Raw genomic sequence first — 221,919 nt, 5'->3', positions numbered from 1 at the left:
CAAAGACGGTTGGGATGCTATCGCCGCGCCGGGTCCGCAGTTTTAAGGAGATCACCATGAGTCTTGTCTTGCAGCGTATCGAACAAACCCGTGAAGGCCTGGTGGGTGCACTGGCCGAGCGAAACTGGGAAGCCATTGGTGCATTGGACCTGGCTTGCCGATCCTGCATGGAAGACGTTTTGAGTGAAGCTGCCGTGGACGAGGCCGCGTTGCGCGACAACCTTGAAGAGCTGCTCAGTGTGTACAAAAAGCTGCTCGAAGCAGCGACGGGCGAGCGTCAGGCGATAGTTGAGGAGATGTCGCAGATCCATCAAGCACAGAGTGCAGCAAAGGTTTACCATCTGTTCGGTTGAAAAACCGTCAGTTAATCGAAACTTTTCTGCGCCATAAATTTGACTGTGCGGCTTTTTTTGACTTAACTAGTGGCTGTTTACGATTACCAGACGTCTACAGGCATATGGTGTCTGCAAGCGTCCAGCTTGCCCCTTTTTGGGCATCCGAGTTTGACTAGGGAAGTTGCTATTGCATGTGGCGTGAAACCAAAATTCTGCTGATAGATGACGATAGCGTCCGCCGCCGCGACCTGGCGGTGATTCTAAATTTTCTTGGTGAAGAAAATTTACCCTGCGGAAGCCATGACTGGCAGCAGGCGGTCGGCTCATTGTCATCCAGTCGTGAAGTGATCTGTGTCCTGATCGGGACGGTCAATGCGCCAGGCGCACTTTTGGGCTTGTTAAAGACACTCTCAACCTGGGATGAGTTCCTTCCGGTTCTGTTAATGGGCGATAACTCTTCCGTTGACCTGCCTGAAGACCAGCGGCGCAGAGTGCTTTCCACCCTCGAAATGCCGCCCAGCTACAGCAAACTGCTGGATTCGCTGCACCGTGCCCAGGTCTATCGCGAGATGTACGACCAGGCCCGCGAGCGCGGTCGCCATCGTGAACCCAATCTTTTCCGCAGCCTCGTCGGCACCAGCCGGGCGATTCAGCACGTCCGCCAGATGATGCAGCAGGTCGCCGATACTGACGCCAGCGTGCTGATCCTCGGCGAGTCCGGCACTGGCAAGGAAGTGGTCGCGCGCAACCTGCACTATCACTCCAAGCGACGTGACGCGCCGTTCGTACCCGTCAACTGCGGCGCGATCCCGGCCGAGCTGCTGGAAAGCGAGCTGTTCGGCCATGAGAAGGGCGCTTTTACCGGCGCGATCACCAGCCGCGCCGGACGCTTCGAACTGGCCAACGGCGGCACTCTGTTTCTCGATGAAATCGGTGACATGCCGCTGCCCATGCAGGTCAAACTCCTGCGCGTGTTGCAGGAGCGCACCTTCGAACGCGTGGGCAGCAATAAAACCCAGAGCGTTGATGTGCGCATCATTGCCGCAACCCACAAGAATCTCGAGAGCATGATCGAGATCGGTAGCTTCCGCGAAGATTTGTACTATCGCCTGAACGTGTTCCCGATCGAGATGGCGCCGCTGCGTGAACGCGTCGAAGACATTCCCCTGCTGATGAACGAATTGATCTCGCGCATGGAGCACGAGAAGCGCGGTTCGATCCGCTTCAACTCCGCCGCGATCATGTCACTGTGCCGTCACGGCTGGCCGGGCAACGTTCGTGAACTCGCCAACCTGGTGGAACGCATGGCGATCATGCATCCGTACGGTGTGATCGGCGTGGTCGAACTGCCGAAGAAATTCCGCTATGTCGATGACGAAGACGAGCAACTGGTCGACAGCTTGCGCAGCGATCTCGAAGAGCGCGTGGCCATCAACGGTCACACGCCGGATTTCACCGCAAACGCCATGCTGCCGCCGGAAGGTCTCGATCTCAAAGACTACCTGGGTGGTCTCGAGCAAGGGCTGATTCAGCAAGCACTCGATGATGCCAACGGCATCGTTGCCCGTGCTGCCGAACGCCTGCGGATTCGTCGCACAACGCTGGTTGAAAAGATGCGCAAGTACGGCATGAGTCGTCGTGACGGTGATGAACAGGCGGATGATTGACGCCTGTTTTTCAAGTCGCTCATTTATAAGCGGTTTTTTTTAGGCACGGGTATTGCTACATCCCTCGCAACGTTCCGTTTCACTGACGGTCAGCCAAGCGAGAGAGCACAATGCCCCAAGCCGCCCAGATTCTTCCTGTCCCAGACGTATCGGGGCAACCCCCGTCCGTAGAACAGGTGAGCCGGCTTGGCCTTGAGCAGGCATTTTCGCTGTTCAATCAGATGTCCAGCCAGTTGACTGACTCCTACAGCTTGCTCGAAGCGCGGGTCACCGAGCTCAAGGGTGAGCTGGCAGTGGTCAGTGCTCAGCGCATGCAGGAGCTGGCGGAAAAAGAACGCCTGGCCAACCGCCTGCAAAACCTCCTCGATTTGTTGCCCGGCGGTGTCATCGTCATCGATGCCCAAGGCATCGTCCGTGAAGCCAACCCTGCCGCTTGTGAGCTGCTCGGTCTGCCCCTTGAGGGCGAGCTGTGGCGCCACGTGATTGCCCGGTGCTTCGCGCCTCGCGAGGACGATGGTCACGAAATCTCGCTGAAGGACGGTCGGCGATTGTCGATCGCCACTCGTTCGCTCGATGCCGAACCTGGTCAACTGGTGCTGCTCAACGACCTGACCGAAACCCGCCATCTGCAGGCTCAACTGGCTCGCCATGAAAGGCTGTCGTCGCTTGGCAAAATGGTCGCTTCGCTGGCGCATCAGATTCGTACGCCATTGTCGGCTGCGCTGCTCTATGCCAGTCACCTGACCGAGCAGGCATTGCCGGTGGAAACCCAGCAGCGTTTTGCTGGACGACTGAAGGAACGTCTGCACGAGCTGGAGCATCAAGTCCGCGACATGCTGGTGTTTGCGCGCGGCGAGTTGCCTCTGACGGATCGCATTACCCCGGCGCTGTTGATGCAGTCGCTGCAATCGGCTGCACTGACCCACGTTCAGGAGTTGCCGATCCGCTGGCAGTGCGACAGTCATGCGGGAGAGTTGTTGTGCAACCGCGATACGCTGGTCGGTGCCATTCTCAATTTGCTCGAAAATGCCATCCAGGCCAGTGCCGGTGAAGTGCGCCTCAAGGTTCATCTCTACACCCGTGGCGACACCTTGCGCGTGTGCGTCAGCGACAATGGCAGTGGCATCGACAGCGAAATACTGGCGCGATTGGGTGAGCCATTTTTCACTACCAAAACCACCGGCACCGGCCTCGGCCTGACGGTTGTCAAGGCAGTGGCGCGTGCCCATCAGGGCGAATTGCAGATGCGCTCGCGGCCGGGTCGCGGCACGTGTGCGCAAGTGATCCTGCCGCTTTTCTCCAGCGAGCGGCCCAATGCGCAGGTTGCGGAGTGAGCATGCGAATCAAGGTTCTACTGGTCGAGGATGACCGTTCGTTACGCGAAGCATTGGCCGACACGCTATTGCTCGCCGGCCACGATTACACGGCTGTCGGTTCCGCAGAAGAAGCGCTGGAAGCAGTCGCTTTCGAGTCCTTCAATCTTGTGCTCAGTGACGTCAACATGCCCGGCATGGACGGCCATCAGTTGCTTGGTCTCTTGCGCGCCCGTCAGCCGCAACTGCCGGTTCTGCTGATGACGGCACATGGCGCAGTCGAGCGCGCAGTCGATGCCATGCGCCAGGGCGCAGCGGATTATCTGGTCAAACCCTTCGAGCCCAAAGCACTGCTCGATCTGGTGGCGCGCCATGCGCTGGGTAATCTCGGCGCTGTGGAGGGCGAAGGCCCGGTCGCTTTCGAACCGGCCAGCGCACAGTTACTGGAACTGGCCGCGCGGGTGGCGCGCAGTGATTCCACAGTATTGATCTCCGGTGAGTCCGGCACCGGTAAAGAAGTGCTCGCCCGCTACATCCATCAGCATTCCCATCGTGCCAGCCAGCCGTTCATCGCGATCAACTGCGCGGCGATTCCGGACAACATGCTTGAAGCGACCTTGTTCGGTCACGAGAAAGGCTCGTTCACTGGCGCCATTGCGGCACAGGCTGGCAAGTTCGAACAGGCCGACGGCGGCACGATTCTGCTCGATGAAATTTCCGAAATGCCACTCGGCCTTCAGGCCAAACTGCTGCGCGTTCTGCAGGAGCGTGAAGTCGAGCGTGTCGGCGCACGCAAACCGATCACTCTGGATATTCGGGTGGTTGCAACCACCAACCGTGACCTGGCCGGCGAAGTGGCGGCGGGGCGATTCCGTGAAGATCTCTACTACCGGCTCTCGGTGTTCCCGCTCGCCTGGCGGCCATTACGCGAGCGCACCGCCGATATCCTGCCGCTGGCAGAGCGGCTTTTGAACAAGCACGTCAATAAAATGAAGCATGCGGCAGCCAAATTATCGCCCGCGGCACAGGCATGTCTGATTAGTTACCCATGGCCGGGCAATGTGCGCGAACTGGATAACGCCATTCAGCGCGCGCTCATCCTGCAGCAGGGTGGTTTGATCCAGCCACAGGACTTCTGCCTTACCGGGCCAGTCATCTTTGCACCTCTGTCGCCAGTCGCGCCGGCATCGATGGGTACGCTGCAAGCCGAGTCTGAACCTGCCGGGGCGCTGGGCGATGACCTGCGTCGTCGCGAATTCCAGATGATCATCGACACCCTGCGCGCCGAGCGTGGTCGGCGCAAGGAAGCGGCCGAGCGGCTGGGCATCAGTCCGCGCACTCTGCGTTACAAACTGGCGCAAATGCGCGACGCCGGGATGGATGTGGAAGCGTATCTGTTCGCCACCTGACGAGGGCTGCGACAATGTCCCGCAGGCCTTTTGTTCAGCGCTGCCATCGAGCTGGCACCGGTCTTGCTAACACCTCATTACCCGCCGAGTGAGTGTCAAAAAATTGCGGGTCGCCAAAGAGAGCAGATCATGAGCCAAGGTATTGAATTCAATCGATTGATGCTGGACATGCGGGCCATGCAAATGGATGCCATGTCTGCGCCTAAGTCGACTGCCGCCGTCCCTGAATTGAGTGGCAGCAGCTTTTCCGACATGCTCGGTCAGGCCGTGAATAAAGTCAGCGAAACCCAGCAAGCGTCCAGTCAGTTGGCCTCCGCCTTCGAGATCGGCAAAAGCGGCGTCGACCTGACGGACGTGATGATTTCCTCGCAGAAAGCCAGTGTGTCTTTTCAAGCGCTGACCCAGGTGCGTAACAAACTGGTTCAGGCTTACCAAGACATCATGCAGATGCCGGTATAAGGACGAGATTGAGTCATGGCAGATGCAGCCGCCGATAATGTTCCGGCCAAGTCCACTCCGATAGACGGCAAAGCGCCGCTGTTCGGTTTGTCCTTCCTGGAAAACCTCTCCGAGATGACCATGTTGCGTCAGGTAGGCCTGTTGGTCGGCCTGGCTGCGAGCGTGGCAATTGGCTTCGCCGTCGTGTTGTGGTCGCAGCAACCGGACTACCGCCCGTTGTACGGCAGCCTTGCCGGTATGGACGCCAAACAGGTCATGGACACCCTGGCCGCCGCTGATATTCCTTACACCGTCGAACCTAACTCCGGCGCCTTGCTGGTCAAGGCCGAAGACCTGTCCCGTGCGCGGCTCAAACTCGCGGGCGCTGGTGTCACTCCCAGCGATGGCAACATCGGTTTCGAGATTCTCGACAAGGAGCAGGGCCTGGGCACCAGCCAGTTCATGGAGGCGACGCGTTATCGTCGCGGCCTTGAAGGCGAACTGGCGCGGACCATTTCCAGCCTGAACAACGTCAAGGGTGCGCGGGTGCACCTGGCCATCCCGAAAAGCTCGGTGTTCGTGCGCGACGAGCGCAAGCCAAGCGCGTCGGTTCTGGTCGAACTGTATTCCGGCCGTTCGCTGGAGCCGGGTCAGGTGGTGGCGATCATCAACCTGGTCGCTACCAGCGTGCCAGAACTGAGCAAATCGCAAATCACCGTGGTCGACCAGAAGGGCAACCTGCTGTCGGATCAGGCGGAGAACTCCGAACTGACGATGGCCGGCAAGCAATTCGATTACAGCCGTCGCATGGAAAGCATGCTGACCCAGCGCGTGCACAACATTCTGCAGCCGGTGTTGGGCAACGATCGCTACAAAGCCGAAGTCTCGGCTGACGTCGATTTCAGCGCCGTCGAGTCGACCTCCGAGCAGTTCAACCCGGATCAGCCGGCGTTGCGCAGCGAGCAGTCGGTCAACGAACAACGCACCACCAGCAATGGCCCGCAAGGTATTCCCGGCGCACTGAGCAATCAGCCGCCAGCGCCAGCCTCGGCGCCGCAAACCACCGGTGGTGCTACGGCGGCGGCCGGTATGGTGCAGCCAGGCCAGCCGCTGCTGGACGCCAACGGTCAACAGGTCATGGACCCGGCCACCGGCCAGCCAATGCTCGCACCGTACCCGGCGGACAAGCGTCAGCAGTCCACCAAGAACTTCGAGCTCGACCGTTCCATCAGCCACACCAAACAACAGCAGGGCCGTTTGAATCGCCTGTCAGTGTCGGTAGTTGTCGACGATCAGGTCAAGGTCAATGCGGCCAACGGTGAAACCAGCCGTGCGCCGTGGACCGCTGACGAACTGGCACGCTTCACGCGTCTGGTTCAGGACGCCGTTGGTTTCGATGCCAGCCGTGGCGACAGCGTCAGCGTGATCAACATGCCATTCTCCGCCGAGCGCGGTGAAGTGATCGCCGACATTCCGTTCTACTCCCAGCCGTGGTTCTGGGACATCGTCAAGCAAGTGCTGGGTGTGTTGTTCATTCTGGTGCTGGTGTTCGGTGTACTGCGTCCGGTGCTCAACAACATCACCGGTGGCGGCAAAGGCAAGCAGCTGGCCGGCATCGGCAGCGACGTCGAACTGGGTGGCATGGGCGGTCTTGACGGCGAACTGGCCAACGACCGCGTCAGCCTCGGTGGTCCGCAGAGCATTCTGCTGCCGAGCCCAAGTGAGGGCTATGACGCACAGTTGAACGCAATCAAGAGTCTGGTGGCAGAAGATCCGGGTCGTGTGGCTCAGGTCGTGAAAGAGTGGATTAACGCTGATGAGTGATAACCGAGTCGCTGCCGAAAAACTGACCAAAGTCGACAAGGCCGCGATCCTGCTGCTGTCGCTGGGTTCGACCGATGCTGCCCAGGTGTTGCGCCACATGGGGCCCAAAGAGGTCCAGCGTGTCGGCGTGGCCATGGCCCAAATGGGTAACGTGCACCGCGAGCAGGTCGAACAGGTGATGAGCGAGTTCGTCGACATCGTCGGCGATCAGACCAGTCTGGGCGTTGGCTCCGACGACTACGTGCGCAAAATGCTCACGCAGGCGCTGGGCGAAGACAAGGCCAACGGCCTTATCGACCGTATCCTGCTGGGTGGCAACACCAGCGGCCTCGACAGCCTGAAGTGGATGGAACCGCGCGCCGTGGCCGACGTGATCCGTTACGAGCACCCGCAGATCCAGGCGATCGTGGTGGCGTATCTCGACCCGGACCAGGCCGGCGAAGTGCTTGGCAATTTCGACCACAAGGTGCGTCTGGACATAATCCTGCGCGTCTCGTCGCTGAACACCGTGCAGCCAGCAGCACTTAAAGAGCTTAACCAGATTCTCGAGAAACAGTTCTCCGGCAACTCGAATGCCTCACGCACCACCCTCGGTGGCATCAAGCGTGCGGCCGATATCATGAACTTCCTCGACAGCTCGATCGAAGGTCAGCTGATGGATTCGATCCGCGAAGTCGACGAAGACCTGTCCGGTCAGATCGAAGACCTCATGTTCGTGTTCAACAACCTCGCCGACGTCGACGACCGCGGCATCCAGGCGCTGTTGCGCGAAGTCTCCTCCGATGTGCTGGTGCTGGCCCTCAAAGGCTCCGACGAAGGCGTCAAGGAAAAGATCTTCAAGAACATGTCCAAACGAGCGGCCGAGCTGCTGCGCGACGACCTCGAGGCGAAAGGCCCGGTGCGCGTCAGCGACGTCGAAACCGCACAGAAAGAAATCCTCACCATTGCTCGCCGTATGGCCGAAGCCGGAGAAATCGTTCTCGGCGGGAAGGGCGGCGAAGAGATGATCTAAATTCACTATGTCGACCAAACACGATGAGTCCCAAACCGACCTGATCCGTGCCAAGGATGTCGGTGGTTTCGATATCTGGTCGCTGCCAAGCTTCGATCCGCATGTGCCTGAACCCGAGCCGGAACTGGAGCTCGAGCCCGAGCCGCCGGAGATGGAGGAAGTGCCGCTGGAGGAAGTCCAGCCACTGACCCTCGAAGAACTCGAAAGCATTCGTCAGGAGGCCTACAACGAAGGCTTCGCGGTGGGCGAGAAAGAAGGTTTTCATAGCACCACGTTGAAGGTTCGTCAGGAAGCGGAAGCCGCTTTGGCGACCAAGATTGCCGCGCTTGAGGAGCTGATGGCTCATCTGTTCGAACCGATCGCCGAGCAGGACACGCTGATTGAGCGGTCGCTGGTGGACCTCGTGCAGCACGTCACCAAACAGGTGATTCAGCGGGAACTGGCCATCGACTCGACGCAGATCGAAAGCGTCATGCGTGACGCGCTCAAGCTGTTGCCGTTGGGCGTGAATAACGTGCGTCTGTTCATCAATCCGCAGGATTTCGAACAGGTTAAAGCCCTGCGCGAGCGTCACGAGGAAACCTGGCGCATTGTCGAGGATGAAGCCTTGCTGCCTGGTGGCTGCCGCGTTGAAACCGAGCACAGCCGCATCGACGCCACGGTGGAAACCCGCGTCGCCCGCGTGATGGACAAGTTGTTCGATCAAATGCACGAACAGTCCCTGAACCCGTCCGCGCCCGACATAAGCCTTGAATTGCCGATCGAAACCAAGCCGGTCGCCGAGCCAGTAGCGAACGATCCCGATGCGCCTTGATCGCACCAGCTTCGCCAAGCGCCTGGGTACGTATGCCGAGGCGACTGAACTGGCCGGCGCGCCGATTCTCGAAGGTCGCTTGCTGCGTATGGTCGGCTTGACCCTTGAGGCCGAAGGCTTGCGTGCCGCCATGGGCAGTCGCTGCATGGTCATCAATGACGACAGTTATCACCCGGTTGAAGTGGAAGCCGAAGTCATGGGCTTTTCCGGCAGCAAGGTATTCCTGATGCCGGTTGGCAGCGTCGCCGGCATCGCCCCGGGCGCTCGCGTGGTACCGCTGGCCGACACAGGGCGACTGCCGATGGGCATGAGCATGCTCGGTCGGGTGCTGGATGGTGCCGGTCGCGCGCTGGACGGCAAAGGCGGAATGAAAGCCGAAGACTGGGTGCCGATGGACGGCCCGACCATCAACCCGCTCAAACGCCACCCGATCAGCGAACCGCTGGACGTGGGCATTCGCTCGATCAACGGCCTGTTAACGGTGGGGCGCGGTCAGCGTCTTGGCCTGTTCGCCGGTACCGGCGTCGGCAAGAGCGTACTGTTGGGCATGATGACGCGTTTCACCGAGGCCGACATTATTGTCGTCGGCCTGATCGGCGAGCGCGGTCGCGAAGTCAAGGAATTCATCGAGCACAGCCTCGGTGAAGAAGGCCTCAAGCGCGCCGTGGTCGTTGCGTCCCCAGCGGATGATGCGCCGTTGATGCGCCTGCGCGCTGCGATGTACTGCACACGCATTGCCGAGTATTTCCGCGACAAGGGCAAGAACGTGTTGTTGCTCATGGATTCGCTGACCCGATTTGCCCAGGCCCAGCGGGAAATCGCCTTGGCCATCGGTGAACCGCCAGCGACCAAAGGGTATCCGCCATCGGTGTTCGCCAAATTGCCAAAACTGGTGGAGCGCGCCGGTAACGCCGAGAAGGGCGGCGGTTCGATCACGGCCTTTTACACCGTTTTGTCTGAAGGTGATGATCAGCAGGACCCGATCGCCGATTCGGCGCGAGGCGTGCTCGACGGCCACATCGTGTTGTCTCGCCGCCTGGCCGAAGAAGGTCATTACCCGGCCATTGATATCGAAGCGTCGATCAGCCGGGTCATGCCGTCGGTGGTCACGCAGGAACACATGAACCGCGCTCAGTATTTCAAACAATTGTGGTCGCGCTACCAGCAAAGCCGCGACCTCATCAGCGTGGGCGCCTACGTCCCCGGCGGTGACCGCGAGACCGATCTGGCGATTGCCCTGCATCCGCAGCTGGTCAAATACCTGCGGCAGGGTTTGAACGACAGCATCAGCCTGGGTGAGAGCGAAGCCTATCTCGGCTCGATCTTCGCGCCCGCGGCCGGCGGTTAATCGATCATGGCGCAGAGTCGGGCAGCTCGCCTGGCGCCGGTGGTCGAAATGGCTGAAAAGGCCGAGAAGACCGCTGTTCAGCGCCTGGGGCATTTCCAAGGGCAGGTGCGTTTGGCTGAAAGCAAACTGGCTGACCTTGAGGCGTTCCGTCTCGATTATCAGGAACAGTGGATCGTGCGCGGCAGCAGCGGTGTTTCCGGTCAGTGGCTGTTGGGCTATCAAGGCTTTCTCGCGCAGCTGGGCATCGCCATCGATCAGCAACGCCAGAGCCTGGCCTGGCACCAGAACAATCTCAATAAGGCGCGTGACACCTGGCAGCAAGCGTTCGCCCGGGTCGAAGGGTTGCGCAAACTGGTCCAGCGTTACACCGATGAAGCGCGGGCGCTGGAGGACAGGCGCGAGCAGAAGCTGCTGGACGAATTGTCGCAGCGGTTGCCGCGCAGGGATGAGTTTTGAATCAGTAAGCCGTCAGCCTTGCCGCCATCCGCGTCAAATGCTAAACCTTGTACAAACATATTCATCAATGACAAGGAAGCCGTTCAATGTCAGTTCAAACCGAAACTTCCCAGGATGGGAAAAAGCTGACGATATCGATCAAGGGACGATTCGATTTCACCACGCATCAGGAATTTCGTGAGTCCTACGAGAATCTTGAACCAAAACCCGAATATTTCGAAGTTGACCTGAAGGGCGCCACCTATCTCGACAGTTCCGCCCTCGGCATGCTGTTGTTATTACGTGATCACGCCGGCGGCGAAAATGCCGAAATCACGCTTACTCACGCCAACGCCGATGTGCGTAAGATTCTCGCCATTTCTAATTTCGAACAGATCTTCGACGTAGCATGACCGCTGTGCAATCCTCGCTCGAGCCGCTGACGATCCTCATCGCCGAAGACAGCGCCGCCGATCGCCTGCTGCTGTCGAGCATTGTCCGTCGTCAGGGTCATGAAGTGCTGACGGCTGCCAATGGAGCCGAGGCGGTTGAAGCGTTTCGTCAGCAGCGTCCGCAACTGGTGTTGATGGACGCCATGATGCCGGTGATGGACGGCTTTGAAGCTGCGCGGCAGATCAAGGCGCTGGCCGGGGAAACCCTGGTGCCGATCATCTTCCTCACGTCGTTGAGCGAAAGCGAGGCTCTGGCCCGTTGTCTTGAAGCCGGTGGCGACGACTTTCTGGCGAAGCCGTACAACCTGGTGATCCTGGCTGCCAAGATCAAGGCGATGGATCGCTTGCGGCGCTTGCAGGAGACCGTGCTGCAGCAGCGTGACCAGATCGCCCGACATCATGATTACTTGCTCAATGAACAGCGCGTGGCCAAGGCGGTCTTCGATAAAGTAGCCCATTCTGGTTGCCTTAGCGCTCCCAATATTCGCTATCTGCAATCGCCTTATGCGCTGTTCAACGGCGACCTCCTGCTGGCAGCCTTCACGCCTGCCGGGCACATGCATGTGCTGCTCGGCGATTTCACCGGCCATGGTTTGCCGGCCGCAGTGGGTGCCATGCCTCTGGCGGAAGTGTTCTACGGCATGACTGCCAAGGGCTACGGTTTGGCGGAAACCCTGCGTGAGATGAACGCCAAGCTCAAGCGTATCCTGCCGGTGGACATGTTCTGCTGTGCAACGCTGTTGTGTTTGAATTTTCAGCGACGCTCACTGGAAGTGTGGAACGGTGGCATGCCGGACGGTTATTTGCACACGATCGCCAATGGCGAGCGAACGCCGTTGGTGTCTCGGCATTTGCCGTTGGGCGTACTGAGTGCGGAAGCTTTCGCCGATAGCACCGAAGTCTTTCCCATGGCGCCTGGCGATCGGGTCTTTTTGCTGTCCGACGGAGTGATCGACACCTGCGATGCCAACGAGCAGTTGTTCGGCGTGGAGCGCTTGCAGCAGGTTTTTGCGGCAAATCGTCAGCCCGACCATTTGTTCGAAGACATTGAGCAGGCATTGCGCGATTTCCGCGGTGAAGCGCGCGACGATGTCAGCATGGTCGAAGTCTGTCTGTTGGAACCTGCGCAGTTCACCCCGCCGCCGCTGGTCTACTCGGACAGCGGCCAGTCCTCACCTCTGGACTGGTCGGTAAGCTTCGAGTTTCGCGCGGCCACGCTCAAACGCTTCAATCCGTTGCCTTACATGCTGCAATTGTTGTTGGAAGTTCATGGCCTGCGCTCGCAGAGCGGTGCACTTTACAGTGTGCTCGCCGAGCTGTATTCCAACGCACTGGAGCATGGCGTGTTAGGTCTGGACTCCAGTCTCAAACGCGATGCCGCGGGTTTTGCCCTCTATTATCAACAGCGAAACTCACGTCTTGATGCGCTGCAGAATGGCTATGTCCGGGTGCATCTGGAAGTGTCGCCGAGAGGCGATGGCGGTTGTCTGGTCATTCGCGTCGACGACAGCGGCAAAGGCTTTGACGTCGAGCGAGTCCTGGCGCGTCCGCTCGATGATGTCCGTCTGTCAGGCAGGGGAGTGAGCGTGATCCGCCAACTCAGCCATGGCGCGAGTTGGTCCGACGATGGTCGAAGTGCCCGCGTGGAGTTTTTCTGGGACGCTGAGGCATAATCCACGCATTCTTGATCAAGGAGTGAGCAAGTGGCTGACAGACATCTGGACCACAACGTGTTAACCGCGTTGCAAGAGGTCATGGAGGATGACTATCCGATTTTGCTGGATATCTTTCTCTCTGATTCCGAAGAGCGCCTGAACGTCTTGCGCAATGCCGACACGGCTGAATCAGTGGGCGCTACCGCCCACAGTTTCAAGGGCAGCAGCAGCAATATGGGCGCCATTCACCTCGCTGAGCTGTGCAGTGCGCTTGAGCAAAGGGTTCATCACGTCCCCCTTGAAGTTATCAAGACGCTGATTGTTGAAATCAACAACGAGTTCGACATTATCCGTCCTCTCTATGAAGCTGAACTCAAACGTTCCCGCGCCGAACCGGGGGACCCCCAGCGTCCTCATTGAAAATGCTGGCGCAAACCTTGCATTGATCTTCGTATCTGTACATTCGATCCCAGTGCAGCGGAGAGCGTTTCATGCCCGTCACCCAAAATATTCTGCTTCAGGCCGCCGCACAGGCCAAAACTCAAGCGGCCTCCGCCAAGTTGTCGGCGCAGCCTGCTGAGCCCGGGGACAAGGCGTCCAGCTTCTCTCAGGTGTATGCCAGACAAGGCCAGAGCAAGCCTGTTGCCACAGCGGATGCGCCGGTGAAACCTGTACGGGACAAGACTCCCGACGCCCCGAATCGCAAGGATGTCGGCAATGACAAGTCTGCCGCGCCGGACGCCTCCGTTGCCGATAGCGGCAAATCCTTGCCCGCCGAGAAACCGGCGCCGTCCGATGACAGGGCAGTGAGCGAGGACGCATCGGATGCGGATCCGGATGCGGCGCCGGTCGCCGATGCCGCGCCGGTAGACCCCGCTGTCGATCCGTTATTATCAACCGAATTGCAAATAACGACTCCGGCCCCCGCTGTGCCGGAGGCTGTCGTCGCGACGCCTGCGCAACCCGCCGTCGATGCGGCCCTAACGGCAGCACCTGCGGCTGCGCTGACGCAGGCGTCTGCAGGCGAAGGCGAATTCGATCCTGAGGCCGATCCACTCGACGCTTTGCCGGCCCTTCGCATGGCGATGGAGCAGGGTGGTCATATTTCCGCGAGCAGTCAGGCTCAGCCAAAGGCTGCTGCGGTCTCCGCTCAGGCCCAGGCTGACGGTGAAACCACAGCGGCGCAGAATTTTGCCGCCGGCATGGCAGGTATGCTCGATGTGCAGGCGGACCAGGACGGCAGCAGTGAGCGCGGCGAGAAAGCTTTCAGTGGCTTGATTGATGATGGTCTCAAGGACTTGAAATCGGCGACCAGCGATACTCGCGTTGACGACTTTGCCAACCGTCTGGCGGCGCTGACGCAAGCCGCCACGCCGAAAACCGCCAACGCCGTGCCGGTCAATCAACCGATCACCATGAACCAGAGCGGCTGGACTGAGGAAGTGGTAAACCGGGTCATGTACCTGTCCAGCGTCAATCTCAAGGCGGCGGATATTCAGTTGCAGCCGGCTGAACTGGGTCGCCTCGATATCCGGGTCAACATGGTTCCGGATCAGCAGACCCAAGTGACGTTCATGAGTGCCCATCCGAGTGTTCGCGAAGCGCTGGACAGCCAGATGCACCGCTTGCGTGACATGTTTGCGCAGCAGGGCATGGGCCAGGTCGATGTCAATGTTTCCGATCAGTCGCGCGGTTCGCAGCAAGGGCAGGAACAGGCGCAGCAGAGTCAGTCTGGTCGAACCAGCGCCAATGGCGGTCGCCTGGATTCGGTGGATGACGAGCCTTTGCCGACGGTTGCCGAGGTGGCGGCTGCGACCTCCAGCGTGATCGGTTCCAGCGTCGTTGATTATTACGCCTGAGGCAAAGCACATCCTCCTGTGGGAGCGAGCCTCCTCGCGAAGACGGTTTTGCATTCAACACCTCTGTTGACTGTCAAGCCGCATTCGCGAGCGGGCTCGCTCCCACATTTGGTTCAGGGTTTGTCCCTCCAATCTCCTCCCGGACACTTCTGGCATAACACTTGCTCTTGCCTTGCCGTGCAACTGTGAAAACCCGAATAGTGACGGATTATTGGCATGGCGAAGAGCGAAACAGCAGCAGTAAAAGACCCCGCAACCAAAGGCAAACTCAAGCTGATCATTTTGATTGTGGTGGCCTTGCTGCTGGCGATCGGCTTGTCCGTGGGAGCGACGTGGTTCTTCATGCAGGGCGCTCAGAGCAAGCCTGACGCAGCGGCAGAAACCGCCCCGGTCGGCAAGCAGGCAGCCGTTTTCGAGCCCATGGCGCCGGCCTTCGTGGCCAATTACAACCAGAGCGGTCGTCAGCGCTACATGCAAGTCAGCATCACTATGCAAGGGCGCAATCAGGCTGACCTTGATGCGCTGAAAGTGCACATGCCGGTCATCCGCAACAACCTCGTGATGCTGTTCTCCGGACAGGACTTCGCCACACTCGCATCGCCCGTGGGCCAGGAAATGTTGCGCCAGAAAGCGACGGCCAGCGTCCAGGAAGTGGCGCAGAAAGAACTCGGCAAAGTGGCCATCGAACAGTTGCTTTTCACTAATTTCGTACTGCAGTAGGAACACGACATGGCCGTGCAAGACCTGCTGTCCCAGGATGAGATCGATGCGCTATTGCATGGTGTCGACGATGGTCTGGTACAGACCGATAACGCTGCTGAACCGGGCAGCGTCAAAAGCTACGACCTGACCAGCCAGGATCGCATCGTCCGGGGACGCATGCCGACCCTGGAAATGATCAATGAACGTTTCGCCCGCTACACCCGCATCAGCATGTTCAACATGCTGCGTCGTTCGGCGGACGTTGCCGTCGGCGGTGTGCAGGTGATGAAATTTGGCGAGTACGTGCATTCGCTGTACGTGCCGACCAGTCTCAACCTGGTGAAGATCAAGCCGTTGCGCGGCACCGCGCTGTTCATCCTCGACGCCAAACTGGTGTTCAAACTGGTGGACAACTTCTTCGGTGGCGACGGCCGTCACGCCAAGATCGAAGGGCGTGAATTCACCCCGACCGAGTTGCGCGTAGTACGCATGGTGCTTGAGCAGGCCTTCGTAGATTTGAAGGAGGCCTGGCAGGCGATCATGGAAGTCAACTTCGAGTACATCAACTCGGAAGTGAACCCGGCCATGGCCAACATCGTCGGCCCGAGCGAAGCCGTTGTGGTCTCGACTTTCCATATTGAACTCGACGGCGGTGGCGGTGACCTGCACGTGACCATGCCGTATTCGATGATCGAGCCAGTGCGCGAAATGCTCGACGCCGGCTTCCAGTCGGACCTCGACGATCAGGACGAGCGCTGGGTCAACGCGTTGCGTCAGGACGTACTCGACGTCGACGTGCCGATTGGTGCCACGGTTGCCCGTCGACAGTTGCGCCTGCGGGACATCCTGCACATGCAGCCGGGCGACATTATCCCGGTGGAAATGCCCGAAGAAATGATCATGCGCGCCAATGGCGTACCGGCCTTCAAGGTCAAGATGGGCTCGCACAAAGGCCACCTTGCGTTGCAGGTGATCGAGCCGATCGAGCGCCGCTGACCGGCGCTCCAACCCCCTATTTGCAAAATGACTGTTTCGAATTGAGCAGTTGCACGCCGAGGACAAATGATGGCTAACGACATGAATACCCAGGACGACCAGGCGCTGGCCGATGAATGGGCTGCGGCTTTGGAAGAGTCGGGCGACGGCGGGCAGGACGACATCGATGCTTTGTTGGCCGCTGATGCCGCGAGTTCGCCGTCCAATCGCCTGCCGATGGAAGAATTCGGCAGTGTGCCGAAAAACAACGATCCGGTCACGCTCGACGGTCCGAACCTGGATGTGATCCTCGATATCCCGGTGTCGATTTCCATGGAAGTGGGCAGCACCGACATCAACATCCGTAACTTGTTGCAGCTCAACCAGGGCTCGGTGATCGAACTCGATCGTCTGGCCGGCGAGCCGCTCGATGTGCTGGTCAACGGCACATTGATCGCCCACGGTGAAGTGGTGGTGGTCAACGAAAAGTTCGGCATTCGCCTGACTGACGTGATCAGCCCAAGCGAACGCATCAAGAAGCTGCGCTGAGTGAAAAAGGTTCTAGTGTGTGTGCTTGCTCTCGCGCTGCTGGTGCCGTTTGGCATTCTGGCAGCAGAGCCTGTGGCCACGGCCGCCGCGACAGCTGCTGCCGCGCCTGCTGTCGGCGGCGGGGTGGCGGGCCAACTGACACAGCTGGTGCTCGGTCTGTTGTTGGTGCTGGGGCTGATTTTCTTCCTCGCCTGGCTGCTGCGCCGGGTTCAGCAGGCCGGGCCGGCGGGCAAAGGGCAGGTGATCGAACTGATCGGCTCTCGCGCACTCGGTCCGCGTGATCGACTGATGCTGGTACAGGTCGGTAACGAGCAGATTCTGCTTGGTTTGAGTCCTGGCACCATTACCGCCTTGCACGTGCTCAAAGAGCCGGTCGAGGTGCCGAGCGGAAATGAAAAAGCGACCCCCGAGTTCGCCCAGCGCCTGATGGAGCTGATGGGCAAGGATCATAAGGATAAGAAGTAATGGCTGCGCTCCGCATCATCTTGACGCTGGCCTTGATGCTGGCCGCGCCGCTGGTTTACGCCGCCGATCCATTGTCGATTCCGGCAATCACCCTGGGCACCAATGCCGAGGGCGCTCAGGAATATTCGGTCAGTCTGCAGATTCTGCTGATCATGACTGCGCTGAGTTTTATTCCGGCGTTCGTCATGCTGATGACCAGCTTCACGCGGATCATCATTGTTTTCTCGATCCTGCGTCAGGCGCTGGGCTTGCAGCAGACGCCGTCAAACCAGATCCTCACCGGCATGGCGTTGTTCCTGACGTTGTTCATCATGGCGCCGGTATTCGACCGGGTTAATCAGGATGCCTTGCAGCCGTATCTGGCGGAAAAACTTTCGGCTCAGGACGCCGTTGCCAAAGCGCAGGTGCCCATCAAGGATTTCATGCTCGCGCAAACCCGCAGCAGCGATCTGGAGTTGTTCATGCGCCTGTCCAAGCGCACCGACATCGCTACTCCGGATCAGGCGCCGTTGACCATCCTTGTACCGGCGTTCGTCACCTCTGAACTGAAGACCGCGTTCCAGATCGGTTTCATGATCTTCATTCCGTTCCTGATCATCGACCTCGTTGTCGCCAGCGTGTTGATGGCCATGGGTATGATGATGCTCTCGCCGCTGATCATTTCCCTGCCGTTCAAGATCATGTTGTTCGTGCTGGTGGATGGCTGGGCGTTGATCATCGGCACCTTGGCGAGCAGCTTTGGAGGTGTTTCACCATGACGCCGGAAGTTGCGGTCGACATCTTTCGTGAAGCGCTGTGGCTGACCACTGTGATAGTGGCGGTCCTGGTGATTCCGAGTCTGTTGGTGGGCTTGATGGTCGCAATGTTCCAGGCCGCCACCCAGATCAACGAACAGACGCTGAGCTTTCTCCCGCGTCTGCTGGTGATGCTGGTCACGCTGATCGTCGCCGGTCCCTGGCTGGTGCAAACCTTCATGGAATACATCCTGCAGTTGTACGGCAATATTCCGCGGGTCATCGGCTAGACCATGGAATCGCTGCTGCAACTGACCGATACCCAGATCAGTACCTGGGTGGCAACGTTCATGTTGCCGCTGTTTCGCATTGGTTCGTTGCTGATGGTGATGCCGATCTTTGGTACCACGCTCGTCCCGACGCGCGTGCGCCTGTACTTCGCGCTGGCAATCACCGTGGTCATCGCTCCCGGCCTGCCGCCGATGCCACCGGTCAATGCGCTGGACTTGTCGGCGTTGATGTTGATCGCCGAACAGATCCTGGTTGGCGCAGTGCTGGGGTTTTCCCTGCAGCTGTTCTTCCACGCCTTTGTGGTGGCCGGGCAGATTGTCGCGATCCAGATGGGCATGGGCTTTGCGTCCATGGTCGACCCTACAAACGGCGTATCAGTAGCGGTGATCGGCCAGTTCTTTACCATGCTGGTGACCTTGCTGTTTCTAGCGATGAACGGCCATCTGGTGGTCTTCGAAGTGCTCAGTGAAAGCTTCACCACGTTGCCGGTCGGCAGCGGTCTGATGGTCAATCATTTCTGGGAGCTGGCCGGGAAACTGGGCTGGGTGCTGGGTTCTGCGCTGCTCCTTGTGCTGCCGGCTATCACTGCATTGCTGGTGGTCAACATCGCTTTCGGCATCATGACCCGTGCGGCGCCGCAGCTGAACATTTTCTCCATCGGCTTTCCGCTGACGCTGGTGCTCGGGCTGTTTATCGTCTGGGTCGGCCTGGCGGACATTCTCAATCAGTATCAACCGCTGGCCTCCGAGGCTTTGCAGTTTTTACGCGAACTGGCACAGGCGCGCTGAGTCATGGCTGAGAGCGAAAGCGGCGCGGACAAAACAGAAGACCCCACCGAGAAGCGCAAGAAAGACTCGCGGGAAAAAGGCGAGATTGCGCGCTCCAAAGAACTCAATACCCTGGCAATCATGCTGGTCGGCTCTTCTGCGCTGCTGATATTCGGCGGCGCGCTGGCGCAGGAACTGATGGAGTTGATGCGGCAGAATTTCACTCTTTCGCGAGAAGTCATCCTCGATCAACGCTCGATGGGTACGTACCTGCTGAGCTCGGGTTTGATGGCGTTGCTGGCGATTCAGCCGATCATGATCACTCTGGTGCTGGCTGCGATCATCGGCCCGATCTCCCTCGGCGGGTGGTTGTTCGCGGCAGGGTCAATGGCGCCGAAGTTCAGCCGCATGAACCCTGCGTCCGGCCTCAAGCGCATGTTTTCCTTCAAGGCCGTGGCTGAACTGCTGAAGGCACTCGCCAAATTCATCATTACCCTGGCCGTGGCCATGATGGTGTTGTCGGCCGATATCGACGACCTGATGCGCATCGCCCATGAACCGCTGGACATGGCGATCATCCACAGCTTGCAGGTGGTGGGCTGGAGTACGCTGTGGATGTCCTGCGGGTTGATCATCATTGCGGCGGTCGACGTGCCGGTGCAGCTGTGGGAAAGCCACAAGAAACTGCTGATGACCAAGCAGGAAGTGCGCGATGAGCACAAGGACCAGGAGGGCAAGCCAGAGGTCAAGCAGCGGATCCGTCAGCTGCAGCGTGAAGTGTCCCAGCGTCGGATGATGGCGGCAGTTCCCGAGGCGGACGTGATCATCACCAACCCGACGCATTACGCCGTGGCCCTCAAGTACGATCCGGACAAGAGCGGCGCGCCGATGCTGGTTGCCAAGGGCAGTGACTTCCTGGCGCTGAAAATCCGCGAAATCGCTGTTGCCAATAACGTGCTGCTGCTGGAGTCCCCGGCCTTGGCGCGTTCGATTTATTACTCCACGGAACTGGACCAGGAAATACCGGGCGGGCTGTATCTGGCGGTTGCTCAGGTATTGGCCTACGTCTACCAGATTCGTCAGCACCGTGCAGGTAAGGGCAAGCGCCCCGATCCGCTCAAGGACGATCTGCCGATTCCGCCAGATCTGCGCCGCGATTCCTGAGATGTGTCTGTAGCAGCTGCCGAGCCTGCGAGGCTGCGTTCGAGGACGCAGTCCTCGCCAGCCGTTAGCACAGGATTCATGCGCCGACGCAGCCTCGCAGGCTCGACAGCTGCTACGCCCGTTTGCGCCCCAATCTCCATTTCAAACCCTCTAATCCCTGCCTCTGCAAAAGTTGGAAGGCTTCTTGCAGTAGCGATTCTGCGCCTGCTTTGGGCGTCAAAAGTTTGCTTTAAAGGAACGGGGAAAATTGGTGGATCGCTCTCAGTTATTCAACACTGCTCGCACAAACGTTGCCGACTTGAGTCGAGGCAATCTGGGTGTGCCGTTGTTGCTGCTGGTCATGCTGGCAATGATGATGCTGCCCATCCCGCCGTTCCTGCTGGACGTGTTTTTCACGTTCAACATTGCGTTGTCGATTGTTGTCCTGCTGGTCTGCGTGTATGCCTTGCGGCCGCTGGACTTTGCAGTGTTTCCGACCATTCTGCTGGTCGCAACGTTGTTGCGGCTGGCGCTGAACGTCGCGTCGACGCGCGTGGTCATGCTCCACGGTCAGGACGGGCATGCGTCTGCGGGCAAGGTGATCCAGGCGTTCGGTGAAGTGGTCATCGGCGGCAACTACGTGGTCGGTATCGTGGTTTTCGCAATCCTGATGATCATCAACTTCGTCGTGGTGACCAAGGGTGCCGGACGAATTTCCGAGGTGAGCGCGCGCTTCACCCTGGATGCGATGCCCGGCAAACAAATGGCGATCGACGCCGATCTCAACGCTGGCCTGATTGATCAAAACCAGGCAAAACTGCGCCGGACGGAAGTCGCGCAGGAAGCCGAGTTTTACGGGTCCATGGACGGTGCCAGCAAATTTGTCCGCGGTGATGCCATCGCCGGCTTGCTGATTCTCTTCATCAACCTGATTGGCGGCATAGCCGTCGGGATCTTCCAGCACGGCATGACTTTCGGCGATGCCGGCAAGGTCTACGCGTTGCTGACCATCGGTGACGGTTTGGTGGCGCAATTGCCATCACTGCTGTTGTCCACGGCCGCCGCTATCATGGTGACCCGTGCTTCCGGTTCGGAGGACATGGGCAAACAGATCAATCGGCAGATGTTCTCCTCCCCCAAAGCGCTGGCGGTGGCAGCCGCCATCATGGCGGTGATGGGTATCGTGCCCGGCATGCCGCACTTTTCCTTCCTGAGCATGGCGGCTGTCGCAGCGGGCGGCGCCTACCTGTTCTGGAAAAAGCAAAACGTGGTCAGGGTGCAAGCGCTGCAAGACGTCAAGCGTCAGCAGGAACTGCTGCCGTCCCCGGCCCGCGCGCAAGAAACCAAAGAACTCGGCTGGGACGACGTGACACCGATCGACATGATCGGCCTGGAAGTCGGCTATCGCCTGATTCCGCTCGTGGATCGCAATCAGGGTGGGCAGTTGCTGGCGCGGATCAAGGGCGTGCGCAAGAAGCTGTCCCAGGACCTGGGCTTTTTGATGCCAACCGTGCACATCCGCGATAACCTTGACCTGGCACCGAGTGCGTACCGTCTCACATTGATGGGCGTGATCCTCGCCGAAGCAGAGATTTACCCGGACCGCGAGTTGGCGATCAATCCCGGTCAGGTCTACGGCTCGCTCAATGGCATCACCGCCAAAGATCCGGCTTTCGGTCTGGAAGCTGTCTGGATCGAAATCAGCCAGCGTGCGCAGGCACAATCGCTGGGTTACACGGTGGTCGATGCCAGTACCGTTGTGGCCACTCACCTGAACCAGATTTTGTACAAGCATTCCAGCGAGCTGATTGGTCACGAAGAAGTCCAGCAACTCATGCAGTTGCTGGCCAAAAGCTCGCCTAAACTGGCAGAAGAGCTGGTTCCTGGCGTGGTGTCGTTGTCGCAGCTGCTTAAAGTCCTGCAAGCGCTGCTGGCCGAGCAGGTGCCTGTGCGGGACATCCGCAGCATTGCCGAAGCCATCGCCAACAATGCCGCCAAGAGTCAAGATACTGCCGCGCTAGTGGCCGCTGTGCGGGTGGGTGTATCCCGCGCAATCGTCCAAAGCATTGTAGGCACTGAGTCCGAGCTGCCAGTTATCACGCTGGAACCAAGGTTGGAACAGATATTGCTCAATAGTCTTCAGAAGGCGGGACAAGGCTCGGAAGAGGGCGTTCTGCTGGAGCCAAGCATGGCTGAGAAGCTGCAGCGTTCGTTGATCGAAGCCGCGCAGCGTCAGGAAATGCAAGGTCAACCGGTGATTCTGCTGGTAGCCGGCCCGGTTCGCGCGATGTTGTCGCGATTTGGCCGACTGGCAGTCCCGGGTTTGCATGTGTTGGCTTATCAGGAAATTCCTGACAACAAGCAAGTGACCATCGTTGCGACAGTAGGGCCCAACGGCTGAGGGTAGTGGTTTATGCAAGTTAAGCGTTTTTTCGCCGCCGATATGCGTCAGGCCATGAAACTGGTTCGTGATGAGCTGGGCGCTGATGCGGCCATTATCGGCAATCGCCGGATTGCCGGTGGTGTCGAGCTGACGGCTGCCCTCGATTACACCCTGTCGGCGCTGGCCCCGCGTGTTCCGAACATGGAACTCGAGGATGAACTGCGCAAGACCCAGTCGCGGATCGTCAACGCCCAGGCGGAATTGAGTCTGCGAGGCGAGGGTGAGAGCGAGAAGACTTCCAATCGCCAATTGTTCGCCGGTTTGCCGTTGACTGCCGCCGAGCCACTGATCGAGCCGACCCTGGCCGAACCGCGTCGTCCTGCGCCGGCCCCTGCCGCCGCAACCGGTGTTGATCCACGGGCGTTCGACTCGATGCGTTTCGAACTCAACAGCCTTCGCGAACTGATGGAAGTACAACTTGGTTCGCTGGCCTGGAATCAGCTGCAGGGCAGCCGTCCGGCGCAGGCCAACCTCTGGCGTCGCTTGCAACGCATCGGCTTGTCCGGCCCGTTGTCGCGCGATCTGCTCGAGATGATTACCGGAATTGAAGAACCTCGTCAGGCCTGGCGCATGTTGCTGGCGCACCTGGCGCGAATGATCGCCACCCCGGACGTCGAGCCTCTGGAAGAGGGCGGTGTGATTGCCATGGTCGGCCCTGCCGGCATGGGCAAAACCACCACGCTGGCCAAACTCGCGGCCCGTTACGTGCTCAAGTACGGCGCGCAGAGCATCGCGCTGGTCAGCATGGACAGCTATCGCATTGGTGCCCAGGAACAGCTGAAGACGCTGGGTCGGATTCTCAATGTGTCGGTCACTCACGTTGATCCGGGCCAGTCGCTGGTGCAGGCGCTGGAGCCGTTGCTGCGCAAACGTGTAGTGCTGATCGATACCGCCGGCCTGCAGGCCAGCGATCCGGCACTGCGCATGCAACTCGAAAGCCTGGCCGGTCGTGGCATCAAATCAAAAAATTATCTGGTCCTGGCAACCACCAGCCAGAAACAGGTTCTAACCGCCGCTTATCACAGTTACAAGCGTTGCGGCCTGTCTGGCTGCATTCTGACTAAACTGGATGAGACGGCGAGCCTGGGCGAGGTGTTGAGCCTGGCCATCAGTCATGAATTGCCGGTGGCGTACCTGACCGACGGACCGCGGATTCCGGATGATTTGCATCTGCCGCGCCGTCATCAACTGGTCAGCCGCGCCGTCAGCGTGCAAATGCAGGAAGAACCCAGCGAAGAAGCCATGGCTGACATGTTCGCTGACCTCTACCACAGTCCGACCAAGCGGGTTGGCTGAGGTGATAATGAACAGTTTTCGTACCTACATCGATGGTCTGCCATGCATTGTTCCATTTGTGAACGCGCAGCCAGTAATGTGGCCTCCGTCTATGCAAGACAAGGTAAAGAAATAACATGGGCAGCATGCATCCCGTACAGGTGATCGCGGTGACCGGCGGCAAAGGTGGCGTCGGCAAGACTAACGTGTCAGTGAACTTGTCCCTGGCTCTAGCTGAGCTCGGCCGGCGCGTCATGCTGCTGGACGCCGATCTGGGGCTGGCGAACGTCGACGTTCTGTTGGGGCTGACACCCAAACGTACTCTGGCCGACGTGATCGAAGGCCGCTGTGAACTGCGCGACGTATTGTTGCAAGGGCCTGGCGGAATTCGCATCGTCCCTGCCGCGTCCGGCACCCAGAGCATGGTTCATCTGAGCCCGGCGCAACACGCCGGCCTGATCCAGGCGTTCAGCGATATCGGCGACAATCTCGATGTGCTGGTCATCGACACCGCTGCGGGTATTGGTGACTCGGTAGTCAGTTTTGTTCGCGCCGCGCAAGAAGTGTTGCTGGTGGTGTGCGACGAGCCGACCTCGATCACGGACGCCTACGCGCTGATCAAACTGCTGAACCGCGATTACGGCATGAACCGCTTCCGCGTCCTGGCCAACATGGCCCAGAGCCCGCAGGAAGGGCGCAACCTTTTCGCCAAGTTGACCAAAGTCACAGACCGCTTCCTCGACGTCGCTTTGCAGTACGTCGGTGCAGTGCCGTATGACGAAAGCGTGCGCAAGGCGGTGCAAAAACAGCGCGCCGTTTACGAAGCGTTCCCGCGTTCCAAATGCTCCCTGGCTTTCAAGGCGATCGCGCAAAAGGTCGATACCTGGCCGTTGCCTGCCAACCCTCGTGGGCATCTGGAGTTTTTCGTCGAGCGCCTCGTGCAACAGACCGCAGGACCCGTGCTATGACAGCTACCGGTTACAACGTTTACAAGAAGTCGGCACCTGACGCGCAGTACGAGTTGATCGAGCGTTACGCGCCACTGGTCAAGCGCATTGCCTATCACTTGCTGGCGCGTCTGCCAGCCAGTGTCCAGGTAGAAGATCTGATTCAGGCCGGGATGATCGGCCTGCTCGAAGTGTCGACCAAATACGACGCCAGCAAAGGCGCAAGTTTTGAAACGTACGCGGGCATTCGAATCCGCGGCGCGATGCTCGATGAAGTGCGCAAGGGCGACTGGGCACCTCGCTCGGTCCACCGCAATACGCGCATGGTCAGCGACGCAATTCGCTCGATTGAAGCTAAAACCGGTCGTGACGCTAAAGATCACGAAGTTGCGGCCGAACTCCAATTGAGTCTCGACGATTACTACGGGATTTTGAACGACACCCTGGGTAGCCGTTTATTCAGTTTCGACGACCTGTTGCAGGACGGCGAACACGAAGGGTTGCACGAGGACGGCGCGAGTGCACACATGGAGCCGTCACGCGACCTGGAAGATGAACGCTTCCAGGCGGCGCTGGCGGATGCCATTGCCAACTTGCCGGAGCGTGAGCGGCTGGTGTTGGCGCTGTACTACGACGAAGAGCTGAATCTCAAGGAAATCGGCGAAGTCCTGGGGGTCAGTGAATCCCGGGTCAGCCAGTTACACAGCCAGTGCGCGGCCCGTTTGCGGGGGCGTTTGGGGGAGTGGCGAGCGCGCTGAAGGCAGTGTGGGGACACTGCGAACGTGGCTGGTGTGGTGTTTAACCGCGCCGGTCGCGATCTGCTGTGCTCCAGACAGTCATCGAGTGTTTGCCGGATTGATTGAAGTGGCGCGCCCAGGTGCTGGGCGCGTTTAAGACTGCTTGGAGGTCGAATTGGACAAGAACATGAAAATCCTCATCGTTGATGACTTCTCAACGATGCGGCGGATCATAAAAAACCTGTTGCGTGACCTTGGGTTCACCAACACGGTCGAGGCTGACGATGGCACCACCGCCATTCCGGTTCTCAACAGCGGCAGCATCGACTTTCTGGTAACAGACTGGAACATGCCTGGCATGACCGGTATCGACCTGCTGCGCCACGTGCGCGCCGATGAAAAGCTCAAGCACCTGCCGGTGCTGATGGTGACCGCTGAAGCCAAGCGCGAGCAGATCATCGAAGCGGCCCAGGCCGGTGTTAACGGCTATGTGGTCAAGCCCTTCACGGCCCAGGCGTTGAAAGACAAGATCGAGAAGATTTTCGAACGCATTGGCTGAGAGACGGCGCCACGGGGGAGCTATGGACAACAACGAATCTTCACAGGGTAATTTTGAATCGACCCTGAAAAAACACGCGGTCGAGCTGGTCGAAAGCCTTGAAAAAGGCAGGTTCGGCGACGCGGTGCAATTGATCCATGAGCTCAATCAGACCCGTGACCGCGGCCTGTATCAGGAAGTGGGCAAACTCACACGCGAGCTGCACAGCGCGATCGTCAATTTCCAGATTGACCCGCACATGCCGCAAGCCGAGGAAGTGTCCCAGATAACAGACGCCACCGAGCGTCTGGGTTATGTGGTCAAGCTGACCGAGGCCGCCGCCAACCGCACCATGGACCTGGTTGAAAACGCCACGCCACTGGTCAACGGCCTGAGCGAAGAAGCGCAGGCGCTGAGCGCGGATTGGGGACGGTTCATGCGTCGAGAGGTCGGGGCTGAAGAGTTCCGCGAACTGGCCCGGCGAGTCGACGGTTTCCTGACACGCAGCAGCGCTGACAATCGCGTGGTAGCGAGCAACCTCAACGACATCCTGCTTGCTCAGGATTATCAGGACCTCACCGGCCAAGTGATCAAGCGTGTGACCCAGCTGGTCACCGAAGTTGAAAGCAATTTGCTCAAGCTCGTGCTCATGGCCAGTCAGGTGGACCGCTTCGCGGGCATCGAACATGACCGTGATGCGATGCTTCAAGAAAAAGATCCGCAAAAACATCTCTCTCAGGGTGAAGGTCCGCAGATTCATGCCGATAAAAGAGAAGACGTTGTGTCCGGTCAGGACGATGTGGACGATTTGCTATCCAGCCTAGGGTTTTAGAATTTTAGGTTTTTTAGGTTTTTAGACCTGTAGGAGCACCCCCTTAATGAGCTTCGGCGCCGATGAAGAGATCCTTCAGGATTTCCTGGTTGAGGCCGGCGAGATTCTAGAGCAGCTGTCCGAACAGTTGGTCGAGCTGGAAAGCCGACCGGATGATGCGGATCTGCTCAATGCAATTTTTCGCGGTTTTCACACTGTAAAAGGAGGCGCCGGCTTCCTCCAGCTCAATGAGCTGGTGGAGTGCTGTCACATCGCCGAGAACGTCTTCGACATCCTGCGCAAGGGTGAGCGTCGCGTCGACTCGGAACTGATGGACGTGGTTCTCGAAGCACTGGACGCAGTAAACGCGATGTTTACCGAAGTCCGCGAACGCAGCCCGGTCACGGCCGCGACCCCTGAATTGCTGGCGGCGCTGGCACGTCTGGCAGAACCGCAGAGCGCGGATGAAGTCGCTCCTGCTGCTGAGGTGGTTACAGAACCGGTCGCCGAAAGCGATTCGGGCGACATCACAGACAATGAATTCGAACAACTGCTGGACTCACTGAATGCCGTCAAGGCACAGGCTGAGGCGCCGGCATCTGCTCCTGCTCCTGCTGCTAGCGGTAGCGCGGCGAGCGACGAAATCACCGACGACGAATTCGAATCGTTGCTCGATCAGTTGCATGGCAAAGGTCAGTTCGCCATTGATGCGGTCACTGTCCCTGCGGCACCAGCCGCTCCAGCCGCGCCGAAAGCCGCGGGCGACAGCTCCGACATTACCGACGACGAATTCGAAGCACTGCTCGACCAGTTGCACGGCAAAGGCAACTTCGCCGTTGGCGCGCTGGAATCGGCGATTGCCTCAGTCCCGACACCGGCTGCTCCCAAGGCTGCAGCGGCCGGCGGCGATCTGATCTCCGATCACGAGTTCGAATCGCTGCTGGACGACCTGCACGGTAAAGGCAAGTTCACCGAAGTCGGCACCGGATCGGCAGCTGCCACCGTAGCCGCGCCTGTCGCCAAGGCCGCGGCGCCTGTCGCCAAGGCGCCCGCGCCGAAAGCCGAAGCACCGAAGGCTGCTGCTCCAGCGCCGGCCCGTGCTCCGGCCGCGCCAACACCGGACAAGCCGCCGAGTGAAGCGGAAACCACGGTACGGGTCGACACTGCACGCCTCGACGAAATCATGAACATGGTTGGCGAGCTGGTGCTGGTGCGTAACCGCCTGGTTCGTCTAGGTGCCAACAGCGCCGACGAGGCCATGTCCAAGGCGGTGTCGAACCTTGACGTAGTCACCGCTGATCTGCAAACCGCGGTCATGAAGACGCGGATGCAACCGATCAAGAAGGTCTTCGGGCGCTTCCCGCGTCTGGTTCGCGACCTGGCTCGCCAGCTCAAGAAAGAGATCAACCTGGAACTGGTCGGCGAAGAAACCGACCTCGACAAGAACCTCGTCGAGGCCCTCGCCGATCCGCTGGTCCACTTGGTGCGCAACTCGGTCGACCACGGTATCGAAGAGCCGGCCGAACGCGAAGCGATGGGCAAGCCCCGCAGCGGCAAGGTCATCCTGTCTGCTGAACAGGAAGGCGACCATATCCTGCTGTCCATTTCCGATGACGGCAAAGGCATGGACGCCGACGTACTGCGCGGCATTGCCGTGAAGAAAGGCCTGATGGACAAGGATGCGGCAGACCGCCTGAGCGAGTCAGACTGCTTCAACCTGATCTTCGCCCCGGGGTTCTCGACCAAAACCGAAATTTCCGACGTGTCCGGTCGTGGCGTGGGCATGGACGTGGTGAAAACCAAAATCGCCCAGCTCAACGGCACCATCAATATCTACTCGACCAAGGGCAAGGGCTCGAAGATCGTGATCAAGGTCCCGCTGACCCTGGCGATCATGCCGACGCTGATGGTCATGCTGGGCAATCAGGCCTTCGCGTTCCCGCTGGTGAACGTCAACGAGATTTTCCACCTCGACCTGTCGCGTACCAACGTGGTGGACGGTCAGGAAGTGGTGATCGTGCGCGACAAGGCGCTGCCACTGTTTTACCTCAAGCGCTGGCTGGTCAGCTCCGCCGCTCATGAAGAGCAGCGAGAAGGCCATGTGGTGATCCTTTCGGTGGGCACTCAGCGGATCGGCTTCGTCGTTGATCAGCTGGTGGGCCAGGAAGAAGTGGTCATCAAGCCATTGGGCAAAATGCTCCAGGGAACCCCGGGCATGTCCGGCGCCACCATCACCGGTGACGGCCGCATTGCGCTGATTCTCGATGTGCCGAGCATGCTCAAGCGTTACGCCGCACGGCGTATTTGATTCTGGGGGAGCGGGGCGATCAAAGCCTCGCCCCCGCCTAACGGAGTTTTTATGGCAGTCAAAGTCCTGGTGGTGGACGATTCGGGGTTTTTTCGCCGCCGCGTCTCGGAAATTCTTTCAGCGGATCCAAACATCCAAGTCGTCGGCACGGCGACCAACGGTAAAGAAGCAATCGATCAGGCGCTCGCCCTCAAGCCCGATGTGATCACCATGGACTACGAGATGCCGATGATGGATGGCATCACGGCCGTGCGTCACATCATGCAACGCTGCCCGACGCCGGTCCTGATGTTCTCCTCGCTGACTCACGAAGGCGCCCGCGTAACTCTGGATGCGCTGGACGCCGGCGCGGTTGATTTCCTGCCGAAAAATTTCGAAGATATTTCGCGTAACCCCGACAAGGTCAAACAGCTGCTTTGCGAAAAGATTCTGAGCATTTCGCGCAGCAATCGTCGCGTCAGCACGTACAACGCCCCGGCTCCGGTGGTTGCGCCAGTTACGGCGCCGGTACCCGCTAGTGCCAGCAGCAGTTACGCGAGCATGGCACCGGCACGTCCGGCTCCTGCGCCGACCCCGACCCGCGCGCCTGCGGCCAGTCCGTCGTCTCCGTCGCCCAAACGCAAAGCCTATAAACTGGTAGCCATCGGTACATCCACCGGCGGACCGGTTGCGCTGCAGCGTGTCTTGACGCAATTGCCGGCCAACTTCCCGGCACCGATCGTGTTGATTCAGCATATGCCCGCGGCGTTCACCAAGGCTTTCGCCGAACGTCTGGACAAACTCTGCCGCATCAATGTCAAGGAAGCCGAGGATGGCGACATCCTGCGTCCTGGCCTGGCGCTGCTGGCGCCGGGCGGCAAGCAAATGATGATTGACGGCCGTGGTGCGGTGAAGATTCTGCCGGGCGACGAGCGCCTCAATTACAAGCCGTGCGTGGACATCACGTTCGGTTCGGCCGCGAAGTCCTACGGTGACAAGGTTCTGGCGGTGGTGTTGACCGGCATGGGTGCCGACGGTCGCGAAGGCGCACGTCTGCTCAAGCAGGGCGGCAGCGCAATCTGGGCTCAGGATGAAGCGAGCTGCGTGATCTACGGCATGCCGATGGCCATCGTCAAAGCCGACCTCGCCGACGCGGTCTATGGTCTTGACGATATTGGCCGTCACCTGGTCGAGGCGTGTATCTGATGGATGTACTCAGCCTGATCGGGATTATCATGGCGTTCGTCGCCATCATCGGCGGAAACTACCTCGAAGGCGGTCACCTTGGCGCGCTGGCCAACGGCCCGGCAGCGTTGATCGTGATCGGCGGCACCGTCGGCGCAGCCCTGCTGCAAGCGCCGATGAGCGCCTTCAAGCGGGCGATGCAAATTGTCGGCTGGATTCTGTTTCCGCCTCGCGTCGACCTGGCGGGCGGCGTCGATCGCGTCGTCAACTGGAGCCTCACTGCACGCAAGGAAGGTTTGCTGGGTCTGGAAAGTGTGGCAGACGCCGAAACTGACAGTTACTCGCGCAAAGGCCTGCAGCTGCTGGTCGATGGCGCTGAACCGGAAGCGATTCGCAGCATTCTGGAAGTGGATTTCTACACCCAGGAAAGCCGCGACATCGAAGCCGCGAAATTTTTCGAGAGCATGGGCGGTTACGCGCCAACCATTGGCATCATCGGTGCGGTGATGGGCCTGATCCATGTCATGGGCAATCTGGCCGATCCATCGCAACTGGGCAGCGGCATTGCCGTGGCGTTCGTCGCCACCATCTATGGTGTGGCAAGCGCCAACCTGGTGTTGCTGCCCATTGCCGCCAAGCTCAAGTCGGTTGCCTTGCGCCAGTCGCGTTATCGCGAAATGTTGCTCGAAGGCATTTTGTCGATCGCCGAAGGTGAAAACCCTCGCTCTATCGAGTTGAAGCTTCAGGGCTTCATGGATTGATGGAGGAGGTGAATCGTGGCTCGACGCAGGCATCGTGAAGAACATGTAAACCATGAACGCTGGCTCGTTTCATACGCCGACTTCATCACGTTGCTGTTCGCCTTTTTTGTGGTGATGTACTCCATTTCTTCGATCAACGAAGGCAAGTACAAAGTCATTTCGCAAGCCCTGGTCGGCGTGTTCAACGACGCCGATCGCGCGCTCAAGCCGATTCCGATTGGCGACGAGCGCCCGTTGTCCGTGACCCCGGCCAAACCGCTGGTCAAGGACAGCGAGCAGATCGACGCCGGTATCTCCGGCGCGAGCGACCCGCTCAAAAGCATTGCCGATGACATCAGCGCTGCGTTCGGTGACCTGATCAAATCCAACCAGATGACCGTGCGCGGCAACGAGCTGTGGGTCGAGATCGAACTCAATTCCAGCCTGTTGTTCGGCAGTGGCGACGCCATGCCCAGCGACATGGCATTCAGCATCATCGACAAGGTGGCGGCGATCGTGAAACCGTTCGATAACCCGATTCACGTCGAAGGCTTCACCGACGATCAGCCAATCCGCACTGCGCAATACCCGACCAACTGGGAACTGTCCTCGGCCCGTTCGTCGAGCATCGTGCGCATGCTGGCCATGCAAGGGGTTAACCCCGGTCGGCTGGCGTCGGTCGGTTACGGTGAATTTCAGCCGGTGGCCAACAACGCCACCGTTGAAGGCCGCGCGCGCAATCGTCGCGTGGTCCTGGTGGTGTCGCGCAACCTGGATGTGCGTCGCAGTCTGACCGGCACCGGTACCGCTCATGCGCAACCGGACGCCGCACTGAAGCGGGCTGGCACACAAACTGCACCTACCCCGGTCAAGTCGCCGGGACGAGAGAGCGCCGTCAATTCTCCGTCACCCGCATTAACACGTTGAGCTATTTTCCCGGTCGATCCAGCCGGGTGGAACGATCCGAATGAGAGTCTGGGCAGTCGCCAATCAAAAGGGTGGTGTTGGTAAAACCACTTCCTCCATCGCTCTGGCCGGGTTACTGGCCGAGGCGGGCAAGCGCGTGGTCGTGGTCGATCTCGACCCCCACGGCTCGATGACCAGTTACTTCGGTTATGACCCCGACAGCCTGGAGCACAGCAGCTACGACCTTTTCCTGCACAAGGGCAGCGTGCCCGCAGGTTTGCCTGGGCAACTGCTGCTACCGACCAGTCACGCAAGTATTTCCCTGCTGCCGTCGAGCACCGCGCTGGCCACCCTTGAGCGTCAGTCGCCGGGGCAAAGTGGCCTGGGGCTGGTGATTGCCAAGAGTCTGGCGCAGCTGTGGCAGGACTTCGATTACGCTGTTATTGACAGCCCGCCGTTGCTCGGTCTGCTGATGGTCAATGCCTTGGCGGCCAGCCAGCAATTGGTGATTCCGGTGCAGACCGAACACCTGGCAGTCAAAGGCCTTGAGCGCATGGTCAACACCTTGGCGATGATCAACCGTTCACGCAAAGTCGCGCTGCCTTTCAGCATTGTGCCGACCCTCTTCGACCGCCGCACTCAGGCGTCGCTGGGCACCCTGCGCGTGCTTCGCGATAAATACCCGGAAGAGATCTGGCAAGGCTACATTCCCGTCGATACGCGGCTGCGCGATGCCAGCCGTGCCGGCGTGACGCCTTCGCAATTCGACGGCAGGAGCCGTGGTGTGCTGGCCTATCGTGCGTTGCTCAAGCACATGCTCACAACACAACTCGTTCCGCAGGTGGCTTGATGAATTCATTACCTGTAGGAACTGCCGCAGGCTGCGATCTGTTGATCTTGCTTTGCGACGTTTTCGAGATCGCTAAAAGATCGCAGCCTTCGCCAGCTCCTACAGGGGCGTGCTCATGAGCAAACCGCTGAAGATCACTTCACGCCCGCAACTGGCGCTCCAGTCTTATCTGGACAACTTGTTGATGGATGCGACGGAAGCGTCGTTGGCGCCGGAAATTGAAGCTGCGCCCGAGGTGGTCGAAGTTGTCGAGGAGGAGGGCGCACTGGATGAGTTCCAGGCAGCAGTTCTCGAAGAGCAGGCCCGCGATGCACAGAAACCTGCAGTAGCAGCCGTGCCTGTTGTCGCGCCAATCCTCGCCACCGTCGCCAGGGCACCGGTTGTCCTTGAAGAGGCGCCTGCACCGTTGCTGGCCCCCGTTTCGACCATCGCGCCGCTGTTGCAAGCCTTGGTGCCACCGGTTGTCGAAGTGCACCTGCCACCGAGCAACACGCCGCCACCGGTAGCGGGCAACGGTCGACCGGCCTGGGCCGCGGAGCCGTTCGAATGCCTGTTGTTCGATGTCGCCGGTTTGACGCTCGCCGTTCCGCTGGTGTGCCTGGGCTCGATTTATTCGTTGGCCGGCCATGAGCTGACGCCGCTGTTCGGTCAGCCGGAATGGTTCCTGGGGATCCTGCCGAGTCAGGCCGGTAACCTCAAAGTGCTGGACACTGCGCGCTGGGTGATGCCCGACCGCTACCGCGATGATTTTCGCCAGGGCTTGCAATACGTTATTTCGGTTCAGGGCTACGAATGGGGGTTGGCCGTGCATCAGGTCAGCCGCTCGTTGCGCCTGGACCCCAACGAAATCAAATGGCGCAGCCATCGCGGTCAGCGACCGTGGCTGGCTGGCACGGTGATCGAACACATGTGTGCTTTGCTCGACGTTTCCGAACTGGCCGAGCTGATCGCCAGCGGCGGAGCAAAGCACATGGGCGGCAGCAAGCCGACGCTCAAATCAACCTAACAAACAAGTACGGGCAGTCACTGCCCATACACGGAACACACACCGCCAGCGCGGTTTTTCGAGGGGCAGGGTATGAACGACAAGGCAACAGCGGCAAAGGGCTCCGAAGATCCGATCCTGCAATGGGTGACCTTCAAGCTCGATAACGAAACCTACGGCATCAACGTGATGCGCGTTCAGGAAGTGTTGCGTTACACCGAAATCGCTCCGGTTCCGGGTGCGCCAAGCTACGTGCTGGGCATCATCAACCTGCGCGGTAACGTGGTCACCGTGATCGACACCCGTCAGCGCTTCGGCCTGATGAATGCCGAAATCAGCGACAACACCCGCATCGTCATCATCGAAGCCGACAAGCAAGTGGTCGGGATCATGGTCGACAGCGTTGCCGAAGTGGTTTACCTGCGTCAGTCGGAAATCGAGACGGCGCCGAACGTCGGTAACGAAGAGTCCGCCAAGTTCATTCAAGGCGTGTGCAACAAGAACAACGAACTGCTGATCCTCGTCGAGCTGGACAAGATGATGAGCGAAGAAGAATGGTCGGATCTGGAGAACATCTGATTGATTCTTGAGGTAGCGGTAGTTGTCCTGTTCCTGTTCTGGGCGGGCACGCTGGCAATGTTTCTGGCGTACATACGCGCTCAACGACAGATTGCCGTGCAACAGGCCGAGGGCGATGCGCTGCGTGATCAGCGCATCAAGGACCTGGCCAAGCGCGTCGACGATTATCAAAGTGGCAACGTGCGCATGGGCGAAAGCCTGCACGAGCTGCGCGCAATCGTCGCGCCATTGCCGGACAAACTGGCGCAGCTTGAACAGCGCGACCCCTCGAGCCTGTCGTTTGCCCAGGCGGCGCGATTGGTGGGGATGGGCGCGAGCGTCGACGAACTGACGGCGTCCTGCGGCCTGACCCAGGCCGAGGCCGAGTTGATGCGCAAGATGCACAAGAACTGATTGCTACGATCGCCTCGAAGCCGCTTTCGCGAGCAAGCCCGCTCCCACATGTAATCTCGGCCGGTCACAAAATCCGTGTTCGCCGAAGATCAAATGTGGGAGCGGGCTTGCTCGCGAAGGCGTCCTTAAAATCTCAATAATCATCCCCACGCTCGGTCACATCCTTCTCGACCATCGGCGCATCCGGATCATGTCCCTGCGGGAACTTGCCCTTCAGATTCCACGCGAACGCAATGATCTCGGCAATGGTCCGATACAACTCCTCTGGAATACTGTCGCCCAGTTCCATCCTCGCCAGCAACTTGACCAGTTCGGCATTCTCGTAAATCGGAACTTCGTAATCCCGGGCGATCCGCAGGATTTCTTCGGCCAGTGCTTCGTCACCTTTCGCAGTGAGAGTCGGCGCGTGGGTTCCGTCGTATTTGAGGGCGATGGCCTGGCGGGGAGTATCGGAGGTGTTCATGCGGTTTCGTCGACCCAGCGCTGTTCCAGACGGGTGTGAGCGCCTTGCGGCGGTGTGCCGAGGTGGCAATCGAGATCGCCGACGTTGAGGCCCGAGGCCAGCAGCTTTTCACGCAATCCGGCGAGGTTGCTTTCGATCAGATTCGCCGTGTACGGCCGTTCAGCCCACAGCTGACTGGACAGGCTGCCCTTGATTAACTGCGCCTGAATCTGCATAGGCCCTAGCGGCTCCATGTCGAACGCCAGCTCGACGCGCCACAATTGCTGCTTAGGCTCGCGTTCGTCACGGCGCTCGTTGGGCAGCTCCTTTTCGGGGGCGTCTTCACGCTGGAATTTAACTTGTAGGGGCACGATGTCTTGCAGATTGCGCATCGGGATTTCCAGCTGCCAGGTGCTCATCAGCCGGCCATCATCCGTCACGCCGGTTTGCTCCAGGCTCGATAATTGATGGGTTTGCAGACGTGAGACTGCCGCGGCCGCAAGACGCAATAAATGTTCAAGATCGCCTTCGCCTTCCGAACTTTGCAGCATGCGCTCCGGCAATGGAAAACTGCCCGGCTGCGGCTTGGCGCTGACCTGACCGAGCATCCCCAAGGCGCTGCGCACGAAGCTCGGCATGGTTTGCGCCAGCGTATTGGCGGCGATGATCGCGTTCAGGTGGGTATTGGCCGGCAAGCCCGGGGTCAGTTGCGCAATGAGCTTGAGCAGATCGCCTTTCATGTCGGGGGCCAGTGACGGGTTCTGTCCGGCCAGCAGCTTGGCTTCCAGAAACTGGCCACTGTTGGCGAGCGCCTGGGCCAGACCTTTGGGCGTGCTCAGTTGTTGTACGTCCGGCAGGCCGGCCAGCAGCCTCTCAACCGCTGCGCGCAGATCGCGCGGTGTTTGCTCGGATGCCGGCATGTTTTGCAAGAGTTTGAGCAGCCCGTCCAGCGAGCCCTGACGGCTTTGCTGGCTGACCAGTTGCTGAGTGACAGCCAGTTGTTCCTGACGGTTGCTCAGCGGAACGAATTTCAAGGTGTGCGCATCCTGCACCAATGCGCTGAGCAGCGTGCCGATGCGCAAAGGCGTCGGGCTATCGATACTCATCGTGCTGCCGGCTTGTGCGGTGTTCAACAAACTCACCAGCGAGCGAAACACGGTCGGCTGGCCCGGCACCTGCGGCAATACCTGGGACGTCAGCACTTTACCTTGCAACAGCGTGCCGACCGGCAACTGTGCGGTGTCGAGGCGGGTGAGGGTGGCCACATTCGAGGCGATCGCCTGCTGCACAGTCACGGCCAGGTTGCCCGCAGACGGCTGAGTGATCGCCAGGTTAGTGCCTTGGGGCAGCGGCTGCGTGCTGGTCGCTTGCACGGTGGTCTGGCGGCCACTGTCCAGCGTGACCTTGAGCAACAATTGAAAGGTCTGATCCGCCTGCTTCAACGACAGCACTTCAGCCTTGGCGCTCTGGCCGGCAGCGATCAAGCCCTCCATCGGCGCCAGCAGCTTGAGGAGCTCGCCGCTGATGACTTGCGGCCGCGAGTTCGCGGGCGAGGTCGGCGGCAGCGGGAAGATGTTCATTTCGCCTGTCATACGCGGTCACAACCTGAAGAAATTGCCCTCTTTAGAGTAGGGCACGGCATGTATAATGCCGCCCCGTTGTCATCGGGGCGCTAAAAACATTGCATTTGTTTGACGCAGCTCTCTGGAACGGGTCGCCAATGCACTTATCCTGCATCTCTTTAGCGGCCGCACCCTTGCCGACTTGAACCGTAAAGGCCCGTGATCTCTTGACCAGTCCAGTCCTGCAAACCGTTGCCCTCGCCTGTGAGCGAGACCTTCGGCTGCTCTTCGAAAACCTCGAATTGCGACTGGGCAGCGGCGAAATGCTGCAGATCAGCGGACCCAACGGCAGTGGCAAAACCAGCCTGCTGCGCTTGTTGTCCGGCCTGATGCAACCGACTGCCGGCCAAGTGTTGCTCAACGGCCAGCCGCTGCACGAACAACGCAGTGAGCTGGCGCGCAATCTGTTGTGGATCGGTCATGCCGCTGGCATCAAGGACTTGCTGACACCAGAGGAAAACCTCAGCTGGCTCTGTGCACTGCATCAACCGGCGTCTCATGAAGCCATCTGGCAGGCGCTCGCGGCAGTGGGCCTGCGCGGTTTCGAAGATGTGCCCTGTCACACGCTGTCCGCCGGGCAACAACGTCGCGTGGCGCTGGCCCGCTTGTATCTGGCCAGCCCGCCACTGTGGATTCTCGACGAGCCATTCACCGCCCTCGACAAGCAAGGCGTGGCGCAACTTGAAGACCATCTGGCCGAGCACTGCGAGCGCGGTGGCTTGGTGGTGTTGACCACCCATCACACGCTGACCCGGATGCCGGCCGGCTACCGCGATATTGATCTGGGGAACTGGGCCGTATGAGTGTTTTCGGCCTGTTGGTCGCCCGCGAGGCACGTCTGCTGTTCCGCCGTCCTGCCGAGTTGGCCAATCCGCTGGTGTTCTTCGCCATCGTGGTCGCGCTGTTCCCGTTGGCGGTCGGACCCGAGTCTCAATTGTTGCAAACCTTGTCTCCGGGACTGGTCTGGGTGGCAGCGCTTTTATCGGTTCTGCTCTCGCTGGACGGGCTCTTCCGCAGTGATTTCGAGGATGGTTCCCTGGAACAGTGGGTCCTTTCGCCGCACCCCCTGCCTCTTCTGGTTTTGGCCAAGGTGCTGGCACACTGGGCTTTCTCCGGTCTGGCGCTGGTATTGCTGGCACCGCTGCTCGCGTTGATGCTCGGTTTACCGGCCGCCTGTCTGCCGGTGTTGCTGCTTTCATTATTGCTGGGTACACCGGTGCTGAGCTTGCTCGGAGCGGTGGGTGCAGCGCTGACGGTCGGGCTTAAGCGCGGTGGCCTGTTGCTGGCGCTGCTGATTCTGCCGTTGTACATCCCGGTGCTGATTCTTGGCAGTGGCGCCTTGCAGGCCGCTTTACAGGGAATGCCGGCGACCGGTTATCTCTTGTGGCTTGGTAGCCTGACCGCCCTGGCGATAACCCTGACACCCTTTGCAATAGCGGCTGGCCTGAAGATAAGCGTCGGCGAATAATAATAAGCTCTGCTCAATTCTTGACCACTTCGTCAAGAAAGCAGACCCTTGACTGCTCGCGACAACGAGCGGCAACCGTGATGGAAATTGCAATGAACTGGACCTGGTTTCACAAGCTCGGCTCACCCAAATGGTTCTACGGCATCAGCGGCAAAATGCTGCCGTGGCTGAGCGTCGCCGCGTTATTGCTGATCGGCGTTGGCGTGGTGTGGGGCCTGGCGTTTGCTCCGCCGGACTACCAGCAAGGCAACAGCTTTCGCATCATCTATATCCACGTGCCTGCCGCGATGCTGGCGCAGTCCATCTACGTGATGCTGGCCGTTTGCGGCATCGTCGGGCTGGTGTGGAAAATGAAACTGGCCGACGTCGCCCTGCAATGTGCTGCCCCCATCGGCGCGTGGATGACCGCCGTGGCGCTGGTCACCGGCGCGATCTGGGGCAAGCCGACCTGGGGCTCATGGTGGGTCTGGGATGCGCGATTGACGTCGATGCTGATTCTGCTGTTTCTGTACTTCGGTCTGATTGCGCTGGGCAACGCCATCAGCAATCGCGACAGCGCGGCCAAGGCCTGCGCGGTACTGGCGATTGTCGGTGTGATCAATATTCCGATCATCAAATATTCGGTGGAGTGGTGGAACACCCTGCATCAGGGTGCGACCTTCACCCTCACCGAAAAACCGGCCATGCCCGCCGAGATGTGGCTGCCGCTGCTGCTGACGGTACTGGGTTTCTACTGTTTCTTCGGCGCCGTGCTGTTGCTGCGCATGCGTCTTGAAGTGCTCAAGCGTGAAGCCCGCGCCAGTTGGGTGAAAGCGGAAGTGCAGAACAGCCTGGAGGTCGCGCGATGAGTTTTGCTTCGTTCGGTGACTTTCTCGCCATGGGCCATCACGGCCTGTATGTCTGGTCGGCCTATGGCATTTGCCTGGCGGTGCTGATCCTCAACGTCGCGGCGCCGATCCTGGCCCGCAAGCGGTATCTGCAACAAGAGGCGCGTCGTCTGCGCCGGGAGAACGGCAAGTGAATCCGCTGCGCAAAAAGCGTCTGATCATCATTCTGGCAATCCTCGTCGGCGTCGGCGCGGCTGTCGGCCTGGCCCTGAGTGCCTTGCAGCAGAACATCAATCTGTTTTACACGCCCACCCAGATTGCCAACGGCGAAGCGCCGAAAGACACGCGCATTCGCGCCGGTGGCATGGTCGAGGCGGGTTCGCTGCAACGGTCCGGCGATTCGCTGGACGTGAAATTTATCGTCACCGATTTCAATAAATCCGTGACCATCAGCTACCGCGGCATCCTGCCCGATCTGTTCCGCGAAGGGCAGGGCATTGTCGCCCTCGGCAAACTCAACGCAGACGGCGTGGTCGTGGCCGATGAAGTACTGGCCAAGCACGATGAAAAATACATGCCGCCGGAAGTTACCAAAGCCCTGAAAGACAGCGGCATGTCAGCACCCACTCCAGCGAAAGAGGGCTAACCGATGAGTTCTGCACTGTATAGCTCGGGTCTGTTCATTCCCGAACTGGGCCATCTGGCGATGATTCTGGCGCTGTGTTTCGCGCTGGTTCAGTCCGTGGTGCCATTGTTCGGAGCCTGGCGTGGCGATCGTTTGTGGATGAGCCTCGCGCAGCCAGCTGCCTGGGGTCAGTTTGCGTTCTTGCTGTTCGCCTTTGGATGCCTGACCTACGCCTTCATGGTCGACGATTTCTCAGTCGATTACGTCGCCAGCAACTCAAACAGCGCCTTGCCGTGGTATTACAAATTCAGCGCGGTGTGGGGCGCACACGAAGGCTCATTGCTGCTGTGGGCGTTGATTCTCGGCGGCTGGACTTTTGCTGTTTCGGTATTCTCCCGGCAATTGCCCCAGGTGATGCTCGCGCGCGTGCTGGCGATAATGGGCATGATCAGCACCGGGTTCCTGCTGTTCCTGATCCTCACCTCCAATCCGTTTGCGCGGATCCTGCCGCAAATTCCCACTGACGGGCGCGACCTCAACCCGTTGCTGCAGGACATTGGCCTGATTGTGCACCCGCCGATGCTGTACATGGGTTATGTCGGTTTCTCGGTGGCCTTCGCATTCGCCATTGCCGCACTGCTGGGCGGGCGCCTGGATGCGGCGTGGGCCCGCTGGTCGCGTCCATGGACCATCGTCGCCTGGGCCTTTCTCGGCATCGGCATCACCCTCGGTTCGTGGTGGGCTTACTACGAACTCGGTTGGGGCGGCTGGTGGTTCTGGGATCCGGTGGAAAATGCCTCGTTCATGCCTTGGCTGGTCGGCACGGCGCTGATTCACTCGGTGGCGGTCACGGAAAAACGTGGTGTGTTCAAAAGCTGGACGGTGTTGCTGGCTATTGCGGCGTTCTCGCTGAGTTTGCTCGGGACGTTTCTCGTGCGTTCCGGCGTGCTGACCTCGGTGCACGCCTTCGCCTCCGACCCTGAGCGCGGCGTGTTCATCCTGATCTTCCTGATGTTTGTGGTCGGTGGTTCGCTGACGTTGTTCGCCCTGCGCGCGCCGGTGGTGAAAAGCCATGTCGGTTTCAATCTGTGGTCACGGGAAACCCTGTTGTTGGGTAACAACCTGGTGCTGGTCGTGGCGGCCTCGATGATCCTGCTTGGCACGCTGTACCCGCTGATTCTCGATGCGATGACCGGCGCCAAGCTGTCGGTTGGCCCGCCGTATTTCAACGCGCTGTTCATTCCGTTGATGGCGTTGCTGATGATGGTCATGGCGGTCGGCATGCTGGTGCGCTGGAAAGACACGCCGGTCAAATGGCTGGTCGGCATGCTGACGCCGGTGTTGCTCGGCAGCGCCGCCTTGGCGGTGGTCGCAGGTATCGTGTACGGCGATTTCAACTGGGCGGTCATTGCAACCTTCATGCTCGCTGCCTGGGTGTTGCTCGCCGGCGTGCGCGATATCTTCGACAAGACGCGCCATAAAGGTCTGATCAAGGGCTTGCCTACGCTGACCCGCAGTTATTGGGGCATGCAGACCGCTCACCTCGGCATCGCCGTGTGCGCGCTCGGCGTGGTGTTGTCGAGTCAGAACAGTGCCGAGCGCGATCTGCGCCTGGCGCCGGGCGAGTCGATGGACCTGGGCGGGTATCAGTTTGTATTCGAAGGCGCCAAGCACTTCGAAGGCCCGAACTTCACGTCCGACAAAGGCACGGTTCGGGTGATCCGCGACGGCAAGGAAATCAGCGTGCTGCATCCGGAAAAGCGTTTGTACACCGTGCAGAATTCGGTGATGACCGAAGCCGGGATCGACGCCGGTTTCACCCGTGACCTCTACGTTGCGCTGGGTGAACCTCTGGGCGACGGGGCCTGGGCCGTGCGCGTTCACGTCAAGCCGTTCGTGCGCTGGATCTGGTTCGGCGGCTTGCTCACCGGCCTAGGCGGCTTGATCGCGGCAATGGATCGGCGTTATCGGGTCAAAGTGAAAAGCCGCGTGCGTGAAGCACTGGGCATGACAGGAGCCACGGCATGAAGCGCTGGTTGATGCTGTTGCCGCTGGCCATTTTTCTGCTGGTCGCGGTTTTTCTGTATCGCGGTTTGTACCTGAATCCGGCCGAGTTGCCCTCGGCGATGATCAACAAACCATTCCCGGAGTTTTCCCTGCCGGCGGTGCAGGGCGACAAGACCCTGACCCGCGCTGACATTCTCGGCAAGCCGGCGCTGGTCAATGTCTGGGGCACCTGGTGCATTTCCTGCCGGGTCGAGCATCCGGTGCTGAACAAACTGGCCGGGCAGGGCGTGGTGATTTACGGCATCAACTACAAGGACGTCAACGCCGATGCCTTGAAGTGGCTGGCTGAATTCCATAACCCGTATCAGCTGGATATTCGCGATGACGAAGGCACGTTGGGCTTGAACCTCGGTGTTTACGGCGCTCCGGAAACCTTCTTCATCGACGCCAAAGGCGTTATCCGCGACAAGTTTGTCGGCGTAATTGACGAACAGGTCTGGCGTGAAAAACTCGCCGGTAAATATCAGGCGCTGGTCGATGAGGCCAAGCCATGAAGCGCTGGATTGCCGCTGTTGTTTTGGGCTTGAGCATGGCCGGCATGGCCCACGCGGCCATCGATACGTATGAGTTCGCCAGGGAGAGTGATCGTGAACGATTCCGCGAGCTGACCAAAGAGCTGCGCTGCCCGAAATGCCAGAATCAGGACATCGCCGATTCCAATGCGCCGATCGCAACCGACCTGCGCAGAGAGATTTTTCGTATGCTGGGTGAGGGTAAATCCAACCAGCAGATCATCGATTTCATGGTCGACCGCTACGGTGATTTCGTCCGCTACAAGCCCGCGCTGAACGCCAAAACCGCGTTCCTCTGGTTCGGCCCCGCCGCTCTGTTGCTGGGCGGGTTTGTCATCATTGCCGTGATTGTCCGTCGTCGCCGCGTGCAACGTTCCGACACCCCGGACTCGCTTTCTGCCGAGGAGCGCGAGCGCCTCGACCACCTGTTGGATAAAACCAAGAATGATTGATTTCTGGCTCGCTGCAGGTCTGCTGCTTCTGGTTGCCCTGAGTTTTCTGCTGATTCCGGTTGTGCGCGGCCGTCGTGCGCAACTTGAAGAGGATCGCACGGCCCTCAACGTCGCGCTGTATCAGGAGCGCGTTGCCGAGTTGCAGACACAGCAGGAAGAGGGCGTGCTCGATACCGCGCAAGTGGACACCGGTCGCGCCGAAGCGGCGCGCGAACTGCTCGCAGATACCGAGGGCGTCGAAGCGCCACGCGTGTCGCGTCTGGGCAAACCGTGGCCGTTGCTGGCGGCGATTCTGGTGCCGGTGCTCGGGCTTGGGCTTTACCTGCATTTCGGTGCCAGCGACAAGGTCGAGCTGACCCGCGAATTCGCCCAGGCTCCGCAATCGATGGAAGAGATGACCCAGCGCCTGGAGCGCGCAGTCGAGGCTCAGCCAGACTCGGCGGAAGGCCTGTACTTCCTCGGTCGCACCTATATGGCTCAGGATCGTCCGGCCGACGCGGCGAAGATTTTCGAGCGCACTGTGGCGCTTGCCGGGCGTCAGCCTGAATTGCTCGGGCAGTGGGCGCAGGCGCAATACTTTGCCGATGGTAAAAAATGGTCGGACAAGGTTCAGGCGCTGACCGACGAAGCGTTGAAGGCCGATCCGAAGGAAGTGACCAGCCTCGGCCTGCTGGGCATCGCCGCGTTTGAGAGCGAGCGTTATCAGGACTCCATCGATTACTGGAATCGTCTGCTGGCGCAATTGCCGCCGGAGGATAATTCCCGCGCCGCGCTGCAGGGCGGAATCACCCGGGCCAGCGAGAAATTGCTCGCCAGTGGCGGCAAGGTGGCCGAAGCGCCGGTGGCCAAGGCTGCAGCGCTGCTCAAGGTCAGTGTCGACCTCGCCCCCGAGCTCAAGGCCAAAGTCCAGCCCGGCGACAGCGTGTTCATCTTTGCCCGCGCCACGTCCGGCCCACCGGCGCCGCTCGCCGCGAAGCGCCTGACCGTGGCCGACCTGCCGGCGACTGTCGAGCTGGGTGATGCCGATGCGATGATGCCGCAATTGAAACTGTCGAACTTCCCTGAAGTCCAACTGGTTGCGCGCATTTCCCGCGCCGGCCAACCGACGGCCGGCGAGTGGATCGGTCGCAGCCAGCCCCTGGCCAGCACCACCACCGCACCGCAAAAACTGACAATTGACAGTCCGGACAAATAACAGGAAGCCTTCATGACGGCCATCGCTCGTATCACCCTGCTCAGTATCATGGTCCTGGGCTTAAGCGCGTGCGCGGTCCAACGACCAGAGCCGACGCGAACGCCGCTGCCGCCGATCCCGCCGTCGCAGCCGAGCCCGACGCCGTCCACCTCACCGACGCCGAGCAAGCCAAGCATCCCGGCGAAACCCGCAAAACCGGTGCCGCGCACCTCTGCCAGCTTCGCCCCGCCACCGGGTGGCAACAGCCACTGGGACGCGAAACTCGGCGTATACGTGCTGGAAGACCAGACCAACACCTTCTACCGCCAGCGCACGTATTACCGCTGGAACAACGGCTGGAGCCGCTCGATCAGCCCGAACGGGCCGTGGGAAGACACGGATATTCAGGGTGTTCCGGGAGGGTTGGGGCGCAAATTCGGGCAGTGACTGCCCAGGCAAAACAAGGCGACCTTCGGGTCGCCTTTTTGTTATGGTCGCCGAATTAATTCCGGGCTGAACAGGCTTGGGACAGCCAAGAGGTTTTATCGATGTCGGGCAGGTTGATCTATCTCATCGGACCCTCAGGTTCGGGCAAGGACAGCCTGCTGGATGCCGCGCGGTCACAATTGGCGCAACGCAATTGTCGTATCGTGCGGCGAGTCATCACGCGCTCGGCGGAAGCCGTGGGCGAAGCGGCCCACGGCGTCAGCGCGCAACAATTCGCCGATATGGAGGCGCAGGGTGAGTTCGCCCTGAGCTGGCACGCCAATGGCCTCGCTTATGGCATCCCCCTTGAAATAGACGATTGGCTGGCGGCGGGGCAAGACGTGCTGGTGAATGGCTCCCGTGGTCATCTGTCGGCCACCCGACTGCGCTATCCGAATGCGCTGGTCCTGTTGCTGACGGTGGATGACGCAGTATTGCGCCAGCGTCTGCTGGCGCGCGGGCGGGAATCTGCCGCCGACATCGAACAGCGCCTGGCACGCAATGCCCGGTTCAGCGCCGATGCTGGCACTGACTCATCACTGCAGGTGATTGATAATTCCGGGCCGCTGGAGCAATCGGTGCAGCGCCTGCTTGCTTGCCTCGACAGGTAATCCGATCGGCCTTCGAGCGCCTTCCAATCACACTCTGTAAAACAACCGCAGTTCACGCGGCTGAATTCCGTGCTTGAATAAATATAACTCTAGGGTTACTTTTGTCTAAGCCCGAGCAAGGAGGCGCGTGGTGCAAAGCAGGCTTTTGATCAAGGAATTGGAAGAGGCGGGTTGGGTACTGGATCGAATCACGGGTAGTCATCACCTTTTCACTCATCGTTACAACCCCTACACGATTCCCGTTCCTCATCCAAAAAAGGATCTACCGATCGGAACGGTCAAAAGTATCAGGAGGCGACCCGGGCTGTTGTGCCCGCAAGCCAGTTACGCAGGAGATCCATAAATGCAATATCCAATCTGTATCGAGTGGGGCGACGAGAAAACCGCCATCGGTATTCAGATCCCTGACATTCCCGGCGCGGTGACGGCTGGGGATACCTTTGAGGACGCTTATAACGCGGCGATCGAAATTGCCCACATCATGCTTCAGGAAATAGCGGCTGACGGTGCGCCCATTCCCATGCCGACCTCGGCGGCCGAGCATCGCGGCAACCCGGATTTTGCCGACATGGGGTGGGGCATGCTGGAACTGGACATCGCGCCGTACATGGGCAAGACCGAAAAGGTCAACGTCACGCTGCCGGGCTATGTGATTCAACGGATCGACCGGTATGTGCGCGAGCACAACGTCAAAAGCCGCTCGTCCTTTCTGGCGGATGCGGCGATGGAGAAGCTGGTTCGGCATTGAGTCTGTATCACCACCTTTGCGGGCAAGTCAGCTTGCCCGCGAAGCTTTTAGCGCGATATCAAGCAGCAGCGAGCGAACGCTTCTCGGAAACACTCAGGAACCGCACCAGCGCCAGTAACGGGAAAGCGCTGCCGACAATCACGATCCACAACCAGCCACCGTGTTCATACACCGCGCTGGCAATCGATGAACCGAACGCGCCGCCGATGAAAATGCTGGTCATGTACAGGGCATTCAGGCGACCACGGCTCTTGGCATCAAGGGCGTAGACCGCGCGTTGGCCGAGGACCATGTTCATCTGCACACAAAAATCGAGGACTACCCCGGTGACCGCAAGGCCGATGACGCTGTAGACCGGATGGATGAACGCCGGCAGGAAACTCAGGCTGGCGAATAGCAGGGCCAGCAGCGATGCCATGCGGGTATGGCCGGCATCGGCGAGGCGGCCGGCGATGGGCGCGGCGATGGCACCGATGGCGCCGACCAGGGCGAAGATCGCAATTTCGGTTTGCGACAGGCCATGATTGCGCGCCAGTTCCAGCGGAACAGCGGTCCAGAACAGGCTGAATGAGGCAAACATGCAACCCTGATAGAACGCGCGCTGACGCAGCACCGGTTGCTGGCGTAGCAGCGTCCACAGGGAACCCAGCAACTGGCCGTAAGTGGCGTTATGGTCGGGTTGGCGTTTGGGAATCGTCAGCGCCAGCACGATGCTGATCGCAGCCATCAAGCCCGCTGCAATCATGAACATGGCACGCCAGCCGAAGTGGTCGGCGATCACACTGGACACCGGCCGCGCCAACAGGATGCCGAGAAGCAAACCGCCCATGATCCCGCCGACCACGCGGCCCCTGGATTCTTCCGGGGTCAGGTGTGCCGCCAGGGGGATCAGGATCTGCACCGACACCGAACTGAAACCCACCAGCAACGAAATCAACAAAAACACGTTGGGCTGATCGGTAAACGCCGCGCCGAGCAGACTGGCAATCGCGACCACGGTGGTGATGATCATCAGCCGGCGGTTTTCCAGCAGGTCGCCCAGCGGTACAAGGAAGAACAGACCCAGCGCGTAGCCAATTTGCGTCAACGAAACGATCAGGCTGGCCATGGTGCTGGTCAGGCCGATGTCCGGCGCGATCAGGCCGATAATCGGCTGCGCATAGTAGATGTTGGCTACGATCGCGCCGCAACAAAAGGCGAACAACAGCACCATGCCCTTGGTCATCGTCGCGGCGCCATGAGTGGCCTGATTCGGTTGATTCATCTTGAGTCTCGTCGAACTGAATGGGTGGGAGTGAGCGCAGATTAAAGCGCTGTCCGACATCTTTTGAATCAATTTGCAGTGATAGTGATTATGCCAGGGGGGAATGGGTGCTCGCAGGCTTCATTTGCCCGGTAAATCGCCATAAAAAAAGGCGGCCTCAAGGCCGCCTCCTTAGTACAGCCAATGTTCACTGACCCGTGTAAATCTGGTCAAAAATCCCACCGTCATTGAAATGGGTTTTCTGCACCGTGCGCCAGTCTCCAAAGGTCTTTTCCACCGAGAGGAAATCGACCTTGGGAAAACGATCGGTGTACTTGGCCAGCACTGCCGGGTCACGTGGACGCAGGTAATTAGCCGCAGCAATCTCCTGACCTTCCGGCGACCACAGGTACTTCAGGTATTCCTCGGCTGCCGCGCGGGTGCCTTTCTTCTCGACGACTTTGTCGACCACTGTCACGGGCGGTTCGGCTTCGGCGGAGACGCTTGGGTAAATCACTTCGAACTGATCGCGACCAAATTCGCGCGCAATCATTTCCGCCTCGTTTTCGAACGTCACCAGCACGTCGCCGAGTTGGTTGGTCATGAACGTGGTGGTGGCTGCACGGCCGCCGGTATCCAGCACAGGCGCTTGCTTGAACAGTTTGCCCACGAATTCCTTCGCCTTGTTTTCGTCACCGCCGTTCTTCAGCACATAACCCCATGCCGACAGGTAAGTGTAACGGCCGTTGCCCGAGGTTTTCGGGTTCGGCACGATCACCTGGACGCCATCCTTAAGCAGATCCGGCCAATCCTTCAGGGCTTTGGGGTTGCCTTTACGGACGATAAACACGGTGGCCGACGTGAACGGCGCGCTGTTGTTCGGCAGGCGGGTAACCCAGTTGTCCGGGATCAATTTGCCGTTGTCCGCCAGGGCATTGATGTCGGTCGCCATGTTCATGGTGATCACATCAGCCGGCAGGCCGTCGATGACCGAGCGCGCCTGCTTGCTTGAGCCGCCGAAAGACATCTGCACGGTGATATTTTCTTTGTGCTCGGCTTGCCAGTGTTTCTGGAAGGCTGCGTTGTAATCCTTGTAGAAATCGCGCATCACGTCGTAGGACACGTTGAGCAGCGTCGGTGCGGCCTGGGCGAAGCTGGACAGGGCGAGGCCAGCAGCCAGAAGTGAGGCGCCAAAGAGTTTTTTCACCGCGCATTCCTTGTTCTGAATTTATTGATGAGGCAATTGCCAGCGACTATAACCGCGTCGGCATAGGCCTTTAAAGATTAAAAAGCTCTGTGCTTATTCCAGTTTCTTGAACAGTTGATTGCCGCATCGGCAGCAAAATGCGGCGCCTGCTTCGTGGCTGTTTTTCTTGCACACCGGGCAATCGGTTTGCAGCTGTTCGCCGCGCATGGCGTTGGCGAGCTCTGCGGTAAAAATCCCTGTGGGCACGGCGATGATTGAATAACCGGTGATCATCACCAGGGATGAAATGACCTGGCCCAAGGGCGTCTTCGGCACGATGTCGCCGAAGCCCACCGTGGTTAACGTGACGATCGCCCAATAGATGCCTTTGGGGATGCTGGTGAAGCCGTGCTCCGGCCCTTCGATCACGTACATCAAGGTACCGAACACCGTCACCAGGGTGCAGACGCTGACCAGGAACACCACAATCTTCTGCTTGCTGCCACGCAACGCCGACATCAGGTAATTGGCTTGCTTGAGATAGGGGCTGAGCTTGAGCACGCGGAAAATCCGCAGCATCCGAATGATCCGGATGATCAGCAGGTACTGCGCATCGGCGTAGTAAAGCGCGAGGATGCCGGGGACGATCGCGAGCAAATCCACCAGCCCGTAAAAGCTGAAGGCGTAACGCAAGGGCTTCGGCGAACAGTACAGGCGCAGGCCGTATTCGATGGCGAAGATGAGCGTAAAGCCCCACTCGATGTACGCCAGCAGGTCGGCGTAGTTCTGGTGGATCGAGTCGATGCTGTCGAGCATCACGACCACCAGGCTGGCCAGAATGATCAACAGCAAGATGCCGTCGAAGCGCTGCCCGGCCTTGGTGTCGCTCTGGAAAACCATGACGTAAAGCTCTTCACGCCAGTTTTTGTTGCTGTCCATGGAAACCGCCCAAACCAATGATCAGCGCAGCCTAGGTTGATTCTCCTCAGGAAGGCAAGGTGTACGGCTGATTGCGACTTTGCCGAGCACCTGAACGGCCGGGCGAATCAGCCAGCAGGCGAGGATGAACGGCGCGGTCAGCGTGGGCAGACCGATCGCGGCAAACACCGGCGTCAGCGACAGCGCGAAGGCAATACCGAGCAGCGGCAGCCAGGGTTGCTGGCGCATTGAGTAAAGGGCGAGGGCGGCGAGGACGCAGTTGTAGCCCCCAAGGCCAAGTAATGCGGTGTAAACGTCTTGGTGCAGCAAGCTCCAGCCCATACCCGCGACCGACGCCAGCATTGCCCAGCAAAACGCCCGACGATCAGCGATGAGCAAGCCGGCGGCAATCATCGCCCCGGCCAGCGGGTGGCCGAGAAACATCACCTGGCCCAAGCCTTTGAAGGGCGCCGCGAGCATGTTCGGTGTGTTGATTTCGATCAGATGTGCAGTGGACGAGGGCGTGGCGAAGCACAGTAGCAGCCAGCTCAGCACCACGAAGGGCGCGGTGTAGGCGGGCAGGTATTGGCTGACGCGTGCGCGTTTGAGCCATTGCTGGGTAACCATCGCACTCAGGCCGCCCGCAGCGATGATCAGCGGCGGCAACAGCGCGGACCACGGAAAATACAGGCTCAGCAGCAGGCCGAGCAGGACACCGTTGTAGCTGAACAGTCCCGCCTGACGATCAGCCTTTGCGTAGTTGCGCCGTTGCGCGGTGAGCAACCCGGCGACACCGCCGAGCAGGGCGCCGCCGAGCAGCACCGGCGCGGTAAAAAGAATCGCCAACAGGCACAGCAGGCCGCACAGCGGATCGCGCTGGAGGAAGATCTGGCTGAAACCGTTGAGCAGGGCAGTCGCCCAGTCGGGGCAGTGGGTGTTGAAGTGGTTGGCAGGCATGGCAGTTCTGAAAGTCAGTGAAACCGAGGTGCCTGCTTCGCGAGCAAGCCCGCTCCCACACTGAATCTTTGTTCAGTCATTGAATCTGTGGTGTACACAAATCAATTGTGGGAGCGGGCTTGCTCGCGAAGAGGCCGGTGTGGGCGCTAAATCAATGTTTCGATACGCAACGAATTAGTCGACCCCGGCTGCCCGAACGGCACACCCGCCGTGATCAACAACGTATCGCCACGCTGCGCCATCCCCTGGGCCTGTGCAATTTCCAGTGCCGTCGAACACACCTCATCCACCTGACGCAGGCGATCATTGACCACCGAATGCACGCCCCAGGCCACGGTCAGTCGGCGAGCCGTTTGCAGATTCGGCGTCAGGTTGAGGATCGGCACCGTCGGCCGCTCCCTTGCCGCGCGCAGACTCGAGGTCCCGGATTCGCTGTAATTCACCAATACCGCCACCGGCAGCACATTGCTGATGCGGCGGATCGCACAGCTGATCGCATCGGACACAGTCGCTTCGGCTTTCGGCCGGCTCACGTCCAGTTGCGCCTGATAATCCGGACCGTTTTCCACCTGACGGATGATCTTGCTCATCATCTGCACGGCTTCCAGCGGGTAGTCGCCGGACGCGGTTTCCGCCGACAGCATCACCGCATCTGCACCTTCCGCCACGGCGTTGGCAACGTCAGTGACTTCGGCGCGGGTCGGGGCCGGAGAGAAGCGCATCGACTCAAGCATCTGCGTCGCCACCACCACCGGTTTGCCGAGGGCACGGCAGGTCGAGATGATGTTCTTCTGAATCTGCGGCACGCTTTCCGCCGGGACTTCTACGCCCAGGTCACCGCGAGCAACCATGATCGCGTCACTCAACTCAGCGATTTCGCGCAGTTGAGTCACCGCCGACGGCTTCTCGATCTTGGCCATCAGGAAGGCTCTGTCGCCAATCAACTCACGCGCTTCGCGGATGTCCTGCGGTCGCTGCACGAACGACAGCGCGACCCAATCCACACCCAGCTCCAGACCGAAACTCAAGTCGCGCCGGTCCTTGGCCGTCAACGGGCTCAGGTCCAGTACGGCTTGCGGCACGTTGACGCCTTTGCGGTCGGACAATTCGCCGCCGTTAAGCACGGTGGTGTCGATCGCATCGTCGTACTTGGTGATCACACGCAGACGCAGCTTGCCGTCATCGAGCAGCAGGTCCATGCCTGGCTCCAGTGCGGCGATGATTTCCGGATGCGGCAGGTTGACTCGACGCTGATCGCCCGGCGTCGCATCAAGGTCCAGGCGCAGGGCCTGACCGCGATGCAGTTGCACCTTGCCGTCGGCGAACTTGCCGACCCGCAGTTTCGGGCCTTGCAGGTCCATCAGGATGCCCAGCGGATAATTCAGCTGGCGCTCGACTTCACGAATCCACTGAAAACGCTTGGCGTGGTCGGCGTGATCACCATGGCTGAAGTTGAGGCGGAAGATATTGACTCCCGCCTGCACCAGTTCACGGATGTCCTCGATGCCGTCGGTGGCCGGGCCAAGGGTGGCGAGGATTTTGACCTTTTTGTCAGGCGTCATGTTTTGGGTTCTCGAGAATCAGAATGGCGCGGAAGTCATTGACGTTGGTGCGCGTCGGCTCGGTGACGATCAAGGCGTCCAGTGCCTGGAAGTAGCCGTAGCCATTGTTGTTGTCGAGTTCGTCGCTGGCGCTGAGGCCGAGGGCTGCCGCGCGCGCGTAGCTGTCCGGAGTCATGATCGCGCCGGCGTTGTCTTCGGAGCCGTCGATGCCGTCAGTGTCACCGGCCAGCGCGTAAACGCCGGGCAAACCTTTGAGGCTGTCGGTCAGGCTCAGGAGGAATTCGGCGTTGCGTCCGCCACGCCCATTGCCGCGCACCGTCACCGTGGTTTCGCCGCCCGAGAGAATCACGCACGGCACCGGCAACGGCTGACCGTGCAAGACCACTTGCCGGGCGATGCCGGCGTGGACTTTAGCCACCTCGCGCGATTCGCCTTCCAGATCACCAAGGATCAAGGGACTGAAACCGGCCTGACGCGCCTTCACCGCCGCCGCTTCGAGCGACTGTTGCGGACGGGCGATCAGTTGGAAATGACTGCGCTCGAGACTCGGATCACCGGGTTTGACGGTCTCCGATTCGGGGCTTTGCAGCCAGGAGCGCACCGAGGCCGGAATGTCGATGGCATAACGTTTGAGAATCGCCAGTGCTTCGGCGGATGTGCTCGGGTCGGCCACGGTCGGGCCGGAGGCGATCACCGTGGCGAGGTCGCCCGGTACATCGGAAATCGCGTAGGTGTAAACAGTGGCAGGCCAGCAGGCCTTGCCGAGACGGCCGCCCTTGATCGCCGAGAGGTGCTTGCGCACGCAGTTCATCTCGCCGATGGTTGCGCCGGATTTGAGCAGGGCTTTGTTGATCGATTGCTTGTCGGCAAGGGTGATGCCTTCGGCTGGCAGGGCGAGCAATGCAGAGCCGCCACCCGACAGCAGGAAAATCACCCGGTCAGCTTCGGTGAGGTTGCTGACCAGTTCGAACACGCGCCTGGCGACAGCTTGACCGGCTGCATCAGGGACAGGATGCGCGGCCTCGACCACTTCGATTTTTTCGCACGGGGCGCCGTGGCCGTAGCGGGTTACCACCAGGCCGGAGACTTCACCCTGCCAGCAGCGCTCGACCACTTGCGCCATGGCTGCCGCGGCTTTGCCGGCGCCGATGACGATCACCCGGCCGCTGCGATCAGCCGGCAGATACGCCTCGAGAACTTGCTGCGGATGGGCCGCGTCAATGGCTGTGGCAAACAGCTCGCGCAGGAATTGTTGCGGATCGACCGACATGGCGGGCTCCCGGAATTTTTTGTTGTTCTAAGGGCAACGCGGCCTGTAGGAGCCGGCTTGCTGGCGATGCAGGCGATGCGGTCAGTCTGATAAGCCGCGCAGACCGCATCGCCAGCAAGCCGGCTCCTACAGGGGATGACATTACTTATCGCGAATCGAGAAATTCGCCATGTGCTCCAGGCCTTTGATCAGCGCCGAGTGATCCCAGTTGCTGCCACCGATGGCCGCGCAGGTGCTGAACACTTGCTGGGTATTGGCGGTGTTCGGCAGGTTGATGCCCAGTTCGCGCGCGCCGGCCAGGGCCAGGTTGAGGTCTTTCTGGTGCAGGCTGATGCGGAAGCCTGGGTCGAACGTGCCTTTGATCATGCGCTCGCCGTGCACTTCGAGGATCTTCGAAGAAGCAAAACCGCCCATCAGTGCTTCGCGCACCTTGGCTGGATCGGCACCGTTTTTCGAAGCGAACAGCAGTGCTTCGGCAACTGCCTGAATGTTCAGCGCAACGATGATCTGGTTCGCCACTTTCGCGGTCTGACCGTCGCCGTTACCGCCGACCAGGGTGATGTTCTTGCCCATCGCCTGGAACAGTGGCAGCACACGCTCGAATGCATCGGCATCGCCGCCGACCATGATGCTCAGGCTTGCAGCCTTGGCACCGACTTCACCGCCGGACACGGGTGCGTCGAGGTATTGCGCGCCTTTCTCGTTGACCTTGGCCGCGAAGGTTTTGGTGGCGGTCGGCGAGATCGAGCTCATGTCGATGACGACTTTGCCCTTGCCAACACCGGCGGCAACGCCGTCGGCGCGGAACAGCACGTCATCGACCTGCGGGGTATCCGGAACCATGATGATGATGAATTCGGCTTCTTGCGCGACTTCTTTTGGGTTGGCCAGGGCGACAGCGCCGCCAGCAACCAGGTCAGCAGGCGCAGGGTCGTGGTGAGCCGACAGGAACAGGCTGTGACCGGCTTTTTGCAGGTTCAATGCCATTGGGTGGCCCATGATGCCGGTGCCGATAAATCCGATTTTAGCCATGTGAAAATTCCTCTTGTTTTTGTTGCTACTTCATACAAATGGAGAACTGCCTCTGTAGGAGCCGGCTTGCTGGCGATTCAGGCGCTGCGGTCTGATTGAGACCGCGCCGATGCCATCGCCGGCAAGCCGGCTCCTACAGGGATCAGTGTCAGATCGCGTTATGGCTTTTAAGCCAGCCCAAACCCGCTTCAGTCGTGGTCAGCGGCTTGTATTCGCAACCCACCCAGCCCTGATAGCCGATGCGGTCCAGATGCTCGAACAGGAAGCGATAGTTGATTTCACCGGTGCCTGGTTCGTTGCGTCCTGGGTTGTCCGCCAATTGCACGTGGTTGATTTCACCCAGGTGCGATTGCAGCGTTCGCGCCAGGTCGCCTTCCATGATTTGCATGTGGTAGATGTCGTATTGCAGGAACAGGTTGGCGCTGCCGACCTGTTCGCGAATCGACAGGGCTTGTGCCGTGTTGTTCAGGTAGAAACCCGGGATGTCGCGCGTGTTGATCGCTTCCATCACCAGTTTGATGCCCGCCGCTTGCAGCTTGTCGGCCGCGTACTTGAGGTTGGCAACAAAGGTTTTTTCCACGGTGGCATCGTCAACGCCTTGCGGACGAATCCCCGCCAGGCAGTTGATTTGGGTGTTGCCCAGCACTTGCGCGTAGGCGATGGCCAGGTCGACACCGGCGCGGAACTCTTCCACCCGGTCCGGCAGGCACGCGATTCCGCGCTCGCCCTTGGCCCAGTCGCCAGCAGGCAGGTTGAACAGCACCTGGGTCAGGCCATTGGCGTCCAGTGTGGCTTTGATTTCGGCGGAGCTGAAATCGTAGGGGAACAGGTACTCAACACCACTGAAGCCGGCCTTGGCGGCCGCTTCGAAACGAGCGAGAAAATCCTGTTCGGTGAACAGCATGGACAGGTTGGCTGCGAAACGCGGCATGGTGGTCTCCCTTAAATTTGTCAGGCCCACTGTAGGGGCGGGCTTGTGTGGCAAGGGGATTTATCCCCGTCAGGGCGCGAAGCGGCCTCAAAACTGAAAACTGCGGCGTATCAGGTACACCGCACACGAGGTTCACGACTGCTTCGCAGCCTAACGGGGATAAATCCCCTCGCCACAAAAGCCTCGCTCCTACAGAGGGAGCGATCAGCAGTTAATCAAGCATCGAAATCGCAGTCGGCGCATCGTTGCCGACCAACGCCAGGTCTTCAAATTCGTTGACCGCGTTGATCTCGGTACCCATGGAAATGTTGGTCACGCGTTCCAGGATAATCTCGACGATCACCGGCACCTTGAACTCTTCGATCATTTCCTGAGCCTTGCGCAGGGCAGGCTGGATCTCGGACGGTTCGAACACACGCAATGCCTTGCAGCCGAGGCCTTCGGCGACCGCGACGTGATCGACACCGTAGCCGTTGAGCTCCGGTGCGTTGAGGTTGTCGAAGGACAGCTGCACGCAGTAGTCCATGTCAAAACCGCGCTGCGCCTGACGGATCAAGCCCAGATACGAGTTGTTCACGACCACGTGGATGTACGGCAGCTTGAACTGCGCGCCCACTGCCAATTCTTCGATCATGAACTGGAAATCATAGTCGCCCGAGAGCGCGACAACCTTGCGCGTCGGATCGGCCTTGACCACGCCCAGCGCTGCCGGAATGGTCCAGCCCAACGGGCCGGCCTGACCGCAGTTGATCCAGTGACGCGGCTTGTAGACGTGCAGGAACTGCGCGCCGGCAATCTGCGACAGACCGATGGTGCTGACGTAGCAGGTGTCTTTGCCGAACACCTGGTTCATCTCTTCGTACACGCGTTGCGGCTTGACCGGCACGTTGTCGAAGTGAGTCTTGCGGTGCAGGCTGGCTTTGCGCTGCTGGCAGTCTTGCAGCCAGGCGCTGCGGTTTTTCAGTTTGCCGGCGGCTTGCCACTCGCGAGCGACTTCGATGAACACGGTCAGCGCGGCAGCGGCGTCGGAAACGATGCCCAGATCCGGGGTGAATACGCGGCCGATCTGCGTGCCTTCGATGTCGACGTGAATGAACTTGCGGCCTTCGGTGTAGACGTCGATCGAACCGGTGTGACGGTTGGCCCAGCGGTTACCAATGCCCAGCACTACGTCGGATTTGAGCATCGTCGCGTTGCCGTAGCGATGCGAAGTCTGCAAACCAACCATGCCGACCATCAACGGGTGATCGTCCGGGATCGTGCCCCAGCCCATCAGGGTCGGAATAACCGGGATGCCGGTCAGCTCGGCGAACTCGACCAGCAAGTCGCTGGCGTCGGCATTGATGATGCCACCACCGGCCACCAGCAACGGGCGCTCGGCTTGATCCAGCAGGGCCAAGGCTTTCTCGACCTGAATACGGGTCGCGCTCGGCTTGGCCAGTGGCAGCGGCTGGTAAGCGTCGATGTCGAATTCGATTTCAGCCATCTGCACGTCGAATGGCAGGTCGATCAGCACAGGGCCTGGACGGCCGGAGCGCATTTCATAAAAGGCTTTCTGGAACGCATAAGGCACCTGGCCCGGTTCCATGACGGTGGTTGCCCACTTGGTCACTGGCTTGACGATGGCGGTGATATCGACAGCCTGGAAGTCTTCCTTGTGCATACGGGCGCGGGGCGCTTGCCCGGTGATGCACAGAATCGGGATCGAGTCGGCCGAGGCGCTGTAAAGCCCGGTGACCATGTCCGTGCCGGCAGGGCCGGAAGTGCCGATGCACACGCCGATATTGCCGGCCTTGGTGCGGGTGTAACCCTCAGCCATGTGCGAGGCGCCTTCAACGTGGCGAGCGAGGACGTGATCGATGCCACCGACCTTCTGCAAGGCGTTGTACAGCGGGTTGATCGCGGCGCCCGGGATGCCAAAAGCGGTATCAACCCCTTCGCGGCGCATCACCAGAACGGCGGCTTCGATTGCTCTCATTTTGCTCATGGTTTTGTGCCTCTTACGTTTTGTAATTGTATACAAGTGGCTTTGCGCAGAGTGTATTCACGGCGGATGGCGCAGGTCAATCCATTTTCTCAAGCGCCTGTTTCATTCGTCGGAAGCCTGTCTTGCTGTGGCTTTTCGTCGCATGTGGCGTTTTTCGATAATTATTGTATACAAAATAATAACTCATTGTGTTCTATTTGTTGCATCGGCCTGCGTCACTTGAGCGCAGGACAACGGCTTTTCCTATAACAAAATGAGGACAGCACCATGAGCGCTTTAACCTTGAACGTTGCAGTCAACCTGACCAGTCAGGCCATCTCCGCCGGCCGCGCCATCAGTGCGGCCCCTTTGACCATCGCCGTGCTGGACGCGGGTGGGCACCTGCTCAGCCTGCAGCGCGAAGACGGCGCCAGCCTGTTACGCCCGCAAATCGCCATCGGCAAAGCCTGGGGTGCTGTTGCCCTGGGTAAAGGCTCACGTTTGCTGGCGCTGGACGCCCAGCAACGCCCGGCATTCATTGCCGCATTGAACAGCCTGGGGCAGGGCAGCGTCGTGCCGGCACCGGGTGGGGTGTTGATACGCGATCAGGACGGGAAAGTGCTGGGGGCGGTCGGCATCAGCGGCGATCTGTCGGATGTCGACGAACAGTGCGCGATCAGTGCGATTGAGGCGTTGGGGTTGCGGGCGGATGCGGGGGTGAGTGCTTGAATCTGTAATGGTTGAATGAACGCTTTCGCTAGCAGGCTCGCTCCCACAGGGGGCAATAGTGGACACAAAAATGTCGGCACACCGCGAGTCCACTGTGGGAGCGAGCCTGCTCGCGAAGCAATCTCCCAGACACATCCAGCTAAAAGTGTGCCCCTCGGTTTTCAGCTCATTGATCTAGTCTTCCCATGAATTCATCAATGAAAGAGGCAAAGGAATGCCTGAGTTGTCAGCTTCACATCGTTTGCGCCTCGGGCGTTACTCCGAGAAAAATCGTATTTACCTGTTGACTACCAACACCCTCGGTAGAGAACCTGTTTTCAACAATTTCGCTTTGGGCAGATTGGTCGTCGAGCAATTTCGTGCAGCGCAAGACCTGGGCGCTGCTAACTCATTGGCCTGGGTCGTAATGCCTGATCACTTTCATTGGCTGATCGAATTGCAGCAAGGTTCGCTGAGTGCACTGATGCAAAAGACCAAATCGTTGAGTACCAAAGCGGTGCATCAGGCCACGGGGCGTGAACTGAGCCTTTGGCAGCAAGGCTTCCATGATCGAGCGCTACGCCGTGAAGAAGACCTGGTAAAGGTCGCCCAGTATGTTGTGGCGAACCCATTGCGGGCCGGGCTGGTTGAGAAGCTTGGCGACTACCCGTTGTGGGATGCGATTTGGATTTGAGTTAATCGGGTGCGCCTTTCGCGAGCAGGCTCGCTCCCACAAGGGTTTTATGTCCTGCATGAAAATGGAGTACGCCACATGAACCCTGTGGGAGTGAGCTTGCTCGCGATTGGGGCCATGCTGTCTTTCAGTCCGGCTCACACCCCTTCAGCACCAACCGAATGATCGTCTGCGCCGCCGCTTCGTAATCCTCTTCATCCAGCTTGGCCTTGCCGGTGATCGCAGTGATCTGCCAGTCGAAGTCGGCATACGTCTGGGTCGCGGCCCAGATGCTGAACATCAGGTGATTAGGGTCGATGGGGGCGATCTGGCCGCTGTCGATCCAGGTCTGGATGCAGTCGATGTTGTGTTTCGCCTGACCGTTAAGCTGCTCCACCAGGTCCGTACTCAGGTGCGGGGCGCCGTGCATGATTTCGCTGGCGAACACCTTCGAAGCAAACGGTAGATCGCGCGAGATGCGGATTTTCGAACGAATGTAGCCGCTCAGTACTTCACTCGGGGCACCGTCGGCGTTGAACGGTGTCGAAGCCTGCAGAATCGGTTCGATGATGCTTTCCAGGACCTCGCGATAGAGGTTTTCCTTGGATTTGAAGTAGTAGTAGACATTGGGCTTGGGCAATCCCGCCTTGGCTGCGATATCACTGGTTTTGGTCGCAGCGAAGCCCTTGTCGGCAAATTCTTCACTGGCGGCACGCAGGATCAGTTGTTTGTTGCGCTCGCGGATAGTGCTCATAAACCAAGGGGTTCCTTGCCTGTTCTGGCGGTGGCGCATGGTAGCACCGGCCTCGTCAGACGCTCAAGAATGCCCCGAGCAACGCCGGCCGCGCTATGCTGCCCGGCATTCACTTTTGAAGGACATCACATTCATGGCAGGAAGCAGCTTGCTGTTGCTGATCGACGACATCGCCGCAGTGCTCGACGATGTGGCGTTAATGACCAAAATGGCCGCGAAAAAGACCGCGGGTGTGCTCGGCGACGACCTGGCACTCAATGCCCAGCAAGTCTCCGGCGTGCGTGCCGAGCGGGAAATTCCCGTGGTGTGGGCGGTGGCCAAGGGTTCGTTTCTCAATAAACTGATCCTTGTGCCTTCGGCGCTGGCAATCAGCGCGTTCGTTCCGTGGCTGGTCACGCCGCTACTGATGATCGGCGGCGCTTACCTGTGTTACGAGGGTTTTGAAAAACTCGCACACAAATTCTTGCACAGCAAAACAGAAGACAAGGCTGAACACGCAAATCTGGTCGAGGCGGTGGCCAATCCGGCAGTCGATCTGGTGGCGTTCGAGAAAGACAAGATCAAGGGTGCAATCCGCACCGACTTCATTCTGTCGGCAGAAATCATCGCCATCACCCTGGGCACTGTGGCTGGCGCTTCGCTGACCCAGCAAGTACTCGTGCTGTCAGGTATTGCGATTGTCATGACCGTGGGCGTTTACGGCCTGGTGGCGGGCATCGTCAAGCTCGACGACCTCGGCCTGTGGCTGACGCAGAAGCCCGGCCAGATGGCCAAAAGCATCGGCAACGGCATTTTGCGCGCGGCGCCGTACATGATGAAAAGCCTGTCGGTGATCGGCACGGCCGCAATGTTCCTGGTTGGCGGCGGGATTCTGACCCACGGCATACCAGTCGTTCATCACTGGATCGAAAGCGTCAGCGCGGGGGCGGGCGGTGCAGGGTTTATCGTGCCGACGTTGCTGAACGCGGTGGCGGGGATTGTCGCAGGCGCTGCGGTGCTGGCGGTGGTGATGGTTGTGAGCAAGATCTGGAAAGCGGCGAAGGGCTGAAGCCTGGCACTGTCCACCTGTAGGAGTGAGCCTGCTCGCGATGAGGCAGTGTCAGTCGACATCAATGTTGACTGGACCACCGCTATCGCGAGCAAGCTTGCTCCTACAAAGTTAGGCGTATGCAAAAATCTATAAAAAAAGGCCATTCGACTCGCATCGAATGGCCTTTTTTATTGCCGATGATTTACTCGGCGATCTGCAACTTGCGCGACTCGGTGTAAACGTAACGCACCTTCTCGTATTCGAACGGCGAGTTCAGCTGGCCGTAGCGGAAGCTGGTCTGGTTGCGTTTGTCGATGCTGCGCAACAACCACAGTTCAGGATGGTTGGAGCTGACTTCGGCGACGTTGAGGAAGTTGATGGCCGACTCGGCCGTGAAATCCACCGCCAGGCCGCCGGTATCGCGGATGTTGGATGGTCCCAGGATTGGCAGCACGAAGTAGGCGCCGCCCGGCACGCCGTAGAAACCCAATGTCTGGCCAAAGTCTTCGCTCTGGCGCGGCAGGCCCATGGCGGTTGCCGGGTCCCACAGCCCGGCGATGCCGACGGTGGTGTTGAGCAACAGACGTGCAGTGGTTTCCATCGAACGCTTGCCCTTGAACTGCAGCAGGCTGTTCATCAGGTTCGGCACGTCGCCGAGGTTGTTGAAGAAGTTGCTGACGCCGGTGCGCAAGAAGCTCGGCGTGATGTAGCGATAACCATCGACGACGGGCAGGAACACCCATTGGTCGAAACGGTAGTTGAAGTGATAAACCCGACGGTTCCACTCTTCCAGCGGGTCGTAAACGTTCAACGCGTTGAGCGTCGAACGTTCGAACTCACGCTGGTCGAGGCCCGGGTTGAACTTGAGTTTGCTCAGCGGTTCCTTGAAACCGTCGTTGTCGATCACAACCGGCGCATTGGCTTTGCTGTTGTCGGCATTGGCGACGCCTGCACAGAGTAGCGCTGCGATAAGCAGGAGATGTTTAGCCACGGAAAAACTCCAGCATGGCGTCGCTGTTGACGCGGTAATTTAGGTTGCCGCAATGGCCGCCCAATGGGTAAACGGTCAAACGGTCGCCAAAGGTCTTGCGCAGGAAACCGAGGTCGCCAGGGCCGAGGATCACGTCGTCGGCGTTGTGCATGACCGCGATTTTCGGGCTGTCGCGCAGGTAATCTTCGAGGGCATACAGGCTTACCTGGTCGATCAGCTGCAACAGGCTGCCGCCGTCGGTGCGCGCGCGCCACATCGGGATGACCTGCTCGGTGATGTAGCAGTCGAAGTCGCACTGCAAGGCACGCTTGAGGAACGGCGTGAGGCTGGTGCCCTGGGTAATCGGATGCTTGGGTGGCGTGATCAGGCCGCGACGGTTGATCAGGTCGGACGTGAAGGCAATGTCGGCCGCCGAGAAGCGGAACGAGGTGCCGATCAGCATCGCCATCTGCTCGTTGCTCAAGTGTTGCTTGGACTGCTGAAAGTCGTAGAGCAAGGCGTCATTGAGGTCGATGTAACCCTTCTGCTGGAAGTAGCGGGTCAGCTTGCTCAGCACCAATTCGTAAAAAGTGGTGCTGTCGGTGATGCCCTTGACCTCGGTCTGCACCAGCCGGTCGAGGTTGGTGATCGAGGTGTACAGGTTGACCGGGGGATTGAGCAGCAGAACTTTCTTGAAGTTGAAGCTGCGACGGGTTTCATCCAGGTGCGCGACGAATGCCGCATCCAGGGCGCCGAGGCTGTAACCGGTCAGGTAGTAATCGGTCACCGGCACGTTGGGGTTTTGCGCCCTGACGGCCTGCATTACCCGATACATGTCTTCGGCATCTTCCTTGGTGATACCTGGCGTGGCGAAGCGCGATGCAGAGCTGATGAAGTCGAAGCTGGTCGGCGACGACAATTGCACCACGTGATAACCGGCCTTGTAATACAGCTTCTTCAAGTACTCGTTGAGGCTGCTGTCATAGCGTGCACCCGTGCCGGCAATCAGGAAGATCAGCGGGGCGGCTTTATCCTGGGTCGCAATGCGATAGGTGAGTTTCTTGACTGACCAGAAGTTGTCCGGCAGTTCGAACTCACGCTCCGGGCGCAAAGTGACGCTGCGATCCTCCTGATCGATGTCATCGTCCAGCGGCAGCTCCGGACGCAGGTCCGGAGGTGTCGTGGCAATGGTCGCCTCGAACGGGTTGGTCAAGGGGTAGCCATAACTGGCGGCGTCGATGTCGACCGCCAGTGCGGACGCACTCAAAATAAGGCCGCCAAATAAGGCGGCGAAGCGCAAGGAACGGAGCATGACTAGATCCCTAAGAGGAAAGGTGCCGATAAAAGTTGCAGGCTATGACCGCCGGGGTTGCGCCAAGTGCCATGGAACGGCACCCATCAGGCCTAATTCGGAGTAATAGTAGCTGGACGATACACTTTGCAGCTATTTCGTGACTATTTATCTGTTACGCGCGTTTGCTTAAAGCTGCCGGGCGATTAAGCTGGCCGCCGTTTTCGTATCGTTGGAGTGTGCCATGTCCCGCCGTTTACCCGTGATTCTACTGCTTGTTCTGCTGCCATTATGGCTGGCCGCCAGTTATGGCGCACGCTATGGTTTCATGGAGGATGCGCAGTGGGTCGGCGTCTGCGTGGACGAGGCCAGCCGTTGGGAATGCATCGTTCGCTCGAATCTGGGCTTGATGATCCACTTCCAGATTCTCGGCTATTCGGCACTGGCGGCGGCCATTATCGGTTTTGTGATTCCTGGGCGGGCCGGATGGTGGCTCGCGGTGTTGGCTCTGGTGTTCGGGCTGCCGGCACTGGCGCTGTATAACACGACGCTGGCGGTGTTTGCGGTGGTGATTGCCGGGTTGCGGTTGGTGCGGGCGCCCCGCGGCGTTTGAAGAATCGCATCGCCAGCAAGCCGGCTCCAGGATTTATGGCAAGCGTATATCCATGTAGGAGCTGGCTTGCCAGCGATGGCGTCAGAAGCTGCGCTGCAAATCTATCGCCAGCAAGCCGGCTCCTACAGGATTTATGGCAAGCGTATATCCATGTAGGAGCTGGCTTGCCAGCGATGGGGTCAGAAGCTGCACTGCAAATCAGACCTTGCGAACCCGCAAGCATCGCCACAACGCAGCCACCATCAACACACTCACCAGCGCCCAGCCCCACGCCTGCTGATTCAGCAAACCTTCGCGATACAGCTGCGGCGCAATGCCCGCTCCAACGACGAAGGTCAGCAGGGCAATTTCCCGACGCGGCACATTCACCGGACGGCACAGGTATACCAGCGCCGGAAGGATGAATGCGACGCTCGGAAAGCTGCGATAACGTGGGTCGAGCACCAGCTCAAGCATGGTGACTGCAGCAGCGAAACCTGCGGCGGCCACCAGCCAGCCAGCCCGGCGTTCCAGCACCGCGAATGCACGTCCACGCCATCCTTCGCGGGCACTCAAGGTGAGCGCGGCATGCGCCAGCACCAGCAAATTCAGCCCGGTCAGCAGTGCGACCCACAGCCATTCGCTGGCAAACCGCGTGGTCACCCGCGCCAGATCTCCCCAGGCGCCAAGCGCGCAGGCAGCCAAAGCAGCCAGCAGCGGCAGCACCAATGCGGCGCGGGTGCTACGCACTCGGCCGCCGAGCAGCAGCGTGCCGACGAAGATCAAGCCACCCACCGCCAGCCATTGCGACCAATAAGGTACGTTCGACACCGGCCCGGCCAACACGCCTTTGTCCTGGCGATCGGCATCAAACAGACCCCAGTAACCGCCGACCGCACCTTCACTGGCACGTTTCCATGGCTGGTCGAAGGCTTCGATCAGGTTGTAACGCCAGCCTTCCTGCTCGGCCATGATGACGAAACCGCGAATGAATTTGGCTTCATTGACGCGGCTCGGCAGGGCGGTTTCGCGCTGTCGGCCTTCGCTTGGCCAGCCGGTTTCACCGATCACCACATCCTTGGGAGCGAACTTGTTGCCAAAAACCTGGCGTACTTCGGCGACGTGCTGCAGCGCGGCGTCGATGTTCGACGGATCGTCTTCCCAATACGGCAACAAGTGAATGGTCAGGAAATCCACCGCCGGGGCGACTTCCGGGTGTTTCAGCCAGAACTCCCAGACATCGGCATAGGTGACCGGTTGCTTGACCTGGCTTTTGACCTTGTTGATCAGCCTTGCCAGCTGCGCGCCGGTGATTTCCTTGCGCAGCAAGGTTTCGTTGCCGACGATCACCGACGTGACCACATCGGCGTTGGCGTTGGCAGAAGCAATCAGCAAGTCGACTTCTTTTTCGGTGTCCACCGCATTGCTGTTGACCCACGCGCCGATCATCAATTTCAAACCGTGCTTGCGCGCCAGATCAGGCAACGCCTCCAGGCCGGTCATGGAATAAGTGCGAATGCATTCGAAGCGCGTGGCCAGCAATGCCAGATCGGCATCCATGCGCTCGGGGCGCAGTTTGAATGGCACGTCGAACGGTGATTGATCTTTGTCGAATGGCGTGTAGGAGGCGCATTGCAGCTTGTGCGTTGCGCTTGCCACGTCCGGCAGAACCACCGGTTTGCCGAGCCCGTACCAAAAGCCAATGAGGGCAAAAAGCCCCAGCAGGCAGGCGAATAGATAAGCAAGAAACGGAAAGCGGGATGTCGCGGGCATGGTCAGGCCGTCTGGGAGCAAAGCGGCGCATGTTACCTGCATTTAGCACTCGCTTGGGTGGTCTGCACGATTTTGACATGCAAAGTTCGGGCGGATCGACCGCTGCGTTGATGGCGATCACCATTAATGGCTTTCTGATGTCGTTTCTCGATGTTTTGAGGTCGTTGGCAGAGCAGGTCGCCATTGGCGTCGGGTTGATGATCAAAAGCGTCAGTACTCCGCTGATGTTTGAACGAGTTTGCGGTGAGCGTGATGGAGGCGCTGAGCACCATGACAATACGTTGACGCGGCTCGGCATTCGTCGGGCGCAGCACTTTCGGGGAAGTAACGATGAAGATTCGACGACTTTTAGGCGCGGGTGCCGCTCTGGTGCTTGCGGTTGGCTCCGCCCAAGCCCTGGCCGCGAAAGGGGCTGTGACCATTGGCTACGTTGACGGCTGGTCCGACAGTGTCGCGACCACCCACGTCGCGGCCGAAGTGATCAGGCAAAAGCTCGATTACGATGTGAAACTGCAAGCGGTCGCCACCGGGATCATGTGGCAAGGCGTGGCCACCGGGAAACTTGATGCCATGATGTCGGCCTGGCTGCCGGTCACACACGGCGATTACTGGACCAAGAACAAGGACCAGGTCGTCGATTATGGCCCGAACTTCAAGGACGCAAAAATCGGTTTGATCGTGCCCGAGTACGTCAAGGCCAAATCCATCGAAGACCTGAAAACCGACGACACCTTCAAGAATCGCATTGTGGGCATCGACGCCGGTTCGGGTGTGATGCTCAAGACCGATCAGGCCATAAAGGACTACGGTCTGACCAGTTATCAACTCAAGGCCAGCTCCGGCGCTGGCATGATTGCCGAGCTGACCCGTGCCGAGAAGAAAAACGAATCCATCGCTGTCACCGGCTGGGTGCCGCACTGGATGTTCGCCAAGTGGAAATTGCGTTTCCTCGACGATCCGAAAGGCGTGTACGGCGCGGCAGAGACCGTGAACAACATCGGCAGCAAGGAACTGGAAACCAAGGCGCCGGAAGTGGCGAAGTTCCTGAAGAACTTCCAGTGGGCGTCGAAGGATGAAATCGGCGAGGTGATGCTGGCGATTCAGGACGGTGCCAAGCCTGACGCGGCGGCCAAGGCGTGGGTGGCCAAGCATCCGGAGCGTGTGGCTGACTGGACTAAATAACAGTCACCTCGTTTAAACCTGTGGGAGCGAGCCTGCTCGCGATTGCGGTACATCAGTCAGCACTTGTTGACGGGTACACCGATATCGCGAGCAGGCTCGCTCCCACATTTAGTTCCATGTGCTGGAAATTGGCGCATGGGTCATGTCGTTCTAATACTAAGGTCGTCTGGAACCTGTCCCGCAGCCGCATAAAGTGGATGACGTTACAACTTCATCTGTGCTGCGAGGATAAAAACAATGAACGACAGCATTTACCTCTCGATTCAAAACAGCCCCCGCTTCAAGGAGCTGGTTAGTAAGCGAGAAAAGTTCGCCTGGATTCTTTCGGCGATCATGCTTGGGCTTTACTCCGGATTCATCCTTCTGATTGCTTATGGGCCGCATATATTGGGCGCGAAGATCAGCCCTGAGTCTTCCATTACCTGGGGCATACCGATTGGTATCGGGCTGATTCTCTCAGCCTTCGTCCTGACCGGCATCTACGTGAAACGCGCCAATGGCGAATTCGACGACCTGAACAATGCGATTCTCAAGGAGGCTCAGCAATGATCCGGCGTCTAATGGCTCTATTGAGCATCGCAGCATTTGCACCCGGTGCCTGGGCGGCTGACGCCCTGACCGGTGCAGTGGCCAGACAACCGCTGAACGTCGCCGCGATCCTGATGTTCGTGGCGTTTGTCGGCGCGACCCTGTACATCACTTACTGGGCGTCGAAGAAAAACAACTCGGCCGCCGACTACTATGCGGCCGGCGGCAAGATCACCGGCTTCCAGAACGGTCTGGCGATTGCCGGTGACTACATGTCAGCGGCGTCCTTCCTGGGTATTTCCGCGCTGGTGTTCACCTCCGGTTATGACGGCCTGATCTACTCGATCGGCTTCCTCGTGGGCTGGCCGATCATTCTGTTCCTGATCGCCGAGCGCCTGCGTAACCTGGGCAAGTACACCTTTGCCGACGTGGCGTCCTACCGCCTTGGGCAAACCCAGATCCGTTCGCTGTCCGCGTGCGGTTCGCTGGTGGTGGTGGCGTTCTACCTGATCGCGCAGATGGTCGGTGCGGGCAAACTGATTCAGTTGCTGTTCGGTCTCGACTACCACGTTGCGGTCATTCTCGTCGGTATCCTGATGTGCATGTACGTGCTGTTTGGCGGCATGCTGGCGACCACTTGGGTGCAGATCATCAAGGCTGTGCTGCTGCTGTCCGGTGCCTCCTTCATGGCGCTGATGGTGATGAAGAGCGTCAACTTCGACTTCAACGCACTGTTTACCGAGGCGATCAAGGTTCACCCTAAAGGTGAAGCGATCATGAGCCCGGGCGGTCTGGTGAAAGATCCGATTTCGGCCTTCTCGCTGGGCCTGGCGCTGATGTTCGGTACCGCTGGCCTGCCGCACATTCTGATGCGCTTCTTCACCGTGAGTGACGCGAAAGAAGCACGCAAGAGCGTGCTGTACGCAACCGGTTTCATTGGTTACTTCTACATCCTGACCTTCATCATCGGCTTCGGCGCGATCCTGCTGGTAAGCACCAACCCGGCGTTCAAAGACGCGGCGGGCGCGCTGTTGGGCGGTAACAACATGGCGGCGGTGCACCTGGCCAATGCGGTCGGTGGCAGCATCTTCCTGGGCTTCATCTCGGCCGTAGCGTTTGCGACCATTCTGGCAGTGGTTGCCGGTCTGACCCTGGCCGGTGCATCGGCGGTGTCCCATGACCTGTATGCCAGCGTGATCAAGAAGGGCAAGGCCAACGAGAAGGATGAAATCCGCGTCTCGAAGATCACCACGATTGCTTTGGCAGTGCTGGCGATTGGTCTGGGCATTCTGTTCGAAAGCCAGAACATCGCATTCATGGTTGGCCTGGCGTTCTCCATCGCGGCGAGCTGTAACTTCCCGGTGTTGTTGCTTTCGATGTACTGGAAGAACCTGACTACGCGTGGTGCGATGATTGGCGGCTGGCTGGGTCTGATCAGTGCCGTTGGTTTGATGGTGCTTGGGCCAACTATTTGGGTGCAGATTCTGCATAACGAGAAGGCGATCTTCCCGTATGAGTACCCGGCGTTGTTTTCGATGATCATTGCGTTTGTGGGTATTTGGTTCTTCTCGATTACTGACAAGTCCAAGGCTGCGGACAATGAGCGGGCGCTGTTCTTCCCGCAATTTGTTCGCTCGCAGACTGGGCTTGGGGCGAGTGGGGCGGTTGCTCACTAAGGGTTTGATGAGTTAACTGCTGGAATGGAAATGCCCCGGTCGAGAGATCGGGGCATTTTTTTGTGTTGGCGATCGACCCGGCTTGCACGCGAAAGCGGCCTCCAATCCGACTGCATTTCTGCGGATATACAAAAATCCCTGTGGGAGCGAGGCTTGCCCGCGAAGGCGGCCTCCAATGCGACCCGATTTTACGGATGTATTCAAATCCCTGTAGGAGCGAGCCTGCTCGCGAAGGCGTCTGTGACCCAATCATTTTTCCCGCTATTGCCGCACTCCCCGCGACAACTTCTACACTGGTAATTCCGGCGCTTTACGCGGCCCTCCGACAACCACTACTCAAGGAGTCAGACCCATGCCCGAAAAGACCTGCGATTGCCCTCAATGTTCGTGCAAGCTCGGCGAACATTCCATAGCGCGCCACGGCAAGCATTACTGTTGCGACGCTTGCGCCCACCATCATGCAAACGGTGAAGCATGCAGCAGTGAAGGTTGCAAATGCGCGGCTCCAAAAAAATAGCAGCGCAAAAAAAAGTGGAGCCTATTCGGGCTCCACTTCCAGTTTCAGGCTGTCATCATCCAGCCGCTTGGTATGTCGTATCACGCCGCCAAGTCGTCGCCCGTCCACGTTGACCAAGACTGTATTCGCCTTCTCCAGGTCTTCTGGCAAAGGCGCATGCACGCGCAAGGCAAAGCGGTTTGGCTCATTCTCAACGGGCTCGAGGCCTACCTGGCACTCGGCACTTTTAGTGATGCGGCCAAAGAGTGAATCGATGCCGTAGTCGATGTGACCCAGGCTGGTCAGCGGCGTGGTCGTCATCATTTATCCTCCCGATCATTTACCCGGCTGGTCGCCACGTAACATTCTCCACCCCGAATTTTTCCGCCATCGGTTTACTGGTTTTTTGCACCTTCTCGCGCCCGAACCGCGGAATCCGGCCCACGCCCGCATCACAGCTCGCCCAATGCCATGCCTCAGTGTTATCCATTTTGTCGAGGCGGATAATGAAGGACTTGGGGGCGCCGTGCAGGGTGTATTCAATGACGAAAAGTTTTGCGTTGTTCATAAAGCCCTAATTCCTCCCTCTAGTAATAGAAGGATCGTCCTGGTGGCGGAAAATTCAGTTGGATTGTCAGGCGGTAGTGGTCGATAGCGACAGGGTTTGGGACCTGTACTCGGCAAGTCGTGAAAAAGGTCAATGAATGCTGATCATCGCCCTTAAGGGGGGGCGAATAGAGCGCCCGCGCCTGTGCGCGACATGACTGGCCAAGGCCGCGCTCTGTTAGAATCGCCGGCATTGACTTCACGAGGTGCCCCCATGAGCGAGCCGATCCGTCTGACACAGTACAGCCACGGCGCAGGGTGTGGCTGCAAGATTTCGCCGCAGGTGCTGGAAGTGATTCTCGCCGGCAGTGGCGCGCAGAATCTTGACCCTAAACTGTGGGTGGGCAACGCCTCGCGCGATGACGCGGCGGTGTATGCGATTGACGAGGAACGCGGGGTGGTTTCGACCACAGACTTCTTCATGCCGATTGTCGATGACCCGTTCGATTTCGGCCGGATTGCCGCCACCAACGCGATCAGCGATATCTACGCCATGGGCGGCGATCCATTGATGGCGATTGCGATTCTTGGCTGGCCGGTCAACGTGCTGGCGCCGGAGATTGCCCGGGAAGTGATTCGCGGCGGGCGGTCGATCTGCGATGAGGCGGGGATTGCGTTGGCCGGCGGCCATTCCATCGACGCGCCGGAGCCGATCTTCGGCCTGGCCGTGACCGGGCTGGTGCACAAGCGCCATATGAAACGTAATGACACCGCCACCGTCGGTTGCCTGCTCTACCTCACTAAACCGCTGGGCATCGGCATCCTCACCACGGCTGAAAAGAAGGGCAAGTTGCGTCACGCCGACATCGGCCTCGCCCGCGACTGGATGTGCACGCTCAACAAACCGGGCAGCCGTTTCGGCAAGCTCGACGGCGTCACGGCGATGACCGACGTTACCGGGTTCGGTCTGCTCGGGCATCTGGTGGAGATGGCCGATGGCAGCCACGTCACTGCGCGCATCGAATACGCGCGGGTCCCGCAGCTGCCCGGTGTCGAGTATTACCTGGAGCAAGGCTGCGTCCCCGGCGGCACCTTGCGCAATTTCGACAGCTACTCCAGCAAGCTGGGGCGGATTCAGGAGTTGCACAAACGCGTGTTGTGCGATCCGCAAACCAGCGGTGGTTTGCTGATTGCGGTGACGCCCGAAGGTAACGCGCAGTTCCTCGAAGTCGCCGCCGAGCTGGGCCTGTCGCTGCAGCCGATCGGTGAACTGGTCGAGCGACAGACAAACGCGGTCGAGGTGTATTGATGCCCATCGACGTCACCGATTACCGCGACATCTTCCTGCATGACCGGCCGATGATGGACACGCGCGCGCCGGTCGAATTCGTCAAGGGTGCCTTCCCCGGCGTGGCCAACTTGCCGCTGATGAACGACAGCGAGCGGCAGCGCATCGGCACCTGTTACAAGGAACAAGGCCAGCAGGCGGCGATCACCCTCGGCCATCAACTGGTGTCCGGCCCGATCAAGGCGCAACGCATCCAGGCCTGGGCTGAGTTTGCCCAGGCTCACCCTGATGGCTTGTTGTACTGCTTTCGCGGCGGCTTGCGTTCGCAGATCGTCCAGCAGTGGCTCAAGGACGAGGCGGGCATCGATTTTCCGCGGGTCGGCGGTGGCTACAAAGCCATGCGCACCTTCTTGCTGGGGACGCTCGAGCAAGCGCTCACCCAGAGCGATTTCGTCTTGCTGGGTGGCATGACGGGCACCGGCAAGACTGAAGTGCTTATGCAGTTGAACAATGGCCTCGATCTGGAAGGTCACGCCAATCATCGTGGCTCCAGCTTTGGCAAACGCGCGACCGGGCAGCCGTCCAATATCGATTTCGAAAACCGCCTGGCTGTGGACCTGCTGAAAAAGCGGGATCATGGGATCGAGCAGTTCGTACTTGAAGACGAAAGCCGCATGGTTGGCAGTTGCGCCTTGCCGTTGCCGCTGTTTCAGGGCATGCAGGAGTTTCCGATGGTGTGGCTCGAGGACAGTCTGCAAGGTCGGGTCGAGCGGATCCTGCGCGATTACGTGGTAGACCTGTGCGCCGAATTTATCGGCGTGCACGGGGAGGAAGGCTTTGCGTTGTTTTCCGAACGTTTGCTGGCGAGCCTGAACAATGTCCAGAAACGCCTTGGCGGCGAGCGACATCGGCGGATGCTGATCCTGATGGAAGCGGCCTTGGCCGAGCAGGCGCGCAGTGGTGCGGTGGACCTGCATCGCGACTGGATCGAAGGGTTGCTGCGAGAGTATTACGACCCGATGTATGCGTTTCAGCGCGAGAAGAAAGGCGCACGGATCGAGTTCGTCGGGGAGCAGGCGGCGGTGCTTGAGTACCTTCGCCAGCGGGTCATTCAGCGACGCTGATGTTGAATCGGCGGGCCCGCGACGAGGCCCGTCCATCCCCTGTAAATCCTAAAGCAGCGCCGCTCCGATCAGCCCGCTGACCACGCCGATTCCCATCGTCATCAGCGCCACGCTCAGCAGCACCCGCGCGTCGAAATCCTTGCGCAGCATCAACAGCGACGGCAGGCTGATGCTCGGTAGGGTCATCAGCAACGCGACCGCCGGTGCAGTGCCCATGCCCAGGGTCATCATGGTTTGCACGATAGGGATTTCGGCCGCCGTCGGGATCACAAACAGCGTGCCGACAATCGCCAGAGGAATCAGCCAGAGCAAGCTATTGGCCATGGCTCCGTCGATGTGCGGGAACACCCAGACGCGCACGGCGCCGAGTACCAGCACTGCGAGGATGTATACCGGAATGGTGCTCCAGAACAGCTGCCACAGGGTTTTTGCCCAGCGCGTCAGGAAAGGCTGGGTGTCTTTGACTGTCGCGTTAGTGACCGCTTCGACTGCCGCTTCCGGCAGTGTTTCCGGGCCGGCAATACGCTGAGCCACCAACGACACGCCGAACACCAGCACAATCCCCGCCACCAGACGCAATGCCGTGAAGCCCCAGCCGAGGACGAAGCCCATGAACACCAACGTGGCTGGATTGAGCACCGGATTGCCGATCCAGAACGCCAGCGCTGCGCCCACTGAAACGTTCGAGCGACGCATGCTCGCGGCCACCGGAGCCGCGCAGCATGAGCACATCATCCCCGGCAGGGCGAACAAACCACCGCGCACGGTCGAGGCCACCCCGGCGCGGCCGAACAGGCGCAGCAACCAGTCTCGCGGAATCAGTACTTGCAGCAGGGAACCGAGGATGACCGCCAGCACGGCGGCTTTCCAGATCGCCAGAAAATACACTTTCGCGTAGATCAGGGCGGCAGCCAGCGGGGCGGTCTGGGCGTCGTTGAGTATGGAAGCGCCGATGCTGTGATTGTCAGCGGCGACGAACGCCTTCAAATAGTAGGGCGACCACTTGACGTAGTAGAGGCCGATGCAGGCCACCAGCACGAACAAGGCGGGTTTCCACCAGAACGACCAGCCCCGCGAAGGGTTGGCTGTGGTTGAGAGCGACATGGGGAGGATCCGGACAAAGGGAGATGGGCTGCATGATAGCCCAGCCCCTTGGTCGATGCTGGTATTCGCCGGTCGGGTTAACCGAACGCGATCAGCTTGGGCAGGTTTCCTGACCGTTATCCAGGCCTTGCTGGTAGGTGTGGCTCTGCAGGCTGGCCTTGCCGTTGTGCCACGTCAGAGTAAGCACGTAGAGCGAGTCGAAATCGCTGGAGGCCCAGTCTTCGGTAATGTTCTGCTTTTTGCCAACCGCTTCGCCCGCCACCTTGTTGATCAGTTCAGGCAGGTAGCCGTGCGACCAGGCGGTATAGATCACCGAGTTGTGATACTTGTCTTCCAGCAACTCATCGGCCAGATCACTGGTGTCATTGGCCGAGAATTCGATGTTCACCGGCAGGCCGAGCTTGATGGCGCTGGGGCTGATGGTCATCAAGGGACGAATGTAGCTGTAAGAGTTATCCAGTTCGCCTTCTTCGACATTGCGCGTCGGGTTGGCGGCGAACACGTAGTCCGCCTTGCCGAATTTTTCCGGCAGCAGGGTGGCCAGGTCAATGGCGCGGTTCAGGCCCTGGCAATTCAGCTGGCCGAGGCCACCGGCGGGTTTTTCCGCGTGACGCAGAAACACCAGTGTCTGGGTACCGTCTGCCGGTTGAGCGCGGCTTTCGCTGGACTCCAGCGACAGAAACAAGGCGCTCACGGCCAGCAAGACTGGCAGCAGGATGTAGGCGCGATGTTTGAAAGGCTTGGCGAATTTCAAAAAATTCATCATTCGATAGATATTCTTCAGCACAGTCGGTTAAGGCTGACAAACCTCTACACCCCTAGCTCCCAGCATCAGGTGGTTTCCATGTCGTTATGGCATTTGCGTTTACTAGCGGGCAATGCTCAGAGTCCTCGAGGCCCGTTTGGTTCGATCACCGTCAAGTGCGCAGCACTGTAGCCGCGACCCGGTCGGGATTGGGGTAAAGCTTATCGACAGGATGTTACGGTTTGTAGGCGCTGCCGTAGGCTGCTGTTGCAAACTTTGCGACCGCAGCCTCGCGGGCTCGGCAGCGGCTGTAGGGATCGGGGATTATTGCTGATGGTGTAAGGGTTTTTTCCCGTTCGGGGTTTGTGCCCGACGCCGCACAAGGCCTAAGCTTTCGCCCCCTACGACTTTCGTCTAATCCGCCGTTTTTGCAGGAATTCCCATGTCCAGTCAGTTCCCCGAAGCACGTCCCCGCCGTCTGCGCCGCAATGCGAGCCTGCGCAACCTGTTCCAGGAAACCGAATTCAGCGTGAGCGACCTGGTGCTGCCGATATTCGTCGAGGAAGAAATCGACGATTTTGTGCCGATCAACAGCATGCCCGGGGTGATGCGTATCCCGGAGTCGAAACTGGCCGGCGAGATCGAGCGCTATGCGCGGGCCGGGATCAAATCGGTGATGACCTTCGGCGTGTCCCATCATCTGGACAGTAGCGGCAGCGACACCTGGAGCGACAACGGTCTGGTCTCGCGCATGTCGCGGATCGCCAAGGACGCGGTGCCGGAAATGATTGTGATGTCCGACACCTGTTTCTGCGAATACACCGACCATGGGCACTGCGGTGTGCTGCACAACCACGAAGTCGACAACGACCAGACCCTGATCAATCTGGGCAAGCAAGCCGTCGCCGCCGCCCGGGCCGGTGCTGACGTGATAGCCCCGTCGGCCGCCATGGACGGGCAGGTTCGGGCGATCCGCAAGGCACTTGATGAGGCCGGTTTCAATCAAATCCCGATCATGGCCTATTCGACCAAATTCGCCTCGGCGCTCTACGGCCCGTTTCGTGAAGCCGGCGGCAGTGCGCTCAAGGGCGACCGCAAAAGCTATCAGATGAACCCGATGAACCGCCGCGAAGCCGTCCGCGAATCGTTGCTGGACGAGCAGCAAGGCGCCGACGCCTTGATGGTCAAACCGGCCGGCGCGTACCTCGACATCATCCGCGACATCCGCGAAGTGTCGCGCCTGCCATTGGCGGCTTATCAGGTGAGTGGCGAGTACGCAATGATCAAGTTCGGTGCGCAAGCCGGAGCGATTGATGAGGATCGCGTGGTCCGCGAAAGCCTCGGCGCGATCAAACGCGCGGGCGCGGATCTGATTTTCACCTACTTCGCTATGGACCTGGCGTTGGCGGGAATTTAAGCCGCACGCTGACTCGGTAAAGCTTTCTGGATCATGTGAAAAACGGCCGAATCCCGTGTTGCCGGAAATACTGTTCGATCACTTTCGGATCGGAGCACGTCTCGGCAATCGCCACATAGGTGTCTGGACGCAACAGGTAAAAGCCGTTGCGCGCCAGGCCTGCCGCTTCGAACGCGGAGCGCCAGCCGAACACCTGCAAGAGCAAATGATGTTCAGCGCACCAGGCGATCATCTCTTCGCGGAAAAAGGCCTCGCAGCGGAGAAGCTGCGGGGCCTTTTCGGTAAGTGGCGCGGATCAGAAGTCGATGGTGCCCGACAGCTTCGCCACGCGCGGTTCGCCTTGGGTCAGGTAACCGCCCTGAGCCGATTCCCAGTATTTTTTGTTGGCGAGGTTTTCCACGCCGAAGCGCAGCGTCACATCTTTTTCCTGAACCTTGAAGGCATAACGAGCGCCGGCGTCAAAGCGGTTCCAGGTGGGCAGGCTGAGGTTGTTGGCGGCGTCGGCGTATTGCCCGCCGGTGCGCAACATGCGGCCATTCAACGCCACGCCTTGCAGGCCCGGCACATCCCAGTCGACGGAGGCGTTGAACTGGAAGGTCGGCACGCCGATCGCATCGTTGCCGTCATTGAGGCCACCGGCGGTGTTCTTCAGTTCGGTGTCGATCAGGGTCAGGCCGCTGATCAGGCGCAGGCCGCTGAGCGGTTCGCCGAAGACGTTGAGCTCGACGCCTTTGTTGACCTGTTCGCCTTCGCGCACGTAACGCGCGGTGGTGGCATCAATGATCTCGGTGTAGCCGTCACTCGGCTGCTCGATACGGAATACCCCGAGGCTCGCGCCGTAGGCGCCCATGTCGATCTTGACCCCGGCTTCAAGCTGCTTGGAACGCGCCGGTGCATACACTTCGTTGCCATTGACCACCACGCGGCTGAGCGCCGACGTAGGAGAGGTCGGCCCCTGCGCCAGACCTTCGATGCGGTTGGCATAGAACGACACGGTATCCCACGGTTTGTACACGATGCCGTAGACCGGCGTGGTGATCGCTTCATCGTAGGAGGAAGTACGACTGCCGGACCCCTCCGGCGCGTAACCATAACCTTGCACCACCAACTGCTGGCGACGCAGGCCGACGGTCACCAGCAGGCGATCATCGAAGAAACCGAGCGTGTCGGATACCGCAACGCTGCGATTGAACGTTTTGCCGACGATACCCGGATCGTTGAGGTCGCCGCCGGCGAAGTTACCGACCGGCGAAGGCGTGTCCACCGGGTGGTAGATGTTGTTCGAATAACGGGTCAGGTCGAAATCGTAGGCGCTGCGTTGTTCGGTCCAGATCCCGGCAAGGCCGAAATTGAGTTTATGGCTGACAGGGCCGGTGTTGAATTTGCCGTTGAGTCCGCCCATCACGCTTTTGTTGTCTTCGTCGTGAGGGATGAACGAGCCGGTCGTCACCGAACCGCCGTCATTACCCACTAGCGTCGTCGAGTTGTAGCGACCGACTTCGCGAGTGTGCTTGGCGCCGCCGGCAATGTAGGCGGTCCAGCTGTCGTTCAGGTCATATTCGGCGCGCAGCATGCCGAAGGTGTCTTCGATTTCAGTGAAACCCCATTTGGGCGCGTAGTTGGTGTCGGCCGATGGCGCATCCGGGATGTGCGTGGCGTTGCCGACGTTGACGCTGTTGCGACCGGCGTTGATCCGCTGTTTCTGGTAGGCGAAATCGCCGGACACGCGCAGGGCATCGCCGCGGTAGTCGAGGCCGAGGGCGAACAGTTTGGAACGCTGGTTTTCTTTGTCGATGGCAGTATCGCCTTCGCGTTGTGCGAGGTTGACCCGAGCGCCGAAACGGTTGTCTTCACCGAAGCGCTGGCCGAGATCCAGGTGTTGGCCGATTCGTCCTTCGTCGCTGATGTCGGTGGTAAAGCGGCGCAACGGCTCATCGCCGGCGCGCTTGGGTTGCAGGTTGACGCCACCGCCGATGCCGGAGCCGGTCGGCGTCACCCCGTTGATGAAAGCGTTGGGGCCTTTGAACACTTCCACGCGCTCGAGGGCGTCGGTGGAAATGATCTGTCGCGGTAGTACGCCGTACAGCCCGTTGTAGGAAATATCGTCGCCGTTCAATGGCAGGCCGCGGATCATGAAGACCTGTGCCTGGTTGGAGAAACCGCTGGCCTGACGCACCGAAGCATCGTTGAGCAGCACATCGGCGATGTCTTCGGCCTGTTGATCCTGAATCAGCTGCTCGGTGTAGGAGGCCATGCTGAACGGCACGTCCATGATGTCCTGGTTACCCAGCACACCCATCTGCCCGCCGCGCGCCACTTGACCACCGGCGAAGGGCGGCGGCAAGTCCGAGGCTGTCGGGGCTTGCGCATTGACGTTGACGTCGCCCAGCACCAGCGCCTTGTCGCCGTTGTTGGTGGTATCGGGCGCAGCGTGGACAGTCACGGACAACGAGCAGAGCAGGGCGAGAAGTGTCGGGCGAAAAGGAACGCCAATGCGGCCTGGAGTAATCATGTTTCGTACCTGCGGCACGCCGCTAGTGAGGTAAGAATGGCGGGCGCAGAGAACTCCTTGCGCAGATACGACTCCAGGCGCGAATGATAGTTTTTCTCAGTAACGTCGCGCAATGGATTTGTCGGATTGGTCTGTGGGAAATGTCTGGCGGGAACGGGGAGGGGCGGCGACAGTCATAGCCTGCGCCATGCCATTGATCGTATGGTGACCTCGCCTCAACGGTTTTGATGGAGCACCATGCAAGCCAATCGATTGATCATAAGCGTCGCTGCCCTGCTGATTCTGGCCGGTTGCGGCACTCAGCGCGTGCAGGAACCACCGGCGCGCAAGCCCGCCGAGGTCAAGGCGGAAATCATGCGCCTGCTGCCGGCGAAAACTGCCGACCGTCAAGGTTGGGCCACGGACATCTACGTCGCTTTTGCCACGCAGGATATTTACCCGTCAACGCAAAACCTGTGTTCGGTATTGGCTGTCACCGAGCAGGAATCGACCTTTCAGGTCGATCCACCAGTGCCGGGGCTGGGCAAGATCGCTCGCGAAGAGATCAACCGCCGGGCTGCGAAAGTGCACATCCCCAGCCTGTTGGTGAGCGGCGCGTTGCAAGTGCGTTCGAGCAATGGCAAAAGCTACAGCGAGCGCCTCAATGCTGCGCGCAGCGAAAAGGAACTCAGCGCCATTTTTGACGATTTCATCGGCATGGTGCCCATGGGGCGCACTTTGTTCGGTGGCTTCAACCCGGTGCACACCGGCGGCCCGATGCAGGTGAGCATCGACTTTGCCGAGGCGCAGTCGCGCGATTACCCGTACACGGTGGACGGCTCGATTCGACGTGAAGTGTTCAGCCGACGCGGCGGCATGTATTTCGGCATCGCGCATTTGCTTGGCTACCCAGTGAGCTATCAGCAACCGCTCTACCGTTTCGCCGATTTCAACGCCGGCTGGTACGCCAGTCGCAATGCGGCCTTTCAGAACGCGGTAAGCAGAGCTTCGGGCATACCCCTGGCGCTGGACGGCGATCTGGTTCGCTACGATTCAATCATGCCGGGCACTACCGAACTGGCGGTGCGAACCCTGGGCAAACAGTTGGGCATGCGCAATCCGACCCTCCGCGATCAACTGGAAAAAGGCAAAAGCCTGGAGTTTGAAGAGACTGAACTCTATGAACAGGTTTTCAAATTGGCCGAGCAAGCCGAAGGCCGAACGTTGCCGCGTGCGGTGCTGCCGGGGATCGTTCTGCAGAGCCCGAAAATCACGCGCAAGCTGACCACGGCGTGGTTTGCAAAACGGGTAGATGAGCGTTATCAGCGGTGCATGAAGCGGGCGGGGCGCTGATCAGATTATCTTCACCGCGCGGCCGATGGCCTGAATCGGGCCGGTTGGTTTGCCGGTCGGTGAGCCAGTGGGGTTTTCCAGCGTTAACTCGAATAGCTGATCCGCTTGCAGCGGCGGCAATTTGTCCAGCGGCACGGTAAGCGTTTGGCCGGGTTTGACCAGACCGAGCGAAACCGGTCCTTGCCAGTCCGTACCCTTGGTCCAGAACTCCAGTGCCTTGTCCGCCGGAACTTCAAACGCGCCCAGCGGGATCAGCTGGATTTCCCTCGAGTCGCTCGCCTGAATCACCCAGCCCGGGGCCTTGTCCTGCGGCGCGACCAGCACCACAAGGTACGTCGGTTTGACCGTGGTCTGCGTCAACATCAGAGCACCCAGCAACAAAGTCGCGGCCAGACCCGCACCGGCGAGTCCTCGCCAAAGCGGTAGCAGATTCCACCAGGATGGAGAAGCTACGGTCGCGGCTGCCGGTGCACGGTTGAAACCGTGCACGCTGCGCTCGATACGCTGCCAGAGGTGAGGTGAGGGTGTCTGCGGCTCGGCCAGTTCGGTCAGGCCGAGCAAGCGCCGCTCCCAGGTGTCGACGGCGCTGCGCAATCGGCTGTCGTCGGCAAGGCGCTGTTGCACCTCGATACGCCGTTGCGCCGAGAGCGTGCCCAATACGTATTCGCTGGCGAGTTCGTCGAGTTCTTCCGGTGTTTCATTCGTCGGTCCGGTAATCATCCCATGCACTCCCGCAATGCCGTCAGGCTCCGCTTGATCCAGGCTTTGACGGTGCCCAGCGGGGTGCCGAGTTTGTCTGCAATCTCGGCGTGGGAATAACCGTCGACGTAGGCATGCACAATGCAGCTGCGTCGCGCCGGTTCCAGTTGCTCCAGACACCCATGAATGCGTGAAGAATGCACCTGGGCATCAAAGCTTTCCGTGTGATCCTGCTCATGCTCGGCAACCTCGCCATATACCTCGCGGCTGTTGTCGCGCAGAAAATTAAGCGCCAGGTGCCGGGTCACGGTGAACATCCAGCCGCGCGCCGATCCCCGTGACGGGTCAAAACGTGCGGCGCCTGCCCAGATTTTCAGGAAGGCGTCGTGCACGATGTCTTCGGCCAGCGCCGTGTCGCGCACCAGACGCTTGGCCACTCCCAACAAGCGTGGGCTCTCTTGCACATACAAATCCCGCAAGGCCTGGCGCTCCCCGCGTGCGCAAGCTGCCAAACGGTCTTCGTAATCAAAGTTTGATTCAGGCAAGGACACAGAGCTCAGCCGTCAGAAATGGATACCCATGCAATCTAGCAAACAATTCCGTAAATGTCGGAGCGAAGGTGTGTGTCAGCCGATACGCGCACGGCTGACACAACACCTCATGGCATCAAGACTGCGACCAGAAAATATAGTCAGCCTGATACTTCACCACTTCTTGCTTGCCCTTGTTGGCCGCCGTGCACTCGGCACTTGGCGCCACGCCGCCCTTGAGCGCGACGCGCTGGATGTAACTCACGCCGGTCATCGCGCCTTTGCCTTCGGCAGGATTGGCCTTGACCAACTGATACGGCAGATTGCCGGCGCTCGACGGCGCCACGGCCAGTTGCGTGCCGGTCACTTTCGAACCGTCTTTGGCCTGCCATGTGGCGGGCGGGCCGAAGTAGGTGCCAACCTGTTTGCCGCTGCGATCATTGAGCACTGCTTTGGGACCGACAAATACCCATTCGGTCTGGCCGGCCGCGTTCGCCTTGTCACGGCATTCGTAAGTGATTTCGCCGACGCCGGTGGTTTCCATCGAGACTTTGTGGCCATCGGGCACTTTGATGGTGTCGGGCAGGCTGGTCTGGGCGTAGGCTGCCGGGATGGCGGCAAACAGACCGGCGAGGCAAATCAGTTGTCTGGCGTTCATGATGTTTTCTCCGAAAGTGGGTAACCCGCTCGGCAGCATCAGGGGCTGCTACTGGTACTACCCGTCGGATCGCGATTTGGATGCAGTGCGAAAAAAAGAAATTTTTCGGCAGGCCCACAGTCAGCTGCTACAACGTCAGGATCGTCATTGGAGGTGTTTATGTACCAACTTTATGGGCACCAGAATTCCGGCGCCGCCGCGATTGAAGCCGCACTTGAGCTGTGTGAGATTCCTTATCGCTTCATCGACGTCGAATCATCTCCAGAATCGGCGACAGCGCTGGAAAAGCTCAATCCGCTCAAGCAGATTCCGACGCTGCAATTGCCTGACGGCAGCATTCTCACCGAGAGCGCGGCGATCCTGATTCACCTTGGCCTGGCGTTCCCAAAATCAGATTTGCTGCCCAAAGAGCCTATGGAGCGCGATCAGGCGATTCGTGGGCTGGCCTTTATCGTCAGCAATTGCTACGCCGCCATCGGCGTCATCGATTACCCGGAGCGCTGGCTGGCCGAAGCGGATCAGGCGTCCATGGATAATTTGATGGCTGGCGCGCGCACTCGATTGCACTGGAGTTGGGAGGTGTTTGCCGATCAGTTTTCGGGCGAGTTGTATTTGGGCGATGAGACGCCGGGCGCGCTGGACGTGTTGGCGGCGGTGGTCAGCCGGTGGGCGGGGAGTCGGGAGCATTTGCGCAATGCGCGGCCGGGGTTTTTCGCCTGGCTGGAGCGAATCGACCGGCACCCGACCCTGGCACCGGTGTTTGCGCGGCATTGGCCGGTTTAATTCAGCCAACTATGGCTATGTCTGGGTACTTAATGCCGGGTACATATCCATTTCTGCGGTAATGGCTTCAATTTGGTTCGCTTTTACAGCGAGTCACTTGGGGCCGGGCCGCGTAGGCTTCTCCAAGTGACCCGCTGTAAGAGCGGAACCCATAGCAGCCATCACCGTAAAACCGGATATGTACACCGACAAATCCACTGCAGCCTGACAGAAAGCCATCTCGAGCAAGCCTCGCTCAGGTGATCGCATATCAAGTGCAGGAGCGCTTGCTCATGTAAGCGGCAGGTCAGTCAACATCGTAATCGACCAATCGACCAATCGACCAATCGACCAATCGACCAATCGACCAATCAACCACCTACGCAATCAAGCCGTCCTCCCGCTATTCACCCCGAATATATTGCTCCAGCTGCTGAATCAACTCAGCCTGCTCGGCAATCGCTTCCTTGACCAAATCGCCAATCGACAGCAAGCCGATCAGCTTCCCATTCTCCACCACCGGCAAGTGCCGCAGGCGTTTGTCGGACATGATGCTCAGGCAGGTGTCGACGGTTTGGTGGGTGTCTACCGTGATCACTGGCGAGACCATGATGTCGCGCACCGGCGTGCCCACCGAAGAGCGGCCATGCAGCACCAGCTTGCGGGCGTAATCGCGCTCGCTGATGATTCCCAACACCTCTTCATTTTCAACCACCAGCAAAGCGCCGACATTTTTCTCGGCCATCTTCATCAGCGCTTCGAGCACCATGTGATCGGGTTTGATCTGGTGCACTTCCTGATTTTTTTGATCTTTCAACTTGAGCAGTTGGGCGACGGTTTTCATGGTGGTTACTCTGGTGTTGTCGTTGTTCCTGAAGAATCGTAGACGCTGGCCCGCAGAGCAAGGCGCAAAGCGGCAGATAATGCGCAAAAAACGTCATTTACCGTTTTTTCAACGCAAATTGCAGGAGCCAGCCTGCTGGCGATGACGGCGACCAATGAAAATCAGTCCGACTGAACACCGCGTCACCACACGCCAATGCCCTCATCAATAGCATTCATGTCGCAATACGCAGTCTCTCCCACGATGACAGGTACAATCACCGCCTGATTCAAACTCGAGGTTGCAGTGGTGGATTTACAGCGGGGCTTCGTCCTGACGCGGCATTGGCGTGATACCCCGGCCGGCACCGAAGTCGAATTCTGGCTGGCGACCGACAACGGTGCCCAACGGGTTCGTCTGCCGCATCAGCCGTCGGTGGCGTTTATTCCGGCGGTTCAGCGCGAACAGGCTGAACTGCTGTTACGAGGTGAAAAAAACGTCGAACTGCGCCCGTTGGCTTTGCAGGATTTCGAGCATCGCCCGGTGCTCGGTCTTTATTGCCAGCAGCACGGCCAGTTGATGCGCCTGGAAACGGCGCTGCGCAAGGCCGGCGTCGAAGTCTTCGAAGCCGACGTGCGCCCGCCGGAACGCTACATGATGGAGCGGTTCATCACTGCGCCGGTGATCTTAGGCGGCACGCCCGATGCCGACGGCCTGCTGCGTGACGCGCAGATGAAGCCCGATCCAGATTACCGCCCGGCGCTGAAACTGGTGTCTCTGGACATCGAAACCACCGCGCGCGGCGAGTTGTATTGCATTGGCCTGGAAGGCTGCGGCGAGCGTCAGGTGTATATGCTCGGGCCGCCCAACGGTGATGACAGCGCCGTGGACTTCCAGCTCGAATACTGCGACTCCCGCACCGTCTTGCTGAAAAAGCTCAACGAATGGTTCGCCCGCTTTGATCCCGACGCGATCATCGGCTGGAATGTCGTGCAATTCGATCTGCGCGTGCTTCACGAGCACGCGCGACGCCTGGGTGTGCCGCTGAAACTGGGGCGCGGCGGTGAGGAAATGCAGTGGCGCGAACACGGCAGCGGCAATCATTACTTCGCCTCGGCGGCGGGGCGGCTGATCATCGACGGCATCGAAGCCCTGCGCTCGGCGACCTGGAGCTTTGCGTCCTTCAGCCTGGAAAATGTTGCGCAAACCCTCCTTGGCGAAGGCAAGGCGATCAACAATCCGTATCAGCGCATGGACGAAATCAACCGCATGTTCGCCGAGGACAAACCGGCGCTGGCCAAGTACAACCTCAGGGACTGCGAGCTGGTCACGCAGATTTTCGCCAGGACCGAGTTGCTGACCTTTCTGCTGGAACGCGCCAGTGTCACCGGTTTGCCGGCGGACCGCAGCGGCGGATCGGTGGCAGCGTTCACGCATTTGTACATGCCGCTGATGCACCGGCAGGGGTTCGTAGCGCCCAATCTTGGCAGCAAACCCGCTGAAGCAAGCCCGGGTGGTTTTGTCATGGACTCGCAGCCGGGCCTCTACGAATCGGTCTTGGTGCTCGATTACAAGAGCCTTTATCCGTCGATTATCCGCACCTTTCTGATCGACCCAGTGGGCCTGATCGAAGGCCTCAAGCATCCCGCTGACGATGAGTCGGTTGCAGGCTTTCGTGGCGCACGCTTCTCCCGCAGCCGACATTGTCTGCCCGCCATCGTTGCGCGGGTTGCCGAAGGTCGCGAAACCGCCAAGCGCGAGCATAACGCACCGCTGTCCCAGGCGTTGAAGATCATCATGAATGCCTTTTACGGCGTGCTCGGCTCCAGTGGCTGCCGGTTCTTCGATACACGGCTGGCGTCTTCGATCACCCTGCGCGGCCACGAAATCATGCTGCGCACCCGCCAATTGATCGAAGCCCAGGGCCACACGGTGATCTACGGCGATACCGACTCGACGTTCGTCTGGCTGCGTCGTGCCCACGGGCAGGAAGAGGCCGCGCAGATCGGCCGCGCGCTGGTGGACCACGTCAACCAATGGTGGCGTGAACATGTGCAGCAGGAATACGGGCTGGACAGTGCGCTGGAGCTGCAATTCGAGACCCACTACAAACGCTTTCTGATGCCGACCATTCGTGGCGCCGAGGAGGGCAGCAAAAAGCGCTACGCCGGGCTGGTCACCCGCGCCGACGGCAGCGATGAAATGGTCTACAAAGGTCTGGAGACGGTGCGCACAGACTGGTCACCGCTCGCCCGGCAATTTCAACAGGAACTGTATTTGCGCATCTTTCAGCGCAAGTCGTATCAGGATTACGTGCGCGATTACGTGCGCCAGACGCTCGCGGGGGCGTTCGATGATCGTTTGATTTACCGTAAGCGCCTGCGCCGCGCCCTCGACGATTACCAACGCAATGTGCCGCCCCACGTGCGCGCTGCGCGTCTGGCCGACGAGTTCAATGACCGCCAGGGCCGACCCCGGCAGTATCAGAACGGCGGCTGGATCAGTTACGTGATCACCGTGGCCGGGCCAGAACCGCTGGAAATCCGCACGGCGCCGATCGATTACGATCATTACGTGACGCGGCAATTACAGCCGGTAGCGGACGCGATTCTGCCGTTCGTGGACGACGACTTCTCAACCCTGATTGGGGGGCAACTGGGCCTTTTTTAAGTCCAGCAGTGACAACGTCCAGTCGTCAGGGATGCTGTGGAAATACTGTTTGAGCGCTTGCTTGAACAGCGCAGGATCGGCGGCGACTTGCGCGAACAGCGTCATTGAAGAGCGAAATTTCAGGTCGTCGGGATGACCGAAAATATCAGCGGCGGACCGTTGTTTGACGTTCAATACCAACTGCGTGCAGGCGCGCAGACGCTTTCCGAGCAGTGGGTGTTCGAGGTAGGCCACTGCTTCGTCGGCCGACTGGATGGCAAAATAGCGCGACATCTCGCTGCCGCCAAGCCCGGCCAGTTGCGGAAAGATGAACCACATCCAGTGCCGGCGTTTTTCTCCGGCTTTGAGTTCTTCCTCGACTTTGCCGAACACCGGGTCCTGCGCATGGATAAAGCGCTGCAGATTGAAAAAATCTTGTAGATCGGTGCTTCTCATGCAGAAGCCCTCTGACATAACGGCATTGGCTCAGACCATGGCCAGGCGCTGTTTGGTTTGCGGCGCACGAAATGCCTGGTCCAGCGCCTCCAGGTCCCCGGGTTGAAGTTGTAATTGTGCCGCTTGTGCATTTAGACGCACATGTTCCGGCCGAACGGCTTTAGGAATGGCGATGACGCCTTCCTGCCGCAGAATCCACGCCAGCGCTACTTGCGCGGGGGTTGCGTCGTGTCGGGTGGCGATATTTTTCAGTGTCGCGTGAGCGAGCATCTGGCCGCCCTGGCCGATGGGACAATACGCCATGAGCGGCATTTGCTGATTCTGCTGCCACGGCAGCAGGTCGAATTCGATGCCACGTTCTTCGAGGTTGTAGAGAACCTGATTGGTCGCGCAGGCCGGATTGGCCAGTTCCTGCAGGTCATCGACGTCAAAATTGGACACGCCCCAGCGGCCGATCTTGCCTTCATCGCGCAAGCGTTCGAACGCCTCGACCGTTTCTTCAAGGGGATACTGGCCGCGCCAGTGCAGGAGGTACAAATCGATGTATTCGGTGCCGAGCCGTCGCAAGCTGCGCTCGCAGGCCTGCGGTATGCCATTGCGGCTGGCGTTGTGCGGATAAACCTTGCTGACCAGAAAGACCTTGTCGCGTTGACCACTGATGGCTTCGCCGACCACTTCCTCGGCGCCGCCCTCTGCGTACATTTCAGCGCTGTCGATCAGCGTCATGCCCAGCTCGATGCCTTGGCGCAGCGCCGCGATTTCGTCTTTGCGCCGTGAGTCGTCTTCGCCCATGCGCCAGGTGCCTTGGCCGATGACCGGCACATGGACGCCGGCCAGTTCGAGGGTTCGCATCAAAACCTCCTAGCAGGAAACCGATTGATACTACGATGGGCAGCAAAATCGCCCGGTGGTTCCCTTGCAGAAGCGCCAGCGCCCCCGACCGGCGCACCCCCGATCAAGATAGTTGCGCAGCCCGTAGCAGCTGCCGAGCCCGCGAGGCTGCGTCCGGCTGCGCAGCAGTCGTAACTTCTGCACGCGAGGTTTCACTGCCACACCGCGTTGTGGGTTTGGCGACTGCTTCGCAGCCGGACGCAGCCTCGCGGGCTCGGCAGCTGCTACAGGTGTGCGCGTTTAGACAGGTGTGCGCGTTTAGAGGGTCGAGAATTTCAACACGGTGGATTGTGTGTAGGTTTTGCCCGGGTCCAGGCGTGTAGACGGGAAGTCCGGCTGATTCGGCGAGTCGGGATAGTGTTGGGTTTCCAGAGTGAAGGCGCTCCAGTGGGCGTAGGTTTTGCCCGCCTTGCCCTTGACCGAACCGTCGAGGAAGTTGCTGGTGTAGAACTGCACGCCGGGCTCGGTGGTGTACAGCTGCAAGCGCCGACCGGATTGCGGGTCGCTGACATCTGCGGCGAGTTTGCCAATGTCACCCTTGGCGTCCAGCACCCAGTTGAAGTCGAAACCACCCTGTTTCGGTTCGGCAAATTTCAGCTGCGGGTGATCGGCCTTGATGTGTGTGCCGATCGCCGTGGGTTTAGTGAAATCCATCGGCGTGCCGGCTACCGGTGCCAGTTCACCGGTAGGAATCAGTTTGCCGGTGACGGGCGTGTAACGGCTGGCGTGCAAGGTCGCGACCTGCTGCAGAACATCGCCGTTGCCCGCGCCTGCCAGGTTGAAGTAACTGTGATTGGTCAGGTTCAGCACCGTCGGTTTGTCGGTAGATGCCTTGTAATCGATGCGCAGCTCGTTGTTCTCGGTCAGGCTGTACGTGACCTCGGTTTTCAGATTGCCAGGGAAGCCCATTTGCCCGTCCGCCGACAGGTACGTCAGGGTCACGCCAACTGAATCCTTATCCTTGGCGGGCTCCGCCTTCCAGACATGTTTGTCAAACCCCTGAGCGCCACCGTGCAATGAATTGGTGCCGTCGTTGAGAGGCACCTGATAACGCTTGCCGTCCAGTTCAAACGCGCCATTGGCCAGGCGATTGCCGAAGCGTCCGATGGTAGCGCCGAAGAACGCGGTGCCGGCCTGATAGCCGTGCACATCATCGAATCCAAGCACCACGTCTTCGATTTTGCCGTGTTTGTCCGGCACTTTCAGCGACTGCAAAATGCCGCCGTAGGTGATGACGGTGGCCTCCATCCCGTGGTTGTTACGCAGGATGTATTGCTCGACCGGCGTGCCGTCATCGGTTTTGCCGAAAACTTTATGTTCGCTGGTCAGGCCGTTGGCCTGGGTGGAGAGAGTGGCAATCATCAGGGACAATCCTAAGCCGTAAAGCGAGGGACGAAATATAAGCATGCTGACCATCCTTTTTGTTTTTGTGATTTATTAGTCATACCAATGATCTGTGGTTTTGATCACGGCTTAGATATATAGCCTATTGAGCTTGGTTTTCAATTATAAAGTATGACTAATTAGCGGCAGGTCACAGGCGAGTCGCGTTATGGACCGTCGGTACTGCACTTTTTCATCTTTCACGGCTCTATCCTTGGCCAGCCCGCGGCGATCCCCACCGCCGGCCCATGCCAAGTTCATAATCCATGGTTCGAGTTTCACCCCTCATTTCTGCGCATCTACGCCGCCTCAGCTTGCTGTTCGTCGTCCTGTCGACGTTGTTAACGGCCGGCTGCAGCCACCGCGACGGCCAGGGCATCATCACTCAGTTCCGCGAAGGTAAACCCCAGGAGTTCCTGCAAACCAGCGTTGACCGCATGGCGACCCTGGCGATGCGCGATAACCTGGACAGCCTGTATTTGCTGATGAGCAAGCTGTACCTGCGCAATCCGCAGGAGTTGAAAAAATCCGGTTTTCTCGACGCGCGCACGGCGGAAAAGCAGGTGCGCATGGCCATCGAACAGCAACAGCCGCTGCCGACGCTGGGCGGCAAAAAGGACCTGGCGGCGCTGAGTTTTGCCATGAGTCCGGAGTTTCTGGGCGACCGGGTAGGCGCGTTCATCTATGCCATCGGTAGCATGCTCGTCACGGCCCATGGCAATCGTGTCGAGTTCTACATGACTGATGCGATCAACCCGACGTTCGTCAACAACGCTGCGCGCAACATCGAAAAAGCCACTTGGATTCTCAGCCAACGGCAGAACAAGCAGGGTGAACCGTTGTTGTTTTCCAATGAGATTTCGGAGGAGGGCAGCAACCTGAGTTTTGCGGTGGAGTTCGGCAAGATCGTGTCGCGCCTGGATTTGCTGACGCAGATGCTGGATGAGCGTTATCGGCGGATCGGCTTGAATTACGCGCAGAGTTTGTTGTTTTTGAATTTTTTGCCGGTGCAGTGAGGGGGCTTGCTTGAGTCTTCGTCGGTATTGCACGCCTTGCTTTGCTGATGTCTTCAGTCGCCGTAGGAGGGAAGCTTCTCGCGAAGGCGGACTTCTGATTTTGCTGGATTCTTGAGGGTGTAACCGGTCCCCTGTAGGAGCTGGCTTGCCTGCGATGGCTATGTCTTGGGCGGTTAGATTTTTGCTGGTGTACATATCCGTTATTGCGGTCAGGGCTGCTATCGGTTTCGCCCTTACGGCGAGTCACTTGGAAATGCCTACGCGGCCCGGCCCCAAGTAACCAAGTGCTCTTGCCCCTGACGTACGGTGGCTCGCTAGTGCTCGCCATGCCTTCGCTCCGGTCCTGCTCCGTGGGCCCGGCGCGATCGGCCATCCTTGGCCGTGCGCGCCTAACCCGGCATCCTTGCCGGGTTGCCCACTGCGCAGAACCTCCACTCAGCCTCCCGAGGGGGCGCTAACCGCCACAGCCGCCGAGGCGGCCTGATAGCCGACCTGGCTGCGCATATTACGTTGCGCCGTATGCTGATCGTTCCCGCGCTCTGCGTGGGAATGCAACCCGTGACGCTCTGCGTCACAGCAGCGCACGGCTGCACTCTTGCGTCGACTTCGGAACGCGGAGCGTCCCGGGCGGCATTCCCACGCGGAATGGGAACGATCAGCAGTGGAGCGGGCATCTGGGACTTTGCTTTGCTTTGCTTTGCTTTGCTTTGCTTTGCTTTGCTTTGCTTTGCTTTGCTTTGCTTTGCTTTGCTTTGCTTTGCTTTGCTTTGCTTTGCTTTGCTTTGCTTTGCTTTGCTTTGCTTTGCTTTGCTTTAGATCTTGATCTTGATCCACCTGCCCCTTTCCCAGAGGCCGAACGCAGGTGTTGCGCAGGGGCACCGCGGCAAGGATGCCGCGGTAGTCGCCCCCGGCCATGGATGGCCGATGGCGACGGGCCCCCGGAGCAATGCCGGAGTGAGGGCATGCCGAGCCAGAGCGAGGCACCGAATGGCGGGGCGAGAGCCTTTTGGTTACTTTGGGGCTCTTTTCCAAAGTGACTCGCCGTAAGGGCGAAACCAATACCAGCCCCAACCGCAGCAACGGATATGTACACCCCTCAAAACAAAAGTCGCCTGACGCACCGCCATCGTCGGAACGCCGCCCGGAGCAAGCCCGCCCCGAACAGCTTCCCGCGCCAAACCAAACCAGCAAACGCCGCAGCAACAAACGACTACCTCACCATCAGAGCAGCGGAATAACGATAGTCCCCATCGTTCTAAAGAGTTATAAGAAAAATCGCTATGCTGCGGGCCAGTTTTTCCCCGCAGTCTGAGTGGATGTCTTGATGGATTTGGTGAACGTCGGGTTGGTCGTGGCAGGGCTGGTGGTGGGCTTCATCGTCGGCATGACGGGCGTGGGCGGCGGTTCGCTGATGACGCCTATTTTGCTGTGGTTCGGTATCAACCCGGCGACGGCCGTCGGCACCGACTTGCTGTACGCCGCCATCACCAAATCCAGCGGCGTTCTGGTTCACCGCAAAAACAAGAATATCGACTGGGCGATCACCGGTTGGCTGACCCTTGGCAGCGTGCCAGCGGTGGCGATGACGTTGTGGTTCCTGAGCACGCTGCACACGTCGCCCGATGCGATGAACGCCGTGATCAAGCAGGCCTTGGGCTTCGTTCTGTTCGCGACCGCCCTGGCGATTTTCTTCAAGAAACGCCTTCTGGACTTCGCCCACAAGCGTGCGGGTGGCCATTACAACCCGAGCGGTTCGCGCCTCAACGTGCTCACGGTGATCACCGGTCTTGTGCTGGGCACCATGGTTGCGTTGACCTCGATCGGCGCCGGCGCACTGGGCACCGTGGCGTTGTTCATCCTCTATCCGCTGCTGCCAACGCGCCGCCTGGTCGGTACGGAAATCGCCCACGCGGTGCCACTGACCCTGGTCGCCGGTCTTGGCCATGCCAGCATGGGCAACATGGACTGGCACGTGTTGGGCTATCTGCTGATCGGCTCGCTGCCGGGCATTTATCTCGGCAGCCACCTGACCGGCCGCATCTCCGATGAAGTGTTACGCCCCTGCCTGGCAACGATGCTGGTGTTGATCGGCTATAAGCTAGCGTTCTGATCTTTATTAGCTTTCAATCCCGGCGCTGGTCGTCGATAAAGCGATGAAGGGCGAGCGATGAGTTGCGCCCGGTCGGTTGCGCAATGAGCGCGCTGACCTAAGCTTTTATCCAGGCGAGACACAATTGCGCTGCGTCACCCGGAACAATCACCGCGATGCGCAATCATTAGAGCGTGGATATCAAAAGGAGATGCGCATGCTCAGGTCCTTGACCCTGACTACCTTGCTGGCTTTCGCCTGCCCCTTGCTCGCCGCCGATGGCGACTCACCGCTGGACATGGACAAAGGCCGCTCGCGCCCGCTGATTGTCATCGCGCCGAGCACGGTCGACCCGGCGTGGCTAAGCCTGAAAAAATCCCTGGACCAGCCCGAAAACCGCAAAGGCTTCACCGACCGAAGCATGGTGTTGTACACCGTGTTCAATCTGATGGGGCAGCGCGAAGGCAAAGACCTGGGCCCGCAAGACACTGCGGCCTTGATTCGCTCGCTGAAGTTGGGCGCTGGCGCGAAGACCAAGGTCATTCTGGTGGGCAAGGACGGCGAAAAGAAACTCGAGCAGTCGGACGACATTGACCTGCAGAAGATTTTCAGCACCATCGACGCCATGCCGATGGCGGAAAAAGAAGCCGCGATGGCGGCCCCTCCGCCGGCCGCCGAAGTAGCACCGGCCCCGGCCAAGGGCGCCAATACCAAGCCGGCGAAACCCGCCAAGACACCGCAAATGCCCAACGATTGAGCCGGCGACCAACGCTCAATATTGCACGCAGCGGCCGGCCCCCTGTAGCAGCTGCCGAGCCTGCGAGGCTGCGTCCGAGTGCGCAGCACTCGCCAAAGCATTCGCGGTTTATCCGACCGTTCATCATGCCGACGGCGACCGCTGCGCGCTCGGACGCAGCCTCGCAGGCTCGGCAGCTGCTACAAGGGCATCGCAGGTTCGGCAGCTGCTACTTGGATTCGGGTGGTTGCGAGATAGTCGTCAATAGGTGATGAGCGATTTTGATTCGCTCCGGGATGGGAAAATTTTTGTTGGCGAGTATCACGACGCCGATATCTTTCGAAGGCACGTACGCAGCATAGGCGCCGAAGCCGCCGGTCGAACCGGTCTTGTTGTACAGCGCATTATCGGGTTGAAGCTGAGGCGGGTTCAGCCACTCGACTTTGTGCGGCTCCATCGCCATTGACGTCGAATTACCCGCCAACAGTTGCTCCAGCGTCACCGGGTACGGATAGATTTCCCAACCCAGGCCCTGAGTCATCTCCCCGACCTTGTAGTAACCCGTGTGCGTCGTGGCAATAGCCTGCTGCATCGACGCCTCGAGACCCTTCGGCTGCAGGTTCGCCTGAACATAGCGGATCAAATCCGCCGCGCTGGTTTTGATCCCGTACGCCTGGGAATCCAGCGCGCCAGGCCCGACCCGAACCGGTTTGCCGTCCTTGTTGTAGCCCTGAGCATATAAGCCCATCTGATCCGGTGGCACCTTTAGCCAGGTGTGCTTCAAACCGAGCTTGGGCAGCACGGTGTTCATCATTACCTCATCGAACGGCGCACCCATGCGCTGGGCGGCCAGGTAACCGAACAGCCCCAGGCTCGGGTTCGAATACTGGCGATGAGTCCCCGCCGGGTAAACCGGCTGCCAGTCTTTGAAGTAACCGAGCATTCTGTCTGGCGCGTCTGCCTCGCTCGGAAACTGCAGCGGCAATCCGCCGGCAGAATAAGTGCCAAGCTGAAGCACACTGATGCCGTCGAAGGCACTGCCGCGCAGCGTCGGTAGAATCTGACTGGCCTTGTCCGACAGCGACAGTTTGCCAGTGGCCTGAGCATAAGCGGCGAGGGTGGCGGTGAAGGTTTTGCTGAGCGAGCCGATTTCGAACAACGTGTCCGGAGTCACCGGCTCCCCGGCTTCTTTCGAGGTCACGCCGTAATTGAAGAAACGCGGCTGGCCTTTCACGGTGATGGCGACGACGAGACCGGGGATCTGCTGCTGCCGCATCACCGGTTCGACGGCGGCGTTGACCAGGTTTTCGAGGCGATCATCTGCTGCCATGCAGTGACCTGTAGCGAGCAATGGCACGAGCAAAGCGCAGGACGCCATTTTATTCAGTTTGTTGCCAGGCATGATCAATCTCTTCCGCTGAGGGGCGGGCAAAATCTAAGCAGTCTGAAGGGGTTTGACAACCTTGCAAGCCAAGTCGGCTTTTTTCAGAGATTACCGCCCGCCCGAATGCTACGATCCCGTTAGCTCCGCTCTCGGATAATCGCCATGCAAGAAGACCTCGACGCGCCTGCCCGCAAGCGCACTCACAACCTGGCCCACGACCTGGTCGCCAAACTGACTCAGAGCATCCTGCTCGGCCAAATGCAGCCGGGCGACAAGCTGCCGTCAGAAAATACCATCGTTGTGGAACACGGGGTCAGCCGCACCGTGGTGCGTGAGGCGATCTCCAAGTTGCAGGCGTCCGGGCTGGTCGAAACTCGCCACGGCATCGGCACCTTTGTGATTGAGCGGGCGCCGGAGCAGGGGCTGCGCCTGAGCGTCGACACTGCATTGGGTGAACGCGGCATTCTGGAATTGCGCATGGGCCTGGAGACTCAGGCAGCGGCGTTGGCCGCCACGCGCCGCACGGTTCAGCAAGTGCAGCAAATGCGTGAAGCGCTGGACGATTATCAGCGCCTGCTCGCCAATAACGACAGTTGCGTGGAGGCCGACAAGCGTTTCCATCTGTTGATCGCCGAAGCTACCGGCAATGTCTGCTTCAGCGAAATCATGCAGCATCTGGGTAGTGCCATGATCCCGCGAACCCGCGTCAATGCGATCGAGCGCGGCGCGGCGGATCTGACCAAGCTGGGGCAATTGGCCAATCTCGAACATGAGGCCATTCTCAACGCGATCAAGCGTCAGGACCCGGACGCCGCGCGCGCCGCAATGTGGTTACACCTGACTAACAGCCGCGACCGCTTTCTCGCCGACCGTGACTAACCGTTGGTCTACTCGACCGCACCTTGCACGCGGCAGCGTTTTCCAAACTGTACGGCCCAGAGTTGCTGGACCTCATCAATGAGGTGCGTCATGTCTAACGATTCGATGTTCCAAGGCGGAACGCCCAACACCGACCCTGCTGATCCACTGTCCGAATCGGGCATGGATCACGATGCGCCTCCAGGCATGGATCCTTCCAAGGATCCAGCCGTCACCGAACGTCCGGATGACTGGAAAGATCCGACGGCGGACGAGGACATGCCACCGGCCGACGAACCTTCGCCGCTCTCCGACGACAGGCGCTAAACAAAACCCGGCCTGTGTGCCGGGTTTTTTGTGGACGGCAGGCTGATCACGTCATTGTTCTACACGGGTAAGTCGTGCACCCATGACCGCTATCCGCCGTTCCAGATTCAACGCCAGCACACTCGCCAGCACGACCACCGAGCCAGCCACCACCATCACCGTCGGCTGCTCGCCCAACGCAAATGACGCGATGCCCATGGCCGTGGGCGGGATCAGGTACAGCGTCATCGTCGCGCGGCTCAGGTCCACATGCGCCAGCACATACGCCCAGGCCAGGTACGCCAAGGCGCTGGGAAAAATGCCCAGGCCGATCACCGCCAGTTGCACATTAAAGTCCGCGCTGAGCACTTCGCTCGTCAGTCCAGGCAGATACACCAACAGCAGCAACGTGCCGAACCAGACCGTGTAACACACCAGCGTCAACTCGTCGTAGCGTCGCCCGTGGTGCTTTTGCAGAGCAAAATAAAAACTCCAGGACACTGCCGCCAACACAATCAGCCATCCGTGAGCGTCGATACTGCCGAACCCTCGATCACCCGCCACCACCGTCACGACGCCGAGCAAACCCAGCAGGACGCAGCCCCAGCGCCACGGGCTGATGCTGTCCTTGAAGACGAAGCGGGCCAGCAACGTGCTGAACAGCGGCGTCGATTGCGCCAGCACGCTGGATGCACCGGCGCTGACACTTTGCTGACCCATGTTCAGCGCCACGTGATGCAGGCTCACTGCAAAAAAACCGAGGACAATCATTAGCGGCAAATCGCGCAGGTTCGGCAAATGAATGCCCTTGATCATCGCGACCACGGCCATGAGCGCCGAGGCCAGCAGGAACCGTAGCAACGCCAGATGCCCCGGTTCGTACGCCTGCAAACCGATGTGAATCCCCGTCGGCGAGTAAGCCCAGCACGCCACGACAAATGCCATGGCCAGCATGATTTTTACGGGGGAAGAGGGGGCGGTGTTTTCAGCTTGCATGGTCGGTCACCTGAGGGCTCATGCGTTGAGTATCAGAACTCAGACCGTTCGCCACAACTGACTTATACTGGCTTAACCGTTCACTTTTGGTGATGTATGGAGCTGGCGCAGATACGCATGTTCAAGACCGTGGCTGACGAGGGCAGCATCGCCCGCGCAGCGGAGCTGTTGCATTGCGTGCCGTCGAATATCACCGCGCGGTTGAAGTCTCTGGAGGCGGAACTGGGTGTGGCGTTGTTCCTGCGCGAGGGCAGGGGATTGCGTATCAGCCCTGCAGGCCAGACGTTTCTGATCTATGCCTCGAAGATGCTTGCCCTGGCGGCGGAAGCCAAACGCGCAGTGGATCCGTGCGCCGAACCTTCCGGCCCTTTGCGCATCGGCGCTATCGAGTCGTCCGCCACCGGCCGGTTGCCACGCCTGCTGGGCAAATTTCACCAGCGCTTTCCGGCAGTTGCCCTGGAATTGACCACCGGCGCCTGGAGCCAACTGCTCGATGACACCCTCAACCATCGGCTCGATGGCGCGATTGTCGCGGTCGACGTCGAGCGCTCCCAACTCCGGCGCACACCGATGTACCGCGAAGACCTGCTGCTGATTGCCTCGACATCCTTGGGCCCGATACGCGATGTCGCCGATTTGCAGGACAAGACCGTGTTCATGTGGCCCGTCGGTTGCCCGTACCGCGCGGCGCTGGAACATTGGCTGTTACGTCAGGGGCAAGCGCTGCCGATCGTCAGCCTGGCCAGTTATGGTGCAATTGTCGGGTGCGTCAGTGCCGGAGCCGGCGTTGCGCTGGTGCCTAAAGGCGTGTTCGATCAATACGCCAGGGGCGCAGGTTGTGCCGGCTACGAATTTGCCGAGCTGACCGCCATCGACAACCTGTTTTACTGGCACGAAAACGCCGGAGTGCACCCGGCGCGCGAGGCGTTTGTGGCGATGTTGCGTGAGGAGTTTGCGTAACGGCTGCGCAAATTCGAAAGATTACGGCTTCTGGAACCGTCCCATGTGCGGAATTTATCGATCTGGATCTATGCTTGAACAAACGGATGGCACTTGCGCGAACCGTGGCGGACTAAGCATCAGGCCGCGCAACCGCGACCCTGCGCACTGACATGGATTGGACATGAACGAAAAGACATTACAGAACAAATCGCTGGTGATTCTGCTGTTCCTGGTGACCCTCGCCTTCATCTGGATTCTGTTGCCATTTTACGGCGCCGTGTTCTGGGCAGTGATTTTGGGCATCGTCTTTGCGCCGATGCAGCGCCGGATGCAACTGAAGTTCGGCTGGCAACGCAATATCACCTCGCTGGTGACCCTGAGCATCTGTTTGGTGATCGCGATTCTGCCGGTGATTATCATCAGTGGATTGCTGGTTCAGGAAGGCGCCACTTTCTACAAAAACGTCGAAAGCGGCGAGCTGGACATCGCCGGCTATGTGGCGCAGTTCAAACAAAGCCTTCCCGTGTATTTCCAGCATCAGCTGGATCGCTTCGGTATGGGAGAACTGAACGGACTGCGCGAGAAAATCGTCAAAAGTGCGATGCAGGGTGGGCAAGTATTGGCCACTCAGGCGTTCAGTTTTGGGCAGGGCACGTTCGAGTTCATCATCAGTTTTTTCATCATGCTGTACTTGCTGTTCTTCTTCCTGCGTGACGGCCCCGAGCTGGCGCGCAAAGTGCGCGCCGCCGTACCTTTGCAGGAAAACCAGAAACGTCGCCTGCAGCTGAAGTTCAACCGGGTGGTGCGCGCAACGATCAAGGGCAACCTGCTGGTGGCTATCACGCAGGGTGCGTTGGGCGGGTTTATTTTCTGGTTTCTCGACATCCCGAGCGCGTTACTCTGGGCGGTAATGATGGCGTTTCTGTCGCTGCTGCCGGCAGTGGGTGCGGGCATTGTCTGGGCACCCGTGGCCGTGTATTTCCTGCTCAGCGGGATGATCTGGCAGGGCACCGTGCTGGCGTTGTTCGGGGTGTTTGTGATCGGCCTCGTCGACAACGTGCTGCGCCCGATCCTGGTGGGCAAGGACACCAAAATGCCGGACTACATGGTCCTGATCTCGACGCTGGGCGGCTTGTCGGTGTTTGGCCTCAACGGCTTCGTCATCGGGCCACTGATCGCCGCGCTGTTCATGTCGAGCTGGGCGATCTTCAGCGAAACCAAACCACGGGTACAGTTGCCTTCCTAAGCGCAGAACTGACCCTGGACGATGCGTTGCGACAAGGCCTGCGCGGCCGGCAGCGAGGTAAGCGGGCCACTGATCGGCTCGCCGTCCTGCATCAGGTACCAACAGGCGAGCAAACCCAGCTCCCTGAGTTGGGCGGGGACGGCGCTGCCGATAACGGACATGATCTGAACCTGGGACATGGGTAACCTCCAATCAATCTATGGGGCTACTTTACGGATCCGGCGTGCGTACGAACAATCAACGCTTTCAATAGTCGTCATTGATGCCAGCGAGGTTTGACCGCCGCAGTCGGCCACCTCGCCGAGTGAGGCGTGCCGAAATCTGCAGTGACACAAGCCGACTGTGCGTGGGGCACGCTGTACATTTTTTCGTATGGTTCTGAACCCGCTCAATTGCTCATACACTGTGGCCATTGCGTGAAATCCTCGCGCCATGGGCCTTTGCTGGAGTTGTTAGATGCTGTCACTGCTCACCGATCATCCGTTGGTTTGCGCGCTGCTACTGATCCTCATTGATCTGAGCCTCTGGCATTTGTTGAGTGTCAGCGGCAGTCAGTGGAAATTGGCGGTACGCCTGCTGATTTTCGCGCTGTTCAGCATGGTGCTGTTCAATGAAGGCATGAACCCGCTTCAACCCGCGCCGTTTGCCGGCAATGTGCCGCTACACCTCGCGGCCACCGGTTTGCAGATTGGCTGGTGGCTGTTCGGTGCGCGAACGCTGACAGTGCTGATCGGCGCCGTCATGATGCAGCGCGTCGGGCACACCGGGCGTTTGCTGCAGGATCTGCTCGGCGCGGTGATATTCCTGATCGCCGTCATCGCGGCATTGGCCTACGTGCTGGAACTGCCGGTCAAAGGCGTGCTGGCCACGTCCGGGGCACTGGCGATCATCGTCGGCCTGGCCTTGCAAAGCACCCTCAGCGACGTGTTTTCCGGCATCGTGCTGAACACCACCAAACCCTATCAACTGGATGACTGGATCTCCATCGACGGTATGGAAGGCCGGGTCACCGACATCGACTGGCGCGCCACGCGCCTGCAAACCGCCCAAGGCAGCATGGCGGTGATTCCCAACTCGTTGGCGGCCAAAGCGAAGATCATCAATTTCAGTCGACCGATAGACATCTTCGGCATTTCCATCAGTCTGCAACTAAGCCCCCATGTACGCCCGAGCACGGTGATCGAGGCGCTTGAACGGGCGATGCAGGGCTGTCGCCAGTTGTTGAGCAAACCGGCACCAAACGTCTCTTTGAAGAGCTCTAACAGCAGCGGCGTGGAATATGAAATCAGCGGTTTTGTAGAGTCGATGGACCAGAAACGCATGGTGCGCAATCAACTCTACGACCTTGCGTTTCGCCAGTTGCAGGCCTCTGGCGTGTCCTTGTTGTCCAGCGTCGAGTCGAATGCACCGGCCGGTTTATCGCGGCCGAGAGCGCTGCTGGACAGCTCAAGCATTTTTTCGGGGTTGAGCGAGGAAGAGAAAGAGGCGTTCTGCGCAAACATGACGCTGCAGACTTTCCGCGCCGGCGAATTGATCTTGCCGGCCGGGGAGGTCAGCGATCACTTGCTGATCGTCGAATCCGGTGTGGTCTCGGTGGAATTGAACCGAGGCGGCATCAAGTTCGAGTCCGGCCGCATGGGCCCGGGCGAAGTGATCGGCGAGGGCGGGATCTTGTCCAACACATCGCTGCCGGCGGACTTTTCCGCCAAGACGTATTGCAGCGTGTACCGGCTGGAGAAGGACTATCTCAAACCGTACCTCGATGCACGGCAGGACATCGGCGACGCCATGAAAGCGTTGCTGGATTATCGCTTGAACAAGGCGCAGACCCTGACTCAGGAAACCCCGCAAGTTGCACAGAAGCGGGGGTTTTTACAGTGGCTGCGGCGGCGGGCGTAGAGTGGCCTACCCGATTTGCGCACTATTGGCTATTTGTGCGCAGGGCCTGGGCGACTAACTTGGCTGCACACATTTTGTAGCCGGAGCCTTGGCATGAAACCTCGTATCGATTTCTACACCGCATCCCCCGACGCCCTCAAAGCCATGATCGCGCTGGAAAGCGCCGTGTCGATGTTGCCCCTGGAAAAAAACCTGATCGAGCTGGTCAAGCTGCGTGCTTCGCAGATCAACGGCTGCGCGTTCTGCCTCGACATGCACACCGCCGATGCGCGCCAGGGCGGCGAGACCGAACGTCGCCTGTACACCTTGTCGGCCTGGCGTGAAACGCCATTTTTCACCCCACGCGAACGCGCCGCGCTAACCTGGACCGAATCACTGACACTGCTGAGTCAGACGCACGCCCCGGATGAAGATTACGAGTTCGCCTCGGCGCAATTCACCCCCAAGGAAATGGTCGACCTGACCGTTGCCATCACCACCATCAACGCCTGGAACCGTCTGGCAGTGGGCTTTCGCAAAATGCCCGCAGCAGATCAATGAGCATCCGCTGACGGCGCGGCCGGTGGTTGCACCTTGCGCATCAAGGTCACCATCGGCGTGGCGATGACAACACACGCCCCCGTCATTAAAAACCCATCGCCGCAGGTTTGTGTCTGCGCTCCGCTGTGTGGCGCCAGTCGTCGGAACGAGCGTAAGACCATCGATAAACCTGTGCGGGAATGCATTGCTTCCCGTTAATAGGAAGCATTACTATTCACGCCCCTTTTGCGCAGCACGCCGCAATGACTCCCAAGTTGCCCCGCAGACACGGCTTTTTCGAGCATTACGAAGAGTTGGTTGGCACCTGGACCCGACGCCTGAGAAATCGTCAGCAGGCTGAGGATCTGGCCCACGACACCTTCGTGCGGGTGCTCGAGTCGGATTCGACGGCGGTGCAGCAGCCCCGGGCCTACTTGCACCAGACAGCGCGCAATATCGCTGTGGATGGTTATCGGCGTGAGGATCGGCGGGGCGCCATGGAGTCGGAGGCGATCGATCACAGTGTGTCGTCGTCCGGCGACCCGGAGCATTTCATGCGGGCGATCCAGTTGGCTGATTCCATCGAGCGTGCACTGGCCGAACTGCCGGTCAACTGCCGCCAGGTATTCGTCTGGCAGAAGATCGAAGGGCTGACCCAGGCGGAAATCGCCGAGCGCTTGGGCCTGTCCAAGAACATGGTGGAAAAATATATGATCCGCACCCTGCGGCATCTGCGCGATCGTCTGGAGGGTTTGCAGCCATGATCTTCAGCGCCTTCGCACCTCTAGCCCAACAGGAACTTCCATGACGGATATTGGCGACTGCGCATGCGGGCAAACTGCGGTTCGCGATGAGGCGGCGCGTTGGTTCGTGCGGCTGCAGGAACCGGCCATTGACGTTCACGAGTGCCAGCGTTTCGAGCGCTGGCTGCACGAACACCCGCAACATGCCGACGAATTCCAGGTGCTGCAGAGGATGTGGGCAGCGGCGGATTTGTTACCGGCTGCGCGCCTGCAAGCCCTGTGCGAAACCCCGTCGGAACGCAGTAAACGGCGACCGCTGCTGCGTTATGCCGTGGCCGCCAGTGTGTTGGTGGCGGCACTCGGTTTCGTACTGTTCAAGGGGACGAATTCCTCCGGGACGTACAGCGCAGATTATGCGACCGCGTTTGGTGAGCGGCGGCAAGTCACGCTGCCGGACGGGTCGGTGGTGGAGCTGAACAGTCGCAGTCGGCTCCAGGTGCGTTATGCAAAAGACCTGCGCAGCCTCGAACTCACGGCGGGCGAAGCGATGTTCACCGTCGAGCACGACAGTCACCGGCCGTTTGTGGTGGACACAGGCAACGGCAGGATCACCGTGACCGGCACGCGTTTCGATGTACGCCGTGATGTCGGCGAAACCCGCGTCGTGGTGGAGCAGGGCACGGTCAAGGTGCAGGGACGAGAGGCAGCGGTTGGCGATTTCATCAGCCTCACTGCCGGCCTCGCCACACGGGTCGATGCCCAGGGGAAAGTGACCGCAGCCTATGCAGTCAATCCTGCGGACCTGACCGCGTGGCGCAGCGGCAAACTGGTGTTCCACAACGCTAGCCTGCGTGAAGTGGCTGAGGAAGTGTCGCGTTACCGCGACAAACCGCTGACTGTTAGCGATGAAAAAGTGGCCAGTCTGCGCCTGACCAGCGTGTTCAAATCCGACAACACCGACGCGTTGCTCAAAGCCTTGCCGAGCATTTTGCCGGTGGCCGTGCGAACGCTGGACGACGGCAGTCACCAGATAATTTCAAAATAGATTCAGGTTTTTTTCGAGTTCATCGTCTTCTTGTCCAACTGCAACTGGTTTGCATTAACAGACGCACACTCTTGCGATCCACAGGACACCGTTCGACGTGAAAAAAACCTCTGCCCAAAACAATAAATTCTTCTGGATGCCGTTAACCCTCGCGTTGGCGATCAACGTTGCTACGACGCAGGCCTTCGCCGTTGACGCTATTCGCATTCCGGCCCAGCCGTTGGGTCAGGCGCTGAGTGAACTGGGTCAGCAAACCTCTCTGCAGGTCTTTTTCAGCCCGGAACTGGTGGCAGGAAAACAGGCGCCGGCGGTGGATGGAAACCTTTCGCCGGAACAGGCCCTGCGCGTATTGCTGCAGGGCAGCGGTCTTGAGTACCAGATCAACGAAGGCTCGGTGACCCTGACGCCGGCGCCGACTTCCGCGAGCACTGGTCCGCTGGAGCTGGGCGTGACCGACATCAAAGTGGTCGGTGACTGGCTCGGCGACGCGGACGCCGCCGTGGTGCAGAACCATCCCGGTGCGCGCACGGTGATCCGCCGCGAAGCGATGCTCGAGCAGGGCGCGATGAACGTCGGCGATGTGCTGCGTCGGGTGCCGGGGGTACAGGTGCAGGAGGCCAACGGCACCGGCGGCAGTGACATTTCCCTGAACGTTGGTGTGCGCGGCCTGACGTCGCGTCTGTCGCCACGCTCCACGGTGCTGATCGACGGCGTGCCGGCGGCGTTCGCGCCGTATGGCCAGCCGCAGCTGTCGATGGCGCCGATTTCTTCCGGCAACCTCGACAGCATCGACGTGGTTCGCGGTGCCGGGTCCGTGCGCTATGGGCCGCAGAACGTCGGCGGGGTGATCAACTTCGTTACTCGGGCGATTCCGCAGCAGGCCACTGCGGAAATCGGCACGACCCTGGAGACCTCGCAACACGGCGGCTGGAAACACATCGACACGGCGTTCGTCGGCGGCACGGCGGACAACGGCATCGGCGTGGCGCTGCTGTATTCGGGCGTGAACGGCAACGGTTACCGCGAACGCAACCACGGCAACGACATCGACGATGTGCTGCTCAAGACCCATTGGGCGCCTACCGATGTCGACGATTTCAGTCTTAATTTTCATTACTACGATGCCAGCGCCGACATGCCCGGCGGCCTCACTCAGGCGCAATACGACGCCGATCCGTTTCAGTCGGATCGCAATAACGACAACTTCAGCGGCCGCCGCAAGGATGTCTCCTTCAAGTGGGCGCGGCAGATCGACGACCGCACCCAGGCCGAAGTGCTGACCTATTATTCCGACAGCTTCCGTGGCAGCAATATCGCCGCCCGTGATCAGCGCACCCTCGGCTCATTCCCGCGCACTTACTACACCTTCGGCATCGAGCCGCGGGTTTCGCGCGTGTTCGACGTCGGGCCGACCACTCAGGAAGTCAGCGTCGGTTATCGCTACCTCAAGGAAGGCATGCACGAAGAGGCAAGCCGTCTGGCGCTGGTCAACAACCAGCCGGTGGTGCGTCCGGGGGCGGACGGCCATGTTTATCAGGATCGCACCGGCGGCACCGAGGCCAACTCTGTCTACATTGACGACAAGATTGACGTCGGCAACTGGACCGTTACACCGGGCATCCGCTTCGAACACATCAGCACTGACTGGCACGACCGCCCGGTACTCGATACGGCGGGGCGGCCGGTGACGGAGAAGAACCGCAGCATCGAAAGCAACGAGCCGCTTCCAGCACTGAGCGTGATGTATCACCTGTCCGATGCGTGGAAACTGTTCGCCAACTATGAGACGTCGTTTGGCAGCCTGCAGTATTTCCAGCTTGGCCAGGGCGGTACGGGTGATGAGCCGGCTAGCGGTCTGACCCCGGAAAAGGCCAAGACCTACGAGGTGGGCACGCGTTACAACAATGATGTATGGGGCGGCGAGGTGACGCTGTTCTACATCGACTTCGACGAAGAGCTGCAATACATCAGTAATGATGCCGGCTGGACCAACCTCGGCGCAACGACGCACCAGGGGCTGGAAGCGTCGGTGCATTACGACCTGGCGGCACTGGATTCACGGCTGGACGGGCTGACGGCCAACGCCGGTTTCACCTACACCCGTGCGGTGTATGAAGGGGAAATCCCTGCGTTCAAGGGCCGTGACTTGCCGTTCTATTCACGCCAGGTAGTGACCGCCGGCCTGCGTTACGACATCGACCGCTGGACCTACAACGTCGATGCGTTCGCCCAATCGAAACAGCGCTCGCCGGGTACTGCGGTAAATGCCGATGGCAGTTTCAGCGGCGCTTACATCACCGAAGGCACGGCGGACGGCCAATACGGCGACATCCCTGGCTATGTCACCTGGAACGTGCGCGGTGGTTATGATTTTGGCGCGCAGCTGTCGAACCTGAAACTCGGTGCCGGGGTGAAGAACATCTTCGACAAGCAATACTTCACCCGCTCCAGCGACAACAACGCGGGCATGTACGTCGGGGCGCCTCGCACGTTCTTCGTGCAGGCAAGCGTTGGGTTCTGACAGGCCGACAGGCAGGGGACTGCGCCGAACACAAATCCCGTGTCCGGCAGCAGTTCTGTAGGAGCGAGTGATGCGGCAGTCCGACTTGCCCGCGAAGACGGCGTCACATTCACCAAAGCCCTAAACCTTCAACACCTTCCCACCGATCGCCACCGCCACCAGCAAAATGGCCATCAACCCAAAGGCAAAACTCAAACTGCTGGCGTGGGCGATGAAGCCGATGACTGCGGGTCCGGCCAGAATGCCGGCGTAACCCAGCGTGGTAATTGCCGGCACGGCGACGCTTTCCGGCATGACCGTTTGTTTGCCGACGGCGGTGTACAGCACCGGGACAATGTTGGAACAGCCCGCGCCCAGAAACGCATAACCGACCAGCGCCAGTTCCCAGGTCGGTGCAAACGTCGCCAGAAACAAACCCGCAGCGGCCGTCAGACCGCCAAACACAATCACTCGCGTGGCGCCGAGGCGGCGGACAATGGCGTCGCCGGTCAGGCGGCCGATGGTCATGGTCAAGGCAAACGCGGCATACCCGAGGCCGGCGTAGGCCGTGTCGATCCCGCGTTCCTGGGTCAAAAACACCGCACTCCAGTCAAGCGCCGCGCCTTCGGCGAGGAACACGATGAAACACATCCCGCCAATAAACAGCACGATGCCGTGCGGCACGGCAAATGCCGGGCCCGAACTTTCGCTGCCATACGGCAACATATGCGGCGCGGCTTTCAGCATCGCCAGCAACAGCACTACAATCACCACCGCCATCGCCCCCAGCGGCGAAAGGCCCAAACCGAGCAGCGCGCTGACACCCGCCGCACCGACAATCCCGCCGAGGCTGAACAGCCCGTGGAAACCCGACATCATGTTCTTGCCGCTGGCCCGTTCGACGATCACGGCTTGCAGGTTCACTGTCGAGTCCACCGTGCCCAGGCCTGCGCCAAACATGAATAACGTCGCGATCAGCGCCGGTATCGAAGTCACCGTCGCCAACAAAGGCAATGCTGCACAGATCAGCAAAGTGCCGCCGACCGCAACCCGACGACAACCAAAGCGTGTCGCCAACAGGCCGGCCATCGGCATCGCCAGAATCGAGCCCACGCCGAGGCACAACAGCAGCAGCCCGAGCGTGCCTTCATCCAGCCCGGCGCGGGCCTTCGCGTACGGTACCAGCGGCGCCCATGCGGCAATCCCGACACCGGCAATGAAAAAAGCCACGCGCGTGGACATTTGCTCCAGGCGGCCGGGCACGAAAGTGGTCTGGGTGTTGAGGCTGGTCATATCAATCCTTGGCAAAAATCGTCGCGTCCCCAAGGGACAGTGACTGACCGGGGTGGTTCGATCATCGGGTCAGTCAGGCCGACATCCTTGCACAGCCCGTCGTTGTTTCGCGATATGTTGCACAGCTTCAACGGGTGTGAAGGAGGCGTCATGCCGCCGTTCTACGATGCACGAGGCAACATTTACGGGGTGGTCGCGCCAGCCGCGGTGCGCACCGCAGGAATCGATTTGCCAGAATGCGCCGATCAGGCCGCGCAGAGCCGCGAGGCGTGGGCGGGGGCGGCGATTGAGGTCTTCTGTGGTTGGGCGCCGGGGACGCAACCGCCGGGCAGCAAAGCCCATCGCTGCGATGGATTGCTGGTCGGGCCATTCCAGTCGACGCCACCGTTCGACCTGCTGATCGTCAACACCGATGGCACCCTGGCCGAACGCAGCGGCAACGGCCTGACGATTTTCTCTCAGGCCCTTTGTGATCAGGGGCTTTTGCCTCAGGACGAACACTGCTCGCTGCGGGTGCATCACGATAAGACTGATACCCGGTCGCCCGGTGAGACATCAGTGAAAAGCGCAACGGTTGATGGTATGCAGGGCTTTTGGCTGGACCTTGGCCAGCCTTCGTTCGGACCGGCTGCGGTCAGTGCGCAGGGGGTTGCAACCGTATCGTTCAACGGGCGTGAATTGAGCCACGTGCCGCCGTTGTCCGCACTCAACGATGTCTGGTCGCGCAGCCAGTTCGCCCGGGTGGGCAATCCGCATTGCGTGACGCTGGTGGACCATGTCGACCAGTTGCCGAGCAACGTGCAGATGCGCGCCGCGCCGCTGTGCGAAGGCTTGACGCGCATTGCCTATGCGATGCCGACCGGCGCCGGGCGACCCTGCCCGGCGGGGATCAATCTGCAATGGGCGGCGCTTCAGGGTGAGCAGCAGGTTGCCGCGCGAGTGTTCGAACGTGGCGAAGGGCCGACCGCGTCTTCCGGCACCGGTGCGAGCGCCGTCGCCTGTGCGGCGTGGCGGGTCGGCTGGGTGGCGGCGGGGGAGGTAAACGTGGTGATGCCCGGTGGGACGGCACCGGTTTTGCTGGAGGAGGAGCAGGGCGAGTTGAAGCGGGTCAGTTTGTTTGGTACGGCGCGGTTGATGCGGTGATCATCGGTGATCCTTCGCGAGCAGGCTCGCTCCCACAGTTGATCGCTGTCTGACACATGATCGGTGTCCACTGCAGATCGATTGTGGGAGCGAGCCTGCTCGCGCCAGTCAAGTCACCCTGTTTCTTAGCTCAAACCACTGAACTCCACCACCGGCATCTGCCGCTTCATCAATACTTTCCCACCGCGCACCGAATACAGCGGCAAGCCCTGACTGCGGATTACCTCGTAATCGCTGTCCGCCGACAGAATCAGCAGATTCGCCGGGCGCCCGCGCTCCAGTCCATAACGATCGCCGAGGGCCATGGCCTTGGCGCTGTTGTCGGTGATCAGGTCCAGCGCGCTTTGCAGGTTGCGATAGCCGAGCATGTGGCAGATATGCAGACCGGCCTCAAGCACCCGCAAAATGTTGCCATTGCCCAGCGGATACCACGGATCGACGATGGAATCCTGGCCGAAACACACGTTCATGCCGGCTTCCAGCAACTCGTTCACCCGGGTCACGCCCCGACGTTTCGGGAAGTTGTCAAAGCGCCCTTGCAGGTGAATGCTTTCGGTCGGGCACGACACAAAACTGATGCCCGAGTGCCCCAGCAGGCGGAACAGTTTGGCGCAGTAGGCATTGTCGTAGGAGCCCATCGCGGTGGTGTGACTGGCCGTGACCCGCGAACCCATGTCGCGGCTTCGGGCTTCTTCGGCCAGCACTTCGAGAAAGCGCGAATGCGGGTCGTCGGTCTCATCGCAATGCACATCCACCAGGCAACCGGTGCGCTCGGCGAGGTCCATCAGGTATTTCACCGAACTCACGCCCTGATCACGGGTGTACTCGAAATGCGGAATGCCGCCGACCACATCGGCGCCCATGCTGATCGCTTCTTCCATCAGCTCACGGCCATTGCGGTACGACTCGATGCCTTCCTGGGGGAACGCGACAATCTGCATGTCGATCAGGTGGCGACTTTCCTCGCGCACTTCGAGCATCGCCTTGAGCGCCGTGAGCTGCGGGTCAGTGACGTCGACGTGGGTGCGCACGTGCTGAATGCCATGCGCGGCAAGGCTCTGGATGGTCTTCTTCGCGCGGGTCTTGGTGTCTTCTTCGGTGATAGTGACCTTGCGCTCGCCCCAGCACTCGATGCCTTCGAACAGCGTGCCGCTCATGTTCCAGCGCGGCTCGCCGGCGGTCAGCGTCGCATCGAGGTGAATGTGCGGCTCGACAAAGGGCGGCACCACCAGATTGCCGGCGGCGTCGAGGTCTTCGGAGCCCAGGGTCGGCGCTTCGGTTTGCCGGGCGATGCTGCTGATCAGACCGTTTTCCAGGTGCAGTTCATGCAGACCTTCCTGGTTGCGCAGGCGAGCGTTGATGATGTGCATCAGGCGAATCCTTTTAGAGATCTTGTAGTGGCGCGCTGGCGCTGCGAACGCCGAGTACACCCGTCAATAGCACATACGTTAACGCGGCAGCGGCAATCCCTACCAGCGGCGCGACCCACGGTGAACTGAAGGCCGCGACCGTACCGAGGGCGTAAGCGCTGAGACCCGGCCAGTTGAAGGCCGGCAATTGCGTTTCGGCCAGGCGTGGATAGTGGCCGCGATGACGATAGAAGAAGTCCGCCATGATCACCCCGCCGATCGGTGGGATCACCGTGCCCAGCAGAATCAGGTACGGCACCAGCATGTCGTACATGCCCAGCAAGGCCAGCAGCGTGCCGATCACCGCGCCGGCCAGCGTCACGGTTTTACGCCGCCCGGTGCGCAGCAGATTGCACCCGGCGACGGCGAAGTTGTAGATGGTGTTGTCCTGCGTGCTCCAGATGTTCAGCAGCAACATGGCCATCGCTGCCATGGCGAAGCCTTGCAACAGCAGCACTTCGACCACGTCTGGCTGTTGATAGACGATGGCCCCATAGGCGCCGATCAGCACCATCAGGCCGTTGCCGATGAAGAAGCCGATCAGGCTCGCCAGCACCGCGACCCGCGCCGAGCGGGAAAACCGCGTCCAGTTGGTCGCCTGCGTGGCGCCACTGACAAAAGTGCCGAACACCAGGGTGATGGCGGTCGACCAGTCCAGGCTGCCGGTCGGCACCACGGCGAGCAAACCGTCGAGCCCGCCGACCTTGACGGTAGCGACCCACATCGACAGCATCAGCAGTAACATCATCGCCGGCACCGCGATGTACGAGAGAATTTCCAGACCGCGATAACCGATATACGCCGTCGCGCAAAACGCCAGACCAAACAGCACCATCAGCGCCAGAACGCTGCCCTGGCTCAACTCGAAATACTTGCCCAGCACCACCGCCGCCGTGGCCGTGCCCCAGGCGTACCAGCCGATCTGGGTGAACCCCAGGATCAGGTCGCTGAGTTTGCTGCCCACTTCGCCAAAACAAAAACGCCCCATCAGCACCGAATTGAGGCCGCTCTTGAAGGCGATGTAACCCAAGGCGGCGGCGTACAGGCCCAGCAGCAGATTGCCGACGATGATCACCGCCATCATCTCGCCGAAGCTGAACGCAACGCCGAGCTTGCCGCCGGCAAACATGGTCGCGGTGAAAAATGTGAAGCCCAGTAACACCATGGCCGTGGAGGCCAGGCTTTTGCGCGCGTGCATTGGGACTTCGCTGAGGGGGTAATCGTTGCCGGCGTCGTTCTGCGTCATGGAGCAGTCCTTGCGAAATGGGGAGACGCGGAGTGGGTTGCAGTGGTCGTGCCAGAATAGGGATTTGCGGTTCTGGGGGGATCGCACCTCCTTTGAGGAAGAAGGGCACAAAACCGGTGCAACTGACGAAACACCGGCCCCTTGCAGGAGCAAGCCGGGGCCGGGCAGTGTTCCGACGATAGAGGACTTTTGCTCTGCATTGATGTTGCCTGTTCAAGCGTAATCGCGAGCAAGCTTGCTCCTACAAGGCATCAGCAGCGCCAGCAGGCCTGATAAGCGGCAAGAATCGCATGAGCGCTGCAACAATGGCCTCCGGCGCATCCTCCTGAACCAGATGGCCGGCATTGGGGATTGCCTGGAATTGCGCGCCCGGAATCATCCGCTGCAGGGCGCGGCCGCGCTCAATGGGAATCCACTGATCGTCCTCGCCCCAGAGAATCTGAACCGGGCAGCGAAGGGTCGGGTACAGCGATTCCACTTCGCGGGTATAGCGCTGATCCATCTGCGCAATCTGCCGGTAGAACGCGGCTTGCCCCGGCGTGCCCAGCCACGGCTGCACGTAAGGGCCGAGTTCATCATCGGCCATTTCCCGTTTGATCGCCCCGCGAATATAAGCCGGCACCATCGCTTGCTGGATGTAATCCGGGACACCACTGAACGCCGCTTCGTGCTGGCGCACATGCTGCACAAACGGCGAACCCCATGGCGTCAGCGCGACCGGGTCGATCAGCGTCAGGCTGCGGTAATCCTTGCCGTTCAACAGATGCGCACGCAACGCCGTGGCCCCGCCGAAATCGTGCGCGACCACATCAGGTTGCTTCAGCCCCCAGTGATCCAGCAGTTGCGCGAGCAACTCGTTTTGCACGCCCAACGAGACATCGCCGTCGACTTTTTCCGATTGCCCGTAACCCAACAGGTCGAAGTAATGCACACGGTGCGTGGCGATGAAATGCGGTGCGATGCGATGCCACACATAAGAAGAGAACGGCGTGCCATGCACAAATACCAGCGGCGGCCCGTCACCGCGCACCGCAAAGCGAATGGAGTGCCCGTTGAAACGGAAAGTTTGCGGTAGCGGCCAGTCAGTCATGAATGCGTCCTCTTTGGGGGCGAGCCGAAAAAGCATAGGCAAAAGCCATCGGCCCCGGCAATTATTTGATCGCTCGGATCAACAGGTCGACTACCTGTGATTTCTGACAGTAGATCGTGTCCGACCTTGATGCTATTCCATAGGCCATGGACGTTATCAGCCTGCATCACGGAACGCCTCAGTTGCTGGTCATCGAACCGCGCGGTTTGGCAGTGCGCGACGTTGCGTACTGGCGCGCGGAGATCGTACGAACGGCTGAAACCCGAGTGACGCGACAGGTGTTCGACGCGGCGGGTCGGCGTGTTGAGCAGTGGGATGCGCGCTTGCCCATGCCTGCCTTGAGCCATGCCTTCAGCTTGTCAGGAAAGGTGTTGGCCAGTGACAGCGTCGATGCCGGGTGGCGACTCGCCCTGTTAGAACAAGCCGATCAAAGTGTGAGTCGCTGGGACAGTCGCGGCACCCGGCAGGACACCGAGTACGACAGTTTGCTGCGACCGCGCGCGGTGACGGAACAGGCACATGCGGACAAGGCGCGAGTGGTCGAGCGCTTCGACTACGGCGCCGCGGGTGCTGAGTTCAACCTCGGCAATCAGTGTGGCCGGCTGATCCGCCACGACGATCCGGCCGGTACCCGTCACATGCCCGAATACGATGTGCGCGGCTCGGCGCAGTGCGAGATCAGTCATTTTCTGGCAAGCCTTGATGCGCCAGACTGGCCGTTGCATGCACGCGAACGCGATCAGTTGCTTGAGCCGGTTCCTGGCCTCGAAAGCCGCTGGACGTACAACCCGGTTGGCGATCTTTTGAGCCTCACCGACGCTCACTCACATCGACGGCATTTCGCGTTCACCGTAGCCGGACAGCCCAAGGCAGGCTGGCTGCAACCGGCCGGTGCCGCAGCGCCGGGGCAGTGCCTGGTGCAGGACATCCGCTACAACCCCGGTGGCCAGGTCGAACGGGAAGCCGCCGGCAACGGTGTCGTCACTGAGGCACTGTATGCGCGGGAGGATGGTCGTCTGCTCCGATTATCGGCCGGGTTGCCGGGCGCGCCGCTCCTGCAGGACCTGCACTACCAGGTCGACGCGATCGGCAACATTCTGCAGATCGACGACCACGCGCTGCCGATCCGCCATTTCCAGAACCAGCGCATCGAGCGCACCTGCATCTACGCTTACGACACGTTGGGCCAATTGATCCGCGCCATTGGCTGGGAAGCCGAGAGGGCCGCGCCGCTGCCAGTCGCGGCTTATCGATCATCGTCCAGCGCAAATGCCGTCCTCAACTATCAGGAAGAATACGACTACGACGCATCCGGCAACATGATCGAGCTACGCCATAAGGGCGCGCAACCGTTCACCCGGCGCTGGGCCGTCTCGCACGTTAGCAACCGCAGCTTGCTCAAAGACGATGACAATCAGCCGCCGGATTTTGCCGACGGATTTGATGACAACGGCAACCTGCGGTTTTTGCAGCGCGGCCAGCCCATGATGTGGGACCTGCGCAACCAGTTGTCCAGCGTGTCGCCGGTCCAGCGCCATGACGAAGCTGACGACTGTGAACGTTATGTCTACGGCGGGGGTGGGAAACGCCTGCGCAAAGTTCGCACCGCGCTGGCCGCCGCGCACACCATCATCGCCGACGTGCGTTACCTGCCGGGGTTGGCAATCCATCAACATTCGAGTGGCAAGCAACACCAGGTGCTTGATCTTGAGGCTGGGCGCAACCGGGTGAAATGGCTGCAGGGGCCGCACGCTCCGGCGTTTCAGTTACGCTACCAACTGACCGACCACCTCGGCTCCGGCGTGCTGGAACTTGACGAGCAGGCCAACGTGCAGAGCCGCGAAGTGTATTACCCGTTTGGCGGTACCGCGTACGAAGACCACAGCGATCAAACCGGCGCCTACAAAACCAGTCGTTATTCCGGCAAAGAACGCGATGCCACGGGGTTGTATTACTACGGGTATCGCTACTTTGCGCCGTGGTTGAGCCGATGGATAAACCCGGACCCGGCGGGGGCGGTGGATGGACTGAATTTATATTGTTTTGTCAGTAATTCGCCGGTGGGGCATGTAGATGTGGATGGGCGGATGATGGAGGACGATGATTGGGCTATTCCAGAAAATATCGATGATATTGCTGAAGCTAACGGCACACTTTCCTTACAACCGATTGTGTTAGAAGAGGGGGATCTGGAATCGCAAGATTCGCACTTGAACTTAGAGTCATTTCAAGGGCCAACGAATGCTTCGGCGGAGTTGGATTTTCAGTTGATGGTGGAAAGAGCGTTTAGCGGGATTTCGCAAGATGCATTGAGCGCTGAAATACCTGAACAAGCGCCTATCGCTGAAAGGCAAAAAAAATCCCTGCCTTGCCCGCCATGCGGCAAATCTTTTCGAACCAACAGTCACTTGAATAAACATTTAATGTTGCATGCAGGTGTAAAGGCCTTTAAATGCGATATGGCCGAATGTGGCAAATTTTTTGCTGAAAAAAGTAATTTAGTGAAACACATGAGGACTCATACAGGTGCAAAGCCCTTTAAATGCACTTGGGACGAATGTGGCAAATCTTTTTTTGAAAAAAGTAATTTAGTGCAACACATGAGGACTCATACAGGTGAAACGCCCTATAAGTGCAGCGTCTGTGGCAGATTGTTTTCTTCTTCAAATCGCTCAAAGACCCATATGCGAGCTCATACGGGTGAAAAGCCCTATCGATGCCTCACCTGTAACAAATCGTTCATGCGGCAAGATACTCTAAATGTTCATATCCGCACTCATACCAGAGAGACCATTCGTCTGCACGCACCCAGAGTGTGATAAAAGGATGCGCATAACATTAGTCAGCTCAAGCACGCAAAAACAACGTTCGCGTCCTAGCTGAATTGCGAGATTGAAGGCTGTAGTGCGGCAAGGGCGACTTCATGCATTATCAGCCTACGTATCAAAAGATCGTTCAGCCAGAAGTAGTGCAAGTTCGGGGCCAATGCCTATCGAGCTCTAAAAACCACGCAATCGGTGGTTTCCAGCTCATATTTCACTCCCCGCGATAAATACATCCGCTGGTACAAGTTTCATGAATCCGAATCGCACTAAGCTCCGGCAACAGCGGCTTCAGCTCACCCCAGATCCACTTGGCCAACACTTCACTGGTCGGATTCTCCAGGCCAGGAATGTCATTCAGATAGTTGTGGTCCAGACGCTCGTACAGCGGTTTGAAGATGGCCTTGATCTCGGAGAAATCACGAATCCAGCCCGTGTGCGGATCGAGGTCGCCGCTCAGGTGAATGGCCACTTTGAACGAGTGACCGTGCAGGCGACCGCACTTGTGGCCGTCCGGGACGTGGGGCAGGCGGTGGGCGGATTCGAAGGTAAATTCTTTGAAGATTTCCACGGTATGACCTGTAGGGCTTGATATACGGGGGTTCTGGAGTTTGGTCAGTCGCTGGTGTACTGATCAATGTACTGATTGGTCGTTGCTGGGGGTCACAGCGGTCATCCATTGCGAGATTGCCGACTGGCGCCAGGCGACCGAGTTGGGACCTATTCTAACCTGTTTTGGGAATGTGCCCTCCCTGATCCGGCGATAAACCGTATTTCGGCCGAGCCCGGTAGTGTGAAGCACCTCGTCGAGGCGCAGGAAGCGATCAATTTGTTCTGCTACTGCCATGATGATGCTCCATGCCGCGCGTGGCGGCAGAAGGTGGTGATGGGGTTATTCGTCGTCGTCTTCTTCGTCTTCTGGCCAACCCTTCAGGTCTCGCGCCCAAGCCGTCCACTGCTGCCGTTGTTCTTCGCTCATTCCATCCCAGCGTCCCGCGACATCAAGCGACACGGTCTCTCCGGCCTTGAGCGTCACGGTCCCACAGTTGGAGCCGAGGTCTTCGTCTGCGTATCGAACGGTGATCTCGTCATCTGGGTGGCGCTTTGAAAGTTCAGTCAGGACCGGAAGGGGGCACGACCAGGCGGTGTCGAACGAAAGCTCGTTGGCATCCAGATCAATGACCTGGGCGTATGCGTTCCACTTAGTCCCCCAAATATCGCGGGCGAAGTCCAATGTGTTGAAATGGCCGCACGAACGCTTGTTACGCAGCATCTGCACGAATTGTTCGAAGCCTTCGTCGCTCAGTTTGAGGACGTCCACCCGGCTGCGATTGGATTGCTGCAGCGAAGCTATCAGCGGGTGATCATCCAGCGGCTGCGCTGTGATGACTGCCGCTGCTTCCTCGGCGGCGCAGTCGATGCCGTTCCAAGCGAACTGTCCATGAAATGGGAGGATGGTGTTGAAATCGATCTTGCCGCTTTCGTTGATAAGCGACTTCAGGACGTGGGCGGGCGCATTTACTTTGTTGGTCACATGGTTTGGCATGGCAATAGAATTCCTCGCCCGCCGTTCACCGGCAGGCTGGTAGGTGGAAGAGGGGTTAAACGGTGGTGGTCGGCCCGAAGCCGCAGATCGTCAAAGTCTCATCGACTTCTTTCACGACCTTGAACTGGAGAGTCACCGACCGCTGGGTAGATAGGTTGAAGTAGTCCCAGTACCTGACCGTCCACTCAGCCATTTCCTTATGGCGTGGACCGACAACAGTTCCGTAGATGCCGCAGGCGCCGAGGTAGCCCATGAATTCGTCAATGTTCATGTAAGGCCGAACTTCGTGGTCATCGATGTCGAGCATTCGCTCAAACAGCTCGGCCATCTTCACTAGCGAATCGCGAAAGTACTGACTGGTTACGAAGTGCTTTTTGTAGAGCGCCCAGATCTTGAGGGTGATGCCGCCGGCGTCGAACGCGGGCCAGGCTTCGTCCTCAACTTTCAGATTGGCTGGATCGAATGCAATTTTTACGATCATCGCCGTGGCCCCGAGTAGATGAGCCAGGCCATGTAGGCGAGGGCAGAGACTGGGATGATCATGTCGTCACCTGCAGGCCCAGCCGTCTGGCGCTCCGCTCGAAAAAATCACGCATCTCGAACGGTGTGTAGTTGTTTACCTTTATGCAGGTGTCCGAGGGCAGCTCAATCACCAGCGCCGCGCGGGAGGCCTGCCAAGCAATCCATGCCGCATGCACTTCGCCGCCGAGATATCCATCCTCGAAGCGCGCCATGCAGGTGTCGGACAAGCCGAGGTAAGCGCTGGTCATCGCCCAGGCCTCGAACTCTTCACGCAACTTTTCGTTCATGAGTACACCGCTGCAACAGAGAGGAAGAGAGCGCCCCAGAAGCAGGCGCTTACGGCTGCGACTTTGAGCATCATGGCGTCACCTCTGAGGCTTCTGGAATATCCTCAAACTTGTAAGTGTTGATGACGCGCTCTTCGACACCGGAGACCTTGATGAATTTGGCCTCTTCAACCCATGGGTAGGCGTCTGGTTCGCCATGCTTGCCGCCGCCGCTCATCTCACAAAAGGCAAGAGCACGGCCATCAGGCAAGATGAAGGCCTTCACATCGACGTCGTAGTTGCGCTCCCAGCTGTAGTGGCACCACGACGGAACTCCGGGGGCACCCACCGCGTTGTAACGCACCTCGTTCACCGCGTCATCGTGCGAGCTCTCATCGTAAAGCTGATCCAGGTCCTCGCCAGACATGGACGCCAAGTCCTCAAGCGTAACGAGGCCATTTGGCGCATCGCGCAGGCTGTCGTACTTGTAGCCGAAAGCATCGATTCCGTGGCGCATCACCAACAGCTTGGCCATCTGGCTTGCAGTGAGCGTGTTCAGTGAGCGATGGATGTTTGCATCAAGCATGCGGATTCCTTTGCCGCTATAGCGGCTGACATTGAGTTAATGAAAAGTGAGGGGGAGGGGCGGGAATCAGGATTTTCTTGGAGGAGTGAAGATTTTGTGTGGAGGAGTACAGATGTGCTCCTGTCAGGATTTGCCTGCCAATGCGCCCCGGGCTTGCCATCCAACCCATGCTCGCTGAAGGGCTTCGTCACAATATTCGCCGTAACGTGGGTCATCTTTCGGCAACAAATCGCGGACGAGGCTAAGCGGCGCCTGCGGCCATTCCCGGCGAACCCACGCTACGAACTCTTTCCGCTCGTCCAGCACCACAGTTGCCGGCGCGGGCAATGGGTTTAGCAACGGGTTTGGCGAGTAACGCAAGGCAGCCTTGTAGGCAGCGCCAAGTCGATCATCCAAATCTCCGCCAGCCATGCCGGCCTCATTAAAAGCAATGATCATCTTGGCGCGAACGTCATAGCAACGCTCGACAGGCATGCACGCCATTTGCTGTTCGTCTTGGCGTTCGACGACTGGGGTGGCAAGCGCCTTGATGTGGACTCGGCCACCGATGTAATGCCAGTCAACCTTGCAGCCGGTCGCGGCAGATAGATTGCGGCAGATATCTTCAGCAGCGTCCTTCGAGATATCCACCAGACAAACACTTTTGCCATTTTTGAAAACGTCGTCATCGCATGGCGGAAGTGCCGTAATCGTTTTATTGATCATGGCTCGTCGTACTCCATTGGCGGCATGGGAACGATGCCGATGATTTTAGGATCGAGTTCGCTTGCTACCGATGCGGTGGGCTTACCGTCAAGCGCTTCGGCTGTGGCGGTAACGATGTGGTACGCAGCATCATCCACGCGCACCAAGCCCTCGGCATTTGACTCATACCAAGCCAGCAGTAGGCCATACTGATCATCCATTCGCTGATCCGCTGCGTTCAAGCGCTGCTGCAGGGCGTCACGCTCGGCGGTGACACGGTCGTGATCCGCGACCAGCACAACAGTGATGCACCCGAGGGATGCGCCTTCAGCGAGCCCGGTGCTGCATACGTGGTAATGCTTTACGTCGCTCATGTTGGAGTCCTTGCCGGGTCATGCCCGGGCGGTGGAGTGGATTCAAGTTTCGAGGTAGGCGGCTATGAATTGCGTAGCCGCTTCAACATTGATGGCGTTTCCGTAGGCGCGCAGGCGTCCCACTCGGCCGGATATCCCATGAGCCAGCGGGGATGTTCCGGGCTCAACTGGCCGCCACTTTCCATCTCGGCAGAAGAGCCAGTCAGAATCTGCCCATCTACCGTTAACCGGGCCGGGCCCGCTATCGCCGCTATGTCCTGCAGCCTTTTCTGAACCTTGTGGCCGCTTGGCCGGTGAGACCTTAAGGCTTCCGCAGCGCTCGCCCCCCGATTGCAATCCGCCATCGGCGTCGGCCAGCCGCTCAGCTTCACCACCCCCCCCAAATTCTCCAGCCCCCTCTTTGTTTCCGGCTGGTTCTTCACGTTCGCCAAGGGCGTTGGCCATCCGCACAGGTACGCCTGTCTTGGTAGCTGGTCGTTGCGATCGGCTCCACCCCTCTGAGCCACCATTCCCGGAGTGTCCTTGTGATCCCTGGTGGTCGGTGTGACCCAGCCAGTACACACGGTCTCTGATGTGCGGCGCGCCGACGCCCGCAGACGGAAACGCGATGGCCCCAAAGGCGTAACCCATGGCTTCCATGTCAGCGTGTACAAGGTCGACCCAAGGCTCGACAATCTTGCTCGCAACCTGCTCTCCAGCAACAACTGGAGGCTTTCGCTCTTTGATGAGCCAAGAGAAAGACGGCCACAGATGCCTTGGGTCCTCAAACCCAGCTCCAGCGCCTGTCGCGCTGAAAGGTTGGCAAGGACAGGAACCGGTCCAAATAGGTCGGTCATCTGCCCAGCCGGCGCGGCGAAGTGCGATAGACCATCCGCCAAGGCCTGCAAAGAAGTGGCACTGCGTAAATCCGAGCAGGTCGCTTGGGTGAACATCCTCGATACTCCTTTCATCCACGACGCCTGGCGCTATGTGGCCGGCTTCAATCAGGTTGCGCAGCCATTGGGCGGCGTAGGGGTCAATCTCGTTGTAGTAAGCGGCCATGGCTACGCCTCGCCGGATGGCGTTATTCGTAAGAAAGATGGGGTTATTCGTCGTGACAGATGCGCAGCGCTTCGCGCCTGTAGGCGAGCTCAAGTTTTGCGCGGCACGAATCGGATATGCTGATTTTGTGTCGCGGGATTGAAAGCAGCGGCAGCGCACCACCGGGCCCCATCGCATGCAGATGGTGAATCATCAGCGTGATCGCCTCGCCCTGTTCCTCGATGCCGCTCCAGGCCATCAGCTCAGCCAGTGCTTGGCGGGTTCCGGCCATGCAGTGGAGCCTGATTTCTTCCTCGCCGCGAGTCTTTCGCCTCGCCGCAGTCTTTGCCGATCGTTCTTTCTGCGCGGCTGCCATGGCTTACCTCTTCTATTCCGCTGGCCGGGATTCCCAGCCAGGTCTGTCGTTTGCGTTGCTGGACTCGAAATCGTTTCACGCAGCAACCTTGACCTGATTCCAGGCACCGACCGCGCTGAAGATGCGGTAGGCCTGCGCCTCGTCGAGGGAAACAAAATCAGGAATCGCGATCCAGCCCGAGGCCACCAGATGCTGCGGGTTGGCACTGTCGCGAATCTCTTGGTAGCAATGCTCGATCACTTCTTCCAGATGGTCAGAGAGGTACATGCCTTCCGGCGCGACTTCTACCGACTTCAGATAGTGATTGCCCATCTGGTCAAGGCAGAGCGCGCTGAGAAAGATGGTCCAGCGGTGAGTGATTTCGCAGACGGCCTGGCCGATCTTGCCGGGCGCAATGTTCTTCAGGGACTTGTAATTGATCATCCCTTGCCGGCCACTGGGGTCGATGTTGACCACCGCAACGTGGTTCGTTCGCACCAGTGAGCGGCACGACCGTTCGACGCGGGCCTTGAGGTTATTTGGCTTTCGAACCTTGCTCATGCTGCCTCCAGAGCTTCCCGTTGCAGGGGATAGTCGATTTCGTATTCCGCGATCAGCCGCAGCAGCACCTTTGGGTTGATCTCCAGCCTTCTGGCGCACGCCGCACGAGAGCAGCCGATATCCCGAATGGCTGTGATGCGCTCAACCAGAGCGACATCCTTCGCCCGGATTTTTTGGCGGCTGAACTTAAGACCGTTTTGACTGGCGATGCGCTTGAGCGTTGTCCGCCCGATACTGAGCTTCGCGCACATCTGATCTTGCGTGAGACCCTCGATAATCAGGTCTCGAATCACCGGCACCAGTGTCAGATCCTCCTGATGGGCTGCTGCTGACACCCGGCTAGCGAACTTGATGCCGTACTGGGCGGCGATGTGAGTCGCACGCCGATTGCTGATGTGCAGCTCCTTGGCCGCCGCCACGATGCCTTTGTGGTGGTAGGCCTTCATCTTCTCTGCGATGTCCGCCTCAAACGCCTGCGCCTTGGCTGTCTTCGCCATGCGCACTGCATAGTTGCGCTTTGCAGGGCAAGGTTCAGACCCTGATGAGGGCACAATTCTTTCGCTATTGAACGGGCCGGGGTTGAACAAGCTTCGGCTGATCGGCACCACGTCGATAACGCGGCCGGCGGCGAGATAACCGCCCACGGCCTCGGCAAGCCAAGCGCGGTCGGTGTTCTTCTGCTGGATGCTGCTGAGTTCCAAACTGATCATGCTGCCACCTTAACCAGCCTCACGCCGGCCATGCTGAAGTTTGAGCCTTGGTCCGCAACCATTGCGTCCAGGGCTTCCCAGTTAACCGACAGGACCGATATAGGGGCTTGCCCGTATGCGACGGCCTTGACCAAGTCCAGCAGGTCGAATACTTCGGCCTGAAGATTCGTCGCCTGCTGCACTGGTGCGGCCGCTGGCTTGACCGCAGTCTGGGAGACAGGTGCGGACTTGATCGGCGCAGGCGTTACGACTGGCGCAGGCTCGGCGATAGGCTCGACAACCACTTCCTTCGCCTTGGCGTCCTCAATCTTTTGCAATTCCTCTTTTCGGATCTTCTCGCGCAGAGCCTCGGCTTTCGCTTCCTCTGCTTTGTCGTGCTCCGAGATCCGAAACTTGATCAGCGTCACCAGGTCGTCATTGGCTTTCGTCACCAATTGCTGAAGGTCGTTGAACAGGAAGGTGTGGTCGGCTGCCAGTTCGGCAAGGCTGGTGAGGTTCAAGCGAATGCTGTCGGCCGTTTGGCTCGCATCGATCTTTGCCCGGGCCATCTCGGTATCGACTGAATCCTGCAGGCTAGCGATAGTGCGCTTGTTCTTCATGGCGCCGGCGAAGTCGGCATGCACGTTCGGCAGGACGACTTTGCCCAAGGTTTTGTTAATCGCTGCGATGTGATCAATCAGCGCCTGCTCAGCTTTTTGCTTGATGCTGGTCTTGACCACCAGCTCTTGAGCCTTCACCAACTTGTCGACTTTCAGTCGGGTTTCGCGGGCATGCGCCGAGACGCGGTCCAGCGACGAGAACAGCTCTTCGATGGATTGCGTTTGCGACAGCGCCTGCTTCTTGGCTGCCGCTACAGCTTCCTCAACATCAGCGCACCACTTGACGGCTTTCTTCGCGTCGGCGAAGTCCTGATCTGTGGTCAGCGTGGTTTTTACCGAATCAATTACTGCCAGAGCGGACTGCTCGAACACTTTCAGGTTGCTGGCGGTGACCATGCCAGTCAGTTCGATGCGCAGCGCTGGCAGCTCGTCAGGTGCTTTGCCGACAACGATAGAGGGGGCGTCCGCCACGACGTGACCGCCGAGATCAGCCTCGAACTGTTTCCAGCCTTCCACCAGTTGCTTCGCACGGCCAGCGACCGGGCGATATTCCATGCTCACGAAGTTTTCAGCGGTGCCGTCGGAGCAAACGAAGATCACTCGTTCTGCACCGCTCACCAGCAACTGCTGCTCAAGCTGCCAGTAGTAGTGCGGGTCCAGGTCTTCAGATTTCACTTGTGCTACTAGCGATTCGTTCCAGAGCTTATGCTCGAACAGTGTCTCGCCGAGCATCGTTGCACCGTCCATTGAGGCGAGCAGGTTGCCCGAGGTGCCAACCACTGGATACAGCTCCTCGCCGATCATGACCTCGACCAGAGGCCGGGCCAGCGCCTCAGTGGCGTGGCCCTTGTCGAAGATGAACTGCTGGGAGGGCGTGACATCTGGCGCAATTCCGGTTTTCTTCAGCGTCAGCAGGTCGGTGCGGGTCTGATACTTCGAGGCGCCCATCATTGCAGGAGCCTCGGACGCGGTGAAATGCTGGGCGCGCAGTGCGTGCCACTCGGCGGAGCCTTGAGCTACGTTATGGATTTTCATGCTGCCTCACCTTCGAGTGGCTTCAGCTGGTTGATGGAGTCGATTTGTTCGGCGGTCAGCGTGTATTTGCTGCTGACAGTCGCAATCAGATGATCAGGCGACGATTTTCCGTCCTCGATCGCCTTGCGCCACTTCGGCAGGTTCTCTGCCAGCTTTTCATCGGGATATGCTTCAAGAGCTACTGGCGCCTCGATCTTTGGCACGCTCGCCAACGCTTGGCCGGGCTCGCGCTCTTTCGGCATATCCTGCAGCTCCTCCGCAACAGGCATGCCGCGCAGCACATCGGGGAAGACGTCACGCAAGGCGAAGGCGCGCGCCCGCATCTGACGCATCCGTTTCGGATGTTGTGTCCAAGGGCCGGCCTTGCCGACGAGTCCCGCCGTCTTTGCATCGTCCATGGTGTAGATGCGTACCTGCTCGTTTTCACCGCGGCGTTTAACGCGGCAAGTAGCCGTGTGCCCGTCGTCTTCTTCGTACACGTACTCGCAGAGAGGTGAGCCGCGTACCAGAGCAATCACAGCGTCACCCCAGAGCGCCGGCCGCCCATTGATGACTGCGATGTTCTGCATTGCCTGTAACGGCTGAAGGCCAAGCTCCAAACCCCACTGGATCGCCACCAGGATGTTGCCGGGGTTGCCGAGGAATTCTTTCGGCACGATGGTCGACTTGGCGAGGATGTCGGCGAAAGCCATTGCCTCGGTAAGCGACGACGGCGTCAGGCTGAAACTTTGCTTTGTGGTTAATTCGGACACGACGAAATCCCTGCCGCGATGCACGCAGCGTTTAAAATGAGTGGATGATTGGCGCTGAAGGAAAAGGTTTAACGCTGCTGCTGAACCCGATAGCGAAGAACCTGAAGGACTCGGCCGCCGTAGCTAGGTTCTGCGTACTGCTCAACTGGGGCGCCGAAGAATCCGCGGCGCTCGGCAAGGCTGTATGCCTCCCGGAGGTTGTGTGCGCTGATGTCTTCGAGCTGCTCGTCGATCAGGCTTTTTACCGGTGCAGTCGTCATGCCGCTCTCCCTGGCCGACGCGCAACCGCACGATTCAGCCTGTCGCAGTAGTGGTGGAATTCTTCGATGGTGATCTTGTTCGCCTGCAGGAAGCTGGTGATGTTGCGCAAGGCCAGCACCTCATAGAGGGGAGGGCAGGTTTCGCAGGCAAGCTCATCGAGGTCGTTGTCGATCGCTATGTGAGGGCTCACAGCTCGTCATCCTCGGCCTGAGCCTTCAGTGCGTCGTCTGCGAGCGGCTTTAGCAACGTTTCGGCAATCTCGCCAAGCTTGCCCAGCGGGTGGTCGCTGTGGCCCAGCAGTTCGGCGGTGGCCACCTTGTCGGCCTGTCCTCGCTCTGCGGTGATGACCAGCCAGCCCAGCGCAGAAGTTTGCACTTCGTTGTCGGCAAGTCGGTTGTTCACGAACTCATCAACCGCCAGAGCGAACTGTGCAGCGGTCACGCCCTGCGGGCTGCGCATGCGGCACTGGAATGACACACCACAGCCTCGCAGCAAGTCTTCGGCGGCGTTGTAGATCCACTCGGCCCGGGCATCATCCCGAGGGCTGTCGCTCACTGGAGGCGGCTGGCGGTTTTCGTAGTTCAACTGAGCAATCAGTGCTGCGTTCATGGTCGCCTCCAAGTGGCGGGGTGCTGATCCAACAAAACTCGGCTGCGACCTCACACACGGCCAGCTGTCGGAGGGCGCCGTGGGAAGTCGCATGCGGGTTGTGTCGGCTAATTCAAAGGCATGAAAAAGCCCGCGGGTGCGGGCTCTTGCGGATCGTCGCCAGTATTAGCGCAATCTGGCGCTCGGCACGTTCATGAAACTGACTACCAAGAATTTATCGTTTTCCATCTTGAAAAAAAGCCACCCGAATTCCAGATCCGGATCATCTTCTGCATGACCATGTTCGATCCATGAGAACCCTGGCTCAAGTGGCTCGCCGTGCGGCTGATCGATTACCGCCTTGATTTTCCACTCCGGATATTTCTCGACTTGCTTGAATATGCGGGCCATGAACTCGCTGATTTCCATTTGTCCATCCTCTGTTCTTCCGGATATAGCTCGGATTGTAAGCCGCATCCGTGATTGATGCAGGGGGCCGCATTGCGCGGTGCAGAATTCGTCCGCATCGGGGTGTGATCTTGTGGTCAGTCGCTTAGTAGGGCTATTCAGGCTACGCATTCCACGACGCTTGCCTGCTCCCGGAATCGCCACCGGGACTCTCGTTTGGCCTTGTTTATAGACTGGAGCAACCCAGTAAGCACCCAAGGGTCGAGCCGTAGACTGAAGATCACACCCCGATACGCTCTCATCGAGAGGATCGGGTGGGTTCAAGGCAGCTTTCAGCGTGACCACCCACGCTCTCAACCATCGCTGCATAAGGGCAGTTAGCGACAGGCTGTCGTTGGCGCTGGTTGGTCAGGCTGCGGCAGGGATCACCACCAGAACGGTGCTGACCAGCGTGCCCGATTGTTTGAACGACGCTTCCGGCAGCGTTTCGATGCTGCCACCGCGCTGTTCGACGATCCCGCGGAAATCTTGGGTCAGCGCGTCATCGCGGAAGGTCACGCCCGAGGGCATGATCGCTACGAGTCTGCCACCGGGCTTGAGGAATTTCAGTGCGTGGACAACGTGGTGAATATCGCTGCGTTTCTTATCGAAAGGCGGGTTCATCAGCACGCGGTCATAGATGGGTTTCGGCTCAACCTTCAAGAAGTCGCCGGGCTCAGAAACGCCTGACAGCGGCAGATTCAGTGCCATCAGCGCTTTGTGGTTGTCCGGGAGTAGCTCGTGCATATCGACCATGACACCTGCAGCAGCAGAGTTTGCGGCCACCGCCAAAGCACCACGCCCGGCGCTTGGCTCCAGCACCATCATCCCGTCGCCGATCATGGCGAGGTCTGCCGCTTGCTTGGCTATGTGCGGCGGAGTAGGGAAGAAGCCGAAGTCCTGCGGAACGGTAACCTCGCCGGTCATTAGGATGTTTTCGATTGCATCGGCAGCGTCACCATCAAACAGATGCGCCTTCGCCTTGGTGTTCCACTTGCCGCCGGCAGCCTTGAGCGTTTTATCAAGGCGCAGGTACAGGCTCTTGTCGAGCTGGCCGCCGGTGATGAACAGCTTGTTGCCTTCGGTGCGCGAGGCGCTGAGTAGCCCCATCACTTCATTGTCGACTTTCATTTGTGACTCCCGGTTGTTTTCCCAATGCACCCGTCACCAGGTGCATCAGTGAAAATTTCCGTTCTCCACCACGCGCATCGCCTCGGTTTCCCCACCTGGCCGGGTCACACATTTCGTATTCAGTGTTATTCCCGACTGGCTTGCGTGGTTTCGCGTACTCACATCTGGTGAGCACGGCCAGTTCCAGAGCTGGCATGGCATCGACTATTTGTTGCTCGCGCTTACCGGATCGGGTCCGGGGTAGTCGATGGCGAGGATCCTGAGCTGTTAAAGAGCGCAGGCCTTGTTGAGGCCCTTCGCAGTGGCTGTGAGTCGCTGCGATGGGTGAACAATAAGCCAATGCCTAATACCTGTAAATAGGTAATGCCTAATTATTTTCAAATTTCTTCTTCGCCGAAAGTCCGCGGGTAAGGGGATTGCATTTCCGGATTGAGACGTTAAGCTTCGCCTAACCTGTATGGATGTACAGCATTTGAAAAGGAGGTGTTTATGGCGCAGCAAACCAACAAGAAGAGTCAAGGGCCGGTGACTATCAGCCCTATGGAGCGGCTTACCATGCGCGTGTCGTCGATGATCAATCACCCGATCGCCCAAGAAAGGCGGGAGGTCAGGATTCATCGGCTGGACACGGACGGGGAGAGGGAGTGGCAGGAAATCGTGAATGCGATCTCAGAAGCGGATGGGATCGACCTGACGCGCCATCATGAAGATGCGTCGATTACACTGAGGTGGGAACCTTCAGATGAGGAAGAAAAACCCGCTCAGGTGGCAGACCCATTAGATGCAGAGGGGCCGGCGCCTTTCTGACAGGTACAAAAAAGCCCGCTCAAGTGGCGGGCTTCTAAATACATCGCGTCTCAGACCAAATTGCCATTCCACACGAATAGCACGCGTGCCTGGATGTATGTCTCTTCGATAAAGATGTCCTCGGCCTTGTGCTTGCGGTTATCCGAGATCATCTTGAACTTGTCCTTACCCTTCATCTGCAAGCGCTTGATGTACTGGAATCCACCGTACGAAAAGTAGTAGATCCCGTCGCCGATGAATTCCTTGATGCTGATGTCGACCAGGCAGGGGTCGCCATGCTTGATCGTGGGCGTCATTGACTGACCCCAGCCTGTGATCACCTTCAGGTGGTAATGCTCCCTGAACTCAACGCCCATTGAGCGCAGGTGAGAAGGACTGATGCGGATGTCCTGAAGCAGCTCGGGGTAGTCATGGGCCACCTCACCATCGCCCAGCGCGCCGCGCACATCGTAGTGCGCGATCCAGACCTCGTCACCCACCTTGCCGGGTCTGTAGGCGTCATTAACTAAGACACTGACAATTCCCTCAGGCTCGCTCCCCTCGGCAATCGCCAGAATCCTTTGAAGACGATCTTCGCCCAGGCTCTTGCCTGCCAGCATCTCGCGAACCTTCTCCGCCGCAGATGAAGCCGCAGCATGCCCGGCGCCCACCAAAGCAGCCTGGCCTGATAGCTCGTCGGTGCCGTTCGAGTAAGTGAAGCCTGCGCGCAAACCCCAGTGCTCCGGTCCAACCACGTCCGAAAAATAGGCGATCACGTCCATCAGTTTGGACTTGTCAATCCGGCCGTTGTTAACCCAGCCCTGAATCGACGGAGGCTTCACTGAGAAGTCGTCTGCGAGTTTCTTCTTTGATACGCCCTTGGCGATCCGCGCGGCCTCGATGGCTGCGCCTAATTCCGGTCCAGTAAGCATTGCCTAATTTAGCCCATTCATATATCGGTTAGGCAATGGCTTGTCTTGAATAAGGTAATGCCTTATATTCACTTCAAATCTCCAGGAGAGAACTCATGAAATCAGCAGATGCAGCCAAAGAAGCATCCCGTTTGCTGGGCAGCCAAGCGGAAATGGCGCGCCTGCTTCAGGTAAAGGCGCCAACCGTTAACCAATGGTGCTCCGGCGAGCGCGCGGTACCAGCAAAGCGCGCCTTGCAAATCGAGGCATTGACCGATGGCCAGATCAAAAAGGCCGACCTTTGCCCAACTTTTCCATGGGCGCAGATCGCTTCTGCGGCCAGCCAAACCCTTTCTGCCGCTTAAACCAATTCAGAAGCCACAAGGAGCAACACATGTACGCCGACCAATCACACAAGCGTGACACGCCTCGGAAGGTGCGTTTCAACAAAACCCTTGACCGAATCCTGCACAGAGCAGCGGAGCGCGCAGAGATGCAGCACGCCACCTATCTGTACGAAATGATCGAGTGGGCTGTTGAGAACGGTGCCATTGAAGCGCTGAGCAAGGACGAGAAGAAGTCTAGCGCTGCATAGAGGCCCTTTGGAGGTGACCAGTGCCTGAAATTGACTACGAGCACCTGACTGATGGTGCTAAGCGGAGAGTCGCGGCCTTTGCACTGAAGAAGGGCTTAGACATCGACGAAGCGCTCGAGGCGATTGCCATCGAGTTTCTGGCAATGGGAGGACCCTCACTTATGAGGCGACCCAAAGCCAAGCTGTACCAATTGACGCCCAAAGAGGGCCTCAAAAGTGACACTTAAAGATCTCAAATCGCACGCACAAAAAAGCCACCGGGCAAGGGTGGCTTCTTGTGCAGCACTTAATACAACGTTCTGGAGCGAATAATGCACCACTCAAGCCTAACGAGCAATACCCCCGCGAATGTCGCGACACGTTTTGCTGGTTCTGAAAACGTGTCGCGGGTTTCGATGACCAGTATCGAGCTGGTCGATTTTATCAACTCAACGAAAGAAGAGGGGCAGCCGGAGCTTCGCCATGATCATTTTATGGCGAAAGTGCCGCGCGTTATCGGGAAAGCAGCTCCCAATTTTTTGGGAACTGACTCCTACGCCAATGGAAGCGGGGGCAAGGTAGTCCGGCGCATCTATATCTTCCCTAAGCGCGAAGCCTGCTTGATGGCGATGTCCTACAGCTACGAGCTTCAAGCTCTGGTGTTCGACAGGATGACTGCGCTGGAGGAGCAGAGCTATCAGCCGGCAGCTCTCCCGTCATATGCCGAAGCGCTGCGTCTCTATGCCGACCAGATCGAGCAGACCGCCGTGCTACGCGTTGAGAATCATCAGCAGGCCGAGAAGATCGCCAGCCTTGAATCCATCTTCCAGGTAGGCATGACGCCAACTCAATTCTGCAAGCGCCTGAATGGGGTCAACTGCCAGCAGGTCAACAACGCGCTGCTGGCCCGCAAGTGGATCTTCAATTCTGAGCGCGACGAGAATCGCTCGGTCAAGTTCCGGGTTGGCTCAATCGCCCGCGACAAATACCTCACGGAGAAGGTGACCACCATCTCCAACGAAGGTATGGACTCGTTTTCCAAGTACACGCCGATACTCCTGAAGGAGGGTGCCAAGCGTCTGCACGATCTCTACATGGCTCAGAAACTCCCAATGAAAAAAACTTGGGATGGTCAGTTCTGCCACTGCAAGGCGACAGAGGAGGACTTGGCATGATCGGTCCTACCTACCAGCAGCTTATCGAGCGCGCCGCCACTACTGCGCTTGATCACTTCAAGGCGCAGAACACTAAAAAGACCCTCAAGGCCGAACTGCGCTCGATGTACGACACCTACTTCGAAGCTCACGGCCGGCCCGCCGGGAAATTTGACCCGTACAACGACGACTTCTTGCCCGTGATGAATTTCACCGAGGCTCAATTCCAGCGTGTGCAAGCTGCCAAGAAGGCCGAGTACAACGCCTTGCGCCGTCACCACACTGCGCTCCGAGCACTTGAGTCGTTCAACCCAGCCGATCTCAAGGGGGTCGCATGATGCATTACTTCAAAAGAAATATTGGCGACTACCACAAGAAGGCTGGGCGCCTGACGATGCTTGAGCACGGTGCGTACACGCTCTTGCTTGATGCGTGCTACGACCGTGAGCGATTCCCTACTTTGGAAGAAGCAATCGACTGGTGCTGGGCACGCAACAAGGAAGAAGTCGACGCAGTTGAGCTTGTTTTGCGCAAGTTCTTTGAGCTTGTCGATGGCGTTTACATCCAAGCGCGGATTCAAGACGAGATAAACGCCTATCACGCTACAGCTCTGAAAAATAAGGAGATTGCCGAAAAGCGTGAAGAGGTGAGACGCACGAAGCGTGTACCAAATAGCACGGAGCGTGCACCACTCGTGCACGAAGCGTGCACGGATGGTCACCTAACCACTAACCATAAACCACTAACCATTAACCAAGAACCAATAGATCAAGAGACTTGCGCACCTGCGGTGAGCGAGGCGCAGGATCTGTTCCCGAAGTTCTGGGCGCTCTATCCACGCAAGCAGGACAAAGCCAAGGCTCTGAAGGCGTGGACGAAACTCAAGGTCAATGACGAACTGTTCAACCTGATCGCCAAAGGACTCGCCGCGCAGGTTGTGTCTGCCGACTGGCTCAAGGACGGCGGCAAGTACGTCCCAATGCCGACCACCTGGCTCAACGGCAAGCGCTGGGAAGATGAGGTCAAGCCATCCAGCAACGTGCACCAGTTCCCGGCATCGCGTCACACCGGCTTCGACCAGCGTGATTACAAGGCGGGCCTGACTGCTCGCGGGGACGGCACCTATGACTTCTGAGCCGAAGAAAATCGATCTCGACATCAACGACATCGAGCGCCGTTTCGGTGTGATCGCCAAGCAGCCAGCCGAATGCCCGACTCACGGCAAATACGCCGCGGTCATTCGCAAGACCAGCGACATCGCGTCCGGTTGCCCGGAGTGCGCCGCAGAGATTCAGGCGCAGCGCGATCAGGAAGAACAGCGGGCGATGTATGCCCGCATTGCCGAACAGCGCTTAGAACGCAAGCTGGGGGCCTCGCTGATTCCCAAGCGTTTCATGGGCAAGAACTTTGCCGACTTCGTTGCTGACACTGCAGCGCAGAAAGCCAATCTGGCGAAATGCGTCGAGTACGCCGAGAAATTCCCGCAGCACTTGGAAGACGGGCGCTGCATCGTGATGACCGGCACGCCGGGTACCGGGAAGACGCATCTGGCCGCCGCCATCGCTGGGCACGTCATCGTCAACCACAACGCCACTGCCGTGTACCGCACTGTCGGCGGACTGCTCCAGTTCATCAAGGGCAGCTACGGCGACCGCGCCGAATACACCGAGTCGGAGGCGTTCGCCAGTCTGGTCGAGCCATCGCTGCTGATCATCGACGAAGTGGGCGCCACCAAGCCGACCGAGTTCGAACTGGCCACCTTGTTCGCCGTGATCAATGGGCGTTACGAGGCGCAGCTGCCGACCATCGTGATTTCCAACATCGACGCCAAGGAGTTGGGCGCAGTGCTGGGTGATCGCTCGGTCGACCGTCTGCGTGAGGGTCGGGGCATTGGTCTGGTGTTCGAGGGCGCGTCTGAGCGCAGCAAGCGGAGGGCATCGTGATGACCACCAAAACCCAAATCGGATTTGCCTCAGGCCTTGCAGGTTTTGGCATCGGTATTTTCTGCGTCCTGATCACAATGGCGGTGACAGCATGATCATCACCTGGGAACAACTGAAAGCCCTGCTCAATACGTCGGTGGTCATTCACGACGGACGTGATGGGTATTCCTTCGCGAGGGCGACGGCATGAGTGATTACTCGAAATTAAAGCAATTGGCCGAAAACTACCTGCGCTTGATCGACGATGAGGATAGCGATTCTTGGATGGAGGCAAGTGACGCCTACGACGACGCTAGCGGCGCGGATACGGTGCTGGCCCTGATTGCCGAGAACGAAACCCTAACTAAGATCTTCGCCGATGCGCCAAACCTGCCGGATACAGACGTTGAATGGCTGGAGAAGACACGCGCACTTGAAGTTGAGCGCGACCACCTCAAAGCCGAAGTCGCCGGCCTCAAGACCGGCTACGAAGCCTATGAGCAGGTAGTGCAGGGGCTCAAGGCTGAGAACGAGGTGCTGCGCAAGCTCGTCCCGAGCAAAGAAATCATCTGGTGCGCCTGCGGTGACGGCCATGCGGCCAACAGCTACGGCGCGGGGTTCATGGATGCGAACAACGGCGTGTGCGCGAATTGCGACGCCGCCATGAGCAAGGAGCCTTCCCATGGTTGAGATAGTCATGCGTCACCGCACAGACACCAGCCGCCTCAATGGCTTCCTCGACGGAACAGATTTTTCCAAGCCGAAGAAAATCATCATCAAGGATCTCGACCGCAGCGGGGAGCAGAACAAAAAGCTCCACGCCTCGCTGACCGACATCGCCAACCAGGTGGAGCACGCCGGCCGCAAGTGGGACGTGCTCATCTGGAAGCGCCTGCTCACCGCCGCATGGCTGCGCGAGGCGGGCGATCAACCTCAGATGATTCCTGCGGTCGATGGCCACGGGTTCGACGTGATCTACGAGCGGACCTCGAAGCTGACCGTGAAGCAGTGCGCAAGCCTGCTGGAGTGGATCGCAGCATTCGGCGCCGAGCACGATGTCCGCTGGACGCAGAAGGATTTGTGGGAGGGCCGTTACTGATGCTCGCCACCAAACAACCGAAGGCCAAGACCTGCAAGAACTCAGTATGCAGGGCCTCTTTCGTGCCTCAGCGCCTCGGGCAGGCGGTATGCAGTCCGAAGTGCGCGCTGGCCACCGCCGACGTGAACCGCGAGAAGGCGCGCAAGTCGCTGGCCCAGATCGAGCGCCGGGAGATCAAGGTCCGCAAGGAGAAGCTGAAGAGTCGCGGCGACCACATCCGCGAAGCTCAGCAGGCTTTCAACGAATACATCCGCGCACGCGATCAGGCCGCCGGCCACCTCTGCATATCCAGCGGCAAGCCATTGGACTGGAGCGGCAACGCGGTAGATGCCGGACATTACCGCAGCGTTGGATCCGCGCCGCACCTTCGCTTCGATGAGCGCAACTGCCATGCCCAGAGCAAGCAGGACAACCGGTTCCTCTCGGGTAACGCCGTGGATTACCGGATCGGCCTGATTGCGCGTATCGGCCAAGAGGCGGTCGACGCGCTGGAAGCAGATCAGAGCGTACGCAAGTACACCGTGGAAGATATCAAGGCCATCAAGGCTCACTACCGGGCGAAGGCCAGAGAATTGAAAAAGGGGGAAGCCGCATGAAGATCCATTCCGCACGCCAGGCTTGGCACGATTGCAATTACAACCCAGCCCCCGGCCAGACCTCTGATGCTGCTGAGCTGGGCGTGAGAGTGCAGAGTACAGAGCGCGGTCCCACAGCGAACCCAGCGATGCACGGAGCGCTGGCGGGTCACATCCAGTCTGCGATCGCGCGGCTCCATTTCCAGCTTCGGGCCTTTGGCAATGCCATGTACGCGGCTGAGCCTACAGATGATGACCGGGAGGGCGCCGAAGCAGCGGTATTCAACTTGGCGTGTTCTCGGGTGGAGCGCATGACCGCCAGCAAGCGGGAGCGCGCTGAGTATGTCGCCAAGGGTGTTTTCCGTCGGTACCGGTACATGCACCAAGGCGGACAGTCAGCCAATGCCGATCCGCTGATCAAGCCCGAAGTGTTCCGTGCATGGATGAGAGGGGAGTACGGAATCGAGCTTCCGTCCGCGGCATGGGGGCGGGATTGGGAGCCGTTTGTGCAGCTCTGTTTCGATGCCTGCTACGACATTGACGCTCGAGCTTTGAGCCCGATTGGTGGGGTGATTTACAAGATGAGAGAAGCCGCTTGACTTCCCGCACGGCTGAGGGCATCATTTCGCCATAGTTAGCATTTTGCCTTCGGCAACGTGCACAGTAAACACCCAAACCCGGCCACCGCGCCGGGTTTTTTATTGCCAGAATTTTGCGTGGTAGAGCAGCGGTCAGCTCGTCGGGCTCATAACCCGAAGGTCGATGGTTCGAATCCATCCCTCGCAACCAGTTTCCCAAACCCTCAGAGCCTCTGACTTGTCACGCTGATGAGGGCTCCATTCAGGCCCTCTGCATCCGCAGGGGCTTTAATACCCGCCAGAATGCAAAAAGCCCCGGCAAATTCGGGGCATTTCGTTCCGACGCGGAGAAAAGAGAGGGCGACTCCAAAGGGTGCGGACACACCCAGAGAAGTCGCCAGATCGCAGAACCAGCCTGCAAGCCAGCCAAGGCCCTCACTGCTCGCGCGAGCGGGGCGGAGCCTAGCAGAAAATCAAAAGGCTTTGCAGATGTTGACAGAATGCAGATGCGGTAATTGCAAACGACTTCTCGCCCGAGTGGGTGAGTTTACTGAGCTCCAGATCAAATGCTCCCGATGCGGGACGTTGAATCATGTGAAGGCCGCGAGCCTCGAGCAATCGCCTTTGAGCGACATGAAAGCGGAATCCTCCGCGCCAATCATTCGACTCAATAGGTGATAAAAATGGAACCACAAGTAATCGGCAGCAACTTTCGCAACGCCCAAGGCCGGGAAACCATCTTCACCCCAGCAGAGAACACTGGAGGCATGATCGTTCGAACCGCGACTATTCACTGCGGTTTTGGCTTCGCCATTCTTGCCACCGGAACTGCACTCCCGCCAGCCTTCGGTGATTTGACGGTTCCAGTTGTGCTTACTGTTCGTAGCGACGCCGCAACCAGCAGCAGCTACAGCGGCTCCTCCGCGACCTTGCCGTTCCCGGTAATCATTCCTGCCGGTAAAGGTCTCTACTTCTCAGGTGATTCAAGCCAAAAGGACCGTGCTTACGTCACCTACGATCCTGTGGTCTGACTGAGTGCAGGCCCGCCTTGAGTGGGCCTGCTTTTTCATCTTCTACCCGCGCTTTTTGCTTTCTGGGGAAAGTGACTGAGTAGCACGAATCTGGAATTGCGAAACAGGCGCATAAGGGCGTCGACGCAGTGAAGGATTACAACCGGCAGCGTGGGAAGACACGCGCACCTATTCAGGGCCTCAGCATGTGCTGGGGCCTTTTCGTTTTTGCTCCCCTCAGGGGAGATCACCGGAATGCTCAATATGCCAGACAGACCTGAGAGCTGGGCCAAGTTCTGGGAGGCAATGAGCAATCCGCTTCTACAGGGCGCAATCATGGCGATCCTAATCTCCCTCTTGCGTGTCTTGTACGACGCCAAAGAAACCAGCAAGCGCCGCATCATTTTCGAGGCGCTGATCTGCGGAGGCCTGAGCCTGTCCGCCAGTAGCGTTATCGCCTGGATGGAGTGGCCCTCGAATCTTTCGGTTGCTGCCGGAGGGGCTATTGGGTTCCTCGGCGTGACTGCCATCCGCGAAATGGTGACCCGCTTTCTGGGGCGCAAGGTTGACTCGTTATGAAAGCGTTCGCCGCTGCAGCAATCATCCTGCTTGTTGGCCTGCTGCTCATAGGTATTCAGCAGTCGCGTGTTGTTGCGCTGAAGGGCGAGGTCGCGTTCGAAGCAGGCGAGAAGAAGAAGGCCGTCGACGCCAACACTGAAAGCCAGGCCACGATCACCACGCTACGGGCCGAAGCCCAGCGCAACGCTGACTACCTGAAAGACCTAAACAAGCGAATCAAGGCCAGCGAAGACAAAGCCAAAAAGGCGAGGAAAGACTTTGAAGACCTCAAACGCAACAGTAAGCCTGTTCGTGATTGGGCTGCTCAGCCTTTGCCTGACGGCCTGCGCGGGAAAGCCGCCAGTGGTAACAAAGACACAGGCCGTAAGAATTGAAGCGCCTGAGCTGATCCCCTGCGAGCGGGTGGACCAAGACGAAGCCGACCTTCGCCTCAATGGTGACGTGTGGGAGCTGAAGGATCAGGCCATCAAGCTGCTCGACACGTGCGCCGACCAGGTGGACGCGCAGATCAAGCGCAGCCAGAGCAAGTAATCCGCGACACGTTTCGCGCAACCGCATTTTGTGTCGCGATATTGGAGATTGGTATGAGCGATCAATCAGGTGAGCACGTTCACTGGGTAAACGATGGGAGAGGGCGCCGGATGGTTTTCGTAGATGGCGAGCTCGTCAATTGGGTGCTGTATGCCAACACTAAAGCCGGTATTGCCGTGGTCTGCGATGACCCTCCTACATGCGCTGACGGCGAACACATCGACTTCCATCCGGTATGGGGAAAGGTCGATGTTGTCGCTGAGGTGGGCGTATGACCGCAGACATTCACGACATCGCCGACCAGCGCCCGCACCTGGTGGTGGCCGCAAGCGATGGTGCTCACGTCATTCCGCATGCCCTGATCCGATCAGTCATTGCCGGTGACAAGCCGTCCGCCATCCTCAGTGAGCCAGTAGTGCAGCGGATCATTGAAGAGTGGCTGCAGCTGATAACCGAATAAGGATTCCCATGACAACGAAGCAACCCGACTGGGAGCGCATTGAACAGCTCTTCCGGGCTGGCCTGCTCTCTGTCCGTGAGATAGCCGCAGCTTGCGGTGTATCCCATACAGCAATCAACAAGCGGTCGAAGGCTGAAGGCTGGGATCGCGACCTGAACGCCAAGATCAAGGCGAAGGCTGATTCGCTGGTTTCCAAACGTGAGGTTTCCACAAAGGTTTCCACGGAAACACTGGCAACCGAACGTGGAATCGTAGAGGCGAATGCTGAGGTCATTGCTGACATCAGGATGGCTCACCGCACAGACATTGGCCGGTCGCGCAGACTCGCCAACAAGTTGCTGGATGAGCTGGAAGCGCTGACTGATGAGCAGGGCACCATCAAGGAGTTGATTTCTCAGTTGAAGGAGGCGGACGACGACGGCGATGCAATGTCCGACGTTCTGGCCCTTGCACACAAGATGGGCGTGCTTCCATCTCGCACCAAGACCATGAAGGAGCTGGCCGAGACACTGAAGACTCTGGTTGCCCTGGAGCGTCAGGCCTACGACCTCGATACCAAATCTGGCGGCAACGACGCCGACGAGCTCTCGAAACTGATGGACGATCTATCGAAGGAAGCCTGACATGAAGCCCGAGCACTTGAAGCTGCTCCGGGATAAGCGTTGGAGGCTGAACAATCTCTACTTCATCACGGACAAGCAGGGCAAGAAGGTCCGCTTCCGGATGACGGACGAGCAGATCGAGTACTTCGATGGGATGCACACGCGCAACATCATCCTGAAGGCTCGGCAGCTCGGCTTCACCACTGAGTGCTGCATTATCCAGTTGGACGCGGCGCTGTTCGAGTCGGCCAAGTGCGCTCTGATTGCTCACACCCTGAACGACGCCAAGCGCCTGTTCAGGGAGAAGGTCAAGTATGCCTATGACAACCTGCCTGCTGAGATACGCGCTGCCAACCCTGCTTCTAACGATGCTGCTGGTGAGCTGGTGTTCAGCAAGGGTGGTTCGCTCTATGTCAGCACCTCATTCCGGGGCGGTACGCTGCGTTACCTGCACGTATCCGAGTTCGGGAAGATCTGCGCCAAGTTTCCCCACAAGGCCAGAGAGATCGTCACCGGCGCCTTCGAGGCTGTGGCCACCGAATGCTTCGTCACGATTGAATCGACGGCGGAGGGCCGGGCCGGTTACTTCTTCGACTATTCGCAGAGCGCAGAGAAACAGCAACTCGCCGGCGTGCCCCTGGGCCTACTGGACTGGAAGTTCTTCTTCTTCAGTTGGTGGAAGAACAAAGCCTATTGGCTTGACCCGTCCGACGTGGTCATCCCGCAGCGCCTGACCGACTACTTCACTGAGCTGTTCGCCAAGCATGGAATCGACACGAACCCAGGCCAGCGCGCGTGGTACGCGGCCAAGGAGAAGACGCTCGGCGACGATATGAAGCGGGAATACCCGTCGATACCGGCCGAGGCCTTCCAGCAATCCATTGAGGGTGCGTACTACGCGCGCCAGTTCACCAAGCTCTATTCAGCGCAGCGCATCGGTCCGCTTCCAGATAACAGCCACCTTCCGGTGCACACGTTCTGGGACATCGGTGTGGGCGACTCTACCGCGATCTGGTTCGTCCGGATCGTGGGTGATGAATATCACGTCATCGACTTCTACCAGAACAGCGGGGAAGGGCTGAGGCACTACATGAAGGTCTTGAAGGATCGCGGTTATCAGTACGCGGACCATTGGGGGCCTCACGACATCGACAACCGCGAGTTCAGCAGTGATGCGAAGACGCGGCGAGAGATGGCTCGGGAAGGTTACGAGATCGACGGTGTGCATTACCGGATGACGTTCTCGGTGGTGCCAAAGATCGGCGTAGACGACGGGATCGATCAGGCCCGAGAGATCCTGCAGCACTGCGCCTTCGATGAGGCCAAGTGCGAGGAGGGGATTTCCTGCCTGGAGAACTACCGCAAAGAGTGGGACGACAAGAAGGGGTGCTGGAAAGACCGGCCGCTTCATGACTGGTCGTCACACGCGGCGGACGCCTTCCGCTACTTCGCTGTCGCGAAAACGAAGCGCGCAGCAATGACCCATATCCCCGTCACATTCACTTTCTGAGGCCATATGCAATGCCCAACTACAGCGCCATCAGGCAGGAGTACAGCGATGCCTTGCCCGGTTGGCAGCTGGTCAAGCGTTGCGTAGCTGGCCCGCGAGAGGTTCGCAAGTACAACGAATATCTGCCCATGCCGGACCCGCTCAACCTGTCGCCTGAAAATTGGGCCCGGTATGAGCAGCTGAAGAAGCGCGCCATGTTCCTGAACGTGGTTGGCCGCACTCGCACCGGGCTACTCGGCGCGGTGTTTCGCAAGACGGCAGAGATCAAACTTCCCTCGGCAATCGACTACTTGCTGGAGAATGCCAGTGGCGACGGTTCGAGCCTTGAGCAGCTGAGTAAGGAGTCCACTGGGGAATGCCTCGACACAGGACGCGGCGGCCTGCTGGTGGATTTCCCGAAGGTTGAATTGCCTGAGGGTCAGACCTCACTCACGGTCGCCCAGGCTGCCAATGCTCGAGCCTACGTTCACTTCTATCCAGCTGAGAGCATCGTCAACTGGCGGGAGGACGTGATCGACGGGGTTAAGCGCCTGACGCTGGTCGTCCTGCACGAAAAGCTCAACGAAGTTACCGATGATGGATTCGAGTTCACCGCGAAGGATCAATACCGGGCACTGCTGCTGATTGGTGGCAGGTATGTTCAGCGCGTGTACACCGAAGACGTGCCGGACGGTCTCGAAAGCAACCCGACCGACAAGGCCGGCAAACCTTTCGATCACATCCCGTTCCACTTCTTCGGCGCCCAGAACAACGACGCCAGCATCGACAAGGCTCCACTGGAAGACCTGGCCGAGGTCAACATTCTCCACTACGGCAACAGCGCCACGGTGGAAGAGTCAGGCTTCATCGCATCGCAGCCGACCCTGTTCATCACCACTGATATTGACCCGGACAGCTTTATCAAGCTGAACCCGAACGGCATGCAGATCGGCTCGCGCAGAGGCCACAACCTCGGCAAAAGCGGCACTGCCACCTTTCTTCAGGCCGATGAAAGCCAGCTGGCCCGCGAGCTGATGAAGGACAAGGAAGAGCAGATGCTCATGATCGGCGCTCGCATTGTCCAGCAGGGCGGCGGCGCGGAGACGGCAGAGGCTGTTCGGATACGGTACAGCTCTGATAATTCGGTGCTCGGCACGATCGCGGGCAACGTGTCCGAGGCGATGCGGTTGGCTCTGTTCGACGCGCAGCGGTTCATGATGGGCGCCGTAGATGAGACCGGGACCGTATTCTGGCTCAACCAGGAGTTCTTCGATCAGGTCATGGACGCTCAGGCGATCCTGGCTCAGATGCAGCTCTGGCAACAGGGCATCATTGCCAAGAAGGATGTCCGGGTGAATCTGCGCCAAGCTGGCGTGCTCGAATCCGACCGAACCGATGAGGATATCGACGCCGACCGCGAGAACGATCCGCCGATCGTCGGCAGCGAGGATCTTCTTCCCGCTGACAAGAAGCCCGAGGTGATCGATGAGTAGTGCAGGCTACCTGACGGACGCTGCCACTCGGCACCAGGTTTACGTCCAGCGATACGCCGGCGGCAACCTGAAGCGGGTTGCATCGTTCATCAGCAAAGCCATAAACACCGCGAAGGCTCGCGTCACAGCTGGCCTAAGCGCTTACGGGACTCGTCGGTACAACTCGCAGATAGAAACGCTCCAAGGCGATCTGCGGGGCATCTACGACGACTTGAAGGGCAGAGCTCAGCTGGACCTCGGCGAGTTCGCGGTCTACGAGGCTGAGTTCAACGCAACCATGCTCGGCAAGGTGGTTCGAGCGGTAGTTCAGCTCAACGTGCCGTCCGCTGAGATGGTGAGCGCTGCTGCGCTGGCAGACCCGCTACAGCTCGAAGCTCGAAAGGGTGTGCAGCGCATCAGCATCGCCGGTGCGCTCGACCAGTTCGGGACCAAGAAGGCCGCCGAAATCATTGGCGAGATTCAGATTGGAGCCAGCTTGGGCGAGACCAGCCAGCAGATCGGCAGGCGCCTCACCAGCATCCACCAGCTGCATCAGGATCAGGCGACATCGCTCGTCAGGACCATGACCAACCATGTCGCCAGCACGGCGCGCATGGAGACGCTCAAGGCGAACGACGACATCCTGAAAGGGTGGCGATGGATCTCAACGCTCGACAGTAAGACGAGCGCCATGTGCCAGGCGCGCGATCAGCATCTGTATGGCTGGGAAGATCCGAAGCCGCCCGGCCATTGGAATTGCCGATCAAGCGCGCTGCCTGTCCTGAAAGATGAGTTTGCTCGCGAAATCAAAGGCTCCACTCGGCCCTCAATCGGCCCTGACGGAGTTGAGTTGGTGTCGAGCAAGACGAGCTATCAGGACTGGCTTTCACGTCAGCCTGCTGCCTTCCAGCGGGATGTGCTCGGGCCGAACCGGTACGCGCTGTTTTCGAAGGGCGAGCTGACTCTCGATAAATTCGTCGATGACAACGGCAAGACGCTGACCCTTCAGCAATTGAAAGACCTTGAGCCGCGCGCCTTCGAGCGAGCAGGGCTCTGACATCGAATCATCAAACGACCGGCCATGAGCCGGTTTTTTACGCCCGCGGCTGAGCCAACGGCAAATCATCCGGGGGATGAAATGAAGGTTATCGAAATTGAGGTAAAGGGCTGCACTGGTTCAGGAAAGTCGCACGTGCTGGACCTGATTGAGCGAGCCTTGAAAGCTGAATACGGACCACATACACAGGTGGCTTCATACGACTTAAGTGTTGAGCGCGGGTTGACGAGCGAGCACCAGCCTCCCAAGGCAAAGGACACGGTGTTCGTTCTGACTGAAACCAACCAGCCGATCAAGGCGTAAGGGGTAACCATGAAATACAAGATCAGCAAGGCCGAATACGAAGAGCTCGATGCAGCTATTCAGGCGCTTTACAAGGCGATGGGCGATGACTTCGTTCTCGTCGTTGAGGGCTTACCCACCAGTGGCGAGGATCTGGAAGGCCTGAAGCGCCAGAACCAGACGCTGCTGGACGAAGCCAAGGAGGCCAAGCGCCTCCGCCGCGAGGCAGAAGAGGCCCGCACGCAGCAGGAGCGGGACGCAGCCAAGGCTCGTGGCGACTTCGAGCAACTGTACGCCAGCAGTGAGCAGGCCCTCGCGGCCGAACGTGCACGTCTTGCCGAGCTGACAACCAGCATTGAGCGCCGCGACCTGACTGCGGCGGCCTCGAAGATTTCCAGCAGCATTGCCGACGGCGAGAACGCCGAGATCCTGGCCGAGTTCGTCGAGCGCCGCCTGAAGATCGTTGAAGGCCAGGTCAAGGTCACGGACGCCTCCGGCAACCTGACCATCGCAACAATCGAAGACCTGGCAAAAGAATTCCAGCAAGCGCCGCGCTACGCAGCATTGGTGCGCGGCACGCAAGCGAACGGTGGCGGGGCTACCGGGGGTAAGGGTGGCGGGGCCACCAAAACGTGGGAACAAATGACCGGCATGGAGCGAGTAGAGCTCCGCCGAACCAACCCCGCCGAGCACGCGCGCATGAAAGCCGCGGCTGAGGCCAAGTAAAAGGATATTCCGCAATGCCAACCATTCTCTCGGACGTCGTCTTCCGCGACGAACTGCGCGACTACATCAGCGTCAACACTGTTGAGCGCACCGCGTTCTTCCAGTCGGGCATCCTGACCAACAACTCGGATATGTCCCAGCTGCTGGCCAGCCCATCCAACACCTTCACCATTCCGTGGTGGGTTGATCTGGACGCGTCCATCGAGTCGAACTACTCGAACGACGTATACACCGACATCGCGGTACCGCTGTCGGTCACCAGTGCTTCTATGCAGGCGCGCGCCGCGTACCTCAACGAAGGTTGGAACTGCATGAACTTGGTGAAGAACATCACCAAGCAGGACCCGCTGGAGTTCGTGGCCGGTCGCCTGATCTCCTACTGGCAGCGTGTTGCCCAGCGCCGCGCCATCGCCACTGCGGTAGGTATCTACAACGACAACATCGCCTCCAACGGCGGTGACATGGTCGTAGACGCCGGCGGCATCATCAACCCTACGGCAGTGATTCGCGCTAAGGGCTCGATGGGCGACTACACCGGCCAGCTGGGCGGCTTGAGCGTCATTGCCATGCACTCGGCTGTTCACACCGAACTGTCGATCCAGAACCAGATCGATTTCACTCCGATGGCCGATCAGACACCTGAGTTCGGTCGCTTCCAAGGCATGCGTGTCGTGCTCGATGACGGTATGCCAGTTATCGGCACCGGTCCGACCGCCAAGTACCTGTCGATCATCTTCGGCCCGGGCGCCATCGGTTATGCCGAGGAGCAGCCTGAAGGCGAAGACGGCCTGGAATACGAGCGAACTCCGGATCGCGGCAACGGTGGCGGCGCCGAAACCCTGTGGACCCGTCGCAACTTCGTTGTGCACCCACTGGGCTTCTCGTTCGACAGCGTGACCATCACCGGTACGCCGACCACCACCCGCCCAATCTCGGCGAACTGGTCCGACCTGGCCCTGGCAACCAACTGGAGCCGCAAGTTCGCTCGCAAGCAGGTGCCTATGGCGTTCATCACTTCGCTCGTAACTGCGGCGTAACTGCTGTCTGGCCCCTCCGGGGGCTGGGCACTTGAAGGAGACACAACATGCCAGTTCAAAAAGACAATCACATCGACCCCAACCTCAAGGCCCGCTGGGGCTTTGCTGGCGAAGAGGGCGACATCACCGTCGGCCCGCAGACTGTCGGCGAGACCGGCGGCGTCGATACTACCCGCACCCGCTCGGACGAAAGCGCCGCTCGCAACAATGGTGGCGGCGCTGAGCCATCCAGCGAGGCATTGCAGCTCGCCGCAGTGAACGAGCTCGCAGCAGGCCTGGAGACCGGCGTACTTAACCCAGTTGAGGGTGACGGGCCAGCGCTGCGCATCCATCAGGCTTTGAGTGGTATCCAGGCAAGCATGACTACCCTGGCTGAAAGCCGCGATAGCGCTCTTGAAAAGGCTGAGTTGCTGCAGAAGCAGGTAGACGACCTTCTGGCCCAGGCGGAGAAAGACCGCCACGAAGACGCAGAAGCGAAGGAAATCGCTGAGCTGAAGGCAAAGCTGGACGCTGCCAAAGTTACCTACCGCGCCAACGCCTCGAAAGAGTCGCTGCAGAAACAGGTGGACGATCTGCCTAAGGCGTAACACCCGGGGCTTCGGCCCCACTCATTCCAGCGGAGGCCAGATGGCAACCTACATCACCGTGGCGGACGTTGACGCCATCCTCGGGCCTACTTGGGCCCCTGATGACAAGAAGGCGCGCGCGGTCCTGCAGGCCAACGCCTATCTGACCTCGCTCAATCTCACCGGCGTTGATATGGACGCCATCCCTGAAGAGGTGAAGCAGGCCGGCGCCGAACTGGCAGTGGTCGCCTCTCAGGGCAAGCTCTACCAGCAGCACACCGAAGGCTCTTTGGAGGCGAAGACGGTGAAGGCTGGCTCGGTCACGACCAGCAAGACGTTCGCCTCGATCGATTCGAGCAAAAGCACGTCACTGCCTGACGGCGTCCAGTTCGCGCTTGGCCTGCTGGGCCCATGGCGCGCCAGCGCCTTCAGCTTCAACGTCTACAGGTGACCCATGGGCATGCGCGAAGAGATTCAAGCCGAGCTGGCGGAGGCGTTCGATACCGATCTTGCTGATGCGGTTCAGGCATTCACCGGTGGCGTGACTCTACCGGGCACGTGGGATCCGGTAACTGAAACCAGCACCGATCCGGTGGTAATCGCCTACAGCGGCCGCGGTGTATTCGACGAGTTCAAGATCGACCGCGTCGATGGCATCAACATCCGAGCCAAAGACCAGTTGCTGATTGCCCTCACCAACGAAACGGTCGGCAATGGCATTCCTGATATGGGCCACAAGATCAACGGCTATGACGTGGTCAACGTCCAGATTGACCCGGCCGGCGCCCATTACGAGATCCAGCTGAGGAAAGTCTGATGACCACCAAAGCGGGCTGGAGCCATAGCCTCACTGAGTTTGCTGATCAGGCTGGCGAGGACATCACCCAGATGGCGCGCGTCATTGCGACCGCCATGCTTACGGAAGTGGTGAACCGCTCACCGGTGGGCAACCCTGAGCTCTGGCAGGCGAACGTCGCTCTGCGCGCAAAGAACGTGGGCCTGGCTGACGCATACGACGCCAATGTCGACACGCGCAACGCGGCACGCACCGGTGGCCGGGCCTTCAAGAAGCTGACCAAGCGTGAGCGTGAAGAGAACTATTTCGTCAAAGCGCAGGCTGCAGGGAAGGGCTACATCGGCGGCACGTTCCGAGGCAGTCACCTGGTATCGATCGGCGCGCCGGACATGAGCGTGACTGACAACGTCGACCCTTCTGGCCGCGACACCATCAGCAAGGGCAGCATGCTCATCAAAGCCTCGGGCCAGTTTCCCGTCATCTACATCCAAACAAACAGTCCCTATGGCGAAATGCTGGAGCTCGGCCATTCCACGCAAGCGCCAGGCGGTGTCTACGACTTGGCCTTCATCGGCGTATCCGAGGCATACAAATGACCTATGAGCAGATCAGGTTGCTCATCGTCAGCCGAATGGCTGCGTTTGCAGGGCTCGCGCCGGAGCGAATCGATTACCCGAATCAACCGGCCGTGTTCACGCCGCCGGAAACCGGTCTGTGGTGCCGGCTGAACATCCAGTACGCATCGGCCTTCATGGCCGGCATGGCGGACCGGCCGTATACCCGTAAGCCCGGGCAGATCAGCATCCAGTGCTTTGCTCGCGTGCGCACCGGGACCAAAGCGCTGAACGAACTGGCCGACTTGCTCGAAGCTCACTTCGCCTACTGGATGTCCGGCGACCTTGAGTGCATGGAAGCCAGCCAGGTGGTCGCCGGCGAGTTCGAGGGCTTCTACCAAATCAACGTCAACATCCGGTTTCGCGCCGGCTGAGAGGAATAAATGCAAAGTACCGACTACGTGCCGGGTGTTTCTGGCTGGAAGATTGGCAAGGAGCTCATGGAATTCAATGGCGGCCCGTGGGGGCCGGTGAGAATTGGCGATCTGAGTAAAGCAGTCGACTCCAAGTCGCCCGCAGACAAACCTCAGCCCGAGCCATTCATCGTTGTCGACGGGGTGGCTTACATCCGGCAGGCCGAGGTCGATGAAGCCCGTATCCCGAAGCCAAAGATCGCTTCTGAGTGGTCCGTGAAAGTTGAGCTGCTGAACGGCCGCTATGTGGCGTCCGGCATCGGGCTCGGGCTGGATTCGCAGTTCCTTGTCTCTGCTGATCGCTTTGCAGTCAATGGGCGAGACGCCGGGCAGATCCTCGACGATTTTGCCAGTCACATCTCCGCGACGGCCGAGCAAATCAAGCCGGTTGCCGAAACTGTCCGCGACGTACTCCGCGAAGAGCTCAAGCCCGGCGGAATTCTGCACCGCAAGTAACCAGCCCATTGGGCCTGCCAACCCCGCCATGAGCGGGTTTTTTTATGCCCGCGAATAGGAGGCTCCAATGAGCTCAGGCGCAAAAGTTGTAAGTCACATCATCAAAGAGGTGACGCCTGGCGTTACTCCAGCCGGCACATGGGACACGCTGCGCCTCACCGGCAACGCACTGACCCCGACCGTCAACACTGAGGTCAGCGACGAAATCACCGATACCCGGCTCAGCCAAGGCTCGGTGGCCACCAGCATTGATATCGGCGGCGACCTGTCCGCAGAGTTCTCGTTCGGCTCGTTTGACCAGCTACTGGAAGCGGCCTTCTATGGCTTGTGGACCGCTGACGTGCTGCGCGTGGGCGATACCCGCCACACCTTCAGCATCGCCAAAGGCTACAACGATGTTGGCGTCTACGGCGTGTTCAAGGGCGCTCACGTTTCGACGTTTGCCCTGGATATCCCATCCGAAGGCAAGGTCACCGCCACGTTCAACATGGCGTGCCTGGATTACACCGACGGCGAAGTGCCGATCGTTGTGGCGCCGAACGCCCCGACCACCACGCCGTTCCTGTCGAACAACAACGTCGGCACGATTCTGGTTAATGGCCTGTCGTTGGAAGGCGTAGCCTGCGTCTCGGCCATGACCGTCAACCTCGACAACAGCCTCCAAACTCAGCGATGCCTTGGCTCTGAAAGCCTCGGCCCGGGCGCGCACATCGCCACCGAAGCAGCCATCACCGGCAGCATCACGTTGGCCTGGTCGCAACGCGCTTGGGAGATCTGGAAGAACACTTTCACCCGCGCGCCGATTGCTGTGGTGTTTCCGATCACTGATGCGCTCGGCAACAAATACACGTTCAACTTCCCAGCAGTGGAAGTGGATGGAGAGCTTCCGAACGGCGGTAAGCGGGACCTGATCGAGGTGACGCTGAATTACACCGTCGCCAAGCTCAGCCCCACCATCACCCGAGAAGCTGCTGACCCTACTCCGTAACACCTTTGACTGCTCCGGCTCGAACGCCGGCCGGGGCGGTCCTTTTATTGGCGTGGCGTTGAGGATTGATCATGGCTTTGCAACTGGGCAAGAAGAAGGCTGCCGCCGCTGGCGAGCAGTGGAAAGACTTCGATAAGGACACCAAGGTGTTGCTTTCCGGCATCGACAATGCCGAGTACCAGATCGGCCTTGAGCGCATGCGCCGCCGCCTGGTGCGGAACGACTCGCGCTTCGAAGAGGGCGAGGTCGGCGTAGTTGCCGGCGAGAAGACCGAGCACCAGAACCACGCGATGCTGCTCAGCCACTTCATTGTGAAGGACTGGGCCGGCGTGCTTGACTCTGAAGGCGACCCGATCAAATACAGCCCGACAGTTGCCGCAGAGCTGCTGGAAACGAACATCGAGTTTTTCATCTTCGTATTGCGTGAGAGCGGCAAGATCTCCGCCGTAAACGCTGAAGAGCTGGAAGAGACAGTGGGAAAGCCGTCGCCCGCTTCCAGTGGGAAAGAGAGTGGGCGGGCCAAGCCGAAAAGCGGCGCACGGTCTACCAGCGCCTAAACCTGAAAATTCCCGGCGAGCCTGCTACTGATCCGATTACGGCCTACCTGCTGAACACCTTCCGCAACGTATGCCGGGGTCGCCGGTTCATCGCCGGCATGGCTGGGGCGTTCCCCCTGCCGCTGTCGGGTCGGGAAATATCAGACTGGCTGGACTCGCACCCTTCGCCATTGGCTCGGGACGAGGTGGACGAGGTGATGTTTGCGCTGGATGCGGTGTGCTTGGCTGGGGATGGCGAGGAGTAAAACTCCACATCTGGAGCTTAAACGAGGTGAGATGATGGATACTGATAATGTAAATCGAGTTGGATCAATGAGGACTGAGAGCGCCAATCAAAGGACTATCTTTGCGGGTCGCGTGGATCTCGCCGATCAACCACTGATTGAGCGAGCTTTCATCACACATGAAAGCTCTGCAAGGGCCGCGTTATGCGACGTAGAGACGGTAGATGTTGTCCTGAAAGTCCAGAACTAACCTGCCAGCCTTAAGGACAAGAACACCAATTATAAGGCTTTCGCCGTGGTCTCCATCGTCCACGAGGTTTGACGAAAATACGTCGGTCTCGTACTGGTTTCCAGTTTCAGGCAGAAAGATATGAGCTAAGTGCTGGGTTGAATCAGTCCATCCTCCGCCATTTCGCAACCTCGCAGTGCCGATCTGTGGGCATCCAGCTTCAGCGATCAATTTTGGCGTCGCATAGTTATTGTCGGCGCCGGTGTCGACCAGCGCGTACGTGGGCTTAAGGCCTGTGAGCATTTTTGGTCCTGAGCCGTGGTCCGGGTCGTATCTCAATACCGCGATGACAACCGGCCTGCCTGGCGGGCGGTCGTAAGCTTTCCCGTCTTTTCGTAAAAACCTGATTTGTGCGAATTTGGTTCCATCCGGTACGGCGTATGCACTCACTGGGATCTCCTTGAAAATGCTCGTATGTTGATCTGCTGTCCGCCGAACGCTACTACCTTGTTTGCCATTGAGCTACTGAGGATTCGTACAGGCGGTTTTGGCGCTTCCCTCGGATGGTGGTAGATTCACCTGAATCATGAGAAGGAGTTCTAAAAACGTGAAATTGCTTAAAGCAGCGGCACTCATATTTTGCGCCGCAGTCATGTCGGGCTGCGCACAGCCACCGAAAAAGCCTGATATGCCACTCTCGCAGGTGCATCCAACTCCAATTTGCGAGGGCGAGAAACAGTGCTCGGAAATGTGGGGCCGAGCTATAACCGCCGCGTCTACGGTTACTCGTATGAAGGTCGCAACTGTGAATGACACCTTCATCCAGACCTATCCAACTAATCAGATCGGTTATTTGAATGGGCAGGTATACAAGCAAGGCCTCGGTGATGGGCGATATTCGATCGTTGGAAAATTTGATTGTGGGCGACAGAGTTGGTGCGATGGGCTCAGGAACAGCGCTCAAAATTTATTTAACGTTTCTGTCCAGGGTTTTACCCCTGTAAAAAAATGACCTCCGCGACCCAACCGGTTGCGTGAAGACGATTCCATAAAAGAAAACCGGCTTATTGCCGGTTTTTTTACGCCCGGAGAAAATCATGTCTCAAACTTCACGCCTCGTTCTTGAGATCGACAGCCGGGACGCCGAGAAGAAAGCAGATGACACCCGAAGAGCTCTCAGAGAGGTCGAAAAGGCCGGCGTCGGCATGCGCCCGGCGATGGCCAAAGCCGGCGCATCACTGAAAGACCTGGGCGACAAGGCAGGCTCCGCATCACCACAGGTTGCAGGTATGCGGCAAAGCCTCAGCAACCTGGCCTTATCGGCTGGGCGCCTCCCATTACCCCTGGCAGCAGCAGCAACGGCCATGCTTGCGGCCGTCAAAGTGGCAAAGGACGCCGAGGCATACACCAACCTCACCAACCGGCTGAAATTGGTCACGGAAGGCTCCCTGCAGCTCGCATTCGCCCAGCAAACCGTGTTCCAGGTAGCGCAAGACACCCGGCAGTCGATGGAATCCACCGGACAGGTTTACCAGCGGATCGCGCAAAACGCCAAACAGCTGGGACTCAACTTTGGCGAGGTAGCCAGTATCAGCAAGACGGTTAGCCAAGCCGTCGCGCTTAGCGGTGCCAGCGCTCAGGCTGCCGACGCTTCCATGGTTCAGTTCGGCCAGGCTCTCGCCTCGGGTACGCTCCGCGGCGATGAGCTCAATTCGATCATGGAGCAGACACCGGCACTTGCCCAGGCGATCGCTCGGGGGCTGGGCGTCACGATCGGTCAGCTCCGGGCAATGGGCGCAGAAGGCAAGCTCACATCGGAAAAGGTGGTTGAGGCCCTGCAGAACCAGAGGGACAAAGTAGACCAGTTGGCCAGCAGCCTATCGGTCACCAGAAGCCTATCGGTCACCAGAAGCCAGGCAATGGTTGCATTCAACAACTCGTTAATGATGACTGCCGGCAACCTGGACAACGCAACGAGTGCGAGCAGTCGTTTTGCATCGGGCATCCTGTCGCTCTCCCAGGCGATGGATCGATTCAACTCCGGAGAATTCCTCGACTTCTTCCGTGACGACAAGCAGACAGTCGCCGGGCTGAATAACCAGCTCAGTGTGACCATGTCGGAGATGCGCGACCTTGGCGACTTGCGAGCCAAGCTCATGAAAGGCCAGGCCGGCGACACGGCGTTCTACAAATTCAAGTTTTACAACGTGGATGCCCTGGACAAAGAGATTTCCGGCCTAGATGCGAAAACCCGCACTATCACCGCGCTCAAAAACCGCATGCAGAAGGGGGCTGCTGACGTGGCCGCCCAATCACCCGTCGGTGACGCCCGCACCGACGCAACGAACCCTGCTTACGAAAAGATGCTGGAGACCCTGAAGAAGCAGGCAGCCCTACAGGGGGAGAACACCGAAGCCGCCAAGGTCCGCTACGCGATTGAGAGCGGCGAGCTCGGCAAGTTGTTGCCAGCACAGCAGAAGTTGCTTCTGCAGTACGCCAAGGAGAAGGACGCCAAACAGTTATCAGAGGATGCGACCAAGAAAGCCGCGCAAACCAGCGAGCAGGCAAGAAACGCCACGCAGCGCGCCTTCGAGACCTCAAGCGAGGGCTATCAGCGGCAGATCGAGCTGATCAATGTCACAACCGATAAGCGCAGGGAGGCGTCCGAGGCGACCAAGCTGGCTTTCGAGATCGAAGCGGGGAAGCTTGATGGCCTAACCGAGAAGCAAAAGGTTTATCTCAAGGGTAAGGCTGAAGAGCTGGACGCACTTAAAAAAATCAAGGAGGCAAACGAAGCCGCCGCCAAATTCAACGCGTTCCTGATTTCTCAGCAAAGCCAAACGCTGACCCAGAAGAATGGGTACGACATGGACCTTGCCGGGCTCGGATCGGGCGATAAAACCCGTGAGCGTCTGCGCGAGGAGATGCAGCTGCGTCAGCAGTATGAGAGCGATCTAAAAGAACTGGCAGCCCAGCGAACCAGCGAGGATTTGAATCAGGGCGAGTACATTCAGCAGACCGAAGCCCTACGCGAGCAGCTAGCCGCGCGCCTGGTCAACCAGCAGGACTATTACAACCAACTGGATCAAGCCCAGCAGAACTGGGTAAGCGGTGCTTCCTCAGCCTTTCAGACGTATTCCGACGAAGCGGCCAATGTCGCCGGCCAGACCCGAGATCTGTTCAGTAACGCGTTCGGCAACATGGAGGACGCCATCGTTGACTTTGTGAAGACCGGGAAGCTGTCGTTTTCTGATCTAGCCGACGGAATCATTTCCGACCTTATCCGCATTCAGGTGCGGCAGGCGGCTGTAGCCATGTTCAGCAGCTTTGCCGGGGCAGGGTTTGGCATGGGTTTCTCCGGCGGTGGCTATACCGGTGACGGCGGTAAGTTCGAGCCGAAGGGCGTGGTGCACGGTGGCGAGTTCGTGGTGAAAAAGGAAGTTGTCAGCCAGCCAGGTGCAAGGGAATTCCTCGAGCGGATGAACCGCAACTCCAACGGATACTCCGATGGCGGCTATGTCACTCCTACTGCGGCTGCAGCTACTACCAGCGTCACACAGGGCGCGTCTTCCAGTGGAGCGGCGCCGAGCATCACCCAGCAGTTCAGCTTTCAGGGCACGCCTGACGACTCGACCATCAGCCTTGTAAAGGACGCCGCTTATCAGGGCGCGAAAGGCGGATACGAGATGGTTATGCGAGACCTGAAACAGAACGGACCTATCCGCCAGCTGATCGCGCGGCGCTAAGCCTTAAGGAGTAACGCATGGCTCTCACGTGGCCGGCTTCGCTGCGCCCGTCAGAAATGACGTGGGGCGTCGTCAACAACAGCAGGGCGTTCACCTCGACGCTTTCGAACGCCCAGCAAATCGTCGGTTTCGCGGGTGCTTACTGGCAATGCACGCTGACGTTTGGGCTCCTGACGCGCGCGCAGGAGCGCGAGCTCACGTCATTCCTCGGCAAGCTGGATGGGATGTTCGGGACTTTCAACCTACCGGCATTCACTCGCCGGCGCACTGTCAGCGTGGGATCGCTCACAGTCGTAACTGGCAATGCCCAGGCTCGCAGCATGCTGATTCAGGGTGCCACACCAAACGCTCCTGTGTTCAGCGCTGGCGACTACATCACGATTGCTGGCGAGATGTTCGAGGTAACTGACCCTGTTTCCTCGAACGCACAGGGGAGGGTGACAGTCACGCTTAACAAGCGGATCCGCAAGACCATGACGGCTGGTGCAGCGATCGAGTATCTGAACCCTTACTCAGAAATGCGCATGACTTCGGATACCTGGGCTCTGTTAATCCGTCCGGTCGTCGCCAACGGCAGCTACCAATTCAGGGAGGCGTTCTGATGCCATCGGCATTCCCATTCAGTCAAAGCGTCGTGGACATCATCGCGACAGGCAAATTTATGCCGGTGTACGCCGTGCAGCTCGATTTTGTCGACGGCATGGTCTTCGCGCACACCGGCACCGGCCAACTGGTCGTTGATGGCATCACTTACGACGGCGTAGGCAATTTCGGAGAGGTGAGCCAGTCGCAGGAAAGCGACAACTCAGGTTCGCCCATGTCGGTCGACCTGACCTTGAGCGGGCTGGACTCTTACATCCTTTCCGAAACCAACGTGCGCGGGTGTCGCGGCCGGTTGGCCAAGGTCCTATTCGTAGTGTTCGACGAGGCCGGAAACTACGCCGCCGACATCCTGTTTTCCGGCCGCATGGACGCTGCCAAGTTCTCGTTCGCCGGCAATGGAGAGGACGGCAACAGCATCACAGTGCCGGTCATTGACCGCATGGCGGAGTGGAGCCGGACCGGTACCGAGCGATTCACCGATGAGAACCACCGCGCGCGCCACGGCGGTGATCGATTCTTCTATGCCATCGCCCAAATGTCCGAATGGCCCATTTACTGGGGGTCCACAAAAGACGCTCCCACATTCAATTACGAGTAACCGCCCATGCGACAAAGAGACTGGACCACGCGTCTGCATGACGTGATCAAGGCTGCCCAAGGGCGGCCTTTTTCGTGGGGCGAATTCGACTGCTGCCTGTTCGCGGCCGACTGCTCGTCAGCTGTAAGCGGTGTGGATCCTGCGGCGAACTACCGCGGCAAATACAAGACCGAGAGCGGCGCAAAGCGGCAGCTGAAGAAGCAACACGGCAGCCTCGAAGCTGCTTGGGATGCCTGCTTCTCAAGGGTTGCCCTGCCATACGTCCAGCGCGGCGACGTCGTGCTGTACGACGCGCCGCGGGGCCGAAGCATGGCTGTCTTCTGGGCTGGCGATTACTGGTCAACGACCGATGACGGCGTTGCTCGGGTTGACTGTGAGCCGCTGGCTGCATGGAGAGTTGAATAATGAGCTCTGGAGTAAAGAAACTCGCCCAGGTTGTCGTTGGTGCAGTGGTTGGTTTTGCGCAGGGCGGCCCTTGGGGCGCTGTCATCGGCGCGGGCCTGGCCTTCTACGCCGCAGAGCAGCAGGAAAAGCTCAACACCAAATCACCACTCCGCGACAACGAACCATCCGCCCAAACCGTCAGGTCATCGAAAGCGCCGGTCCGCTTCATTCTCGGGCGCGTGGCGACTGGCGGCGTATTGGTGTGGGCGCAAGAGCAAGCGGGTTTCCAGGGTGAGGGCGAATGGCTCCACATGGTGTACGTGCTGAGCGAGGGCCCAATTGATGCACTGGAAAACATCTATCTTGGCGAGGAAGAGATCGGTTCGTTCGGTGCGTTCGCAAGTTACGAACTGATTGTGAATCCCACGCAAGTTAATGCGTTCCTGCTGGCCAACTGTGCCGGCTGGAAAGATAGTCAAATCGGACGCGGACTGTCGTTTGTTCGGTTGTCACTTCGTTACAGCGCTGAGAAGTACCCGTCCGGCATCCCAGATGTCCGCTTTGTCGTGCGCGGGCGCAATGATATTTACGATCCACGCTCCGGCACAGTTGGTTATTCCAGCAATACCGCACTCCACATGCTGTGGTTTCTGCGCGCAAGATGCGGCGTGCCCGACGATGAGATCATTTTCCCCACCTTTGTCAGTGCTGCCAACGTCTGTGACGAGGGCGTCACCAACGCGGACGGCTCGGTCAGTCAGCGCTATCGGTCGTCCTGCGTAATCGGCGCCGACGAGCAGCGCACCGGCGTACTGCAAAAGCTGGAGGCGGCCTGCGCCGGCAAGCTGATTCGTGTGGGCGGTAAGTGGATGCTCCAAGCGGGGGCATATTACGGCCCGTACGACTTTGAAATCACCGAAGACATGGTGATTGGCACCATCACCGGCAGCACCGAGCCAACCAACGACGCGGCCATCAACACGGTGCGCGGCACCTTCATTGATCCGTCCCAGTCCTGGACCGAGACGGACTATCCAGAGGTGCGGGTTGATGAGTGGGTCGTCGAAGATGGCGGTGAAGCCGCCGAGACGCTGACCTTCTCCTACGTTACCGATCCTTACCAAGCTCAACGCCTGGCGAACATCGAACTGCGGCGCCGTCGCGGCGGCGGGACAATCAACATTCCGATGAATCTGTCCGGCTACAACTGCCGTCCGGGTCGCGTCATCCGGGTCAATCTGCCTTCGCTCAACATCCTTGGGGAGTTCATCGTTACCAACTGGTCGATGGGCAACAAAGACGGCTGCAGCGTGTCGGTCGCCCAGTATGAGCCGGCAATTTTCAGCGACGCAGTGGGGCAGCCGTACAACCCGATCGGCTTCATCAATCTGCCAGCCGGCGGGCTGGGGTCGCCGACGAATCTCACGTGGACCCAGCAAGCGACCGCAGAAGTGATTCAGGGCGTGCTGTCGTGGCTTCCACCGGCAGGCATCGTGAAGGAATACATTGTCACCGTGCGCCAAGGCGTGAACGTCACCCAGTCCCACAACGTTCCGGCGACATCCACGGAATGCGCTATTAACGGTCTGCTGTCTGGCAACTACACGATGAGCGTGGCAGCAGCAGGTCCATTGGCTCGGTCGGGTGAGGCCGCTATCTCCGTCAGCATCAACGGTCCGCCTATCCCAGAGTCGTGCGTCGTTCAGTCCTCGATCGATAACATCGTGCTGATTCCGCAGAATCCGAATTACGGTCTGAACGGCGGTACCTACGAGTATTTCTTCAGCACCTCGCCAACGGCAACAGCGGCAGATGCGGATTACTTGGGGCAAGGATTGTCGTTCACCCATACTGGGCTGGCGTTCTACACGAATTATTATTACTTCGTGCGCTCGTCAAATGCCTATGGGAAGAGCGCATTCCTGTACGTGCCGGCGTCTACATCCAACGACATTTCCGCCTACCTGGCTGCAATGGCAGGAAAGATCGGAGAGACGGAGCTCGGTAAGGACCTTCTGGACAGAATTGACCTGATCGATGGCAGCGGCCCTGGCTCGGTAAACGAGCGGCTGCAGGACCTGCAAGACGAGATCGGTGATCTGGTCGATGCTCTGGTCTATGTTCCGACCGACCCCTACGTAAGGGACAACACTGTCAGGGCTGGCGACAATCTATGGACAGCGATTGCCGACGTTCCAGCAAACGCAGATGGATCGAATGGGCCGCCGAACGCGACTTACTGGGTGAACAGCGGCCAGTCGATCAGGACCGCCAACGGCCTTGCGGCTCAGGTCACTCAGAACACCGCCAACATCACTACCGTGGACGGCAAGACGACAGCGAATGCTCAACAAATCTCCGGCTTGCAAACGGAGCTGACCGGTAAGGCGAGTGTCGATGCGCTGAACAGCTTGACCGGGACAGTGACGGATCAGGGCGACACCATCACTGCGCAAGGCTCCGCTATAACCGGCATCACGTCGCGGCTTGGTAGTGCGGAGACGGGGATAGCAGCGCAGGCCCAAGCGATCACCGATCTTGATACTGAGGTCACGACGATCGATGGAAAGGTAAACGCTCAGGCGACGAAGATCGATGGCGTGTTTGCTCAAGTTAATCCCGCGCTTGCAGGGGATACCGCAGGATACGCAGGCTCCGACCAGATGTTCGTCGGTGTTTGGTCAGAGCAGTCCGCTCGCATCGAGGACGGCGTAGCGACCGGGAAACGGATCGATGTGGTGCAGGTGTCCGTCAATGGAGTTTCATCTGCAGTCCAGACGGAAAGCCTGGCCCGGGCATCTGCCGATAGCGCCATGGCAAGCCAGATCGCAACGGTGCAGGCCGTGGCCAATGGTGCCTCAGCTGCAGTTCAGACGGTGTCGCAGGCTCAGGCAAGCACTGATGGCAAATTATCGACGATGTGGTCGGTGAAAATGCAGGTCAACGCTCAAGGCCAGTACGTTGCTGCTGGTATTGGGCTTGGTATTGAGAACACAGCTGCCGGGCTGCAAAGCCAGTTCTTGGTTAGCGCTGATCGCTTCGCCATCGTCAACGGAATCAACGGCAACCTGTCCGTTCCATTTGCGGTTCAGAACGGCCAAGCGTTTCTTCAATCTGCCTTCATTCTCGACGGCACCATCACCAACGCCAAGATCGGCAGCTATATCAGTTCCACCAACTACATCGCCGGTCAGCAGGGATGGATTCTGAACAAGGACGGGACTCTGGAGATCAACGGAGTAGTGCCTGGTCAGGGCCGTCTCATCATTAACTCGCAAAACGTTTCGGTGTACGACGCCAATAATGTGCTGCGCGTCCGTCTCGGGTATCTGGGGTAGAGCATGGCCTATGGAATGCGTACATGGGGCGCCGATGGGGCGCTCCAGCTCGATGAGAACTCATTCACGATGCGAGTGGTGCTTACAACACTGGTCTACTTTCCACTCGGGGGCGCCAAGGCCAGCCAGGATTTCTCTGTGCCTGGTAGCGATGCTTCGAACTCTGTCGCGATTGTTATACCTATCGGCCCATACGACGAGTCCACTGCTTACCAATTCGAAACCGAGATGCTTGCTGGGGTTGCGCGTGTCTACAACCACACGCGCACATACGCGGCGAGTTTTTCCACCAGCGGGACCATGCGGTTGATGGTCATAAGGTTTGCCTAATGAGCTATGGACTTACATTCATCAACAACAGCAACCAGGTTGTGATTGATTCCGAGTTTGCTCGGCTCAATGTAATTTGTAAGGGCCGGTATGCGCCGACGGAGGGGGGAGGTTTAGGCTCAACGACCTACTTCCCATTGGTCATCACCAGTCAAGAGCCTCCATTGGTGTTCTGTCGACCAGACACTGGGGGGCTCGCCGGACTTACTGCTATGCAGCTGATCGGATCGGCCGGTAACTGGACCGGCTTTTACGTCAGGGCTTATGACGTGAACACAGCTCAACCAAATGGTCGTTACTTCGCTGCAACTTTTGGCGCGCAGCCGGTCGCCACCTACGGCATGCGATTGTGGGATGGCGCGTCGAAGTTACTGTTTGACTCAGGCACTCCGACGGCATTGTTCACCCGATCATTTCAAAATTGGACCTACGTTCGTTCCGAAACAGCGCAGACGGGCAGCGTTAGTAGTTTCTATACCGTGCCCTTCAACTTCCCAGAAAATGAGTACCTTCTGATCAACACTTTCGGAATGAAGATGGTCACCGGGTCTTCGGGTGGACGGCTTCTGAAAACCCTCTGGGATTTTAACGCGGGAGTGCTGTACGCCGTGACGGCGGGATTCCAAAACCCCTTCGCTTTTTTCATGCCTGCTGTGTTCGCCAAGTTAAGCGTTTAGTAGTTCCTGCACTATCACGCCGCCCATGAGCGGTTTTTTTATGCCTGAAAAATAGGAAACATCATGGCCAAGCAGACGATCAACCTCGGCACTGCGCCTACCGGTGTGGGCGGTGACACGCCGCGAAGTGCATTCACCAAGGCGCAGAGTAATTTTGATGAGTTGTATTCCAAGTTTGTGAACCTGGGTTTAGGCGAGCCTGTAATCGTTTCCAGCGTGAATGCGGATACGATGCAAACCTTCGGTTTCTATTACGTGACCGGCTCCACTATGACACCGTACCCAAGTGGCTGGCTTTTTGTTCAGCCGGTCAGTCCAGCCTATTGCGCACAAACGTTCATCAGTGAGTTGGATGGCAAGCGATATACCCGCACAAAACGCACAACTTGGGACCCTTGGGTATACATAGCTCCCGCTGTTGGTACCGTATCTCAATCTGGTGGCACTGCCACCGGAGCTATTATTGAGAAAGGTACTGGCGCCAACGGTCAGTTCACTAAGTTTGCCGACGGCACAATGATATGTGTTCGTACGGTGAGTCTTGGGTCGCTTGTGGTGTCTGCTCAAGCTAACGGTGTTGCATACCTCGGTTTAAACGGACTGGCCTTCGCGGCTACTTTTGTAGACTCTCCAGCCGTGACAATGAGTGTCGTGAACGGCGGTGGCCTGGGCTGGGCGGCAATGGGGTCGGCTTTCCCATCTCTCTCTGCCACTCAAAATTTCTTTCTGATGGTTCCTTCGGTAGGAACCTACTCGTTCAACGTGCAAATCATTGCGATTGGGAGGTGGTTCTAATGCGAATTAATCTTTCGCCTCAGCGTCGTGATGACGTTCTAGAAGTTATTAAAAGCGGTGACTCACTCATTATTAATGGCGAAATCTTCGACTTCACGCCGCTCGGTGTCGGCGATACCTTGCCAGCGTCTGCAGTCTCGTCGGAATGGTTTTGGGGAGATATCGACAGAACTGAAAGTGGAATCAGTCTGACGCTGTTCTTGCCTTTGCCTTGGAACTTCAGCCAGGAACAAGCCTTTCCCGTTCCGCTGGAGTACGTGCCAGATGGTCCGGTTGTATTTCCTTCGCCGCTACCAGAGCCTTTCGCCGAATCGGTACCCGAGGTCATCCAATGAATATCGACTGGTCCCAAGTCGTCACAAAAGCCATGAAGCTTGAAGCTCAGCAAGCCGCGCAGCTGGCGGCCGCCAAAGCTGAGTTGACCTCGAAAAACTCAAAGGCTCTTGTCCAGATCGCCCGCATTCAAGAACGAATCGACACGATCGGCTTCGGCATCGATATCGGCGAAGCAACTGCAGAGGATGAGGCTGAGCAGGCCGCGCTTCTGATCAACCTCAAGGCATGGAAGACCTACAAGTTCGCCTTGGGCAAGGTCACAACTCAACCAACCTGGTATGCCGCGCCACTGTGGCCAGTCGAGCCCGCCGTCCCGGTAATCGTAGCTGACCCCCAGACCATAGTCTTCGACATCAGCTGACTCGCCAATCAACCCAACGAAACCCGCCATCGAGCGGGTATTTTTTTGCCCGGAGAAAAGTATGCGCACCTCAATCAAAGGCATCGACCTCATCAAATCGTTTGAGGGCCTGCGCCTGAACTCCTATCAGGACTCGGTAGGCGTCTGGACTATCGGCTACGGCACCACTCGCGGCATCGGCCCGCGCATGACCATCACGAACGACCAGGCCGAGCAGATGCTCATGAAGGATATCGCCCGGTTTGAGCCTGAAGTGGAGCGGCTTGTGAAAGTCCCGCTGAACCAGCACCAATGGGACGCGCTGCTGAGCTTCGTCTACAACGTCGGGGCGATGAACCTCGGGACGTCGACGCTTCTGAAGTTGTTGAACACCCGCAACTATGCAGCCGCTGCAGAGCAGTTTCCGCGTTGGAACAAGGCGGGGGGCAAAGTGCTCAACGGATTAGTGAAGCGGCGCGCCGCCGAGAGACGGATGTTCGTAGGCGGGGCTTAGGTCGCCCGGCTGGACACATGGGGCTATCATTCGCCCATTCTCAGATTGAAAGGTGGCAGCATGGAAGGTTTAGAACTGAGTCCGAATATCGAGCGTGCGGCCGACAAGCTTCTCGCTCAGATCACCCGGGCAGACTCGATGATCATTGCGGCGAAGGCGGGCGCTAAGGCTGAAGGCTTTGTTTTCGGACTGGAATCGGCCCGCGCACTGCCGGAGGCAGTCATCGACAAACTTTACGTCATCTTCGATTCAGCGACCGAAGAACGACTACGCGCGTTGACGTCTGCTTAAAACAGCCCGGTTTCCTCAATCGGCTTGATCAGATCCGGGCCTTGATTGCGCACATTGCCAATCGCCCGGTCAACCTTGAACCATTCGAAAGCCTCGGTAGGTTCGCCTTGGTGCAGCACCATCTGTTCGGCGCGCTCCTTCGGTGTGGCCGGGTCCAGCCATTCGCGGGCCAGCTCGGGCGATAGCGTCACCGGGCGGCGGTCGTGGATGTCGACCATGCCGCCGGCGCTGTCGGCTGTGATGATGACAAAGCCGTCGTGCTCGCTCGGCTCATGCTCGGCGTTCGGGTATTGGCCAATCGCAGCGCACAGGATTGGCGAGCGATCCCGCCGGCGGATTAGGTAAGGCTGCTTCTTCGGTTCGCCTTCATCCACCCACTCGAACCAGTTGTTGATCGCGATGATTGCTCGGTGCGGCCAGATCGCACGGAAGAACGGTCCGTGCGCGACTTTCTCAACTCTAGCGTTGATCGGCGCTGCACGGTCCTTGGCCCAGTGCGGCCGCCATCCCCAGCGAACCATGTCAGCGTGCAGGTACTCGCCTTCCTGATGGAAGATCGCCAGCTGAGTGGTGGGGGCTGCGTTGTAGCGTTCGAACGGTTGGTCGCCGGCGTTGTTGATTAGCGGGTTGGGCATGCTCAACGCAGCAACGAAGTCATGAATTCCTTGATACTGGGTGAGTCGTCCGCACACGGTCAGTTCCTCGCTGGTCTCTCAGCGTAGACCAGAGCCCGAATAGATCGTTGCGTTGCCGATGGTCAGCGGCTTGTTGATCATCCGTCCGACGGAAACGATACTGTTTATCTATCCAGTATCGAGCAAGCAAGATGTATTTCCTAATCACCCACATGAGAGAGCACGGCGTCGCCCGGTCTTGGAAGGATATTCAAGGCCAAAAACCGATCAGGGGCGACATCAACATCAGGAGTCAGATGTGCCAGGCTCTTAATAGAAGCAGCGATATCGCCGAGATCCGGCCGCAGGGCATGCCGCTCGACGCGACTCCTCTGCCGCCACTGCTCGATGCTCGACTGTCGGGAATGGCGACCAACGCTTTCACGCTGAGCGGTTTGGAAGAGCTCGACGGCCGGCTGTATGCGCAGTCGTGGTATTGCAGGGAGGCGTAATCACTTCGGAGTCACCAGATCTGCCCACTCTTGCATCATAGGGCGGCGCTGCTCCAGATAGGCCGCGTGGTTGTACACGTCACGGATGAAGCTGCTGTCGGCGTGGGCAAGCTGGCGCTCGATCCAGTCCCGGTTATGCCCTCGTCCATTCATCTCGGTGGAAAACAGGTGGCGGAATCCGTGGGGTGATTGCTTGCCAGTCAGCCCGCAGGCGTCCAAAACGTTGTTGGCGTAGTTGGTGCCGATCGGCAGTGTTGAGTCACTTCGGTTTACGAATACGTAACGCAGGTGACCGGTGATAGGCAGCATGCTCTTCAGAACCTCGACTGCCTGAGTCGATAGCGGGACCGAGTGATCTCTGCGCATTTTCATCTTGGCGGCGGGCGTGGTCCAGGTAGCGGCGTCGAGATCGATCTCCGACCATTCGGCGCGCCGCACTTCGCCCGGCCGGGACGCGGTGTAGATCATCAGCATGAGCGCAGCGCGCAGCGGGTGACCGGACGAGGAAGCCTGAATAGCAGCCATGGTCTTTGGCATTTCGCTGAAAGGTAGGAACGGGTGCGGCTTGTGCTGCCCCATCTTTTCCGTGACCGCGTGCATCTCGGCGGTCGGATTGACTTCAATCAGTCCGATGGCGATGGCGTAACTGAAGACCTGCCCGGTTCGTTGCCGAACTTTCACGGCAGTGGCCACCGAGCCGCGCTTCTCAATCTTGCGTATCAAGCTGATGACGTCAGCGCGCTTGATTGAGTCGATCTGCCTTGTGCCGAACACCGGCAAAACATCCAGCTCCATCAGGTTGCTGATGATCCGGAACGTGCCGGGCGAAATACTTCCCTTCCTGAATGCCAGCCACTCGTCATACACACGACGGAAGGTTCGGTCGCCGGCCTCGATCATCTCGGCCTTCTTTTCCCTTCTCGAATTGCGCGGGTCAATCCCGCTGGCAATGTCTTCCCGTGCCGCGTCTCGACGTGCGCGCGCTTCCTTTAGGCCTGTGTCCGGGTAAGTCCCGAACGAAATACGCGCCTGCTTACCAAGCCAAGTGAAACGAAAATGCCAGCTCTTGATGCCGCTGGTAGCTATATAGAGGGAAAGTCCAAGCGAGTCTGGAAGGGTATATGCCTTGTCCTTCGGCTTGGCCTGCCTGGCCGCTGTGTCCGAGATAGCCACTAGTACATCCTCTGCTTTCAATTCTCAATGTACTGGATGATGTACTAAGTCGGTGTCACTGGGAAGGTATCACGTGGTACGCGGTGATACTCGGATGTCGCCTGATACGGGGGTTATGGGGTTGTTTTTGAAACGGAGGGGTTTTTGGCGGGAGGCTACCGTGGAATCTTTGAAGATTTCCACAGTGTTTTCAGCTCTGTCAGGTGGCGATCGCCGCGGCGATATGGGCAGGCGGCGAGTTTAACAGCTTGCGTTTGGGCTTGCGGGAAAACACTGACTAAAGGGTCAATAAGCGCTCGCCCAAACCGCCCGAGGCGGCGAGTTCGAGAAACTCGTCACCCAGCCGGCGACTCTCGTCTATCGCCGCGCGCCAGTATTTTTGCCGGCCTGCAGCATCACCCATGAAGCGCTTGAAGTCGTTGCGGTCCGGCAGTTTGCCGTAGGGCAGGCGCGCCAGGTATTCCTTCGACGGCGCCAGCAGCAAGACATCCTGCAGGCGCGCAGGGCAGGCGCGGCGCCACGGCAAGGTTTTGTCGAACCAGCCGGGAATCACCCGGTCGGTGAAGTGCGGATAGAGCACGATGTCGCTGCCGCTGTAAGGCAGGTCGAGATGATAGTCGAGCAGGCCGCCATCGCGGAACATCCCCGCGCCGGCCCCCGGCAAATCACTGACGCCTTGCATGACCATCGGGATCGAACCCGAAGCGAGCAGCGCCTGACGCAAATTGCCGGCGTTGAGTGCGACGAAACGCGAGGGGAAATCGTTGAGCGCATCCAGCGGAGGCGCCAGGCGTGGATCGTGGATGATCAACCGTTCGAAATGCTTCGACAGTCGCGCGCGACCCCGCAGGTTGTCGGCGATCACCGATGACAGGCCGAGGCCCAGCCGCCCGCGGTGATCGTCCGCGAGCAGGCCGTGGCTTCTGACGACCATGATGTTCAAGCGGTAATGCGGGTTATCCAGAATCGATGCATCGCGACCGTCGAGCAGCTCATCGAGCATGCGCTGCGAGCTCTGGCTGATCTGCGCCATGGTCACGCCTTTGTTGAAATGCTGCTCGGTGTATAAATGCCCGAGGCGGCGAATCCCTTCGGCGGCATCCGGCAGGCAGGCGCTGGCGAAGCGCCAGGAGCCGACCGATGCACCGATCAGCGAACGTTCGCGCGGCGCAGCAGGCAGCCATTCGCCGAACAGTGCCAGGTCCAGACCTTGAATCCCCAATGCCTTGGGCCCACCAGCGGCACCGGGCAGCGTGCCGACGTCGGCGGCGCTTAAGCCGTTTTCACGGATGCGGGCAAAGGCCCGGGGGCCGGCCTTGAGCGTCAGGGAAGGGAATTTGATATGGATGGCGGTCATACCGGCCTCGATGTCTGGCGAGCGGGGATTATATACAGAGCACCACGAAAGGTGATGACCGAACCCGCCCTGTAGAGCCGGCTTGCTGGCGATCGCGATAGCGATGCAGACGCCGCCATCTCCAGCAAGCCGGCTCCTACGCGTGGCGCGGTGCGACCATGATGGCAATTCAGCTTCAATTAAGTTCGACTGACTAAGGTAGCCGCCGTACGCAACACATAAAAAATACGGAGACTCCCATGAAAACCCTGACTGCCCTGTTCACCGCCTCCCTGATCGCCATGACGGCCAGCATCGCTCAAGCTCGCGACCTCGGTCCGGACGAAGCCCTGAGACTGCGGGACGCTGGTACCATTGTGTCTTTCGAAAAGCTCAACGCTACCGCCATCGCCAAGCATCCGGGTTCGACCATCACCGAAACCGAGCTGGAAGAAGAGTACGGCAAGTACATCTATCAGGTGGAACTGCGCGATCCGCAAGGTCTCAATTGGGACCTGGAACTGGATGCGGTGAGCGGTGCGGTGCTCAAGGATCATCAGGATACGTAATGAAGGTGTTTTCCTCGAAATGCCGCGTCAGCAGCCGATTGGCCCTGGCGCTCCTGGCGTTTTGCTCATTGGCCATGGCACGCGACCTCGACCAGGACGAAGCCCTGCGCCTGCGCCAGCAAGGTGTGATCATGCCGCTCGAGCAATTGCTGAAGCAGGCGCTGGACCGCTATCCCGGGTCGAAACTGCTCGAAGCCGAGCTTGAAGAAAAACACGACGTCTACATTTACGAAGTCGAATTGCTGACCCTCGAAGGTGTGGTCCGTGAGCTGGACCTCGATGCAACCAATGGCCTGCTATTGCAAGACAAGGAAGATTGACCGATGCGTTTGCTTCTGGTGGAAGACCACGTGCCCATGGCCGATGAACTGATCGCCGGCCTCAACCGCCAGGGTTACGCGGTCGATTGGCTGGCCGACGGTCGCGACGCGGTGTATCAGGGCAGCAGCGAGCCCTACGACTTGATCATTCTCGACCTCGGCCTGCCTGGTGTGCCGGGGCTTGATGTGTTGGCGCAGTGGCGGGCTGGGGGGTTGGCGACCCCGGTGCTGATCCTCACGGCGCGCGGCTCGTGGGCCGAGCGCATCGAAGGGCTCAAGGCCGGTGCCGATGATTACCTGACCAAGCCGTTCCATCCCGAAGAATTGCATTTGCGCATCCAGGCGTTGTTGCGCCGCTCCCACGGCAAGGTCAATCAGCCGACGCTGCAATCGGCCGGGTTGCACCTGGATGAAGGGCGGCAGTGCGTTTCGCGTGACGGCGCTGACATCCAGCTCACCGCTGCGGAGTTTCGTTTGCTGCGCTATTTCATGCTGCACCCGGAACAGATCCTCTCGAAAAGCCACCTCGCCGAGCACCTGTATGACGGCGAAACCGAGCGCGATTCCAACGTGCTGGAAGTCCACGTTAACCACTTGCGGCGCAAGCTTGGGCGCAGCGTGATCGAAACCCGTCGCGGTCAGGGTTACCTGTTCGGCGGGCAAGCGCAGTGAGATCGATCCAGCGCCGCTTGAGCCTGGGCCTGATCAGCGTGATGGTGATCGTCGGCCTGGTGCTCGCACAGACCAGTCTGTGGCTATTCGAAATGGGCTTGCAGCGCTACCTCGAAGCCGGGCTGCGCAACGACAGTGAAAGTCTGCTGGTGGCGCTGGTGCGCGGACCGCAGGGTTTGCAGCTGGATGAACGGCATTTGTCGCCGGCGTATCAACGACCGTTTTCCGGGCACTATTTCCGTATCGATTTTGCTGACAGCCACTGGCGATCCCGCTCATTGTGGGATCAGGAACTGCCGCGCCTCGACCATCCCGGCCTGCACAGCAATCTGCAATTAGGCCCGGAAGGCCAGCAATTACTGGTGTTGCGTTCAGACTACCGACGTCTCGGCCAGTCGATTTCGATCAGCGTGGCGCAAGATTACACGCCGGTGCGCGAGAGTTTTCAGCGCATGCACCAGATCGGTCTGGGCCTGGGCCTGGCGGGGTTGCTGCTGATTCTGCTGTTGCAGCGGATCACCGTGCGGCGTGCGTTGCGGCCGCTGGAAAAGGCCCGCGAACAGATCGCTCAATTGCAGCAGGGCCAGCGCTCACAGCTCGACGATCAAGTGCCGGTGGAACTGGAGCCGCTGGTGGCACAGATCAACCATCTGCTGGCCCATACCGAAGACAGCCTCAAGCGCTCGCGCAATGCCTTGGGCAATCTCGGCCATGCATTGAAAACACCGCTGGCGGTGTTATTGAGCCTGGCGTCGAGCGAAAAACTGGATGCCCATCCCGAGCTGCGCAAAATCTTCAAAGACCAGTTGGAACAGGTCCAGCAGCGCCTCAGCCGCGAGCTCAATCGGGCGCGCTTGTCTGGCGATGCGTTGCCAGGGGCGTTGTTTGATTGCGACGCGGAATTGCCGGGGTTGCTCGCGACGTTGAACATGATTCATGGCGACCATCTGCAGTTGAGCTATCGCGCCCCGGCCGGGTTGTCGCTGCCTTGGGATCGTGAGGATTTGCTGGAGTTGCTCGGCAACCTGCTGGATAACGCCTGCAAATGGGCGGATGCTGAAGTGCGACTCAGTGTGGTCGAGACGGCCGCAAGCTTTCAACTGAGTGTGGAAGATGACGGCCCGGGCATCCCGGAGGCACAGCGCGATCAGGTACTGAACCGCGGCACACGGCTGGATGAACAGACCGATGGACACGGATTGGGACTGGGCATCGTGCGCGACATCGTCGATACGTGGGGCGGGGTGATGCGGTTGGAAGAGAGCGAGTGGGGCGGGTTGAAAGCGCTTATCGAACTGCCTAAACGTTGATGCCACGCCGTCGTCTTCTTCTGCGTGATGCAAATTGGCAAACCCGCAAACGCCCCCCTATCGTAGGAGCCGGCTTGCTGGCGATGGCGTTTTCCGAATCGCCATCGCTGGCAAGCCAGGTTCCTACAAGGGCGGGATTGTCAGCTGATGATCGTCGGATCAAACCCGAAACTGATCCATCAACCCCTGCTGCTGATTCGCCAGCCGGTTCAGCGACTGGCTCACCCGCGCCGATTCGTTCGCCTGCCCCGACAGCGATTCAGTCACATCGCGAATGGTCGCGACGTTGTTGTTGATCTCTTCCGCCACCGCGCTCTGCTCTTCCGCCGCGCTGGCAATCTGCAGGTTCATGTCGCTGATCACCGTCACCGCATCACCAATCTGGCGCAACGCCGTCACTGCCTGACCGACTTGCTCGACACTGCCCTGAGCCTGGCGATGGCTGTTGTTCATCGAGCCCACCACATCCTGAGTGCCGGCCTGCAACTGCTCGATCACCAGACGGGTTTCCTCGACAGACTCCTGGGTCCGTCGCGCCAGATTGCGCACTTCATCGGCCACCACGGCGAAACCACGACCGGCCTCACCGGCACGGGCCGCTTCGATGGCTGCGTTGAGCGCGAGCAGGTTGGTCTGTTCAGCGATAGCGCGGATCACTTCCAGCACCGAGCCAATCTTCTCGCTGTTCGCCGCCAGTCCTTCGACTTGCACCATCGCCGCACTCATGTCCGCGGCGAGGTTGTCGATGCTGGTCGTGGTCTGGTCGATCACAGTCAAACCGCGACGGGTCGCATGATCGGCATCGCGCGCAGCCTGGGCAGCTTGCGCGGCGCTGCGGGCGACGTCTTGCGCGGTGGCGCTCATTTCGTGAGAAGCCGTGGCAACCTGATCCACCTGACGGTATTGCTGTTCCATGCCGGCACTGGTCTGGGTCGCAATGGCCGAAGACTGGTCCGCCGTGCTGCGCGCGTCCTGCACTGAGCGTTTCACTTCGGCGATGATCGGCTGCAACTTGTCGAGGAAACGGTTGAACCAGCCGGCCAACTGGCCGAGTTCGTCCTGCTTGTCGTAGGCCAGGCGCCGGGTTAGATCACCTTCGCCACTGGCAATGTCTTCGAGCATATGCGCGACGCCAAGAATCGGTCGGGTCACGCTGCGCGCCATCAGCCACACCAGCAGCAGACCGATCAGCGCGGCCAGTGCGCCCAGGCCGAGTTCGACCAACGCGCCGGCGGTATTGCTTTCATCGAGTTGTTTTTCCAACGCTTCCGCCGGTCCGATCAGCACGCGCTCCGGCACATCAAGCAACACGCCCCAGGATTTTCCGCCGGGAATCGGCTCGAACGGCGCCAGCACTTTCAAGTGACGATCGCTGTGCAGGCTTTCGGTGCGGTTGCTGCTGGCGAGCAACCGAATCAGCTCGGCCCCGTTGGCGGTGTCCACAGCGTCTAGACGCTGGCTGAGTTTGCTGGCGTCCGGGCTGTAGGCGGCGAGCAGACCCGCCGGGCTGATGATGCTGACGTGGGTCTGGCCGTCATAGAGCTTTTTGCTCGCAGCCTGACTGACCGCTTGCAGGCTGTTGAGGTTGATGTCCGCCGACAGTGAAGCGATCACCTTGCCGTTGACCATCAACGGGAAAACGATGCTGGTCATCAGCACGTTCTGGCCGTCGATCACGTAGAAGTACGGTTCGATCACGCAGGGTTTGAGTGTGGTGCGCGGGCAAGTGAACCAGGCGTTGGCCGGTTCGCCGCTGGGGCCGGTTTTGGTGTCGGCCATGTCGCTTTCGGGAAGCGCCATTGAGGTCACCTTGCCTGGGGTCGGCTGCGACCAGTACAGGGCAAAGCGGCCTTTGTCGTTACTGCCGAGCTCTGCCTGACCGGCGAACAGTTCGTCCTTGCCGTCCAGCGCATTGGGTTCGAACACCAGCGACAGGCCGAGCAGCTCCGGGTTGGCCTGCAGCGCCGCCTGAACCTGGCGGGTCAGGTCTTCACGTAGGTCGAAGGCATCCAGAAAACGCTTTTCGGCCTGATCGCGCAGGAACAGCACCTGCCGCGAGAAACCGTGACCGTATTGGTAGGCGTCCATGAATTGCTGGCGAATCCCCAGCGCCTGATTTTCTCCTTGGGATTCGATCCGCGCCTGAGCGGACTCGGTCAGCATCTGCGTGCTCGAGGCTTTGACCATTTTGGAGCTGTGATCCATGCGATACAGCGAAAGGCCGACCAGCAGCGTCACGATACCGGCAAGACACAGCCCGGCCAGCAAGGTGATTTTCCATTGGATGGAGAGTTGTCTGAGCGACATGGGAAAACGTCCTTATTCTATAAATATCTGAGACTTGGCACTGTAGCGGCCGCGCAACGGCTTTCTTTATGCCGGCCATCGAAGCATTGGTAATGGGGTGCATGCCGAATAGAAAAACCCTGTGGCGAGGGGATTTATCCCCGTTCGACTGCGCAGCAGGCGCAATCTATGTCGACGCGGTTCACTGGGGTCGCTGGGGGCCGCTGCGCGACCCAACGGGGATAAATCCCCTCGCCACAGATAAATGTCTTTGCCAGAGATAATTCCCATAGCCAGAGATAAATCTCTTTGCCTCAGATAAATCCCCTTTTTACATACCGGTCACTTTGACACCGGCCCCACTCTGCGGCACAGTGCGCGCCCTCTGATAAACCTGTTGTTCACCCCGCTGGCGGCGCCTCGCAGACCGTCGGCCGGACTCATTTCGTTTGGCCTGAGGTAAAGATGATTAATGCAGTAATTGCCGCGGTTGGCGTGATGCTGATACTCAGCCTGTGCCGCGTGCACGTCGTGATTGCGCTGATCGTCGGCGCGCTGGTCGGAGGTTTGACCGGTGGCCTGGGCATCGAAGCGACGCTCAAGGCATTCAACAGCGGCCTCGGCGGCGGTGCGACCGTGGCGTTGTCCTACGCGTTGCTCGGCGCTTTCGCCGTGGCGATTGCCAAGTCCGGCCTGGCCCACGCTCTGGCGGACCGCGCGCTGACCATGGTCGATCGCCATCACGCGAGCGGCGGCGGTCGGGTCAAATGGCTGCTGATCGGTTTACTCTGGGTCGTGGCCATCGCCTCGCAGAACATTCTGCCGATTCACATCGCGTTTATCCCGCTGCTGGTGCCGCCACTGCTCTATGTGCTGACCAAGCTGCAACTGGATCGTCGCTTGATCGCTTGCGTGATTACTTTCGGCCTGATCACGCCGTACATGTTCCTGCCGGTGGGCTTCGGCAACATCTTCCTCAATGAAATATTGCTGGCCAATGTCGCCCGCAGCGGCGTCGATATCAGCGGCATCAACGTGACTCACGCCATGGGTATCCCGGCGCTGGGCATGCTGGTGGGGTTGGGTGTGGCGTTTATCAGCTACCGCAAGAAGCGCGTGTACGACCTGGCCAAAATCGAGCGGGTCGAGCAAGTGGCGGTGCAGTACAATCCGCTGAGCCTGATGGTCGCCGGTGTGGCCATCGCGTCAGCGTTCGTCGTCCAGTTGCTGTTGGATTCGATGATTATTGGCGCGCTGACGGGTTTTCTGATTTTCTCGGCGTCGGGCATCGTCAAATGGCGCGAAACCGATGATCTTTTCACCGAAGGCATGAAGATGATGGCGATGATCGGCTTCATCATGATCGCCGCATCGGGCTTCGGCGAAGTGATCAAGGCCACAGGACACGTGCAGTCGCTAGTGGAAACCTCGGCATCGTGGATCGGCCACAGCAAGGCCATCGGCGCGTTGCTGATGTTGCTGGTCGGTCTGCTGGTGACCATGGGCATCGGCTCGTCGTTTTCCACCGTGCCGATTCTGGCGGTGATTTTCGTGCCACTGTGCGTGCAACTGGGTTTCAGCCCGCTTGCCATTGTGTGCATCGTCGGCACCGCCGGTGCGCTGGGCGATGCCGGCTCGCCGGCCTCGGACTCGACCCTCGGCCCGACCTCCGGGCTGAACGTCGACGGCCAGCACCACCACATCTGGGACACCGTCGTGCCAACCTTCCTGCACTACAACCTGCCATTGCTGGCGTTCGGCTGGGTGGCCGCGATGGTCCTTTAATCTCAATCTCTGTGAGAACGAGCTTTGGTGGCGAGGGGATTTATCCCCGTCCGGCTGCGAAGCAGTCGTAAGACGCTGCTTCGGGGCTGCTTCGCAGCCCAACGGGGATAAACCCCTCGCCACAGATAAATCCCCTCACCACAGAAGCTCGCTTCCATAGAGGGCAGCGTTACCGTGCATTCAACTTTTGATCCGGCGTGCCGTTAAAGCCTTTATACACGCCAATAAAATCAAAAGAGTGAACCGTCATGCGCATGAGCCTCAAGGCTAAAGTCCTGTCCCTCGCCGTCCTTCCGGTGTTGCTCTTTGCGCTGGTCATCAGCGTGGCCACGTTGTTCATTCTGCAGGAGCAGGCGCGCAACGAAGTCGACGAGACGCGCCAGCGCCTGCTCAACGATGCCAAGGCGACGCTGCAAAGTTATGTCGCCGTGGCCATGACCACGATCAAACCGCTTTACGAAGCCGCCGCCCCCGGCGATAACGCAGCGCGGGCTCAAGCGATCAAGTTGCTGTCGAGCATCAGCTACGGCAAGGACGGTTACTTCTTCGGCTACGACTCGGAAACCGTGCGCCTGTTCAAGGCCAGCAGCCCGGAAGGCGTGGGCCAGAGCTTCAAGGAAAACCGCGATCCGAACGGCGTGTACGTCAACCGCGACCTGGTGAAGGTCGCCAAGGACGGTACTCACTACCTGCAATACAGTTCGCCACTGCCGGGTAACAGCCAGGTGCTGGTGCCCAAGCTCGGCTACACCGACTACCTGCCCAAGTGGGACATGGCGGTGGGCACCTCGGTCAATCTCGACGGTATCGAGGCACAAGTCGCGCTGGTCGAAGCCAAGGTCGAGGAGCGCATGCACGGTGTGGTGCTAACCATCGTTGGCCTCGCGGCGGTGGCGCTGTTGGTGATTGGCGTTGCTGGCATGCTGCTGGCCAACACCATTCTGCGTCCGCTGAACCAGATGAAAGCCAACCTCGACGACATCGCGGCGGGCGAGGGCGATCTGACCCGACGCCTGACCATCACCAGCCAGGATGAACTCGGCGAGCTGGCCGGATCGTTCAATCGCTTTGTCGACAAGATTCATGGCCTGGTGCGGCAGATTACCGAAATGACCTCGCAACTGACCGGGCTGGTCAATCAGGTGTCCGCTCAGGCCCAGCGTTCGGATCAGGCGATGGAGCGTCAGCGTCACGAAACCGATCAGGTCGCCACTGCGATCAATCAGATGTCGGCCGCGGCGCAGGAAGTCGCCAAGAGCGCGCAAAACGCTGCAGTCGCCGCGCAACAAACCGATGAAGAAGGTCAGTCCGCCAAGCGCGTTGTCGCCGGCAGCATCGTCAAGATTCATGCGCTGGTCGATGACATCCGCAGCAGCGGCGTATCCCTCGACAGCCTGCAAAAGGATGTTTCGTCGATTGTCAGTGTGCTCGGGGTGATTCGTTCGATTGCCGAGCAGACCAACCTGTTGGCGCTGAATGCCGCCATTGAGGCTGCGCGTGCGGGCGAGGCCGGGCGGGGGTTTGCGGTGGTCGCGGATGAGGTTCGGGCGCTGGCCAGTCGTACGCAGATCAGCACTCAGGAAATTCAGGGCATGATCGACCGTTTGCAGGCCGGCACGCAGTCGGCGGTGGAAGCGATGCGCCGTTCGAGCGAAGCGGGGGACGGCACGTCGGCGCAGGCCAACGAAGCCGGCGCGTCGCTGGACACCATGGCGCAGCTGATCGCAACGATCAATTCGATGAACGCGCAGATCGCCAGCGCCGCCGAGGAGCAAACCGCGGTGGCGGAGGAGATCAACCGCAGCGTGCATCAAATTGCTGTTGCCGTGGACAGCGTCGCCGACGAAACCCAACTCGGCGCCCAGACCACCCGCAGCCTGGCCGACCTCGGCCAACGCTTGGGCGGCCTGGTCGGTCAGTTCCGGATTTGACAATGACACTAGTCCTGTAGCAGCTGGCGAAGCCTGCGTCCGGCCGCGCCGCAGTCGTAAAATCAGCTTCGAAAACTTACGACTGCTGCGCCGCCGTACACAGCATGACGCAGGCTGCGCCAGCTGCTACGGGTGGCGAGGGCGGCTACTGCCTGTCCCAATACGGCACCGCGCCAAAACACTCCAGATAAAAATCAATCACCGTTCTCACCTTCACCGACAGCCGCCGACTCCCGGGCCACAACACAGCAATCTGCTGCGGCTCGAAGCTGTTGGACGCTTCATATTCCTTCAGCACCGGCACCAGCGTGCCACTGCGCACCGCTTCGCCAATCAGCCATGACGGAAACATCACCAGCCCCAATCCTTGTTCGGCAGCTTGCGTGAGCGTATCGGCGTGGTTACCGGTAATCGGTCCTTTGACGGAGTAGGGCGTCCAGTCCTTCTGATCGCGACGAAAAAACCAGCGCTGCTGCCCCGCCGCGCCTTTGTAGGCCAGGCACTGATGGGTCGCGAGATCCTGCGGATGTTGCGGTGTACCGTGGCGCGCAAGGTAGGCCGGGCTCGCCGCCACCAGAAAGCGATGGGGTGCCAGAATCCGCGCCTGCATGCTCGAATCATGCAGCGGGCCGATGCGAAACAGCAGGTCGGCGCCTTCATGCAGCGGATCGATATAGTGATCGGTCTGCTGGATATCCAGGTGCAACTTCGGATAACGCTCGCACAATTGCCCAAGCCAAGGGGTCAGGTGCCGCTGGCCAAACACTACCGGCGCATTGATTCGCACCAGCCCGCCGGGTTCGCTTCGCTGTTCCTGCAGGGCTTGTTCGGCTTCCTCCAGTTGCGCCAGCACCAGTCTGGCGTGGTGGCCAAGCATTCGCCCGGCCTCGGTGGGCGTGACGGCGCGGGTGTGGCGATAGAGCAATTGCTGGCTCAGAGCTTGTTCCATCAGTTGAATCTGTCGGGAAATCGAAGAGGGCGCCAGGCCTTCGCGGCGGGCGACTTCGGAGAAACTGCCGTGGTCGAGCACCGCAACAAACAGGCGGAGCGCTTTGAATCCCAAATCACTGAAGCCGTTCATGGGCAATCCTGTTGTGCGTATCGCGCAAAAGTGTTGTCGGGATGATCCCATTTATCGCAAAGCACGGCCAACCGATAATGCGCGCACTTCTGCACATCCCTGGTGATCGTGCTTTCTTGATAACGGGTGGGTTTTCGCCAATGCAATCTTCTTCAACCGAAACCGCTGCAACGCCAGCGGTAAAACCCGGGCTGCGTGTGTTGTTGCTGCCGCTGGTTATTCTGGCCGGCATGGGCCTGTCAGTGGAGGCGGGCCTTTTAGGGCCGCTCGGTGTGCAAGTCGGACACTTGTGGGCGACCTTGAGCATCTTCGGCGTGGGCACCGCGATTCTGTTTCTGCTGTTGTTATTCAGCGGTCCGCGGCAGGGCCCGGCATTAAGCGAGCTACCTCGCTGGCAGTTGATCGGCGGGTTTCTCGGGCCGATATACGTGGTGGTGCTGACGATGGCGACCCCGCATATCGGCGTCGCGATGACCATGATCGCGATTCTATCCGGGCAGGTCGGCAAGAGTGTGCTGATCGACCATTTTGGCTGGTTCGGTGCCACGCGCAAAAAGGTCAACGGTGAACGTTGGCTGGCCTTGCTGCTGATTGTGGCGGCGCTTGTTCTGATTGCTCGGGGTTAATGATGAATCTGATTATTTTGTTGGCGGTGGTCGTGGCGGCCGGTGCAGTACTAAGCGTGCAAGCGGCAATCAACGGGCGTCTGGGTGAGACGGTCGGCGTATTGCGCAGCAGTTTGCTGACGTTTGCGGTAGGTGCTGTAGTGACGGGGCTGCTGATTCTGTTTTTTGAACCAGCGCATGCGATGAGCCTGCTGGACGTGCCGAAGTGGCAGCTCGGCGGGGCATTGTTTGGTGTGGTTTACATGATCGTGATGGTCGGCGCCGTTCCTCGCGTAGGGACGGCCGTGGCGACGGTGGCAGTTATTGTCGGCCAGTTGGGCATGGGCATGTTGATCGATAACTTCGGCTGGCTGGGAAATCCGGCGATTGAATTGTCGGGAAGTCGCGTCTTGGCAATGGTACTTCTGGGTTTGGCGCTGGTTTTCATGTATCGCAGCAGTTCGCGGGAGGCTTGACGCCTCAATTGTTTTCACCGCATAAACAAAAACGGCCTCTATCAAATAGAGGCCGTTTTTTTATGCAGCTACAACGGTTATCGCAAGACAGTGCTTACTTGCGATCTTCCAGCTTGGAAATATCACGCGACTCGTAACCGGTATACAACTGACGCGGACGGCCAATCTTGTACGGGCTGGAGAGCATTTCCTTCCAGTGCGAGATCCAGCCAACGGTCCGAGCCAACGCGAAGATCACGGTGAACATGCTGGTTGGAATGCCGATCGCCTTGAGGATGATCCCCGAGTAGAAGTCGACGTTCGGGTATAGGGAACGTTCGATGAAGTAAGGGTCGGTCAGCGCGATCTCTTCCAGGCGCATGGCCAGTTCGAGTTGCGGATCGTTCTGAATACCAAGCTCCTTCAACACCTCGTCGCAGGTCTGCTTCATCACGGTGGCGCGCGGGTCGCGGTTTTTGTAAACCCGGTGACCGAAGCCCATCAGCTTGAACGGATCGTTCTTGTCTTTGGCCTTGGCGATGTAGGTGTCGATGTTCGACACATCGCCAATTTCGTCAAGCATGGTCAGCACAGCTTCGTTCGCGCCGCCGTGGGCAGGGCCCCACAGTGCAGCGATGCCGGCGGCGATGCAGGCAAACGGGTTGGCACCCGAAGAACCGGCCAGGCGCACGGTGGAGGTCGAGGCGTTCTGCTCGTGGTCGGCATGGAGGATGAAGATCCGGTCCATGGCCTTGGCGAGTACCGGGCTGATCGGTTTGATCTCGCACGGCGTGTTGAACATCATGTGCAGGAAGTTCTCCGCGTACGAAAGATCGTTGCGCGGGTACATCATGGGTTGGCCCATGGAGTACTTGTAAACCATCGCTGCCAGGGTCGGCATCTTGGCAACCAGACGGATTGCGGAAATCTCGCGATGCTGCGGGTTATTGATGTCGAGGGAGTCGTGGTAGAAGGCCGAGAGGGCGCCGACTACACCGCACATGACGGCCATTGGGTGGGCGTCGCGGCGAAAGCCGTTGAAGAAAGTCTTCAGTTGCTCGTGGACCATGGTGTGGTTCTTTACGGTGCTGACGAACTGGGCCTTCTGTTCTGCAGTTGGCAATTCGCCGTTGAGCAGCAGGTAGCAGGTTTCCAGGTAGTCCGACTTTTCAGCCAGCTGTTCGATCGGGTAGCCGCGGTGCAGCAGAATGCCGTTGTCGCCGTCGATATAGGTGATCTTCGATTCGCACGAGGCGGTCGACATGAAACCAGGGTCGAAGGTGAAGCGGCCCGTGGCCGTCAGGCCCCGAACATCGATTACATCGGGACCAACGGTGCCGGTTAAAATGGGCAGCTCGACGGGGGCTGCGCCCTCGATGATCAACTGCGCTTTTTTGTCAGCCATGTGGCCTCCTATTTATGCTTGAACCATCAGACAGACCCCCCACGCAGGGCCCGCACCACTATAGTGAGATAAATTCGAATGTCAATTTGCCTAAAGTCTTGCTCCAGAAGGCTTTAACCGTACTTTTTCCTCGAAATTGCCTGCCATTTACGCCTTTTATTCAACTTGCGCAATCCGCTATTAGGGGAAGGTGAACGCGTTGTCATTAGTAGCCTAACTGTCTATACTCGGCCACCGACCGCCAGGGGCTTTTGGGCCTGCTTTATTGGGGGTCGCATCCCTGGGTGGTGGTTACCTGACCAGTGCACTCCCCAACAACTTTGCCCTGATTGTTAGGGGCTCTTCAGTGTGAAAAAAAGCCGTGAATAGCCAACGACCTGTAAACCTAGACCTAAGGACCATCAAACTCCCCATCACCGGCGTTACGTCGTTTCTTCACCGTGTTTCAGGCATCATCCTCTTCCTGGGCCTTGGCTTCATGCTTTATGCATTGGGCAAATCCCTGGGTTCCGAGGAAGGTTTTGCCGACGTGAAGGCAACCTTGACCAGTCCGCTGGCCAAGTTCGTAGCATGGGGCCTGCTGTCCTCCCTTCTGTATCACCTGGTAGCCGGTGTGCGCCATCTGATCATGGACATGGGCATCGGTGAGACGCTGGAAGGCGGCAAGCTGGGCTCGAAAATCATTATCGCCGTGTCTGCGGTGTTGATCGTTCTGGCGGGAGTTTGGATATGGTAACCAGCGTTACGAACCTGTCGCGTTCAGGCCTCTATGACTGGATGGCACAGCGTGTGTCTGCGGTCGTTCTCGCGGCTTATTTCATCTTCCTGATCGGATACCTCGTTGCGAACCCGGGCATTGGTTTCGACCAGTGGCACGGCCTGTTCGCCCACAACGGGATGCGTATCTTCAGTCTGCTGGCCCTTGTAGCCCTGGGCGCTCACGCCTGGGTCGGCATGTGGACCATCGCGACCGACTACCTGACGCCGATGGCGCTGGGCAAGTCCGCGACTGCAGTACGTTTCCTTTTCCAGGCAGTATGCGGCATTGCGATGTTCGCCTACTTCGTCTGGGGTGTGCAGATTCTCTGGGGTATCTGATTCATGGCTAACATTCCAACGATTTCTTTTGACGCCATCATCATTGGTGGTGGCGGTGCCGGCATGCGCGCTGCGCTGCAGCTGGCCCAGGGCGGTCACAAGACTGCCGTGATCACCAAGGTTTTCCCGACCCGTTCGCACACCGTTTCGGCCCAGGGTGGCATCACCTGCGCCATCGCTTCCGCAGATCCAAACGATGACTGGCGCTGGCACATGTACGATACCGTCAAGGGTTCCGATTACATCGGTGACCAGGACGCTATCGAATACATGTGTCAGGAAGGTCCGGCTGCAGTTTTCGAACTGGACCACATGGGGCTGCCGTTCTCCCGTACCGAACAGGGTCGCATCTATCAGCGTCCGTTCGGCGGTCAGTCGAAGGACTACGGTAAAGGTGGCCAGGCCGCCCGTACCTGCGCCGCTTCCGACCGTACCGGTCACGCACTGCTGCACACGCTTTATCAGGGCAACCTGAAAGCCGGCACCACGTTCCTCAACGAATACTACGCAGTCGATCTGGTGAAGAACCAGGAAGGCGCGTTCGTTGGTGTGATCGCGATCTGCATCGAAACCGGCGAAACCAGCTACATCCGTGCCAAGGCTACCGTTCTGGCCACCGGCGGCGCCGGTCGCATCTACGCATCCACCACCAACGCCCTGATCAACACCGGTGACGGCGTCGGCATGGCATTGCGTGCTGGCGTGCCGGTACAAGACATCGAAATGTGGCAGTTCCACCCGACCGGCATCGCCGGCGCGGGTGTACTGGTTACCGAAGGCTGCCGTGGTGAAGGTGGTTACCTGATCAACAAGCACGGCGAGCGTTTCATGGAGCGTTATGCTCCGAACGCCAAAGACCTTGCTGGTCGTGACGTAGTTGCCCGTTCGATGGTTAAAGAGATCATTGCCGGCAACGGTTGCGGTCCGAATGGCGATCACGTAATGCTCAAACTCGACCACTTGGGCGAGGAAGTGCTGCACAGCCGTCTGCCAGGCATCTGCGAACTGTCCAAGACCTTTGCGCACGTTGACCCGGTGGTTGCTCCGGTTCCTGTTGTTCCGACCTGCCATTACATGATGGGCGGCGTGCCAACCAACATCCACGGTCAGGCGATTACTCAGGGCGACGACGGCGTTGACGCCATCATCCCGGGCCTGTTCGCGGTAGGCGAAGTGGCTTGCGTATCGGTTCACGGCGCCAACCGTCTGGGCGGCAACTCGTTGCTCGACCTGGTAGTGTTCGGTCGCGCGGCCGGTCTGCACCTGGAAAAAGCGTTGACCGACGGCATCGAATACGATGACGCCACCGACGCCGACATCACTGCTGCACTGGCACGTTTGTCCGCTCTGAACGAGCGCACTACCGGTGAAGACGTGGCAACCCTGCGTCGCGAACTGCAAAGCTGCATGCAGAACTACTTCGGTGTATTCCGTACCGGCGAATACATGCAGAAGGGTATTGCCCAGCTGGCCGACCTGCGCGTGCGCATCGCCAACGTCAAGATCAACGACAAGTCGCAGGCCTTCAACACCGCTCGTATTGAAGCGCTGGAACTGCAAAACCTGCTGGAAGTGGCTGAAGCAACTGCCATCGCCGCCGAAGTGCGTAAAGAGTCCCGCGGTGCTCACGCCCGTGAAGACTTTGAAGATCGCGACGACGAAAACTGGCTGTGCCACACCCTGTACTTCCCGGGTGACAAGCGCGTGACCAAGCGTGCCGTGAACTTCTCGCCGAAAACGGTGCCGACTTTTGAACCCAAGATTCGGACTTATTAAGGGTGGCTGCCATGTTGAAAGTCAGTGTTTATCGCTACAACCCTGATCAGGACGCCGCGCCGTTCATGCAGGAATTCGAGGTCGATACCGGTGGTAAAGACCTGATGGTGCTGGACGTGCTGGCCCTGATCAAAGAGCAGGACGAAGGTTTTTCCTATCGTCGCTCTTGCCGTGAAGGCGTTTGCGGTTCCGACGGCATGAACATCAACGGCAAGAACGGTCTGGCCTGCGTCACGCCACTGTCTGCTGTTGTAAAAGGTAACAAGTTGATCGTTCGTCCGCTGCCAGGTTTGCCGATCATCCGTGACCTGGTCGTCGACATGAGCATCTTCTACAAGCAATACGAGAAGGTGAAACCTTACCTGCAGAACGATTCGCCGGCTCCGGCCATCGAACGCCTGCAGTCCCCGGAAGAGCGTGAAAAGCTTGACGGTCTGTACGAGTGCATCCTGTGCGCTTGCTGCTCGACTTCTTGCCCGTCCTTCTGGTGGAACCCGGACAAGTTCCTGGGCCCGGCTGCTTTGCTGCAAGCGTATCGCTTCCTGGCAGACAGCCGCGACACCAAGACGTCCGAGCGTCTGGCTTCGCTGGATGACCCGTTCAGCGTATTCCGCTGCCGCGGGATCATGAACTGCGTCAACGTATGTCCCAAAGGCCTGAACCCGACTAAAGCCATTGGTCACATCCGTAACATGTTGCTGCAAAGCGGCGTGTGATTCGGCAGCTTTAACCGCAACACCGCTGTACCCGTAGATGCTACGGCGCAGGCTTCAACCGGCGCCGTAGTTTTAACCTGAGCAGCAGCTTAAAAGGCTGCGGCTCTTATTTTGAAGAAATGAGACAAGCAGGGGCATCCGGGCTGGTACCCGGACTATCAGCGTGATCCTAGGTGGCTTGTTTTAGTCGCTGCATTCGGACTTCTGCAAGTTTGCTCGGTGTCGACGCCGGTGGTGTTCCCCTAACCGAGGGTGACCAAGCATGCAAGAAAGCGTGATGCAGCGCATGTGGAACAGCGCCTACCTGTCCGGTAGTAACGCTGCCTATGTGGAAGAGCTCTACGAGCTCTACCTGCACGACCCTAACGCTGTGCCAGAAGAGTGGCGCACCTACTTCCAGAAGTTGCCTGCTGACGGCAACTCTGCCACCGATGTTTCGCACTCCACGATTCGCGATCATTTCGTCTTGCTGGCAAAGAACCAGCGCCGCGCCCAACCGGTCTCCGCCGGCAGCGTGAGCAGTGAGCACGAGAAGAAGCAAGTTGAAGTACTGCGATTGATCCAGGCCTACCGTATGCGTGGCCACCAGGCAGCCCAGCTTGATCCGCTGGGGCTGTGGCAGCGTCCTGCACCTGCAGACCTGTCAATCAATCATTACGGCTTGACCAATGCCGATCTTGATACGACCTTCCGTGCCGGCGACCTGTTCATCGGCAAAGAGGAGGCGAGCCTACGCGAAATTCACGAAGCGTTGCAGCAGACATATTGCCGCACCATCGGCGCTGAATTTACGCACATCACCGATTCCGAGCAGCGCCAGTGGTTCCAGCAACGTCTGGAAAGCGTACGCGGTCGTCCGACTTACTCCGCCGACGTCAAGAGCCACCTGCTCGAGCGTGTCACCGCGGGCGAAGGTCTGGAAAAATACCTGGGCACCAAATACCCGGGTACCAAGCGTTTCGGTCTGGAAGGCGGCGAAAGCCTGATTCCGATGCTCGACGAGTTGATCCAGCGTTCCGGTTCGTACGGCACCAAGGAAATCGTCATCGGCATGGCCCACCGCGGCCGCCTCAACGTATTGGTCAACACCTTCGGCAAGAACCCGCGCGAGCTGTTCGACGAGTTCGAAGGCAAGAAGAAGGTCGAGCTGGGTTCCGGTGACGTTAAATATCACCAGGGCTTCTCGTCCAACGTGATGACCACCGGTGGTGAAGTTCACCTGGCCATGGCGTTCAACCCGTCCCACCTGGAGATCGTTTCTCCGGTGGTCGAGGGTTCGGTTCGCGCTCGTCAGGATCGTCGTAACGATCCTACCGGCGAGAAGGTGCTGCCGATCTCCATCCACGGCGACGCGGCATTTGCCGGTCAGGGCGTGGTGATGGAAACCTTCCAGATGTCGCAGACCCGCGGTTTCAAAACCGGCGGCACCGTGCACATCGTGATCAACAACCAGGTTGGTTTCACCATCAGCAACCCGCTGGACTCGCGCTCCACCGAGTACGCCACCGATGTTGCGAAAATGATCCAGGCGCCGATCCTCCATGTGAATGGCGATGATCCGGAAGCCGTGTTGTTCGTGACCCAGCTGGCCATCGATTACCGCATGCAGTTCAAGCGTGACGTGGTCATCGATCTGGTCTGCTACCGTCGTCGCGGCCACAACGAGGCCGATGAGCCTAGCGGCACCCAGCCGATCATGTATCAGCAGATCACCAAGCAGCGCACCACCCGTGAGCTGTACGCTGATCGTCTGACCCAGGGCGGTGTGCTCGACGCAGAGCGTGTTCAGGCGAAAGTCGACGAATATCGCAACGCGCTGGACAACGGTTTGCATGTCGTAAAAAGCCTGGTCAAAGAGCCGAACAAAGAGTTGTTCGTGGACTGGCGTCCGTATCTGGGCCACGCCTGGACTGCGCGCCACGACACCAGCTTTGACCTGAAAACCTTGCAGGAACTGTCCGCCAAGCTGCTGGAAATTCCGGAAGGCTTCGTGGTTCAGCGCCAGGTCTCGAAGATCTACGAAGACCGTCAGAAAATGCAAGCCGGCGGCCTGCCGATCAACTGGGGTTACGCCGAAACCATGGCGTACGCGACCCTGGCGTTCGAAGGTCACCCGATTCGCATGACGGGTCAGGACATCGGTCGCGGTACGTTCTCGCACCGTCACGCTGTCTTGCACAACCAGAAAGACGCGGGCACCTATGTCCCGTTGCAGAACCTGTACAAAGGCCAGCCACGTTTCGATCTGTACGACTCGTTCCTGTCTGAAGAAGCCGTTCTGGCGTTCGAATACGGTTACTCGACCACCACGCCTGAGGCGCTGGTGATCTGGGAAGCCCAGTTCGGCGACTTCGCCAACGGTGCTCAGGTTGTGATCGACCAGTTCATCACCAGCGGCGAGCACAAGTGGGGCCGTCTTTGCGGTCTGACCATGCTGCTGCCGCACGGTTATGAAGGTCAGGGGCCGGAGCACTCTTCGGCACGTCTGGAGCGTTACCTGCAGCTGTGCGCCGAGCACAACATTCAGGTCGCTGTACCGACCACCCCGGCGCAGATCTACCACTTGCTGCGTCGTCAGGTGATTCGTCCGCTGCGCAAGCCGCTGATCGTGCTCACGCCGAAGTCGCTGCTGCGTCACAAACTGGCCGTGTCGACCCTGGAAGATCTGGCTCAAGGTTCGTTCCAGACCGTTATTCCGGAAATCGATGCACTTGAGCCGAGCAAGGTCGAGCGCGTAGTTCTGTGTAGCGGCAAGGTCTACTACGACCTGCTGGAAAAACGCCGTGCCGAAGGTCGTGATGACATCGCCATCGTGCGTATCGAGCAGCTGTACCCATTCCCTGAGGACGACTTGAACGAAGTCCTGGCTCCGTACACCAATCTCAAACATATCGTTTGGTGTCAGGAAGAGCCGATGAACCAGGGTGCGTGGTACTGCAGCCAACACCATATGCGCCGCATCGTTGGCAATCACAACAAGTCGCTCGTACTCGAATACGCCGGCCGTGATGCTTCTGCTGCACCTGCTTGTGGTTATGCATCGATGCACGCTGAGCAGCAGGAAAAACTGCTGCAAGACGCCTTTACTGTTTAACGCCTTCGCGCACCTGAAACCGAATTTAAGGACCCACAGATAATGGCTATCGAAATCAAAGCCCCCACTTTCCCGGAATCGGTTGCCGACGGCACCGTTGCCACCTGGCACAAACAACCGGGCGACGCTGTAAAGCGTGACGACCTGATCGTCGACATCGAAACCGACAAGGTTGTGCTGGAAGTGCTGGCGACTGCCGACGGCGTGCTGGGCGCTATCGTCAAGAACGAAGGCGACACTGTTCTGTCCGACGAAGTCCTGGGCTCGATCGAAGCGGGCGGCGCTGCTGCCGCTCCAGCTGCAACCGCAGCTGCTGCTCCGGCTGCGGCACAAACTGCTGCTCCTGCCGCTGAAGGCGAAGACGATCCGGTTGCTGCTCCGGCTGCTCGCAAGCTGGCTGAAGAAAACGGCATCAACATCGCTTCCGTTGCCGGCACTGGCAAAGGCGGTCGTGTGACCAAGGAAGACGTGGTAGCTGCCGTTGCTGCGAAGAAATCCGCTCCTGCTGCTGCGCCTGCCAAGGCTGCTGCACCGGCTGCCGCTGCTCCTGTGTTCGCTGCCGGCGACCGCATCGAGAAGCGCGTGCCAATGACCCGCGTGCGCGCCACCGTTGCCAAGCGTCTGGTCGAAGCCCAATCGAACATGGCCATGCTGACTACTTTCAACGAAGTCGACATGACCGAAGTCATGGCCCTGCGTTCGAAGTACAAAGACCTGTTCGAGAAGTCCCACAACGGCGTACGCCTGGGCTTCATGTCGTTCTTCGTCAAAGCGGCCACCGAAGCGCTGAAACGCTTCCCGGCTGTCAACGCGTCGATTGACGGTGCCGACATCGTTTACCACGGTTACGCCGACGTCGGTGTTGCCGTGTCCAGCGACCGCGGTCTGGTAGTGCCAGTTCTGCGTAACGCCGAACTGATGAGCCTGGCTGAAATCGAAGGCGGCATCGCCACCTTCGGCAAGAAGGCGCGCGACGGCAAACTGTCCATGGACGAAATGACCGGCGGCACGTTCACCATCACCAACGGTGGTACCTTCGGTTCGATGATGTCGACCCCGATCGTCAACCCGCCGCAAGCGGCCATCCTGGGCATGCACAACATTCTGCAGCGTCCTATGGCGATCAACGGTCAGGTCGTTATCCGTCCGATGATGTACCTGGCTCTGTCCTACGATCACCGTCTGATCGATGGCAAAGAAGCTGTGACCTTCCTGGTTACCATCAAGAACCTGCTGGAAGACCCGGCTCGTTTGCTGCTGGATATTTGATAGAAGCAGCTGCAAGTTTCAAGCTGCAAGCTGCAAGAAACGGCAGTTTGGCTCGAAGCTTGCGGCTTCACGCTTGCCGCAAATAAGAGGATTTTTTGAATGTCGCAGAAATTTGACGTAGTAGTGATCGGCGCTGGCCCTGGCGGCTATGTGGCTGCCATTAAAGCAGCCCAGCTGGGCCTGTCGACGGCCTGCATCGAGAAGTACACCGACAAGGAAGACAAACTGGCGCTGGGCGGCACTTGCCTGAACGTTGGCTGCATTCCTTCCAAGGCGCTGCTGGACAGCTCCTGGAAATACAAGGAAGCGAAAGAAAGCTTCAACGTTCACGGTATCTCCACCGGCGAAGTCAAAATGGACGTCGCTGCGATGGTTGGCCGCAAGGCTGGCATCGTCAAGAACCTGACCGGCGGCGTTGCCACCCTGTTCAAGGCCAACGGCGTTACTTCGATTCAGGGCCACGGCAAATTGCTGGCTGGCAAGAAAGTCGAAGTCACCAAACCTGACGGTACAGTAGAAATCATCGAAGCCGAGAACGTAATCCTGGCTCCAGGTTCGCGTCCGATCGACATTCCACCGGCTCCGGTCGACCAGAATGTCATCGTCGATTCGACTGGCGCACTGGAATTCCAGACCGTACCCAAGCGTCTGGGCGTCATCGGCGCTGGCGTGATCGGTCTGGAACTGGGTTCCGTCTGGTCGCGTCTGGGTTCGGAAGTGGTTGTCCTGGAAGCGCTGGAGACTTTCCTGATGGCAGCGGACACCGCTGTTTCCAAGGAAGCGCTGAAAACTCTGACCAAACAGGGTCTGGACATCAAACTGGGCGCTCGCGTGACCGGCTCGAAAGTGAACGGCGACGAAGTCGTTGTGAACTACACCGATGCCAACGGCGAACAGACCATTACTTTCGACAAGCTGATCGTAGCCGTTGGTCGCCGTCCGGTGACCACTGATCTGCTGGCTGCCGACAGTGGCGTCACCCTCGACGAGCGCGGTTTTGTGCACGTTGACGATCACTGCGCCACCACCGTACCGGGCGTTTTCGCTATCGGTGACGTGGTTCGCGGCATGATGCTGGCTCACAAAGCTTCGGAAGAAGGCATCATGGTTGTCGAGCGCATCAAGGGTCACAAAGCCCAGATGAACTATGACTTGATCCCTTCGGTTATTTATACTCACCCGGAAATCGCGTGGGTTGGCAAAACCGAGCAGGCCTTGAAAGCCGAAGGCGTTGAAGTTAACGTCGGCACCTTCCCGTTCGCCGCTTCCGGCCGTGCCATGGCAGCCAACGATACCGGTGGTTTCGTCAAGGTCATCGCAGATGCCAAGACTGACCGCGTATTGGGCGTCCACGTGATTGGCCCGAGCGCTGCGGAACTGGTTCAGCAGGGCGCGATCGGTATGGAATTCGGCACCAGCGCTGAAGACCTGGGCATGATGGTTTTCTCCCATCCGACCCTGTCTGAAGCCTTGCACGAAGCCGCTCTGGCTGTGAATGGCGGCGCCATCCACATTGCCAACCGCAAGAAGCGTTAAGACACAATAAGAAACCACGGCGGTCTGGCCCGTCGTGAGCCTTGCATGCAAAGCTCACCGCGGAATATCCGCTGGACGCAGCCTTGCGTAGCTGCACCGGTTGTCCGGAAAGGCTACGCAAGCAGCAGTCACAGGTGGTGCGGCACTTGAACAAGTGCAGCACCGAATGCGCAGTACCTAACGAAGACGGTAATAAGCATGAATCTTCACGAGTATCAGGGTAAGCAGCTGTTCGCTGAATACGGCCTGCCAGTTTCGACCGGTTACGCAGTAGACACTCCGGAAGCAGCAGCAGAAGCGTGCGACAAGATTGGCGGCAGCGAGTGGGTTGTCAAAGCCCAGGTTCACGCCGGTGGTCGCGGTAAAGCGGGCGGCGTTAAGCTGGTTCGCAGCAGAGAAGACGCCAAAGCGTTCGCACAGCAGTGGCTGGGCAAGCGTCTGGTGACTTACCAGACTGACGCCAATGGTCAGCCAGTCACCAAGATCCTGGTTGAATCGTGCACTGATATCGCTAAAGAGCTGTACCTGGGCGCTGTCGTTGACCGTTCGAGCCGTCGCATCGTGTTCATGGCTTCCACCGAAGGTGGCGTGGACATCGAGAAAATCGCTCACGATACTCCTGAGAAAATTCTCAAGGCCACTATCGATCCACTGGTTGGTGCTCAGCCATTCCAGGGTCGCGAGCTGGCATTCCAGTTGGGTCTGGAAGGCAAGCAGGTTGCCCAGTTCGCCAAGATCTTCGTAGGCCTGGCCAAACTGTTCAAGGATCACGACCTGGCTCTGCTGGAGGTGAACCCGCTGGTGATCAAGGCTGACGGCGATCTCCACTGCCTCGACGCCAAGATCAACATCGACGCCAACGCCATGTACCGTCAGCCTAAGCTGAAGACTTTCCACGATCCGTCGCAAGACGATCCGCGCGAAGCGCACGCTGCCAAGTTCGAACTGAACTACGTAGCGCTGGAAGGCAACATCGGTTGCATGGTCAACGGTGCTGGCCTGGCCATGGGTACCATGGACATCGTCAACCTGCATGGCGGCAAACCGGCCAACTTCCTCGACGTGGGCGGCGGTGCTACCAAAGAACGCGTTACCGAAGCGTTCAAGATCATCCTGTCCGACACTAACGTCGCTGCAGTACTGGTCAACATCTTCGGCGGCATCGTTCGTTGCGACATGATTGCCGAAGGCATCATCGGTGCAGTGAAAGAAGTCGGCGTGAAAATCCCGGTTGTTGTTCGCCTTGAAGGCAACAACGCTGAGCTGGGCGCTAAAGTACTGGCAGAAAGCGGTTTGAACATCATCGCTGCAACCAGCCTGACCGACGCTGCTCAACAAGTCGTTAAAGCTGCGGAGGGCAAATAATGAGCGTCCTGATCAATAAAGACACCAAAGTTATCTGCCAGGGTATCACCGGTTCGCAAGGTAGTTTCCACACCCAGCAAGCCATCGAGTACGGCACCAAGATGGTTGGTGGTGTAACTCCGGGCAAGGGCGGTACCGAGCACCTGGGTCTGCCAGTGTTCAACACCGTGAAAGACGCTGTTGCTCAAACTGGCGCTACCGCCAGCGTGATCTACGTTCCGGCTCCTTTCTGCAAAGATTCGATCCTGGAAGCTGCTTTCGCCGGCATCAAGCTGATCGTTTGCATCACCGAAGGCATTCCTACCCTGGATATGCTGGATGCCAAGGTCAAGTGCGACGAGCTGGGCGTAGTCCTGATCGGTCCTAACTGCCCAGGCGTGATCACTCCAGGCGAATGCAAGATCGGCATCATGCCAGGTCACATTCACTTGCCAGGCAAGGTCGGTATCGTTTCCCGTTCCGGCACCCTGACCTACGAAGCTGTCAAGCAGACGACTGACGCTGGTTTCGGTCAGTCGACTTGCGTCGGCATCGGTGGTGACCCGATCCCGGGTTCGAACTTCATCGACATCCTGAAGCTGTTCCAGGAAGACCCGAAGACCGAAGCGATCGTAATGATCGGTGAGATCGGCGGTTCGGCTGAAGAAGAAGCGGCTGCTTACATCAAGGCACACGTGACCAAGCCGGTTGTTTCCTACATCGCTGGTGTGACTGCCCCTGCGGGCAAGCGCATGGGCCATGCTGGCGCAATCATCTCTGGCGGCAAGGGCACAGCAGACGAGAAGTTTGCTGCCCTGGAAGACGCAGGCGTGAAAACCGTGCGTTCGCTGGCAGATATCGGCAAGGCTTTGTCCGAGCTGACCGGTTGGGCTGTTAAGTAAGAGCAGTTTCAAGCTGCAAGCCTTAAGCCGCAAGCTAAAGGCAGTAGTCTTGGACAGTTCTTGAATGACGCTTCACCAGACAAAGGCCACCTTCGGGTGGCCTTTGTTGTTTTCGAAGATTAAAAAGATCGCAGGCTCGTTGCACTCGACAGCTCCTACGGGAAATCCGAAATCTTGTCGGATTGTGTAGGAGCTGTCGAGTGCAACGAGCCTGCGATCTTTTGACCTTTATATATGTAAATGCGACACAGAAATGTCGCAGATCGGAATGTTCGCCCTGCAACAGTGCGTTTGTCGTGCAAATTCGTTAGGCTAGCCGCCATTTTTGCGTCCGCGTCCCACAAGGAAGCTTCGCGCTAAAGGGTCGGGCCTATGCGGTTCGACAGCATTTCCCTCACCCATAAGGGAAATCCATCTCTAAATTCCGATTCAGTAGTGTGGTATTTCCCCAATGAAAGTGTTGAAAGGTCAGGACATCCTGGCGCTTGGTTTTATGACGTTTGCCCTGTTCGTCGGGGCTGGCAACATCATCTTCCCGCCTATTGTCGGTTTGCAGTCCGGGCCTCATGTCTGGATGGCAGCGTTAGGCTTTCTGATCACTGCGGTCGGTCTGCCGGTGATCACTGTGGTGGCGTTGGCGAAAGTCGGCGGCGCAATGGATGCCTTGAGCAGCCCGATCGGCAAGGTGGCCGGCGGCATCCTCGCGGCAGCCTGCTACCTCGCTGTAGGCCCGCTGTTTGCTACACCGCGCACGGCGACCGTGTCGTTCGAAGTCGGTCTGGCGCCGCTGACCGGCGAAAGCCCTTTGGCGCTGTTCCTTTATAGCGCCGTGTACTTCCTGCTCGTGTTCTTCATTTCGCTGTATCCAGGTCGGTTGCTGGATACCGTAGGACGTTTCCTCGCGCCGCTGAAGATTATCGCCCTGGCGATGCTCGGCATTGCGGCGTTCGCGTTGCCGGCCGGTGATATCGGCGTAGCGACGCCGGAATATGTCGCAGCACCGTTTTCCCAAGGCTTCATCAATGGTTACCTGACCATGGATACCCTCGGCGCACTGGTGTTCGGCATCGTCATCGTCAATGCCATTCGTTCGCGCGGTGTCGAGTCTCCGGCGCTGATCACCCGTTACGCGATCATCGCCGGGCTGATCGCCGGTGTCGGTCTGGCGCTGGTGTATGTAAGCCTGTTCCGTCTTGGCTCGGGCAGCCATGAAGTGGCTGCCGGTGCGACCAACGGCGCGGCGGTATTGCACGCCTACGTGCAGCACACCTTTGGCTCTTTGGGCAGCGGTTTCCTTGCTGTGCTGATCTCCCTAGCGTGTCTGGTGACGGCGGTCGGTCTGACCTGTGCTTGCGCAGAGTACTTCAGCCGTGTGCTGCCGCTGTCCTACAAGACCTTGGTCATCATCCTCGCTGCGTTCTCCCTGCTGGTGTCCAACCTCGGCCTGACCAACCTGATTGCGTTCTCGATCCCGGTGCTGACGGCGATCTATCCGCCGTGCATCGCGCTGGTGGCCCTGAGCTTTTGCAAGGATTTCTGGAATGAGCAGACCCGTATCGTCGGTCCGGTGATGCTGGTGTCGTTCATCTTCGGCCTGATCGATGCGCTCAAGGGCGCAGGTCTGGCGGGCTGGATGCCGACGCAACTGACCCAGCTGCCGCTCAGCGAGCAGGGCCTGGCGTGGCTGGTACCGTCGGTGATGACGCTGGTGGTCGCGGTGATCTGCGATCGCCTGCTGGGCAAACGCGAAGAAGCTCTGGCTTAAACTGCTTTTCTGCCCGCCACAAGCGGGCTTGAGCAGCTCTCTGCAAAGAATGGAAATGCCCCGTATCAATCGATACGGGGCATTTTTTTTGCGCGTGGTGCAGTGTCTTTTCGCTTGAGCTAACGTCGAACACACGCAAATCACCTGTGGGAGCGGGCTTGCTCGCGAATACGGCTTATCATTCAACATCGAAGTCGACTGACTCACCGTCTTCGCGAGCAAGCCCGCTCCCACAAGGTTCTGTTTCAACGCAAACACATCAAAAGGACCCGCATGTCGTTCATCCAAGCCAACCTGATCCACATTCTCGCCGCCGTCTGGTTCGTCATTTGCTGGGGTGGGTATACCCGTTATGCAACGTGGAAGGGCCGCGATACGGCGTGCCTGGCCAGTGTGCTGCACCTGTATCGGGAGGACTGGATGCGCCGCATGCTGCTGCGCGACAACCGCATCGCCGATGCCAGCGTTGTCGGCAATCTCGAACGTAACGCCTCGTTCTTCGCCTCCAGCACGTTGATCATTCTGGCCGGTATTCTGACCGTGCTGGGCGCGTCCGAACGTGCGGTGTCGTTGCTGGCAGACATCCCCATGGTGCAGCAGGCGTCCCGGGGTATGTCTGAAATCAAGCTGTTGTGCCTGGCGATGGTGTTCGTCTATGCGTTCTTCACCTTCAGCTGGTGTATGCGTCAGTACAACTTCGCGGCGATCCTGATCGGCTCTGCGCCCATGGTGGGGGAGCGCCATGTGTCCGAGCAGGAGCGTAAAGCCTTCGCCGCCCGTGCGGCTCGCGTCATCTCCATGGCGGCCAACCAGTTCAACTTCGGCCTGCGTGCTTATTACTTCGGCATGACCATGCTGGCCTGGTTCGTCAGCCCGTGGCTGTTCATGCTGATGAGTGCTGGCGTCGTAATGGTGCTGTACCGCCGCGAGTTTCACTCCGATGTGCTCGACGTGATGGTGTATACACCTACAGAGGCACCTTTGCCTGATGCAAACAAAGAGGCTGTTTGATGAGTATTCCGTTCTGGTGTGTGTTTGTTAGTGCATTGCTGATCTATGTGGCCCGCATGCCGGTGGCGAAGGCGATGAAAGAGCAGGGCGGCTACAACAATCACCTGCCACGCCAACAACAGGCGCAACTGACTGGCTTCGGTGCACGCGCGTTGGCGGCGCATCAAAACAGTATCGAGGCATTTATCCTGTTTGCAGCGGGGGTCTTGATGGCGCATACCACGCAAACGGCGGGGTGGTTGATTGATACGCTGGCGATCATGTTTGTGCTAGCGCGAATAATCTACCTGCTGTGCTATTGGGCAGATCTGGCCTGGCAGCGCAGTCTAGTGTGGGTGGTCGGACTAGTGTGTTCGCTGTTGTTGATGATTAGTCCGACTTTTAGAACTGTTTCGCTCTAAGCCCTACTTCAAAAATGCAGACAAAAGAAAACCCGCACTTGGCGGGTTTTCTTTATCACGCTAAAAACTGAATCAGTTTTTAGGTGCTTCTTCTTTTGCTGCCGCTTCGTTCGATTCGGCCTGAGCTTTGGCAGCTTCAGCGTTTTCTTTCGCAGCGTCGTTCACTTTATCCTGTGCTTTGTTCATGTCCTGCTGAGCCTGCTCAGCATGTTCGTTGGCATCTTGAGCTTTGTCCTCGGATTTTTTATCGCAGGCAGCGAGACCGAGGGAAGCGGTCAACATCAAGGCAATAGCAAAAGTCTTACGCATGGGGTGGATCTCCTTATGGAAAATATCTACTGGCCTTTCGAGCATGGCCCTTCCGGTTAAGTTCCTCAATTTGTTCAGATATATAAGATTGTTTTTCAGTGGGACTTCTGCCGCTTGGCATGTTGCTTATTATCGGCTCTAACGAGAATGTTTATCATATGTCTGAGAACCCCGTTTTTGAGCGTGCGACACGGTTCCTGTCGGCGTTGCGGCACTGTCAGGTGCTTGGGCTGCGTGTACACAGCGCCAGCAATGAAGGACTGACTGTGATCCTTCCATACAGCGAAAAAATTGTCGGCAACCCGCGCACCGGAGTGATTCATGGGGGGGCACTGACGTCGTTGATGGACACGGCGTGCGGCATGTCGACCCTGTGCGTGCTGGCAGAATTCGAAGTCTGTCCGACCCTCGATCTGCGCATCGATTACATGCACGCCGCCGAACCCCATAAAGATGTGTACGGATTCGCCCAGTGCTACCGGGTCACGACCGACGTGATCTTCGCTCGCGGTTTCGCCTACCAGGACGACCCGGAGCAACCCATCGCACATGTAGTGGGTACATTTATGCGCATGGGCAAAGCCGTCAAGGGCACTAAAGGTTTTGGCGGCGCCATCGCCGGGAACGCGCAATGACCGATACGTTCAAGGAGCAATTGCAACAGGCCCACGCGCTGGGCGACTACGCACCGCTGCTGCAGATGATTCCCTACGCCGGGCTGATCGGCATCGAATGCTCGCGGGTCGGCGACGAGCTGCTGTTTCGGCTGCCAGCCAACAAGGACAACATTGGTAATCCTATTCTGCCGGCGATCCATGGTGGTGTGATCGCCGGTTTCATGGAATTGTCCGCCGCCCTGCATTTGCTGATTTCCACCGGTTCGCCGGGCGTGCCGAAGATCATCGACTTCTCATTGGACTATTTGCGTGCCGGGCAATTTCGCGACACCTGGGCCCGCTGTCAGGTCTGTCGCCAGGGGCGGCGCGTGGCTAACGTGGCGGTGACAGCCTGGCAAAGCGTCGAATCGGAGCCCATTGCTACCGCCCGCGCACATTTCAAAATCGAAGAGCCCTTGAAATCCTGATCTCAGCCCCCAACTTTGATGACAACCCGCCGCCGACCCTGAAGGTCGCGGCCACTGCCATCTGATTGGAGTTTGATGACCATGAGTGTGGAAACTCAAAAGGAAACCCTGGGCTTCCAGACCGAGGTGAAGCAACTGCTGCACCTCATGATCCATTCGCTGTATTCCAACAAGGAAATTTTCCTTCGCGAATTGATCTCGAACGCCTCTGACGCTGTCGACAAATTACGTTTTGAAGCACTTTCCAAGCCGGAGTTGCTGGAAGGTGGCGCCGAGCTGAAAATCCGTGTGAGCTTCGACAAGGACGCCAACACCGTCACCCTCGAAGACAACGGCATCGGCATGAGCCGCGAAGACGCGGTCACCCATTTGGGCACCATTGCCAAATCGGGCACTGCCGATTTCATGAAAAACCTCTCCGGCGATCAGAAAAAGGATTCGCACCTGATCGGTCAGTTTGGTGTCGGTTTCTATTCCGCATTCATCGTTGCCGACAAGGTTGACGTGTTCAGCCGTCGTGCCGGCCAAGCCGCGAGCGAAGGCGTGCACTGGTCCTCAAAAGGCGAAGGCGAGTTCGAAATTGCCACTGTCGAGAAAGCCGATCGTGGTACTCGCATTGTTCTGCACCTGAAATCCGGCGAAGACGAATTCGCCGACGGCTGGCGCCTGCGCAACATCATCAAAAAGTACTCCGACCACATCGCGCTGCCGATCGAGCTGCCGAAAGAAGTCGCCGCTGCTGAAGGTGAAGAGCAACCTGCCGCCGAATGGGAAACCGTCAACCGCGCCAGCGCGTTGTGGACCCGTCCTCGCACTGAAGTGAAGGACGAGGAATATCAGGAGTTCTACAAGCACGTCGCCCACGACTTCGAGAACCCGCTGAGCTGGAGCCATAACAAGGTCGAAGGCAAGCTGGAATATTCCTCGCTGCTGTATGTGCCGGCCCGCGCTCCGTTCGATCTGTACCAGCGCGAAGCGCCGAAAGGCCTGAAGCTGTATGTGCAGCGCGTCTTTGTCATGGATCAGGCCGAGTCGTTCCTGCCGCTGTACCTGCGCTTCATCAAAGGTGTGGTGGATTCCAACGACCTGTCGCTGAACGTGTCGCGGGAAATCCTGCAGAAAGACCCGATCATCGATTCCATGAAGTCGGCGCTGACCAAGCGCGTTCTCGACATGCTGGAAAAACTGGCGAAGAACGAGCCTGAGCAGTACAAGAGCTTCTGGAAGAACTTCGGCCAGGTCATGAAAGAAGGCCCGGCTGAAGACTTCGCCAACAAGGAAAAAATTGCCGGTCTGCTGCGTTTCGCATCGACCACCGGCGACGAAGGTGAGCAAGTGGTGGGTCTGGCCGATTACCTGGCGCGTGCCAAGGAAGGTCAGGACAAGATTTACTACCTCACCGGCGAAACCTACGCGCAGGTCAAAAACAGCCCGCACCTGGAAGTCTTCCGCAAGAAAGGCATCGAAGTGCTGCTGCTGACCGATCGTATCGACGAGTGGCTGATGAGCTACCTCAGCGAGTTCGACGGCAAGAGCTTCGTTGACGTGGCGCGTGGTGACCTGGATCTCGGCAACCTGGACTCGGAAGAGGACAAGAAGGCCGCGGAAGAAGTCGCCAAGTCCAAGGAAGGTCTGGTTGAACGTCTGAAAACTGCACTGGGCGATTCTGTCGCTGAAGTGCGGGTTTCGCATCGTTTGACCGATTCCCCGGCGATTCTGGCCATTGGCGAACAGGACCTGGGGATGCAAATGCGCCAGATCCTCGAAGCCAGCGGGCAGAAGGTCCCGGAATCGAAGCCGATCTTCGAATTCAACCCGGCTCACCCGCTGATCGAGAAACTCGACAACGAGCAGAGTGAAGAGCGCTTCGGCGACCTCTCGCACATCCTGTTCGATCAGGCGGCGCTGGCCGCCGGCGACAGCTTGAAAGATCCGGCCGCTTATGTGCGCCGTCTCAACAAGCTGCTGGTTGAACTGTCGGTCTAATCGGCAGGTAAGAAAAAACCCGCTTCGGCGGGTTTTTTTTTGACTCCTCGACCCTGATCCCTAACGGGTTGTTGCGCAGACACTGTTCTTCAGGCCTCTTCGCGAGCAGGCTCGCTCCCACAGGGTTTCTGTGTCATCCACCGACTGCGCATCCGCCACCAATCCTTGTGGGAGCGAGCCTGCTCGCGAAGGCGTCTTTAAGCTCAGTACACAACTACGGCAATTCGATGCGCTCTATCTCCCCCGGCACTGTCGGCCAGTCGCCGGCGGCCCAGCGGCGCCGCGCTTCATCAATCGCAGTCGGGTCACTGGCGACGAAATTCCAGTTGATCCGTCGTGGTCCGTCCAGCGCAGCCCCGCCAAACAGCACGGCGTGGCAGTCGCTTTCAGCGAACAAGGTCAGCTCCTCCCCGGCAGGCAACACCACCAAGGCGTGCGGCTCGATCAGCTCGTCTTCCAGCTGCGCTGCACCGCTCAGCACATACAGCGCGCGTTCTTCATGTTCGGTCGGGATCAGCAATGTCGTCGCCGTCTGCAGGTGCAATTCGGCATACAGCGTAGGAGAAAGCACCGGGACCGGCGATTCCAGACAAAAGCCTGAGCCGGCTATCATGCGAATTCGCACGCCCAGGTTATCGCTGACCGGCAAGGTTGCCGCCGGATGATGGCTGTAGTGCCCCGGACCCTGTTCATGCTCTCGGGGGGACGCGAGCCAGACTTGCAAGCCATGCATCCTGAAGCCGCTTTCCAGCAGTACTTGCGGTGTGCGCTCAACATGGGCAATCGCGCTGCCGGCCGTCATCCAGCTGACATCGCCGGCGTCCACGACTTGATCGGAACCGAGGCTGTCTTTGTGCTGGATCTGCCCCTGAAACAGGTAGGTGAGGGTGGACAGCCCGATGTGCGGATGCTGGCGGATGTTCATGCCTTTACCGGCCGGGTAATCAGTCTCGAGCATATGGTCAAAAAACACGAAGGGCCCGACGCTGCGGCACTTGGCTGATGGCAAGGGGCGAAGAATCGGTTGACCTTCGACATCTTCGGCGCGGGGGCGAATCACGAGCGGAGTGTTCATGGTGCATTCCAGGCTGTGCGGGTGACGCATGAAGCATAACCCGCCGGCCCGGACGTTGCCGCTATTGGCTGAAGGCGCCCTCGGACAAATGAGTTTCAATGCTGACGTCGGTAGTGGTCATCAGCTTGTGGATAGGGCAGCGGTCGGCCACGCGGTGCAATTCATCGCGCTGAGCATCGGTGAGCACACCTTTCAAAGTCAGCTTGACGTGCAGGGCGTATTTGCCTTTCTGTTCTTCGCTGTTATCACGTTTGACTTCGACGGTGACGCCGGTCAGCGGGATGTCCTTCTTCTTGGCGTACATCTTCAGGGTCAGCGCTTTGCAGGCGCCCAGTGCGGCATCGAAATAATCGTGCGGCTCCGGTGCCGAGCCCTCACCGCCTGCGGTGGTAGGGGCGTCGGTAAACAGTTCGTGCTCATCGATCTGCACGCTGTGACGAAGACCTTCGGCGGTTACGGTGTTGACGGTGACAGTCATGTGAAACCTCGCAGGATGTAGGAAAACGATCGATGTTGAGCGCGCGCGGTGGCTGGGCGCCCTGAAGTTATAGAGCATTCTCACGCAACCGCGTTCCAAGGGTTTGTATCGGTGAACCCTCAATGGGGCGGCGGGGTCTACGCTGTTCCTGACTTTCGGAGATCGCCCGTGCCCCTGATTCGCTCCAGTGTTGCCTGCCTGTTGGCTTTTTGCTGCGCGAATGCCAGCGCCCGCGAATACGCCTACAGCGATGCGCACCTGCATTATGTGGATTTTTTCCAGGAAAGCGCCGGCATGCCGAAATTACTCACGGCGATGAAGGAAAATCGCATCGAGCATGTAATGATTTCCGGCATTCCGGTGGCGAAGAAATGGCACGAAGATGAACCCAAGCGCCCGCGTTATTACGCCGGTGATGACGCCGATGCCTATTGGTACAGTGCGACGGACGTGATTGTCGCCGCCGCAGTGAACAAACTGACTCCCGAACAGCGCCCGTATTTTCACCCGTTCCTGTCTGGCTTCAATCCCAACGACAAAAACTCTGCCGCGCACATCCAGCGCATGCTCGATCTCAATCCCGGGCTATGGCAGGGCATCGGCGAAGTGTTCACCCGCCACGACGACTTGACCGCTCTGACGTCCGGCGACACGCCACGGGCGAATAACGAAGCGATGACGCGGATCTACCACCTTGCTGCCGAAAACGATTTGCCGGTGATGGTGCATTCTAATATCACCTCCAAGCGTGAGCGCAATCCGCTGTACCTGGCAGAAATCGAAGAGCCGCTACGCAATCATCCGCACACCCGTTTTATCTGGGCGCACGCCGGCACCAGTGCGGAGATTCACCGGCACCAGACTCAGCTGGATTTTCTGCTGCCGACGCTGACCCGCATGCTTGAGGCCTATCCCAATCTGTTTATCGACCTGTCTTGGAGCATGCTCACGCCTTACCTGCTGGACGAGCAGGGCACGCCACGCAAAGAGTGGCTGAGCCTGGTAGAGCGTTTCCCTGAGCGCTTCATGCTCGGCTCGGACGTAGTAGGACGATTCAACAAGCTCGGTCAGGAACTGCACAGCTTCAAACCGTTTCTTGATGCTTTGCCTGAGGAAGTCGCGCGAAAAGTCGCGCGGGATAATTTCCTTGCGGTCCTGCCGCGCACGGTGCGCTGACACGGCCCGTTGATCCACTGGCTGGCTCGCGACGGTTGCGGGGGTCGTCATCCGGGCCTATGGTCCAAACGAGGTATTGCCGGCGACACGTACTGGATGGCGGGTCGTTGGGTTCAGTCCATCCAGTGCGGATTCTCCGCAGCGAGGTGACGCCATGCCGAATGATTTACGCCCCGCAGTGCTCGAACTGATCGGCAACACGCCACTGGTTCGGGTCAATCGTTTTGACACCGGTCCGTGTACGCTGTTTCTCAAACTCGAATCACAGAACCCCGGTGGATCGATCAAGGATCGCATCGGGCTGGCGATGATTGATGCCGCCGAACGCGACGGTCGCCTGCGGCCCGGCGGCACCATCGTCGAAGCGACGGCCGGCAACACCGGTCTTGGCCTGGCGCTGGTCGGCCGCGCCAAGGGTTACCGGGTGGTGCTGGTGGTGCCGGATAAAATGTCGACTGAAAAAATCCTGCACTTGAAAGCCATGGGTGCCGAGGTTCATATCACCCGATCCGATGTCGGCAAGGGCCATCCCGAGTATTACCAGGATGTGGCGGCGCGCCTGGCGGAAGATATTCCCGACTCGTTTTTCGCCGATCAATTCAACAACCCGGCCAACCCGCTGGCTCATGAATGCAGCACTGCGCCGGAGATCTGGGCGCAAACTCAACACGACGTGGATGCCATCGTCGTCGGCGTGGGGTCGGCGGGCACGTTGACCGGGCTCACCCGTTTTTTCAGCCGTGTGCAGCCAGATCTGGAAATGGTCCTGGCTGATCCGGTCGGTTCGGTGATGGCCGAATACAGCCGCAGCGGCACCGTCGGTAAACCCGGGTCGTGGGCGGTTGAAGGCATTGGCGAAGACTTCATCCCCTCGATTGCCGACCTGTCCAGCGTGCGCCACGCCTATTCGATCAGCGATGAAGAAAGCTTCGATCACGCCCGTCAGCTGCTGCGCGCCGAAGGCATTCTCGGCGGTTCGTCGACCGGTACCTTGCTGGCGGCGGCGTTGCGCTATTGCCGCGAACAAACCGAACCGAAGCGGGTGGTGAGTTTTGTCTGCGACACCGGCACCCGTTACCTGTCGAAGGTCTACAACGACCAGTGGATGAACGATCAAGGCCTGCTGCAGTACAAGCATTACGGTGATTTGCGCGATTTGATCGCGCGACGTTTCGAGGACGGCAGGGTGATCAGTGTCGGCCCGGACGATACGTTGCTCACGGCCTTCCAGCGCATGCGCCTGGCAGATGTTTCGCAACTGCCGGTACTGGAAAACGGCCAGCGCCTGGTCGGGGTTATCGACGAGTCGGACATTTTGCTCGGCATGCAGGAGGACGCTTCGCACTTTCGCATGAGCGTCGCCAGCGCGATGACCGACAAGGTCCAGACCCTGCCGCCCGGCGCCAGCCTGTCGCGGCTGCAGGCTGAACTCGACCGCGGCCTGGTGGCGATCATTGCCGATTCTTCGGGTTTTCATGGCTTGATTACCCGGGTCGACCTGCTCAATCACTTAAGGAGATCGCTGGCATGAGTCAACACGACGAAACCGGCGCACCGCGCGCATTTGCCACCCGGGTGATTCACGCCGGGCAAGTGCCGGACCCGACCACCGGGGCGCTGATGCCGCCGATCTACGCCAACTCCACCTACCTGCAACAAAGCCCCGGTGTGCACAAGGGGTTTGACTACGGGCGCTCGCATAACCCGACGCGTTTTGCGCTGGAGCGATGCGTGGCGGATCTGGAAGGTGGCACTCAGGCGTTTGCCTTCGCGTCCGGGCTGGCGGCGATTGCCAATGTGCTGGAACTGCTCGATGCCGGCGCGCACGTCGTGTCGGGCAATGATTTGTATGGCGGCACCTTTCGGTTGTTCGACAAAGTGCGTAAGCACAGCGCCGGGCATCGCTTCAGCTTTGTCGACCTGACCGATTTGTCTGCCTTCGAAGCGGCGCTGCAGGAGGACACGCGGATGGTCTGGGTCGAGACGCCGAGCAATCCCTTGCTCAGCCTCACCGACCTCGCCGCCGTCGCGCGCATTTGCCGTGATCGCGGGATTATCTGCGTGGCCGACAACACCTTCGCCAGCCCTTGGATCCAGCGACCGCTGGAGCTCGGTTTTGACATCGTTGTGCATTCGACCACTAAGTATTTGAACGGTCACTCCGATGTAATTGGCGGTATTGCGGTGGTCGGGCAGAACGCCGATTTGGCCGAGCGGTTGGGTTTTTTGCAGAATTCGGTCGGGGCGATTGCCGGGCCGTTTGATGCGTTTCTGACATTGCGCGGGGTGAAGACGGTGGCGCTGCGCATGGAGCGCCATTGCAGCAATGCGCTAGAGCTGGCGCAGTGGCTGGAGCTTCAGCCGCAGGTGTCGCGGGTTTATTACCCAGGGCTGGCGTCGCATCCGCAGCATGAGCTGGCGCGGCGGCAGATGCGCGGTTTCGGTGGGATGATTTCCATTGATCTGAACAGCGATCTGGCCGGGGCGCGGCGGTTTCTTGAGGCCGTGGAGATTTTCGCGTTGGCGGAGAGTTTGGGTGGGGTGGAGAGTTTGATCGAGCATCCGGCGATCATGACGCATGCCAGTATTCCGCCTGAAACGCGGGCGCAGCTGGGGATTGGTGATGGGCTGGTGCGGATGTCGGTGGGGGTTGAGGATGTTGAGGATTTGAGATCGGATTTGGCGCGGGCGTTGGGGCGGATCTGAGTTTTCGGTTGGAGTGGGGTCCTATTCCGTCTGCTATGTCATGGCTGATATCGGGTCCGCTTATACAGCCATCTCTTTTCAAGGCCTTTGTTGATGATCGTTCCCAGCCTGGCTAACCGTCAGGCCGGCTATCAGGCCGCCTCGGCGGCTGTGGCTGTTAGCGCACCGTCGGGAGGCTGAGTGGAGGTTCTGCGCAGTGGGCAACCCGGCAAGGATGCCGGGTTAGCTGCCGCCGGCCATGGATGGCCGATGGCAGCGTGCCCACGGAGCAGGGCCGGAGCGAAGGCATGGCGAGCCTAAGCGAGCCACCGGACGTCAGGGGCAAGAGCACTTGGTTACTTGGTGTCGGGCCGCGCAGGCTTTTCCAAGTGACTCGCTGTAAGAGCGAAACAAATACAAGCCGTCACGGCAAAAATGGATATGTACACCAAGAAAATCTCAAGCGCCTAAATGTCAGCTATCGCGAGCAAGCTTGCTCCTACAGTGGACCAAGAACATTCGCGAGGATCAGGCCGAACCGAACACCCACAGCGACATCATCAGCGAAGCGGCCACTCAGCTACCTTTTACAGCCTTCCCGTTAACAGTCCCATCAAGCAGCATGATGTTGTACTCCTTCCCATCCGTCTCAACCTGCTGCAAACGAACCAACAGATAATCCCAATCCTTGGCAAACCACAGCACGGTAGTGCGCTTGCTTTGAGTCGGATCCCGTACTCGCTCAACCTTGATCGCATCGATCTGGCCAGCCTTGGTATCGACTTTCTCCGAACCCAGCACACGGAAGTCATAAGTGTCGATTTCACCATCATCGACGACCTGATAACTCATGCTCTTCTTGCCAGCGGCCACGTCATGTTGCAGCGCCAACTGATAAGTGGATTTGTCGACCATGCCGCGATTCAGCGGGATCTTGACCGCGTCGCCGCGATCGGTACCGGTGACCATCTTGTTGGTCCAGTCGAAATCCAAGTCAGCCTTCTTGGCTTTACCCAGGCCGCCACGCTCGAAGTGATAGGACTGAGGCAGCAGAGCGTCCTTGTCGACGGTCAGAGTGCTTTCTTCGGTGAGGCTGGCGATCATCATCGACGCCTTGAAGCTGAGCTTCCAGACACCGTTGGCTTCCTTGGTCAGGCTGCGCTCGGCGGTGCCGCTCATGGGCAGCTGTTTCCAGTCGGCGGTGTAGCTGGCGGAGAAAGGTTGAAGGTCTGCAGCCTGCGCAAAAGGCAGGGCGAGCAGGGCGCAAGCGAGGAGCAGGGCGCGACGCATAATATCTCCTAGATTCGAATCAAGTGGCCGCTGGGCGCAAGTAACTTGCCATCCAGTAAAGCACCATCCTCGCCGAGCGATAAACGACCCTCGGCAAACCAGCGCACAGCCATCGGGTAGATCAGGTGTTCCTGGGTGTGGACTCGTTGCGCCAGACTCTGCGGCGAATCCTGCAACTCTACCGGTATTACTGCCTGTACGACCAGTGGTCCGCCATCGAGTTCCTCGGTGACGAAGTGCACGGAGCAGCCATGTTCAGTGTCACCGGCCTCCAGCGCACGCTGGTGGGTGTGTAACCCTTTGTATTTGGGCAGCAGCGAGGGATGGATGTTAAGCAGGCGGCCCGCGTAATGGCGCACGAAGTCAGCGCTGAGAATGCGCATGAATCCGGCCAGGACCACGAGTTTGGGGTTGAAGGCGTCAATCAGTTCGATCAGCGCGGCATCGAAGGCCTCGCGGCCTTCAAACGCTTTGTGATCCAGGGAGCGGGTTTCGATGCCCGCATCCCTGGCGCGTTGCAGGCCGTAAGCGTCGGCGCGGTTGGAAATCACCGCAGCGATGCGAACCGGGCTGTTGCCGGTCCGCGTGCTGTCGATCAAGGCCTGCAAGTTACTGCCGGTGCCGGACAACAGCACCACGACATCACAAGTTGCTGGCATCAGTGAGCCTTAAGGTTCTTCAGCTCGACCTGAGCCGCGCCTTCGGCAGCAGTGGAAATCTGGCCGATCACCCAAGGCTGCTCGCCGGCTTCACGCAGTACGTTCAGCGCAGTTTCAACGTGCTCCTGAGCCACGCAGATAACCATGCCGACGCCGCAGTTGAGTACACGGTGCATTTCGTTTTCGTCGACATTGCCTTGCTCTTGCAGCCAGTCGAACACGGCAGGGCGGGTCCAGCTTGCGACATCAACCACCGCTTGTGCGCCTTTTGGCAGAACACGCGGGATGTTGTCGAGCAGGCCGCCACCGGTGATGTGTGCCATGGCCTTGACCGCGCCGGTTTCCTTGATCAGCTTGAGCAGCGGCTTCACGTAGATACGGGTCGGGGCCATCAGCAGGTCGGTCAGCGGCTTGCCGTCGAGCTGGATGTTTTCGATGTCGGCGCCTGCCACTTCGATGATCTTGCGGATCAGCGAGTAACCGTTGGAGTGCGGGCCGGAAGACGGCAGGGCGAGCAGGGCATCGCCGGCAGCGACTTTCGAGCCGTCGATGATTTCGGATTTTTCCACGACGCCAACGCAGAAGCCGGCCAGGTCGTAGTCTTCGCCTTCGTACATGCCCGGCATTTCAGCGGTTTCGCCGCCGACCAGGGAGCAGCCGGACAATTCGCAGCCAGCACCGATGCCGGTCACGACCTGGGTCGCGGTCTCAACGTTGAGTTTGCCGGTGGCGTAGTAATCGAGGAAGAACAGTGGCTCGGCGCCGCAAACCACCAGGTCGTTCACGCACATGGCAACCAGGTCGATGCCGATGCTGTCGTGCTTGTTCAGGTTCAGCGCCAGACGCAGCTTGGTGCCCACGCCGTCGGTGCCGGAAACCAGCACAGGCTGTTTGTAGCCGGCCGGGATTTCGCAGAGGGCGCCGAAACCGCCCAGGCCGCCCATGACTTCCGGGCGCGCAGTGCGCTTGGCGACGCTCTTGATGCGTTCGACCAATGCTTCACCGGCGTCGATGTCTACACCGGCGTCCTTGTAGCTCAGGGAGGGTTGCTTGCTCATGATCCAGGCCTTTAGGGGGGATTCAGGGGTAACGACCAGGTCCAGTGGGACCGCCGAAACAGACGAAGGCAGCTGCCATGCGCGCATTTCAGGGTGCCCGGCTATTGCCGGTCTGCGAAGGCGCGCGATTTTATCAGGCTTGAGGGACAGCGGCCATCCTCACGCCGACGGCAGGGACATATCCGCTCAAAAAAAGCTTCAGGGTGCGAGCGGTTTGCAATGCTTAAGGCGGTATAAGGTGACGCCATTACCGTCTATCGTTAGGGCAGTGCGAAAACTTACCCGGGACGTGTGAATGTTTTGCGCGGGGCGATGGTCACAGCCTTGCTCGATTGTCTTCACGCGGCCTGTTCCAGCCGCCCTTGTCGTCAGGAATCTTCCATGCGTTTTTCCGGATTGTTGTTTGCAGGATGTTTGTCCCTGATCAGCCTGGCCAGTCAGGCAGAAACCGTTAAAGGCCTTTATCAAGTGCGCGAGCCTGTCAGCAGTCAGGCGCCCGAAGAGCGTACCCAGGCAACCCAGCGAGCGCTGGAAACGCTGGTAACGCGTCTGACCGGCGATCCCAAGGCCGCACAGAATCCGGGCCTGGCCGCGATTCAGAAAGATCCGCAGCAGATCATCAGTCAATACGGTTTTGAAGCCGGGCCGCCGGAGGTACTGAAAGTCGACTTCGATCCGGCATCTACCCAGGCAGCCTTGCGTCGCGCCGGCTTGTCGCTGTGGGGCGCGAATCGGCCGTCGATCCTGAGCTGGTGGTTGAATGATTCCACCGAAGGCTCGAGCCTGGTGGGCGACGGTCAGGCCAGTGCCGCGCCGCTGCGTCGGGCGGCTCAGCATCGTGGTTTGCCGCTGCGTTTGCCGCTGGCCGACCTGAGTGAGCAGTTGGTGGCCACTGCGCCAAATCTGGAAGGCGCCGACCCTGCACCGTTGCGCGATGCATCAGACCGTTACAATGCCGACGCCTTGCTGGCGGTGCATGCCCGCGAGGAGGGCGGTCAGTGGCAGGCGAAATGGCAACTGTGGCTCGGCGACAAGAAGGAGGCGGGCAGTGTTGAGGGCGCGGATCAGGCTGCGCTGGCCGATGCGGTCATGCTGGCCGTCAATCAACGCCTCGCGCCGCGTTTTGTGGTCAAGCCGGGAGCCAGCGGCGAGCAACTGCTGGAAGTGCAGGGCATGAATCTTGAGCGTTATGCCACACTGGGCCGCTTGCTCGAACCGTTTCGTGGGCGCCTGCAAAGTGTTGACGGCGACCGAATTCTTTATCGGGTCAATGGCAGTGCCGAGCAGCTGCGAGCGCAACTGTCACTGGCAAAACTGCTGGAAGTGCCTGCCGGTGAAGTACCTGCGCCAGTCGCACCGGTTCAGCCCGTGGACGGCAGTACCGCACCTGTCCAAGCGCCAGCCCCGGTGGTGACGCCGCAATTGCGTTTCCGTTGGTAGATTTTCTTTCCTTATATAAAGCAGGAGTTTTACATGGCCGATACGCGGCGTTGGTTTTGGCTCGGTGGGTTGGTCCTGCTTTGCGCATTCCTGTGGCTGTTACATCCGATTCTCACGCCGTTTCTGGTGGCGCTGCTGCTGGCCTACATGTTCGACCCGCTGGTGGATCGTCTGGAAAAGGCCGGTTTGTCCCGCACATGGTCGGTGGTGGCAGTGTTCGCGCTGATCACGCTGATCTTTACCGCGCTGTTGCTGGTGCTGGTGCCGATGCTCGCCAAGCAGTTAATCCGTTTGTACGAGCTGGCGCCTCAGATGCTCGACTGGTTGCAGCACAGCGCGTTGCCTTGGGCCCAGTCTAAGTTTGGTCTGTCGGATGGTTTCTGGAAGTTCGACAAGCTCAAGGCTGCCATCAGCGAACACATGGGGCAGACCACCGACATTGTGGGTGTGGTGCTGAGTCAGGCGACGGCTTCGGGCCTGGCGTTGATCGGCTGGCTGGCTAACCTGGTGCTGATCCCGGTGGTGGCCTTTTATCTGCTGCGGGACTGGGACCTCATGATGGCCAAGATCCGCAGCCTGCTGCCGCGCGACCGGGAAGAGCGGATCGTCACATTGGCCGGCGAATGTCATGAAGTACTGGGCGCGTTCATACGCGGGCAGTTGCTGGTGATGGTGGCCCTGGGCATCATTTACGCAGCGGGCTTGATGATTGTTGGCCTGGAGCTTGGGTTGTTGATCGGACTGATCGCCGGGCTCGCGGCAATCGTGCCGTACATGGGCTTTGTCATCGGCATCGGCGCGGCATTGATTGCCGGCCTGTTCCAGTTCGGTGGCGACCTCTATCCAATGATCGGCATCGTTGCGGTATTCATGGTGGGTCAGGCGCTGGAAGGGATGGTGCTGACGCCTTTGCTGGTCGGCGACCGCATCGGCCTGCACCCGGTAGCAGTGATTTTCGCGATACTGGCCGGTGGTGAATTGTTCGGATTCACCGGCGTATTGCTCGCACTGCCAGTGGCTGCAGTGATCATGGTGCTGGTGCGTCATGTGCATGATTTGTACAAGGATTCGGAAATGTACAGCGGTGCCGAGGATCCTAAACTGTAAGGTCGTTCGGTAGTGATAACAGGCCAGTCCGGTTGATTGACGGGCTGGTCTGAACGCTTGCGGTGTTACCCTGACACCGCCAATGAAACGGTCACCAAACCGCAGCAATTACGCAAACCATTGATTTTGCTTGTGGTCTGTCGCATTGTGCGGCCAGCTTCACGGGTATAAACTTCGCAAACTTTACACAGAGGCCACTAACGGTTCCCTTGGAACTGTTCAGTCAGGATGAAACCGATTCAGCTGCCCTTAGGTGTGCGTCTGCGTGACGACGCAACCTTTATCAACTACTACCCAGGCGCCAATGCCGCTGCACTCGGCTATGTCGAGCGGCTTTGCGAAGCCGACGCCGGTTGGACCGAGAGCCTGATTTATCTCTGGGGCAAGGACGGGGTAGGGCGCACGCATCTGTTGCAGGCCGCCTGCCTGCGTTTCGAACAGTTGGGTGAACCGGCGGTGTACTTGCCGCTGGCTGAGTTACTGGATCGCGGCATCAGCATTCTCGACAACCTCGAACAGTACGAACTGGTGTGCCTGGATGACCTGCAGGCGGTTGCCGGTCGTGCAGATTGGGAAGAGGCATTGTTCCATCTGTTCAACCGACTGCGCGACAGCGGTCGGCGTCTGCTGATCGCGGCATCGACTTCACCAAGGGAGTTGCCAGTGAAGCTGGCGGACCTCAAATCCCGCCTGACTTTGGCGCTGATCTTCCAGATGCGCCCCCTCTCCGACGAAGACAAATTGCGTGCGCTGCAGCTGCGCGCATCCCGTCGCGGACTGCATCTGACCGACGAAGTGGGGCATTTCATTTTGACCCGTGGAACTCGCAGCATGAGTGCGCTGTTCGAGCTGCTGGAGCGACTCGACCAAGCGTCACTTCAAGCTCAGCGCAAGCTGACCATCCCGTTTCTGAAAGAAACTTTAGGCTGGTAAAAGCAGAATTTTGCGTGGGATCGGCAGTTTTCAGACGTCAAAAAGCCCGCTTTCCTACAGGTTATAGGCTGCGAACGGTCTAAATTGGGGATTCGCGCTTAGATGTTGAGCCGGAACAGGGAAGTCACATAAAGTTCGATTGAATTTGCAAATGAGGATGATAGCGGGCATAGTCGCGGCTTCTTCACCTCTCTCAGCCACGGTCGTGCCCATGCTAAATCGCTTCGCACCCCTCGTGCCTCTCGCACTCGTTACCCTTCTGTTCGGTTGCGCCGCCCATACTCCAGTGGTCGAGCAGGCGCCTCAGCAGCAGGTTAGAAACTCGGTTACAGCCCAGTCGTCTTCGATACTTTTCCAGCGCGAACTGGACCAGCAAGAGCTCGCGACCGACAAGGAACTGGCGACCTTTGCCGACGGCAAGTCTTACCAGCTTCCGGTTCTGGCTGACAGCATCCTTGAACGCGGCATGTCCCTGATCGGTACCCGTTACCGTTTCGGCGGAACCTCCGAGGCCGGGTTCGATTGCAGCGGCTTCATTGGCTACCTGTTTCGCGAAGAAGCCGGGCTGAATCTGCCACGTTCAACTCGTGAAATGATCAACGTTGATGCGCCGCTGGTTTCGCGCGGCAACCTCAAGCCGGGTGATCTGCTGTTCTTCGCGACCAACGGTCGTCGCGGCCGTGTCAGTCACGCCGGGATCTACCTGGGTGACAATCAGTTTATCCACTCCAGCAGCCGCCGCAGTGGTGGTGTCCGGGTCGACAGCCTGGGTGACAGCTACTGGAGCAAGACTTTCATCGAGGCCAAACGCGCACTCGCAATGGCCCCTACCGTGGTCACTGCGCGCAAATAAGTGTCTAGAATCGCCACTCCGGTGGCGAGCAACGCCTCTCTGCAACGGAGTAGGCGGACACTTTGTAAGGCGAAGTTAAAGTCTTACTTGAAGTTTGCCGCGTAGCCGCTAGAATCCGATCTATTATTAATGGCAAACCGCCTGCGCCTCGCGTTGGCGGTTTTGTTTTCTGCCATTACGGTGGAAAAAAGCCGCAGCCAGATCAGGATGTTCTGCCCATGACCATGTCGGCCCGCCTCGCAATCATGATCTTCGCCGCGCTGCTGAGCGCCTGCGCCAGCCGCACACCGCCGCCGCCCGCGCCGGTGGTTCGCGCGCCCATCGTCTTCGCTCCGGCGCAGGATTTTTCACCCGAAGCTCAGGACGTGCTGTTCCGAGCGTTGGGCCTTGTCGGCACACCTTATCGCTGGGGCGGCAACACCCCGGACTCAGGTTTCGATTGCAGCGGGCTGATAGGTTACGTCTACCGTGACGTCACCGGCATCGCCCTGCCGCGCACCACCCGCGAGATGATCAGCATGCAAGCCGCCAGTGTCGGCAAGGAAGGCCTGCAGACCGGTGACCTGATTTTCTTCGCCACCAACGGCGGCTCACAAGTCAGCCACGCCGGGATCTATGTCGGCGAAGGCCGCTTTGTGCATGCGCCCGCCACGGGCGGGACGGTGAAGCTCGATAGCTTGTCGAAAGCTTACTGGCAGAAAGCCTACCTCAGCGCCAAGCGCGTTTTGCAACCTGAGCACCTGGCGCGCAACCCTTAACCGTCAGAGGTTGTCATGACCGCTCGCACGCTCAACCTCGACGATTCCCTTTATCAATACCTGCTCGACGTTTCCCTGAGGGAAACGCCGTTGCTCAAGCGTCTGCGCGACGAAACCCAGGCGATGCCCATGGCCCGCTGGCAGGTGGCGCCGGAGCAGGGACAATTTCTCGCGTTGCTGGTAAAACTGATCGGAGCCAAGCGTGTGTTGGAAGTCGGCACCTTCACCGGCTACAGCGCGCTGTGCATGGCGGCAGCGCTGCCGGAGGACGGCTCGCTGATTTGCTGTGACATGCCAGGGGATTACAACGACATCGCGGAGCGTTACTGGCAGGAAGCCGGACTGGACGCTCGAATCGACCTACGCCTCGCGCCGGCGCTGCAAACGCTGGGTCAGATCGACAAGCCCGAGCATTTCGATCTGATCTTCATCGACGCCGACAAAGCCAATTACCCAAGCTACCTGGAACACGCGTTGCGCTTGCTGCGCGTCGGCGGTCTGGCGATATTCGACAATACGCTGTGGAGCGGGAGAGTGCTTGAAGCGAATCCCGAGAGTGCGGACACCCGCGCCATTCAGGCGCTCAATCTGGCTTTGAAGAATGATGCGCGGGTTGATTTGTCACTGTTGCCGCTGGGCGATGGTTTGACGTTGTGCCGGAAGCGGTAGAGCGCAGCGCCTGTGTTAGCGAGTCTGCTCGCGAGAGCGGACTGAATGCTGGCATTGATGGTGCGCTACTGACGCCATCGCTGGCAGGCCAGCTCCCACAAGAATGACCTGTGACAACTGGCGCAGCCTGCGTCTGATCGCGGCCCGAGCCGGACGCAGGCTTCTACGGTTTTATGCTATGGCGCACACCGAGTTACTTGGCCGCCGACACCCGCCAAACCTTATTCCCCACATCATCCGCTACCAACAGCCCGCCCTGCTGATCCACCACTACGCCCACCGGCCGGCCCATGGCTTTCTCATCGTCATTAAGAAAACCGGTCAGCACATCAATTGGCTGCCCGGTCGGTTTGCCCGCAGCAAACGGCACGAAAATCACCTTGTAGCCACTGTGCGGCTTGCGGTTCCAAGAACCATGCTGACCGATGAAAGCGCCTTCCTTGAACTGCGCCGGCAGCTCGTTGCCCTCTGCAAACGTCAAACCCAGCGAAGCTGTATGCGGGCCAACCGCATAATCCGGGGCGATCGCCTTGGCCACTAAATCAGGATTCTGCGGTGTCACGCGCACATCCACATGCTGGCCGTAATAGCTATAAGGCCAGCCGTAGAATCCTCCGTCCTTCACCGAAGTGATGTAATCCGGGACCAGATCGCTGCCGATCTCATCCCGCTCATTCACCGCCGTCCACAACGCGCCGCTCTGTGGCTCCCAGGCCAAACCGTTCGGATTGCGAATGCCGGAAGCGAAAATCCGATGGTTGCCCGTGGCCCGATCAACTTCCCAAATCGCCGCGCGACCTTCTTCCTGATCCATGCCGTTCTCGCCGACATTGCTGTTGGAACCCACCGTCACGTACAACTTGCTGCCGTCCTTGCTGGCGATGACATTCTTGGTCCAGTGATGATTCAACTTGCCGCCCGGCAAATCGACGATTTTGATCGGCTGCGACTTGATCGCCGTCTCGCCCGCTTCGTAATGGAAACGCAGCAAGCGATCCGTGTCCGCGACGTACAGGTCAGTACCAACCAGCGTCATGCCAAAAGGAGAGCTGAGGTTTTCCAGAAACACCGTGCGTGTTTCGGCAACGCCATCGTGATCGGCATCGCGCAACAGAGAGATTCGATTCGCGCTGGGCACGCCGGCACCGGCGCGGCCCATGACTTTCTCGGTGACCCAGCCTTTGATGCCTTTGCTGTCGTCAGGCTTGGACGGTGCATTGGTTTCGGCCACCAGTACGTCGCCATTGGGCAGCACGTAGAGCCAGCGCGGGTGATCCAGGCCTTCGGCAAACGCCGCGACTTGGGTTCCCGCTGCCGGAACCGGTTTGGCTCCTTCGGGCCACCCGATCGCGGGCGCGATGTTCACAGTCGGTATCAGGGTCTTGTTCGGTTCCGGCAATTTTGGCGATGGCCCGGTGCCATCGGACACCTGCAGCGTGGAGGTTTCGCCGCAGGCCGCAAGCCCTCCGGCGAGTACGATGACGAGAGCGAGTTGGGGCTTGCGCATGCTGATCTTCCCTATGAATGCAGTGGCTTGATCAGTAGAGAAGCGCAAACCCGCGATGGTTCAACCGATCAGCCACGCGCTTCCTTGAGGAGCAGGGCGATGCCGGGGTGATAGTTGCCGGCCTCATTGTGCAACTTGCGGTAGGCGTACGGGAAATACCAGGCGACGGCGCAGGTGTGTTCCTTCTGCAAATCGTCGACCATGTCCTGGAGCTCTTCCGGGGTGGCGCTGTGCTGGGATTTTTGCGGCGCTACGAACAGGCAGCCGAGTTTCAGATCGCTGGCGTAGCTGATTTTCCTCGCCTCGCTGGTGATATCGGCCAATGCCTGTGTCAGGTTCAAGCTGTTGACCTTCGGCCAGCGTTGTGAGGCCTGAATGAAGGCACGCTCTTCGCTGGTGGCAATCAGCAAGTCGGCGCGAGCGTTGCGTTCACCTTCTTCATTCTGTTTGCGGGTCGGTGTTTGCTGCAGCGTGACCATTTCCGCCATCCACGCAGCGGCCGAGAGCACGCTGAGGTTGGCTTTTTCGTCATGCCAGTAAGGCGTTTCGTTATCGCCGCGCACGGCGTTGAAACGGTCGATGCAATCGAACCAGCGTTCGAGCGCCGGGCGCAGGAATTCCAGCTTTGGATTGCTGATGATCATGCCTTGCATGTGGCTCACCCTTGTTATTGTAATGTGGCAGATGTGGCTCTTTGATATCACTGCTTGAAGTGTGGCACAAGATCGGCGACAGCAAATGGATCGACGTAAGTTATTTACCCCGCTGCCTCCCGGCTTCAATTGACGCTCCACCCCCAACCCTCTAACCTTCGCCGCTTGTTTCAGGTGCTCTGTGGCCGTGGCCGACAGGGTGAAACAGGGAAACCGGTGAGTGCGCTCTTCCAGTACATGGGAAGCCACAATCCCGGCGCTGCCCCCGCAACGGTAAATGAGTAAACACTGCGTCTTGAGCCACTGTGTCGATTGTCGACATGGGAAGGCGCGCAGTCAGGCGAACGCCGCTCATGAGCCCGGAGACCGGCCTGATTCATCCAACGGCATCACGGTGGGCGATGCCAGGCTTTTTGCCGTCTATTCTTGTGTCTGCCCGCCGTTATCCAGTCTCAACGGAGAGCTCCCCCATGACCGATTACCCTGATCGTGACGAACGTCATCTGGCGCGCATGTTGCGCAAAAAAGCCGTGATCGACGAACGCATCGCCAATTCCCCCAACGAATGCGGCCTGCTGCTGGTGCTGACCGGCAATGGCAAAGGCAAAAGCAGTTCGGCGTTCGGCATGCTCGCACGGTCGATGGGCCACGGCATGCAGTGCGGCGTGGTGCAGTTCATCAAGGGGCGCAACTGTACCGGTGAGGAAATGTTCTTCCGGCGCTTCCCGGAACAGGTCCGCTTTCATGTGATGGGCGAGGGCTTCACTTGGGAAACCCAGGACCGCCAGCGGGACATCGCCGCCGCCGAAGCCGCGTGGGAAGTCTCTTGCGAACTGCTGCGCGATCCGTCGATTGGCCTGGTGGTGCTCGACGAATTGAACATCGCGCTGAAGCATGGCTACCTCGATCTCGATCAGGTGCTCAGCGACCTGCAAGCGCGACCACCGATGCAACACGTAGTGGTCACCGGTCGGGGTGCAAAACCGGAGATGATCGAACTGGCCGACACCGTCACTGAAATGGGTGTGATCAAACATGCTTTCCAGGCCGGGATCAAAGCGCAAAAAGGCGTAGAGCTGTGAACCAGCCACGTCATTGCCCGGCGGTATTGATTGCCGCGCCGGCTTCCGGCCAAGGCAAGACCACCGTCACCGCCGCGCTGGCCCGGTTGCACCGCAATCAGGGGCGCACGGTACGCGTGTTCAAATGCGGACCGGACTTTCTCGACCCGATGATTCTCGAACGCGCCAGCGGCGCGCCGGTGTATCAATTGGACATGTGGATGGTTGGCGAGCAAGAAAGTCGCCGACTGTTGTGGGAAGCCGCCGCCGAAGCCGACCTGATTCTGATCGAAGGCGTCATGGGGCTATTCGACGGTACGCCGTCCAGCGCCGACCTGGCGCGACACTTTGGTGTGCCGGTGCTCGCCGTCATTGACGGCACGGCGATGGCGCAGACCTTCGGTGCCCTGGCGTTAGGGCTGGCGAAATACCAGCCGGATCTGCCGTTCGCCGGCGTCCTGGCCAATCGCGTCGGCACCCTGCGTCACGCGCAATTGCTGGAAGGCAGTCTGACCGAAGGTTTGCGCTGGTACGGCGCTTTGTCCCGCGAGACCGGGATCGAATTGCCAAGTCGCCATCTCGGCCTGGTCCAGGCCAGTGAATTGAACGATCTCGATGTGCGCCTCGATGCGGCGGCCAACGCGCTGGCCAGCAGTTGCGAAGTGGCGCTGCCACCGCTGGTGGAATTCGCCGCGCCAGACGTTATCGCTGTCGAGCCATTGCTGGCCGGCGTGCGGATTGCGGTGGCGCATGACGAAGCGTTTGCGTTCACCTACGGTGCAAGCCTGGATGTGCTGCGGGCCATGGGCGCCGAGCTGCTGTTTTTCTCGCCGATCCGAGATGCCGATCTGCCCGAAGCGGACAGCCTTTATCTGCCCGGTGGCTACCCGGAATTGCACCATGTAGCGTTGTCGCAGAACACCTCGATGCTGGAGGCCATTCGCGCCCATCACGCGGCGGGCAAACCGCTGCTGGCCGAATGTGGCGGCATGTTGTATCTGCTCGACTCGCTGACCGATGTCGAAGGCACTCGCGCTGAACTGGTCGGGTTACTGCGCGGCGATGCGGTGATGCAAAAGCGCCTCGCCGCGCTGGCCTTGCAAGCGGTCGAGCTGCCGGAAGGCCTCTTGCGTGGCCACACCTACCATCACTCGCTGACCTCCACCGAACTTGAGCCGATTGCCCGCGGGCTGAGCCCCAATGGCGGGCGCGGGGCGGAGGCGGTGTACCGCGAAGGGCGAATGACGGCTTCGTACGTGCACTTTTATTTTCCGTCGAATCTTTCAGCGGCTGCCGCGTTGTTCGCGCCCGACCTTAAGGACGCCTTCGCGAGCAGGCTCGCTCTCACAGTTGAAGATATGTTGCCTGAAGAAACTCGTTCCACTGTAGGAGCGAGCCTGCTCGCGAAGGGGCCATGAGCGACAACGCCTTCACTCAGGCAGAGCGCGAGGCCGTCTACAAAGCCATCGCCGAACGCCGCGACATGCGCCATTTCACCGGCGGCACCGTCGAGCCCGAACTCCTGCAACGCCTGCTCGAAGCCGCTCATCACGCGCCAAGCGTCGGCCTGATGCAGCCCTGGCGCTTCATCCGCATCAGCGATAAAGCGTTGCGCGGTGAGATCCGCCAACTGGTAGAAGCAGAGCGCATCCGCACCGCCGAAGCCCTCGGCGAGCGCAGCGACGACTTCATGAAACTCAAAGTCGAAGGTATTAATGACTGCGCCGAAGTACTGGTCGCGGCGCTGATGGACGACCGCGAGCGACACATATTCGGCCGTCGCACGCTGCCGGAAATGGACATGGCCTCGCTGTCCTGCGCAATCCAGAACCTGTGGCTGGCGTCCCGTGCCGAAGGGTTGGGCATGGGCTGGGTGTCCTTGTTCGAGCCGCAGGCACTGGCGGATCTGCTGGGCATGCCGGCCGGCGCGAAACCGCTGGCGGTGATTTGCCTGGGCCCGGTCGAGGCATTCTATCCGGCGCCGATGCTGGTACTCGAAGGCTGGGCGCAAGCGCGTCCGCTGAGCGAAATGCTCTATGAAAATTATTGGGGAGTGGGGCAATGAGTGTGGCGTTATTGAGTGTCGCCGCGGTTGCGCTGGATGCGCTGCTGGGCGAACCGAAACGCTGGCATCCGCTGGTGGCGTTCGGCCGTTTTGCCGATCGCATCGAGCGCCGTTTCAACGGTGAAGGTCGCGGCTGGCGCAGTCATGGCGTTACCGCGTGGGTGATCGCAGTGGTGCCGCTGACGTTGCTGGCCACGGCGTTTTCCTGGGCGCCTTACATCGGCTGGATGATCGAAATTGCGCTGCTGTATTGCGCGCTCGGCATGCGCAGCCTTGGTGAGCATGTCGAGCCGGTCGCGAAAGCGTTGCGCAGCGATGACCTCGATGAAGCGCGCAGGCGGGTCGGTTATCTGGTCAGCCGCCAGACCAGCGAGCTGGATAAAACCGAAGTCGCCCGCGCCGCCACCGAGTCGGTCCTGGAAAATGGCAGCGACGCGGTGTTCGCCGCACTGTTCTGGTTTGCCGTGGCCGGTGCACCCGGCGTGGTGCTGTATCGCTTGAGCAATACGCTTGATGCGATGTGGGGTTATCGCAACGAACGCTTCGAGCGCTTCGGCTGGGCGGCCGCGAAGATCGACGACGTGCTCAACTACATTCCTGCCCGCCTGGTGGCGTTGACCTACGCACTGCTGGGTAAAACCCGACTCGCGCTGAAATGCTGGCGCACCCAAGCGCCGCAGTGGGACAGTCCGAATGCCGGTCCGGTGATGGCCGCAGGCGCCGGTGCATTGGGGGTCGAACTGGGCGGGGCGGCGATTTATCACGGTGAGTTGCATCAGCGCCCGCAACTGGGCGAAGGCGTGCTGGCGGACGCCGATTCGATTGATCGTGGCTGGCAATTGGTCCAGCGCGGGGTATGGTTATGGCTGCTGATTCTCTGCGTCGGAGCTGAATTTTATGCTTGAACACGGTGGACGCTTGCGCCAGGCCGCGCTCGAATACGGCATCGCCGAAGGCGAGTGGCTGGACCTCTCGAGCGGGCTCGCGCCCTGGCCTTTTCCTGTCCCGGAAATTCCCCTGCGCGCGTGGGCACGCTTGCCGGAAATCGACGATGGCCTGGAGCAGGCAGCTTGCGACTATTACGGCGCCGCACACTTGCTGCCGGTGGCCGGCTCACAGATGGCGATTCAATTGCTCCCGCGCTTGCGCCGCGTCGGCAAGGTCGGTGTGTTGTCGCCGTGCTACGCCGAACATGCCGAAGCCTGGCGCCGCAGCGGTTACATCGTGCGTGAGGTGCTGGAGCAGGAAGTCGATTTCTATATCGATAACCTCGACGTACTGGTGGTGGTCAACCCGAATAATCCCACCGGTTTGAGCCTGCCTCCGAGCCGACTGCTCGGCTGGCACACAAAAATGGCGCAACGCGGTGGCTGGCTGGTCGTCGACGAAGCGTTCATGGACAACACGCCGCAGTTGAGCCTGGCGCCTTTTGCCCATTTGGTCGGTTTGATCGTGCTGCGTTCGTTCGGCAAGTTTTTCGGCTTGGCCGGGGTGCGTCTGGGCTTTGTGCTGGCTGAACGCAAATTGCTCAGATTGCTCGCCGAACAGGTGGGGCCCTGGGCCGTCAGCGGGCCCACTCGCGTCATCGGTCAGGCCTGTCTGCTCGACACCGACGGCCACGCACGCCAACGCCTGCGCACCGAAGAAGCCAGTGAGCGGTTGCGGCAGTTGCTGGAAAAATCCGGCTTCCCTGCGCAGGGCGGCTGCGCGTTATTTCAATGGGTGGTCACCGACCGTGCCGAGCAGCTGCACGACTTCATGGCCCGGCGCGGCATTCTCTTGCGACTGTTCATCCACAGCAGCAGCGTCCGTTTTGGTCTGCCCGCTGACGATTGCGATTGGCAGCGCCTTGAGCAAGCATTTATGGCGTTCAACAAGGAAACCCGATGACCACGTTGATGGTGCAGGGCACCACTTCCGATGCCGGCAAAAGCACACTGGTGACGGCATTGTGTCGCTGGGTCACGCGCCAAGGCGTGCGGGTGGTGCCGTTCAAGCCGCAGAACATGGCACTCAACAGTGCCGTGACCGCAGACGGTGGCGAGATCGGTCGCGCGCAAGCAGTGCAGGCGCAGGCGGCTTTTTTGCCGCCGCACACCGACATGAACCCGGTGCTGCTCAAGCCCAACAGTGACACCGGCGCGCAAGTGATCATTCATGGTCGCGCGGTCACGACGATGAACGCGGTCGCTTATCACGACTACAAAACCATCGCCATGCAAGCGGTGCTGGCGTCCCATGAACGGCTGAGCGCAGCCTATCCAGTGGTGATGGTCGAAGGCGCAGGCTCGCCGGCGGAAATCAACCTGCGCGCTGGTGACATCGCCAACATGGGTTTTGCTGAAGCGGTGGATTGCCCTGTGGTCCTGATCGCCGACATTAACCGTGGCGGCGTTTTTGCCCATCTGGTCGGCACGCTGGAGCTGCTGTCGACAAGCGAACAGGCGCGGGTCAAAGGCTTCATCATCAACCGTTTTCGCGGCGACATCGCGCTGCTGCAGCCAGGTCTCGACTGGCTTGAAGCGCGCACCGGCAAACCGGTGATTGGCGTCTTGCCCTACGTGATGGACCTGCATCTGGAAGCCGAGGATGGCATTGATCAGCGCCAGACCGGCAAGGTCGAGCACGTTCTCAAAGTCGTGGTGCCGGTGCTGCCGCGCATCAGCAACCACACCGATTTCGATCCGCTGCGCCTGCATCCGCAAGTCGATCTGCAATTCGTCGGCCCCGGTCAGGCGATTCCATCCGCCGACCTGATTATTCTGCCCGGCTCGAAGAGCGTGCGCAGTGACCTCGCTTTTTTGCGCGCCAACGGCTGGGAAACCGCGATCGCCCGTCACTTGCGCTACGGCGGAAAATTGCTGGGGATTTGCGGCGGTCTGCAAATGCTTGGCCTGCAGGTGCACGACCCGCTGGGACTGGAGGGCGCGCCGGGTTCGAGTGCCGGTTTGGGTTTGCTGGCGTTCGAAACCCGACTCGAGCAAGAAAAACAATTACGCAATGTGCGCGGGCGTCTGGCGCTGGAAGATGCGCCGGTCAGTGGCTATGAAATTCATGCCGGCGTCACGACCGGGCCGGCGCTGGAGAATGCCGCCGTGCAGCTGGACGATGGCCGTTGCGATGGCGCGCAAAGTGCCGACGGGCAGATTTTTGGTACGTACTTGCATGGGCTGTTCGAATCGCCGCAGGCGTGCAGCGCGCTGTTGCGCTGGGCCGGCTTGCAGGACGTGCAGGAGGTCGATTACCACGCTCTGCGCGAGCGCGATATCGAGCGATTGGCGGATCTGGTGGAACAGCATCTGGATACCCGGCTGCTGCGGGAGCTGTGTGGGATTTGAGGTGCTTTCCAGAATGCCATCGCCAGCAGGCTGGCTCCCACAAGTTTCGTGTTGAATTGAATTGTGTGAACGGCGCAAAACCTGTGGGAGCCAGCCTGCTGGCGATGAGGCATTCACCGTCTTCGAAGGCTGGCTCCCACAAGTTTCGTGTTGGATTCAATAGTGTGAACGGTGCAAAACCTGTGGGAGCCAGCCTGCTGGCGATGAGGCATTTACCGTCTTCGAAGATTTCAAGGAATAAACCATGCTCCAACTGATCCTCGGCGGCGCCCGCTCCGGCAAAAGTCGCCTGGCGGAAACCCTCGCAACAGACACCGGGCTCAAGGTCATTTATCTCGCCACCAGCCAACCGCTCGATGGCGAGATGAACGAGCGTATCGCCCATCACCGTGCCCGTCGCCCGGCCGAATGGTTGCTGATCGAAGAGCCCGTCGAATTGGCCCGCGTCCTGCGCGAAAACGCCGGCGCCGATCGGTGTCTGCTGATCGACTGCCTCACGCTGTGGCTGACCAATCTGCTGATGCTCGTAGACAATGATCGCCTGACCGCCGAGCGCGAGGCCTTGCTGGACTGCCTGGCATCACTGCCGGGTGAAATCATTTTTGTCAGCAACGAAACCGGCATGGGCGTCGTGCCGTTGGGTGAGCTGACTCGCCGCTACGTCGATGAGGCCGGTTGGCTGCATCAAGCCCTGGCCGAACGCTGCCAACGCGTCGTCCTGACCGTCGCCGGTCTACCCCTGACTCTGAAAGGAAGTGCTTTATGACCCAATCCTGGTGGCTGAACCCGTGCCAGCCGATCAACGCTGCCATCGTCGAGCAGGCCCAGGCGCGCCAGCAACAGCTGACCAAACCGGCCGGTTCGCTCGGTCGACTGGAAACGGTAGCGGTGCAATTGGCCGGGATGCAAGGCCAGGTAAAGCCCAGCGTTGATCAGCTGTGGATCGCCATTTTTGCCGGCGATCACGGCGTGGTGGCTGAAGGCGTGTCGGCATTTCCGCAGGAAGTCACCGGGCAAATGCTGCACAACTTCGTCACCGGCGGGGCGGCGATCAGTGTGCTGGCGCGGCAACTCGGCGCGTCGCTGGAAGTGGTCGATCTGGGTACCGTCAACCCGGCACTGAATTTGCCAGGCGTGCGTCACCTCAACATCGGCCCCGGCACCGCCAATTTCGTCCATGGCCCGGCGATGACAGTTGCTCAGGGCGAACTCGCCTTGCAGGCCGGGCGTGACAGCGTGTTGCGCGCAGTGGCGGCGGGCAGTCAGTTGTTCATCGGCGGCGAGATGGGCATCGGCAATACCACCGCGGCGAGTGCATTGGCTTACGCGTTGCTGGACTCCCCCGTGGTGCATCTGACCGGGCCGGGCACGGGCCTGAACGCAGCCGGCGTCAGCCACAAAACGCAGGTCATCGAGCGCGCGTTGACGCTGCACGGTGCGCAACACAGCGATGCCTTGCAGACGCTGTTCAACCTCGGTGGCTTTGAAATCGCGGCACTGGTCGGCGCCTATCTGGCATGTGCGCAGCAAGGTGTTGCGGTGTTGGTGGACGGTTTCATTTGCAGTGTTGCCGCCCTGGTCGCGGTGCGCTTGAATCCTGAATGCCGCGCTTGGCTGCTGTTCGGGCATTGCGGCGCCGAGCCGGGCCATCGTCATGTGCTCGAAACGCTGGGTGCCGAGCCGTTGCTCGATCTCGGCCTGCGTCTGGGCGAGGGCAGCGGTGCCGCGCTGGCCGTGCCGCTGCTGCGTCTGGCGTGCGACCTGCATGGCCAAATGGCGACCTTCGCTGAAGCTGCCGTTGCGGATCGATCGGCATGACCTTGCGCCTGGACTTCTTGCGCCACGGTGAAACCGAACTCGGCGGTGGTCTGCGCGGCAGTCTCGATGACGCGCTGACCGATAAGGGCTGGGCGCAAATGCGCGCCGCGGTGGTTGAGCAGGGCCCCTGGAATCGCTTGATCAGCTCACCGTTGCAACGTTGCGCGCGGTTCGCTGAAGCGTTGGGCGCGCAGTTGGATCTGCCGGTGCAGCTGGAGAAAGATCTGCAAGAGCTGCATTTCGGCGCATGGGAAGGGCAGAGCGCGGCGGCGTTGATGGAGACCGATGCCGACGCGTTGGGCTCATTCTGGGCGGATCCTTATGCCTTCACACCGCCTCAAGGTGAGCGAGTCGCGGATTTCTCAAGTCGCGTGCTGGCCGCTGTCGAGCGTCTGCACGCGGCTTATGCCGGCGAGCGGCTGCTGCTGATCAGTCATGGCGGAGTGATGCGTTTATTGCTGGCACAGGCGCGCGGATTGCCACGTGAGCAATTGCTCAATGTCGCAGTGGGCCACGGGGCGATGTTTTCCCTGTCGGTCGAATCCGCGGGTTTGTTGAAGGAAGTGAGCTGAGCATGCTGCCATTCTGGATCGCCCTGCAATTTCTCGGCAGCCTGCCGATTCGTCTGCCGGGCATGCCGTCCCCGCAGGAATTGGGCCGCTCGCTGCTGTTTTACCCGCTGGTAGGGCTGCTGTTTGGTGTCATCCTGTGGGTCTTCAACGAACAGTTGCTCGGCGCGCCATTACTGCTTCACGCCGCATTATTGCTGACGGTTTGGGTGATGCTCAGCGGCGCCCTGCACCTGGATGGTCTGGCCGACAGCGCCGATGCCTGGCTCGGTGGTTTTGGTGATCGGGAGCGCACGCTGACGATCATGAAAGATCCGCGCAGCGGACCGATTGCCGTCGTGACGCTGGTGCTGGTACTGCTGCTCAAGTTCGCCGCGTTGCTGGCGTTGATCGAACAGCACAACAGCGTTTTTCTGATTATTGTTCCGCTGCTGGGGCGTGCTTCCTTGCTGGCGTTATTTCTGACGACGCCTTACGTTCGCCCCGGAGGATTGGGACAGGCATTGGCCGATCATTTGCCGCGCACGGCTGCTAAGCAGGTGTTGCTGATTTGCGCAGTGGCTTGCGTTGTCTTTGCAGGCCTCGACGGCTTTATCGCCCTCGTTGTAGCGGCGCTGCTGTTCGCCTGGCTGCGTCAGCTGATGATTCGGCGACTGGGCGGCACCACCGGCGATACTGCTGGAGCGCTACTGGAATTACTGGAAATGACCCTGCTGGTCAGCGTTGCACTATTCCCGTAGGAGCAAGCTTGCTCGCGAAGCAGGCGCCTCGGTCTTGCAGTGGAAACCATGCCATCGTTCTTCGCAAGCAAGCCTCGCTCCAAGGGTGAGATGTATCTAAATATTTGCTTTTATCCTTTCGCGGGTATATACACGCACCATGCTCGAATCCCAATGTTTATGCATCAACCTGCGTCGCGCCGCTCGTGGCGTCAGCAGGCACTATGACGGCGCTCTCGACGGCTTCGGAATCAACGTTGCCCAGTATTCTCTGCTGTGCAATCTGCAGCGTCTTGATCAGCCGAGTATTTCCACCCTGGCCGAGGCCATGGGCCTGGATCGCAGCACGCTTGGACGCAATTTGCGCGTGTTGGAGGGCGAGGGGCTGGTGTTGTTGGTCGAAGGCGATGACATGCGCAACCGCATCGTCAAATTGACCGACACCGGCGCCGAGCGTCTCAAAGCCGCGTTGCCGGCGTGGGAAGCGGCGCAGCAACGGTTAGTCGATCGTCTAGGCACTGAAAAACGCGAAATCCTGCTGCAACTGTTGGATGAACTGGCCTGAAGCCGGTTTTTCTCGATCTTAAGCGGGTATATACCCGCTAGCGGAGAATAATAATGACATCGATGTGGCGTACGTGCGGTTGGGTACTGTTGGGGAGTGCGCTGATTCTGGCGCTGTCCTTGGGCGTGCGCCACGGCTTTGGGCTTTTTCTCGCGCCGATGAGCGCTGAGTTCGGCTGGGGACGCGAGACATTTGCGTTCGCCATCGCCTTGCAAAACCTGATCTGGGGTTTGGCGCAGCCGTTTACCGGCGCCTTGGCCGACCGCTTCGGCGCGGCGAAAGTGGTGCTGATCGGCGGTGTCCTCTACGCAGTGGGCCTGGTCTGCATGGGCCTCTCCGATTCAGCCGTGACCTTGTCCCTGAGCGCCGGCCTGTTGATCGGCATCGGCCTGTCCGGCACGTCCTTTTCGGTAATCCTCGGCGTCGTCGGTCGCGCCGTGCCGCCGGAGAAACGCAGCATGGGCATGGGCATCGCGAGCGCTGCCGGTTCCTTCGGCCAGTTCGCCATGCTGCCCGGCACGCTGGGGCTGATCGGCTGGCTCGGCTGGTCGGCAGCATTGTTGGTGCTGGGTCTGCTGGTGGCGCTGATTGTGCCGCTGGTGAGCATGCTCAAGGACAAGCCTTTGCCGCTGCTCGGGCACGAGCAGACTCTTTCCGAGGCACTGCGCGAAGCGTGCTCGCACTCGGGATTCTGGCTGCTGGCGTTCGGCTTTTTTGTCTGCGGTTTTCAGGTCGTGTTCATTGGCGTGCATTTGCCGGCCTACCTGGTCGATCAGCATCTGCCTGCCACCGTCGGCACTACGGTGCTGGCGCTGATCGGTCTGTTTAACATCTTCGGCACGTACACGGCCGGCTGGCTGGGCGGGCGCATGTCGAAGCCGCGCCTGCTGACCGGGTTGTATTTGTTGCGGGCCGTAGTGATCGGGTTGTTTCTCTGGGCTCCGGTCACCACCACGTCTGCGTACTTGTTCGGCATGGCGATGGGTTTCCTGTGGCTGTCGACAGTGCCATTGACCAACGGCACCGTGGCGACCTTGTTCGGCGTGCGAAACCTGTCCATGCTGGGTGGCATTGTTTTCCTGTTCCACCAACTCGGCTCGTTCCTCGGCGGCTGGTTGGGCGGGGTGGTGTATGACCGAACCGGGAGTTACGACTTGATCTGGCAGGTAGCGATTCTCTTGAGTGTGTTGGCCGCGGCGCTGAACTGGCCGGTACGCGAGCGGCCGGTGGCGCGCCTGCAAACACAGGTGACGGCGGTATGAACAGTCTCTGGCCACAAGTCGCCGTTGGAGCGGGCGGCGTTTTGCTGCTGGCGCTGGCGTGGTGGGGCTGGCAGCAGGGCGGGCTGGCGTTGATGCAGTTGGGCATGGGCGCTTGCTAGCTGGCGGTGAGGGCGAGTAACTTCGTTAATGACGAACTCTCAAGGATGCACGAACATGCTGATGCGCTGGCTGGCAGTTCCCGTATTAATGGTGGCGTTTACCGGTTTGGCCCAGGCGGCGGAATGTCCGGAGCTGCTCAAGGGCTCGTTGCCCAAGTTGCGTGCCAAGGAATCCATCGACCTGTGCCAGCGCTTCGCCGGCAAACCGCTGGTGGTGGTCAATACCGCAAGTTTTTGCGGTTTCGCCCCACAGTTCAAAAGCCTCGAAGCGTTGAATCAGCGCTACAAATCTGAAGGGCTGGAAGTGATCGGCGTGCCGTCCAACGACTTCAAGCAGGAGTCCAAGGACGGCGAAGAAACCGCCAAGGTCTGCTACGTGAATTACGGCGTCACCTTCACCATGACCGAGCCGCAGAAGATTCGGGGTGACGATGCCATCAATCTGTTTCAGGTGTTGGCCGCACAAAGCAGCGCGCCGAAATGGAATTTCTACAAGTACGTGGTCGATCGCAAAGGCAAGGTAATCGCCGATTTCTCCAGCCTGACCAAGCCGGATGATCCCGAGTTCATCGCCGCCGTCGAGAAAGCCATCGCTTCGCAACCCTGATCGATGCGCATAAAAAAGCCCCGCCTCTGGACCAGAGTGCGGGGCTTTTTCAATTCAGGTGGCGCAGCCTTCAGCCCCGCCGTGAATCATCAGAAACGGTAGGTAGCACCCACACCAAAACCGTTCGCCGAGTTTTCATACTTGGCGCTGTAGGTCTGGCGACCGTTGTCGTCGTTGACCTTGACCGACTCTTCCAGCAGGTACGAATACGCTACGTCAATGGTCAGGTCGTCGGTTGGGCTCCAGCCAGCGCCCAGGCTGAAAATCTTGCGGTCGCCAGTCGGGATGCGTGGGGAACGGTTTTCGTTGTTGGTCGGTGCCTGATCAACCGAGAAGCCGGTGCGCAGAACCCATTGCTTATTCAACTTGTACGACGCACCGATGGCGTGAGCCCAGGTGTCGTGCCAGTTTTGTTCTTCAGTGATCGTGCCGAGACCGCGAGCGGCCAGAGCGGCAGGCACACCTTCGTTCTCGACGGTGATCTCTTTCAGGCGGCTCCAGCGGGTCCAGGTGCTGCCTGCATAAAGAGTCCACTGATCATTCAGCTCGTGAGTGACCGAGAAGTCGACCGACTCAGGGGTGGTAATGTCCAGCGACGCGTCGAACTTCTGGTTCGGGTTCTGACCCAGTGCGCCGAGCAGGCCGTAGTTGACCTTGGTGTCACCGTCCAGCTTGTACTTCACTTTCGAGTGATAGGTCAGGCCGACGCGAGTGCTGTCGGTAGCTTGAACCAGCACGCCGATGTTGTAACCCAGCGCAGTGTCGTCGCCCTTGATCTTGACTTGACCATCGGGTGCGCGCGGATCCAGCGACAGGTTCGATTCCAGCTTGCCGTCGATGCGGTTAATGGTCGGGCCGAAACCGATCGACACCTTGTCGTTGAAGGCGTAGCTGACAGTTGGCTGCACAGTGACGATTTTGACTTCGCTTTTGCTGCCGAAGTAACGACCGGCGAAACCGTTTTCGTAATCGGTCACCAGACCGAACGGTGCGTATACGCCGACACCGAATGCCCAGTGCTCATCGATTGGCTTGACGTAGTAGCCCATCGGAACGGCAATGAACGGAACCATGTCACCATCATTGCTGCCGCCATTCGGGCGCGAGGTGGCGTCGCTGATATCGGTGTGTGCGTCGAGGAATGCAGCGCCGCCGGTGACTTGTTCGCGCTTGATGCGCGCCATGCCGGCAGGGTTGC

Annotated in this window: 242 protein-coding genes, 1 tRNA gene, 3 pseudogenes and 1 riboswitch (2 of these 247 only partly in view); of the genes and pseudogenes, 173 read left to right on the top strand and 73 right to left on the bottom strand. The window is 59.3% G+C overall.

From position 1 onward, the window contains the following. The 37 genes from fliS to ACYZTS_RS25200 all read left to right on the top strand — a co-directional run. Positions 1-46, top strand: the end of a protein-coding gene (fliS, locus tag ACYZTS_RS25380; RefSeq protein WP_461992907.1) for a flagellar export chaperone FliS. It extends 350 nt beyond the left edge of the window; only the last 46 of its 396 coding nucleotides appear in the window; its start codon lies beyond the left edge, outside the window; the stop codon is at positions 44-46. A gap of 10 nt (positions 47-56) precedes the next feature. Continuing rightward, on the top strand, positions 57-353 hold the full coding sequence (locus tag ACYZTS_RS25375) for a hypothetical protein (protein WP_028621842.1): 297 nt from the start codon (positions 57-59) through the stop codon (positions 351-353). A gap of 173 nt (positions 354-526) precedes the next feature. Further along, positions 527-2,002 carry a sigma-54 dependent transcriptional regulator gene (locus tag ACYZTS_RS25370; RefSeq protein ID WP_028621843.1) on the top strand — a complete coding sequence of 492 codons (1,476 nt, stop codon included), beginning with the start codon at positions 527-529 and terminating at the stop codon, positions 2,000-2,002. A gap of 110 nt (positions 2,003-2,112) precedes the next feature. Beyond that, positions 2,113-3,336 (top strand): sensor histidine kinase, encoded by a 1,224-nt coding sequence (locus ACYZTS_RS25365; protein WP_461992904.1) that lies wholly within the window; start codon positions 2,113-2,115, stop codon positions 3,334-3,336. A gap of 2 nt (positions 3,337-3,338) precedes the next feature. Then, positions 3,339-4,724: a sigma-54-dependent transcriptional regulator gene (locus ACYZTS_RS25360; protein WP_461992902.1), complete on the top strand. Its 1,386-nt coding sequence runs from the start codon at positions 3,339-3,341 to the stop codon at positions 4,722-4,724. Between the two features lie 129 nt (positions 4,725-4,853). Continuing rightward, positions 4,854-5,183 (top strand): flagellar hook-basal body complex protein FliE, encoded by a 330-nt coding sequence (fliE, locus tag ACYZTS_RS25355; protein ID WP_028622095.1) that lies wholly within the window; start codon positions 4,854-4,856, stop codon positions 5,181-5,183. A gap of 15 nt (positions 5,184-5,198) precedes the next feature. Continuing rightward, positions 5,199-6,986, top strand: a complete 1,788-nt coding sequence (fliF, locus tag ACYZTS_RS25350; protein ID WP_028622094.1) for a flagellar basal-body MS-ring/collar protein FliF — start codon at positions 5,199-5,201, stop codon at positions 6,984-6,986. After that, on the top strand, positions 6,979-7,998 hold the full coding sequence (gene fliG / locus ACYZTS_RS25345; RefSeq protein ID WP_028622093.1) for a flagellar motor switch protein FliG: 1,020 nt from the start codon (positions 6,979-6,981) through the stop codon (positions 7,996-7,998). Before fliF ends, fliG begins: the two co-directional genes overlap by 8 nt. A gap of 7 nt (positions 7,999-8,005) precedes the next feature. Beyond that, entirely contained in the window at positions 8,006-8,812 is an 807-nt protein-coding gene (gene fliH / locus ACYZTS_RS25340) for a flagellar assembly protein FliH (RefSeq protein ID WP_028622092.1), read from the top strand. Continuing rightward, positions 8,802-10,160: a flagellar protein export ATPase FliI gene (gene fliI, locus ACYZTS_RS25335; RefSeq protein WP_028622091.1), complete on the top strand. Its 1,359-nt coding sequence runs from the start codon at positions 8,802-8,804 to the stop codon at positions 10,158-10,160. The genes fliH and fliI overlap by 11 nt, the downstream gene beginning before the upstream one ends. A gap of 6 nt (positions 10,161-10,166) precedes the next feature. Then, positions 10,167-10,616, top strand: a complete 450-nt coding sequence (gene fliJ / locus ACYZTS_RS25330; protein WP_028622090.1) for a flagellar export protein FliJ — start codon at positions 10,167-10,169, stop codon at positions 10,614-10,616. Positions 10,617-10,702: 86 nt separating this feature from the next. Next, positions 10,703-11,008 (top strand): STAS domain-containing protein, encoded by a 306-nt coding sequence (locus tag ACYZTS_RS25325; RefSeq protein WP_028622089.1) that lies wholly within the window; start codon positions 10,703-10,705, stop codon positions 11,006-11,008. After that, entirely contained in the window at positions 11,005-12,720 is a 1,716-nt protein-coding gene (locus ACYZTS_RS25320) for an ATP-binding SpoIIE family protein phosphatase (RefSeq protein WP_461992898.1), read from the top strand. The genes ACYZTS_RS25325 and ACYZTS_RS25320 overlap by 4 nt, the downstream gene beginning before the upstream one ends. A gap of 30 nt (positions 12,721-12,750) precedes the next feature. Beyond that, on the top strand, positions 12,751-13,122 hold the full coding sequence (locus ACYZTS_RS25315) for an Hpt domain-containing protein (protein WP_461992896.1): 372 nt from the start codon (positions 12,751-12,753) through the stop codon (positions 13,120-13,122). A 71-nt stretch (positions 13,123-13,193) separates the two neighbouring features. Then, positions 13,194-14,561 carry a flagellar hook-length control protein FliK gene (locus ACYZTS_RS25310; protein WP_461992894.1) on the top strand — a complete coding sequence of 456 codons (1,368 nt, stop codon included), beginning with the start codon at positions 13,194-13,196 and terminating at the stop codon, positions 14,559-14,561. A 216-nt stretch (positions 14,562-14,777) separates the two neighbouring features. After that, on the top strand, positions 14,778-15,281 hold the full coding sequence (gene fliL, locus ACYZTS_RS25305; protein ID WP_461992892.1) for a flagellar basal body-associated protein FliL: 504 nt from the start codon (positions 14,778-14,780) through the stop codon (positions 15,279-15,281). A gap of 9 nt (positions 15,282-15,290) precedes the next feature. Further along, positions 15,291-16,259, top strand: a complete 969-nt coding sequence (fliM, locus tag ACYZTS_RS25300; RefSeq protein WP_028622084.1) for a flagellar motor switch protein FliM — start codon at positions 15,291-15,293, stop codon at positions 16,257-16,259. Between the two features lie 69 nt (positions 16,260-16,328). Further along, positions 16,329-16,787, top strand: a complete 459-nt coding sequence (gene fliN, locus ACYZTS_RS25295; RefSeq protein WP_028622083.1) for a flagellar motor switch protein FliN — start codon at positions 16,329-16,331, stop codon at positions 16,785-16,787. Next, positions 16,788-17,252, top strand: coding sequence for a flagellar biosynthetic protein FliO (gene fliO / locus ACYZTS_RS25290; protein ID WP_028622082.1), 465 nt, complete (start codon positions 16,788-16,790; stop codon positions 17,250-17,252). Next, the gene (fliP, locus tag ACYZTS_RS25285; protein ID WP_028622081.1) at positions 17,252-18,010 is read left to right on the top strand and encodes a flagellar type III secretion system pore protein FliP; all 759 of its coding nucleotides are present in this window, start codon (positions 17,252-17,254) and stop codon (positions 18,008-18,010) included. The genes fliO and fliP overlap by 1 nt, the downstream gene beginning before the upstream one ends. Further along, positions 18,007-18,276: a flagellar biosynthesis protein FliQ gene (gene fliQ / locus ACYZTS_RS25280; protein WP_028622080.1), complete on the top strand. Its 270-nt coding sequence runs from the start codon at positions 18,007-18,009 to the stop codon at positions 18,274-18,276. The genes fliP and fliQ overlap by 4 nt, the downstream gene beginning before the upstream one ends. 3 nt (positions 18,277-18,279) lie before the next feature. Then, the gene (fliR, locus tag ACYZTS_RS25275; RefSeq protein WP_028622079.1) at positions 18,280-19,065 is read left to right on the top strand and encodes a flagellar biosynthetic protein FliR; all 786 of its coding nucleotides are present in this window, start codon (positions 18,280-18,282) and stop codon (positions 19,063-19,065) included. Positions 19,066-19,068: 3 nt separating this feature from the next. Further along, positions 19,069-20,208: a flagellar biosynthesis protein FlhB gene (flhB, locus tag ACYZTS_RS25270; protein WP_028622078.1), complete on the top strand. Its 1,140-nt coding sequence runs from the start codon at positions 19,069-19,071 to the stop codon at positions 20,206-20,208. Positions 20,209-20,458: 250 nt separating this feature from the next. Further along, positions 20,459-22,588 (top strand): flagellar biosynthesis protein FlhA, encoded by a 2,130-nt coding sequence (gene flhA, locus ACYZTS_RS25265; protein WP_028622077.1) that lies wholly within the window; start codon positions 20,459-20,461, stop codon positions 22,586-22,588. Positions 22,589-22,600: 12 nt separating this feature from the next. Then, complete coding sequence (gene flhF, locus ACYZTS_RS25260; RefSeq protein WP_028622076.1) at positions 22,601-23,926, top strand: flagellar biosynthesis protein FlhF; 1,326 nt, start codon at positions 22,601-22,603, stop codon at positions 23,924-23,926. Positions 23,927-24,042: 116 nt separating this feature from the next. Continuing rightward, a complete protein-coding gene (gene fleN, locus ACYZTS_RS25255; protein WP_008001746.1) occupies positions 24,043-24,873 on the top strand; it encodes a flagellar synthesis regulator FleN in 831 nt (276 codons plus the stop codon). Then, a complete protein-coding gene (fliA, locus tag ACYZTS_RS25250; RefSeq protein ID WP_028622075.1) occupies positions 24,870-25,610 on the top strand; it encodes an RNA polymerase sigma factor FliA in 741 nt (246 codons plus the stop codon). The genes fleN and fliA overlap by 4 nt, the downstream gene beginning before the upstream one ends. Before the next feature lie 166 nt (positions 25,611-25,776). Next, positions 25,777-26,148, top strand: a complete 372-nt coding sequence (locus tag ACYZTS_RS25245; protein WP_024012118.1) for a chemotaxis response regulator CheY — start codon at positions 25,777-25,779, stop codon at positions 26,146-26,148. A 22-nt stretch (positions 26,149-26,170) separates the two neighbouring features. Continuing rightward, positions 26,171-26,959: a protein phosphatase CheZ gene (locus ACYZTS_RS25240; protein WP_461992887.1), complete on the top strand. Its 789-nt coding sequence runs from the start codon at positions 26,171-26,173 to the stop codon at positions 26,957-26,959. A gap of 46 nt (positions 26,960-27,005) precedes the next feature. Continuing rightward, a complete protein-coding gene (locus ACYZTS_RS25235; protein ID WP_461992885.1) occupies positions 27,006-29,246 on the top strand; it encodes a chemotaxis protein CheA in 2,241 nt (746 codons plus the stop codon). 51 nt (positions 29,247-29,297) lie between these two features. Further along, positions 29,298-30,431 (top strand): protein-glutamate methylesterase/protein-glutamine glutaminase, encoded by a 1,134-nt coding sequence (locus ACYZTS_RS25230; protein WP_461992883.1) that lies wholly within the window; start codon positions 29,298-29,300, stop codon positions 30,429-30,431. Continuing rightward, on the top strand, positions 30,431-31,171 hold the full coding sequence (locus ACYZTS_RS25225; RefSeq protein WP_461992881.1) for a flagellar motor protein: 741 nt from the start codon (positions 30,431-30,433) through the stop codon (positions 31,169-31,171). Before ACYZTS_RS25230 ends, ACYZTS_RS25225 begins: the two co-directional genes overlap by 1 nt. Before the next feature lie 12 nt (positions 31,172-31,183). Then, complete coding sequence (gene motD, locus ACYZTS_RS25220; protein WP_461996545.1) at positions 31,184-32,077, top strand: flagellar motor protein MotD; 894 nt, start codon at positions 31,184-31,186, stop codon at positions 32,075-32,077. 40 nt (positions 32,078-32,117) lie between these two features. Then, positions 32,118-32,906, top strand: a complete 789-nt coding sequence (locus ACYZTS_RS25215) for a ParA family protein (protein WP_461992879.1) — start codon at positions 32,118-32,120, stop codon at positions 32,904-32,906. 115 nt (positions 32,907-33,021) lie between these two features. Continuing rightward, entirely contained in the window at positions 33,022-33,912 is an 891-nt protein-coding gene (locus tag ACYZTS_RS25210) for a CheW domain-containing protein (protein WP_461992878.1), read from the top strand. Positions 33,913-33,984: 72 nt separating this feature from the next. Next, a complete protein-coding gene (locus tag ACYZTS_RS25205) occupies positions 33,985-34,470 on the top strand; it encodes a chemotaxis protein CheW (RefSeq protein ID WP_007946765.1) in 486 nt (161 codons plus the stop codon). Next, complete coding sequence (locus ACYZTS_RS25200) at positions 34,471-34,863, top strand: DUF2802 domain-containing protein (RefSeq protein ID WP_461992876.1); 393 nt, start codon at positions 34,471-34,473, stop codon at positions 34,861-34,863. A 133-nt stretch (positions 34,864-34,996) separates the two neighbouring features. Here the strand turns inward: ACYZTS_RS25200 and ACYZTS_RS25195 are convergent, their stop codons facing one another. Continuing rightward, positions 34,997-35,326, bottom strand: coding sequence for an EscU/YscU/HrcU family type III secretion system export apparatus switch protein (locus tag ACYZTS_RS25195; protein ID WP_461992874.1), 330 nt, complete (start codon positions 35,324-35,326; stop codon positions 34,997-34,999). Next, positions 35,323-36,897 (bottom strand): flagellar hook-length control protein FliK, encoded by a 1,575-nt coding sequence (fliK, locus tag ACYZTS_RS25190; RefSeq protein WP_461992872.1) that lies wholly within the window; start codon positions 36,895-36,897, stop codon positions 35,323-35,325. The genes ACYZTS_RS25195 and fliK overlap by 4 nt, the downstream gene beginning before the upstream one ends. Before the next feature lie 197 nt (positions 36,898-37,094). Here fliK and ccmA point away from each other — a divergent pair, with 197 nt between their 5' ends. The 13 genes from ccmA to ACYZTS_RS25125 all read left to right on the top strand — a co-directional run bounded on the left by ccmA (position 37,095) and on the right by ACYZTS_RS25125 (position 45,897). Then, positions 37,095-37,730: a cytochrome c biogenesis heme-transporting ATPase CcmA gene (gene ccmA / locus ACYZTS_RS25185; protein ID WP_461992870.1), complete on the top strand. Its 636-nt coding sequence runs from the start codon at positions 37,095-37,097 to the stop codon at positions 37,728-37,730. Further along, positions 37,727-38,395, top strand: a complete 669-nt coding sequence (gene ccmB / locus ACYZTS_RS25180) for a heme exporter protein CcmB (RefSeq protein WP_028622062.1) — start codon at positions 37,727-37,729, stop codon at positions 38,393-38,395. Before ccmA ends, ccmB begins: the two co-directional genes overlap by 4 nt. Before the next feature lie 92 nt (positions 38,396-38,487). Beyond that, positions 38,488-39,243 carry a heme ABC transporter permease gene (locus ACYZTS_RS25175; RefSeq protein WP_028622061.1) on the top strand — a complete coding sequence of 252 codons (756 nt, stop codon included), beginning with the start codon at positions 38,488-38,490 and terminating at the stop codon, positions 39,241-39,243. Next, a complete protein-coding gene (ccmD, locus tag ACYZTS_RS25170) occupies positions 39,240-39,416 on the top strand; it encodes a heme exporter protein CcmD (RefSeq protein ID WP_028622060.1) in 177 nt (58 codons plus the stop codon). The genes ACYZTS_RS25175 and ccmD overlap by 4 nt, the downstream gene beginning before the upstream one ends. Next, on the top strand, positions 39,413-39,868 hold the full coding sequence (ccmE, locus tag ACYZTS_RS25165) for a cytochrome c maturation protein CcmE (RefSeq protein ID WP_028622059.1): 456 nt from the start codon (positions 39,413-39,415) through the stop codon (positions 39,866-39,868). The genes ccmD and ccmE overlap by 4 nt, the downstream gene beginning before the upstream one ends. Before the next feature lie 3 nt (positions 39,869-39,871). After that, positions 39,872-41,875, top strand: a complete 2,004-nt coding sequence (locus tag ACYZTS_RS25160) for a heme lyase CcmF/NrfE family subunit (RefSeq protein ID WP_461992867.1) — start codon at positions 39,872-39,874, stop codon at positions 41,873-41,875. Next, positions 41,872-42,408, top strand: coding sequence for a DsbE family thiol:disulfide interchange protein (locus ACYZTS_RS25155; protein ID WP_461992865.1), 537 nt, complete (start codon positions 41,872-41,874; stop codon positions 42,406-42,408). Before ACYZTS_RS25160 ends, ACYZTS_RS25155 begins: the two co-directional genes overlap by 4 nt. Continuing rightward, on the top strand, positions 42,405-42,878 hold the full coding sequence (locus ACYZTS_RS25150; RefSeq protein WP_028624504.1) for a cytochrome c-type biogenesis protein: 474 nt from the start codon (positions 42,405-42,407) through the stop codon (positions 42,876-42,878). Before ACYZTS_RS25155 ends, ACYZTS_RS25150 begins: the two co-directional genes overlap by 4 nt. Continuing rightward, entirely contained in the window at positions 42,871-44,073 is a 1,203-nt protein-coding gene (gene ccmI, locus ACYZTS_RS25145; RefSeq protein ID WP_461992863.1) for a c-type cytochrome biogenesis protein CcmI, read from the top strand. Before ACYZTS_RS25150 ends, ccmI begins: the two co-directional genes overlap by 8 nt. Before the next feature lie 12 nt (positions 44,074-44,085). Then, positions 44,086-44,499 (top strand): hypothetical protein, encoded by a 414-nt coding sequence (locus tag ACYZTS_RS25140; RefSeq protein WP_461992861.1) that lies wholly within the window; start codon positions 44,086-44,088, stop codon positions 44,497-44,499. 101 nt (positions 44,500-44,600) lie between these two features. Beyond that, complete coding sequence (gene phnN, locus ACYZTS_RS25135) at positions 44,601-45,149, top strand: phosphonate metabolism protein/1,5-bisphosphokinase (PRPP-forming) PhnN (RefSeq protein ID WP_461992859.1); 549 nt, start codon at positions 44,601-44,603, stop codon at positions 45,147-45,149. A 130-nt stretch (positions 45,150-45,279) separates the two neighbouring features. Further along, positions 45,280-45,492: a type II toxin-antitoxin system HicA family toxin gene (locus tag ACYZTS_RS25130; protein WP_461992857.1), complete on the top strand. Its 213-nt coding sequence runs from the start codon at positions 45,280-45,282 to the stop codon at positions 45,490-45,492. Next, a complete protein-coding gene (locus tag ACYZTS_RS25125) occupies positions 45,493-45,897 on the top strand; it encodes a type II toxin-antitoxin system HicB family antitoxin (RefSeq protein WP_028624500.1) in 405 nt (134 codons plus the stop codon). 58 nt (positions 45,898-45,955) lie between these two features. Here the strand turns inward: ACYZTS_RS25125 and ACYZTS_RS25120 are convergent, their stop codons facing one another. The 9 genes from ACYZTS_RS25120 to gcl form a co-directional block, all read right to left on the bottom strand. Beyond that, a complete protein-coding gene (locus ACYZTS_RS25120) occupies positions 45,956-47,161 on the bottom strand; it encodes an MFS transporter (protein ID WP_461992855.1) in 1,206 nt (401 codons plus the stop codon). Positions 47,162-47,348: 187 nt separating this feature from the next. Beyond that, a complete protein-coding gene (locus ACYZTS_RS25115) occupies positions 47,349-48,347 on the bottom strand; it encodes a sulfate ABC transporter substrate-binding protein (RefSeq protein ID WP_461992853.1) in 999 nt (332 codons plus the stop codon). A gap of 93 nt (positions 48,348-48,440) precedes the next feature. After that, positions 48,441-49,265 (bottom strand): ion transporter, encoded by an 825-nt coding sequence (locus tag ACYZTS_RS25110; RefSeq protein ID WP_028624265.1) that lies wholly within the window; start codon positions 49,263-49,265, stop codon positions 48,441-48,443. A 21-nt stretch (positions 49,266-49,286) separates the two neighbouring features. Next, positions 49,287-50,201, bottom strand: coding sequence for an urea transporter (locus tag ACYZTS_RS25105; protein ID WP_461992851.1), 915 nt, complete (start codon positions 50,199-50,201; stop codon positions 49,287-49,289). A gap of 146 nt (positions 50,202-50,347) precedes the next feature. After that, a complete protein-coding gene (gene pyk, locus ACYZTS_RS25100) occupies positions 50,348-51,763 on the bottom strand; it encodes a pyruvate kinase (protein ID WP_461992849.1) in 1,416 nt (471 codons plus the stop codon). Further along, positions 51,753-53,033: a glycerate kinase type-2 family protein gene (locus tag ACYZTS_RS25095; protein WP_461992847.1), complete on the bottom strand. Its 1,281-nt coding sequence runs from the start codon at positions 53,031-53,033 to the stop codon at positions 51,753-51,755. The genes pyk and ACYZTS_RS25095 overlap by 11 nt, the downstream gene beginning before the upstream one ends. A 141-nt stretch (positions 53,034-53,174) precedes the next feature. Continuing rightward, positions 53,175-54,065, bottom strand: coding sequence for a 2-hydroxy-3-oxopropionate reductase (locus ACYZTS_RS25090; RefSeq protein WP_028624261.1), 891 nt, complete (start codon positions 54,063-54,065; stop codon positions 53,175-53,177). Positions 54,066-54,213: 148 nt separating this feature from the next. Next, positions 54,214-54,996, bottom strand: a complete 783-nt coding sequence (gene hyi, locus ACYZTS_RS25085) for a hydroxypyruvate isomerase (RefSeq protein WP_461992845.1) — start codon at positions 54,994-54,996, stop codon at positions 54,214-54,216. Positions 54,997-55,207: 211 nt separating this feature from the next. Beyond that, positions 55,208-56,983 carry a glyoxylate carboligase gene (gcl, locus tag ACYZTS_RS25080; RefSeq protein WP_461992843.1) on the bottom strand — a complete coding sequence of 592 codons (1,776 nt, stop codon included), beginning with the start codon at positions 56,981-56,983 and terminating at the stop codon, positions 55,208-55,210. A 267-nt stretch (positions 56,984-57,250) separates the two neighbouring features. On the opposite strand from gcl, the gene ACYZTS_RS25075 reads away from it, so the two are divergent. Together ACYZTS_RS25075 and ACYZTS_RS25070 are read left to right on the top strand one after the other, a co-directional pair. Continuing rightward, positions 57,251-57,691, top strand: coding sequence for a GlcG/HbpS family heme-binding protein (locus ACYZTS_RS25075; protein ID WP_461992841.1), 441 nt, complete (start codon positions 57,251-57,253; stop codon positions 57,689-57,691). A 214-nt stretch (positions 57,692-57,905) separates the two neighbouring features. Beyond that, positions 57,906-58,364, top strand: a complete 459-nt coding sequence (locus ACYZTS_RS25070; protein WP_461992840.1) for an REP-associated tyrosine transposase — start codon at positions 57,906-57,908, stop codon at positions 58,362-58,364. Positions 58,365-58,491: 127 nt separating this feature from the next. Here the strand turns inward: ACYZTS_RS25070 and ACYZTS_RS25065 are convergent, their stop codons facing one another. Continuing rightward, positions 58,492-59,097, bottom strand: a complete 606-nt coding sequence (locus ACYZTS_RS25065) for a TetR/AcrR family transcriptional regulator (RefSeq protein ID WP_461992838.1) — start codon at positions 59,095-59,097, stop codon at positions 58,492-58,494. Between the two features lie 133 nt (positions 59,098-59,230). Between ACYZTS_RS25065 and ACYZTS_RS25060 the strand changes: the two genes are divergently transcribed. Beyond that, positions 59,231-60,145, top strand: a complete 915-nt coding sequence (locus ACYZTS_RS25060) for a DUF808 domain-containing protein (protein ID WP_461992836.1) — start codon at positions 59,231-59,233, stop codon at positions 60,143-60,145. A gap of 184 nt (positions 60,146-60,329) precedes the next feature. Here ACYZTS_RS25060 and ACYZTS_RS25055 read toward each other — a convergent pair whose 3' ends face one another. Together ACYZTS_RS25055 and ACYZTS_RS25050 are read right to left on the bottom strand one after the other, a co-directional pair. After that, the gene (locus ACYZTS_RS25055; RefSeq protein ID WP_028622727.1) at positions 60,330-61,118 is read right to left on the bottom strand and encodes an MlaA family lipoprotein; all 789 of its coding nucleotides are present in this window, start codon (positions 61,116-61,118) and stop codon (positions 60,330-60,332) included. Then, positions 61,111-62,409, bottom strand: coding sequence for a serine/threonine protein kinase (locus ACYZTS_RS25050; protein WP_028622726.1), 1,299 nt, complete (start codon positions 62,407-62,409; stop codon positions 61,111-61,113). The genes ACYZTS_RS25055 and ACYZTS_RS25050 overlap by 8 nt, the downstream gene beginning before the upstream one ends. Before the next feature lie 223 nt (positions 62,410-62,632). On the opposite strand from ACYZTS_RS25050, the gene ACYZTS_RS25045 reads away from it, so the two are divergent. Further along, a complete protein-coding gene (locus ACYZTS_RS25045) occupies positions 62,633-63,001 on the top strand; it encodes a hypothetical protein (protein ID WP_028622725.1) in 369 nt (122 codons plus the stop codon). A 198-nt stretch (positions 63,002-63,199) separates the two neighbouring features. On the opposite strand, the gene ACYZTS_RS25040 is transcribed toward ACYZTS_RS25045, so the two are convergent. Then, positions 63,200-64,795 carry a glycoside hydrolase family 17 protein gene (locus tag ACYZTS_RS25040; protein ID WP_461992834.1) on the bottom strand — a complete coding sequence of 532 codons (1,596 nt, stop codon included), beginning with the start codon at positions 64,793-64,795 and terminating at the stop codon, positions 63,200-63,202. A gap of 288 nt (positions 64,796-65,083) precedes the next feature. Between ACYZTS_RS25040 and ACYZTS_RS25035 the strand changes: the two genes are divergently transcribed. The 4 genes from ACYZTS_RS25035 (at position 65,084) to ACYZTS_RS25020 (ending at position 68,656) form a co-directional block, all read left to right on the top strand. Then, a complete protein-coding gene (locus tag ACYZTS_RS25035; protein ID WP_461992832.1) occupies positions 65,084-65,935 on the top strand; it encodes a glycine betaine ABC transporter substrate-binding protein in 852 nt (283 codons plus the stop codon). 237 nt (positions 65,936-66,172) lie between these two features. Continuing rightward, positions 66,173-66,484 (top strand): DUF485 domain-containing protein, encoded by a 312-nt coding sequence (locus ACYZTS_RS25030; RefSeq protein ID WP_028622722.1) that lies wholly within the window; start codon positions 66,173-66,175, stop codon positions 66,482-66,484. Further along, entirely contained in the window at positions 66,481-68,139 is a 1,659-nt protein-coding gene (locus ACYZTS_RS25025; protein WP_028622721.1) for a cation acetate symporter, read from the top strand. The genes ACYZTS_RS25030 and ACYZTS_RS25025 overlap by 4 nt, the downstream gene beginning before the upstream one ends. 352 nt (positions 68,140-68,491) lie before the next feature. Further along, positions 68,492-68,656: a metallothionein gene (locus ACYZTS_RS25020; RefSeq protein WP_081832507.1), complete on the top strand. Its 165-nt coding sequence runs from the start codon at positions 68,492-68,494 to the stop codon at positions 68,654-68,656. A 21-nt stretch (positions 68,657-68,677) separates the two neighbouring features. On the opposite strand, the gene ACYZTS_RS25015 is transcribed toward ACYZTS_RS25020, so the two are convergent. Next, positions 68,678-68,956, bottom strand: a complete 279-nt coding sequence (locus tag ACYZTS_RS25015; protein ID WP_461996543.1) for a hypothetical protein — start codon at positions 68,954-68,956, stop codon at positions 68,678-68,680. 19 nt (positions 68,957-68,975) lie between these two features. Then, on the bottom strand, positions 68,976-69,203 hold the full coding sequence (locus ACYZTS_RS25010) for a DUF6555 family protein (protein ID WP_028622719.1): 228 nt from the start codon (positions 69,201-69,203) through the stop codon (positions 68,976-68,978). A gap of 252 nt (positions 69,204-69,455) precedes the next feature. Here ACYZTS_RS25010 and selD point away from each other — a divergent pair, with 252 nt between their 5' ends. Continuing rightward, positions 69,456-70,490, top strand: a complete 1,035-nt coding sequence (selD, locus tag ACYZTS_RS25005) for a selenide, water dikinase SelD (protein ID WP_028622718.1) — start codon at positions 69,456-69,458, stop codon at positions 70,488-70,490. Beyond that, entirely contained in the window at positions 70,490-71,593 is a 1,104-nt protein-coding gene (gene mnmH / locus ACYZTS_RS25000) for a tRNA 2-selenouridine(34) synthase MnmH (protein WP_461992829.1), read from the top strand. The genes selD and mnmH overlap by 1 nt, the downstream gene beginning before the upstream one ends. Positions 71,594-71,641: 48 nt before the next feature. On the opposite strand, the gene ACYZTS_RS24995 is transcribed toward mnmH, so the two are convergent. Together ACYZTS_RS24995 and ACYZTS_RS24990 are read right to left on the bottom strand one after the other, a co-directional pair. Continuing rightward, positions 71,642-72,697 (bottom strand): permease, encoded by a 1,056-nt coding sequence (locus ACYZTS_RS24995; RefSeq protein ID WP_028624702.1) that lies wholly within the window; start codon positions 72,695-72,697, stop codon positions 71,642-71,644. A gap of 91 nt (positions 72,698-72,788) precedes the next feature. Next, positions 72,789-73,463, bottom strand: a complete 675-nt coding sequence (locus ACYZTS_RS24990; protein WP_461992827.1) for a histidine phosphatase family protein — start codon at positions 73,461-73,463, stop codon at positions 72,789-72,791. Positions 73,464-73,884: 421 nt separating this feature from the next. Between ACYZTS_RS24990 and hemB the strand changes: the two genes are divergently transcribed. Then, positions 73,885-74,859, top strand: coding sequence for a porphobilinogen synthase (hemB, locus tag ACYZTS_RS24985; protein WP_461992825.1), 975 nt, complete (start codon positions 73,885-73,887; stop codon positions 74,857-74,859). Between the two features lie 31 nt (positions 74,860-74,890). Here hemB and ACYZTS_RS24980 read toward each other — a convergent pair. After that, a pseudogene (locus tag ACYZTS_RS24980) lies at positions 74,891-75,097 on the bottom strand (FAD-dependent oxidoreductase); the annotation flags it as partial. A gap of 57 nt (positions 75,098-75,154) precedes the next feature. Beyond that, positions 75,155-77,371 (bottom strand): TonB-dependent receptor, encoded by a 2,217-nt coding sequence (locus ACYZTS_RS24975; RefSeq protein ID WP_461992823.1) that lies wholly within the window; start codon positions 77,369-77,371, stop codon positions 75,155-75,157. Between the two features lie 237 nt (positions 77,372-77,608). Between ACYZTS_RS24975 and ACYZTS_RS24970 the strand changes: the two genes are divergently transcribed. Next, complete coding sequence (locus ACYZTS_RS24970) at positions 77,609-78,703, top strand: DUF1615 domain-containing protein (protein WP_028624706.1); 1,095 nt, start codon at positions 77,609-77,611, stop codon at positions 78,701-78,703. On the opposite strand, the gene ACYZTS_RS24965 is transcribed toward ACYZTS_RS24970, so the two are convergent. From ACYZTS_RS24965 to ACYZTS_RS24955, 3 genes are all read right to left on the bottom strand, one after another. Further along, positions 78,704-79,423: an anti-sigma factor gene (locus ACYZTS_RS24965; protein WP_461992821.1), complete on the bottom strand. Its 720-nt coding sequence runs from the start codon at positions 79,421-79,423 to the stop codon at positions 78,704-78,706. Beyond that, entirely contained in the window at positions 79,420-79,953 is a 534-nt protein-coding gene (locus tag ACYZTS_RS24960; protein ID WP_461992819.1) for a sigma-70 family RNA polymerase sigma factor, read from the bottom strand. The genes ACYZTS_RS24965 and ACYZTS_RS24960 overlap by 4 nt, the downstream gene beginning before the upstream one ends. A gap of 115 nt (positions 79,954-80,068) precedes the next feature. After that, entirely contained in the window at positions 80,069-80,590 is a 522-nt protein-coding gene (locus tag ACYZTS_RS24955) for a DUF3455 domain-containing protein (protein WP_028624709.1), read from the bottom strand. Between the two features lie 159 nt (positions 80,591-80,749). Between ACYZTS_RS24955 and ACYZTS_RS24950 the strand changes: the two genes are divergently transcribed. Beyond that, complete coding sequence (locus ACYZTS_RS24950) at positions 80,750-81,373, top strand: glutathione S-transferase (protein ID WP_461992817.1); 624 nt, start codon at positions 80,750-80,752, stop codon at positions 81,371-81,373. Between the two features lie 382 nt (positions 81,374-81,755). Here the strand turns inward: ACYZTS_RS24950 and ACYZTS_RS24945 are convergent, their stop codons facing one another. Beyond that, on the bottom strand, positions 81,756-82,196 hold the full coding sequence (locus tag ACYZTS_RS24945) for a CBS domain-containing protein (protein ID WP_028624712.1): 441 nt from the start codon (positions 82,194-82,196) through the stop codon (positions 81,756-81,758). A 288-nt stretch (positions 82,197-82,484) separates the two neighbouring features. Between ACYZTS_RS24945 and ACYZTS_RS24940 the strand changes: the two genes are divergently transcribed. Next, positions 82,485-84,845 (top strand): DNA polymerase II, encoded by a 2,361-nt coding sequence (locus ACYZTS_RS24940; protein WP_461992814.1) that lies wholly within the window; start codon positions 82,485-82,487, stop codon positions 84,843-84,845. Here the strand turns inward: ACYZTS_RS24940 and ACYZTS_RS24935 are convergent. The 3 genes from ACYZTS_RS24935 to ACYZTS_RS24925 all read right to left on the bottom strand — a co-directional run bounded on the left by ACYZTS_RS24935 (position 84,810) and on the right by ACYZTS_RS24925 (position 87,578). Beyond that, a complete protein-coding gene (locus ACYZTS_RS24935) occupies positions 84,810-85,280 on the bottom strand; it encodes a DUF1810 domain-containing protein (RefSeq protein ID WP_461992813.1) in 471 nt (156 codons plus the stop codon). The two genes, ACYZTS_RS24940 and ACYZTS_RS24935, sit on opposite strands and share 36 nt — an antisense overlap. Positions 85,281-85,310: 30 nt before the next feature. After that, a complete protein-coding gene (locus ACYZTS_RS24930; RefSeq protein ID WP_461992811.1) occupies positions 85,311-86,132 on the bottom strand; it encodes an aldo/keto reductase in 822 nt (273 codons plus the stop codon). Positions 86,133-86,429: 297 nt separating this feature from the next. After that, entirely contained in the window at positions 86,430-87,578 is a 1,149-nt protein-coding gene (locus tag ACYZTS_RS24925) for an aldose epimerase family protein (protein WP_461992809.1), read from the bottom strand. Positions 87,579-87,820: 242 nt separating this feature from the next. On the opposite strand from ACYZTS_RS24925, the gene ACYZTS_RS24920 reads away from it, so the two are divergent. Continuing rightward, complete coding sequence (locus ACYZTS_RS24920; protein WP_461992807.1) at positions 87,821-88,570, top strand: hypothetical protein; 750 nt, start codon at positions 87,821-87,823, stop codon at positions 88,568-88,570. Between the two features lie 435 nt (positions 88,571-89,005). On the opposite strand, the gene ACYZTS_RS24915 is transcribed toward ACYZTS_RS24920, so the two are convergent. Further along, the gene (locus ACYZTS_RS24915; protein ID WP_461992805.1) at positions 89,006-89,404 is read right to left on the bottom strand and encodes a hypothetical protein; all 399 of its coding nucleotides are present in this window, start codon (positions 89,402-89,404) and stop codon (positions 89,006-89,008) included. A gap of 490 nt (positions 89,405-89,894) precedes the next feature. On the opposite strand from ACYZTS_RS24915, the gene ACYZTS_RS24910 reads away from it, so the two are divergent. Both ACYZTS_RS24910 and ACYZTS_RS24905 read left to right on the top strand, forming a co-directional pair. Then, entirely contained in the window at positions 89,895-90,680 is a 786-nt protein-coding gene (locus ACYZTS_RS24910) for a sulfite exporter TauE/SafE family protein (protein ID WP_461992803.1), read from the top strand. 190 nt (positions 90,681-90,870) lie between these two features. Further along, positions 90,871-91,416 (top strand): DUF4174 domain-containing protein, encoded by a 546-nt coding sequence (locus tag ACYZTS_RS24905; protein WP_461992801.1) that lies wholly within the window; start codon positions 90,871-90,873, stop codon positions 91,414-91,416. 208 nt (positions 91,417-91,624) lie between these two features. On the opposite strand, the gene ampC is transcribed toward ACYZTS_RS24905, so the two are convergent. Further along, positions 91,625-92,797, bottom strand: coding sequence for a class C beta-lactamase (gene ampC / locus ACYZTS_RS24900; RefSeq protein ID WP_461992799.1), 1,173 nt, complete (start codon positions 92,795-92,797; stop codon positions 91,625-91,627). A 144-nt stretch (positions 92,798-92,941) separates the two neighbouring features. Between ampC and ACYZTS_RS24895 the strand changes: the two genes are divergently transcribed. Together ACYZTS_RS24895 and ACYZTS_RS24890 are read left to right on the top strand one after the other, a co-directional pair. Next, a complete protein-coding gene (locus ACYZTS_RS24895; RefSeq protein ID WP_461992797.1) occupies positions 92,942-93,658 on the top strand; it encodes a FadR/GntR family transcriptional regulator in 717 nt (238 codons plus the stop codon). A gap of 90 nt (positions 93,659-93,748) precedes the next feature. Continuing rightward, complete coding sequence (locus ACYZTS_RS24890; RefSeq protein ID WP_028624630.1) at positions 93,749-93,964, top strand: hypothetical protein; 216 nt, start codon at positions 93,749-93,751, stop codon at positions 93,962-93,964. 51 nt (positions 93,965-94,015) lie between these two features. On the opposite strand, the gene ACYZTS_RS24885 is transcribed toward ACYZTS_RS24890, so the two are convergent. Next, entirely contained in the window at positions 94,016-94,939 is a 924-nt protein-coding gene (locus ACYZTS_RS24885; protein WP_461992795.1) for a DMT family transporter, read from the bottom strand. 96 nt (positions 94,940-95,035) lie between these two features. Here ACYZTS_RS24885 and ACYZTS_RS24880 point away from each other — a divergent pair, with 96 nt between their 5' ends. Together ACYZTS_RS24880 and ACYZTS_RS24875 are read left to right on the top strand one after the other, a co-directional pair. Beyond that, complete coding sequence (locus ACYZTS_RS24880; RefSeq protein ID WP_461992793.1) at positions 95,036-95,899, top strand: LysR family transcriptional regulator; 864 nt, start codon at positions 95,036-95,038, stop codon at positions 95,897-95,899. Positions 95,900-96,062: 163 nt separating this feature from the next. Beyond that, positions 96,063-97,127, top strand: a complete 1,065-nt coding sequence (locus ACYZTS_RS24875; RefSeq protein ID WP_461992791.1) for an AI-2E family transporter — start codon at positions 96,063-96,065, stop codon at positions 97,125-97,127. Here the strand turns inward: ACYZTS_RS24875 and ACYZTS_RS24870 are convergent. Next, positions 97,124-97,306, bottom strand: a complete 183-nt coding sequence (locus tag ACYZTS_RS24870; protein ID WP_028624634.1) for a hypothetical protein — start codon at positions 97,304-97,306, stop codon at positions 97,124-97,126. The genes ACYZTS_RS24875 and ACYZTS_RS24870 overlap by 4 nt on opposite strands. Before the next feature lie 277 nt (positions 97,307-97,583). Between ACYZTS_RS24870 and ACYZTS_RS24865 the strand changes: the two genes are divergently transcribed. From ACYZTS_RS24865 to ACYZTS_RS24845, 5 genes are all read left to right on the top strand, one after another. Then, positions 97,584-99,026 carry a mechanosensitive ion channel domain-containing protein gene (locus tag ACYZTS_RS24865; protein WP_461992789.1) on the top strand — a complete coding sequence of 481 codons (1,443 nt, stop codon included), beginning with the start codon at positions 97,584-97,586 and terminating at the stop codon, positions 99,024-99,026. Positions 99,027-99,119: 93 nt separating this feature from the next. Continuing rightward, positions 99,120-99,566, top strand: coding sequence for a carboxymuconolactone decarboxylase family protein (locus ACYZTS_RS24860; protein ID WP_028624636.1), 447 nt, complete (start codon positions 99,120-99,122; stop codon positions 99,564-99,566). 242 nt (positions 99,567-99,808) lie between these two features. Beyond that, positions 99,809-100,309, top strand: a complete 501-nt coding sequence (locus ACYZTS_RS24855) for a sigma-70 family RNA polymerase sigma factor (RefSeq protein WP_028624637.1) — start codon at positions 99,809-99,811, stop codon at positions 100,307-100,309. A 40-nt stretch (positions 100,310-100,349) separates the two neighbouring features. Further along, positions 100,350-101,333 (top strand): FecR family protein, encoded by a 984-nt coding sequence (locus ACYZTS_RS24850; RefSeq protein WP_461992786.1) that lies wholly within the window; start codon positions 100,350-100,352, stop codon positions 101,331-101,333. Positions 101,334-101,430: 97 nt separating this feature from the next. Then, positions 101,431-103,854 (top strand): TonB-dependent siderophore receptor, encoded by a 2,424-nt coding sequence (locus ACYZTS_RS24845; RefSeq protein ID WP_461992784.1) that lies wholly within the window; start codon positions 101,431-101,433, stop codon positions 103,852-103,854. A 120-nt stretch (positions 103,855-103,974) separates the two neighbouring features. Here the strand turns inward: ACYZTS_RS24845 and ACYZTS_RS24840 are convergent, their stop codons facing one another. Beyond that, on the bottom strand, positions 103,975-105,126 hold the full coding sequence (locus ACYZTS_RS24840; protein WP_028624639.1) for an MFS transporter: 1,152 nt from the start codon (positions 105,124-105,126) through the stop codon (positions 103,975-103,977). A 150-nt stretch (positions 105,127-105,276) separates the two neighbouring features. On the opposite strand from ACYZTS_RS24840, the gene ACYZTS_RS24835 reads away from it, so the two are divergent. Further along, positions 105,277-106,269 (top strand): diaminopimelate epimerase, encoded by a 993-nt coding sequence (locus ACYZTS_RS24835; RefSeq protein ID WP_461992782.1) that lies wholly within the window; start codon positions 105,277-105,279, stop codon positions 106,267-106,269. A 125-nt stretch (positions 106,270-106,394) separates the two neighbouring features. Here the strand turns inward: ACYZTS_RS24835 and codA are convergent, their stop codons facing one another. The 3 genes from codA to ACYZTS_RS24820 all read right to left on the bottom strand — a co-directional run bounded on the left by codA (position 106,395) and on the right by ACYZTS_RS24820 (position 110,014). Next, on the bottom strand, positions 106,395-107,639 hold the full coding sequence (codA, locus tag ACYZTS_RS24830) for a cytosine deaminase (RefSeq protein WP_461992780.1): 1,245 nt from the start codon (positions 107,637-107,639) through the stop codon (positions 106,395-106,397). Positions 107,640-107,652: 13 nt separating this feature from the next. After that, a complete protein-coding gene (codB, locus tag ACYZTS_RS24825; RefSeq protein ID WP_461992778.1) occupies positions 107,653-108,924 on the bottom strand; it encodes a cytosine permease in 1,272 nt (423 codons plus the stop codon). A gap of 241 nt (positions 108,925-109,165) precedes the next feature. Beyond that, positions 109,166-110,014 (bottom strand): alpha/beta fold hydrolase, encoded by an 849-nt coding sequence (locus ACYZTS_RS24820; RefSeq protein ID WP_461992776.1) that lies wholly within the window; start codon positions 110,012-110,014, stop codon positions 109,166-109,168. A 182-nt stretch (positions 110,015-110,196) separates the two neighbouring features. Here ACYZTS_RS24820 and ACYZTS_RS24815 point away from each other — a divergent pair, with 182 nt between their 5' ends. Next, entirely contained in the window at positions 110,197-112,833 is a 2,637-nt protein-coding gene (locus tag ACYZTS_RS24815) for a C2H2-type zinc finger protein (RefSeq protein ID WP_461992774.1), read from the top strand. A gap of 217 nt (positions 112,834-113,050) precedes the next feature. On the opposite strand, the gene queD is transcribed toward ACYZTS_RS24815, so the two are convergent. The 19 genes from queD to ACYZTS_RS24720 form a co-directional block, all read right to left on the bottom strand. Further along, entirely contained in the window at positions 113,051-113,407 is a 357-nt protein-coding gene (gene queD / locus ACYZTS_RS24810; RefSeq protein WP_028621713.1) for a 6-carboxytetrahydropterin synthase QueD, read from the bottom strand. A gap of 63 nt (positions 113,408-113,470) precedes the next feature. Continuing rightward, a complete protein-coding gene (locus ACYZTS_RS24805; RefSeq protein ID WP_045060876.1) occupies positions 113,471-113,683 on the bottom strand; it encodes a helix-turn-helix transcriptional regulator in 213 nt (70 codons plus the stop codon). Positions 113,684-113,728: 45 nt separating this feature from the next. Beyond that, positions 113,729-114,382 (bottom strand): DUF1281 family ferredoxin-like fold protein, encoded by a 654-nt coding sequence (locus ACYZTS_RS24800; protein ID WP_461992772.1) that lies wholly within the window; start codon positions 114,380-114,382, stop codon positions 113,729-113,731. 55 nt (positions 114,383-114,437) lie between these two features. Continuing rightward, positions 114,438-114,863 (bottom strand): hypothetical protein, encoded by a 426-nt coding sequence (locus tag ACYZTS_RS24795; RefSeq protein ID WP_461992770.1) that lies wholly within the window; start codon positions 114,861-114,863, stop codon positions 114,438-114,440. 58 nt (positions 114,864-114,921) lie between these two features. Then, positions 114,922-115,191, bottom strand: coding sequence for a hypothetical protein (locus ACYZTS_RS24790; RefSeq protein WP_461992768.1), 270 nt, complete (start codon positions 115,189-115,191; stop codon positions 114,922-114,924). 70 nt (positions 115,192-115,261) lie between these two features. Next, entirely contained in the window at positions 115,262-115,756 is a 495-nt protein-coding gene (locus ACYZTS_RS24785) for a hypothetical protein (RefSeq protein ID WP_461992766.1), read from the bottom strand. A 123-nt stretch (positions 115,757-115,879) separates the two neighbouring features. Beyond that, positions 115,880-116,461 carry a hypothetical protein gene (locus ACYZTS_RS24780; protein WP_461992764.1) on the bottom strand — a complete coding sequence of 194 codons (582 nt, stop codon included), beginning with the start codon at positions 116,459-116,461 and terminating at the stop codon, positions 115,880-115,882. After that, positions 116,458-116,814: a hypothetical protein gene (locus ACYZTS_RS24775; RefSeq protein WP_461992762.1), complete on the bottom strand. Its 357-nt coding sequence runs from the start codon at positions 116,812-116,814 to the stop codon at positions 116,458-116,460. Before ACYZTS_RS24775 ends, ACYZTS_RS24780 begins: the two co-directional genes overlap by 4 nt. Before the next feature lie 42 nt (positions 116,815-116,856). Then, positions 116,857-117,855 carry a DNA cytosine methyltransferase gene (locus ACYZTS_RS24770; protein WP_461992760.1) on the bottom strand — a complete coding sequence of 333 codons (999 nt, stop codon included), beginning with the start codon at positions 117,853-117,855 and terminating at the stop codon, positions 116,857-116,859. Positions 117,856-117,898: 43 nt separating this feature from the next. Further along, a complete protein-coding gene (locus ACYZTS_RS24765; RefSeq protein WP_461992758.1) occupies positions 117,899-118,210 on the bottom strand; it encodes a hypothetical protein in 312 nt (103 codons plus the stop codon). Between the two features lie 75 nt (positions 118,211-118,285). Continuing rightward, complete coding sequence (locus ACYZTS_RS24760) at positions 118,286-118,750, bottom strand: hypothetical protein (protein ID WP_461992757.1); 465 nt, start codon at positions 118,748-118,750, stop codon at positions 118,286-118,288. Beyond that, positions 118,747-119,460: a hypothetical protein gene (locus ACYZTS_RS24755; RefSeq protein ID WP_461992755.1), complete on the bottom strand. Its 714-nt coding sequence runs from the start codon at positions 119,458-119,460 to the stop codon at positions 118,747-118,749. Before ACYZTS_RS24755 ends, ACYZTS_RS24760 begins: the two co-directional genes overlap by 4 nt. Next, positions 119,457-121,094, bottom strand: coding sequence for a YqaJ viral recombinase family protein (locus tag ACYZTS_RS24750; protein ID WP_461992753.1), 1,638 nt, complete (start codon positions 121,092-121,094; stop codon positions 119,457-119,459). The genes ACYZTS_RS24755 and ACYZTS_RS24750 overlap by 4 nt, the downstream gene beginning before the upstream one ends. Continuing rightward, complete coding sequence (locus tag ACYZTS_RS24745) at positions 121,091-121,846, bottom strand: recombinase RecT (RefSeq protein ID WP_461992751.1); 756 nt, start codon at positions 121,844-121,846, stop codon at positions 121,091-121,093. Before ACYZTS_RS24745 ends, ACYZTS_RS24750 begins: the two co-directional genes overlap by 4 nt. Before the next feature lie 68 nt (positions 121,847-121,914). Beyond that, entirely contained in the window at positions 121,915-122,106 is a 192-nt protein-coding gene (locus tag ACYZTS_RS24740; protein WP_461992750.1) for a hypothetical protein, read from the bottom strand. Next, positions 122,103-122,297, bottom strand: coding sequence for a hypothetical protein (locus ACYZTS_RS24735; protein ID WP_461992748.1), 195 nt, complete (start codon positions 122,295-122,297; stop codon positions 122,103-122,105). The genes ACYZTS_RS24740 and ACYZTS_RS24735 overlap by 4 nt, the downstream gene beginning before the upstream one ends. Then, positions 122,294-122,716 (bottom strand): hypothetical protein, encoded by a 423-nt coding sequence (locus tag ACYZTS_RS24730; RefSeq protein ID WP_461992746.1) that lies wholly within the window; start codon positions 122,714-122,716, stop codon positions 122,294-122,296. Before ACYZTS_RS24730 ends, ACYZTS_RS24735 begins: the two co-directional genes overlap by 4 nt. Positions 122,717-122,881: 165 nt before the next feature. Beyond that, complete coding sequence (locus ACYZTS_RS24725; RefSeq protein WP_461992744.1) at positions 122,882-123,124, bottom strand: hypothetical protein; 243 nt, start codon at positions 123,122-123,124, stop codon at positions 122,882-122,884. A 387-nt stretch (positions 123,125-123,511) separates the two neighbouring features. Continuing rightward, positions 123,512-124,273 carry a DNA methyltransferase family protein gene (locus ACYZTS_RS24720; protein ID WP_461992742.1) on the bottom strand — a complete coding sequence of 254 codons (762 nt, stop codon included), beginning with the start codon at positions 124,271-124,273 and terminating at the stop codon, positions 123,512-123,514. Positions 124,274-124,762: 489 nt separating this feature from the next. On the opposite strand from ACYZTS_RS24720, the gene ACYZTS_RS24715 reads away from it, so the two are divergent. After that, the gene (locus ACYZTS_RS24715; protein ID WP_461992741.1) at positions 124,763-125,080 is read left to right on the top strand and encodes a DUF1654 domain-containing protein; all 318 of its coding nucleotides are present in this window, start codon (positions 124,763-124,765) and stop codon (positions 125,078-125,080) included. A 50-nt stretch (positions 125,081-125,130) separates the two neighbouring features. On the opposite strand, the gene ACYZTS_RS24710 is transcribed toward ACYZTS_RS24715, so the two are convergent. Continuing rightward, on the bottom strand, positions 125,131-125,991 hold the full coding sequence (locus tag ACYZTS_RS24710; protein WP_461992739.1) for a S24 family peptidase: 861 nt from the start codon (positions 125,989-125,991) through the stop codon (positions 125,131-125,133). A gap of 95 nt (positions 125,992-126,086) precedes the next feature. Between ACYZTS_RS24710 and ACYZTS_RS24705 the strand changes: the two genes are divergently transcribed. From ACYZTS_RS24705 to ACYZTS_RS24540, 34 genes are all read left to right on the top strand, one after another. Next, complete coding sequence (locus ACYZTS_RS24705) at positions 126,087-126,335, top strand: Cro/CI family transcriptional regulator (RefSeq protein WP_461992737.1); 249 nt, start codon at positions 126,087-126,089, stop codon at positions 126,333-126,335. Positions 126,336-126,364: 29 nt separating this feature from the next. Beyond that, the gene (locus ACYZTS_RS24700; RefSeq protein ID WP_210704505.1) at positions 126,365-126,565 is read left to right on the top strand and encodes a hypothetical protein; all 201 of its coding nucleotides are present in this window, start codon (positions 126,365-126,367) and stop codon (positions 126,563-126,565) included. Between the two features lie 20 nt (positions 126,566-126,585). Beyond that, positions 126,586-126,792: a hypothetical protein gene (locus ACYZTS_RS24695; RefSeq protein ID WP_221729693.1), complete on the top strand. Its 207-nt coding sequence runs from the start codon at positions 126,586-126,588 to the stop codon at positions 126,790-126,792. 84 nt (positions 126,793-126,876) lie between these two features. After that, positions 126,877-127,719 (top strand): Rha family transcriptional regulator, encoded by an 843-nt coding sequence (locus ACYZTS_RS24690; RefSeq protein WP_461992734.1) that lies wholly within the window; start codon positions 126,877-126,879, stop codon positions 127,717-127,719. Continuing rightward, a complete protein-coding gene (locus ACYZTS_RS24685; protein ID WP_461992732.1) occupies positions 127,716-128,036 on the top strand; it encodes a hypothetical protein in 321 nt (106 codons plus the stop codon). The genes ACYZTS_RS24690 and ACYZTS_RS24685 overlap by 4 nt, the downstream gene beginning before the upstream one ends. After that, entirely contained in the window at positions 128,036-128,833 is a 798-nt protein-coding gene (locus ACYZTS_RS24680) for a YdaU family protein (RefSeq protein WP_461996541.1), read from the top strand. The genes ACYZTS_RS24685 and ACYZTS_RS24680 overlap by 1 nt, the downstream gene beginning before the upstream one ends. Continuing rightward, positions 128,823-129,641, top strand: coding sequence for an ATP-binding protein (locus ACYZTS_RS24675; protein WP_461992730.1), 819 nt, complete (start codon positions 128,823-128,825; stop codon positions 129,639-129,641). Before ACYZTS_RS24680 ends, ACYZTS_RS24675 begins: the two co-directional genes overlap by 11 nt. Before the next feature lie 186 nt (positions 129,642-129,827). Beyond that, positions 129,828-130,310 carry a hypothetical protein gene (locus tag ACYZTS_RS24670; protein ID WP_461992728.1) on the top strand — a complete coding sequence of 161 codons (483 nt, stop codon included), beginning with the start codon at positions 129,828-129,830 and terminating at the stop codon, positions 130,308-130,310. Beyond that, positions 130,303-130,719 (top strand): recombination protein NinB, encoded by a 417-nt coding sequence (locus ACYZTS_RS24665; RefSeq protein ID WP_461992726.1) that lies wholly within the window; start codon positions 130,303-130,305, stop codon positions 130,717-130,719. Before ACYZTS_RS24670 ends, ACYZTS_RS24665 begins: the two co-directional genes overlap by 8 nt. Further along, the gene (locus tag ACYZTS_RS24660) at positions 130,719-131,315 is read left to right on the top strand and encodes a recombination protein NinG (protein ID WP_461992724.1); all 597 of its coding nucleotides are present in this window, start codon (positions 130,719-130,721) and stop codon (positions 131,313-131,315) included. The genes ACYZTS_RS24665 and ACYZTS_RS24660 overlap by 1 nt, the downstream gene beginning before the upstream one ends. After that, positions 131,312-131,893, top strand: a complete 582-nt coding sequence (locus tag ACYZTS_RS24655) for a hypothetical protein (RefSeq protein WP_461992722.1) — start codon at positions 131,312-131,314, stop codon at positions 131,891-131,893. Before ACYZTS_RS24660 ends, ACYZTS_RS24655 begins: the two co-directional genes overlap by 4 nt. Before the next feature lie 114 nt (positions 131,894-132,007). Further along, a tRNA-Met gene (locus ACYZTS_RS24650) sits at positions 132,008-132,083 on the top strand. Between the two features lie 272 nt (positions 132,084-132,355). Continuing rightward, positions 132,356-132,550, top strand: coding sequence for a Com family DNA-binding transcriptional regulator (locus ACYZTS_RS24645; RefSeq protein ID WP_461996539.1), 195 nt, complete (start codon positions 132,356-132,358; stop codon positions 132,548-132,550). A 5-nt stretch (positions 132,551-132,555) separates the two neighbouring features. After that, positions 132,556-132,903, top strand: a complete 348-nt coding sequence (locus tag ACYZTS_RS24640; protein ID WP_461992720.1) for a hypothetical protein — start codon at positions 132,556-132,558, stop codon at positions 132,901-132,903. Between the two features lie 234 nt (positions 132,904-133,137). Next, a complete protein-coding gene (locus ACYZTS_RS24635; RefSeq protein ID WP_461992718.1) occupies positions 133,138-133,461 on the top strand; it encodes a phage holin, lambda family in 324 nt (107 codons plus the stop codon). Next, entirely contained in the window at positions 133,458-133,835 is a 378-nt protein-coding gene (locus ACYZTS_RS24630) for a hypothetical protein (protein WP_461992716.1), read from the top strand. Before ACYZTS_RS24635 ends, ACYZTS_RS24630 begins: the two co-directional genes overlap by 4 nt. Next, complete coding sequence (locus ACYZTS_RS24625; RefSeq protein WP_461992714.1) at positions 133,804-133,992, top strand: hypothetical protein; 189 nt, start codon at positions 133,804-133,806, stop codon at positions 133,990-133,992. The genes ACYZTS_RS24630 and ACYZTS_RS24625 overlap by 32 nt, the downstream gene beginning before the upstream one ends. 53 nt (positions 133,993-134,045) lie before the next feature. Beyond that, positions 134,046-134,267 carry a hypothetical protein gene (locus ACYZTS_RS24620; RefSeq protein WP_461992713.1) on the top strand — a complete coding sequence of 74 codons (222 nt, stop codon included), beginning with the start codon at positions 134,046-134,048 and terminating at the stop codon, positions 134,265-134,267. After that, entirely contained in the window at positions 134,264-134,452 is a 189-nt protein-coding gene (locus ACYZTS_RS24615) for a hypothetical protein (protein ID WP_461992711.1), read from the top strand. The genes ACYZTS_RS24620 and ACYZTS_RS24615 overlap by 4 nt, the downstream gene beginning before the upstream one ends. Before the next feature lie 8 nt (positions 134,453-134,460). Then, on the top strand, positions 134,461-135,075 hold the full coding sequence (locus tag ACYZTS_RS24610; RefSeq protein ID WP_461992709.1) for a hypothetical protein: 615 nt from the start codon (positions 134,461-134,463) through the stop codon (positions 135,073-135,075). A gap of 1 nt (position 135,076) precedes the next feature. Then, a complete protein-coding gene (locus ACYZTS_RS24605) occupies positions 135,077-136,564 on the top strand; it encodes a terminase (protein ID WP_461992707.1) in 1,488 nt (495 codons plus the stop codon). An 11-nt stretch (positions 136,565-136,575) separates the two neighbouring features. Then, positions 136,576-138,036 (top strand): DUF4055 domain-containing protein, encoded by a 1,461-nt coding sequence (locus ACYZTS_RS24600; RefSeq protein ID WP_461992706.1) that lies wholly within the window; start codon positions 136,576-136,578, stop codon positions 138,034-138,036. Next, positions 138,029-139,072: a minor capsid protein gene (locus tag ACYZTS_RS24595; protein WP_461992704.1), complete on the top strand. Its 1,044-nt coding sequence runs from the start codon at positions 138,029-138,031 to the stop codon at positions 139,070-139,072. Before ACYZTS_RS24600 ends, ACYZTS_RS24595 begins: the two co-directional genes overlap by 8 nt. Before the next feature lie 24 nt (positions 139,073-139,096). Beyond that, positions 139,097-139,375: a hypothetical protein gene (locus ACYZTS_RS24590; RefSeq protein ID WP_461992702.1), complete on the top strand. Its 279-nt coding sequence runs from the start codon at positions 139,097-139,099 to the stop codon at positions 139,373-139,375. A 9-nt stretch (positions 139,376-139,384) separates the two neighbouring features. Beyond that, positions 139,385-140,080, top strand: coding sequence for a hypothetical protein (locus ACYZTS_RS24585; protein WP_461992700.1), 696 nt, complete (start codon positions 139,385-139,387; stop codon positions 140,078-140,080). 14 nt (positions 140,081-140,094) lie between these two features. Further along, on the top strand, positions 140,095-141,117 hold the full coding sequence (locus ACYZTS_RS24580; RefSeq protein WP_461992698.1) for a hypothetical protein: 1,023 nt from the start codon (positions 140,095-140,097) through the stop codon (positions 141,115-141,117). Positions 141,118-141,164: 47 nt separating this feature from the next. Beyond that, entirely contained in the window at positions 141,165-141,704 is a 540-nt protein-coding gene (locus ACYZTS_RS24575) for a hypothetical protein (RefSeq protein ID WP_461992696.1), read from the top strand. 40 nt (positions 141,705-141,744) lie between these two features. Next, a complete protein-coding gene (locus ACYZTS_RS24570) occupies positions 141,745-142,134 on the top strand; it encodes a DnaT-like ssDNA-binding protein (protein WP_461992694.1) in 390 nt (129 codons plus the stop codon). Between the two features lie 3 nt (positions 142,135-142,137). After that, positions 142,138-142,500 (top strand): hypothetical protein, encoded by a 363-nt coding sequence (locus tag ACYZTS_RS24565; protein ID WP_461992693.1) that lies wholly within the window; start codon positions 142,138-142,140, stop codon positions 142,498-142,500. Then, positions 142,500-143,075, top strand: a complete 576-nt coding sequence (locus tag ACYZTS_RS24560) for a hypothetical protein (protein WP_461992691.1) — start codon at positions 142,500-142,502, stop codon at positions 143,073-143,075. The genes ACYZTS_RS24565 and ACYZTS_RS24560 overlap by 1 nt, the downstream gene beginning before the upstream one ends. After that, positions 143,072-143,467, top strand: coding sequence for a hypothetical protein (locus ACYZTS_RS24555; RefSeq protein ID WP_461992689.1), 396 nt, complete (start codon positions 143,072-143,074; stop codon positions 143,465-143,467). The genes ACYZTS_RS24560 and ACYZTS_RS24555 overlap by 4 nt, the downstream gene beginning before the upstream one ends. A 9-nt stretch (positions 143,468-143,476) precedes the next feature. Continuing rightward, positions 143,477-143,962: a phage tail tip fiber protein gene (locus ACYZTS_RS24550; RefSeq protein ID WP_461992687.1), complete on the top strand. Its 486-nt coding sequence runs from the start codon at positions 143,477-143,479 to the stop codon at positions 143,960-143,962. Positions 143,963-144,029: 67 nt separating this feature from the next. Beyond that, positions 144,030-144,950, top strand: a complete 921-nt coding sequence (locus tag ACYZTS_RS24545) for a phage tail tube protein (RefSeq protein WP_461992685.1) — start codon at positions 144,030-144,032, stop codon at positions 144,948-144,950. Positions 144,951-145,021: 71 nt separating this feature from the next. Further along, positions 145,022-145,507 (top strand): hypothetical protein, encoded by a 486-nt coding sequence (locus ACYZTS_RS24540; protein WP_461992684.1) that lies wholly within the window; start codon positions 145,022-145,024, stop codon positions 145,505-145,507. Between the two features lie 426 nt (positions 145,508-145,933). Here the strand turns inward: ACYZTS_RS24540 and ACYZTS_RS24535 are convergent, their stop codons facing one another. Beyond that, on the bottom strand, positions 145,934-146,410 hold the full coding sequence (locus tag ACYZTS_RS24535) for a hypothetical protein (protein WP_461992682.1): 477 nt from the start codon (positions 146,408-146,410) through the stop codon (positions 145,934-145,936). Between the two features lie 157 nt (positions 146,411-146,567). On the opposite strand from ACYZTS_RS24535, the gene ACYZTS_RS24530 reads away from it, so the two are divergent. The 13 genes from ACYZTS_RS24530 to ACYZTS_RS24470 all read left to right on the top strand — a co-directional run bounded on the left by ACYZTS_RS24530 (position 146,568) and on the right by ACYZTS_RS24470 (position 157,912). After that, positions 146,568-146,972 carry a hypothetical protein gene (locus tag ACYZTS_RS24530; protein WP_461992680.1) on the top strand — a complete coding sequence of 135 codons (405 nt, stop codon included), beginning with the start codon at positions 146,568-146,570 and terminating at the stop codon, positions 146,970-146,972. Positions 146,973-147,057: 85 nt separating this feature from the next. Next, positions 147,058-149,706: a phage tail tape measure protein gene (locus ACYZTS_RS24525; protein WP_461992678.1), complete on the top strand. Its 2,649-nt coding sequence runs from the start codon at positions 147,058-147,060 to the stop codon at positions 149,704-149,706. Between the two features lie 17 nt (positions 149,707-149,723). Beyond that, on the top strand, positions 149,724-150,308 hold the full coding sequence (locus tag ACYZTS_RS24520; RefSeq protein ID WP_461992676.1) for a hypothetical protein: 585 nt from the start codon (positions 149,724-149,726) through the stop codon (positions 150,306-150,308). After that, positions 150,308-150,907, top strand: coding sequence for a hypothetical protein (locus tag ACYZTS_RS24515; RefSeq protein WP_461992674.1), 600 nt, complete (start codon positions 150,308-150,310; stop codon positions 150,905-150,907). The genes ACYZTS_RS24520 and ACYZTS_RS24515 overlap by 1 nt, the downstream gene beginning before the upstream one ends. Positions 150,908-150,913: 6 nt before the next feature. Continuing rightward, a complete protein-coding gene (locus tag ACYZTS_RS24510; RefSeq protein WP_461992672.1) occupies positions 150,914-151,312 on the top strand; it encodes a DUF6950 family protein in 399 nt (132 codons plus the stop codon). After that, a complete protein-coding gene (locus tag ACYZTS_RS24505; RefSeq protein WP_461992670.1) occupies positions 151,312-154,629 on the top strand; it encodes a phage tail protein in 3,318 nt (1,105 codons plus the stop codon). The genes ACYZTS_RS24510 and ACYZTS_RS24505 overlap by 1 nt, the downstream gene beginning before the upstream one ends. A 15-nt stretch (positions 154,630-154,644) precedes the next feature. Next, positions 154,645-154,959, top strand: coding sequence for a hypothetical protein (locus ACYZTS_RS24500; RefSeq protein ID WP_461996537.1), 315 nt, complete (start codon positions 154,645-154,647; stop codon positions 154,957-154,959). Beyond that, the gene (locus tag ACYZTS_RS24495; RefSeq protein WP_461992668.1) at positions 154,959-155,636 is read left to right on the top strand and encodes a hypothetical protein; all 678 of its coding nucleotides are present in this window, start codon (positions 154,959-154,961) and stop codon (positions 155,634-155,636) included. Before ACYZTS_RS24500 ends, ACYZTS_RS24495 begins: the two co-directional genes overlap by 1 nt. Before the next feature lie 63 nt (positions 155,637-155,699). Beyond that, on the top strand, positions 155,700-156,431 hold the full coding sequence (locus tag ACYZTS_RS24490; RefSeq protein WP_461992666.1) for a pyocin knob domain-containing protein: 732 nt from the start codon (positions 155,700-155,702) through the stop codon (positions 156,429-156,431). Then, complete coding sequence (locus tag ACYZTS_RS24485) at positions 156,431-156,766, top strand: hypothetical protein (RefSeq protein ID WP_461992664.1); 336 nt, start codon at positions 156,431-156,433, stop codon at positions 156,764-156,766. Before ACYZTS_RS24490 ends, ACYZTS_RS24485 begins: the two co-directional genes overlap by 1 nt. After that, positions 156,763-157,128: a phage tail protein gene (locus ACYZTS_RS24480; RefSeq protein WP_461992662.1), complete on the top strand. Its 366-nt coding sequence runs from the start codon at positions 156,763-156,765 to the stop codon at positions 157,126-157,128. The genes ACYZTS_RS24485 and ACYZTS_RS24480 overlap by 4 nt, the downstream gene beginning before the upstream one ends. A gap of 61 nt (positions 157,129-157,189) precedes the next feature. Further along, entirely contained in the window at positions 157,190-157,621 is a 432-nt protein-coding gene (locus tag ACYZTS_RS24475; RefSeq protein ID WP_461992660.1) for a lysozyme, read from the top strand. A gap of 60 nt (positions 157,622-157,681) precedes the next feature. Next, positions 157,682-157,912: a hypothetical protein gene (locus ACYZTS_RS24470; RefSeq protein WP_461992658.1), complete on the top strand. Its 231-nt coding sequence runs from the start codon at positions 157,682-157,684 to the stop codon at positions 157,910-157,912. Here the strand turns inward: ACYZTS_RS24470 and ACYZTS_RS24465 are convergent. Continuing rightward, a complete protein-coding gene (locus ACYZTS_RS24465) occupies positions 157,909-158,604 on the bottom strand; it encodes an SOS response-associated peptidase family protein (RefSeq protein WP_461992656.1) in 696 nt (231 codons plus the stop codon). The genes ACYZTS_RS24470 and ACYZTS_RS24465 overlap by 4 nt on opposite strands. 134 nt (positions 158,605-158,738) lie before the next feature. On the opposite strand from ACYZTS_RS24465, the gene ACYZTS_RS24460 reads away from it, so the two are divergent. Continuing rightward, positions 158,739-159,038 carry a hypothetical protein gene (locus ACYZTS_RS24460; protein WP_461992654.1) on the top strand — a complete coding sequence of 100 codons (300 nt, stop codon included), beginning with the start codon at positions 158,739-158,741 and terminating at the stop codon, positions 159,036-159,038. Here the strand turns inward: ACYZTS_RS24460 and ACYZTS_RS24455 are convergent, their stop codons facing one another. Together ACYZTS_RS24455 and ACYZTS_RS24450 are read right to left on the bottom strand one after the other, a co-directional pair. Continuing rightward, complete coding sequence (locus ACYZTS_RS24455; protein ID WP_461992652.1) at positions 159,039-160,211, bottom strand: tyrosine-type recombinase/integrase; 1,173 nt, start codon at positions 160,209-160,211, stop codon at positions 159,039-159,041. A gap of 277 nt (positions 160,212-160,488) precedes the next feature. Then, a complete protein-coding gene (locus ACYZTS_RS24450; RefSeq protein ID WP_461992650.1) occupies positions 160,489-161,568 on the bottom strand; it encodes a patatin-like phospholipase family protein in 1,080 nt (359 codons plus the stop codon). Between the two features lie 239 nt (positions 161,569-161,807). Here ACYZTS_RS24450 and ACYZTS_RS24445 point away from each other — a divergent pair, with 239 nt between their 5' ends. From ACYZTS_RS24445 to ACYZTS_RS24430, 4 genes are read left to right on the top strand one after another with little or no spacing between them, the layout of a single operon-like run. Further along, complete coding sequence (locus tag ACYZTS_RS24445; protein WP_461992648.1) at positions 161,808-162,116, top strand: PepSY domain-containing protein; 309 nt, start codon at positions 161,808-161,810, stop codon at positions 162,114-162,116. Beyond that, the gene (locus ACYZTS_RS24440; protein WP_461992646.1) at positions 162,116-162,436 is read left to right on the top strand and encodes a PepSY domain-containing protein; all 321 of its coding nucleotides are present in this window, start codon (positions 162,116-162,118) and stop codon (positions 162,434-162,436) included. The genes ACYZTS_RS24445 and ACYZTS_RS24440 overlap by 1 nt, the downstream gene beginning before the upstream one ends. 3 nt (positions 162,437-162,439) lie before the next feature. Next, on the top strand, positions 162,440-163,108 hold the full coding sequence (locus ACYZTS_RS24435; protein ID WP_028621709.1) for a response regulator transcription factor: 669 nt from the start codon (positions 162,440-162,442) through the stop codon (positions 163,106-163,108). Beyond that, positions 163,105-164,418, top strand: a complete 1,314-nt coding sequence (locus ACYZTS_RS24430; protein ID WP_461992644.1) for a sensor histidine kinase — start codon at positions 163,105-163,107, stop codon at positions 164,416-164,418. Before ACYZTS_RS24435 ends, ACYZTS_RS24430 begins: the two co-directional genes overlap by 4 nt. A 159-nt stretch (positions 164,419-164,577) precedes the next feature. On the opposite strand, the pseudogene ACYZTS_RS24425 reads toward ACYZTS_RS24430, so the two are convergent. Both ACYZTS_RS24425 and ACYZTS_RS24420 read right to left on the bottom strand, forming a co-directional pair. Further along, positions 164,578-165,159: pseudogene (locus tag ACYZTS_RS24425) on the bottom strand (methyl-accepting chemotaxis protein); the annotation flags it as partial. Between the two features lie 276 nt (positions 165,160-165,435). Then, a pseudogene (locus ACYZTS_RS24420) lies at positions 165,436-166,506 on the bottom strand (methyl-accepting chemotaxis protein); the annotation flags it as partial. 666 nt (positions 166,507-167,172) lie between these two features. On the opposite strand from ACYZTS_RS24420, the gene ACYZTS_RS24415 reads away from it, so the two are divergent. Continuing rightward, complete coding sequence (locus ACYZTS_RS24415) at positions 167,173-168,489, top strand: Na+/H+ antiporter family protein (protein ID WP_461996535.1); 1,317 nt, start codon at positions 167,173-167,175, stop codon at positions 168,487-168,489. Positions 168,490-168,737: 248 nt separating this feature from the next. Beyond that, positions 168,738-170,420, top strand: a complete 1,683-nt coding sequence (locus tag ACYZTS_RS24410; RefSeq protein ID WP_028621705.1) for a methyl-accepting chemotaxis protein — start codon at positions 168,738-168,740, stop codon at positions 170,418-170,420. 145 nt (positions 170,421-170,565) lie between these two features. Here the strand turns inward: ACYZTS_RS24410 and ACYZTS_RS24405 are convergent, their stop codons facing one another. After that, complete coding sequence (locus tag ACYZTS_RS24405; protein WP_461992641.1) at positions 170,566-171,501, bottom strand: LysR family transcriptional regulator; 936 nt, start codon at positions 171,499-171,501, stop codon at positions 170,566-170,568. A 140-nt stretch (positions 171,502-171,641) separates the two neighbouring features. On the opposite strand from ACYZTS_RS24405, the gene ACYZTS_RS24400 reads away from it, so the two are divergent. Together ACYZTS_RS24400 and ACYZTS_RS24395 are read left to right on the top strand one after the other, a co-directional pair. Continuing rightward, complete coding sequence (locus ACYZTS_RS24400) at positions 171,642-172,127, top strand: DMT family transporter (RefSeq protein ID WP_028621703.1); 486 nt, start codon at positions 171,642-171,644, stop codon at positions 172,125-172,127. After that, positions 172,127-172,582, top strand: coding sequence for a DMT family transporter (locus ACYZTS_RS24395; RefSeq protein WP_461992639.1), 456 nt, complete (start codon positions 172,127-172,129; stop codon positions 172,580-172,582). Before ACYZTS_RS24400 ends, ACYZTS_RS24395 begins: the two co-directional genes overlap by 1 nt. Before the next feature lie 94 nt (positions 172,583-172,676). Here ACYZTS_RS24395 and gltA read toward each other — a convergent pair whose 3' ends face one another. Then, a complete protein-coding gene (gltA, locus tag ACYZTS_RS24390) occupies positions 172,677-173,966 on the bottom strand; it encodes a citrate synthase (protein ID WP_028621701.1) in 1,290 nt (429 codons plus the stop codon). A 361-nt stretch (positions 173,967-174,327) separates the two neighbouring features. Between gltA and sdhC the strand changes: the two genes are divergently transcribed. From sdhC to ACYZTS_RS24330, 12 genes are all read left to right on the top strand, one after another. Continuing rightward, positions 174,328-174,702, top strand: a complete 375-nt coding sequence (gene sdhC, locus ACYZTS_RS24385) for a succinate dehydrogenase, cytochrome b556 subunit (RefSeq protein ID WP_028621700.1) — start codon at positions 174,328-174,330, stop codon at positions 174,700-174,702. Then, positions 174,696-175,064: a succinate dehydrogenase, hydrophobic membrane anchor protein gene (gene sdhD, locus ACYZTS_RS24380; RefSeq protein ID WP_028621699.1), complete on the top strand. Its 369-nt coding sequence runs from the start codon at positions 174,696-174,698 to the stop codon at positions 175,062-175,064. The genes sdhC and sdhD overlap by 7 nt, the downstream gene beginning before the upstream one ends. Positions 175,065-175,067: 3 nt before the next feature. Then, positions 175,068-176,840, top strand: a complete 1,773-nt coding sequence (gene sdhA, locus ACYZTS_RS24375) for a succinate dehydrogenase flavoprotein subunit (RefSeq protein WP_028621698.1) — start codon at positions 175,068-175,070, stop codon at positions 176,838-176,840. Positions 176,841-176,851: 11 nt separating this feature from the next. Beyond that, positions 176,852-177,556 carry a succinate dehydrogenase iron-sulfur subunit gene (locus ACYZTS_RS24370; RefSeq protein ID WP_028621697.1) on the top strand — a complete coding sequence of 235 codons (705 nt, stop codon included), beginning with the start codon at positions 176,852-176,854 and terminating at the stop codon, positions 177,554-177,556. 262 nt (positions 177,557-177,818) lie between these two features. Further along, positions 177,819-180,650, top strand: coding sequence for a 2-oxoglutarate dehydrogenase E1 component (locus ACYZTS_RS24365; RefSeq protein WP_028621696.1), 2,832 nt, complete (start codon positions 177,819-177,821; stop codon positions 180,648-180,650). A gap of 42 nt (positions 180,651-180,692) precedes the next feature. After that, complete coding sequence (gene odhB / locus ACYZTS_RS24360; protein ID WP_028621695.1) at positions 180,693-181,919, top strand: 2-oxoglutarate dehydrogenase complex dihydrolipoyllysine-residue succinyltransferase; 1,227 nt, start codon at positions 180,693-180,695, stop codon at positions 181,917-181,919. A gap of 99 nt (positions 181,920-182,018) precedes the next feature. Beyond that, a complete protein-coding gene (lpdA, locus tag ACYZTS_RS24355) occupies positions 182,019-183,455 on the top strand; it encodes a dihydrolipoyl dehydrogenase (RefSeq protein WP_028621694.1) in 1,437 nt (478 codons plus the stop codon). A gap of 198 nt (positions 183,456-183,653) precedes the next feature. Next, entirely contained in the window at positions 183,654-184,820 is a 1,167-nt protein-coding gene (sucC, locus tag ACYZTS_RS24350) for an ADP-forming succinate--CoA ligase subunit beta (protein WP_028621693.1), read from the top strand. Then, a complete protein-coding gene (gene sucD / locus ACYZTS_RS24345) occupies positions 184,820-185,701 on the top strand; it encodes a succinate--CoA ligase subunit alpha (RefSeq protein ID WP_028621692.1) in 882 nt (293 codons plus the stop codon). Before sucC ends, sucD begins: the two co-directional genes overlap by 1 nt. A 451-nt stretch (positions 185,702-186,152) precedes the next feature. Beyond that, on the top strand, positions 186,153-187,466 hold the full coding sequence (gene brnQ / locus ACYZTS_RS24340; RefSeq protein ID WP_461992634.1) for a branched-chain amino acid transport system II carrier protein: 1,314 nt from the start codon (positions 186,153-186,155) through the stop codon (positions 187,464-187,466). Positions 187,467-187,739: 273 nt separating this feature from the next. Then, on the top strand, positions 187,740-188,477 hold the full coding sequence (locus ACYZTS_RS24335; RefSeq protein WP_461992632.1) for a DUF599 domain-containing protein: 738 nt from the start codon (positions 187,740-187,742) through the stop codon (positions 188,475-188,477). Further along, a complete protein-coding gene (locus ACYZTS_RS24330) occupies positions 188,477-188,878 on the top strand; it encodes an MAPEG family protein (RefSeq protein WP_461992630.1) in 402 nt (133 codons plus the stop codon). Before ACYZTS_RS24335 ends, ACYZTS_RS24330 begins: the two co-directional genes overlap by 1 nt. A gap of 72 nt (positions 188,879-188,950) precedes the next feature. On the opposite strand, the gene ACYZTS_RS24325 is transcribed toward ACYZTS_RS24330, so the two are convergent. Beyond that, complete coding sequence (locus ACYZTS_RS24325) at positions 188,951-189,187, bottom strand: hypothetical protein (protein WP_028621688.1); 237 nt, start codon at positions 189,185-189,187, stop codon at positions 188,951-188,953. A gap of 158 nt (positions 189,188-189,345) precedes the next feature. Here ACYZTS_RS24325 and ACYZTS_RS24320 point away from each other — a divergent pair, with 158 nt between their 5' ends. The 3 genes from ACYZTS_RS24320 (at position 189,346) to htpG (ending at position 192,257) form a co-directional block, all read left to right on the top strand. Then, a complete protein-coding gene (locus tag ACYZTS_RS24320; protein ID WP_461992626.1) occupies positions 189,346-189,822 on the top strand; it encodes a PaaI family thioesterase in 477 nt (158 codons plus the stop codon). Continuing rightward, positions 189,819-190,271, top strand: coding sequence for a PaaI family thioesterase (locus ACYZTS_RS24315; RefSeq protein WP_028621686.1), 453 nt, complete (start codon positions 189,819-189,821; stop codon positions 190,269-190,271). The genes ACYZTS_RS24320 and ACYZTS_RS24315 overlap by 4 nt, the downstream gene beginning before the upstream one ends. 81 nt (positions 190,272-190,352) lie before the next feature. Further along, entirely contained in the window at positions 190,353-192,257 is a 1,905-nt protein-coding gene (gene htpG / locus ACYZTS_RS24310) for a molecular chaperone HtpG (protein WP_461992624.1), read from the top strand. Positions 192,258-192,471: 214 nt separating this feature from the next. Here htpG and ACYZTS_RS24305 read toward each other — a convergent pair whose 3' ends face one another. Then, on the bottom strand, positions 192,472-193,332 hold the full coding sequence (locus ACYZTS_RS24305) for a pirin family protein (protein WP_028621684.1): 861 nt from the start codon (positions 193,330-193,332) through the stop codon (positions 192,472-192,474). Positions 193,333-193,393: 61 nt separating this feature from the next. Continuing rightward, positions 193,394-193,810, bottom strand: a complete 417-nt coding sequence (locus ACYZTS_RS24300) for an OsmC family protein (RefSeq protein ID WP_028621683.1) — start codon at positions 193,808-193,810, stop codon at positions 193,394-193,396. 168 nt (positions 193,811-193,978) lie between these two features. Here ACYZTS_RS24300 and ACYZTS_RS24295 point away from each other — a divergent pair, with 168 nt between their 5' ends. The 3 genes from ACYZTS_RS24295 to ACYZTS_RS24285 all read left to right on the top strand — a co-directional run bounded on the left by ACYZTS_RS24295 (position 193,979) and on the right by ACYZTS_RS24285 (position 197,692). Then, the gene (locus ACYZTS_RS24295; RefSeq protein WP_028621682.1) at positions 193,979-194,986 is read left to right on the top strand and encodes an amidohydrolase family protein; all 1,008 of its coding nucleotides are present in this window, start codon (positions 193,979-193,981) and stop codon (positions 194,984-194,986) included. Positions 194,987-195,140: 154 nt separating this feature from the next. Further along, positions 195,141-196,517 carry a pyridoxal-phosphate dependent enzyme gene (locus ACYZTS_RS24290; RefSeq protein ID WP_461992621.1) on the top strand — a complete coding sequence of 459 codons (1,377 nt, stop codon included), beginning with the start codon at positions 195,141-195,143 and terminating at the stop codon, positions 196,515-196,517. Beyond that, positions 196,514-197,692 carry a cystathionine gamma-synthase gene (locus ACYZTS_RS24285; protein WP_461992619.1) on the top strand — a complete coding sequence of 393 codons (1,179 nt, stop codon included), beginning with the start codon at positions 196,514-196,516 and terminating at the stop codon, positions 197,690-197,692. The genes ACYZTS_RS24290 and ACYZTS_RS24285 overlap by 4 nt, the downstream gene beginning before the upstream one ends. A gap of 555 nt (positions 197,693-198,247) precedes the next feature. Here ACYZTS_RS24285 and ACYZTS_RS24280 read toward each other — a convergent pair. The 3 genes from ACYZTS_RS24280 to purM are packed head-to-tail and all read right to left on the bottom strand — an operon-like array spanning position 198,248 to position 200,678. After that, positions 198,248-198,961, bottom strand: a complete 714-nt coding sequence (locus ACYZTS_RS24280; protein ID WP_028621679.1) for a DUF3108 domain-containing protein — start codon at positions 198,959-198,961, stop codon at positions 198,248-198,250. An 8-nt stretch (positions 198,962-198,969) separates the two neighbouring features. Next, positions 198,970-199,620, bottom strand: a complete 651-nt coding sequence (gene purN / locus ACYZTS_RS24275; protein ID WP_461992617.1) for a phosphoribosylglycinamide formyltransferase — start codon at positions 199,618-199,620, stop codon at positions 198,970-198,972. After that, the gene (gene purM, locus ACYZTS_RS24270; protein ID WP_028621677.1) at positions 199,620-200,678 is read right to left on the bottom strand and encodes a phosphoribosylformylglycinamidine cyclo-ligase; all 1,059 of its coding nucleotides are present in this window, start codon (positions 200,676-200,678) and stop codon (positions 199,620-199,622) included. The genes purN and purM overlap by 1 nt, the downstream gene beginning before the upstream one ends. A 381-nt stretch (positions 200,679-201,059) precedes the next feature. Here purM and ACYZTS_RS24265 point away from each other — a divergent pair, with 381 nt between their 5' ends. From ACYZTS_RS24265 to ACYZTS_RS24240, 6 genes are all read left to right on the top strand, one after another. Continuing rightward, positions 201,060-202,118: a DUF2066 domain-containing protein gene (locus ACYZTS_RS24265; protein WP_461992614.1), complete on the top strand. Its 1,059-nt coding sequence runs from the start codon at positions 201,060-201,062 to the stop codon at positions 202,116-202,118. Positions 202,119-202,151: 33 nt separating this feature from the next. Then, a complete protein-coding gene (locus ACYZTS_RS24260; RefSeq protein WP_028621675.1) occupies positions 202,152-203,225 on the top strand; it encodes an AI-2E family transporter in 1,074 nt (357 codons plus the stop codon). 228 nt (positions 203,226-203,453) lie between these two features. Next, positions 203,454-204,158 (top strand): DnaA regulatory inactivator Hda, encoded by a 705-nt coding sequence (gene hda, locus ACYZTS_RS24255; RefSeq protein ID WP_010456804.1) that lies wholly within the window; start codon positions 203,454-203,456, stop codon positions 204,156-204,158. Between the two features lie 211 nt (positions 204,159-204,369). Beyond that, on the top strand, positions 204,370-205,011 hold the full coding sequence (locus tag ACYZTS_RS24250; RefSeq protein WP_461992612.1) for a C40 family peptidase: 642 nt from the start codon (positions 204,370-204,372) through the stop codon (positions 205,009-205,011). A gap of 218 nt (positions 205,012-205,229) precedes the next feature. Further along, complete coding sequence (locus ACYZTS_RS24245) at positions 205,230-205,769, top strand: C40 family peptidase (RefSeq protein WP_028621673.1); 540 nt, start codon at positions 205,230-205,232, stop codon at positions 205,767-205,769. 15 nt (positions 205,770-205,784) lie between these two features. Then, positions 205,785-206,438, top strand: coding sequence for an O-methyltransferase (locus ACYZTS_RS24240; RefSeq protein WP_461992610.1), 654 nt, complete (start codon positions 205,785-205,787; stop codon positions 206,436-206,438). 193 nt (positions 206,439-206,631) lie between these two features. Here ACYZTS_RS24240 and ACYZTS_RS24235 read toward each other — a convergent pair whose 3' ends face one another. Both ACYZTS_RS24235 and ACYZTS_RS24230 read right to left on the bottom strand, forming a co-directional pair. Next, positions 206,632-207,945 (bottom strand): PQQ-dependent sugar dehydrogenase, encoded by a 1,314-nt coding sequence (locus tag ACYZTS_RS24235; RefSeq protein ID WP_461992608.1) that lies wholly within the window; start codon positions 207,943-207,945, stop codon positions 206,632-206,634. A 68-nt stretch (positions 207,946-208,013) separates the two neighbouring features. Then, positions 208,014-208,598, bottom strand: a complete 585-nt coding sequence (locus ACYZTS_RS24230) for a hypothetical protein (protein WP_461992606.1) — start codon at positions 208,596-208,598, stop codon at positions 208,014-208,016. Between the two features lie 155 nt (positions 208,599-208,753). Further along, positions 208,754-208,987, top strand: a riboswitch (cobalamin riboswitch). 81 nt (positions 208,988-209,068) lie between these two features. On the opposite strand from ACYZTS_RS24230, the gene cobO reads away from it, so the two are divergent. From cobO to ACYZTS_RS24160, 14 genes are all read left to right on the top strand, one after another. Further along, the gene (gene cobO, locus ACYZTS_RS24225; protein ID WP_461992604.1) at positions 209,069-209,680 is read left to right on the top strand and encodes a cob(I)yrinic acid a,c-diamide adenosyltransferase; all 612 of its coding nucleotides are present in this window, start codon (positions 209,069-209,071) and stop codon (positions 209,678-209,680) included. Beyond that, positions 209,677-211,077 (top strand): cobyrinate a,c-diamide synthase, encoded by a 1,401-nt coding sequence (locus ACYZTS_RS24220; RefSeq protein ID WP_461992602.1) that lies wholly within the window; start codon positions 209,677-209,679, stop codon positions 211,075-211,077. The genes cobO and ACYZTS_RS24220 overlap by 4 nt, the downstream gene beginning before the upstream one ends. Beyond that, on the top strand, positions 211,074-211,724 hold the full coding sequence (bluB, locus tag ACYZTS_RS24215) for a 5,6-dimethylbenzimidazole synthase (RefSeq protein ID WP_461992600.1): 651 nt from the start codon (positions 211,074-211,076) through the stop codon (positions 211,722-211,724). The genes ACYZTS_RS24220 and bluB overlap by 4 nt, the downstream gene beginning before the upstream one ends. Next, positions 211,721-212,629, top strand: coding sequence for an adenosylcobinamide-phosphate synthase CbiB (cbiB, locus tag ACYZTS_RS24210; protein ID WP_028621666.1), 909 nt, complete (start codon positions 211,721-211,723; stop codon positions 212,627-212,629). Before bluB ends, cbiB begins: the two co-directional genes overlap by 4 nt. Beyond that, positions 212,622-213,614 (top strand): threonine-phosphate decarboxylase CobD, encoded by a 993-nt coding sequence (cobD, locus tag ACYZTS_RS24205; protein ID WP_461992598.1) that lies wholly within the window; start codon positions 212,622-212,624, stop codon positions 213,612-213,614. The genes cbiB and cobD overlap by 8 nt, the downstream gene beginning before the upstream one ends. Next, the gene (locus ACYZTS_RS24200; protein ID WP_028621664.1) at positions 213,611-215,062 is read left to right on the top strand and encodes a cobyric acid synthase; all 1,452 of its coding nucleotides are present in this window, start codon (positions 213,611-213,613) and stop codon (positions 215,060-215,062) included. The genes cobD and ACYZTS_RS24200 overlap by 4 nt, the downstream gene beginning before the upstream one ends. Positions 215,063-215,306: 244 nt before the next feature. Continuing rightward, the gene (gene cobU, locus ACYZTS_RS24195) at positions 215,307-215,828 is read left to right on the top strand and encodes a bifunctional adenosylcobinamide kinase/adenosylcobinamide-phosphate guanylyltransferase (protein ID WP_461992595.1); all 522 of its coding nucleotides are present in this window, start codon (positions 215,307-215,309) and stop codon (positions 215,826-215,828) included. After that, positions 215,825-216,880, top strand: a complete 1,056-nt coding sequence (cobT, locus tag ACYZTS_RS24190) for a nicotinate-nucleotide--dimethylbenzimidazole phosphoribosyltransferase (RefSeq protein ID WP_461992593.1) — start codon at positions 215,825-215,827, stop codon at positions 216,878-216,880. The genes cobU and cobT overlap by 4 nt, the downstream gene beginning before the upstream one ends. Next, on the top strand, positions 216,877-217,452 hold the full coding sequence (gene cobC / locus ACYZTS_RS24185; protein ID WP_461992591.1) for an alpha-ribazole phosphatase family protein: 576 nt from the start codon (positions 216,877-216,879) through the stop codon (positions 217,450-217,452). Before cobT ends, cobC begins: the two co-directional genes overlap by 4 nt. 2 nt (positions 217,453-217,454) lie before the next feature. Continuing rightward, the gene (locus ACYZTS_RS24180) at positions 217,455-218,189 is read left to right on the top strand and encodes an adenosylcobinamide-GDP ribazoletransferase (RefSeq protein WP_461992589.1); all 735 of its coding nucleotides are present in this window, start codon (positions 217,455-217,457) and stop codon (positions 218,187-218,189) included. A 139-nt stretch (positions 218,190-218,328) separates the two neighbouring features. Continuing rightward, positions 218,329-218,733 (top strand): MarR family winged helix-turn-helix transcriptional regulator, encoded by a 405-nt coding sequence (locus tag ACYZTS_RS24175; RefSeq protein ID WP_028621659.1) that lies wholly within the window; start codon positions 218,329-218,331, stop codon positions 218,731-218,733. A gap of 53 nt (positions 218,734-218,786) precedes the next feature. Next, complete coding sequence (locus ACYZTS_RS24170) at positions 218,787-219,995, top strand: MFS transporter (protein ID WP_028621658.1); 1,209 nt, start codon at positions 218,787-218,789, stop codon at positions 219,993-219,995. Then, entirely contained in the window at positions 219,992-220,114 is a 123-nt protein-coding gene (locus tag ACYZTS_RS24165) for a hypothetical protein (protein WP_268871175.1), read from the top strand. The genes ACYZTS_RS24170 and ACYZTS_RS24165 overlap by 4 nt, the downstream gene beginning before the upstream one ends. 55 nt (positions 220,115-220,169) lie before the next feature. Further along, positions 220,170-220,721, top strand: a complete 552-nt coding sequence (locus ACYZTS_RS24160; protein WP_461992585.1) for a glutathione peroxidase — start codon at positions 220,170-220,172, stop codon at positions 220,719-220,721. 89 nt (positions 220,722-220,810) lie between these two features. Here ACYZTS_RS24160 and ACYZTS_RS24155 read toward each other — a convergent pair whose 3' ends face one another. Beyond that, positions 220,811-221,919, bottom strand: partial view of an OmpP1/FadL family transporter gene (locus ACYZTS_RS24155; RefSeq protein WP_028621656.1) — the 3' portion only. It continues 163 nt past the right edge of the window; the window shows 1,109 of its 1,272 coding nt (coding positions 164-1,272); its start codon lies off the right edge, out of view; the stop codon is at positions 220,811-220,813.

Source organism: Pseudomonas sp. TMB3-21, assembly GCF_054898145.1.
Note: the sequence above shows the minus strand (reverse complement) of the source record. Positions and strands in the feature narration are given on the sequence as shown.

Excerpts from the sequence above, each read along its gene's own strand:
- ACYZTS_RS25375 (WP_028621842.1), top strand. The coding sequence starts at position 57 with ATGAGTCTTGTCTTGCAGCGTATCGAACAAACCCGTGAAGGCCTGGTG.
- ACYZTS_RS25370 (WP_028621843.1), top strand. The coding sequence starts at position 527 with ATGTGGCGTGAAACCAAAATTCTGCTGATAGATGACGATAGCGTCCGC.
- ACYZTS_RS25365 (WP_461992904.1), top strand. The coding sequence starts at position 2,113 with ATGCCCCAAGCCGCCCAGATTCTTCCTGTCCCAGACGTATCGGGGCAA.
- ACYZTS_RS25360 (WP_461992902.1), top strand. The coding sequence starts at position 3,339 with ATGCGAATCAAGGTTCTACTGGTCGAGGATGACCGTTCGTTACGCGAA.
- fliE (WP_028622095.1), top strand. The coding sequence starts at position 4,854 with ATGAGCCAAGGTATTGAATTCAATCGATTGATGCTGGACATGCGGGCC.
- fliF (WP_028622094.1), top strand. The coding sequence starts at position 5,199 with ATGGCAGATGCAGCCGCCGATAATGTTCCGGCCAAGTCCACTCCGATA.
- fliG (WP_028622093.1), top strand. The coding sequence starts at position 6,979 with ATGAGTGATAACCGAGTCGCTGCCGAAAAACTGACCAAAGTCGACAAG.
- fliH (WP_028622092.1), top strand. The coding sequence starts at position 8,006 with ATGTCGACCAAACACGATGAGTCCCAAACCGACCTGATCCGTGCCAAG.
- fliI (WP_028622091.1), top strand. The coding sequence starts at position 8,802 with ATGCGCCTTGATCGCACCAGCTTCGCCAAGCGCCTGGGTACGTATGCC.
- fliJ (WP_028622090.1), top strand. The coding sequence starts at position 10,167 with ATGGCGCAGAGTCGGGCAGCTCGCCTGGCGCCGGTGGTCGAAATGGCT.
- ACYZTS_RS25325 (WP_028622089.1), top strand. The coding sequence starts at position 10,703 with ATGTCAGTTCAAACCGAAACTTCCCAGGATGGGAAAAAGCTGACGATA.
- ACYZTS_RS25320 (WP_461992898.1), top strand. The coding sequence starts at position 11,005 with ATGACCGCTGTGCAATCCTCGCTCGAGCCGCTGACGATCCTCATCGCC.
- ACYZTS_RS25310 (WP_461992894.1), top strand. The coding sequence starts at position 13,194 with ATGCCCGTCACCCAAAATATTCTGCTTCAGGCCGCCGCACAGGCCAAA.
- fliL (WP_461992892.1), top strand. The coding sequence starts at position 14,778 with ATGGCGAAGAGCGAAACAGCAGCAGTAAAAGACCCCGCAACCAAAGGC.
- fliM (WP_028622084.1), top strand. The coding sequence starts at position 15,291 with ATGGCCGTGCAAGACCTGCTGTCCCAGGATGAGATCGATGCGCTATTG.
- fliN (WP_028622083.1), top strand. The coding sequence starts at position 16,329 with ATGGCTAACGACATGAATACCCAGGACGACCAGGCGCTGGCCGATGAA.
- fliP (WP_028622081.1), top strand. The coding sequence starts at position 17,252 with ATGGCTGCGCTCCGCATCATCTTGACGCTGGCCTTGATGCTGGCCGCG.
- fliQ (WP_028622080.1), top strand. The coding sequence starts at position 18,007 with ATGACGCCGGAAGTTGCGGTCGACATCTTTCGTGAAGCGCTGTGGCTG.
- fliR (WP_028622079.1), top strand. The coding sequence starts at position 18,280 with ATGGAATCGCTGCTGCAACTGACCGATACCCAGATCAGTACCTGGGTG.
- flhB (WP_028622078.1), top strand. The coding sequence starts at position 19,069 with ATGGCTGAGAGCGAAAGCGGCGCGGACAAAACAGAAGACCCCACCGAG.
- flhF (WP_028622076.1), top strand. The coding sequence starts at position 22,601 with ATGCAAGTTAAGCGTTTTTTCGCCGCCGATATGCGTCAGGCCATGAAA.
- fleN (WP_008001746.1), top strand. The coding sequence starts at position 24,043 with ATGGGCAGCATGCATCCCGTACAGGTGATCGCGGTGACCGGCGGCAAA.
- fliA (WP_028622075.1), top strand. The coding sequence starts at position 24,870 with ATGACAGCTACCGGTTACAACGTTTACAAGAAGTCGGCACCTGACGCG.
- ACYZTS_RS25245 (WP_024012118.1), top strand. The coding sequence starts at position 25,777 with ATGAAAATCCTCATCGTTGATGACTTCTCAACGATGCGGCGGATCATA.
- ACYZTS_RS25240 (WP_461992887.1), top strand. The coding sequence starts at position 26,171 with ATGGACAACAACGAATCTTCACAGGGTAATTTTGAATCGACCCTGAAA.
- ACYZTS_RS25235 (WP_461992885.1), top strand. The coding sequence starts at position 27,006 with ATGAGCTTCGGCGCCGATGAAGAGATCCTTCAGGATTTCCTGGTTGAG.
- ACYZTS_RS25230 (WP_461992883.1), top strand. The coding sequence starts at position 29,298 with ATGGCAGTCAAAGTCCTGGTGGTGGACGATTCGGGGTTTTTTCGCCGC.
- ACYZTS_RS25225 (WP_461992881.1), top strand. The coding sequence starts at position 30,431 with ATGGATGTACTCAGCCTGATCGGGATTATCATGGCGTTCGTCGCCATC.
- ACYZTS_RS25215 (WP_461992879.1), top strand. The coding sequence starts at position 32,118 with ATGAGAGTCTGGGCAGTCGCCAATCAAAAGGGTGGTGTTGGTAAAACC.
- ACYZTS_RS25210 (WP_461992878.1), top strand. The coding sequence starts at position 33,022 with ATGAGCAAACCGCTGAAGATCACTTCACGCCCGCAACTGGCGCTCCAG.
- ACYZTS_RS25205 (WP_007946765.1), top strand. The coding sequence starts at position 33,985 with ATGAACGACAAGGCAACAGCGGCAAAGGGCTCCGAAGATCCGATCCTG.
- ACYZTS_RS25195 (WP_461992874.1), bottom strand. The coding sequence starts at position 35,326 with ATGAACACCTCCGATACTCCCCGCCAGGCCATCGCCCTCAAATACGAC.
- fliK (WP_461992872.1), bottom strand. The coding sequence starts at position 36,897 with ATGACAGGCGAAATGAACATCTTCCCGCTGCCGCCGACCTCGCCCGCG.
- ccmB (WP_028622062.1), top strand. The coding sequence starts at position 37,727 with ATGAGTGTTTTCGGCCTGTTGGTCGCCCGCGAGGCACGTCTGCTGTTC.
- ACYZTS_RS25175 (WP_028622061.1), top strand. The coding sequence starts at position 38,488 with ATGAACTGGACCTGGTTTCACAAGCTCGGCTCACCCAAATGGTTCTAC.
- ccmD (WP_028622060.1), top strand. The coding sequence starts at position 39,240 with ATGAGTTTTGCTTCGTTCGGTGACTTTCTCGCCATGGGCCATCACGGC.
- ACYZTS_RS25160 (WP_461992867.1), top strand. The coding sequence starts at position 39,872 with ATGAGTTCTGCACTGTATAGCTCGGGTCTGTTCATTCCCGAACTGGGC.
- ACYZTS_RS25155 (WP_461992865.1), top strand. The coding sequence starts at position 41,872 with ATGAAGCGCTGGTTGATGCTGTTGCCGCTGGCCATTTTTCTGCTGGTC.
- ACYZTS_RS25150 (WP_028624504.1), top strand. The coding sequence starts at position 42,405 with ATGAAGCGCTGGATTGCCGCTGTTGTTTTGGGCTTGAGCATGGCCGGC.
- ccmI (WP_461992863.1), top strand. The coding sequence starts at position 42,871 with ATGATTGATTTCTGGCTCGCTGCAGGTCTGCTGCTTCTGGTTGCCCTG.
- ACYZTS_RS25140 (WP_461992861.1), top strand. The coding sequence starts at position 44,086 with ATGACGGCCATCGCTCGTATCACCCTGCTCAGTATCATGGTCCTGGGC.
- phnN (WP_461992859.1), top strand. The coding sequence starts at position 44,601 with ATGTCGGGCAGGTTGATCTATCTCATCGGACCCTCAGGTTCGGGCAAG.
- ACYZTS_RS25125 (WP_028624500.1), top strand. The coding sequence starts at position 45,493 with ATGCAATATCCAATCTGTATCGAGTGGGGCGACGAGAAAACCGCCATC.
- ACYZTS_RS25120 (WP_461992855.1), bottom strand. The coding sequence starts at position 47,161 with ATGAATCAACCGAATCAGGCCACTCATGGCGCCGCGACGATGACCAAG.
- ACYZTS_RS25110 (WP_028624265.1), bottom strand. The coding sequence starts at position 49,265 with ATGGACAGCAACAAAAACTGGCGTGAAGAGCTTTACGTCATGGTTTTC.
- ACYZTS_RS25105 (WP_461992851.1), bottom strand. The coding sequence starts at position 50,201 with ATGCCTGCCAACCACTTCAACACCCACTGCCCCGACTGGGCGACTGCC.
- pyk (WP_461992849.1), bottom strand. The coding sequence starts at position 51,763 with ATGACGCCTGACAAAAAGGTCAAAATCCTCGCCACCCTTGGCCCGGCC.
- ACYZTS_RS25095 (WP_461992847.1), bottom strand. The coding sequence starts at position 53,033 with ATGTCGGTCGATCCGCAACAATTCCTGCGCGAGCTGTTTGCCACAGCC.
- ACYZTS_RS25090 (WP_028624261.1), bottom strand. The coding sequence starts at position 54,065 with ATGGCTAAAATCGGATTTATCGGCACCGGCATCATGGGCCACCCAATG.
- hyi (WP_461992845.1), bottom strand. The coding sequence starts at position 54,996 with ATGCCGCGTTTCGCAGCCAACCTGTCCATGCTGTTCACCGAACAGGAT.
- gcl (WP_461992843.1), bottom strand. The coding sequence starts at position 56,983 with ATGAGCAAAATGAGAGCAATCGAAGCCGCCGTTCTGGTGATGCGCCGC.
- ACYZTS_RS25075 (WP_461992841.1), top strand. The coding sequence starts at position 57,251 with ATGAGCGCTTTAACCTTGAACGTTGCAGTCAACCTGACCAGTCAGGCC.
- ACYZTS_RS25070 (WP_461992840.1), top strand. The coding sequence starts at position 57,906 with ATGCCTGAGTTGTCAGCTTCACATCGTTTGCGCCTCGGGCGTTACTCC.
- ACYZTS_RS25065 (WP_461992838.1), bottom strand. The coding sequence starts at position 59,097 with ATGAGCACTATCCGCGAGCGCAACAAACAACTGATCCTGCGTGCCGCC.
- ACYZTS_RS25060 (WP_461992836.1), top strand. The coding sequence starts at position 59,231 with ATGGCAGGAAGCAGCTTGCTGTTGCTGATCGACGACATCGCCGCAGTG.
- ACYZTS_RS25050 (WP_028622726.1), bottom strand. The coding sequence starts at position 62,409 with ATGCTCCGTTCCTTGCGCTTCGCCGCCTTATTTGGCGGCCTTATTTTG.
- ACYZTS_RS25045 (WP_028622725.1), top strand. The coding sequence starts at position 62,633 with ATGTCCCGCCGTTTACCCGTGATTCTACTGCTTGTTCTGCTGCCATTA.
- ACYZTS_RS25040 (WP_461992834.1), bottom strand. The coding sequence starts at position 64,795 with ATGCAGGTAACATGCGCCGCTTTGCTCCCAGACGGCCTGACCATGCCC.
- ACYZTS_RS25035 (WP_461992832.1), top strand. The coding sequence starts at position 65,084 with ATGAAGATTCGACGACTTTTAGGCGCGGGTGCCGCTCTGGTGCTTGCG.
- ACYZTS_RS25030 (WP_028622722.1), top strand. The coding sequence starts at position 66,173 with ATGAACGACAGCATTTACCTCTCGATTCAAAACAGCCCCCGCTTCAAG.
- ACYZTS_RS25025 (WP_028622721.1), top strand. The coding sequence starts at position 66,481 with ATGATCCGGCGTCTAATGGCTCTATTGAGCATCGCAGCATTTGCACCC.
- ACYZTS_RS25020 (WP_081832507.1), top strand. The coding sequence starts at position 68,492 with ATGCCCGAAAAGACCTGCGATTGCCCTCAATGTTCGTGCAAGCTCGGC.
- ACYZTS_RS25015 (WP_461996543.1), bottom strand. The coding sequence starts at position 68,956 with ATGACGACCACGCCGCTGACCAGCCTGGGTCACATCGACTACGGCATC.
- ACYZTS_RS25010 (WP_028622719.1), bottom strand. The coding sequence starts at position 69,203 with ATGAACAACGCAAAACTTTTCGTCATTGAATACACCCTGCACGGCGCC.
- selD (WP_028622718.1), top strand. The coding sequence starts at position 69,456 with ATGAGCGAGCCGATCCGTCTGACACAGTACAGCCACGGCGCAGGGTGT.
- mnmH (WP_461992829.1), top strand. The coding sequence starts at position 70,490 with ATGCCCATCGACGTCACCGATTACCGCGACATCTTCCTGCATGACCGG.
- ACYZTS_RS24995 (WP_028624702.1), bottom strand. The coding sequence starts at position 72,697 with ATGTCGCTCTCAACCACAGCCAACCCTTCGCGGGGCTGGTCGTTCTGG.
- ACYZTS_RS24990 (WP_461992827.1), bottom strand. The coding sequence starts at position 73,463 with ATGATGAATTTTTTGAAATTCGCCAAGCCTTTCAAACATCGCGCCTAC.
- hemB (WP_461992825.1), top strand. The coding sequence starts at position 73,885 with ATGTCCAGTCAGTTCCCCGAAGCACGTCCCCGCCGTCTGCGCCGCAAT.
- ACYZTS_RS24975 (WP_461992823.1), bottom strand. The coding sequence starts at position 77,371 with ATGATTACTCCAGGCCGCATTGGCGTTCCTTTTCGCCCGACACTTCTC.
- ACYZTS_RS24970 (WP_028624706.1), top strand. The coding sequence starts at position 77,609 with ATGCAAGCCAATCGATTGATCATAAGCGTCGCTGCCCTGCTGATTCTG.
- ACYZTS_RS24965 (WP_461992821.1), bottom strand. The coding sequence starts at position 79,423 with ATGATTACCGGACCGACGAATGAAACACCGGAAGAACTCGACGAACTC.
- ACYZTS_RS24955 (WP_028624709.1), bottom strand. The coding sequence starts at position 80,590 with ATGAACGCCAGACAACTGATTTGCCTCGCCGGTCTGTTTGCCGCCATC.
- ACYZTS_RS24950 (WP_461992817.1), top strand. The coding sequence starts at position 80,750 with ATGTACCAACTTTATGGGCACCAGAATTCCGGCGCCGCCGCGATTGAA.
- ACYZTS_RS24945 (WP_028624712.1), bottom strand. The coding sequence starts at position 82,196 with ATGAAAACCGTCGCCCAACTGCTCAAGTTGAAAGATCAAAAAAATCAG.
- ACYZTS_RS24935 (WP_461992813.1), bottom strand. The coding sequence starts at position 85,280 with ATGAGAAGCACCGATCTACAAGATTTTTTCAATCTGCAGCGCTTTATC.
- ACYZTS_RS24930 (WP_461992811.1), bottom strand. The coding sequence starts at position 86,132 with ATGCGAACCCTCGAACTGGCCGGCGTCCATGTGCCGGTCATCGGCCAA.
- ACYZTS_RS24925 (WP_461992809.1), bottom strand. The coding sequence starts at position 87,578 with ATGCTTATATTTCGTCCCTCGCTTTACGGCTTAGGATTGTCCCTGATG.
- ACYZTS_RS24920 (WP_461992807.1), top strand. The coding sequence starts at position 87,821 with ATGGTTCGAGTTTCACCCCTCATTTCTGCGCATCTACGCCGCCTCAGC.
- ACYZTS_RS24910 (WP_461992803.1), top strand. The coding sequence starts at position 89,895 with ATGGATTTGGTGAACGTCGGGTTGGTCGTGGCAGGGCTGGTGGTGGGC.
- ACYZTS_RS24905 (WP_461992801.1), top strand. The coding sequence starts at position 90,871 with ATGCGCATGCTCAGGTCCTTGACCCTGACTACCTTGCTGGCTTTCGCC.
- ampC (WP_461992799.1), bottom strand. The coding sequence starts at position 92,797 with ATGCCTGGCAACAAACTGAATAAAATGGCGTCCTGCGCTTTGCTCGTG.
- ACYZTS_RS24895 (WP_461992797.1), top strand. The coding sequence starts at position 92,942 with ATGCAAGAAGACCTCGACGCGCCTGCCCGCAAGCGCACTCACAACCTG.
- ACYZTS_RS24890 (WP_028624630.1), top strand. The coding sequence starts at position 93,749 with ATGTCTAACGATTCGATGTTCCAAGGCGGAACGCCCAACACCGACCCT.
- ACYZTS_RS24885 (WP_461992795.1), bottom strand. The coding sequence starts at position 94,939 with ATGCAAGCTGAAAACACCGCCCCCTCTTCCCCCGTAAAAATCATGCTG.
- ACYZTS_RS24880 (WP_461992793.1), top strand. The coding sequence starts at position 95,036 with ATGGAGCTGGCGCAGATACGCATGTTCAAGACCGTGGCTGACGAGGGC.
- ACYZTS_RS24875 (WP_461992791.1), top strand. The coding sequence starts at position 96,063 with ATGAACGAAAAGACATTACAGAACAAATCGCTGGTGATTCTGCTGTTC.
- ACYZTS_RS24870 (WP_028624634.1), bottom strand. The coding sequence starts at position 97,306 with ATGTCCCAGGTTCAGATCATGTCCGTTATCGGCAGCGCCGTCCCCGCC.
- ACYZTS_RS24865 (WP_461992789.1), top strand. The coding sequence starts at position 97,584 with ATGCTGTCACTGCTCACCGATCATCCGTTGGTTTGCGCGCTGCTACTG.
- ACYZTS_RS24860 (WP_028624636.1), top strand. The coding sequence starts at position 99,120 with ATGAAACCTCGTATCGATTTCTACACCGCATCCCCCGACGCCCTCAAA.
- ACYZTS_RS24855 (WP_028624637.1), top strand. The coding sequence starts at position 99,809 with ATGACTCCCAAGTTGCCCCGCAGACACGGCTTTTTCGAGCATTACGAA.
- ACYZTS_RS24850 (WP_461992786.1), top strand. The coding sequence starts at position 100,350 with ATGACGGATATTGGCGACTGCGCATGCGGGCAAACTGCGGTTCGCGAT.
- ACYZTS_RS24840 (WP_028624639.1), bottom strand. The coding sequence starts at position 105,126 with ATGACCAGCCTCAACACCCAGACCACTTTCGTGCCCGGCCGCCTGGAG.
- ACYZTS_RS24835 (WP_461992782.1), top strand. The coding sequence starts at position 105,277 with ATGCCGCCGTTCTACGATGCACGAGGCAACATTTACGGGGTGGTCGCG.
- codA (WP_461992780.1), bottom strand. The coding sequence starts at position 107,639 with ATGCACATCATCAACGCTCGCCTGCGCAACCAGGAAGGTCTGCATGAA.
- codB (WP_461992778.1), bottom strand. The coding sequence starts at position 108,924 with ATGACGCAGAACGACGCCGGCAACGATTACCCCCTCAGCGAAGTCCCA.
- ACYZTS_RS24820 (WP_461992776.1), bottom strand. The coding sequence starts at position 110,014 with ATGACTGACTGGCCGCTACCGCAAACTTTCCGTTTCAACGGGCACTCC.
- ACYZTS_RS24805 (WP_045060876.1), bottom strand. The coding sequence starts at position 113,683 with ATGGCAGTAGCAGAACAAATTGATCGCTTCCTGCGCCTCGACGAGGTG.
- ACYZTS_RS24800 (WP_461992772.1), bottom strand. The coding sequence starts at position 114,382 with ATGCCAAACCATGTGACCAACAAAGTAAATGCGCCCGCCCACGTCCTG.
- ACYZTS_RS24795 (WP_461992770.1), bottom strand. The coding sequence starts at position 114,863 with ATGATCGTAAAAATTGCATTCGATCCAGCCAATCTGAAAGTTGAGGAC.
- ACYZTS_RS24790 (WP_461992768.1), bottom strand. The coding sequence starts at position 115,191 with ATGAACGAAAAGTTGCGTGAAGAGTTCGAGGCCTGGGCGATGACCAGC.
- ACYZTS_RS24785 (WP_461992766.1), bottom strand. The coding sequence starts at position 115,756 with ATGCTTGATGCAAACATCCATCGCTCACTGAACACGCTCACTGCAAGC.
- ACYZTS_RS24780 (WP_461992764.1), bottom strand. The coding sequence starts at position 116,461 with ATGATCAATAAAACGATTACGGCACTTCCGCCATGCGATGACGACGTT.
- ACYZTS_RS24775 (WP_461992762.1), bottom strand. The coding sequence starts at position 116,814 with ATGAGCGACGTAAAGCATTACCACGTATGCAGCACCGGGCTCGCTGAA.
- ACYZTS_RS24770 (WP_461992760.1), bottom strand. The coding sequence starts at position 117,855 with ATGGCCGCTTACTACAACGAGATTGACCCCTACGCCGCCCAATGGCTG.
- ACYZTS_RS24765 (WP_461992758.1), bottom strand. The coding sequence starts at position 118,210 with ATGGCAGCCGCGCAGAAAGAACGATCGGCAAAGACTGCGGCGAGGCGA.
- ACYZTS_RS24760 (WP_461992757.1), bottom strand. The coding sequence starts at position 118,750 with ATGAGCAAGGTTCGAAAGCCAAATAACCTCAAGGCCCGCGTCGAACGG.
- ACYZTS_RS24755 (WP_461992755.1), bottom strand. The coding sequence starts at position 119,460 with ATGATCAGTTTGGAACTCAGCAGCATCCAGCAGAAGAACACCGACCGC.
- ACYZTS_RS24750 (WP_461992753.1), bottom strand. The coding sequence starts at position 121,094 with ATGAAAATCCATAACGTAGCTCAAGGCTCCGCCGAGTGGCACGCACTG.
- ACYZTS_RS24740 (WP_461992750.1), bottom strand. The coding sequence starts at position 122,106 with ATGACGACTGCACCGGTAAAAAGCCTGATCGACGAGCAGCTCGAAGAC.
- ACYZTS_RS24730 (WP_461992746.1), bottom strand. The coding sequence starts at position 122,716 with ATGAACGCAGCACTGATTGCTCAGTTGAACTACGAAAACCGCCAGCCG.
- ACYZTS_RS24725 (WP_461992744.1), bottom strand. The coding sequence starts at position 123,124 with ATGGAAATCAGCGAGTTCATGGCCCGCATATTCAAGCAAGTCGAGAAA.
- ACYZTS_RS24720 (WP_461992742.1), bottom strand. The coding sequence starts at position 124,273 with ATGAAAGTCGACAATGAAGTGATGGGGCTACTCAGCGCCTCGCGCACC.
- ACYZTS_RS24715 (WP_461992741.1), top strand. The coding sequence starts at position 124,763 with ATGGCGCAGCAAACCAACAAGAAGAGTCAAGGGCCGGTGACTATCAGC.
- ACYZTS_RS24710 (WP_461992739.1), bottom strand. The coding sequence starts at position 125,991 with ATGCTTACTGGACCGGAATTAGGCGCAGCCATCGAGGCCGCGCGGATC.
- ACYZTS_RS24705 (WP_461992737.1), top strand. The coding sequence starts at position 126,087 with ATGAAATCAGCAGATGCAGCCAAAGAAGCATCCCGTTTGCTGGGCAGC.
- ACYZTS_RS24700 (WP_210704505.1), top strand. The coding sequence starts at position 126,365 with ATGTACGCCGACCAATCACACAAGCGTGACACGCCTCGGAAGGTGCGT.
- ACYZTS_RS24690 (WP_461992734.1), top strand. The coding sequence starts at position 126,877 with ATGCACCACTCAAGCCTAACGAGCAATACCCCCGCGAATGTCGCGACA.
- ACYZTS_RS24685 (WP_461992732.1), top strand. The coding sequence starts at position 127,716 with ATGATCGGTCCTACCTACCAGCAGCTTATCGAGCGCGCCGCCACTACT.
- ACYZTS_RS24680 (WP_461996541.1), top strand. The coding sequence starts at position 128,036 with ATGCATTACTTCAAAAGAAATATTGGCGACTACCACAAGAAGGCTGGG.
- ACYZTS_RS24675 (WP_461992730.1), top strand. The coding sequence starts at position 128,823 with ATGACTTCTGAGCCGAAGAAAATCGATCTCGACATCAACGACATCGAG.
- ACYZTS_RS24670 (WP_461992728.1), top strand. The coding sequence starts at position 129,828 with ATGAGTGATTACTCGAAATTAAAGCAATTGGCCGAAAACTACCTGCGC.
- ACYZTS_RS24665 (WP_461992726.1), top strand. The coding sequence starts at position 130,303 with ATGGTTGAGATAGTCATGCGTCACCGCACAGACACCAGCCGCCTCAAT.
- ACYZTS_RS24660 (WP_461992724.1), top strand. The coding sequence starts at position 130,719 with ATGCTCGCCACCAAACAACCGAAGGCCAAGACCTGCAAGAACTCAGTA.
- ACYZTS_RS24655 (WP_461992722.1), top strand. The coding sequence starts at position 131,312 with ATGAAGATCCATTCCGCACGCCAGGCTTGGCACGATTGCAATTACAAC.
- ACYZTS_RS24640 (WP_461992720.1), top strand. The coding sequence starts at position 132,556 with ATGGAACCACAAGTAATCGGCAGCAACTTTCGCAACGCCCAAGGCCGG.
- ACYZTS_RS24635 (WP_461992718.1), top strand. The coding sequence starts at position 133,138 with ATGCTCAATATGCCAGACAGACCTGAGAGCTGGGCCAAGTTCTGGGAG.
- ACYZTS_RS24630 (WP_461992716.1), top strand. The coding sequence starts at position 133,458 with ATGAAAGCGTTCGCCGCTGCAGCAATCATCCTGCTTGTTGGCCTGCTG.
- ACYZTS_RS24620 (WP_461992713.1), top strand. The coding sequence starts at position 134,046 with ATGAGCGATCAATCAGGTGAGCACGTTCACTGGGTAAACGATGGGAGA.
- ACYZTS_RS24615 (WP_461992711.1), top strand. The coding sequence starts at position 134,264 with ATGACCGCAGACATTCACGACATCGCCGACCAGCGCCCGCACCTGGTG.
- ACYZTS_RS24610 (WP_461992709.1), top strand. The coding sequence starts at position 134,461 with ATGACAACGAAGCAACCCGACTGGGAGCGCATTGAACAGCTCTTCCGG.
- ACYZTS_RS24605 (WP_461992707.1), top strand. The coding sequence starts at position 135,077 with ATGAAGCCCGAGCACTTGAAGCTGCTCCGGGATAAGCGTTGGAGGCTG.
- ACYZTS_RS24600 (WP_461992706.1), top strand. The coding sequence starts at position 136,576 with ATGCCCAACTACAGCGCCATCAGGCAGGAGTACAGCGATGCCTTGCCC.
- ACYZTS_RS24595 (WP_461992704.1), top strand. The coding sequence starts at position 138,029 with ATGAGTAGTGCAGGCTACCTGACGGACGCTGCCACTCGGCACCAGGTT.
- ACYZTS_RS24590 (WP_461992702.1), top strand. The coding sequence starts at position 139,097 with ATGAGCCGGTTTTTTACGCCCGCGGCTGAGCCAACGGCAAATCATCCG.
- ACYZTS_RS24585 (WP_461992700.1), top strand. The coding sequence starts at position 139,385 with ATGAAATACAAGATCAGCAAGGCCGAATACGAAGAGCTCGATGCAGCT.
- ACYZTS_RS24580 (WP_461992698.1), top strand. The coding sequence starts at position 140,095 with ATGCCAACCATTCTCTCGGACGTCGTCTTCCGCGACGAACTGCGCGAC.
- ACYZTS_RS24575 (WP_461992696.1), top strand. The coding sequence starts at position 141,165 with ATGCCAGTTCAAAAAGACAATCACATCGACCCCAACCTCAAGGCCCGC.
- ACYZTS_RS24570 (WP_461992694.1), top strand. The coding sequence starts at position 141,745 with ATGGCAACCTACATCACCGTGGCGGACGTTGACGCCATCCTCGGGCCT.
- ACYZTS_RS24565 (WP_461992693.1), top strand. The coding sequence starts at position 142,138 with ATGGGCATGCGCGAAGAGATTCAAGCCGAGCTGGCGGAGGCGTTCGAT.
- ACYZTS_RS24560 (WP_461992691.1), top strand. The coding sequence starts at position 142,500 with ATGACCACCAAAGCGGGCTGGAGCCATAGCCTCACTGAGTTTGCTGAT.
- ACYZTS_RS24555 (WP_461992689.1), top strand. The coding sequence starts at position 143,072 with ATGACCTATGAGCAGATCAGGTTGCTCATCGTCAGCCGAATGGCTGCG.
- ACYZTS_RS24550 (WP_461992687.1), top strand. The coding sequence starts at position 143,477 with ATGCAAAGTACCGACTACGTGCCGGGTGTTTCTGGCTGGAAGATTGGC.
- ACYZTS_RS24545 (WP_461992685.1), top strand. The coding sequence starts at position 144,030 with ATGAGCTCAGGCGCAAAAGTTGTAAGTCACATCATCAAAGAGGTGACG.
- ACYZTS_RS24540 (WP_461992684.1), top strand. The coding sequence starts at position 145,022 with ATGGCTTTGCAACTGGGCAAGAAGAAGGCTGCCGCCGCTGGCGAGCAG.
- ACYZTS_RS24525 (WP_461992678.1), top strand. The coding sequence starts at position 147,058 with ATGTCTCAAACTTCACGCCTCGTTCTTGAGATCGACAGCCGGGACGCC.
- ACYZTS_RS24520 (WP_461992676.1), top strand. The coding sequence starts at position 149,724 with ATGGCTCTCACGTGGCCGGCTTCGCTGCGCCCGTCAGAAATGACGTGG.
- ACYZTS_RS24515 (WP_461992674.1), top strand. The coding sequence starts at position 150,308 with ATGCCATCGGCATTCCCATTCAGTCAAAGCGTCGTGGACATCATCGCG.
- ACYZTS_RS24510 (WP_461992672.1), top strand. The coding sequence starts at position 150,914 with ATGCGACAAAGAGACTGGACCACGCGTCTGCATGACGTGATCAAGGCT.
- ACYZTS_RS24505 (WP_461992670.1), top strand. The coding sequence starts at position 151,312 with ATGAGCTCTGGAGTAAAGAAACTCGCCCAGGTTGTCGTTGGTGCAGTG.
- ACYZTS_RS24500 (WP_461996537.1), top strand. The coding sequence starts at position 154,645 with ATGCGTACATGGGGCGCCGATGGGGCGCTCCAGCTCGATGAGAACTCA.
- ACYZTS_RS24495 (WP_461992668.1), top strand. The coding sequence starts at position 154,959 with ATGAGCTATGGACTTACATTCATCAACAACAGCAACCAGGTTGTGATT.
- ACYZTS_RS24490 (WP_461992666.1), top strand. The coding sequence starts at position 155,700 with ATGGCCAAGCAGACGATCAACCTCGGCACTGCGCCTACCGGTGTGGGC.
- ACYZTS_RS24485 (WP_461992664.1), top strand. The coding sequence starts at position 156,431 with ATGCGAATTAATCTTTCGCCTCAGCGTCGTGATGACGTTCTAGAAGTT.
- ACYZTS_RS24480 (WP_461992662.1), top strand. The coding sequence starts at position 156,763 with ATGAATATCGACTGGTCCCAAGTCGTCACAAAAGCCATGAAGCTTGAA.
- ACYZTS_RS24475 (WP_461992660.1), top strand. The coding sequence starts at position 157,190 with ATGCGCACCTCAATCAAAGGCATCGACCTCATCAAATCGTTTGAGGGC.
- ACYZTS_RS24470 (WP_461992658.1), top strand. The coding sequence starts at position 157,682 with ATGGAAGGTTTAGAACTGAGTCCGAATATCGAGCGTGCGGCCGACAAG.
- ACYZTS_RS24460 (WP_461992654.1), top strand. The coding sequence starts at position 158,739 with ATGTATTTCCTAATCACCCACATGAGAGAGCACGGCGTCGCCCGGTCT.
- ACYZTS_RS24450 (WP_461992650.1), bottom strand. The coding sequence starts at position 161,568 with ATGACCGCCATCCATATCAAATTCCCTTCCCTGACGCTCAAGGCCGGC.
- ACYZTS_RS24445 (WP_461992648.1), top strand. The coding sequence starts at position 161,808 with ATGAAAACCCTGACTGCCCTGTTCACCGCCTCCCTGATCGCCATGACG.
- ACYZTS_RS24440 (WP_461992646.1), top strand. The coding sequence starts at position 162,116 with ATGAAGGTGTTTTCCTCGAAATGCCGCGTCAGCAGCCGATTGGCCCTG.
- ACYZTS_RS24435 (WP_028621709.1), top strand. The coding sequence starts at position 162,440 with ATGCGTTTGCTTCTGGTGGAAGACCACGTGCCCATGGCCGATGAACTG.
- ACYZTS_RS24410 (WP_028621705.1), top strand. The coding sequence starts at position 168,738 with ATGCGCATGAGCCTCAAGGCTAAAGTCCTGTCCCTCGCCGTCCTTCCG.
- ACYZTS_RS24405 (WP_461992641.1), bottom strand. The coding sequence starts at position 171,501 with ATGAACGGCTTCAGTGATTTGGGATTCAAAGCGCTCCGCCTGTTTGTT.
- ACYZTS_RS24400 (WP_028621703.1), top strand. The coding sequence starts at position 171,642 with ATGCAATCTTCTTCAACCGAAACCGCTGCAACGCCAGCGGTAAAACCC.
- ACYZTS_RS24395 (WP_461992639.1), top strand. The coding sequence starts at position 172,127 with ATGATGAATCTGATTATTTTGTTGGCGGTGGTCGTGGCGGCCGGTGCA.
- gltA (WP_028621701.1), bottom strand. The coding sequence starts at position 173,966 with ATGGCTGACAAAAAAGCGCAGTTGATCATCGAGGGCGCAGCCCCCGTC.
- sdhD (WP_028621699.1), top strand. The coding sequence starts at position 174,696 with ATGGTAACCAGCGTTACGAACCTGTCGCGTTCAGGCCTCTATGACTGG.
- sdhA (WP_028621698.1), top strand. The coding sequence starts at position 175,068 with ATGGCTAACATTCCAACGATTTCTTTTGACGCCATCATCATTGGTGGT.
- ACYZTS_RS24370 (WP_028621697.1), top strand. The coding sequence starts at position 176,852 with ATGTTGAAAGTCAGTGTTTATCGCTACAACCCTGATCAGGACGCCGCG.
- ACYZTS_RS24365 (WP_028621696.1), top strand. The coding sequence starts at position 177,819 with ATGCAAGAAAGCGTGATGCAGCGCATGTGGAACAGCGCCTACCTGTCC.
- odhB (WP_028621695.1), top strand. The coding sequence starts at position 180,693 with ATGGCTATCGAAATCAAAGCCCCCACTTTCCCGGAATCGGTTGCCGAC.
- lpdA (WP_028621694.1), top strand. The coding sequence starts at position 182,019 with ATGTCGCAGAAATTTGACGTAGTAGTGATCGGCGCTGGCCCTGGCGGC.
- sucC (WP_028621693.1), top strand. The coding sequence starts at position 183,654 with ATGAATCTTCACGAGTATCAGGGTAAGCAGCTGTTCGCTGAATACGGC.
- sucD (WP_028621692.1), top strand. The coding sequence starts at position 184,820 with ATGAGCGTCCTGATCAATAAAGACACCAAAGTTATCTGCCAGGGTATC.
- brnQ (WP_461992634.1), top strand. The coding sequence starts at position 186,153 with ATGAAAGTGTTGAAAGGTCAGGACATCCTGGCGCTTGGTTTTATGACG.
- ACYZTS_RS24335 (WP_461992632.1), top strand. The coding sequence starts at position 187,740 with ATGTCGTTCATCCAAGCCAACCTGATCCACATTCTCGCCGCCGTCTGG.
- ACYZTS_RS24330 (WP_461992630.1), top strand. The coding sequence starts at position 188,477 with ATGAGTATTCCGTTCTGGTGTGTGTTTGTTAGTGCATTGCTGATCTAT.
- ACYZTS_RS24325 (WP_028621688.1), bottom strand. The coding sequence starts at position 189,187 with ATGCGTAAGACTTTTGCTATTGCCTTGATGTTGACCGCTTCCCTCGGT.
- ACYZTS_RS24320 (WP_461992626.1), top strand. The coding sequence starts at position 189,346 with ATGTCTGAGAACCCCGTTTTTGAGCGTGCGACACGGTTCCTGTCGGCG.
- ACYZTS_RS24315 (WP_028621686.1), top strand. The coding sequence starts at position 189,819 with ATGACCGATACGTTCAAGGAGCAATTGCAACAGGCCCACGCGCTGGGC.
- htpG (WP_461992624.1), top strand. The coding sequence starts at position 190,353 with ATGAGTGTGGAAACTCAAAAGGAAACCCTGGGCTTCCAGACCGAGGTG.
- ACYZTS_RS24305 (WP_028621684.1), bottom strand. The coding sequence starts at position 193,332 with ATGAACACTCCGCTCGTGATTCGCCCCCGCGCCGAAGATGTCGAAGGT.
- ACYZTS_RS24300 (WP_028621683.1), bottom strand. The coding sequence starts at position 193,810 with ATGACTGTCACCGTCAACACCGTAACCGCCGAAGGTCTTCGTCACAGC.
- ACYZTS_RS24290 (WP_461992621.1), top strand. The coding sequence starts at position 195,141 with ATGCCGAATGATTTACGCCCCGCAGTGCTCGAACTGATCGGCAACACG.
- ACYZTS_RS24285 (WP_461992619.1), top strand. The coding sequence starts at position 196,514 with ATGAGTCAACACGACGAAACCGGCGCACCGCGCGCATTTGCCACCCGG.
- ACYZTS_RS24280 (WP_028621679.1), bottom strand. The coding sequence starts at position 198,961 with ATGCGTCGCGCCCTGCTCCTCGCTTGCGCCCTGCTCGCCCTGCCTTTT.
- purN (WP_461992617.1), bottom strand. The coding sequence starts at position 199,620 with ATGCCAGCAACTTGTGATGTCGTGGTGCTGTTGTCCGGCACCGGCAGT.
- purM (WP_028621677.1), bottom strand. The coding sequence starts at position 200,678 with ATGAGCAAGCAACCCTCCCTGAGCTACAAGGACGCCGGTGTAGACATC.
- ACYZTS_RS24265 (WP_461992614.1), top strand. The coding sequence starts at position 201,060 with ATGCGTTTTTCCGGATTGTTGTTTGCAGGATGTTTGTCCCTGATCAGC.
- ACYZTS_RS24260 (WP_028621675.1), top strand. The coding sequence starts at position 202,152 with ATGGCCGATACGCGGCGTTGGTTTTGGCTCGGTGGGTTGGTCCTGCTT.
- hda (WP_010456804.1), top strand. The coding sequence starts at position 203,454 with ATGAAACCGATTCAGCTGCCCTTAGGTGTGCGTCTGCGTGACGACGCA.
- ACYZTS_RS24250 (WP_461992612.1), top strand. The coding sequence starts at position 204,370 with ATGCTAAATCGCTTCGCACCCCTCGTGCCTCTCGCACTCGTTACCCTT.
- ACYZTS_RS24245 (WP_028621673.1), top strand. The coding sequence starts at position 205,230 with ATGACCATGTCGGCCCGCCTCGCAATCATGATCTTCGCCGCGCTGCTG.
- ACYZTS_RS24240 (WP_461992610.1), top strand. The coding sequence starts at position 205,785 with ATGACCGCTCGCACGCTCAACCTCGACGATTCCCTTTATCAATACCTG.
- ACYZTS_RS24235 (WP_461992608.1), bottom strand. The coding sequence starts at position 207,945 with ATGCGCAAGCCCCAACTCGCTCTCGTCATCGTACTCGCCGGAGGGCTT.
- ACYZTS_RS24230 (WP_461992606.1), bottom strand. The coding sequence starts at position 208,598 with ATGCAAGGCATGATCATCAGCAATCCAAAGCTGGAATTCCTGCGCCCG.
- cobO (WP_461992604.1), top strand. The coding sequence starts at position 209,069 with ATGACCGATTACCCTGATCGTGACGAACGTCATCTGGCGCGCATGTTG.
- bluB (WP_461992600.1), top strand. The coding sequence starts at position 211,074 with ATGAGCGACAACGCCTTCACTCAGGCAGAGCGCGAGGCCGTCTACAAA.
- cbiB (WP_028621666.1), top strand. The coding sequence starts at position 211,721 with ATGAGTGTGGCGTTATTGAGTGTCGCCGCGGTTGCGCTGGATGCGCTG.
- cobD (WP_461992598.1), top strand. The coding sequence starts at position 212,622 with ATGCTTGAACACGGTGGACGCTTGCGCCAGGCCGCGCTCGAATACGGC.
- ACYZTS_RS24200 (WP_028621664.1), top strand. The coding sequence starts at position 213,611 with ATGACCACGTTGATGGTGCAGGGCACCACTTCCGATGCCGGCAAAAGC.
- cobU (WP_461992595.1), top strand. The coding sequence starts at position 215,307 with ATGCTCCAACTGATCCTCGGCGGCGCCCGCTCCGGCAAAAGTCGCCTG.
- cobT (WP_461992593.1), top strand. The coding sequence starts at position 215,825 with ATGACCCAATCCTGGTGGCTGAACCCGTGCCAGCCGATCAACGCTGCC.
- cobC (WP_461992591.1), top strand. The coding sequence starts at position 216,877 with ATGACCTTGCGCCTGGACTTCTTGCGCCACGGTGAAACCGAACTCGGC.
- ACYZTS_RS24180 (WP_461992589.1), top strand. The coding sequence starts at position 217,455 with ATGCTGCCATTCTGGATCGCCCTGCAATTTCTCGGCAGCCTGCCGATT.
- ACYZTS_RS24175 (WP_028621659.1), top strand. The coding sequence starts at position 218,329 with ATGCTCGAATCCCAATGTTTATGCATCAACCTGCGTCGCGCCGCTCGT.
- ACYZTS_RS24170 (WP_028621658.1), top strand. The coding sequence starts at position 218,787 with ATGACATCGATGTGGCGTACGTGCGGTTGGGTACTGTTGGGGAGTGCG.
- ACYZTS_RS24165 (WP_268871175.1), top strand. The coding sequence starts at position 219,992 with ATGAACAGTCTCTGGCCACAAGTCGCCGTTGGAGCGGGCGGCGTTTTG.
- ACYZTS_RS24160 (WP_461992585.1), top strand. The coding sequence starts at position 220,170 with ATGCTGATGCGCTGGCTGGCAGTTCCCGTATTAATGGTGGCGTTTACC.